The 230,686-nt window shown below is 67.6% G+C and carries 211 protein-coding genes, 5 tRNA genes and 1 pseudogene (2 of these 217 cut by a window edge); 61 read left to right on the top strand and 156 right to left on the bottom strand.

Annotation, left to right across the window (positions count from 1 at the left end; genetic code table 11):
• The 29 genes from def to aspS form a co-directional block, all read right to left on the bottom strand.
• Positions 1–382, bottom strand: the 5' portion of a protein-coding gene (gene def / locus PQI66_RS02425; protein ID WP_339995734.1) for a peptide deformylase. Its footprint begins 122 nt before the window's first position; 382 of the gene's 504 nt are visible here — the first part of the coding sequence; it begins with the start codon at positions 380–382; its stop codon lies off the left edge, out of view.
• 121 nt (positions 383–503) lie between these two features.
• Complete coding sequence (locus PQI66_RS02420; protein ID WP_339995733.1) at positions 504–1,442, bottom strand: hypothetical protein; 939 nt, start codon at positions 1,440–1,442, stop codon at positions 504–506.
• A 171-nt stretch (positions 1,443–1,613) separates the two neighbouring features.
• Positions 1,614–3,635, bottom strand: a complete 2,022-nt coding sequence (locus tag PQI66_RS02415; protein WP_339996000.1) for a primosomal protein N' — start codon at positions 3,633–3,635, stop codon at positions 1,614–1,616.
• Between the two features lie 89 nt (positions 3,636–3,724).
• Positions 3,725–4,984, bottom strand: coding sequence for a methionine adenosyltransferase (gene metK / locus PQI66_RS02410; protein WP_339995731.1), 1,260 nt, complete (start codon positions 4,982–4,984; stop codon positions 3,725–3,727).
• Between the two features lie 149 nt (positions 4,985–5,133).
• Positions 5,134–6,390 (bottom strand): bifunctional phosphopantothenoylcysteine decarboxylase/phosphopantothenate--cysteine ligase CoaBC, encoded by a 1,257-nt coding sequence (gene coaBC, locus PQI66_RS02405; RefSeq protein ID WP_339995730.1) that lies wholly within the window; start codon positions 6,388–6,390, stop codon positions 5,134–5,136.
• Between the two features lie 136 nt (positions 6,391–6,526).
• The gene (rpoZ, locus tag PQI66_RS02400; RefSeq protein ID WP_038548496.1) at positions 6,527–6,799 is read right to left on the bottom strand and encodes a DNA-directed RNA polymerase subunit omega; all 273 of its coding nucleotides are present in this window, start codon (positions 6,797–6,799) and stop codon (positions 6,527–6,529) included.
• A gap of 35 nt (positions 6,800–6,834) precedes the next feature.
• Entirely contained in the window at positions 6,835–7,401 is a 567-nt protein-coding gene (gene gmk / locus PQI66_RS02395) for a guanylate kinase (RefSeq protein ID WP_339995998.1), read from the bottom strand.
• A gap of 44 nt (positions 7,402–7,445) precedes the next feature.
• Entirely contained in the window at positions 7,446–7,766 is a 321-nt protein-coding gene (mihF, locus tag PQI66_RS02390; protein ID WP_038548495.1) for an integration host factor, actinobacterial type, read from the bottom strand.
• 259 nt (positions 7,767–8,025) lie between these two features.
• A complete protein-coding gene (pyrF, locus tag PQI66_RS02385) occupies positions 8,026–8,865 on the bottom strand; it encodes an orotidine-5'-phosphate decarboxylase (protein ID WP_339995724.1) in 840 nt (279 codons plus the stop codon).
• Positions 8,852–12,202 (bottom strand): carbamoyl-phosphate synthase large subunit, encoded by a 3,351-nt coding sequence (gene carB / locus PQI66_RS02380; protein ID WP_339995722.1) that lies wholly within the window; start codon positions 12,200–12,202, stop codon positions 8,852–8,854. Before carB ends, pyrF begins: the two co-directional genes overlap by 14 nt.
• Positions 12,203–13,381, bottom strand: a complete 1,179-nt coding sequence (carA, locus tag PQI66_RS02375; protein WP_339995720.1) for a glutamine-hydrolyzing carbamoyl-phosphate synthase small subunit — start codon at positions 13,379–13,381, stop codon at positions 12,203–12,205.
• Positions 13,378–14,781, bottom strand: a complete 1,404-nt coding sequence (locus PQI66_RS02370; RefSeq protein WP_339995717.1) for a dihydroorotase — start codon at positions 14,779–14,781, stop codon at positions 13,378–13,380. The genes carA and PQI66_RS02370 overlap by 4 nt, the downstream gene beginning before the upstream one ends.
• A complete protein-coding gene (locus PQI66_RS02365; RefSeq protein ID WP_339995716.1) occupies positions 14,778–15,788 on the bottom strand; it encodes an aspartate carbamoyltransferase catalytic subunit in 1,011 nt (336 codons plus the stop codon). The genes PQI66_RS02370 and PQI66_RS02365 overlap by 4 nt, the downstream gene beginning before the upstream one ends.
• Positions 15,785–16,381 carry a bifunctional pyr operon transcriptional regulator/uracil phosphoribosyltransferase PyrR gene (gene pyrR, locus PQI66_RS02360; protein WP_339995714.1) on the bottom strand — a complete coding sequence of 199 codons (597 nt, stop codon included), beginning with the start codon at positions 16,379–16,381 and terminating at the stop codon, positions 15,785–15,787. Before pyrR ends, PQI66_RS02365 begins: the two co-directional genes overlap by 4 nt.
• A 116-nt stretch (positions 16,382–16,497) precedes the next feature.
• Positions 16,498–17,094, bottom strand: a complete 597-nt coding sequence (gene nusB, locus PQI66_RS02355) for a transcription antitermination factor NusB (RefSeq protein ID WP_339995712.1) — start codon at positions 17,092–17,094, stop codon at positions 16,498–16,500.
• A 5-nt stretch (positions 17,095–17,099) separates the two neighbouring features.
• Complete coding sequence (gene efp / locus PQI66_RS02350; protein WP_339995710.1) at positions 17,100–17,663, bottom strand: elongation factor P; 564 nt, start codon at positions 17,661–17,663, stop codon at positions 17,100–17,102.
• A gap of 60 nt (positions 17,664–17,723) precedes the next feature.
• Positions 17,724–18,788, bottom strand: a complete 1,065-nt coding sequence (locus PQI66_RS02345) for a M24 family metallopeptidase (protein ID WP_339995708.1) — start codon at positions 18,786–18,788, stop codon at positions 17,724–17,726.
• 9 nt (positions 18,789–18,797) lie between these two features.
• Positions 18,798–19,244, bottom strand: a complete 447-nt coding sequence (gene aroQ, locus PQI66_RS02340; RefSeq protein WP_339995706.1) for a type II 3-dehydroquinate dehydratase — start codon at positions 19,242–19,244, stop codon at positions 18,798–18,800.
• Between the two features lie 26 nt (positions 19,245–19,270).
• Positions 19,271–20,371 (bottom strand): 3-dehydroquinate synthase, encoded by a 1,101-nt coding sequence (gene aroB / locus PQI66_RS02335; protein WP_339995704.1) that lies wholly within the window; start codon positions 20,369–20,371, stop codon positions 19,271–19,273.
• Positions 20,368–20,997 (bottom strand): shikimate kinase, encoded by a 630-nt coding sequence (locus PQI66_RS02330; protein ID WP_339995702.1) that lies wholly within the window; start codon positions 20,995–20,997, stop codon positions 20,368–20,370. Before PQI66_RS02330 ends, aroB begins: the two co-directional genes overlap by 4 nt.
• Positions 20,998–22,242, bottom strand: a complete 1,245-nt coding sequence (gene aroC, locus PQI66_RS02325; RefSeq protein ID WP_339995700.1) for a chorismate synthase — start codon at positions 22,240–22,242, stop codon at positions 20,998–21,000.
• A 33-nt stretch (positions 22,243–22,275) separates the two neighbouring features.
• Positions 22,276–22,734: a prepilin peptidase gene (locus PQI66_RS02320; RefSeq protein ID WP_339995699.1), complete on the bottom strand. Its 459-nt coding sequence runs from the start codon at positions 22,732–22,734 to the stop codon at positions 22,276–22,278.
• Between the two features lie 6 nt (positions 22,735–22,740).
• Complete coding sequence (locus tag PQI66_RS02315; RefSeq protein ID WP_339995698.1) at positions 22,741–23,733, bottom strand: shikimate dehydrogenase; 993 nt, start codon at positions 23,731–23,733, stop codon at positions 22,741–22,743.
• An 18-nt stretch (positions 23,734–23,751) separates the two neighbouring features.
• Positions 23,752–24,936 carry an endolytic transglycosylase MltG gene (gene mltG, locus PQI66_RS02310; RefSeq protein WP_339995696.1) on the bottom strand — a complete coding sequence of 395 codons (1,185 nt, stop codon included), beginning with the start codon at positions 24,934–24,936 and terminating at the stop codon, positions 23,752–23,754.
• 91 nt (positions 24,937–25,027) lie between these two features.
• Positions 25,028–25,522 (bottom strand): Holliday junction resolvase RuvX, encoded by a 495-nt coding sequence (gene ruvX, locus PQI66_RS02305; protein WP_339995695.1) that lies wholly within the window; start codon positions 25,520–25,522, stop codon positions 25,028–25,030.
• Positions 25,522–28,209: an alanine--tRNA ligase gene (gene alaS / locus PQI66_RS02300; RefSeq protein ID WP_339995694.1), complete on the bottom strand. Its 2,688-nt coding sequence runs from the start codon at positions 28,207–28,209 to the stop codon at positions 25,522–25,524. The genes ruvX and alaS overlap by 1 nt, the downstream gene beginning before the upstream one ends.
• A 58-nt stretch (positions 28,210–28,267) precedes the next feature.
• Positions 28,268–29,641 carry a replication-associated recombination protein A gene (locus PQI66_RS02295; RefSeq protein WP_339995692.1) on the bottom strand — a complete coding sequence of 458 codons (1,374 nt, stop codon included), beginning with the start codon at positions 29,639–29,641 and terminating at the stop codon, positions 28,268–28,270.
• Positions 29,642–29,649: 8 nt separating this feature from the next.
• Positions 29,650–30,849 carry a phosphotransferase family protein gene (locus tag PQI66_RS02290; protein WP_339995690.1) on the bottom strand — a complete coding sequence of 400 codons (1,200 nt, stop codon included), beginning with the start codon at positions 30,847–30,849 and terminating at the stop codon, positions 29,650–29,652.
• Between the two features lie 41 nt (positions 30,850–30,890).
• Positions 30,891–32,675, bottom strand: a complete 1,785-nt coding sequence (gene aspS, locus PQI66_RS02285) for an aspartate--tRNA ligase (protein ID WP_339995688.1) — start codon at positions 32,673–32,675, stop codon at positions 30,891–30,893.
• Positions 32,676–32,844: 169 nt separating this feature from the next.
• Between aspS and PQI66_RS02280 the strand changes: the two genes are divergently transcribed.
• Positions 32,845–33,186, top strand: a complete 342-nt coding sequence (locus tag PQI66_RS02280) for a hypothetical protein (RefSeq protein WP_339995686.1) — start codon at positions 32,845–32,847, stop codon at positions 33,184–33,186.
• A gap of 30 nt (positions 33,187–33,216) precedes the next feature.
• Here the strand turns inward: PQI66_RS02280 and PQI66_RS02275 are convergent, their stop codons facing one another.
• A complete protein-coding gene (locus tag PQI66_RS02275) occupies positions 33,217–33,348 on the bottom strand; it encodes a hypothetical protein (protein WP_339995684.1) in 132 nt (43 codons plus the stop codon).
• A gap of 217 nt (positions 33,349–33,565) precedes the next feature.
• On the opposite strand from PQI66_RS02275, the gene ypfJ reads away from it, so the two are divergent.
• The gene (ypfJ, locus tag PQI66_RS02270) at positions 33,566–34,519 is read left to right on the top strand and encodes a KPN_02809 family neutral zinc metallopeptidase (RefSeq protein WP_339995682.1); all 954 of its coding nucleotides are present in this window, start codon (positions 33,566–33,568) and stop codon (positions 34,517–34,519) included.
• A 10-nt stretch (positions 34,520–34,529) separates the two neighbouring features.
• Here ypfJ and PQI66_RS02265 read toward each other — a convergent pair whose 3' ends face one another.
• From PQI66_RS02265 to PQI66_RS02245, 5 genes are all read right to left on the bottom strand, one after another.
• Positions 34,530–36,116 carry a GMC family oxidoreductase gene (locus tag PQI66_RS02265; protein ID WP_339995680.1) on the bottom strand — a complete coding sequence of 529 codons (1,587 nt, stop codon included), beginning with the start codon at positions 36,114–36,116 and terminating at the stop codon, positions 34,530–34,532.
• A gap of 30 nt (positions 36,117–36,146) precedes the next feature.
• Complete coding sequence (locus tag PQI66_RS02260) at positions 36,147–37,628, bottom strand: aldehyde dehydrogenase family protein (RefSeq protein ID WP_339995678.1); 1,482 nt, start codon at positions 37,626–37,628, stop codon at positions 36,147–36,149.
• The gene (betT, locus tag PQI66_RS02255) at positions 37,625–39,769 is read right to left on the bottom strand and encodes a choline BCCT transporter BetT (protein ID WP_445227979.1); all 2,145 of its coding nucleotides are present in this window, start codon (positions 39,767–39,769) and stop codon (positions 37,625–37,627) included. Before betT ends, PQI66_RS02260 begins: the two co-directional genes overlap by 4 nt.
• A gap of 133 nt (positions 39,770–39,902) precedes the next feature.
• Entirely contained in the window at positions 39,903–41,216 is a 1,314-nt protein-coding gene (hisS, locus tag PQI66_RS02250) for a histidine--tRNA ligase (RefSeq protein WP_339995675.1), read from the bottom strand.
• A 31-nt stretch (positions 41,217–41,247) separates the two neighbouring features.
• Complete coding sequence (locus PQI66_RS02245) at positions 41,248–41,910, bottom strand: MBL fold metallo-hydrolase (RefSeq protein ID WP_339995673.1); 663 nt, start codon at positions 41,908–41,910, stop codon at positions 41,248–41,250.
• Between the two features lie 146 nt (positions 41,911–42,056).
• On the opposite strand from PQI66_RS02245, the gene PQI66_RS02240 reads away from it, so the two are divergent.
• Positions 42,057–42,893 carry a peptidylprolyl isomerase gene (locus tag PQI66_RS02240; RefSeq protein ID WP_339995671.1) on the top strand — a complete coding sequence of 279 codons (837 nt, stop codon included), beginning with the start codon at positions 42,057–42,059 and terminating at the stop codon, positions 42,891–42,893.
• A 29-nt stretch (positions 42,894–42,922) separates the two neighbouring features.
• Here PQI66_RS02240 and PQI66_RS02235 read toward each other — a convergent pair whose 3' ends face one another.
• The 9 genes from PQI66_RS02235 to ruvC form a co-directional block, all read right to left on the bottom strand.
• Entirely contained in the window at positions 42,923–45,193 is a 2,271-nt protein-coding gene (locus PQI66_RS02235; RefSeq protein WP_339995669.1) for a RelA/SpoT family protein, read from the bottom strand.
• A 43-nt stretch (positions 45,194–45,236) separates the two neighbouring features.
• Positions 45,237–45,779 (bottom strand): adenine phosphoribosyltransferase, encoded by a 543-nt coding sequence (locus PQI66_RS02230; RefSeq protein ID WP_339995667.1) that lies wholly within the window; start codon positions 45,777–45,779, stop codon positions 45,237–45,239.
• The gene (locus tag PQI66_RS02225) at positions 45,776–47,626 is read right to left on the bottom strand and encodes a hypothetical protein (protein WP_339995665.1); all 1,851 of its coding nucleotides are present in this window, start codon (positions 47,624–47,626) and stop codon (positions 45,776–45,778) included. Before PQI66_RS02225 ends, PQI66_RS02230 begins: the two co-directional genes overlap by 4 nt.
• A 17-nt stretch (positions 47,627–47,643) precedes the next feature.
• Positions 47,644–48,846: a protein translocase subunit SecF gene (gene secF / locus PQI66_RS02220; protein ID WP_339995663.1), complete on the bottom strand. Its 1,203-nt coding sequence runs from the start codon at positions 48,844–48,846 to the stop codon at positions 47,644–47,646.
• A gap of 2 nt (positions 48,847–48,848) precedes the next feature.
• Complete coding sequence (secD, locus tag PQI66_RS02215) at positions 48,849–50,717, bottom strand: protein translocase subunit SecD (protein ID WP_339995661.1); 1,869 nt, start codon at positions 50,715–50,717, stop codon at positions 48,849–48,851.
• A 136-nt stretch (positions 50,718–50,853) separates the two neighbouring features.
• Positions 50,854–51,303, bottom strand: a complete 450-nt coding sequence (gene yajC / locus PQI66_RS02210) for a preprotein translocase subunit YajC (protein WP_339995659.1) — start codon at positions 51,301–51,303, stop codon at positions 50,854–50,856.
• A 28-nt stretch (positions 51,304–51,331) separates the two neighbouring features.
• Positions 51,332–52,405, bottom strand: coding sequence for a Holliday junction branch migration DNA helicase RuvB (ruvB, locus tag PQI66_RS02205; protein ID WP_339995657.1), 1,074 nt, complete (start codon positions 52,403–52,405; stop codon positions 51,332–51,334).
• Positions 52,406–52,426: 21 nt separating this feature from the next.
• Positions 52,427–53,047 (bottom strand): Holliday junction branch migration protein RuvA, encoded by a 621-nt coding sequence (gene ruvA / locus PQI66_RS02200; RefSeq protein ID WP_339995655.1) that lies wholly within the window; start codon positions 53,045–53,047, stop codon positions 52,427–52,429.
• Positions 53,048–53,049: 2 nt separating this feature from the next.
• The gene (ruvC, locus tag PQI66_RS02195; RefSeq protein WP_339995996.1) at positions 53,050–53,544 is read right to left on the bottom strand and encodes a crossover junction endodeoxyribonuclease RuvC; all 495 of its coding nucleotides are present in this window, start codon (positions 53,542–53,544) and stop codon (positions 53,050–53,052) included.
• A 226-nt stretch (positions 53,545–53,770) separates the two neighbouring features.
• Here ruvC and PQI66_RS02190 point away from each other — a divergent pair, with 226 nt between their 5' ends.
• On the top strand, positions 53,771–54,220 hold the full coding sequence (locus PQI66_RS02190) for a DUF3817 domain-containing protein (RefSeq protein WP_339995653.1): 450 nt from the start codon (positions 53,771–53,773) through the stop codon (positions 54,218–54,220).
• An 18-nt stretch (positions 54,221–54,238) separates the two neighbouring features.
• Here PQI66_RS02190 and PQI66_RS02185 read toward each other — a convergent pair whose 3' ends face one another.
• The 12 genes from PQI66_RS02185 to PQI66_RS02130 form a co-directional block, all read right to left on the bottom strand.
• Positions 54,239–54,991, bottom strand: coding sequence for a YebC/PmpR family DNA-binding transcriptional regulator (locus PQI66_RS02185; RefSeq protein WP_339995651.1), 753 nt, complete (start codon positions 54,989–54,991; stop codon positions 54,239–54,241).
• Positions 54,992–55,073: 82 nt separating this feature from the next.
• Positions 55,074–55,703 carry a pyridoxal 5'-phosphate synthase glutaminase subunit PdxT gene (gene pdxT / locus PQI66_RS02180; RefSeq protein ID WP_339995649.1) on the bottom strand — a complete coding sequence of 210 codons (630 nt, stop codon included), beginning with the start codon at positions 55,701–55,703 and terminating at the stop codon, positions 55,074–55,076.
• Positions 55,704–56,606, bottom strand: a complete 903-nt coding sequence (locus tag PQI66_RS02175; RefSeq protein WP_339995647.1) for an acyl-CoA thioesterase — start codon at positions 56,604–56,606, stop codon at positions 55,704–55,706.
• Complete coding sequence (pdxS, locus tag PQI66_RS02170) at positions 56,607–57,515, bottom strand: pyridoxal 5'-phosphate synthase lyase subunit PdxS (RefSeq protein ID WP_339995994.1); 909 nt, start codon at positions 57,513–57,515, stop codon at positions 56,607–56,609. It lies immediately after the preceding gene.
• A 103-nt stretch (positions 57,516–57,618) separates the two neighbouring features.
• On the bottom strand, positions 57,619–58,095 hold the full coding sequence (locus PQI66_RS02165) for a hypothetical protein (RefSeq protein WP_339995645.1): 477 nt from the start codon (positions 58,093–58,095) through the stop codon (positions 57,619–57,621).
• The gene (locus PQI66_RS02160) at positions 58,092–59,246 is read right to left on the bottom strand and encodes a glycosyltransferase family 4 protein (RefSeq protein ID WP_339995642.1); all 1,155 of its coding nucleotides are present in this window, start codon (positions 59,244–59,246) and stop codon (positions 58,092–58,094) included. Before PQI66_RS02160 ends, PQI66_RS02165 begins: the two co-directional genes overlap by 4 nt.
• Positions 59,246–60,193, bottom strand: a complete 948-nt coding sequence (locus PQI66_RS02155; protein ID WP_339995640.1) for a phosphatidylinositol mannoside acyltransferase — start codon at positions 60,191–60,193, stop codon at positions 59,246–59,248. The genes PQI66_RS02160 and PQI66_RS02155 overlap by 1 nt, the downstream gene beginning before the upstream one ends.
• Positions 60,186–60,899 carry a phosphatidylinositol phosphate synthase gene (gene pgsA, locus PQI66_RS02150; RefSeq protein ID WP_339995638.1) on the bottom strand — a complete coding sequence of 238 codons (714 nt, stop codon included), beginning with the start codon at positions 60,897–60,899 and terminating at the stop codon, positions 60,186–60,188. The genes PQI66_RS02155 and pgsA (PQI66_RS02150) overlap by 8 nt, the downstream gene beginning before the upstream one ends.
• 62 nt (positions 60,900–60,961) lie before the next feature.
• Positions 60,962–61,513: an HIT family protein gene (locus tag PQI66_RS02145; RefSeq protein WP_445227978.1), complete on the bottom strand. Its 552-nt coding sequence runs from the start codon at positions 61,511–61,513 to the stop codon at positions 60,962–60,964.
• Positions 61,473–63,551: a threonine--tRNA ligase gene (gene thrS / locus PQI66_RS02140; protein ID WP_339995634.1), complete on the bottom strand. Its 2,079-nt coding sequence runs from the start codon at positions 63,549–63,551 to the stop codon at positions 61,473–61,475. Before thrS ends, PQI66_RS02145 begins: the two co-directional genes overlap by 41 nt.
• 118 nt (positions 63,552–63,669) lie before the next feature.
• Positions 63,670–64,350, bottom strand: coding sequence for a copper resistance CopC family protein (locus PQI66_RS02135; RefSeq protein ID WP_339995632.1), 681 nt, complete (start codon positions 64,348–64,350; stop codon positions 63,670–63,672).
• A 202-nt stretch (positions 64,351–64,552) separates the two neighbouring features.
• Positions 64,553–64,624, bottom strand: a tRNA-Val gene (locus PQI66_RS02130).
• Between the two features lie 343 nt (positions 64,625–64,967).
• Between PQI66_RS02130 and PQI66_RS02125 the strand changes: the two genes are divergently transcribed.
• The 6 genes from PQI66_RS02125 to msrB all read left to right on the top strand — a co-directional run bounded on the left by PQI66_RS02125 (position 64,968) and on the right by msrB (position 67,355).
• A tRNA-Gly gene (locus PQI66_RS02125) sits at positions 64,968–65,040 on the top strand.
• 69 nt (positions 65,041–65,109) lie between these two features.
• Positions 65,110–65,181 (top strand) — tRNA-Cys (locus PQI66_RS02120).
• Positions 65,182–65,189: 8 nt separating this feature from the next.
• Positions 65,190–65,261, top strand: a tRNA-Val gene (locus PQI66_RS02115).
• Between the two features lie 47 nt (positions 65,262–65,308).
• Positions 65,309–65,384, top strand: a tRNA-Gly gene (locus tag PQI66_RS02110).
• A 145-nt stretch (positions 65,385–65,529) separates the two neighbouring features.
• Entirely contained in the window at positions 65,530–66,918 is a 1,389-nt protein-coding gene (locus tag PQI66_RS02105; RefSeq protein WP_339995630.1) for a glycosyltransferase family 87 protein, read from the top strand.
• 5 nt (positions 66,919–66,923) lie between these two features.
• Complete coding sequence (msrB, locus tag PQI66_RS02100) at positions 66,924–67,355, top strand: peptide-methionine (R)-S-oxide reductase MsrB (protein WP_339995628.1); 432 nt, start codon at positions 66,924–66,926, stop codon at positions 67,353–67,355.
• A gap of 15 nt (positions 67,356–67,370) precedes the next feature.
• Here the strand turns inward: msrB and hemQ are convergent, their stop codons facing one another.
• The 3 genes from hemQ to hemE form a co-directional block, all read right to left on the bottom strand.
• Entirely contained in the window at positions 67,371–68,090 is a 720-nt protein-coding gene (gene hemQ, locus PQI66_RS02095; RefSeq protein ID WP_339995627.1) for a hydrogen peroxide-dependent heme synthase, read from the bottom strand.
• Positions 68,091–68,181: 91 nt separating this feature from the next.
• Positions 68,182–69,633, bottom strand: coding sequence for a protoporphyrinogen oxidase (hemG, locus tag PQI66_RS02090; protein ID WP_339995625.1), 1,452 nt, complete (start codon positions 69,631–69,633; stop codon positions 68,182–68,184).
• Entirely contained in the window at positions 69,630–70,811 is a 1,182-nt protein-coding gene (gene hemE / locus PQI66_RS02085) for a uroporphyrinogen decarboxylase (RefSeq protein ID WP_339995623.1), read from the bottom strand. Before hemE ends, hemG begins: the two co-directional genes overlap by 4 nt.
• Before the next feature lie 78 nt (positions 70,812–70,889).
• On the opposite strand from hemE, the gene PQI66_RS02080 reads away from it, so the two are divergent.
• Both PQI66_RS02080 and PQI66_RS02075 read left to right on the top strand, forming a co-directional pair.
• A complete protein-coding gene (locus tag PQI66_RS02080; RefSeq protein WP_445227977.1) occupies positions 70,890–71,570 on the top strand; it encodes a DUF3000 domain-containing protein in 681 nt (226 codons plus the stop codon).
• A gap of 10 nt (positions 71,571–71,580) precedes the next feature.
• The gene (locus PQI66_RS02075; RefSeq protein WP_339995619.1) at positions 71,581–72,873 is read left to right on the top strand and encodes a ribonuclease D; all 1,293 of its coding nucleotides are present in this window, start codon (positions 71,581–71,583) and stop codon (positions 72,871–72,873) included.
• On the opposite strand, the gene dxs is transcribed toward PQI66_RS02075, so the two are convergent.
• The 5 genes from dxs to dut all read right to left on the bottom strand — a co-directional run bounded on the left by dxs (position 72,866) and on the right by dut (position 78,283).
• Positions 72,866–74,803 carry a 1-deoxy-D-xylulose-5-phosphate synthase gene (gene dxs / locus PQI66_RS02070; protein WP_339995616.1) on the bottom strand — a complete coding sequence of 646 codons (1,938 nt, stop codon included), beginning with the start codon at positions 74,801–74,803 and terminating at the stop codon, positions 72,866–72,868. The genes PQI66_RS02075 and dxs overlap by 8 nt on opposite strands.
• Positions 74,804–74,987: 184 nt before the next feature.
• Positions 74,988–76,298 (bottom strand): class I SAM-dependent RNA methyltransferase, encoded by a 1,311-nt coding sequence (locus tag PQI66_RS02065; protein WP_339995615.1) that lies wholly within the window; start codon positions 76,296–76,298, stop codon positions 74,988–74,990.
• Positions 76,295–77,011, bottom strand: a complete 717-nt coding sequence (locus PQI66_RS02060) for a DUF3159 domain-containing protein (protein ID WP_339995614.1) — start codon at positions 77,009–77,011, stop codon at positions 76,295–76,297. The genes PQI66_RS02065 and PQI66_RS02060 overlap by 4 nt, the downstream gene beginning before the upstream one ends.
• Positions 77,008–77,775, bottom strand: coding sequence for a DUF3710 domain-containing protein (locus PQI66_RS02055; RefSeq protein WP_339995613.1), 768 nt, complete (start codon positions 77,773–77,775; stop codon positions 77,008–77,010). The genes PQI66_RS02060 and PQI66_RS02055 overlap by 4 nt, the downstream gene beginning before the upstream one ends.
• A gap of 49 nt (positions 77,776–77,824) precedes the next feature.
• The gene (gene dut / locus PQI66_RS02050) at positions 77,825–78,283 is read right to left on the bottom strand and encodes a dUTP diphosphatase (protein ID WP_339995611.1); all 459 of its coding nucleotides are present in this window, start codon (positions 78,281–78,283) and stop codon (positions 77,825–77,827) included.
• A 66-nt stretch (positions 78,284–78,349) separates the two neighbouring features.
• Here dut and PQI66_RS02045 point away from each other — a divergent pair, with 66 nt between their 5' ends.
• Positions 78,350–78,886, top strand: a complete 537-nt coding sequence (locus tag PQI66_RS02045) for a DUF3093 domain-containing protein (RefSeq protein ID WP_339995610.1) — start codon at positions 78,350–78,352, stop codon at positions 78,884–78,886.
• A 94-nt stretch (positions 78,887–78,980) separates the two neighbouring features.
• On the opposite strand, the gene PQI66_RS02040 is transcribed toward PQI66_RS02045, so the two are convergent.
• On the bottom strand, positions 78,981–79,280 hold the full coding sequence (locus tag PQI66_RS02040; RefSeq protein ID WP_339995608.1) for a DUF4193 domain-containing protein: 300 nt from the start codon (positions 79,278–79,280) through the stop codon (positions 78,981–78,983).
• A 322-nt stretch (positions 79,281–79,602) separates the two neighbouring features.
• Positions 79,603–80,562 carry an inositol monophosphatase family protein gene (locus PQI66_RS02035; protein WP_445227976.1) on the bottom strand — a complete coding sequence of 320 codons (960 nt, stop codon included), beginning with the start codon at positions 80,560–80,562 and terminating at the stop codon, positions 79,603–79,605.
• A gap of 94 nt (positions 80,563–80,656) precedes the next feature.
• On the opposite strand from PQI66_RS02035, the gene ppgK reads away from it, so the two are divergent.
• Both ppgK and PQI66_RS02025 read left to right on the top strand, forming a co-directional pair.
• A complete protein-coding gene (ppgK, locus tag PQI66_RS02030) occupies positions 80,657–81,445 on the top strand; it encodes a polyphosphate--glucose phosphotransferase (protein WP_339995606.1) in 789 nt (262 codons plus the stop codon).
• A 102-nt stretch (positions 81,446–81,547) separates the two neighbouring features.
• A complete protein-coding gene (locus PQI66_RS02025) occupies positions 81,548–83,176 on the top strand; it encodes an RNA polymerase sigma factor (RefSeq protein WP_339995605.1) in 1,629 nt (542 codons plus the stop codon).
• Between the two features lie 96 nt (positions 83,177–83,272).
• Here PQI66_RS02025 and PQI66_RS02020 read toward each other — a convergent pair whose 3' ends face one another.
• From PQI66_RS02020 to PQI66_RS02010, 3 genes are read right to left on the bottom strand one after another with little or no spacing between them, the layout of a single operon-like run.
• The gene (locus PQI66_RS02020; protein WP_339995604.1) at positions 83,273–83,653 is read right to left on the bottom strand and encodes a hypothetical protein; all 381 of its coding nucleotides are present in this window, start codon (positions 83,651–83,653) and stop codon (positions 83,273–83,275) included.
• Between the two features lie 42 nt (positions 83,654–83,695).
• The gene (locus tag PQI66_RS02015; protein ID WP_339995603.1) at positions 83,696–85,417 is read right to left on the bottom strand and encodes a DEAD/DEAH box helicase; all 1,722 of its coding nucleotides are present in this window, start codon (positions 85,415–85,417) and stop codon (positions 83,696–83,698) included.
• A complete protein-coding gene (locus PQI66_RS02010; RefSeq protein ID WP_244805292.1) occupies positions 85,414–85,656 on the bottom strand; it encodes a DUF3039 domain-containing protein in 243 nt (80 codons plus the stop codon). The genes PQI66_RS02015 and PQI66_RS02010 overlap by 4 nt, the downstream gene beginning before the upstream one ends.
• Before the next feature lie 161 nt (positions 85,657–85,817).
• Here PQI66_RS02010 and PQI66_RS02005 point away from each other — a divergent pair, with 161 nt between their 5' ends.
• The 6 genes from PQI66_RS02005 to galE all read left to right on the top strand — a co-directional run bounded on the left by PQI66_RS02005 (position 85,818) and on the right by galE (position 91,462).
• Entirely contained in the window at positions 85,818–86,288 is a 471-nt protein-coding gene (locus tag PQI66_RS02005) for a DUF3099 domain-containing protein (RefSeq protein WP_339995597.1), read from the top strand.
• Positions 86,278–87,858, top strand: a complete 1,581-nt coding sequence (locus PQI66_RS02000; protein WP_339995595.1) for a DUF7782 domain-containing protein — start codon at positions 86,278–86,280, stop codon at positions 87,856–87,858. The genes PQI66_RS02005 and PQI66_RS02000 overlap by 11 nt, the downstream gene beginning before the upstream one ends.
• Positions 87,855–88,331, top strand: a complete 477-nt coding sequence (dtd, locus tag PQI66_RS01995) for a D-aminoacyl-tRNA deacylase (protein ID WP_339995593.1) — start codon at positions 87,855–87,857, stop codon at positions 88,329–88,331. Before PQI66_RS02000 ends, dtd begins: the two co-directional genes overlap by 4 nt.
• 183 nt (positions 88,332–88,514) lie before the next feature.
• Positions 88,515–89,612, top strand: coding sequence for a sigma-70 family RNA polymerase sigma factor (locus tag PQI66_RS01990; protein ID WP_339995591.1), 1,098 nt, complete (start codon positions 88,515–88,517; stop codon positions 89,610–89,612).
• A 155-nt stretch (positions 89,613–89,767) separates the two neighbouring features.
• Entirely contained in the window at positions 89,768–90,457 is a 690-nt protein-coding gene (locus PQI66_RS01985) for a metal-dependent transcriptional regulator (RefSeq protein WP_339995590.1), read from the top strand.
• Between the two features lie 6 nt (positions 90,458–90,463).
• Entirely contained in the window at positions 90,464–91,462 is a 999-nt protein-coding gene (gene galE / locus PQI66_RS01980; RefSeq protein ID WP_339995588.1) for a UDP-glucose 4-epimerase GalE, read from the top strand.
• On the opposite strand, the gene PQI66_RS01975 is transcribed toward galE, so the two are convergent.
• On the bottom strand, positions 91,419–92,732 hold the full coding sequence (locus PQI66_RS01975) for a DUF4192 family protein (RefSeq protein WP_339995587.1): 1,314 nt from the start codon (positions 92,730–92,732) through the stop codon (positions 91,419–91,421). The genes galE and PQI66_RS01975 overlap by 44 nt on opposite strands.
• Before the next feature lie 162 nt (positions 92,733–92,894).
• On the opposite strand from PQI66_RS01975, the gene PQI66_RS01970 reads away from it, so the two are divergent.
• Together PQI66_RS01970 and PQI66_RS01965 are read left to right on the top strand one after the other, a co-directional pair.
• On the top strand, positions 92,895–93,911 hold the full coding sequence (locus tag PQI66_RS01970; protein WP_339995586.1) for a PAC2 family protein: 1,017 nt from the start codon (positions 92,895–92,897) through the stop codon (positions 93,909–93,911).
• 8 nt (positions 93,912–93,919) lie between these two features.
• On the top strand, positions 93,920–96,475 hold the full coding sequence (locus PQI66_RS01965; protein WP_339995585.1) for a DEAD/DEAH box helicase: 2,556 nt from the start codon (positions 93,920–93,922) through the stop codon (positions 96,473–96,475).
• Here the strand turns inward: PQI66_RS01965 and PQI66_RS01960 are convergent.
• A complete protein-coding gene (locus tag PQI66_RS01960) occupies positions 96,447–97,433 on the bottom strand; it encodes a hydrogen peroxide-inducible genes activator (RefSeq protein ID WP_339995584.1) in 987 nt (328 codons plus the stop codon). The genes PQI66_RS01965 and PQI66_RS01960 overlap by 29 nt on opposite strands.
• 184 nt (positions 97,434–97,617) lie before the next feature.
• Between PQI66_RS01960 and PQI66_RS01955 the strand changes: the two genes are divergently transcribed.
• The 3 genes from PQI66_RS01955 (at position 97,618) to hrpA (ending at position 102,895) form a co-directional block, all read left to right on the top strand.
• Positions 97,618–98,214 carry a peroxiredoxin gene (locus PQI66_RS01955; protein ID WP_339995583.1) on the top strand — a complete coding sequence of 199 codons (597 nt, stop codon included), beginning with the start codon at positions 97,618–97,620 and terminating at the stop codon, positions 98,212–98,214.
• 1 nt (position 98,215) lies between these two features.
• The gene (locus tag PQI66_RS01950; RefSeq protein ID WP_339995581.1) at positions 98,216–98,740 is read left to right on the top strand and encodes a carboxymuconolactone decarboxylase family protein; all 525 of its coding nucleotides are present in this window, start codon (positions 98,216–98,218) and stop codon (positions 98,738–98,740) included.
• A gap of 108 nt (positions 98,741–98,848) precedes the next feature.
• On the top strand, positions 98,849–102,895 hold the full coding sequence (hrpA, locus tag PQI66_RS01945; RefSeq protein WP_339995580.1) for an ATP-dependent RNA helicase HrpA: 4,047 nt from the start codon (positions 98,849–98,851) through the stop codon (positions 102,893–102,895).
• A gap of 1 nt (position 102,896) precedes the next feature.
• Here the strand turns inward: hrpA and nrdR are convergent, their stop codons facing one another.
• The gene (nrdR, locus tag PQI66_RS01940; RefSeq protein WP_339995578.1) at positions 102,897–103,358 is read right to left on the bottom strand and encodes a transcriptional regulator NrdR; all 462 of its coding nucleotides are present in this window, start codon (positions 103,356–103,358) and stop codon (positions 102,897–102,899) included.
• Positions 103,359–103,439: 81 nt separating this feature from the next.
• On the bottom strand, positions 103,440–103,967 hold the full coding sequence (locus tag PQI66_RS01935) for a hypothetical protein (protein WP_339995576.1): 528 nt from the start codon (positions 103,965–103,967) through the stop codon (positions 103,440–103,442).
• A gap of 262 nt (positions 103,968–104,229) precedes the next feature.
• Between PQI66_RS01935 and lexA the strand changes: the two genes are divergently transcribed.
• Positions 104,230–104,976, top strand: coding sequence for a transcriptional repressor LexA (gene lexA / locus PQI66_RS01930; RefSeq protein WP_339995573.1), 747 nt, complete (start codon positions 104,230–104,232; stop codon positions 104,974–104,976).
• 68 nt (positions 104,977–105,044) lie between these two features.
• On the opposite strand, the gene ptsP is transcribed toward lexA, so the two are convergent.
• Positions 105,045–106,763 carry a phosphoenolpyruvate--protein phosphotransferase gene (gene ptsP, locus PQI66_RS01925; RefSeq protein ID WP_339995571.1) on the bottom strand — a complete coding sequence of 573 codons (1,719 nt, stop codon included), beginning with the start codon at positions 106,761–106,763 and terminating at the stop codon, positions 105,045–105,047.
• 178 nt (positions 106,764–106,941) lie between these two features.
• Between ptsP and PQI66_RS01920 the strand changes: the two genes are divergently transcribed.
• Together PQI66_RS01920 and PQI66_RS01915 are read left to right on the top strand one after the other, a co-directional pair.
• Entirely contained in the window at positions 106,942–107,730 is a 789-nt protein-coding gene (locus tag PQI66_RS01920; RefSeq protein WP_339995570.1) for a DeoR/GlpR family DNA-binding transcription regulator, read from the top strand.
• A gap of 161 nt (positions 107,731–107,891) precedes the next feature.
• Positions 107,892–108,161 (top strand): HPr family phosphocarrier protein, encoded by a 270-nt coding sequence (locus tag PQI66_RS01915; protein ID WP_339995569.1) that lies wholly within the window; start codon positions 107,892–107,894, stop codon positions 108,159–108,161.
• A 23-nt stretch (positions 108,162–108,184) separates the two neighbouring features.
• Here the strand turns inward: PQI66_RS01915 and PQI66_RS01910 are convergent, their stop codons facing one another.
• On the bottom strand, positions 108,185–109,537 hold the full coding sequence (locus PQI66_RS01910) for a uracil-xanthine permease family protein (protein WP_339995568.1): 1,353 nt from the start codon (positions 109,535–109,537) through the stop codon (positions 108,185–108,187).
• Between the two features lie 10 nt (positions 109,538–109,547).
• Positions 109,548–110,990, bottom strand: coding sequence for a GTPase HflX (hflX, locus tag PQI66_RS01905; protein ID WP_445227975.1), 1,443 nt, complete (start codon positions 110,988–110,990; stop codon positions 109,548–109,550).
• Positions 110,991–111,047: 57 nt separating this feature from the next.
• Between hflX and PQI66_RS01900 the strand changes: the two genes are divergently transcribed.
• Both PQI66_RS01900 and PQI66_RS01895 read left to right on the top strand, forming a co-directional pair.
• Complete coding sequence (locus tag PQI66_RS01900) at positions 111,048–111,824, top strand: hypothetical protein (protein WP_339995566.1); 777 nt, start codon at positions 111,048–111,050, stop codon at positions 111,822–111,824.
• On the top strand, positions 111,817–112,323 hold the full coding sequence (locus PQI66_RS01895; RefSeq protein WP_339995564.1) for a hypothetical protein: 507 nt from the start codon (positions 111,817–111,819) through the stop codon (positions 112,321–112,323). Before PQI66_RS01900 ends, PQI66_RS01895 begins: the two co-directional genes overlap by 8 nt.
• Here PQI66_RS01895 and dapF read toward each other — a convergent pair.
• Together dapF and miaA are read right to left on the bottom strand one after the other, a co-directional pair.
• Positions 112,309–113,250, bottom strand: coding sequence for a diaminopimelate epimerase (gene dapF / locus PQI66_RS01890; RefSeq protein ID WP_339995562.1), 942 nt, complete (start codon positions 113,248–113,250; stop codon positions 112,309–112,311). The two genes, PQI66_RS01895 and dapF, sit on opposite strands and share 15 nt — an antisense overlap.
• A gap of 10 nt (positions 113,251–113,260) precedes the next feature.
• Positions 113,261–114,205, bottom strand: a complete 945-nt coding sequence (miaA, locus tag PQI66_RS01885) for a tRNA (adenosine(37)-N6)-dimethylallyltransferase MiaA (RefSeq protein ID WP_339995560.1) — start codon at positions 114,203–114,205, stop codon at positions 113,261–113,263.
• Between the two features lie 98 nt (positions 114,206–114,303).
• Between miaA and PQI66_RS01880 the strand changes: the two genes are divergently transcribed.
• Positions 114,304–115,596: a DUF349 domain-containing protein gene (locus tag PQI66_RS01880; protein ID WP_339995558.1), complete on the top strand. Its 1,293-nt coding sequence runs from the start codon at positions 114,304–114,306 to the stop codon at positions 115,594–115,596.
• Here PQI66_RS01880 and PQI66_RS01875 read toward each other — a convergent pair.
• On the bottom strand, positions 115,593–116,387 hold the full coding sequence (locus PQI66_RS01875; protein ID WP_339995556.1) for an Rv2732c family membrane protein: 795 nt from the start codon (positions 116,385–116,387) through the stop codon (positions 115,593–115,595). The two genes, PQI66_RS01880 and PQI66_RS01875, sit on opposite strands and share 4 nt — an antisense overlap.
• Positions 116,380–117,900 (bottom strand): tRNA (N6-isopentenyl adenosine(37)-C2)-methylthiotransferase MiaB, encoded by a 1,521-nt coding sequence (miaB, locus tag PQI66_RS01870; protein ID WP_339995554.1) that lies wholly within the window; start codon positions 117,898–117,900, stop codon positions 116,380–116,382. The genes PQI66_RS01875 and miaB overlap by 8 nt, the downstream gene beginning before the upstream one ends.
• 211 nt (positions 117,901–118,111) lie before the next feature.
• Here miaB and PQI66_RS01865 point away from each other — a divergent pair, with 211 nt between their 5' ends.
• The 4 genes from PQI66_RS01865 to PQI66_RS01850 are packed head-to-tail and all read left to right on the top strand — an operon-like array spanning position 118,112 to position 121,440.
• The gene (locus PQI66_RS01865; protein WP_339995993.1) at positions 118,112–118,840 is read left to right on the top strand and encodes an amino acid ABC transporter ATP-binding protein; all 729 of its coding nucleotides are present in this window, start codon (positions 118,112–118,114) and stop codon (positions 118,838–118,840) included.
• 15 nt (positions 118,841–118,855) lie between these two features.
• On the top strand, positions 118,856–119,782 hold the full coding sequence (locus tag PQI66_RS01860; protein WP_339995553.1) for a transporter substrate-binding domain-containing protein: 927 nt from the start codon (positions 118,856–118,858) through the stop codon (positions 119,780–119,782).
• A 30-nt stretch (positions 119,783–119,812) separates the two neighbouring features.
• Positions 119,813–120,502 carry an amino acid ABC transporter permease gene (locus tag PQI66_RS01855; RefSeq protein WP_339995551.1) on the top strand — a complete coding sequence of 230 codons (690 nt, stop codon included), beginning with the start codon at positions 119,813–119,815 and terminating at the stop codon, positions 120,500–120,502.
• Positions 120,502–121,440, top strand: coding sequence for an amino acid ABC transporter permease (locus PQI66_RS01850; RefSeq protein ID WP_339995549.1), 939 nt, complete (start codon positions 120,502–120,504; stop codon positions 121,438–121,440). The genes PQI66_RS01855 and PQI66_RS01850 overlap by 1 nt, the downstream gene beginning before the upstream one ends.
• Before the next feature lie 20 nt (positions 121,441–121,460).
• Here PQI66_RS01850 and PQI66_RS01845 read toward each other — a convergent pair whose 3' ends face one another.
• The 3 genes from PQI66_RS01845 to PQI66_RS01835 form a co-directional block, all read right to left on the bottom strand.
• A complete protein-coding gene (locus tag PQI66_RS01845; RefSeq protein ID WP_339995547.1) occupies positions 121,461–122,084 on the bottom strand; it encodes a regulatory protein RecX in 624 nt (207 codons plus the stop codon).
• A 14-nt stretch (positions 122,085–122,098) separates the two neighbouring features.
• Entirely contained in the window at positions 122,099–123,253 is a 1,155-nt protein-coding gene (gene recA / locus PQI66_RS01840) for a recombinase RecA (RefSeq protein ID WP_339995545.1), read from the bottom strand.
• A 214-nt stretch (positions 123,254–123,467) separates the two neighbouring features.
• Positions 123,468–123,674, bottom strand: a complete 207-nt coding sequence (locus PQI66_RS01835) for a DUF3046 domain-containing protein (RefSeq protein ID WP_339995544.1) — start codon at positions 123,672–123,674, stop codon at positions 123,468–123,470.
• Between the two features lie 75 nt (positions 123,675–123,749).
• On the opposite strand from PQI66_RS01835, the gene PQI66_RS01830 reads away from it, so the two are divergent.
• The 3 genes from PQI66_RS01830 to PQI66_RS01820 are packed head-to-tail and all read left to right on the top strand — an operon-like array spanning position 123,750 to position 125,691.
• The gene (locus tag PQI66_RS01830) at positions 123,750–124,376 is read left to right on the top strand and encodes a biotin transporter BioY (protein WP_339995541.1); all 627 of its coding nucleotides are present in this window, start codon (positions 123,750–123,752) and stop codon (positions 124,374–124,376) included.
• Complete coding sequence (locus PQI66_RS01825) at positions 124,373–125,065, top strand: energy-coupling factor ABC transporter ATP-binding protein (protein ID WP_339995539.1); 693 nt, start codon at positions 124,373–124,375, stop codon at positions 125,063–125,065. Before PQI66_RS01830 ends, PQI66_RS01825 begins: the two co-directional genes overlap by 4 nt.
• On the top strand, positions 125,062–125,691 hold the full coding sequence (locus tag PQI66_RS01820; protein WP_339995537.1) for an energy-coupling factor transporter transmembrane component T family protein: 630 nt from the start codon (positions 125,062–125,064) through the stop codon (positions 125,689–125,691). The genes PQI66_RS01825 and PQI66_RS01820 overlap by 4 nt, the downstream gene beginning before the upstream one ends.
• Positions 125,692–126,015: 324 nt before the next feature.
• Here the strand turns inward: PQI66_RS01820 and PQI66_RS01815 are convergent, their stop codons facing one another.
• The 14 genes from PQI66_RS01815 to PQI66_RS01750 all read right to left on the bottom strand — a co-directional run bounded on the left by PQI66_RS01815 (position 126,016) and on the right by PQI66_RS01750 (position 142,961).
• The gene (locus PQI66_RS01815) at positions 126,016–126,864 is read right to left on the bottom strand and encodes a PspA/IM30 family protein (RefSeq protein ID WP_339995535.1); all 849 of its coding nucleotides are present in this window, start codon (positions 126,862–126,864) and stop codon (positions 126,016–126,018) included.
• A gap of 65 nt (positions 126,865–126,929) precedes the next feature.
• Entirely contained in the window at positions 126,930–127,307 is a 378-nt protein-coding gene (locus PQI66_RS01810) for a helix-turn-helix domain-containing protein (RefSeq protein ID WP_339995533.1), read from the bottom strand.
• A 118-nt stretch (positions 127,308–127,425) separates the two neighbouring features.
• Positions 127,426–128,001, bottom strand: a complete 576-nt coding sequence (locus PQI66_RS01805; protein ID WP_339995531.1) for a CinA family protein — start codon at positions 127,999–128,001, stop codon at positions 127,426–127,428.
• The gene (pgsA, locus tag PQI66_RS01800; protein WP_339995991.1) at positions 127,994–128,635 is read right to left on the bottom strand and encodes a CDP-diacylglycerol--glycerol-3-phosphate 3-phosphatidyltransferase; all 642 of its coding nucleotides are present in this window, start codon (positions 128,633–128,635) and stop codon (positions 127,994–127,996) included. Before pgsA (PQI66_RS01800) ends, PQI66_RS01805 begins: the two co-directional genes overlap by 8 nt.
• 75 nt (positions 128,636–128,710) lie before the next feature.
• Positions 128,711–129,778, bottom strand: a complete 1,068-nt coding sequence (locus PQI66_RS01795) for a TerC family protein (RefSeq protein ID WP_339995529.1) — start codon at positions 129,776–129,778, stop codon at positions 128,711–128,713.
• Between the two features lie 169 nt (positions 129,779–129,947).
• Entirely contained in the window at positions 129,948–133,328 is a 3,381-nt protein-coding gene (locus PQI66_RS01790; RefSeq protein ID WP_339995527.1) for a DNA translocase FtsK 4TM domain-containing protein, read from the bottom strand.
• A 79-nt stretch (positions 133,329–133,407) separates the two neighbouring features.
• On the bottom strand, positions 133,408–134,022 hold the full coding sequence (locus tag PQI66_RS01785) for a TIGR03085 family metal-binding protein (protein WP_339995525.1): 615 nt from the start codon (positions 134,020–134,022) through the stop codon (positions 133,408–133,410).
• 54 nt (positions 134,023–134,076) lie between these two features.
• Positions 134,077–136,251 carry a ribonuclease J gene (locus PQI66_RS01780; RefSeq protein WP_339995523.1) on the bottom strand — a complete coding sequence of 725 codons (2,175 nt, stop codon included), beginning with the start codon at positions 136,249–136,251 and terminating at the stop codon, positions 134,077–134,079.
• A gap of 7 nt (positions 136,252–136,258) precedes the next feature.
• Entirely contained in the window at positions 136,259–137,161 is a 903-nt protein-coding gene (gene dapA / locus PQI66_RS01775; RefSeq protein ID WP_339995521.1) for a 4-hydroxy-tetrahydrodipicolinate synthase, read from the bottom strand.
• Between the two features lie 66 nt (positions 137,162–137,227).
• Entirely contained in the window at positions 137,228–137,986 is a 759-nt protein-coding gene (gene thyX / locus PQI66_RS01770; RefSeq protein ID WP_339995519.1) for an FAD-dependent thymidylate synthase, read from the bottom strand.
• A gap of 7 nt (positions 137,987–137,993) precedes the next feature.
• A complete protein-coding gene (dapB, locus tag PQI66_RS01765) occupies positions 137,994–138,761 on the bottom strand; it encodes a 4-hydroxy-tetrahydrodipicolinate reductase (RefSeq protein WP_339995517.1) in 768 nt (255 codons plus the stop codon).
• A gap of 71 nt (positions 138,762–138,832) precedes the next feature.
• On the bottom strand, positions 138,833–141,067 hold the full coding sequence (locus PQI66_RS01760) for a polyribonucleotide nucleotidyltransferase (protein ID WP_339995989.1): 2,235 nt from the start codon (positions 141,065–141,067) through the stop codon (positions 138,833–138,835).
• Between the two features lie 514 nt (positions 141,068–141,581).
• The gene (gene rpsO, locus PQI66_RS01755) at positions 141,582–141,851 is read right to left on the bottom strand and encodes a 30S ribosomal protein S15 (RefSeq protein WP_339995515.1); all 270 of its coding nucleotides are present in this window, start codon (positions 141,849–141,851) and stop codon (positions 141,582–141,584) included.
• 111 nt (positions 141,852–141,962) lie between these two features.
• Positions 141,963–142,961, bottom strand: coding sequence for a bifunctional riboflavin kinase/FAD synthetase (locus PQI66_RS01750; protein ID WP_339995513.1), 999 nt, complete (start codon positions 142,959–142,961; stop codon positions 141,963–141,965).
• A 46-nt stretch (positions 142,962–143,007) separates the two neighbouring features.
• Here PQI66_RS01750 and truB point away from each other — a divergent pair, with 46 nt between their 5' ends.
• Together truB and PQI66_RS01740 are read left to right on the top strand one after the other, a co-directional pair.
• Positions 143,008–143,976 carry a tRNA pseudouridine(55) synthase TruB gene (gene truB, locus PQI66_RS01745; RefSeq protein ID WP_339995511.1) on the top strand — a complete coding sequence of 323 codons (969 nt, stop codon included), beginning with the start codon at positions 143,008–143,010 and terminating at the stop codon, positions 143,974–143,976.
• 140 nt (positions 143,977–144,116) lie between these two features.
• On the top strand, positions 144,117–144,908 hold the full coding sequence (locus tag PQI66_RS01740) for an L-threonylcarbamoyladenylate synthase (protein ID WP_339995509.1): 792 nt from the start codon (positions 144,117–144,119) through the stop codon (positions 144,906–144,908).
• Position 144,909: 1 nt separating this feature from the next.
• Here the strand turns inward: PQI66_RS01740 and PQI66_RS01735 are convergent, their stop codons facing one another.
• The 8 genes from PQI66_RS01735 to rimP all read right to left on the bottom strand — a co-directional run bounded on the left by PQI66_RS01735 (position 144,910) and on the right by rimP (position 153,902).
• Positions 144,910–145,656: a 4'-phosphopantetheinyl transferase family protein gene (locus tag PQI66_RS01735; protein ID WP_339995507.1), complete on the bottom strand. Its 747-nt coding sequence runs from the start codon at positions 145,654–145,656 to the stop codon at positions 144,910–144,912.
• Positions 145,653–146,534, bottom strand: a complete 882-nt coding sequence (locus tag PQI66_RS01730; RefSeq protein WP_339995506.1) for a metallophosphoesterase family protein — start codon at positions 146,532–146,534, stop codon at positions 145,653–145,655. Before PQI66_RS01730 ends, PQI66_RS01735 begins: the two co-directional genes overlap by 4 nt.
• A gap of 50 nt (positions 146,535–146,584) precedes the next feature.
• The gene (locus PQI66_RS01725; protein WP_339995505.1) at positions 146,585–147,925 is read right to left on the bottom strand and encodes an MATE family efflux transporter; all 1,341 of its coding nucleotides are present in this window, start codon (positions 147,923–147,925) and stop codon (positions 146,585–146,587) included.
• The gene (rbfA, locus tag PQI66_RS01720) at positions 147,922–148,368 is read right to left on the bottom strand and encodes a 30S ribosome-binding factor RbfA (protein ID WP_339995503.1); all 447 of its coding nucleotides are present in this window, start codon (positions 148,366–148,368) and stop codon (positions 147,922–147,924) included. Before rbfA ends, PQI66_RS01725 begins: the two co-directional genes overlap by 4 nt.
• Before the next feature lie 159 nt (positions 148,369–148,527).
• The gene (infB, locus tag PQI66_RS01715; RefSeq protein ID WP_339995501.1) at positions 148,528–151,458 is read right to left on the bottom strand and encodes a translation initiation factor IF-2; all 2,931 of its coding nucleotides are present in this window, start codon (positions 151,456–151,458) and stop codon (positions 148,528–148,530) included.
• A 125-nt stretch (positions 151,459–151,583) separates the two neighbouring features.
• Positions 151,584–151,985, bottom strand: coding sequence for a YlxR family protein (locus PQI66_RS01710; protein WP_339995499.1), 402 nt, complete (start codon positions 151,983–151,985; stop codon positions 151,584–151,586).
• A gap of 283 nt (positions 151,986–152,268) precedes the next feature.
• Positions 152,269–153,348 carry a transcription termination factor NusA gene (nusA, locus tag PQI66_RS01705; protein ID WP_339995498.1) on the bottom strand — a complete coding sequence of 360 codons (1,080 nt, stop codon included), beginning with the start codon at positions 153,346–153,348 and terminating at the stop codon, positions 152,269–152,271.
• A complete protein-coding gene (rimP, locus tag PQI66_RS01700) occupies positions 153,345–153,902 on the bottom strand; it encodes a ribosome maturation factor RimP (RefSeq protein ID WP_339995497.1) in 558 nt (185 codons plus the stop codon). Before rimP ends, nusA begins: the two co-directional genes overlap by 4 nt.
• Positions 153,903–153,905: 3 nt before the next feature.
• Here rimP and PQI66_RS01695 point away from each other — a divergent pair, with 3 nt between their 5' ends.
• Positions 153,906–154,931 carry a hypothetical protein gene (locus tag PQI66_RS01695; RefSeq protein ID WP_339995495.1) on the top strand — a complete coding sequence of 342 codons (1,026 nt, stop codon included), beginning with the start codon at positions 153,906–153,908 and terminating at the stop codon, positions 154,929–154,931.
• A 268-nt stretch (positions 154,932–155,199) separates the two neighbouring features.
• Here PQI66_RS01695 and PQI66_RS01685 read toward each other — a convergent pair whose 3' ends face one another.
• Entirely contained in the window at positions 155,200–156,957 is a 1,758-nt protein-coding gene (locus tag PQI66_RS01685) for a proline--tRNA ligase (protein ID WP_339995493.1), read from the bottom strand.
• A 51-nt stretch (positions 156,958–157,008) separates the two neighbouring features.
• On the opposite strand from PQI66_RS01685, the gene yaaA reads away from it, so the two are divergent.
• Both yaaA and PQI66_RS01675 read left to right on the top strand, forming a co-directional pair.
• Entirely contained in the window at positions 157,009–157,770 is a 762-nt protein-coding gene (yaaA, locus tag PQI66_RS01680; RefSeq protein ID WP_339995491.1) for a peroxide stress protein YaaA, read from the top strand.
• Positions 157,771–157,891: 121 nt separating this feature from the next.
• The gene (locus tag PQI66_RS01675) at positions 157,892–159,049 is read left to right on the top strand and encodes an ATP-binding protein (RefSeq protein ID WP_339995490.1); all 1,158 of its coding nucleotides are present in this window, start codon (positions 157,892–157,894) and stop codon (positions 159,047–159,049) included.
• Here the strand turns inward: PQI66_RS01675 and cobA are convergent.
• Both cobA and mqo read right to left on the bottom strand, forming a co-directional pair.
• A complete protein-coding gene (gene cobA, locus PQI66_RS01670; RefSeq protein WP_339995488.1) occupies positions 159,042–160,064 on the bottom strand; it encodes a uroporphyrinogen-III C-methyltransferase in 1,023 nt (340 codons plus the stop codon). The genes PQI66_RS01675 and cobA overlap by 8 nt on opposite strands.
• Positions 160,065–160,086: 22 nt before the next feature.
• On the bottom strand, positions 160,087–161,589 hold the full coding sequence (gene mqo / locus PQI66_RS01665) for a malate dehydrogenase (quinone) (protein ID WP_339995987.1): 1,503 nt from the start codon (positions 161,587–161,589) through the stop codon (positions 160,087–160,089).
• 175 nt (positions 161,590–161,764) lie between these two features.
• Between mqo and PQI66_RS01660 the strand changes: the two genes are divergently transcribed.
• The 3 genes from PQI66_RS01660 to PQI66_RS01650 all read left to right on the top strand — a co-directional run bounded on the left by PQI66_RS01660 (position 161,765) and on the right by PQI66_RS01650 (position 165,253).
• A complete protein-coding gene (locus PQI66_RS01660) occupies positions 161,765–162,880 on the top strand; it encodes an alpha/beta hydrolase (protein WP_339995486.1) in 1,116 nt (371 codons plus the stop codon).
• The gene (gene mtr, locus PQI66_RS01655; protein ID WP_339995485.1) at positions 162,877–164,313 is read left to right on the top strand and encodes a mycothione reductase; all 1,437 of its coding nucleotides are present in this window, start codon (positions 162,877–162,879) and stop codon (positions 164,311–164,313) included. Before PQI66_RS01660 ends, mtr begins: the two co-directional genes overlap by 4 nt.
• A 70-nt stretch (positions 164,314–164,383) precedes the next feature.
• A complete protein-coding gene (locus PQI66_RS01650) occupies positions 164,384–165,253 on the top strand; it encodes an SDR family oxidoreductase (RefSeq protein ID WP_339995484.1) in 870 nt (289 codons plus the stop codon).
• A gap of 39 nt (positions 165,254–165,292) precedes the next feature.
• Here PQI66_RS01650 and PQI66_RS01645 read toward each other — a convergent pair whose 3' ends face one another.
• Positions 165,293–165,493 (bottom strand): hypothetical protein, encoded by a 201-nt coding sequence (locus tag PQI66_RS01645; protein ID WP_339995482.1) that lies wholly within the window; start codon positions 165,491–165,493, stop codon positions 165,293–165,295.
• A 315-nt stretch (positions 165,494–165,808) separates the two neighbouring features.
• On the opposite strand from PQI66_RS01645, the gene PQI66_RS01640 reads away from it, so the two are divergent.
• Positions 165,809–167,314, top strand: a complete 1,506-nt coding sequence (locus PQI66_RS01640; protein ID WP_339995480.1) for an MFS transporter — start codon at positions 165,809–165,811, stop codon at positions 167,312–167,314.
• On the opposite strand, the gene PQI66_RS01635 is transcribed toward PQI66_RS01640, so the two are convergent.
• From PQI66_RS01635 to PQI66_RS01620, 4 genes are read right to left on the bottom strand one after another with little or no spacing between them, the layout of a single operon-like run.
• A complete protein-coding gene (locus PQI66_RS01635; RefSeq protein ID WP_339995478.1) occupies positions 167,244–168,347 on the bottom strand; it encodes an ABC transporter substrate-binding protein in 1,104 nt (367 codons plus the stop codon). The two genes, PQI66_RS01640 and PQI66_RS01635, sit on opposite strands and share 71 nt — an antisense overlap.
• 36 nt (positions 168,348–168,383) lie before the next feature.
• Positions 168,384–169,157 carry an ABC transporter ATP-binding protein gene (locus PQI66_RS01630; RefSeq protein WP_339995476.1) on the bottom strand — a complete coding sequence of 258 codons (774 nt, stop codon included), beginning with the start codon at positions 169,155–169,157 and terminating at the stop codon, positions 168,384–168,386.
• Positions 169,154–169,924 (bottom strand): ABC transporter permease, encoded by a 771-nt coding sequence (locus PQI66_RS01625; RefSeq protein WP_339995474.1) that lies wholly within the window; start codon positions 169,922–169,924, stop codon positions 169,154–169,156. The genes PQI66_RS01630 and PQI66_RS01625 overlap by 4 nt, the downstream gene beginning before the upstream one ends.
• Positions 169,921–171,024, bottom strand: coding sequence for a LacI family DNA-binding transcriptional regulator (locus PQI66_RS01620; protein ID WP_339995472.1), 1,104 nt, complete (start codon positions 171,022–171,024; stop codon positions 169,921–169,923). The genes PQI66_RS01625 and PQI66_RS01620 overlap by 4 nt, the downstream gene beginning before the upstream one ends.
• Positions 171,025–171,157: 133 nt before the next feature.
• Here PQI66_RS01620 and PQI66_RS01615 point away from each other — a divergent pair, with 133 nt between their 5' ends.
• Together PQI66_RS01615 and PQI66_RS01610 are read left to right on the top strand one after the other, a co-directional pair.
• Positions 171,158–172,408, top strand: a complete 1,251-nt coding sequence (locus PQI66_RS01615) for an aryl-sulfate sulfotransferase (RefSeq protein WP_339995470.1) — start codon at positions 171,158–171,160, stop codon at positions 172,406–172,408.
• A gap of 76 nt (positions 172,409–172,484) precedes the next feature.
• Positions 172,485–173,840, top strand: a complete 1,356-nt coding sequence (locus tag PQI66_RS01610; RefSeq protein ID WP_339995469.1) for an acetamidase/formamidase family protein — start codon at positions 172,485–172,487, stop codon at positions 173,838–173,840.
• 62 nt (positions 173,841–173,902) lie between these two features.
• On the opposite strand, the gene PQI66_RS01605 is transcribed toward PQI66_RS01610, so the two are convergent.
• Together PQI66_RS01605 and PQI66_RS01600 are read right to left on the bottom strand one after the other, a co-directional pair.
• Complete coding sequence (locus tag PQI66_RS01605) at positions 173,903–174,304, bottom strand: TM2 domain-containing protein (protein WP_339995467.1); 402 nt, start codon at positions 174,302–174,304, stop codon at positions 173,903–173,905.
• Positions 174,305–174,581: 277 nt separating this feature from the next.
• Positions 174,582–175,157 (bottom strand): putative molybdenum carrier protein, encoded by a 576-nt coding sequence (locus tag PQI66_RS01600; protein ID WP_339995465.1) that lies wholly within the window; start codon positions 175,155–175,157, stop codon positions 174,582–174,584.
• A gap of 176 nt (positions 175,158–175,333) precedes the next feature.
• Here PQI66_RS01600 and PQI66_RS01595 point away from each other — a divergent pair.
• Positions 175,334–176,345 (top strand): annotated as a pseudogene (locus PQI66_RS01595) (IS481 family transposase).
• A gap of 48 nt (positions 176,346–176,393) precedes the next feature.
• Here PQI66_RS01595 and PQI66_RS01590 read toward each other — a convergent pair.
• The 5 genes from PQI66_RS01590 to PQI66_RS01570 are packed head-to-tail and all read right to left on the bottom strand — an operon-like array spanning position 176,394 to position 180,955.
• Complete coding sequence (locus tag PQI66_RS01590; protein ID WP_339995464.1) at positions 176,394–177,059, bottom strand: CoA transferase subunit B; 666 nt, start codon at positions 177,057–177,059, stop codon at positions 176,394–176,396.
• Positions 177,059–177,868, bottom strand: coding sequence for a CoA transferase subunit A (locus tag PQI66_RS01585; protein ID WP_339995463.1), 810 nt, complete (start codon positions 177,866–177,868; stop codon positions 177,059–177,061). The genes PQI66_RS01590 and PQI66_RS01585 overlap by 1 nt, the downstream gene beginning before the upstream one ends.
• On the bottom strand, positions 177,865–178,215 hold the full coding sequence (locus tag PQI66_RS01580; protein ID WP_339995461.1) for an AtuA-related protein: 351 nt from the start codon (positions 178,213–178,215) through the stop codon (positions 177,865–177,867). Before PQI66_RS01580 ends, PQI66_RS01585 begins: the two co-directional genes overlap by 4 nt.
• Entirely contained in the window at positions 178,215–179,570 is a 1,356-nt protein-coding gene (locus tag PQI66_RS01575) for an acyclic terpene utilization AtuA family protein (protein WP_339995459.1), read from the bottom strand. Before PQI66_RS01575 ends, PQI66_RS01580 begins: the two co-directional genes overlap by 1 nt.
• 20 nt (positions 179,571–179,590) lie before the next feature.
• Entirely contained in the window at positions 179,591–180,955 is a 1,365-nt protein-coding gene (locus PQI66_RS01570; RefSeq protein ID WP_339995457.1) for a CitMHS family transporter, read from the bottom strand.
• Positions 180,956–181,108: 153 nt separating this feature from the next.
• On the opposite strand from PQI66_RS01570, the gene PQI66_RS01565 reads away from it, so the two are divergent.
• From PQI66_RS01565 to PQI66_RS01550, 4 genes are all read left to right on the top strand, one after another.
• On the top strand, positions 181,109–182,068 hold the full coding sequence (locus PQI66_RS01565; protein WP_339995455.1) for a LysR family transcriptional regulator: 960 nt from the start codon (positions 181,109–181,111) through the stop codon (positions 182,066–182,068).
• A 47-nt stretch (positions 182,069–182,115) separates the two neighbouring features.
• Positions 182,116–183,039: an ornithine cyclodeaminase family protein gene (locus tag PQI66_RS01560; protein ID WP_339995454.1), complete on the top strand. Its 924-nt coding sequence runs from the start codon at positions 182,116–182,118 to the stop codon at positions 183,037–183,039.
• Between the two features lie 81 nt (positions 183,040–183,120).
• Positions 183,121–183,453, top strand: a complete 333-nt coding sequence (locus PQI66_RS01555) for a VOC family protein (protein WP_339995453.1) — start codon at positions 183,121–183,123, stop codon at positions 183,451–183,453.
• Between the two features lie 3 nt (positions 183,454–183,456).
• Entirely contained in the window at positions 183,457–184,497 is a 1,041-nt protein-coding gene (locus PQI66_RS01550) for an alpha/beta hydrolase family esterase (RefSeq protein ID WP_339995451.1), read from the top strand.
• A 97-nt stretch (positions 184,498–184,594) separates the two neighbouring features.
• Here PQI66_RS01550 and xylB read toward each other — a convergent pair whose 3' ends face one another.
• Together xylB and PQI66_RS01540 are read right to left on the bottom strand one after the other, a co-directional pair.
• Positions 184,595–186,016, bottom strand: coding sequence for a xylulokinase (gene xylB / locus PQI66_RS01545; protein WP_339995449.1), 1,422 nt, complete (start codon positions 186,014–186,016; stop codon positions 184,595–184,597).
• A 1-nt stretch (position 186,017) separates the two neighbouring features.
• Positions 186,018–186,869, bottom strand: a complete 852-nt coding sequence (locus PQI66_RS01540) for a DeoR/GlpR family DNA-binding transcription regulator (protein ID WP_339995448.1) — start codon at positions 186,867–186,869, stop codon at positions 186,018–186,020.
• A 158-nt stretch (positions 186,870–187,027) separates the two neighbouring features.
• On the opposite strand from PQI66_RS01540, the gene PQI66_RS01535 reads away from it, so the two are divergent.
• The 3 genes from PQI66_RS01535 to PQI66_RS01525 all read left to right on the top strand — a co-directional run bounded on the left by PQI66_RS01535 (position 187,028) and on the right by PQI66_RS01525 (position 191,176).
• Positions 187,028–188,380 carry an RbtT/DalT/CsbX family MFS transporter gene (locus PQI66_RS01535; RefSeq protein WP_339995446.1) on the top strand — a complete coding sequence of 451 codons (1,353 nt, stop codon included), beginning with the start codon at positions 187,028–187,030 and terminating at the stop codon, positions 188,378–188,380.
• A 30-nt stretch (positions 188,381–188,410) separates the two neighbouring features.
• Positions 188,411–189,946 (top strand): mannitol dehydrogenase family protein, encoded by a 1,536-nt coding sequence (locus PQI66_RS01530; protein ID WP_339995445.1) that lies wholly within the window; start codon positions 188,411–188,413, stop codon positions 189,944–189,946.
• Between the two features lie 186 nt (positions 189,947–190,132).
• Positions 190,133–191,176: an ABC transporter substrate-binding protein gene (locus PQI66_RS01525; RefSeq protein ID WP_339995444.1), complete on the top strand. Its 1,044-nt coding sequence runs from the start codon at positions 190,133–190,135 to the stop codon at positions 191,174–191,176.
• A 152-nt stretch (positions 191,177–191,328) separates the two neighbouring features.
• On the opposite strand, the gene PQI66_RS01520 is transcribed toward PQI66_RS01525, so the two are convergent.
• The 8 genes from PQI66_RS01520 to dxr all read right to left on the bottom strand — a co-directional run bounded on the left by PQI66_RS01520 (position 191,329) and on the right by dxr (position 201,147).
• Positions 191,329–192,834 carry a hypothetical protein gene (locus tag PQI66_RS01520; RefSeq protein WP_339995443.1) on the bottom strand — a complete coding sequence of 502 codons (1,506 nt, stop codon included), beginning with the start codon at positions 192,832–192,834 and terminating at the stop codon, positions 191,329–191,331.
• Between the two features lie 169 nt (positions 192,835–193,003).
• On the bottom strand, positions 193,004–193,810 hold the full coding sequence (locus PQI66_RS01515; RefSeq protein WP_339995442.1) for a hypothetical protein: 807 nt from the start codon (positions 193,808–193,810) through the stop codon (positions 193,004–193,006).
• A 130-nt stretch (positions 193,811–193,940) separates the two neighbouring features.
• On the bottom strand, positions 193,941–194,528 hold the full coding sequence (locus PQI66_RS01510; protein WP_339995441.1) for a carboxymuconolactone decarboxylase family protein: 588 nt from the start codon (positions 194,526–194,528) through the stop codon (positions 193,941–193,943).
• A 37-nt stretch (positions 194,529–194,565) separates the two neighbouring features.
• Positions 194,566–195,450 (bottom strand): type I methionyl aminopeptidase, encoded by an 885-nt coding sequence (gene map / locus PQI66_RS01505; protein ID WP_339995440.1) that lies wholly within the window; start codon positions 195,448–195,450, stop codon positions 194,566–194,568.
• An 11-nt stretch (positions 195,451–195,461) separates the two neighbouring features.
• Positions 195,462–197,360, bottom strand: coding sequence for a penicillin-binding transpeptidase domain-containing protein (locus PQI66_RS01500; RefSeq protein ID WP_339995438.1), 1,899 nt, complete (start codon positions 197,358–197,360; stop codon positions 195,462–195,464).
• A 122-nt stretch (positions 197,361–197,482) separates the two neighbouring features.
• Positions 197,483–198,655 (bottom strand): flavodoxin-dependent (E)-4-hydroxy-3-methylbut-2-enyl-diphosphate synthase, encoded by a 1,173-nt coding sequence (gene ispG, locus PQI66_RS01495; RefSeq protein WP_339995437.1) that lies wholly within the window; start codon positions 198,653–198,655, stop codon positions 197,483–197,485.
• A gap of 84 nt (positions 198,656–198,739) precedes the next feature.
• A complete protein-coding gene (locus PQI66_RS01490) occupies positions 198,740–199,966 on the bottom strand; it encodes a M50 family metallopeptidase (RefSeq protein ID WP_339995435.1) in 1,227 nt (408 codons plus the stop codon).
• Positions 199,963–201,147 carry a 1-deoxy-D-xylulose-5-phosphate reductoisomerase gene (gene dxr / locus PQI66_RS01485; RefSeq protein ID WP_339995433.1) on the bottom strand — a complete coding sequence of 395 codons (1,185 nt, stop codon included), beginning with the start codon at positions 201,145–201,147 and terminating at the stop codon, positions 199,963–199,965. The genes PQI66_RS01490 and dxr overlap by 4 nt, the downstream gene beginning before the upstream one ends.
• A 288-nt stretch (positions 201,148–201,435) precedes the next feature.
• On the opposite strand from dxr, the gene PQI66_RS01480 reads away from it, so the two are divergent.
• On the top strand, positions 201,436–201,900 hold the full coding sequence (locus PQI66_RS01480) for a DUF2631 domain-containing protein (RefSeq protein ID WP_339995431.1): 465 nt from the start codon (positions 201,436–201,438) through the stop codon (positions 201,898–201,900).
• A gap of 140 nt (positions 201,901–202,040) precedes the next feature.
• Here the strand turns inward: PQI66_RS01480 and rlmN are convergent, their stop codons facing one another.
• Positions 202,041–203,153, bottom strand: coding sequence for a 23S rRNA (adenine(2503)-C(2))-methyltransferase RlmN (gene rlmN, locus PQI66_RS01475; protein WP_339995429.1), 1,113 nt, complete (start codon positions 203,151–203,153; stop codon positions 202,041–202,043).
• 68 nt (positions 203,154–203,221) lie between these two features.
• On the opposite strand from rlmN, the gene PQI66_RS01470 reads away from it, so the two are divergent.
• Positions 203,222–203,686: a LapA family protein gene (locus tag PQI66_RS01470; RefSeq protein ID WP_339995427.1), complete on the top strand. Its 465-nt coding sequence runs from the start codon at positions 203,222–203,224 to the stop codon at positions 203,684–203,686.
• Between the two features lie 45 nt (positions 203,687–203,731).
• Here PQI66_RS01470 and PQI66_RS01465 read toward each other — a convergent pair whose 3' ends face one another.
• The 5 genes from PQI66_RS01465 to rpsB form a co-directional block, all read right to left on the bottom strand.
• Complete coding sequence (locus PQI66_RS01465) at positions 203,732–204,628, bottom strand: phosphatidate cytidylyltransferase (protein WP_339995985.1); 897 nt, start codon at positions 204,626–204,628, stop codon at positions 203,732–203,734.
• A gap of 35 nt (positions 204,629–204,663) precedes the next feature.
• Complete coding sequence (gene frr, locus PQI66_RS01460; RefSeq protein ID WP_339995426.1) at positions 204,664–205,221, bottom strand: ribosome recycling factor; 558 nt, start codon at positions 205,219–205,221, stop codon at positions 204,664–204,666.
• 191 nt (positions 205,222–205,412) lie between these two features.
• Complete coding sequence (gene pyrH, locus PQI66_RS01455; protein WP_339995423.1) at positions 205,413–206,108, bottom strand: UMP kinase; 696 nt, start codon at positions 206,106–206,108, stop codon at positions 205,413–205,415.
• Between the two features lie 254 nt (positions 206,109–206,362).
• Entirely contained in the window at positions 206,363–207,181 is an 819-nt protein-coding gene (tsf, locus tag PQI66_RS01450; protein WP_339995422.1) for a translation elongation factor Ts, read from the bottom strand.
• 54 nt (positions 207,182–207,235) lie between these two features.
• On the bottom strand, positions 207,236–208,072 hold the full coding sequence (rpsB, locus tag PQI66_RS01445; RefSeq protein WP_339995420.1) for a 30S ribosomal protein S2: 837 nt from the start codon (positions 208,070–208,072) through the stop codon (positions 207,236–207,238).
• Positions 208,073–208,696: 624 nt separating this feature from the next.
• Between rpsB and PQI66_RS01440 the strand changes: the two genes are divergently transcribed.
• Complete coding sequence (locus PQI66_RS01440; protein WP_445227986.1) at positions 208,697–209,272, top strand: peptidoglycan DD-metalloendopeptidase family protein; 576 nt, start codon at positions 208,697–208,699, stop codon at positions 209,270–209,272.
• Positions 209,273–209,312: 40 nt separating this feature from the next.
• On the opposite strand, the gene PQI66_RS01435 is transcribed toward PQI66_RS01440, so the two are convergent.
• The 20 genes from PQI66_RS01435 to PQI66_RS01340 form a co-directional block, all read right to left on the bottom strand.
• The gene (locus PQI66_RS01435) at positions 209,313–210,320 is read right to left on the bottom strand and encodes a tyrosine recombinase XerC (protein WP_339995417.1); all 1,008 of its coding nucleotides are present in this window, start codon (positions 210,318–210,320) and stop codon (positions 209,313–209,315) included.
• Between the two features lie 51 nt (positions 210,321–210,371).
• Entirely contained in the window at positions 210,372–211,634 is a 1,263-nt protein-coding gene (gene dprA / locus PQI66_RS01430; RefSeq protein WP_339995416.1) for a DNA-processing protein DprA, read from the bottom strand.
• Between the two features lie 14 nt (positions 211,635–211,648).
• A complete protein-coding gene (locus PQI66_RS01425; protein ID WP_339995415.1) occupies positions 211,649–213,256 on the bottom strand; it encodes a YifB family Mg chelatase-like AAA ATPase in 1,608 nt (535 codons plus the stop codon).
• Positions 213,253–213,690, bottom strand: coding sequence for a YraN family protein (locus tag PQI66_RS01420; protein ID WP_339995413.1), 438 nt, complete (start codon positions 213,688–213,690; stop codon positions 213,253–213,255). Before PQI66_RS01420 ends, PQI66_RS01425 begins: the two co-directional genes overlap by 4 nt.
• 124 nt (positions 213,691–213,814) lie before the next feature.
• Complete coding sequence (locus PQI66_RS01415) at positions 213,815–214,120, bottom strand: DUF2469 domain-containing protein (protein ID WP_038548047.1); 306 nt, start codon at positions 214,118–214,120, stop codon at positions 213,815–213,817.
• Positions 214,117–214,761 (bottom strand): ribonuclease HII, encoded by a 645-nt coding sequence (locus tag PQI66_RS01410; protein WP_445227985.1) that lies wholly within the window; start codon positions 214,759–214,761, stop codon positions 214,117–214,119. Before PQI66_RS01410 ends, PQI66_RS01415 begins: the two co-directional genes overlap by 4 nt.
• A gap of 39 nt (positions 214,762–214,800) precedes the next feature.
• On the bottom strand, positions 214,801–215,559 hold the full coding sequence (gene lepB / locus PQI66_RS01405; RefSeq protein ID WP_339995981.1) for a signal peptidase I: 759 nt from the start codon (positions 215,557–215,559) through the stop codon (positions 214,801–214,803).
• A gap of 205 nt (positions 215,560–215,764) precedes the next feature.
• Entirely contained in the window at positions 215,765–216,721 is a 957-nt protein-coding gene (locus PQI66_RS01400) for an alpha/beta hydrolase (protein ID WP_339995411.1), read from the bottom strand.
• A 205-nt stretch (positions 216,722–216,926) separates the two neighbouring features.
• On the bottom strand, positions 216,927–217,268 hold the full coding sequence (rplS, locus tag PQI66_RS01395; protein WP_038548041.1) for a 50S ribosomal protein L19: 342 nt from the start codon (positions 217,266–217,268) through the stop codon (positions 216,927–216,929).
• A 158-nt stretch (positions 217,269–217,426) separates the two neighbouring features.
• On the bottom strand, positions 217,427–219,829 hold the full coding sequence (locus tag PQI66_RS01390) for a Tex family protein (protein WP_339995408.1): 2,403 nt from the start codon (positions 219,827–219,829) through the stop codon (positions 217,427–217,429).
• On the bottom strand, positions 219,826–220,206 hold the full coding sequence (locus PQI66_RS01385) for a hypothetical protein (protein WP_339995407.1): 381 nt from the start codon (positions 220,204–220,206) through the stop codon (positions 219,826–219,828). Before PQI66_RS01385 ends, PQI66_RS01390 begins: the two co-directional genes overlap by 4 nt.
• 74 nt (positions 220,207–220,280) lie before the next feature.
• Positions 220,281–220,994: a hypothetical protein gene (locus PQI66_RS01380; protein WP_339995405.1), complete on the bottom strand. Its 714-nt coding sequence runs from the start codon at positions 220,992–220,994 to the stop codon at positions 220,281–220,283.
• A gap of 167 nt (positions 220,995–221,161) precedes the next feature.
• Entirely contained in the window at positions 221,162–222,055 is an 894-nt protein-coding gene (gene trmD, locus PQI66_RS01375; protein ID WP_339995403.1) for a tRNA (guanosine(37)-N1)-methyltransferase TrmD, read from the bottom strand.
• An 11-nt stretch (positions 222,056–222,066) separates the two neighbouring features.
• Positions 222,067–222,660 carry a ribosome maturation factor RimM gene (locus PQI66_RS01370; RefSeq protein WP_339995401.1) on the bottom strand — a complete coding sequence of 198 codons (594 nt, stop codon included), beginning with the start codon at positions 222,658–222,660 and terminating at the stop codon, positions 222,067–222,069.
• 42 nt (positions 222,661–222,702) lie between these two features.
• On the bottom strand, positions 222,703–224,046 hold the full coding sequence (gene gdhA, locus PQI66_RS01365) for an NADP-specific glutamate dehydrogenase (protein WP_339995979.1): 1,344 nt from the start codon (positions 224,044–224,046) through the stop codon (positions 222,703–222,705).
• A gap of 372 nt (positions 224,047–224,418) precedes the next feature.
• Positions 224,419–224,904, bottom strand: a complete 486-nt coding sequence (gene rpsP, locus PQI66_RS01360; protein ID WP_339995399.1) for a 30S ribosomal protein S16 — start codon at positions 224,902–224,904, stop codon at positions 224,419–224,421.
• 217 nt (positions 224,905–225,121) lie between these two features.
• Complete coding sequence (gene ffh / locus PQI66_RS01355) at positions 225,122–226,729, bottom strand: signal recognition particle protein (protein WP_339995397.1); 1,608 nt, start codon at positions 226,727–226,729, stop codon at positions 225,122–225,124.
• A gap of 173 nt (positions 226,730–226,902) precedes the next feature.
• Entirely contained in the window at positions 226,903–228,318 is a 1,416-nt protein-coding gene (locus tag PQI66_RS01350) for an ammonium transporter (RefSeq protein WP_339995396.1), read from the bottom strand.
• A 202-nt stretch (positions 228,319–228,520) separates the two neighbouring features.
• A complete protein-coding gene (ftsY, locus tag PQI66_RS01345) occupies positions 228,521–230,056 on the bottom strand; it encodes a signal recognition particle-docking protein FtsY (RefSeq protein ID WP_339995394.1) in 1,536 nt (511 codons plus the stop codon).
• Positions 230,057–230,170: 114 nt separating this feature from the next.
• Positions 230,171–230,686, bottom strand: partial view of a hypothetical protein gene (locus PQI66_RS01340; protein WP_339995392.1) — the end only. The gene runs 3,084 nt beyond the window's last position; only the last 516 of its 3,600 coding nucleotides appear in the window; the start codon falls outside the window, past its right edge; its stop codon occupies positions 230,171–230,173.

The raw sequence follows: 230,686 nt of genomic DNA, 5'->3' as shown, positions 1-230,686 counted from the left end.
CCATCAGGTCACTGACCTCACGGTCCACCGGCTCGCCGTCCACGGTCACCCCGGTGACCCGCACGTGGTTGTACCTGGTCACCTGCCCGCCGGTCTCGGGGACCGACAGGCAGCCCTCCCGGCCGGTCTGGACCTCCTCACCGAGCGCCTCCCACACCGGGTTGATGATGTGGCCGCGGTCGCCGTCGCAGTCGTAGACGAAGATCCGGCGGGTCACGCCGACCTGGTTGGCGGCCAGGCCGACACCCCCGGCGGAATCCATGGTCTCCAGCATGTCGTCGATGAGGGTGGGCAGGGCGTCGTCGCCGGTGGGGTCGTCCACCGGGTCGGCGACCGTGCGCAGCACAGGGTCGCCGAAGAGACGGATATCGAGAACGGTCATGGGGTCACAGTGTACCGCCGGAGGATGACGACGCCGCGACCACTCCGTGGGAGTGCCCCGGAGACGATCCTGGTGTGGGTTACCGGATCCGGGTTCGGCCGACACGGGAACCCGGGTCGTGTCACCCACACCAGGCCTGCAGGCCCCGGTGCCACAGCCACACCTGACGGTCCGTCGGCAGTTCACGGGTGCGCAACGTCCTTCCCCGCGGGTGGGCCAGATTATGCTCCACGGTGTCCCGTACCTCGGCGGCGACCTCGTCGAGTGCGTGGTGGATACTGGCGTCCGGGTAGCGCAGCAGAGTCCACCCCCATCGCACCGCCGCATTTCCCTTCCACCGGTCCTTGACGAAGTCCTCGTGACGCGCGGTGTCCGCCGAGTGGTAGAGCGAGCTGTCGATCTCGATGCACACCCGGGCCTCGGGAATGACGATGTCGAAGTAGTAACCGCGGATCAACATGTTGACCTCGACACTGACATCCAATCCGTCGAGCGCGGCGACGATGGCCCGCACCGCCCGCAACTCCAGGTGGCTGGCCGTCCCGGTGATCAGACCTCCGGTGAGGTCGGCGGCACAGGCACGGCGGGACGGCGTCAGGGCGGCGAGATCCGCCGCCAGTCTCTCATTGCCTCTGACCCCTGTGTAACTGCGCTGCAGGAAAGTGCGACGCTCGCGCACCCCGACCCCGTCACAGGCCACGGCGGTGGCCAACGGTGTCAGCGTCGGCAACCCGTCGACCAGGATGCTGTGCTGCCTTCTGGCGGTGGACAGCTGCAGGTACCTGCCGCCCTTACTGCTGGTGTCCCGTGGCACCGACGCCTCCGCCGGCCACGCCATCGGCGACAGCCCGTGGAGGAACCCCGCCGTGCTCCCCGTGTACACCAGTCCCGGACGGGCCCACGCCAGCGCGGCGAGCCGGACCATGTCCGTGGGTTCCTCGGTTCCGTAGAGGCCGTAGGCCATCTTGTGGATCTCCCCACGTCGGAGCGCCCCGGCGATCTCGTCCGTGGTCTTGCCGAGCGCCACCAGCTCGCGGGTACGCCAGAACTTCTTCCCCATGATTTCCTCCCCAGGGAGCGGCCCCCTGCCTCTCCCCAAGCTTTCACCGTAGCGGAGAATCCTGGTGTGGGTTCCAGGATCGACCGATCCGTGACACGGAACCCCGGATCGTGTCACCCATACCAGGAACGGTCCCAGGATCCGGGTTCGAACGGCCCCATGGTGGAACCGCTACCCCACCCGGACCGGGTCGACGACGATCCGCAGCGGATCGCTCTGACGGCGCGTCGCCCGCAACGACTGGGCCGCCCGCAGCGACGACCCCAGGGCCTCGACAGCCTCACCCGAGGCATCCGGCGGTACCGGCACCCGCAGGATCAGCCGCCGCGCCTGACCAGCCTCCAGCTCCCCCAACCCGGCCGGGAGACGCACGCCCGGGGGAAGCTCCACCGGCCCCAGACGCTCCACACCACCGAGCTGCTCCGGTATGGTCCAGGCGTCCTCGAACTGCTCCAGCGACGTCGCCGTCCCGTCCACCGCGACAAGTGTCACCGCCGGCGGGAAACCGGCCTCCCGACGTCCCGCCAGCTCGCGGGCGGCAGCGCCCTCCGGATCCCACCGGATCAACGCCTGCACCGTCGGGTCGTCCGGCGCCACGGCGACGACCATCTCACCGCCACGCTCGCGGGGGACGGCCAGACACGCCGCCTCCATCCACTGGCGCAGGGCGTTCTCCCCGGCCCGCAGGTCCTCACGTCCCAACGTCAGCCAGGTGTCCAGCACGACCACGGCACCGTAGCCACCGTCCTCGACAATCGGTTCGGAACCCGGTGTGGCCACCACCAGGCCGGGGCGGTCAGGGACACTGGTGCGCATCTGGCCACCTCCGGAGACCACCACCGGCACCCCGGTGAACGCCCGGCCCAGCTCCTCGGCGGTACGCTCCTGACCGACCACCGACATCCTCAGCGCATGGCCACCGCAGGTCCCGCAGGTGAAATGCCCCTCCAATGCGCCGCACCAGCGGCACCGTGGTGCGGCAGCGACCGACGACCCCGCCGACCCGGCCGGCAACTCCAGCGGACCGTTGCACCGACGGCACCGGGCCGGGGTCCGGCAGCTCGAACACGCCACCGCCGGGGCGTAGCCGCGCCGCGGGACCTGCACCAGGCACGGCATCCCGGCCTCCAGGCTGCGGTGCATCGCCTTGAGCCCGGCCGACGGCAGGCGGGCGTGACGGGCGTGGGCGTCATGGATGTCGTCGAGGGCGTGGATCCACGGCATCCGGTCCTTGAGCAGCTCCGCAGTCGGGCGCAGCGACGGGGTGAACCCCTCCTCCACCCACTGCTGCACCTCCGCCGAGCGGTGCACCCCACCGACCAGCAGGGCGGTGTCCTCCAGCTCCGAGCGCAGGCGCAGCACCTCCCGGGAATGCAGGTAGGGCGACCGTGGGTCGACGAGATTGTCGTCGGCCTCGCCCACCAGCACGATCAGCCGCAGACCCTTCACCGGGGCGCTGGACGCCGACCGGGTACCGACCACCACCCGGCCCTGGCCGGCCAGGACCGACAGGTACCGCCGGTAGCGTGCCGCCGGGCCGACCTTCGCGCTCAGCTCGGTGATCTGCGCGGCAGAGAGGAAGACCCGTAACGCGTCGACCAGACGGTCCACGTCACGCTGGTCCGGGGCCACCACCAGCACCCCGCCACCGTCCCAGGCGATCGACGCGGCGGCCTCGGCGATCCGCGCCGCCCAGTCCTCCCCCGGCGCCCACAACCAGGACGCCCGTGCCGCACGCCCGTCGTGCACGGCGCGCAGGAAGCTGTCGGCGTGGCGGTACCCCGCCCATCCGGCGGCGGCCGCCGCACGCGGCGCCGCCACGAGGTCGTCGCGGGAGACCAGAGAGCCGTAGAGCTCCTCCCAGTCCGCACCCCCGCCGAACAGGCCGTCCTTCTCCGCCGAGGCGTGGCGTGCGGGCACCAGGGCCCGGACCACGTCGGAACGGGTGCCGGCGTACCGGTCGGCGAGATGGTTCACCAACGACCACAGGTGAGGTGGGACGAGCTGCACCGGGCTGATCACCCGGTTCAGCGGGGCCAGCGTACCGACGTGGTCGGTGGTCCGACGCCGTTCCACCAGCAGGGCGTCCACCAGACGACCGGCGAAGCGCACCCGCACCTTCACCCCCGGACGGGCCTCCTCGGCGAGTTTCGCCGGGACGGCGTAGTCGAAGAGCCGGTCCAGGTGGGGCATGCCCAGCAACGGCAGTACCCGGGCGACCGGGTCGGTCACCCCGGGGTCAGTGTCGGGGACGTCGGACACGTCGGCCACCGGCGGTGCCCCTACTGCGCGACATTCGCCGCGACGATCCCCTCGACCGCCGCGGTCAGGGCCTCGGCACGGTCGGTGTTCTCCCACGGCAGGTCGATGTCCGTGCGACCGAAGTGTCCGTAGGCGGCGGTCTGCGCGTAGATCGGACGCAGCAGGTCCAGGTCCCGGATGATCGCCCCGGGGCGAAGGTCGAAGACCTCGCTGACCGCCTGCTGGATCTGCTCGTCGGTCAGCCCGTGCCGGGCGGTGCCGAAGGTCTCCACGTACAGGCCGACCGGACGTGCCCGGCCGATGGCGTAGGCCACCTGCACCTCCGCCCGGTGTGCCAGACCGGCGGAGACGATGTTCTTGGCGACCCAGCGCATCGCGTACGCGGCGGAACGGTCGACCTTGCTCGGGTCCTTGCCGGAGAAGGCGCCGCCGCCGTGACGGGCCATGCCGCCGTAGGTGTCCACGATGATCTTGCGGCCGGTCAGGCCGGCGTCCCCCATCGGTCCGCCGAGGATGAAGGACCCGGAGGGGTTGATCAGCAGGGTCAGCTCGCCGGTGACGAAGTCCTGCAGGCCGGCGTCCTGGATGACCCAGTCGACCACGTGGGTGCGCAGCTGCTCGGTGAGCTCGGCCTGGCTGATCTCCTCGTCGTGCTGGGTGGAGATGACCACGGTGTCCAGGTGGGAGGGGCGGCCCTCGGCGTCGTAGGCGAAGGTGACCTGCGTCTTGCCGTCCGGACGCAGGTGGTTGACGATGCCCTCCTTGCGCACCTGGGTCAGCCGGCGCGACAGGCGGTGGGCCGTGGCGATGGGCAGCGGCATCAGCTCGGGGGTCTCGTCGGTGGCGTAGCCGAACATCAGTCCCTGGTCGCCGGCACCGGCCTGGTCGACGTCCTCGTACTTGTCGTCGACCCCGCCGCTGCGGATCTCGTGGGAGGTGTCGACACCGTCGCCGATCTCCTGGGACTGCTCGCCGATGGCGATGTTCACCCCGCAGGTGCGGCCGTCGAAGCCCACCGAGGAGGAGGTGAAACCGATGCTCAGCAGCGTCTCACGGACCAGCTTGGGGATCTCGACGTAGGCGTCGGTACGGACCTCGCCGGCCACGTGCACCTGTCCGGTGGTGACCATGGTCTCCACGGCGACGTGCGAGCGCGGGTCCTTCTGCAGCAGCGCGTCGAGGATGGTGTCGGAGATGGCGTCACAGATCTTGTCGGGGTGGCCTTCGGTCACGGACTCACTGGTGAAGAGGCGGGGGCTTGCATTGGACGAAGTGGTCACTGTCCTGAACTTCCTGACTTCCTGTCGTGATGTAACTTGTGCTTCCTGAGCGTGATGCGCGCCCGAACGTCACCATCCTAGACCAAGCAGTCTGGCAGGCGGTGGTGGCGGGGCCGACGCCGTCGCGTGACGGACCCACCGACCCGGGCTCAGCCGGGCAACAGCTCCTCGACCGCGTCGACGATGTACGAGGCGACGACCAGCTTCGACGACGCCGGCACCTCGGTGACCTCCTCGGCGCCCGGACGGTCGCCGGGGGTGAGGATCCACCCCTGGCTGTCGTCCTGGCCGAACACCACCCCGTCGCCGACGGCATTGCACATCAACAGGTCGCAGCCCTTGCGTTCCAGCTTCGCCCGGGCGTGGTCCAGGGGGGTGTGGTGGTCGTCGCCGGTCTCCGCGGCGAAGCCGGCGATCACCAGGTCCTCCGGCAGACCACCGGCGCGGCGGCGCTCCACCAGCCCCTGCAGGATGTCCGGGTTCTCCGCCAACGCCAGGGTGGACAGGTCGTCCTCCCCGCCCTTCTTCAGCTTCGCCCCGGCCTCACTGGCCGGTCGGAAGTCCGCCACCGCGGCCGCCATGACCACCGCGTCCACCCCGCCGGCGAGCTCACCGACGGCGGCCTCCAGCTCACGGGCGCTCCTGATGCGGGTGACCCGGGCACCCGAGGGCACCGGAAGGTCGTCGGTGACCCCGGCGATCAGCTCCACCTGGGCACCGCGCTGCACGGCGACGTCGGCCAGGGCGAACCCCTGACGGCCCGAGGACGCGTTACCCAGGTACCGCACCGGGTCGAGGGCCTCATGCGTGCCACCGGCGGTGACCAGGATCCGGCGCCCCGCCAGCGACTGACGGAAGACACCGAACCGGTCCAACGCCGCGGTCGCCAGGGCACCGATGTGCTCCGGTTCCGGCAGACGCCCGGCACCGGAGTCCGTCCCGGTCAACCGGCCGTGGGCCGGCTCGAGCACCGTGACCCCGCGCCGACGCAACGTCGCGACGTTCTCCCGTGTCGCGGGGTTCTGCCACATCTCCGTGTGCATCGCCGGGGCCAGCACCACCGGACAGGTCGCGACCAGGACGCTGGCGGTCAACAGGTCGTCCGCCCGTCCGTGGGCCAGACGGGCCATGAGGTCCGCGGTCGCCGGGGCGACGACGATCAGGTCGGCGTCCTGCCCCAGGCGGACGTGCCGGACCTCGTCGACGCCCTCGAAGACGGTGGTGGTCACCGGGTTGCCCGACAGGGCCTCGAACGTGGCGGCACCGACGAACCGCAGGGCCGACTCGGTCGGGATGACGTGGACGTCGTGCCCGGCCTCGGTGAAGTAGCGCACCAGTGCGCCGGACTTGTAGGCGGCGATCCCGCCACCCACGCCGACGAGCACGTTCAGATTGTTTTCACTCACGGGAAACCACCCTAGCCCACGGCGTCAGTCCGCCGTGGACCGGGAACGGGTCAGGCCCGTCACCCGACGTCCGGCCACAGTGGAAGTTCTGTGGTTCACGGACGCCGCGTGACGGGCCTGACCCGGCGGGGGTCGATCAGCCTTCGGTGTGCTCCAGCAGATCGCCCTCGATCTCACGCAGCGCCACCGACAGCGGCTTCTCGTGCGCTTCCGGGGTGACCAGCGGGCCGACGAACTCGAACACGCCGTCACCGACGGTCTGGAAGTAGTTGTTGATCTGACGCGCACGCTTGGCCGCGAAGATCACCAGGGCGTACTTCGAGGACACCTTGGTCAGCAGATCGTCGATCGGCGGGTTCGTGATGCCGACCGCCGGGTCGAAGACGGTTGAGTTGTCGTTGGTTTCCACTCCACACCTTTGCTTTTTGATGCTTCTCGAATTTCTTACTGTGCGCGTCCGGTCAACAGTGCGCTGATCTCGGCGACGGCCTCGGTGACGTCCCGGTTGACGACGACCCGGTCGAACTCGTCCTTGGAGGCGAGTTCCTCACGGGCGGTCTCCAGGCGACGCCGGATGACGTCCTCGCTCTCGGTGCCACGGCCGGTCAAGCGGTCGACCAGCTCCTCCCAGGTGGGAGGGGCCAGGAACACCGTGAGTGCCTCGGGCATCATCCGCTTGATGTTGCGGGCCCCGGCCAGGTCGACCTCGACCAGGACCGGGCGGCCGGCCTGGAGTGCCTCGGTGACCGGCTGCCGGGGTGTCCCCGACAACTGCAGCCCCCCGTGGATCTCCGCCCACTCGAGCATGAGGCCACTGTCCACCTCACTCCGGAAGCGCTCCTGAGTGACGTAGTGGTAGTCCTGCCCGTCGACCTCGCCGGGCCGGGGGTCCCGGGTGGTCCACGACACGCTGAAGAACAGGTCCGGGACCGAGGCCTTCAACTGTGCGACGACGGTCGACTTGCCGACCGCCGACGGTCCCGCGAGGACGACCAGATGCGGACCGGACACATCCGTGTCCTGCGCTTCGGCCTGCACGTCCGGGGTCAAGGCTCCTAGACCTCGAAACCGAAGCGCTCCAGCAGGGCGCGACGCTGACGGTCGCCGAGGCCGCGGAGGCGACGGGTGGGGGCGATCTCCAGCTCGGTCATGATCTCCTGGGCCTTGACCTTGCCGACCTTGGGCATGGCCTCGAGAAGGGCCGACACCTTCATCTTGCCGATGATCGGGTCTTCGTCGGCGTCAGCAAGGACCTGCTTGAGGTCGGTGCCTCCACGCTTGAGCTTCTCCTTGAGCTCGGCACGGGCCTTGCGGGCCTCGGCGGCCTTCTTCAGGGCTTCTGCACGCTGCTCCGGGGTCAACTGGGGAAGGGCCACGGGTTCCTCCGTCTTGTTCTGTGGTTCGATGACACTTGCTTGGGGTACTTCAGGTGTTTCAGCCGGCCGGGTGTCCCCGACCTGAGCCTCGACGAATCCTAGCGATGCTCCGCGCCGAATAGCAACAGCCCCCTCGTTCGCACGGGAGAAGCGCCGCAGGTCGCGACCATGAAACAACGCGCCAAGTGTAGCACTACGGGCGGAGGATCGATAACAAACCCCCTGTTCGCACTCATAGCGCCGTCCTCGGGCCCGCTACTCAGACCTGCGGGAACGCCCCTGAGGCGTCGACGACGGCCTGTCGCAGTGCCCCAACATCCGGGCCTGCCGCGAGCACCGACCGCGAGATGTTGGGGCTGGCCCACCTCTCGGCCGTCCCGGCGATCCGGCGGACGTCGTCGGTCGCCCCGCCCTGGGCACCGACACCGGGCATCAGGACGATGCCGCCGACGTCGGTCAGGTCCGGCGGGTCGGTGACGGTCGCGCCGACGACCACGCCGACGTTCCCACCCCCGGGTCTGGCGGCGTTGTGTCCGGCGGCCCAGTCGACCACCGTCTGTGCCACGCTGCGCCCACCGACGGCGGACAGGGTCTGGAACTGCGGGCCCTCCGGGTTCGAGGTCGCCGACAGCACGATCACCCCGCGCCCGGCGGCCTCGGCGACCTCCAGTGCGGGGGACAGCGAATCCAGCCCGAGGTACGGCGACACGGTGACCGCGTCCGCACACAGCGGGGAGTCGTCGGACAGCCATGCGCGGGCGTAGCCGGCCATCGTCGAACCGATGTCGCCGCGCTTGGCGTCGGCGATGACCAGCGTGCCCGCCTGCCGCAGTTCCGTCAGCGACTGCTCCAGGACGGCGAACCCGGCGGACCCGAAGGCCTCGTAGAAGGCGACCTGCGGCTTGACCACGCAGGCCGTGTCGGCGAAGGCCTCCACGCAGATGCGCGAGAAGGCCTCCAGGCCCGCCACGTCCACACCCAGGCCCCAGGACTCCAGGATGCCGGCGTGCGGGTCCATGCCCACACACAGCCGCCCCAGGTCCCGTGAGCGCTCCAGGTAGCGCTCGCCGAACGTCGCCACGTGGTCAGTAGCTGTCATGGTCCACGTCCTGGATGGCCCGCACCACGGTGGTCGACCCCTTCAACGCCTCGATGCCCTGGACGGCGGCGACGGCACCCTGCACCGTGGTCACGCAGGAGACGCCCTGGCGCACGGCGGCGGCCCGGATGTCGTAGCCGTCCCCACGGGCCGCGGCGGTGCCGGCCGGGGTGTTGAGGATGAAGTCGATGGAGCCCTCGTCGATGAGGTCCACGACCGACCGCTTCCCCGCCTTCGCGGTACCCGACTCGATGTCGGTCTGCTTGGCGACGACCTCGCACTCCAGGCCGTTGCGCCGCAGCATCGCGGCGGTGCCCTCGGTGGCGACCAGGTCGAAGCCCAGGGACGCCAGGCGCTGGATCGGCAGGATCATGGTCCGCTTGTCACGGTTGGCGACCGACACGAACACCCGGCCGCTGGTCGGCAGGGAGCCGGTGGCGGCCTCCTGCGACTTGGCGAAGGCGGTGCCGAAGTCGGAGTCCAGGCCCATGACCTCGCCGGTGGACTTCATCTCCGGGCTGAGCAGGCTGTCGAGCATCTCGCCCTCGGGGCTGCGGAAGCGGTTGAAGGGCATGACCGCCTCCTTGACCGCGATGGGGTGGCCCAGCGGGAGTGAGCCGCCGTCGCGGTCCCCGGGGATCAGGCCCTCGGCGATCAGTTCACGGATCGGGGTGCCGGTCATGATGCGCGAGGCGGCCTTGGCCAGCGGCACGCCGGTGGCCTTGGACACGAAGGGAACGGTGCGCGAAGCGCGCGGGTTGGCCTCGATGACGTAGAGGACGTCGTCCTTCAGGGCGAACTGGATGTTCATCAGGCCCTTGACACCGATGCCGTGGGCCAGGGCGGCGGTGGAGCGACGCACGTTCTCGATGTCGCCCTCCCCCAGCGTCATCGGCGGCAGGGCGCAGGCGGAGTCACCGGAGTGGATGCCGGCCTCCTCGATGTGCTCCATCACGCCGGCGAGGTAGACCTCGTCTCCGTCGCACAGGGCGTCCACGTCGATCTCGATGGCGTTGTCCAGGAACCGGTCGACCAGCACCGGGTGGTCCGAGGTGATCTCGGTGGCGCGGTCGATGTAGTCCTCCAGGGAGGTCTCGTCGTAGACGATCTCCATACCCCGGCCACCGAGCACGTAGGACGGGCGGACCAGCACCGGGTAACCGATGCGGGAGGCGACGTCGCGGGCCTCGGCGAAGGTGGTGGCGGTACCGAAGGCCGGGGCGGGCAGGTCGGCCTTCTCCAGCACGGTGCCGAACTCGCCGCGGTCCTCGGCGAGGTTGATCGCCTCGGAGGACGTGCCGATCACCGGCACCCCGGCGTCGGTGAGACGCTGCGCCAGGCCCAGCGGGGTCTGGCCGCCGAGCTGGACGATCACACCGGCCACGGTGCCGGACTGTGTCTCGGCGTGGTAGACCTCCATGACGTCCTCGAAGGTCAGCGGCTCGAAGTAGAGGCGGTCGGCGGTGTCGTAGTCGGTGGAGACGGTCTCCGGGTTGCAGTTGACCATCACGGTCTCGTAGCCCACCCGGGACAGCTCCAGTGCGGCGTGCACGCAGGAGTAGTCGAACTCGATGCCCTGGCCGATGCGGTTCGGGCCGGAACCCAGGATGATGATCTTGTCGCGGTCGCGCTGTTCGGCGACCTCGGACTCCGCCTCCGGGTCCATCTCGTAGGCCGAGTAGTGGTACGGGGTCTGGGCCTCGAACTCCGCGGCGCAGGTGTCCACGGTCTTGAACACCGGACGGATGCCCAGCGACCAGCGCAGTGAGCGCACCCCGTCCTCGCCGGCCAGCTCGGGGCGCAGCGCGGCGATCTGGGCGTCGGACAGGCCCAGGTACTTCGCCTCGCGCAGCAGCTCCTCGGAGAGCACCGGGGCGTCCTCGAGCTCGGCGCGGAAGTCCACCAGTGCCTTGAGCTCGTGCAGGAACCACGGGTCCACCCCGACGGAGGCGCGGTGGACCTGGTCCACCGTGGCCCCGAGGCGCAGCGCGAGCTCCATGTCGTACATCCGGCCCTCGGTGGGACGGCCCAGGTCGTCCAGGACGGCGGCCAGGTCGGTGGCGCGGTCACCGGCGAAGTACTCGTCACTGGTGGTCCAGAACCCGGCGGGCCTGGTTTCCAGCGAGCGCAGCACCTTGTTCAGTGCGGCGATGTAGTTGCGTCCCACCGACATGGCCTCGCCCACGGCCTTCATCGTGGTGGTCAGGGTGTCGTCGGCGCCGGGGAACTTCTCGAAGGCGAAGCGCGGGGCCTTGACGATCACGTAGTCCAGGGTCGGCTCGAACGCCGCCGGGGTGACCTGGGTGATGTCGTTGCGTAGCTCGTCGAGGGTGTAGCCGATGGCCAGCAGGGCGGCGATCTTGGCGATCGGGAAGCCGGTGGCCTTGGACGCCAGGGCCGAGGAGCGCGAGACCCGCGGGTTCATCTCGATGGTGATCAGCCGGCCGTCCTCGGGGTTGACGGCGAACTGGATGTTGCAGCCGCCGGTGTCCACGCCCACGGCGCGCAGGATGGCGATACCCTGGTCCCGCATGATCTGGTACTCGCGGTCGGTCAGCGTCATCGACGGTGCGACGGTCATCGAGTCACCGGTGTGCACGCCGAGGGCGTCGACGTTCTCGATGGAGCAGATGACGACGGCGTTGTCGTCGGCGTCGCGCATGAGCTCGAGCTCGTACTCCTTCCAGCCGAGGATGGACTCCTCGATGAGCACGTTGGCCTCCGGGGAGGCCGCCAGCCCGCCGCCGGCGATGCGGTCGAGGTCCTCGTAGGTGAACGCCAGACCGGAACCCAGCCCACCCATGGTGAACGACGGGCGCACCACGACGGGCAGCCCGAGTTCGGCGACGGCGTCGTGGACCTCGTCCATGTTGTGGCAGACGGCGGAGCGGGCCGAGTCGCCGCCGATGGAGGCGACGATGTCCTTGAACTTCTGGCGGTCCTCACCGCGCTCGATGGCGTCGATGTCGGCGCCGATGAGCTCGACGTCGTACTTGTCGAGGATGCCGGCGCGGTCGAGCTGGATCGCGGCGTTCAGGGCGGTCTGCCCGCCCAGGGTGGCCAGCACGGCGTCGACCGGGTGACCGGCCTCCTTCTCCGCGGCGAAGATCTTCTCGATGTACTCGGGCTGGATCGGCTCGATGTAGGTGTGGTCGGCGAACTCCGGGTCGGTCATGATCGTGGCCGGGTTGGAGTTGATCAGCGAGACGCGCAGGCCCTCGGCCTTCAGGGCGCGGCAGGCCTGGGTGCCGGAGTAGTCGAACTCGCAGGCCTGACCGATGACGATCGGGCCGGAGCCGATGACGAGGACGTGGTTGATGTCGGTGCGCTTCGGCATTTAGTTGTTCCCTTCCATCAGTTCGATGAACTGGTCGAACAGCGGATTGGCGTCGTGAGGACCGGCGGCGGCCTCGGGGTGGTACTGGACGGAGAAGGCGAGGCCGTTGTCGAGGGCGACACCCTCGACACAGTCGTCGTTGAGGCAGGTGTGGGTGACCTGGGCGGTGCCGAAGTCGGTGTCGAAGGGCTCATCGGCGCGACCACTCAGCGCGAACCCGTGGTTCTGTGAGGTGATGTCGATCTTGCCGGTGAGGTGGTTGAGCACCGGGACGTTGATGCCGCGGTGACCGAACTTGAGCTTGTAGGTGTCCATGCCCAGGGCACGGCCCAGGATCTGGTTGCCGAAGCAGATGCCGAACAGCGGGATCTTCCTCCCCAGCACGGTGCGGACCTGCTCGACCATGACGTCGGCGGTGGCGGGGTCACCGGGGCCGTTGGAGATGAACACGCCGTCCGGGCTGTACTGCTCGATGAGCGGCTCGACCGGGCTGTTGGCGGGGACGACCACGGTGCGGATGCCGCGGGAGACGAAGTTGCGCGGGGTGTTGGTCTTGATCCCCATGTCGTAGGCGAGCACGGTGAACCGCGGCTCCCCCTCCGGCTCCAGCACGTAGGTCTCGTCGGTGGAGACCTCGCTGGCCAGGTCGGCGCCGGCCATGGACTGCTGGGCGTTGACCTCGGCGACGAGCTCCTCGACGGGGCGGGCGGCGTCCTCACCGCTGAACACCCCGGCGGCGACGGAACCCTTGTCGCGCAGGTGACGCACGATCGCGCGGGTGTCGACGCCCTGGATGCCGATGATCCCCTGCTTCTCCATCTCCTCGGACAGGCTGCGGTCGGCCCGCCAGTTGGAGACGGTGCGCGACAGGTCGCGGATGACCAGGCCGGCGACCCAGATGCGGTCGCCGTGGGACTCGCCGTCCTCGTCGTTCCAGCCGGTGTTGCCGATCTGCGGGGCGGTGGCCACCACGATCTGCCGGTGGTAGGACGGGTCGGTCATCGTCTCCTGGTAGCCGGTCATGCCGGTGGTGAACACGGCTTCACCGAGGGTGGTGCCGGTGGCACCGAACGCCCGGCCGCGGAACACCCGTCCGTCGCCGAGCACCAGCAGCGCGGGGGTGCGGGAGGAAGTCACAGCAGTACTCTTCTCTGTCGTCGTTTCTGTCGTATCGGTCATTTGTCGCTCACCTGGCCGTCGCGGCAGGTCACCTTGCCGCGCAACAGCGTGGTGGTGACCTTCACGGGCAGGTCCATCCCCTCGTAGGGGGTGTTGGAGGACTTCGAGGCCATCTCGTCGCCGTGGGCGGTCCACGCCTGCCCGGGGTCGACCACGCACAGGTTCGCCGGTTCGCCGACCGCCACGGGCCGGCCGTGTCCCGGGAGCCTGAGGATCTCGGCGGGCCGCTCGGACATCACCCGCGCGACGAACCGCCAGTCCTGGCGCTCCTGGCCCTCCGGGGGGTCGGTGACGAACAGCTGCGCGATGATCGCCAGGGAGGTCTCCAGGCCGAGCATCCCGGGGCGGGCCTTGTCGAACTCGCAGCACTTCTCCTCGGAGCCGTGGGGGGCGTGGTCGGTGGCCACGCAGTCCACGGTCCCGTCGATCAGCGCCCGGCGCAGGGCCAGGGTGTCGCGGGTCTCACGCAACGGCGGGTTGACCCGGAAGTGGCCGTCGTAGGTCTCCAACTTCTCGTCGGTGAGGATGAGGTGGTGCGGGGTGACCTCGGCCGACAGCGGGATGTCGTGGTCCCGGGCCCAGCCGAGCAGTTCCACGGTGCCCTCGGTGGAGGCGTGGCAGATGTGCAGGCGTCCGCCGTAGTCGCGGGCCAGCAGGGCGTCGCGGATCACGATGGACTCCTCGGCGACCCGCGGCCAGCCCCGCAGGCCCAGGCGTGCGGCGGTCTCGCCTTCGTGGGCGACGGCCCCCTCCGTGAGGCGGGGCTCCTCGCAGTGCTGGGCGAGCAGGACGTCCAGCCCCCCGGCGTACTCCACGGCCCGACGCATCAGGCGGGGGTCGTCGACGCACTTGCCGTCGTCGGAGAACATGCGGACCTTCGCGTCCGAGTCGGCCATCATGCCGAACTCGGTGAGCTCCTGTCCCTTGAGTCCACGGCTGATGGAACCGACCGGGTGCACGTCGCACAGGTTCTTCTGCTGGCCCTTGAGCCAGACCATCTCGGCGATGGCGGGGGTGTCGGTCACCGGGTCGGTGTTGGCCATGGTGAACACGGCGGTGAACCCGCCCCGGGCCGCGGCGGCGGAGCCGGTGGCGATGGTCTCGGTGTCCTCACGGCCGGGTTCGCGCATGTGCACGTGCATGTCGACCAGACCCGGCAGCAGGACCTGACCGTCGAGCTGAAGGACGTCAAGGACGTCGTCGTCCGCGGCGGTGTCGATGGTGCCGGCGTCGGCGATCTCGACGATCACGCCGTCGCGGACCAGCACATCCTGGGGGGCACCTTCGCCGTAGGGCCGGACGCCGCGCAGCAGCACCGCACCCTCGGCGGCCGGGTGCAGCGCACCGGTGGCCGGGTAGTCGTTCACGTTGATCTCCTCCGTGGTGGGTGTGGTCGTCATCGCTGGTCCCCCGGTGCACTCGCGGCGGTCCCGGACCCTTCGGTCCCGACCAGCAGGGTGAACAGTGCCGCCATGCGCACGTGCACACCGGCGGTGACCTGGTCGAGGACCACGGTCTGCGGGGCGTCGGCGACCGCGTCGTTGATCTCCATGCCCCGCAGCATCGGTCCGGGGTGCAGGACGACGGCGTCGTCCTTCAACGAATCCAGGCGGGCCTGCGAGAGGCCGTACCGGGTGGCGTACTCGCGGTGGGAGGGGAAGAACCCCCCGTCCATGCGTTCGGCCTGGACGCGCAGCATCATCACGGCGTCGGCACCGGCGATCGCCTCGTCCATGTCGTGGCTGACCCGGACCGTACCGGCGGCCGGGGCACCGGGACCGCCGGCGTGGGGGTTGACCCAGTGCTCGATCCCGGGGGCCAGCAGGGTGCGCGGCGCCACGAAGGTGACGTCCACGCCCAGTGCGGTGAGCAGCAGCGCATTGGACCGCGCGACGCGGGAATGCAGGATGTCACCGACGACCACGACGTGGGCACCCTCGAGTGTCCCGAGCTTGTTCCGCAGCGTCACGGCGTCGAGCAGGGCCTGGGTGGGGTGCTCGTGGGAGCCGTCACCTGCGTTGAGCACGCTGATGCCCTCACTCCCCCGTCCGACCCAGTCGGCGACCTGGCGTGCGGCGCCGGACGACGGGTGGCGCATGATGATGGCGTCCGCACCGACCGCGCGCAGGGTCAGGGCGGTGTCCTTGAGTGACTCGCCCTTCTTCACCGACGACGATGACGCCGAGATGTTGATGACGTCGGCGCTCATCCACTTGCCGGCCGTCTCGAAGCTCGACCGGGTGCGGGTGGAGTTCTCGTAGAACAGGGTGAAGACCGTGCGACCGCGCAGCGTCGGCAGCTTCTTGACCTCCCGGTCCCGCAGGGAGTCGGCGAAACGGTCCGCCTCGTCCAGCAGCAGGGTGATGTCGGAGGCGTCAAGGTCGGCGATACTCAGCAGATGTCTCATGCGTGGTCTCCTTCGGGCGCCGTGTCTGCCGGGCGCAGGAGTTCCACGCGGTCGGCACCGTCGATCTCGGCGAGGGAGACACGGACGTCTTCACTGGTGGAGGTGGGGATGTTCTTGCCCACGTAGTCGGCCCGGATCGGCAGTTCGCGGTGACCGCGGTCGACCAGCACGGCGAGCTGGACGATACGGGCCCGGCCCACGTCCTGCAGGGCGTCCAGGGCCGCGCGGATCGTCCGCCCGGAGAACAGGACGTCGTCGACGAGGATGACGGTCGCCCCGTCGATACCGTCGCGCGGGACACTGGTGGGCTTGAGTGCGCGGTGCGGTGAGGAGGTCAGGTCGTCACGGTAGAGCGTGGCGTCGACGGCGCCGTGGAAGACGGTGACTCCGCTGAATTCCTCGATCTTCCCGGCGAGGCGCACCGCCAGCGGCACTCCCCCCGACGGGATCCCCAGGAGCACGACCCGGTCAGCCCCGGGCGCGTCCAGCGCCGTTTTCTCGATGATCTGGTGCGCGATGCGTGCGACAGTACGACCGACGTCGTCCGCGCCCATGAGGGCGACGGTGGTGCCGTCGGAATGCTGTGTGCTCATCGTGACCTCCTTCCCCGCCTCACTGGACGGATCGTTAAAGGTGGTCGGAGCCGGCAGCCGGGCCGGTTCCATGTGACTCCATGTTTTCCGTGCTGAAGTCTAGCACGGCCGGGGTGCTACGCGTCCCCGTCCTCCACTGCGGTGTCGCTGACGATGCCGTCGATGAGCGAGTCGGCCCGGGCACGCTCGGCGTCCTGCACCTTCCTTGCGTCGGCGGCCTCCTGCTCGGCACGTGCCGCGGCAGCGGCCTCGTCGGACAGACGCTTGTCCCGGGCGATGCCGTCGAGGACGGCGTTGACGTAGCCCGGTGCCTTGTCGTGGGAGTACTCCGAGGCGAGCTCGATACCCTCCTTGAGCGCCACCCGGGCCGGGACCTCCTCGTTGTAGAGCAGCTCCCAGGCCGAGACACGCAGCACCGCGCGGTCGACCGCGGGAAGCCGCTCCAGGCGCCAGGTGCTGCTCAGGTGGGCGGCGATCGCCTCGTCGATCTCGTCGAGCGCCGAGGCCACCCCGGGCACGATCCGGGCAGCGTACTCCGGAACCGGTTTGACCTGGTTCGACTCGTCCCGGGCGAGTTCGACACGGTCCTCCACGATCTCGACCGGGTCGATGTCGCGGAACTCCGCCTCGAAGAGGATGTCGACGGCACGCTGGCGCGCCTTGTAGCGGGCGCCGTGGCGGCGATAGGACTCGCCGGATTCTCTGTCTGCCATGGGGACTAGTTGTTGACGCGGGAGAGGTACTCGCCGGTACGGGTGTCGACCTTGACGACGTTGCCGGTCTCCAGGAACAGCGGAACCTGGATCTCCGCGCCGGTCTCCAGGGTCGCCGGCTTGCTGCCACCGGTGGAGCGGTCGCCCTGCAGGCCCGGGTCGGTGTGCTGGATGGCCAGGTCGACCGACACCGGCAGCTCGCCGAACAGGATTTCGCCGTCGTGGAAGGACAGCTGCACGCGCATGTTCTCCAGCAGGAAACGGCCGGCGTCACCGAACTTGTCGGCGGAGACCTCGAACTGCTCGAAGTCCTTGTCGTCCATGACGACGAAGTTCTCACCGTCGTTGTACAGGTAGGTCATGTCACGACGGTCAACCGTGGCGGTCTCGACCTTGACACCGGCGTTGAAGGTCTTGTCGAGGGTCTTGCCGGAGACGACGTCCTTGAGCTTCGTCCGGACGAAAGCGGGGCCCTTGCCCGGCTTGACGTGCTGGAACTCGATGATCTGCTGCAGCTTGTTGTCGATCTTCAGCACGAGACCGTTCTTGAAATCCGCGGTTGTCGCCACGTGTATGCTCCCTGGATAGCTTGGTTGGGGTGGTCAGCCGAACAGTCTAGCAGCCCGGCGTCAGACCACCTGTAACGCGGTGGACGACGGGTTCACCGACTCAGCACCCTGTGCGGTGACGATGTAGGTGTTCTCGATACGCAGGCCGGTGCGCCCCGGAAGGTAGACCCCCGGTTCGATCGTCAGGGTCATCGACTCCGCCAGCGTCCTGTCACGGGGGGTGCGGGAGGCGGCGTACGGCGCCTCATGGACGTCGAGGCCCACGCCGTGTCCGGTGGAGTGGACGAAGTACTCCCCGTAGCCGGCGTCGTCGATGATGTCCCGGCAGACCTTGTCGACGTCGAACAGGCCCGCCCCGGGGCGGACCGCCTCCGCCCCCGCACTGAACGAACGGTGCACCAGGTCGTAGAGATCGGCGGACAGGGCGTCCGGCTCCCCGACGCACACCGTGCGGGTCTGGTCCGAGGCGTATCCGTCCAGCCAGACCCCGAAGTCGACGGTGACCAGGCCCGGGACGATCACGTCGCGGGAGACCCCGGCGTGGGGTTTGGCGGCGTTGGTGCCGGAGGCGAGGATCGTGTCGAAACTCAACCCGTCGGCACCGGCCGAGCGTAGACGGTGCTCCAGGTCGGCGGCCGCCTCGATCTCTGTGATTCCCTCCCGGATCCCACCGGCGGCGATGAACTCACCGAACACCGAATCCGCCAGGCGCCCGGCCTCTCGGAGCGCGTCGAGTTCGGTGGTGTCCTTGACCAGACGGGCGTCCTCCACGGCACCGGAGAGGATCGGCGGATCCCCCAGCTCACGCGCGGCGGCGACGGTCATCCCCGGCTCCACGGCGAAACCGTCCTCTCCCGCCGCAGTCTGCAGTTCACCGAGGAGGTCGCGGGTGATGCGGATGTCCACCCCGGGTGCACCGGCGGTCTCCAGGCGGACCTGGGTGTCGTAGCGGCCGTCGGTGGCCAGGACGACGGCACCACCGGTGTCGATGAGCAGGGCGGCATTGGAGCCGCTGAAACCGGTGAGATAACGGACGTTCTTCAGGTCGGTGACGAGAAGATGCCGGTGACCTGCGGCGGAGACGGCGTCGGCGACGGCCTTTCGGCGGGTGAGGGTATCTGTCATGCCCCCAGGCTACGCCCCGGTGGTCCCCTGCCGTGCAAGGTAGTCCAGCGCCATGGCGTAGCCCTGCGCACCGAGCCCGGCGATGACACCGCGGGCGATCGGCGAGAGGTAGCTGTGGTGGCGGAAGGCTTCACGGGAGTGGATGTTCGAGAGGTGGACCTCGACGAAGCCCGGCCCGTCGGCCACCTCGACGAGCGCGTCGCGCAGCGCGACGGAGGTGTGGGTCAACCCCCCGGGGTTGATGATCACCGCCTCGCCGGCGTCGGCGGCCTGGTGGACCCGGTCGATCAGCGCGCCCTCGTGGTTGGACTGGAGGAAGTCGACATCCACGCCCAGGCGTACGGCCTGGCTCCGCAGGTCGTCCTCGATGTCGGCGAGGGTGGTCGAGCCGTAGATCTCGGGCTGCCGCTTGCCCAGGCGGTTGAGGTTCGGGCCGTTGAGGACGACGATACGCATGGTGGTGCTCCTGTTCTGGTGGTGTTCTACCGTGAGTTGTCGGCGGTGGTGTTGAGGTAGGCCGCGGTGAGGTCGTCCGGGGACGGGTCCACCAGTGTACGGGGGGCGTAGGAGCCGGTGTCGTCACTGACGACGACGATCCGCAGGCTGCCGTCCTTGTTCTTCTTGTCCCGGCCCATGACCTCGGTCAGTTCCTCCAGGGAGGCGTTAGCGTAGGCGGTGGGCAGGCCCACGCTCTGCAGGATCCGTCGGTGCTGGTTGACGGCCTCACCACTGAGCAGACCAGCGGCGTGGGCGAGCTCCGCCTCGAAGACCATGCCGACGGCGACGGCGTGGCCGTGACGCCAGCGGTAGTTCTCGTGCTGTTCCACGGCGTGCCCGTAGGTGTGGCCGTAGTTGAGGATCTCCCGCAGGGAGGACTCCCGCAGGTCCTGCCCGACCACGTCCGCCTTCACCGTGACCGCGGCCTCGATGAGTTCGGGGAGGGTGCCGTGCGGGTCGCAGGCTGCCCGGGGGTCCGCCTCGTAGAGGTCGAGGATGTGCCCGTCGCGGATGAAACCGGCCTTGATGATCTCCGCGCTGCCGGCGACGATCTCGGCGTACGGGAGCGTCTCCAGCACATCGAGGTCGACCAGGACGGCGGAGGGTTCGTGGAAGGCACCGACGAGGTTCTTGCCGGCGGCGGTGTTGATGCCGGTCTTGCCCCCGACGGCGGCGTCGACCATGGCCAGCAGGGTCGTGGGGTACTGGACGACACGGATGCCGCGCATCCAGGTCGCGGCGATGAAACCGGCGAGGTCGGTGGTCGCCCCGCCGCCGACACCGACGATGACGTCCTGGCGGGACAACCCCGCGTCGGCACAGACGTCCCAGCAGGCGGCGGCGCCGTCGACGGTCTTGGCGGCCTCGGCGTCCGGGGTCTCGTGGAGGACGGGTTCGACGCCCGCGGCGCGTAGCCCGTCGGCGACACGGCCCGCCAGTTCCGCCAGTGGCGGTTGATGCAGGACGACGGCGCGACGCGCCCCGGGGACGGACGACGCCACAGCAGCGGTGAGGTCACGTCCGATGACGACGTCGTAGGGGTGGTCCGTGGCGACGTGCACGGTACGGGGGGCGGAGGCGTTCACAGCTGTGCCTCCCGTCCCGGGTGGTTTCCGGACCCGTCGTCTGCGGTGTGGGTGTCGTGGTCGCCGTGGTCGCCGTGTACCCCGATGAGGGCGAGCACCTCGGCCACCGTGTGACGGGGTGTGCGCCCGTCGGCGTCGACGATGTGGGTGGCGACCTCCTGGTAGAGCCCCTCACGCTGGGTGAGGATCTCGCGGTAGCGTTCCGACGGATCCTCGCCGTCTGCGGCGGCGAGCACCGGACGGGTCGCCAGATGGGCGGTACGCCTGGTGCCCTCCTCCACGGAGACCCTCAGGTAGACCACGGTGTGCTGTGTCAGCAGGCGACGCGTGGCCGGTGACAGCACGGAGCCGCCGCCGAGGGAGACGACACCGTCGGAATCCAGCGCCTTCGCGACGTAGATCTCCTCCCGGCGCCGGAACTCCGGCTCCCCGAGCATCGTGAACAGTTCGCCGCAGGACATGGCGTTGTCGCGTTCCAGGAGCGTGTCGGAGTCGACGACCGCACAGCGCAGTACCTCGCCGAGCGCGTGCCCGACGGTGCTCTTGCCCGCACCGGGGGGACCGACGAGAACGACCCGTGGCGCTGCCGACCCCGGGGTCGTCGGAGTCTGGGTGTCGCCGCTCATCTACGCCTCACCCCAGGTCAGTCGCCGGTCCACGTCGTCGATGTAGGAGAGGTAGTTGCGGCGGGTCTCTGCGACACTGTCGCCACCGAACTTCTCGAGCACGGCGCGGGCCAGCACGAGGGCGACCATCGACTCGGCGACGACGCCGGCCGCCGGGACGGCACAGACGTCGGACCGTTGGTGGATACCGGTCGCCGGTCGCCCGTCATCCATGTCGACCGTCGCCAGGGCGCGGGGCACCGTGGAGATCGGCTTCATCGCCGCCCGCACCCGCAGCTGCTCGCCGTTGGTCATGCCGCCCTCCAGGCCACCGGCCCGGTTCGTCCGGCGCGACACCCCGGATGCACCTGCGGCACCTGTGCCACCGTCCACGCGGTCGATCTCGTCATGGGCCTCGGAACCACGCCGGCGCGCCTCCTCGAACCCGTCGCCGATCTCGACCCCCTTGATGGCCTGGATACTCATCAGTGCCTGGGCGAGCTGACCGTCCAGGCGGCCGTCCCAGCTGACGTGCGAGCCGAGCCCGATCGGCAACCCGGAGACGACGACCTCGACGACCCCGCCGAGGGTGTCCCCGGACTTCCGGGCGGCCTCGATCTCGGCGATCATCGACTTCTCGTGGGCGTCGCCGTGCGCCGTGAAGGCGCGGACCGGTGAGCCGTCGACCGCGTCGAGGTCACCCGGGGCCGGAGCCGGGCCGGTGTAGGTGTCCGACGGCCCGATCGACAGGACGTGGCTGACGACCTCGGCACCGGTGATCTCACGCAGCAGCGCACGGGCGAAGGTACCGGCGGCGACCCGGGCCGCGGTCTCCCGGGCGCTGGAACGTTCCAGGACCGGGCGGGCCTCGTCGTGACCGTACTTCACCATGCCGGAGAAGTCCGCGTGTCCCGGACGCGGTCGGGTCAGGCGGGCGCCGCGGCCGGAGTCCATCTCCTTGGCCACCGCCTCGTCCGACAGGTCGACCGGATCCGCGGACATGATGGTCGTCCACTTCGGCCACTCGGTGTTGCCGATCATCACGGCCACCGGTGAACCGATGGTCACGCCGTGGCGTACCCCGCCCAGGAAGGTCACCTCGTCCGCCTCGAACTTCATCCGGGCACCACGGCCGTAGCCGAGGCGCCGTCGGGCGAGTTGACGGGACACCTCGGCGCGGGTGACTGGCACCCCGGCGGGAATGTCCTCGACAACGGAAACAAGGGCCTGGCCGTGCGATTCCCCGGCAGTCGTCCATCGAAGCATGCCCTACATTGTCGCACGATCACCGGACGGGCGTCACCACACCCCACCATTTATGACGCCGGTCACCACCGCCGTGCCGACCAGCATGCCGGGCCCGTGCGGCAGCGCACGCCCACGGACCCCCGGGATCAGGGCGAACGCGAGCGTCACCAGCGAGGCGGTCGCCACCGTCCACAACAGGCCGACGACTCCCCCGCCCACCGCAGCGACCGTGCCGAGGCTCAACGCCAGTTTCGCGTCCCCGCCGCCGGCGCGCAGTCGGCTGGACACCAGCCCCGGCAGGATACACAGCAGGCACCACCCCAGACCGCCGAGGACGGCCCAGCCGGCACCGTCGACGACGGTGACCGTCCAGACCACCGGCACCGCCGGCAGCGTCAGCGCGTCCGGGAGCCGACGGTGCCGCAGATCGTGCACCACCAACGCCCCCGCCCACGCGCCGACCCCCGCCGCAACGACAAAGCCCCCGACGAACCCCCCGACAACCCCCACCGGCGACTACCCCTCCGCCGCCCCCGCTGACCCGTCGGCGTTCCCGCCCGCGTCGTCGGTCTCCAGCGTGCGACGGTGTGCCCGCAGCAGCCGGTACATGCCCTCGGTCGACGGAGTCTCACCGGTGAACTGGCGGAACTGTTCGACCCCCTGCCCGGCGAGCATCAGCAGACCGTCGGACACCGGGCGCCCCGCGCCACGGGCGGCCAGCATCAACGGTGTGGGGTACGGGTCGTAGATCACGTCCACGACCGCCGCGGCCCGGGCGAGGTGCTCGGCGACCGTGGCGGCACCGGCGGCGGGAATGGTCGAGATCAGTGCATCAGCGGCGGCGCACACGTCGCCGAGACTGTCGTGGTCCAGTCGCACCCAGTCGAAGCTCATGCCGTAGGACTCCACCAGGCTCTGCAGGTTCAGCGCACGTTCCGACCGGGCGAGCACCGTGACCGAGGTGAACCCCTCCGCGGCGAGTGCGGCGACGGCCGGACGGGCCGTCCCGCCGTTGCCGACGACCACGCCCCGCCCCGACCCGACACCGTGGTCCTCGCCGAGCACGGCCCGCAGACAGGCGGCGAGACCGTCGACATCGGTGTTGTCCGCGATCCACCGGCCGGTCGGGGCCCCGTCGGCGTCACGTTCAGGGACGAGGGTGTTGGCACTGCCGATGAGCGCGGCACGGTCGGTGACGCTGTCGGCGAGGTCGTGGGCGGCGGACTTGCCCGGCATGGTCACCGAGAAACCGCGCACGCACGACGGAGACTGCTGCATCAGCCGCCGCACCTCCGAGGGTTCGCCCGCGTCGACCCGGACATACACCAGCGAGTCATTCCCCAGCATCGCGGCGCTGCCCAGGTGGATCACCGGCGACAGGGAGTGGCCCACCGGGCGCCCGAGTACCGCACACAACTGCGGTGGCCGGTGCCCCTCCCCGGTCGGCTGCTGCTGAAGCTCGTCGGCGAGTGCGAGAAACCCGTCGACGCTGTAGACCTCGTTCTCCATCGTGTCCTCCCCTCGCCCCTACCGGGCGCTGTCCAGCACGCCGTTACGGCGAGACTCTTCGATCGCGGCCTCGTGGTCGGCGAAGCTCCGGTTGAACACCGTGCGCCCGTCGGTGTCGACGGTGACGAAGTACAACCAGTCGCCGTCGGCCGGGTGCTCCACGGCCTGCAGTGCGGTGATTCCCGGCGACGCGATCGGGGTGTCGGGCAGCCCCTTCTTCGCGTAGGTGTTCCAGGGGGTGGTGCGGGCACGGTCCTCGTCCGTGGTCGCGACCTCCTGCGCCGCCACGTCGTAGTTGACCGTGGAGTCGAACTCGAGCTGCTGGTCCTCGTCGAGCCGGTTGAGGATGACCCGGGCGACCTTGTCGAAGTCGCCCTCCGGGGCCTCGCGCTCGATCAACGACGCGGCGGTGATCATCTCGTAGGGGCTCAGGCCCACGGCTCCGGACGCCTCGACCAGTCCGGTCCCCTCGTAGATCTCCGCCGAGTTCTCCAACAGTGAGGTCAGGATCTCGCGCGGGCCGGAGGTCGGGTCGAACAGGTGCACACCCGGGGCGATCAGACCCTCGATGCTGCGGGGATCGTCCCCGCGGGCCTCCACGGCCTCCACGGCCCAGTCAGGGACACCGAGCTCCGCCGCCGGCGTCGAGGCGACGGCCTCACGCAGGTCGTCCACACTCACGCAGTCCTCGAGCCCGTCGGTGAGACCCTCGCGGCACGAGTTGTCGGCGATGGAGGAGAAGATACCGCTCCGGCTCTCGCCCCCGACGACGGTGACGTCCTCGAGGGTCAGCCCCGTCGGGATGTCGATGACCCCGAGGCGCCGCTCGTCGTCGGTGAGCGCAGTCATCGCCGCCTCGGCGGACATCCGCTCCTGGAGCGCGTAGTAGCCCGCCTCCAGGCCCCGGTTCTCGCCGTGCAGCTCCGCGTCGTCCGCGGCGCTGAGCATCGCCGACCGCGATCCGACGACGTCGTCCTCCAGCAGCTGGGGAATCAGACCGGAGACCGTGTCGCCCTCGTCGACCCGGACGAGTACCACGGTGCCGTTGCCCTCTCCCTCGTAGTCGCGCGTGCCCACGACCTCACGCTGGTAGTAGACGTACACGACAACAAAGACGAGCAGGAGGACCAGTGCAAGGCTGATGGCTATCGACCACTGTCTACGACGGCGGTACCTGGGTTCGGTCCTGATCTTTCGAGGCAAGGTTCACTCCCACGTCTCTACTGTATGTACAAGGTGCTACAACGTCATGAAAACACTATTGCGCGTCATTCTCGCACGAGGTGCCCGTGATTTAGTGATCGGACACCCGGTTACGTGCACGGCGGGCGTCAAGCCACCCCTGCAGGATGTGCACCGCCGCCGCCTGATCGATCCGTGAACGGCCTTTACGCTCGCTCACACCCGAGGCCCGCATGGCGCCCGTCGCCGCGACGGTGGACATCCGCTCGTCGACCAGACGCACCGGGATCCCGTCGAGACGGTCACGCAGTGCGGCGGCGTAGTTCTCCGCCCGGACCGTGCTCTCGGTCGTGCGGGAGCGCAGCGTCACAGGAAGACCGACGACGACCTCGACCACGAAGTTCTCCTCGACCAGCTCAAGAATCCGGGAGAACTCGGAGCCGGGGCGTCGGCCACTGCCCTTCTCGGCGGCGACGGTCTCCAACGGGGTCGCGAGGATCCCGTCCGGGTCCGACAGTGACACCCCGATACGTACGGTGCCCACGTCGAGGCCGAGACGACGGCCCCTCCCCGGGTCGTCGTCGCCCGGACGCTCAGCGGTGGCCACTACCGACCGCCGGCAAGTACCGACTCGACGTACGGGCGGACCGCGGCCACCGCCGCGTCGACGCCCGACACGTCGCTGCCGGAGCCCTGCGCCATCGCCGGCTTACCGCCGCCGCGTCCGCCGACGACCGGCCCGACCGCCTTGACGATGTCGCCGGCGGACAACCCACGGGCCACCGCCGCGTCGGTGACCGCGGCGATGAACGGGACCTTCCCCGCCTCGGGGTCGGCCGACGCGAACAGCACGACAGCGGCCTCGGCACCGAACCGGGCCTTCGCGTCATTGGCGATCGTGCGCAGGTCCCCGCCGGCGACTCCGTCGGCGACCCGTGCCGCGACGACCCGGACACCGTCCACCGTGACGGCCTGCAGGACGTAGTCGCCGACCTTCGCGGTCAGCTCCGCGGTGCGGAACTGGTTGATCCGCTTCTCCGCCGCCTGCAGCCGTTCGCTGATCTGCGCGAAGCGCTCGGGAAGATCGTCCGCACTGACCTTCAGACGCGAGGCCAGTGAGCCGGCCACGGCGTTCTGTCCGGCCAGGAAGCGCATGGAGTCCATCCCGGTGTACGCCTCGATACGTCGGGTGCCGGAGCCGACCGACGACTCGCCGAGGATCGTGACCGGGCCGACCTGCGACGAGTGGTCGACATGGATACCGCCGCACAGCTCCATCGAGAACGGGCCGCCGATCTCGACGACACGTACCTGGGAGCCGTAGTTCTCACCGAACAGGGCCATCGCACCCATGGCCTTCGCCTCCTCCAGGCTGGTCTCGATCGTGTTCACCGTGTAGTCGGTGTCCACTGCCTCGTTCGAGATCTCCTGGATCCGACGCAGCTGGTCGTCGGTGAGCTGGGTGCCGTACTTGAAGTCGAAGCGCAGGTAGCCCGGCTTGTTCATCGAGCCGGCCTGCACCGCCGTCGGCCCCAGCACATCCCGGAGCGCGGCGTGGATCAGGTGGGTACCCGAGTGCGCCTGACGTGCGGCATGACGCCAGGCGTGGTCGACGTGGGCGGCGACGGTGTCGCCCACGGCCAGCTCCCCGCCGCTGACGGTCACCCGGTGCAGCGAGACCTTGCGGCCCGTCTTCTGGACATCCTGCACCCGGGCGAGGCCACCGGGACCGGTGAGGGTGCCACGGTCGGCCATCTGGCCGCCCGCCTCGGCGTAGAACGGGGTGCGGTCCAGGATGACCTCGACCTCGGAGCCCTCCGGGGCCCGGTCCACCAGCTGACCTCCGGAGACCAGGCCCAGGATGTGGGCCTCGGCATCGGTGGTCTCGTACCCCACGAACACCGTGGGGTGGTTGTCGACGAAGGAACGGTAGACCGACACGTCGGCGTGGACCTGCTTCTTGGCCCGGCTGTCCGCCTTGGCCCGGGCACGCTGCTCGGCCATGCGGGTGTCGAAACCGTCCTTGTCCACGGTGAGGCCGGACTCGGAGGCCATCTCGACGGTCAGGTCGATCGGGAACCCGTGGGTGTCGTGCAGGACGAACGCGGCGTCGCCGCCCAGTTCCGTCCCACCGGCGGCCTTGACCTTGGCCGCGGCGTCCTCGAAGAGGCGGGTGCCGGACTCCAGCGTCTTGAGGAACGCGGTCTCCTCACCGACGGCGACGGCGCGGATGCGCTCCCAGTTCTCGGTGATCTCCGGGTAGGACGGGGTCATCGTGCTGCGCACCGTGTCCATGAACTTCTCCATGGTCTCCCCGGTGGCGCCGAGCAGACGCGCCGAGCGGATGGTCCGGCGCAGGAGACGTCGCAGAATGTAGCCGCGGCCCTCGTTGCCCGGGGTCACACCGTCCAGGATCAGCATGAGCGCGGTCCGGCTGTGGTCGGCGATGACCCGGAAGCGCACGTCCTCGACGGAGTTCTCGACCCGTCCGTACACCGCACCGGTGAGCTGCTCGGCCACCGTGATCACCGGGGCGAGGAGATCGGTCTCGTAGACGTTCTCCACCCCCTGCAGGATGCAGGCGACACGCTCGATGCCCATGCCGGTGTCGATGTTCTTCTGCGGAAGCTCACCGACCGGTTCGAAGCCCTCCTTGGGGCTCTTCTCCCCGCGGATGTCCTGCATGAACACGAGGTTCCAGATCTCGATGAACCGGTTCTCGTCGGCCGCGGGCCCGCCGTCGACCCCGTACTCCGGTCCACGGTCGTAGAAGATCTCCGAGCACGGGCCGCCGGGGCCGGGCACACCCATGTCCCAGTAGTTGTCTTCCCCACCACGGCGCTGGATCCGCTCCAGCGGCACCCCGATGTCCTCGTGCCAGATCGCGGCGGCCTCGTCGTCGGTCCGGTACACGGTGGGCCACAGCCGCTCCGGGTCCATGCCGAACCCTCCCTCGGCGACGGGGTTGGTCAGCAGGTCCCAGGCGAAACGGATGACCTCACGCTTGAAGTAGTCGCCGAAGGAGAAGTTTCCGGCCATCTGGAAGAAGGTGTTGTGCCGGGTGGTGATGCCGACCTCCTCGATGTCGAGGGTGCGCACGCACTTCTGGATCGACGTCGCCCGCGAGGACGAGGGGGTCTGCTCACCCAGGAAGTACGGCTTGAACGGCACCATGCCCGCATTGACGAACAGCAGGTTCGGGTCGTCCAGGATCAGCGAGGCGCTGGGTACCTCGGTGTGACCTGCCTTCACGAAGTGAGTGAGGAATCGCTCGCGGATCTCATGAGTCTGCACAGTTACGGAACCTTCTTGATAGCTGAATCGTCGACACGGTGTCGTGACCGGAAACAGTCTACCCGTTACCCCGGACGATCCCGCGAAGGGTCTCCAGCCGTGGTCTGAGGGTGTGCTCCCGGCCGTGGTCGGTGGGCTCGTAGTACCGCGACCCGGCGAGATCGTCGGGCAGGTAGTCCTGGCGCAGGACCCCGCGGGGATCGTCGTGGGGGTAGCGGTAGCCGACCGCGTTGCCCAGCGCCTCGGCTCCCGAGTAGTGGCCGTCCCGCAGGTGCGCCGGGACGACGGAACCGCGCCCCTCACGCACGTCCGCCAGTGCGGCGTCGATACCGCGGATCACGGAGTTCGACTTCGCCGCAGTGGCGATGTGCACCGTCGCCTGGGCCAACGGGATACGCCCCTCGGGCATACCGATGAAGCTGACCGCCTGATGTGCGGCGACCGCCGCCTGCAGCGCCGTCGGGTCCGCCATGCCGACGTCCTCGGAGGCGTGGATCACCAGCCGACGGGCGATGAACCGCGGGTCCTCCCCCGCGTCGATCATGCGGGCCAGGTAGTGCAGCGCCGCATCCGGGTCCGAACCCCGCAACGACTTCACGAAGGCGCTGGTGATGTCGTAGTGCTGGTCACCGTCGCGGTCGTACCGCGCGACCGCACGGTCGGTGGACGCCCGGACGTCGTCGACGGTGAGCACGCTGCCGTCCGCGATCCCCTCGACCGCGGCCTCCAGGTAGGTCAACCCCCGGCGGGCGTCCCCGGCGGCGAGGGCCGCCAGCAGGTCGCGGGCGTCGTCCTCGATCTGGACCGCTCCGCCGTAGCCACGGGGGTCGGCGACGGCCCGGGTCAGCAGTGCGGCGACATCACCGTCCTGCAACGGTGTGAGCTGGACCAGCAGCGAGCGCGACAGCAGCGGGGAGACCACCGAGAAGCTGGGGTTCTCGGTGGTCGCGGCGACCAGCAGCACCGTCCTGTTCTCGACGGCGCCCAACAGGGCGTCCTGCTGGGTCTTGGAGAACCGGTGGACCTCGTCGATGAACAGCACGGTCGATTCCCCGTGCACCAGGAGCCGCCGGGCGGTGTCGATGACCGACCGGACCTCCTTGACTCCCGCGTTGAGGGCGGACAACGCCTCGAACCGGCGACCCGACGCCCCGGCCACCAGGGACGCCACCGTGGTCTTGCCTGTCCCGGGCGGGCCGTAGAGGATGACCGACGAGTCGCCCCGGCCGTCGATGAGCCGGCGTAACGGCGAATTGTCCCCCAGGACGTGTGCCTGTCCGACAACCTCGTCGAGCGAGCGCGGCCGCATACGGACGGCCAGCGGCGCATGGGCGCCCGGATGGAAGTACGAGTCGACCGACCGGGAGACACCGGGCTCCGGGGCCTCCGCGGCACCGCCGGGGACGTCGAACAGGCTGCCGTCGCCGCTCATCGTCCGACTCAGCGGGTCTGGGGGTGTGCCCCGAGCGTGGCCAGCGTGGACAGGAGTTCCGCGGCGAAATCGCGGACGGCGGTGAACCGCTCGTCGATCTCGTGACGCTCGGCGAAACGACGGACGGCCTCGACAGTGGTGGCCAGGTCCGACAGATGTTCGCGGGGCATGTGGTCGAGACGACGGGCCCCCTCGGCAGCCGAACCGGAGGTCTCGATGACCGCGAGTGTGCCGTGGTAGAGCAGCGACAGGCTCATCAACGCCCAGCCGACCAGTGACGCCATCAGCGCCTTCTCCAGGCGGCCCTCCTCCCGGACCGCCGGCCAGACGACCGACACCTCGGTGGACCAGGACTCGATGAACTCGCGGAGTTCCTCGGCGTCGAGCAACGGGGTGGTGATGTCGTGGGGGAATCCGGCGATGACGCAGGCCACGTCCGACACGATGTCCCGGAATCCCGCCCACTCGTAGTCCAGGAAGACCACGGAGTCGGCGAGCATGATGTTGTCGGGGGTCAGGTCGAACGGGGTGAAGGCCTGCACCCGGGACCTGGACTGCCGCAACCCGGCCTCGTGGGCGAACTCCTCCACGGTCGGATCGACCGTCACGCCGCTGCGACGGAGCAGGTCGAGTCCCTGCTGGACCAGCGCGGCGACATCGACGTCGCGGTCGGTGACCCTCGAGGCGGGAAGGTTGTGCCTGGTGTGCTGACGCCGGTTGAGGGTGTCGAAGGCCTCCTGGCCGTCGGCGGTCGCGACATGCATCCGGCCCAGCGCCCGGCCGAGCTTGCGCAGCGCCGCCGCCCGCTCCATCTCCCCGTCCATGGTGAGGATGTCCGAGTAGTTCCGCCCGTCGCCGGAGTCGGACAGGACCATGATCCGGTCGTCGATGTCGTGCGCGAGCAGCTGGGGCCCGGGCCGGTGCTCCTCGGCGAGGGTGTTGGTGTACTGGTACGCGACCACCTCGCGGATCATCGCGGAGGTCGCCTCGGCGTCGGCGTCCTCACCGCCGCCCTCGGCGACCGGCGGCAGCTGCTTGATGACGACGGTGCGCTCCTGCAGGAACGGGTTGGGCGAGACCCTGGCCCGGATGACCAGGGAATCACCGCTGCCGCCCAGATTCTCCGGGTGGGTCAGTTCGGGGGTTCCGCCGAAACGGCTCCCCAGCAGGTGTGTGGCGCTGACCAGCGCATCGTCGATACTCGGCACGTCGTAGTCCTCTCTCGGACGTCCCTCCGGGTACGGAGGATTCAGGCGTTCTTCTTGGGCTTGGCGTCGATCCCGGACTCCTTGCGCTGCTGCGCGGTGATCTCGCCGGGTGCGTCGGTCAGCGGGTCGATGCCGCCGCCGGACTTCGGGAACGCGATGACATCGCGGATGGAGTCGTACCCGCCGAGCAGGGACACGATACGGTCCCAGCCGAAGGCGATGCCGCCGTGGGGCGGGGCACCGAAGGCGAAGGCGTCGAGCAGGAAGCCGAACTTCTCCCGTGCCTCCTCCTCGGAGATGCCCATGACCGCGAAGACGCGCTCCTGGATGTCACGACGGTGGATACGGATCGAACCGCCGCCGATCTCGTTGCCGTTGCACACGATGTCGTAGGCGTAGGCGGTGGCCTCCCCCGGGTTCTCGTCGAAACTGTCGATCCACTCGGGCTTCGGTGAGGTGAAGGCGTGGTGGACGGCGGTCCATGCCGAGTTGCCGAGTGCGACGTCGCCGGAGGCGGTGGCGTCGGCGGCGGGTTCGAACATCGGCGCGTCGACGACCCAGGTGAAGGCCCAGTCGCCGTCCTTGATCAGGCCGAGACGCTCGGCGATCTCGCCGCGGGCGGCGCCGAGCAGCGCGCGGGAGGACTTCACGTCGCCGGCGGCGAAGAAGATGCAGTCGCCCGGCTCGGCGCCGACGTGGGCGGCGATGCCGGCGCGCTCGTCCTCGGTGATGTTCTTGGCCACCGGGCCCGACAGCGTGCCGTCCTCGCCGACGAGGATGTAGGCCAGGCCCTTGGCTCCGCGCTGCTTGGCCCACTCCTGCCAGGCGTCGAGGGTCCGGCGGGGCTGTGAGGCACCGCCGTCCATGACGACCGCACCGACGTAGTCGGACCTGAACACCCGGAAGGAGGTGTTCGCGAAGAACGCGGTGCACTCGGTGATCTCGATGTCGAAGCGCAGGTCAGGCTTGTCGGAGCCGTAACGACGCATCGCGTCGGCGTAGGTGATGCGCGGGATCGGGGCGGTGATCTCGTAGCCGATCTCCTTCCAGACCGCGGCGAGGATCTCCTCGGCCAGGGCGATGACGTCCTCCTGGTCGACGAAGCTCATCTCCACGTCGAGCTGGGTGAACTCCGGCTGGCGGTCGGCGCGGAAGTCCTCGTCGCGGTAGCACCGGGCGATCTGGAAGTAGCGCTCCATGCCCGAGACCATGAGCAGCTGCTTGAACAACTGCGGGGACTGCGGCAGGGCGTAGAAGTTCCCCGGACGCAGGCGGGCCGGCACCAGGAAGTCGCGTGCACCCTCCGGGGTCGAGCGGGTGAGGGTCGGGGTCTCGATCTCGGTGAAGTCCTGGTCGATGAGAACGCTGCGGGCGGCGGCGTTGACCTTGGACCGAAGACGCAGTGCACGTGCCTGGTTGTCGCGGCGCAGGTCCAGGTAGCGGTACTTCAGCCGGGTCTCCTCGCCGACCTCTCCCCCGCTGGCGGAATCGTCGATCTGGAACGGCAGTGCCGCGGACTCGTTGAGGATCTCCAGGCCGGAGACGTTGAGCTCGATGTCACCCGAGGCCAGGTTCGGGTTCTCCGAACCTTCGGGCCGCGCCTCGACGACGCCGGTGACCCGCAGGCAGTACTCGCTGCGCAGGGCGTGGGCGCGCTCGGCGACCTCATTCTCCCGGAAGACCACCTGCGCCAGCCCGGAACGGTCACGCAGGTCGATGAAGATCACTCCACCGTGGTCCCGTCGACGGGAGACCCATCCGGTGAGGGTTACCTCCTCGCCGATGTGGTTGGAGCGAAGGTCACCACAAAGATGGGTCCGCAGCACGTCGCGTTGTCCTTTCGGGTAGTTCGGGGAAAAACACCGTACGGCGCGGAGACGCCGTCGGTGGCTCGATATCAGCGGCCCAGTGTACTACCCCGTCGCCGCACGGGGAACAACGGTGGCATGCTGGAGGGTGAGGTCGACAGTCGACCGAGACGAAAGGACGGTCACCATGGCAGACAACGCCACCCCCGCACCGAAGGACGACGGGCAGCCCGGCGTGCGCCCCCGCCACCCGGATTCAGACGGCATCCCGGACCAGGTGACCGTCGAGGACACGGTGGTCACCCCCCTCGACTCCCGCGACCCCTACCGGCTGTTCTGGCTCACCAGTCAGGTCGTGTTGTTCGTCTCCGCCGCGGTGGCCGCGGTCACCCTGGTCTACGGCCTGGCCACCGCGACCGAAGGTGCATGGGTCAGCGGTATGGCCTGCCTGGGAATCAGCATGCTGGCCGTGATCGGCCTGCTCCTGGCCAGGCTGGGGAGCGACCTGAAATCGGCCGGAGTGATCTGACCGCGCCCCGAACCACAGGGGCGGGGCGGCTCAGGCGCCGACGCCGTCCCAGTTGATCCGACCCAGCGTGGCGTCGTAGATCTGCTGGGCGATGTCCCAGTTGTTGTAGGCCGCCCAGTCACCTGCGTCGAGGGCCTGCTGCGCGAGGGCGATGATATCCATTGTTCCGGTACTCCTCCGGGTCGTCGTGACGTTGTCGGTCACCGTCGTTTCAGTGTCATCTGCGCCGTCATCAACGGCAGATGTGAGCTGCAGTATAGTCGTACGGCCGGTGTCACGCAGCTCCCTGGTGACCGGAACCGACCGGCACGGTCGTGAGTTCCCCGACACCGTCGAGTTCACGGTGCCCCGCTGAGCCGGCTCCCGCTACACTTCCCCCATGTCCTTCAACAACAACCTGTCCGGCATGGGCGGACGCGCACGATCCGGTGGAAGCGGCGGCGGTGGCGGCGGATTCGGCGTCGGTGGAGGCAACCGGGGCGGCAACCGGGGCGGCGGGATCCTGGGTATGCTGCTGATGAGCCGGGTGGGCCGACGGTTCGGGATTCCCGGGATGATCGTGGTGGCCGTCGTCCTCTTCCTCGCCAACGGCGGACTGTCGATGTTCGACAGTGGGTCGGCGGGCTCCGGGGACCAGCGCGCGTCCGGCACCGGTGGCGGCCTCGAGCACTGCACCACCGTCGAGGACGCCAATACCTACGACGACTGCCGGATCGAGGGCACCGCCATCTCGCTGGACGGTGTGTGGTCCACGCTGCTTCCGGACGAGGCGGGGATCACCTACAGCGAACCCGACCTGGTCATCGGTGACGGACGGGTGTCCACCGGCTGCGGTACCGCGTCGACCGCGGAAACCGGCCCGTTCTACTGCCCCGGTGACCGGACGGTCTACATCGGGGACGACTTCTTCTCCCAGCTACGTCAGATGGGTGGGTCGGACGGTCCGTTCGCCCAGATGTACGTCGTCGCGCATGAGTTCGGTCATCACATCCAGAACCTCGAAGGCAACCTGGGCCTGTCCGACTACAGCGACCCGGGTGAAGACTCCAACGCCGTGAAGATGGAGCTGCAGGCGGACTGCTACGCCGGAGTCTGGGCGGCTCACGCCGACAAGGGTTCCGACGCCGTCCTTGACCCGGTGACCGACGACCAGGTCAACCAGGCCATCACCTCCGCCCAGGCCATCGGTGACGACGCGATCCAGCGTTCCGGCGGCGGCCAGGTCAACCCCGACGCCTGGACCCACGGCTCCTCGGAGCAGCGGCAGCACTGGTTCACCACCGGCTACGACAACGGGACCATGGCGTCCTGCCGGCAGGACTTCCGGCGCTGAGTCTGTTCCGTCAGACGCCGGCCTGCTCACCCCGGATCAGGTCGGCGGCACGCTCACCGATCAGCATGCAGGTGATGTTGGGGTTCACCGCCACCAGCTGGGGCATGACCGAGGCGTCGACCACGCGCAGACCCGAGACACCCTTGACCCGCAGCTCCGGGTCCAGCGGGGACATCTCGTCGTCGACGGAACCCATGCGGACCGTCCCGGCCGGGTGGTACACGGTGTTGTGGGTCTTGGCGACGTAGTCGGCGATCTCCTCGTCGGACTGGACGTCCGTGCCGGGGAACAGCTCCCGGCCGGCGTACCGCTCCATCGCTGGCTGGGCCACGATCTCGCGGGCGAGCCTGATCCCCGCCACGGCGATCCGCATGTCGTAGCCGTCCTCGTCGGTGAAGTACCGCGGGTCGACCTTCGGTTTGTCCCGGAAGTCGCAGGAGCGCAACCGCACCGTGCCGCGGGCCTTGGCGTGGGTGATGTTGGGCGTCAGGCAGAACGCCTCGTCCGCCGTCGGGTACCCCTGGCGGCGGGTGTGCATGTCGAAGGGCATCGACCCGTAGTGCATCATCAGGTCCGGCAGATCGAGACCGTCGGCGCCACCGTCGTCGACCTTGTCGAAGATGCCGATCTCCCACCACTGGGTGGCGTCGCGGGTCATGGGGACCGTCGACTCCCAGGAGATCACGGCCTCCGGGTGGTCCTGGAGATGCTCGCCGACGCCGGGGGCGTCGACCAGTGCCTCGACACCGACCTCGGCGAGGTGTGCGGCCGGGCCGATGCCCGAGAGCATCAACAGTTTCGGGCTGTCGATCGCGCCCGCGGACACGATGACCTCGCGGTTGGCCGGCAGGGTCTTCAGGCGACCGAAGGGGTTGTCGAGGTACTCGATGCCCGAGGCCTCCGGGGTGCCGTCCTCGCCCGCCGTGAAGGTCACCCGGGAAACCTGACGGTCGGTGAGGATGTCGAGGTTCTCGCGGTCGAGCACGGGGTGCAGGTAGGACACCGAGGACGAGGAACGCACGTTCTCGTCGGTGGCGTTGATCTGGAACCAGTCCGCGCCGTGGTTGACGGTGGTTCCCTCGTTGAACGGGGTGTTCGGCAGGCCCTGCTGTTCGCAGGCCTCGACGATCGCCACACCCACAGGATCCTTGTGCGGGACCGACCGCAGGCGGACGGGCCCGTCGTGTCCGTGGTGGTCACCGTCACGGTCGTTGGTCTCCAGGCGCTTGATGAGGGGGAGCACCGACGCGGAGTCCCATCCCGAAGCCCCGAGTGACACCCAGTTGTCCAGGTCCTGGGCGGGGGTGTGGAAGGCGATGCACGAGTTGTGGGACGAGCATCCGCCGAGGACCTTCGCCCGGGCGTGGCGCATGTGCGAGTTGCCCTTCTCCTGCGGTTCAATCGGGTAGTCCCAGTCGTAGCCGGACTCCAGCAGCCCGGGCCATTCCGCGAGGTTGAGGATCTCCGGCTTGTCCACGTCGGTCGGTCCGGCCTCGATGAGCGCCACGGTGACCGACGGATCCTCGCTGAGGCGGGCCGCCACCACGGCTCCGGACGACCCGGCACCGACGACGATGTAGTCGTAGTTGTCTCGCATGTGTTCTTCTCCTTCTGCTGCTTCTGCCGTCTACTTCTGGGGGAACCAGCCGGTGGCCGCGGGCTCGGTGTTCTCGTAGATGTGCTTGGCCTCGCGGTACTCCTCCAGCCCGGCCAGGCCCAGTTCGCGGCCGGTGCCGGAGGCCTTGAATCCGCCCCACTCCGCCTGCGGGACGTAGGGGTGGTAGTCGTTGATCCACACCGTGCCGTGGCGCAGTGCCCGGGACACCCGGTTGGCGACCCCCCGGTCCGTGGTCCACACGGCACCGGCCAGCCCGTACTCGGTGTGGTTCGCCGTGGCGACGGCCTCTGCCTCGGTGGTGAAGGTCTCCACGGTGATGACCGGGCCGAAGCCCTCCTCGACGACCGCGGGGTTCTCGGCGGTGCAGTTGTCCAGCACCGTCGGAGCGTAGAAGCAGCCGGCCTCCAGCTCCGGGCCGCCCCAGTGTCCGCCGCAGCGCAGGGTGGCCCCGGCCTCGACACCACGGCGGACGTAGTCGGTGACCTTGTCGCGGTGCTCCGCGGAGATCAAGGGGCCCGTCTCGGCGGCCTCGTCGAAGGGGCCTCCCATGACGATCCCCTCGGCACGGCGAACGAGTTCGTCGACGAACCGCTCCTTGATGCTCTCCTCGACGATCAGACGGGTACCCGCCGAGCACACCAGTCCGGAGTCCAGGAAGCCGGCGTTGAGTGCGTTGTCCACGGCGGCGTCGAAGTCGGCGTCGGCGAAGACCACGTTCGGGTTCTTGCCGCCGAGTTCGAGGGCGACCTTCTTGATCGACGGTGCCGCGGCCTCGGCGATGCGGCGCCCGGTGACCAGACCACCGGTGAAGGAGACCATGTCCACGTCCGGGTGGGAGGACAGCGGGGCCCCGGCCTCCGCACCGGCGCCCAGCACCAGGTTGGCGACGCCGGCGGGCACGCCGAGCTTGTCGAGCACGTCGATGATGAGGATGGCGGTGTGCGGGGTCAGTTCCGCGGGCTTGAGCACGAAGGTATTACCCGCGGCGAGGGCAGGTGCGATCTTCCAGCTGGCCTGCAGCAGCGGGAAGTTCCAGGGGGTGATCATCCCGCAGACGCCGACCGGTTCGTAGACGACCCGGGAGATCACCGAGTTATCCCCCGCGTCGACGATCCGGCCGGGGTGCTGGTCGGCGATCTTGCCGAAGAACCTGAAGCAGTTCATGATGTCGTCCATGTCGCCCTCGGCCTCGACCATCCGTTTACCGGTGTCAAGAGCCTCGGCGCGAGCGAACTCGTCCTTGCGGCGAGCCATCGCGTCGGCGACCTTGAGCAGGAGGTCACCGCGGTAGGCCGCCGACGTCGCCGACCACTCCCCTGCATCGAAGGCACGCCGGGCCGCGGCAATGGCCTTCTCCGTGTCCGCGGCGGTGGCCTCGGAGACCTCGGCGACGATGCTGCCGTCGGCCGGGCAGGTGACGGTCCGGGTGCCGCCGTCGCCGGCGCCGACCCACTGGCCGTCGATGTAGAGCGTCTGTGGTGTGTCAGTCATGTGTGCTCGCTTCCTGTCTTTTCAGAGTCGTTGTCGTCGTCTGTCCAGAGTGCCGGTGCCGTGCCATGGACATCGGCGGTCGGAGTACCTCTGTCGCCGGTCAGGGACATGTACTCCACGTGCATATCGTAGGCGTCCAGGACGTCGGCGATCACCTGCTCCTTGGAGTAGCCGAGGATGTTGTGTCCCCGGGAGCCCGTCGCCGAGAAGATCTCCAGCGTGAAGTACACGTCGTGGTCCACGTTGAGGTTCACCGCGAAGTTCGGGACCTGCCCGGGAACCGGGTACGCCTGGTACTTGAAGTCGTCCTGCCCCGGGAACGTCACCAGGAGGTCGACGAAATCGATCGGGTACTCGGGGTGGGCGGCCCGGGTGAGGCTGACGTCGAGCCCGATCTCCCGGAGTTCGTCGGCGACCTCACCGATCGCGGGGGCCGCGGTGTTCTCGACATAGGCCTGCGTCTCGGCCGCCGAGGGGAAACTCATCCTGCGTTTGAGTCGGTTCCTCCATGCCAGCCGTGGTTGAGGGGTCCCGGTCCGGTCCGACAAGGCACCGGGAAGCGACAACGAGCGGGACTGCAGCCAGTGTGCCTCGGCTCCCAGCACACGCCAGATGCTGAACATCAGCAGGTACATGATCACCGAGAACGGCAGTCCGATGAGCACCGTCGCCGCCTGCAGGGTATACACACCGCCGATGAGCAGCATCACCAGAGTCAGTGCGCCGGTCAGTACGGCCCAGACGATCCGGAGCCATGGCGGCCCGTCGGAGTCCTCCACGGTCGGCTTCGAGGTGATGTTGGCCATCACCAGTGAGCCCGAGTCCGCGGACGTGACGTAGAAGAGCAGGCCGGTGACCACGGCAAGAGCGACGGCGAAGGTCGCGCCGGGATACTGCTGCAGCAGGAGGAAGAACCCGGACTCGGGGGTGTTCACCGCCGTCTCGAGGAACTCCTCGTCTCCGTCGCGGAAGAAACCGAGGGCCGCATTGCCGAAGATCGAGATCCAGACCGCGATGAACGTGAACGGGATGACCAGGACACCGAGAATGAACTGCCGCAGGGTGCGGCCCCGGGAGATCCTGGCCAGGAAGAGCCCGACGAACGGGGCCCAGGCGATCCACCAGGCCCAGAAGAACAGTGTCCAGTCGGACTGCCACTGGTCGGCGGGGAGGTCGGCGGCACCGTCGGTGTAGGCGAAGGTGTTGAGGATCATCGACGGGAACCTGGACACGAAGTCACCGATGTTCTGGACCAGGGCATTGAGCAGGTCGGCGGTCTTTCCCATCACCACGATCCACACCATCAGCGCCAGCGCAAGCCAGACGTTGAGCTCGGAGAGGCGGCGGATCCCCTTGTCGACGCCCGACACCGTCGACATCACGGTGATCAGCACGGAGAGCCCGATGAGAGCTATCTGCACCCCGGTGTTCGTGGGGATGCCGAAAATCTCCGACAGCCCGTAGTTCAGGAAGACCACCCCGATTCCCAGGGAAACCGCGATACCGAACGCCGTTCCGATGGCGGCGGCGATGTCGACACCGTGCCCGACAGCGCCGTGGATCCGCTTCCCGAACACCGGCGCGAGCGCCGACCGGATGCTCAGCGGCATGTGGTAGCGGTACGCGAAGAGGCCGAAGGCCATACCCATCAGGGCGTACATCGCCCATCCGGGGATCCCGTAGTGGAACATGGTCCACAGTGGCGCCATCCGGGCCGCCTCGTCGGACAGCTCAGCTGTCTCCGGAGGGGTGAGGTAGTTCGTCGCCGGCCCAGACACGCCGAAGAACATCAGGTCAACGCCGATGCCTGCGGCGAAGAGCATCGCTCCCCAGGTGAACAGGCCGAACCGGGGCTGGGAATGGTCCGGCCCGATCTTCGTGTTGCCGACCCGCCGGAACGCGATGATCAGGACGAACACCACCACGACCCCGGCGGTGAGCACGTAGTACCACCCGAGATTCGTCGCCACCCAGTCCTTGACCGAATTGATCACGGTGTCCGCCTGACCGGGCGCGAGCCAGGCCCAGACGACGAACGCCGTCATCAGCCCGGCGGACACCGCGAACACGGGCCAATTGACGGCGGAACGTTTCCCTGTTGTCGACGACTCTTCAGTCACTGAAGAATAAGATTCAACCATAAAACCACTCCTGTAAGCTCAGTTTCAGATCTCTGTCATAGACAGAACTTTCAGAATTCAGAAGCAAGGTTAGTGCACAGGAGCAGAAAAATCTTTCCGGGGACAGACCCGGGCGACGGACCCGGGAACGGGCTCAGCCCTCGGCCACCGCGGTCGTCAGGGCCTTGGTCACCACGAGTTCGACATCCTCGACAGCGACCTGCTCCTGCTGCCGGGTGGACAGGTCACGAACCACGACTGTCCCGGTCTCGAGCTCGCTTTCACCGATGACGAGGGCGAAGAGGGCACCGGCACGGTCCGCCCCCTTCATCGCCCCCTTGAGGCCACGGTCGCCGTACGACATGTCCGCGCTGATTCCCGCTCGCCGCAGACGGTCGACCACGACCGCCATCCGCCGCTTGGCGTCCACCCCCATCGGCACACCGTAGACGTCGACCCGTCGGCCGGTGGTGGGCTCCACTCCCTCCGCCTCCAGGGCGAGCACCGTGCGGTCGACGCCGAGCCCGAAGCCGATGCCGGACAGGTCCTGCCCGCCGAGCTGCGCCATCAGGCCGTCATACCGCCCGCCACCGCCGATACCGGACTGCGCACCGAGACCGTCGTGCACGAACTCGAAGCAGGTCTTGGTGTAGTAGTCGAGCCCGCGGACGAGACGTGGGTTGAGGGTGTAGGCCACGCCCATGTCATCCAGGGTGCCGGTCACCGTCTCGAAGTGTTCCCGGGCACTGGCCGACAGGTTGTCCGGCATCAGCGGGGCATCCACCATCATCTCCCGGACGTCCGGGCGCTTGTCGTCGAGCACCCGGAGAGGGTTGATCTGCGCCCGACGGCGGGTCTCCTCGTCCAACGGCAACGACAGCAGGAACTCCTGCAGCTTCGCCCGGTACTGCGGACGGCAGGTGTCGTCACCGAGGGTCGACAGCTCCAGGCGGAACCCGGACAGGCCCAGTGCACGGTAGCAACGGTCCGCCAGAGCCACGACCTCGGCGTCCAGGGTCGGGTCGTCGACACCGACGGCCTCGACACCGACCTGCTGGAGCTGCCGGTACCGCCCGGCCTGAGGTCGCTCGTAGCGGAAGAACGGGCCGGAGTAGGTCAACTTCACCGGCAGCTGGCCACGGTCGAGGTTGTGCTCGATCACCGAGCGCATCACCCCGGCGGTGCCCTCGGGGCGCAGGGTGATCGACCGGCCGCCGCGGTCGTCGAAGGTGTACATCTCCTTGGAGACCACGTCGGTGGACTCCCCCACCCCGCGGGCGAACAGGGCGGTGTCCTCGAACACCGGAAGTTCGATGTGACCGTACCCGGAGTTGTGGATGACCTCCTCGAAGGTGCTCCGCACAGCATGGAATGCCGCGGACGCCGGCGGCACGTAGTCCGGTACTCCCTTGGGGCCGGCGAACGTCTGGACCTGTCCGGTGGAACCGGTGCTGCTGGTGTCACTCACGAGGCTCAACTATAGCGATCCTCCGACAGGCTCACACCACCCCCTGCAGGAACCCGTTCTGCTTCTTTTCGGCGCCGACGGTCGTCGTCGGCCCGTGACCCGGCACCACCGTGTCGCCGTCGTCGAAAACCGACACCAGCCGCCCCAGGCTCTCCACCATCGCCGCCGGCTCGGAGAACGGCAGGTCGGTCCGGCCGATCCCACCGCGGAACAGGACGTCGCCACCGAGGATCAGCCCTCGTCCGTCCACCTCGCCCCGGAACATCACCGACCCCGGTGAATGTCCCGGCATGTGGTGTGCCGTGAAGTCCACGCCGCAGAGGGACAGGACGTCGCCGTCCTTCACCGGGGTGGGCGCCTCCGGGGTGTCCATCGACGCCACGTCGTGGGCCTCCCCGGTCGGCCCCATCGCGTCGAGTACGTCGCGCTGCAGGAAGACAGTGTCCGCGGGGTGCATGTAGGACGGCGCACCGTAGGCCCCCTGGACACGGGCGAGATCACGGACATGGTCAATATGGCCGTGCGTGAGCACGATGCCGCTGACCGAGAGTCCGTGGTCCCGGACCGCCCTGGCAACGAGATCGGCGGCGCCCATCCCCGGGTCCACCACCGTTGCGTCGGCTCCGTCGTGCAGCAGCACGCAGTTCGTCTCGAAAGGGCCGGTGGGCAGTACTTCCACAGTCAGATTCGCCATGGCAGCCACCCTACCGAGAATCCGGGCGGGAAACCCACGGGGAACACACAGCCGGTCGGAGGGCGCGGTGGTGGAGTCCGCGGCCCCGGGGTGGAACAATGGGACCGTTGATCTTCGACCACGCACAAGGGAAAGGCCACGGAGCTTTGTCCGACAACTCCTCCCGCCGCGACGCGGCACTCAAGAATCTCGACAAGGAACTCAAGTCGCGGGCCCGCCGCGAGAAGATGCGTCCCCTCGGGGTCACGCTGGCCACCCTGGTGGTCCTGGTCGGTCTGGTCGGTGGAATCTGGTTCGCCGCCACCCGCGGAGGCGACGACGAGACCGACACCCTCGCCGACGACGCCCTCAACGAGGAGACGACGGAGGCGACTCCGGAGGGGCCGCTCGACTGCGCCTACACGGAGTCCGGGGAGGCGGCCCGCGAGGCCACCGCCCCGGATGCCGACAACCTGCGTGAGGACGGCACCTCGGACGTCACCCTGGCCACGAACAAGGGTGACATCACCGTCACCCTGGACTACGCCCAGGCCCCGTGCGCCGCCAACAACTTCGAGAGTCTCGCGTCGCAGGACTACTACAACGACACCGTCTGCCACCGGGTCGTCGTCAACGACGGGATGAAGATCCTGCAGTGCGGTGACCCCTCCGGCGACGGCGCCGGCGGACCGGGCTACACCTTCCCTGACGAGTACCCCGTCTGGAACGAGGACGGCGAGAAGGTCGAGGACGAGGGCCTGTACACCCGCGGCGTGCTCGCCATGGCCAACGGGGGCGAGAACACCAACGGCTCCCAGTTCTTCCTCGTCGACGACGACACGCAGCTGCCCAACGGCTACACCATCTTCGGCACCATCTCCGAGGACGGACTGAGCACCCTCGACACGATCATCGACGAGAACGAGGGCGAGAACCAGGACAACAACGGCGACGGTGCCCCGGTCGACGAGGTCCGCATCGAGACCGCGACCGTCGACGCCTGACCCCCGGGGGCCGCCCTCCCCGGTCTCGCTCAGCCTCCGGTGGTCACCCGGTAGACGTCGTAGACGCCTTCGACATTGCGTAGCTGGTTCATCAGGTACCCCAGCTGCTTGGTGTCGGAGACCTCGAAGGTGAAACGGCACATCGCCACCCGGTCCTCTGCGACATGGGTACTTGTCGCGATGATCGGCACCTTCTGCTCGCTGACCACGCGGGTGACCTCGCTGAGCAAACCGGTACGGTCGAGCCCCTCGATCTGCAGCGTGACCACGAACACCGCGTCGCGGACGTCGGACGCCCAGGCCACGTCGATGAGCCGGTCAGGCTCGGAGTGCAGCTTCTCGGCGTTGGTGCAGTCGGTACGGTGCACCGACACACCTCCGCCCTTGGTGATGAAACCGAAGATCTCGTCACCGGGGACCGGGGTACAGCACTTGGCGAGTTTCGCCGAGAAGTCGGAGTTGCCCTGGACCAGCACCCCCGAGCCGTCCCCGCGGCCGGACTGCACCGACTGCTGCGGTGTGGTGCGGCGGACCGCCGGAGCAGGGGCAACCGGTGAGTCGTCGTCGTCCGCGTCGCCCTGGTAGATGTCCTGCAGCATGTGGACGACGTGCCCGGCGGTGACCCCGCCCTTGCCGATGGCGTCGTAGAGGTCGTCGACGGAGTCCCGGGACAGCTGGGTCGCCACGGTCCGCAGAGCTGACGCCGTGACCAGACGCTGCAGCGGAATCCCGGTGCGCTGCGCCTCGGAGGCCAACGCATCCTTGCCCTTCTCCAGCGTCTCCTCGCGCCGCTCCTTGTTGAACCACGCCCGGATACGGTTACGGGCCCGCGGCGACACCACGAACTTCTCCCAGTCCTTCGACGGGCCGGCGGCAGCGTCCTTCGAGGTGAAGATCTCGACCTTGTCCCCCGTCTTCAACGGGGACTCCAGCGCCACGAGCTTTCCGTTCACCTTGGCACCGATACACCGGTGCCCCACCTCGGTGTGCACCGCATAGGCGAAGTCGACCGGGGTGGCGTCAGTGGGCAGGGTGACCGCGTCGCCGCGGGGGGTGAACACGAAGATCTGGTTCGTGGACAGGTCGTAGCGCAGGGAATCGAGGAACTCGTTGGGGTCGGCGGCCTCCTTCTGCCAGTCGAGCAGCTGACGCATCCAGGCCATCTGGTCGACTTCGGCGGCGTCGCCCTTGTGCGACCCCTTGGTCTCCTTGTACCGCCAGTGCGCCGCGATGCCGTACTCCGCCTGGTAGTGCATTTCGTGCGTGCGGATCTGCACCTCCAGCACCTTCGCGTCCGGGCCGATGACGGTGGTGTGCAGCGACCGGTAGACATCGAACCGCGGCTGGGAGATGTAGTCCTTGAACCTGCCCGGCATCGGCTGGTACTGGGAATGGACCGCCCCCACGGCCGCGTAACAGTCCCTGATCTCGTCGACGAGGATGCGGATCCCCACGAGGTCGAAGATCTCGTCGAAGTCGCGGCCACGCACGATCATCTTCTGGTAGATCGACCAGTAGTGTTTCGGTCGGCCCACCACCTCGGCCGTGATGTGTGACTCACGCAGCGTCGACTGGATCTCGTTGATGACCGTGGCGAGGTACTGGTCACGCTTCGGGGCCCGGTCAGCGACGAGACGGACGATCTCCTCGTACTTCTTCGGGTACAGGATCGCGAACGAGAGATCCTCGAGCTCCCACTTGATCGTCGCCATGCCCAGCCGGTGCGCCAACGGGGCGATGACCTCGAGGGTCTGTCGGGCCTTCTTGGCCTGCTTCTCCGGCGGCAGGAAGCGCATCGTCCGCATGTTGTGCAGACGGTCGGCGACCTTGATCACCAGGACGCGGGGATCGTGGGCCATCGCCACGATCATCTTGCGGATGGTCTCCGCCTCGGCGGCGGAACCGAGGGCGACCTTGTCGAGTTTGGTCACCCCGTCAACCAGCAGGGTGACTTCCGCGCCGAAGTCCCGGGTCAGGTCGTCCAGGGAGTAGTCCGTGTCCTCGACCGTGTCGTGCAGCAGCGCCGCGACCAGGGTGGTGGTGTCCATGCCGATCTCCGCGGCAATCGTCGCCACCGCGAGCGGGTGCGTGATGTAGGGCTCCCCGGACTTGCGGACGACCCCGGCGTGCAGCCGTTCGGCCGTGGTGTAGGCCTGGTTGAGCAGTTCGACGTCAGCCTTCGGGTGGTACCGCCGGTGCACGGCGATCAAGGGGCCGAGTACCGGGTTGATCCTGCTCTTGCCGGTGAGGCTGCGCGCGATACGCGCGGCCATCCACAGCGAGTTCTTCTCGTTCGTCATGCCTCACCGTTTTCCTACTGTGTGCAGCGTGTGAACGACAAGCCTACTGTCCGCGGGAAACCACGTACAACGGAAGGTCCCCCAAACGTTTCGCTCCCTCAAGTTCCTGCACCTCGAGGGCCACGGCGACCCCGACCACGCGGGCACCGGCGTTCTCCAGGAGCGCCCGGGCGGCGACGAGGGTTCCGCCGGTGGCGAGGACGTCGTCGACCAGCAGGACCCGACGGGAGTGGAGGTCGAGCCCCTCGGCCGGAATCTCCAGCGCCGCCGAACCGTACTCCAGGTCGTACTCCTGCCGGATCACCGGTGGAGGCAGCTTGCCGGCCTTGCGCAGGGCCAGTACCCCGACCCCGAGTTCCAGCGCCACCGCTGAGCCGAGGAGGAAACCCCGGGCGTCCAGCCCTGCGACGACATCGACCTCGAGGGCCCGGCACACCCCGGCCATCTCGGTGACGATGGTGCGGAAGGCGTCGCCGTCGGCGAGCACCGGGGTGAGGTCCTGGAACATGATTCCCTGACTCGGGAAATCAGGGACCAGACGGGTGTGGGCGGCCAGGGCGGTCCTGGCGTCCGGGTAGTCGCTCACGGATTGTCCTCTGCGGTGGTGGTTGACGGTGCGGACGACGCGGGGAAGTCCGGCGACACCCAGCGGTCCATGTTCCAGCTCATCCCGGTCTCGCCGGGGTTGTCGACGACATTCGACAGACCGCGGTCCACCGCCACGGACCGGGGCTCTGCGGTGAGCGGGATGGTGGCGGTCTCGTCGGCCAGCAGGTTCTCCGCGTCCCGGAGCTGGCGGACCGTCGCCGTGCCGGAGGCCCCGGCGGAGGCGGGGAGAGACACCCGTGGGTTCTGGCCGAACGCGGACCGCGTCTCCAGCAGGACGTCGTAGTCGGTCCCGAGGTCACCGAAGTCGTTGACGTCCAACGGCACGGGTTCGACGGTCACGTCCGCCGCGGCGCAGGAGGTGACCAGGGTGTCGACCATGGCCTCGTACCGGGCCACATCGGCGAAGTAGCCGACCCGCACCGTGGAACCGCCGAGCCTGTCGGCCGTCGGTCCGGTGTCGGTGTTGTTGTTGCGCGCCGCGACGTCTCCCAGGTTCTGACCGGCGCTCACGCCCGGTGCGAGGATACGGAACGGCGCCTCGTCGACGGTGATTCCCGACTCCGCTTCCACGGAGGCTGCCAGCGCACCACGGTCGACGCACCGTGCGAACGCCTGACGGTTCTCCTTCGACTCGAAGATGCCGGAGTCGGCGAGGGTGAGACCGTCAACGCGTGTACCGGAGTCCCGGGTGACGGCGAAGCGGCCGGACACCTCGTCGGCGTCCGACAGGTCCGGCGCCGTCTCGTCGGTCCCTGCCCTGATTCCCTCCTCGTCGGGTTCATCGTCGGACACCCGGGCGGACGGATCCGCCCCGTCGGTGGAACTCGGGGATGCCTCGGACGGACCTGACGGGGCCGACGACCCCGACGTACCACCTGCCGTGTCCGACGGGTCCTCGGCCGCGGATGTGTCGGACGGCACCGCCAGACCCGCCGCCACCGGATCGGTCTCCGGCGGGACGTCGGCGACGTAGAGCCGGTAGTCCTCGGCCAGCTGCTCGAAATCGGGGCCCTCGAGTCCAGCTCCCGGGCCCGACCACATGACGACCTCGTCCAGCCCCGGGCGCACGCCGGACCACTCCGGGTTGACGGTCAGCACCAGTGACCCGTCGTCGCCACGGGACGCCACCCGGAACGGCCCGTAGGTGGGCACCTGTGCCGGGTCGTTCTCGGCGACGGTGAACGTCGACGCCCACGCCTGCCCCAGTTCGGCCAGCTGGTCGGTGGCGCCCGAATCAATGGCGTCGACGACACTGTCGACACCGGCGCGTTCTCCGACGGTGTGCGACGGGAGCACCTCCCCCACGCTGAACAACTCGCGGAAGCGACTGCCCATCCCGCGGTCGAACTCCACCGTGAAGTTCCGTTCGCCGGCGTCACAGGTGACGTCGTTGACCCGGGCGGTGAGGCCCAGGTCGGAGGAGAACAGGTCGGGGTACTTCGCGGCGACCCAGGTTAGGAGGAAGTCGTCGCAGACCACCGGTGCTCCGTCGGAGTAGGTGGCGGAGTCGCTGATGCGGTAGTTCACGATGTCGGGGTTGTCACCGGAGGGCGTCGCCGTCACCAGGTCGGTGTTGGGCAGGAGTCGTCCGTCCGGTCCGGTGAGGTAAGCGCCCGGATACAGCCGCGCGGACACCTTCGCCGCGTCCGTGGCGGCACCCAGGGAACTCGCCGCGTTCAGTGTGACGATCGGTCGGGGCAGCGCGTAGCCGAACAGCGGGTCCGCCGCGTCCTCCACGCCGTCGTCGGAGGAGCAGGCCGCGACCCCGAAGGTCAGTGCCGTCGCTGTGAGCAGGACCGCCGGCCGGCGGAGTCGTTGCATCATCGTTTCGCTGACTTCCTCTACATACCGGGCCGCCAGGTGCGGCCCCTGTCCTGACCGTCGTGGACGTCGCCGCCGTACGTGTCCTCCCTGGCCCGTGGGGGCAGGGTGACGGTGCGGCCCTGCGGAGCATCCGCTCCGTCAGACGGTGCGTCCCCAGCCGCTTCGTCCGGTGCTGCGGCCGGGGCCGACGGACCGCGCCCGGCGGCGAGTTCACGAGCCCGTGCGACCTTGCGGTCGTGTTCGACCATCTTCTTCTGCCGGCTCTTGAGCGTCACCAGCAGCGGAGCCGAGAAGTAGATCGAACTGAACGTACCGGCGATCACACCGACGAACTGGACGAGCGCGAGGTCCTTGAGGGTACCGACACCCATCAGCCAGACGGCGACGACCAGCAGTGAGGCGATGGGAACCACCGAGAACAGCGAGGTGTTCAACGACCTCATCACCGTCTGGTTGACCGCCAGGTTCACCTGCTCCCCGTACGTCGACCGGGTCGAACTCAGCACGTCCTGGGTGTTTTCGTGCACCTTGTCGAAGACGATGACGGTGTCGTAGAGCGAGTACGCGAGGATCGTCAACAGGCCGATGATGGTGGCGGGTGACACCTCGAAACCGACCAACGAATAGATGCCGGCGACGAAGAGGCCGTCGAGCAACAGCGTGACGATCGCGGAGACCGCCATGTCGCGCTCCATCCGGACCGTGATGTACACGAAGACGATGACCAGGAACACCACCATGCCGATGATCATCCGCTGGGTCACGGACTGGCCCCAGGACTCGGAGACGGTGGAGTCGCTGATGGCGTCGGGGCTCGGCTGGCCCGAGTGGTCCGCCGGCCGGAACTCCTCGTAGAGCGCGACCCGCGCCTCACGGATCTGGTCGTCCGAGAGACGTTCCGAGGCGACCTCGATGTTCCGGTTGTCGCCGGTTCCCACGGTCTGTACGGACTGCGGGGTGACTCCCGTGGCCTCCTCGACGACGTCGGTGACCGAGGTCTCCGTCGCGCCGTTCGCCGGCGGCATCGTGAGTTTGGTGCCACCCTCCAGGTCGATGCCCAGGGTGAAGCCCTTCAGGGCGATCACCAGGAAACACAGCAACGTCAGTAGGGCGTAGATCCAGTACCAACGGCGGCGCTTGGCCACGAAGGCGAAGTCACTCTCGCCGTTGTACATTCTCTCGAAGAAGCCGGCGCGGGTGGTGTCGGTCGTCGCGTTCATGCTCACTGGTCCTTTCCGGTGTGAGTCGAGGCCGTGGGAGGCGTGGTCCCGTTCTCCGGGCCGTCGGGCCCGTCATCCGCCTGGGGCGCCTCGGACTCGGGTGCCGGGCCGGCCGCCACCAGATCAGCCGCACGACGCCGTTCCGCCGACCGGAAGGCGGAACGCAGGCCGTTGAGTTTCGGCGAGGCGAACCTCTCCGAGCGCGACATCAGGATCACCAGCGGAGCGGTGACCAGGAACGCGATGACCACGTCGAAGACGGTCGACAGTCCCAGCGTGAAGGCGAAGCCCTTGACGTCGCCGACAGCCACGAAGTAGAGCACGAGCGACGCCACGATCGACACCACGTTGCCGGTGATGATCGTCGTGCGGGCGCGCTTCCACGCCCTCGGCACCGCGGACCTGAAACTGTGCCCCTGTTGGATGACGTCCTTTATTCGCTCGAAGTAGACCACGAAGGAGTCGGCTGTCGTCCCGATACCGATGATCAGACCGGCGATACCGGCGAGGTCCAGGCTGTAGTCGATCCACCTGCCCAGCAGCACCAGCGCGCCGTAGATCAGCAGGCCCGAGGCGATCAGCGAGAACACCGCCACGACGCCGAAGCCGCGGTAGTAGATCAGCGACCAGATCGCCACCAGCACCAGGCCGACGAGACCGGCGATGAGGCCGGCCTGCAGGGACGCGGTGCCCATGGTCGGTGAAATCGTCTCGGCGGTGCCACCCTGTTCACCGTTCTCACCGGTGAAGCTCAACGGCAGCGCACCGTACCGCAGGTTGTTGGCGAGGTCGGAGGCCTCGCTCTCGGTGAAGTCACCGGTGATCTCGGAGTCACGACCGGGAGGCGTCGGGGACTGCATCACCGGGGCAGAGAGGACCTGACTGTCCAGTGTGATGGCGACCTGCTGCTGGGCGTACTCCTGCCCGATACGCTGCCAGGTCTCGCCACCGGGGGTGGCCTCGCCGGTCTTGAAGCGGAAGGTGATCTTGATCTGTCCGGACTCCGAGTCCAGCCCACCGAAGATCTGTGAGTCGGTGTCGATCATGTCACCGGTCAGACGGGTGCCGTTCTCCTCGTCCTCCTGACCGTTGAGCAGTGGTGCCGGCTCCAGCAGGATGGGCTGGCCGTCGCTGCAGCTGACCAGGGGACGTGCCGGGTCGTCGGCACCGGCGAGGGGGTCAACTCCCTCGGAACACGTCATCAGGAACGACGCGGCTATCTGGGCGTTGGTGTCCTCGGACTGTCGGTCGTCGCGCAGCACCTCGGTGGTCTCCTGCCGACGGTCCGCCTCCTCGATGGAGTTCGCGGGTGCGGCGGGCTCTTCGGCGGTGACGGTCAGGTCATCGCCCTCGGTCTCCATCCCCATCTGCTCCAGTGTCGTCGCGGCGGCCTCGAGCTTCTCGTTCGCCTCGTCGACGGTGAGGATCCCCGTACTCACCCACCGGTCGGCCATCTCCGTGAGGACGCCGTCCAGACCGTCCTCCGGCATACCGCCCTGCATGACCGGACGGAACAGGAGCTGGGAGGTCTGGCCCAGCGTCCTCGCCTCGGAAGAGTCTTCACCGGGGACGCTGATCACGAGCGTGTCACCGTCGGAGACCACCTGGGCACCGGAGACCCCCATACCGTTGACACGGTTCTCCAGGATGCGGCGTGCCTGGTTGAGCTGGTCGCTGGTGGGCTGCTCGCCCTGAGGCACCAGAGTGACCCTGGTGCCTCCCTGTAGATCGATGCCCAGTTTCGGCGTGGCGCTCTTGTCTCCGGTGAAGAAGACGAGGCCGTAGATGACCACCACGACGGCGATGAAGAGCAGAAGCGCCTTCTTGGGCCAGGTTCTGGCCCGCGCGGCCGTTGAGCCCTGTGAACTCACTCGAGTTACTCCTGAAGTCTCGGGGATGTCGGCGATGTAGACATGAGAAAAGAAACACCGCCGTGTCGACGAATGAGTCTAGACCCTCTGTCTGGCAACGGGGGCCTCGGCGGTGTCATGTGGGAAGGGACGGTGGTCAGGGCTTCGGGGAGTCCCCGGGCCTCTCCGGGTTGTCTTTGCCGTCAGTCTCTGCGGCGTCCTGGCCGTCCGAGGAATCGAAAGTATCGGACTCGTCGGTCCTGTCCTCGAACGGTGCCACCGTGTCGAAGTCCTCGAAATCGGAACTGTCGTCGGCGGAGGCCACGTCATCGCCGGTGTCGATCTCGTCCGGTGCCTCCACGAGCTTGAGCACGGCGCTACGGTCCCAGGTCGTGGTGACCCCGGGAGCAAGCTCAACGTCGACTGTGGTGGTGCCGACCTCCGAGATGCGCGCGTGGATACCCGACGTCATCTGCACGATCATCCCGGGTTCCAGCTGTGACTGGAACGACTTGATCTCGTTGATCTGCTTGGACTGCTTGCGCATCGACATGACCGGGAGGCCGAGGAAGACCACGACGATGAGAATGAGAAGGATGATTTCCATGCCGCCAGTCTGCCATACAGGTGTTTTGTCACCTATCGGCCGGTTGCTCGAGGCCCAGGTGCCGCCATGCCGCCGCTGTGGCGGTGCGGCCGCGTGGGGTACGGGAGACCATCCCGGCACGCACCAGGTAGGGCTCGCACACCTCCTCGACAGTGGACGGTTCCTCCCCGACCGCGACAGCGAGGGTGTTCACCCCGACCGGACCGCCGTTGTGTCCGCGGACCAGGGCGTCAAGTACCGCCCGGTCGAGACGGTCGAGGCCCAGTTCGTCCACGTCGAATATCTCCAGCGCTGAGCGGGCGACGTCGACGGTGATCACACCGTCGCCCTCCACCTCGGCATAGTCGCGCACCCGGCGCAGCAGCCGGTTGGCGATTCGGGGAGTGCCCCGGGACCGCGACGCCACCTCCACCGCGGCATCGTCGGTGACGGTCACCCCCAGGATCCCTGCTGCACGGGTCACGACGCGGGTGAGGTCGGCGGTGTCGTAGAACTCCATCTGCGCGGTGAACCCGAACCGGTCGCGCAACGGGCCGGTGAGCATGCCGGCCCTCGTCGTCGCTCCGACCAGGGTGAACTGCGGCAGCTCGATGGGGATCGACGTGGCCCCGGGGCCCTTGCCCACGATGACGTCAATGCGGAAATCCTCCATCGCCATGTAGAGCATCTCCTCCGCCGGCCGCGCCATACGGTGGATCTCGTCGATGAACAGGACGTCGCCCTCGATGAGATTGGACAGCATCGCCGCCAGATCGCCTGCGCGCTCCAGGGCGGGTCCGGAGGTCATCCGCACCGAGGACCCGAGTTCCTGGGCGATGATCATCGCCATGGTGGTCTTCCCGAGGCCCGGAGGCCCCGCCAGGAGCACATGGTCCGGAGAGACGCCACGCGACCGGGCCCCACCGAGGACGAGCTCCAGCTGACTGCGGACCTTGGGCTGTCCGATGAACTCGCGCAGCGACCGTGGCCGCAGTGACAGTTCCGCCTCACCCTCCCCGGGCTGCGGAGTCGGCGCGAGGTCGCCACCGGGCAGGCCCTGAGGTTGCCCCGGACGCGGCGACGCGGGGCTGGTGTCGAATTCGGTGCGTTCGATGTCACCCATGTACGTCCAGTCCTCCCGCCGCTACCGTCGTCCGCCGAGCCGTGCCAGAGCCCGCCGCAGCACGGTCGCCGTGTCGAGCCCGTCGGTGTCACCGAGGTCACGCAGGACGTTGTCCGCGTCACGTTCGGGGAAACCGAGACCGGTCAACGCCTCGACTACCTCCCGGTGGGTGTCACCGGTGCGGGGTGCCCCCTGCCCGCCGTCCGCACCCGCCGCAGCGGTGCCGGCAAACACCTCGGCGAATCCGTCGAGCTTGCCCTTGAGGTCGACGGCCATACGCTCGGCCAGGCGTTTCCCCACCCCGGGGGCACGTTGGAGCGCCTTGACGTCGCCCTCTGCCACGGCGCGCGCCAGGTCCGCCGGTGTCAGCACCGACATCACCCCCATCGCGAGGCGGGCACCGACACCCGACACCGACTGGAGAAGGCTGAACACCTCCCTCGACGGCGCATCCGCGAAGGCGAACAGCGTCTGGGAGTCCTCGCGGACCACCATCGTGGTGAGCACGAAGACCTCTTCCCCGCCGGGCAGCGTCGACAGCGTCGGTGCCGTGGCCTGACACAGGTACCCGACACCGCCGCATTCGATGACGACATGGTCCAGGCCCTTGTCGATGACGGTGCCCCTCAACGAAGCAATCACGTTCAGTTTCTCCTCTCCGAGATCACGGCCGCAAACGGTGCCCGCCAGCAGTGGCACACGGCCAGGGCGAGCGCGTCGGCCGCGTCCGCCGGTTTCGGCGGCTCCGACAACCCGAGGATACGGGTGATCATGTTGGTCATCTGGCGTTTGTCGGCCCGTCCGTTGCCGGACACCGCCTTCTTCACTTCACTGGGGGTGTACTGGTGGACGGGAAGGTCCCGTCGTGCAGCACTGAGCATCAGCACCCCCACCGCATGAGCGGTGTTCATCACGGTGGACACGTTCCCTCGTTCGAAGACCCGTTCAATGGCGACGACATCCGGACGGTAGTCGTCCATCCAACTCTCCACCGCCTCGGAGAGTCGGCGCAGCCGCTGCGGGAGAGCCGCGTCGGCGGGGGTGCGGACGACACCGACCGCCACCGGAACGACCGAGCGACCCTGACCGGAGCGAACCACCGACAGCCCGCACCGGGTGAGCCCCGGGTCAATGCCCATCACCAGCAGTCCGTCGGTGCGTGGTCGCGGTGTCACGGTATCCCGAGCCTCCCTGTCGCCGTTGGTACCTGTCGCCGACCGTCGCCGCACAGGGCGCGTGGGACGCGCAGAGCACGAACATAGCACACATGTGCGAAAATTCACCGTCGCCGCGCCGTCCCCCGGCCACCACGGGGAGCTCATGGCTTAGTACTCGGGCACCCGGGTCGGGTACCATCGACCGGCGATGACTCCTCTGAAAATATACCGGACCACCGCCATTATCGAAGCCGTGACCTGGGGGCTGCTGATCCTCGGAATGATCCTGAAGTACACCGGCGTCACGGACGCGGGCGTCGCTGCCGCCGGCCCGGTGCACGGTCTGGCGTTCCTCGCCTTCGTCGTGGTCACTGTCCTGGTGTGGCTCAACAACCGCTGGAGCGCCGGCCAGGGCATCCTGGGCCTGTTCTCCGCGGTGGTCCCCTTCGCGACCGTCCCCTTCGAGAAAGCCGTCGCACGACGGGGCGGCCTCGACGGGGCGTGGCGCACCGACGCATCCTCCGACGCTCCCGCCGGGGACAAACTTCTCGCTGTCCTCGTCGGCCGCCCCTACGCGTCGGCGGCGGCGATCGCCGTCGTCGTCCTCGTCGTCTTCGGCGCGCTGCTGGTGGTCGGCCCGCCCTTCGGCGGGGCCTGACGGTCAGACGTCCGACGGTCAGACGTCGAGCTCTGCCAGGACCTCGTCGGAGACGTCCATGTTGGTGAACACGTCCTGGACATCGTCGGACTCCTCGAGCACGTCGATGAGCCGGAAGATCTTCCGGGCACCCTCCGCGTCCAGGGGAACCTCGACGTCCGCGCGGTAGTCGGGGTCGGCGGAGTCGTACTCGATTCCGGTGGCGTCCAGGGCGTTCCGCACCGTGGTCAGGTCCGACAGCTCGCAGACGACCTCGAACTTCTCGCCCAGGTCGTTGACCTCTTCGGCACCCGCGTCGAGAACCGCCATGAGCAGGTCGTCCTCGGTGTTGTCGCCCTTGTCCAGGATGACGACGCCCTTGCGGTTGAACAGGTAGGACACCGACCCGGCGTCCGCCATGTTCCCGCCGTTCTTGTTCATGGCGGTGCGGACGTCCGTCGTCGCGCGGTTCCGGTTGTCGGTGAGGCACTCGATGAGCACCGCGACACCGTTCGGGCCGTACCCTTCGTAGACGATGGTCTCCCAGTCAGCACCGCCGGCCTCCTCACCGGAGCCGCGTTTGCGGGCGCGCTCGATGTTGTCGTTCGGCACGGAGGCCTTCTTGGCCTTCTTGATCATGTCGTCGAGGGTGGGATTGGCGGACGGGTCCCCGCCACCGGTGCGGGCCGCCACCTCGATGTTCTTGATCAGCTTGGCGAACTCTTTACCGCGCTTGGCGTCATTCGCAGCTTTCTTGTGCTTGGTCGTCGCCCATTTCGAGTGGCCGCTCATCGTCTACCTGATCTCCCTTGGTCGGGTGCTTGACGAACCCATGATAGTGCACCGGGGCACGCCGGCGGGTAAGCGCACCTCATCAGGTCCGATCTGCCCGGTGGTCGTCGACCATGCCGAGGAAGTACCTGTGCAACCGTGCATCGCCGGTGAGCTCAGGATGGAAAGACAGACCCAGCACCGGCCCCTGGCGTACCGCCACCACCGCACCGTGGGCCGGCCCGTCGTCGTTCACACGGGAGAGCACCTCCACTCCCTCACCGACCTGTTCGACCCACGGGGCGCGGATGAAAACCGCATGGACCGCCGGCCCCCCGTCAGTGACCCCGCTGACCTCGAGGTCTGTTTCGAAGGAGTCGACCTGCCGTCCGAAGGCGTTGCGCCGCACAGTGACATCCAGGGCGTCGAGGCAGTGCGCGTCCGGGCGGGTGTCGAGCACCTCGGACGCGAGGAGAATCAACCCGGCACAGGTACCGAGGCAGGGCAGGCCGGCGGAGATCCGCTCACGCAGCGGGTGGAGCATACCGCCGAGTTCGAGGAGCTTCGACATGGTGGTGGACTCCCCTCCCGGGAAGACCAGGCCGTCGAGGCCGTCGAGATGCTCCGTGCGACGCACCGGGCGCGTGGACGCGCCGAGGTCCTCGAGCATACGGATGTGTTCACTGACCCCGCCCTGCAGGGCGAGGACACCGATCAGTGGAGTGTCTTTCACCTAGTGTCCCTGCAGGTCGGTCTTGATCGGCACGGACTGCTTACCCTCGGCGAGGGTCCTGGTCAGTCCTTCCTGGGTGACCGACGCGACGAGATCACCAGCCTGGTTGAAGATCCGGCCGGTGGTCAGTGCCCGTCCCCCGTGAGCGGACGGCGACGACTGGTCGTAGAGCAGCCACTCGTCGGCGCGGAACGGTCGCATGAACCACATCGCATGGTCCAGTGACGCCTCCTGCACCGGCTCGTCCCGGTGGGGAACCAGGGCAGAGCCGAGCAGTGTCATGTCGGACATGTACGCCAACGTGCAGATGTGGAACTTCTCGTCGTCCGGCAACGGCACCTTCGACTTGAACCAGACGACCTGCTGCGACGCCGCCCCCGGGCTCTTCTCCCACAGTTCCGGAGGCACGATGCGGATGTCCCAGTCCTCCCAGTCCTTGGCGAACGCGCGTCCCAGCGGACGATTGCCCGCGTTCCCGGGTGCGATCTCCTCCGGTGGCGGGACACGCCGGACCATGTCGGAGTGCTCCGGCCCCTGGTCATCCCGGATGTGGAAACTGGCCTGCATGATGAACAGCGTCCTGCCGTCCTGGACGGCACGGACCGAACGCACGCGGAAGGACCTGCCGTTGCGGACCTCGTCGACGAGATAGACCGTCGGACGGTCGGAGTTGCCCGGGCCGACGAAGTAGCCGTGCAAGGAATGCACCCGGTACTCCGCTCCGACGGTCCTGGTCGCGGCCACCAGCGACTGGGCGGCGACCTGCCCGCCGAACGTCCGTGACAACGCCGACGGGATCACCTGGCCACGGAAGATACCCGGCTCGATCTGCTCGAGATCGAGGACGTCGGTGATACGCGGCCGGCGGCCGTCGGCCACCTGACCGTGTGGAGCGGAGGACATCTACCAGCCCCGCTCTGCCAGACGGTGCGGCTCCGGGATCTCGTCGACGTTCAGGCCCACCATCGCCTCACCGAGGCCGCGGGAGACCGAGGCGACGGTGTCCGCGTCCTCGTAGTTCAGGGTGGCCTGCACGATCGCGCGGGCCCGCTTCTCCGGATCCCCCGACTTGAAGATCCCCGACCCCACGAACACGCCCTCCGCACCGAGCTGCATCATCATCGCCGCGTCGGCGGGAGTGGCGATACCACCGGCGGTGAACAGGACGACCGGCAGCTTACCGTTCTCGGCGACCTCGCGGACCAGCTCGTACGGGGCCTGGAGCTCCTTTGCGGCCACGTAGAGCTCATCCGGGGCCATCGACGTCAGCCGGTTGATCTCGGCACGGATGGTACGCATGTGGGTGACCGCGTTGGAGACGTCCCCGGTACCGGCCTCGCCCTTCGACCGGATCATGGCCGCACCCTCGTTGATGCGGCGCAGCGCCTCACCGAGGTTCGTGGCACCGCAGACGAACGGGACGGTGAAGTCGAACTTGTCGATGTGGTTGGCGTAGTCGGCCGGGGTGAGGACCTCCGACTCGTCGATGAAGTCCACCCCCAGGCTCTCCAGCACACGGGCCTCGACGAAGTGGCCGATGCGGGCCTTGGCCATCACCGGGATCGTCACCGCCTCGATGATGCCGTCGATCATGTCGGGGTCGGACATCCGGGAGACACCGCCCTCGGCGCGGATGTCGGCGGGGACCCGCTCCAGCGCCATGACTGCGGTGGCTCCGGCGTCCTCAGCGATCTTCGCCTGCTCCGGCGTGACCACGTCCATGATCACACCCCCCTTGAGCATGTCGGCCAGACCGCGCTTCACGCGGCCGGTTCCCCTGGCGCCGACGGTGTCGGCACTGTTCTGCGTCATCATGACCTCTGATTCTCGAGTGATCTCGGTAGCCTAACGGTGATCAACGCGCATTCTACCGGGCAGGACAGACAATGCGGTCCAGTGGGTGGACCCTGCCTGGTCACACTGTCCCGTCTCCCACCGACATCGCCTCGTAGTACGCCGGGAGAGGCGCTGAACCGGCCAGCCGGAAGACCCGCACGACAGGTCTCTTGCGGAGGTCGCGGGTGTCGCCCACGGCGTCGTTGTAGAAACGTGCCGCGATATCCACCTTCACCGAGGCCTCGACGAAAGCAGGGTTGGCGAGGTCCCCGTCGCGCAGCTGGCGCAACAGGACATTCTCCGCGTCGGACCGGGCGTCCATGTCGGACGCCTTCAACGCCACCGCTGTGGTGCGGCCCGCCGAACGCACCAGTTCCGGGCGAATCGCGGCGACCACGGCGGAACGGGCCTGCAGGGCCCCTTCCAGGCTGAGCCGGGCGGCGTCGGTACGGATGTGGAGACGGTTGAGGCGCGACGCCGTCAACGACAGCCACAGGCCGACCAGCGCCGCAACCGCCAGCGCGATGACCAGGAGCAGTGCCCACACCGGAATCATGACCGCCGTACCTTCCGTCCGTCGCTGACCACGGTGTCGTAGACGCGCTCAACCTGCGTGGTGACCCGGTCCCAGTCGAAGTCCCTGCTGCGATCGTATCCGCGCTGGACGAGCAGATCCCTGCCGTCACCGTCACGGAGGACCTCGGTGACGGCACGAGCCAGGTCACGACGCGAGCCGTTGGCGAAGAGCCGGCCCGCGTAGCCGTGGTCGGTGACCGCGGCGAATGCCGGAATGTCACTCGCGACGACGGCGGCCCCGGCCGCCATCGCCTCCACGAGGACGATCCCGAAGCTCTCCCCTCCACTGTTCGGTGCGACGTACACGTCCGACGCCGCGAGTGCGGCCGCCTTGTCAGCCTCGCTGAGCCGACCGAGGATACGGACGGTCGCCCCGGACGCCTCCGTCCCCTCGACATAGCTGACGCCCGCCTTGCGCAGGGACTGCGTCAGTTCCGCGGTGTCACCGCCGCCGACGACGACCACCTCGACCTCCGGAACCTCCCGGACGATCGAGGGAAGGGCGCGCAACAGCAGAGGGAAGCCCTTACGTGGTTCGGTGAACCGCCCGAGGAACATCACCCGGGGCCGCCCGGGAGCCAGGGTGGGCATCGGCTCGGCACCCCGGTACGCACCGGTGTCGACGCCGTTGGGGATCAGGACAGGATCACCGGACAACATCTCGACCTGCCATCGGCGTGCCTCCTCCGAGACGGCGATCCCGCCCTGGATGCGCTCCAGGAACGGCCTGAGCACCGGCAGGAAGATCCGCAGAATCAGCGACTCGCTCGCCGACGCGTGGTAGGTCGCCACGATAGGGCCGTCAGCCTTGGCCAGCGTGATCATCGAGTAGCTCGGGGAATTCGGTTCATGGATGTGGACGACATCGAAATCGTGGCGGTCGATCCAGTCGCCGAGGTGACGCCAGGTCGCAGGGCCGAAGGCCAGCCGAGCCACCGACCCGTTGTAGGGGATGGGGATGGCGTTGCCGCCGAGCTCCACGAAGTCGGGCACCTCCGCACCGTCACCGCCCGGCCCGATGAGGCTGACCTCATGGCCCCGACGAATCAGCTCGGTACACAGGTCGACGGCGTGAATCTGCACTCCGCCGGGTTCATCGAAGGAGTAGGGGCACACCATTCCGATCTTCATCAGGAGTCCGCCCCCTGCTCCGTGGGGTCGTCGTCGATGCCCAGTCGCCGACGTCGGGAGCTGGACAGGTCGGAGAACCACAGCGGCTGGAGCATGTGCCAGTCCACCGGCGCGGCCGAGATGTTCCGCGCGTAGATGTCTGCCTGCTGCTGGACGACGGCGGCCAAGGGGACGCCCGTGTCCAGTTCCTCACTGAAGCTGGACCGCCATCCGCCGTCGACGAACGAGGAGTGGTACACCATGAGACTGGCACCGGTCTCCTGTGCCAGGCGTGCGGCCCCGGCAGGCATCGACGTACGTTCGCCGAAGAACGACACCTCCACGCCCCGGCCGGACAGGTCCCGCTCCCCCAGCAGGCACACGATTCCGCCGCCGGCGAGGACGTCCCGCAACCGGTCGAACGGCGGTGCTTCACCTCCTGACAGCGCCAGCACCTCGAATCCCAGCGATTCACGGTAGTCGACGAAGGCCTCGAACAGGCTCTCGGGTTTGAGGCGTTCCGCCACCGTGGCGAACTGACCGAAGTGGTCGACAAGCCATACGCCGGCCATGTCCCAGTTGCCGGAATGGGGAAGACTCAGAACGACACCCTGTCCCCGCTCGATCGCCGCATCGAGACGGGCGACGTCCTCGGCATCGAACCCCTCGTGGATCCGTGCGGCCAGCTCCGGGCCGGCCATTCCGGGGAGTTGGAACGCTTCGCGCCAGTAGCGCATGTAGGAACGCATCGCGTCGCGGACGAGTTCCCGGGTGACGTTGCTGTCGCCGACCACCCGCCCGAGGTTGGCGCGCAACTGCTCCGGGCCACGACCGTCGTGTGACACCCGGTCAGCCACCCAGGTGAACAGTCGGTCGGCGACCGGCTCAGGCAGCCGCCGTGTCAGCGCCCAACCGGTGCGGTAGCCGAAGGCGCTGAGGCGTTCGGCGAAGGTGCCTGCGTCACTCATGGGTCCTGCTCTCCTCACTGTCGGCGGCATCGGCGGCATCGACGGCATCCGCGTCGTCGAAGGTCTTCGCCCCCGTGGGCGGTGCGATTCGTTCGGAGGCGGCGTCCGACCGGGAGACGATCACCAACCGCTCGAAGACGGTGTACACCGACCCGACGGCAAGCAGGATGAGACCTGCGCCCAGGATGTAGGGCACGCCGAGTCCCGACAGACCCAGGGAGACCAGACCGATGATCAGCCTCTCGGGCCGTTCGATCAGCCCTCCGTCGACCTTGATCTGCGACGCCTCGGCACGCGCCTTGACATAGGAGGTCACCTGACTGGCGATCATGATCACCAGCGCGGCGGCGAACAGTCCCTTGTACGGCTCGTGGTCATGCTGGAAGGCCATCCACCACGCGATGGCCCCGAAGAGGACGCCGTCGGTGATGCGGTCGCAGGTGGCGTCCAGGGTCGCGCCGAACCGTGTCCCGCCACCGAGCATGCGCGCCATCGTGCCGTCGATCATGTCGGTCGCCACGGTGATGCCCAGGAGGATGCCGGCGAGGAAATGATGCCCGGTGGGGATCAGCCCGACCGCCAGGACAACCGCGACGGCGGTGGAGGTCACCGTCACCGCGTTGGGGGACACACCCCAGTTGACCAGCCGTCGGGCGATCGGCTCGATGACTACCGCCGCCGGTCGGCGTCCACGAACGCTCAACATGTCTCAGGTCTCCTTGCCGTGCTTTCTGACTTCATCGTCGCCGGTATTCTCTCAGTTCCGGATCAGTCGAGCTGTTGCCACGCCGTGGCGAGAAGCTCACGGGTCTCCCCCAGCACCTGGATGAGCACCTTGGAGCCCGACAGAACGGTCATGAAACTCGTGTCCCCCTGCCACCTCGGCACGATGTGCTGGTGAAGGTGCTCCGGAACCGAACCCCCGGAGGCGCGTCCGAGGTTCATCCCGATGTTCAGGGCGTCAGGTGCCGACACCTCGCGGAGGACACGGACCGCCTTCTTCGTGAACAGCGCGAGTTCGCTGGTCTCCGCGTCCGACAGGTCCTCATAGGACGCCACCTTACGGTACGGCAGCACCATCATGTGCCCGGGGTTGTAGGGGTAGAGGTTCAGGATGCAGAAGACATCATCCCCACGCGCGACAATCAGACCGTCCTCGTCGGACTTGGCCGGCAACCCGATGAACGGGTCGTCGGGGTCCACGGACGCGCTGTTCCCGCCGTTCCCCTGTTCACCGAGGTACGCCGAGCGGTACGGAGCCCACAGCCGGTCAAGTGCGTCAGCTGAGTTCGCCAATGTTCTCCCCGCTCGGCTGCTCATTGCGACGTCCGCGGATCCAGTCGGTGATGATGCGCACCGCCTTGTCCCGGGGCACGCCGTTGACCTGTGTTCCGTCGAGGAAGCGGAAACTCACTGCGTCGGCTTCGACGTCACGGCCACCGGCCAGGAGCATGAACGGAACCTTGCCGGTGGTGTGGTTGCGGATCTTCTTCTGCATCCGGTCGTCGGAGGTGTCCACCGTCGCGCGGATTCCCTGACCTCGCAGGTCAGCGGCGATGTCCTCCAGGTAGCCGACGAACTCGTCAGCCACAGGAATGCCGGTGACCTGGTGCGGCGCCAGCCACGCCGGGAAAGCCCCCGCGTAGTGCTCCAGCAGCACGCCGAAGAACCGCTCGATGGAGCCGAACAGTGCGCGGTGCACCATGATCGGCTGCTTCTTGGTGCCGTCGGAGGCGGTGTACTCGAGGTTGAAACGCTCCGGCATGTTGAAGTCGAGCTGGACGGTCGACATCTGCCAGGTCCGGCCGATCGCGTCCCGGGCCTGCACCGAGATCTTCGGACCGTAGAACGCCGCACCCTCGGGGTCGGGGACGAGGTCCAGACCCGAGCGCGTCGCCACCCGCTGCAGGGTCTCGGTGGACCGCTCCCAGATCTCGTCGGAACCGACGGACTTCTTCGGGTCACGGGTCGACAACTCCAGGTAGAAGTCATCGAGACCGTAGTCACGCAGCAACGAGATGACGAACTCGATGACAGAGGTCAGCTCTTCCTCAAGCTGATCCTCGGTGCAGTAGATGTGTGCGTCATCCTGGGTGAAACCACGGGCGCGGGTGAGCCCCTGGATCACCCCGGACTTCTCGTAGCGGTAGACCGTGCCGAACTCGAACAACCGCAGCGGCAACTCGCGGTACGACCGGCCGCGGGAATCGAAGACCAGGTTGTGCATCGGGCAGTTCATCGGCTTGAGGTAGTAGTCCTGCGGCTGCTTGGTGCAGTGACCGTCCTCGTCCCACTCACCGTCGGCCTGCATCGGCGGGAACATCGCGTCCTTGTAGAACCCGAGGTGACCGGACCGCTCGTACAGGTCGCCCTTGGTGATGTGGGGGGTATTGACGAAGGAGTAACCGGCCTCGATGTGCCGACGCCGGGAATGCTCCTCCATCTCCAGGCGGACGATGCCACCGTCCGGGTGGAAGACCGGGAGACCTGAGCCGAGGTCGTCCGGGAAGCTGAACAGGTCGAGTTCCTGCCCGAGTCGACGGTGGTCACGCTTCTCCGCCTCAGCGAGCATGTGCTGGTACTCGTCGAGTGCCTCCTTGGACTCCCAGGCGGTGCCGTAAATACGCTGCAGGTCCTCCCGTGACTGGTCACCGCGCCAGTAGGCTGCAGAGGACCGGGTCAGGGCGAACGCAGGGATGTAACGGGTCGTCGGAATGTGCGGTCCCCGGCACAGGTCGGACCATTCGATCTCACTGGTGCGGGGGTTGACATTGTCATACGCGGTCAGTTCGCCGGAACCGACCTCCGTGGCCTCATCGGAGGCCGGATCGACATTGCCCTTGTCCTGGATGAGCTCCAGCTTGAACGGTTCAGCGGCAAGCTCCTCGGCCGCGGCGTCGGCCGAGTCGTAGACACGTCGCTCGAAACGCTGCCCGGACTTGATGATCTTCTTCATCCGCTTCTCGAGCGTCTTGAGGTCCTCGGGCGTGAAAGGCTCGTCGACCTGGAAATCGTAGTAGAAGCCGTTCTCGATGGCGGGGCCGATGCCGAGCCTGGTCCCGGGGAACTCCTTCTGGACCGCCTGGGCGAGGACGTGGGCACACGAGTGCCGGATCACGGCACGGCCGTCGTCGGTGTTGGCCGCGACAGCGGTCACCTCGGTGTCGGTCTCCGGAACAAATGCCAGGTCCCGCAGGGAACCCTCGGTGTCCTTGACGCAGACGACGGCGTCGGTCCCCTTGTTCGGCAGATCCAACGGACGCATGGCCGCCCCCGCCGATTCTCCGGCGGGGACGATGAAGGTCACAGGTGCCTTCACGGCGGCGTCCTGTGCGGCGCCCAGTGCTGATTCACTCACGGGTGGTGTGCTCCTTACACGGCAGATGATGACGGTCACATACCTGGTGACAGTCAGAAGTCGAGCACTACCTTACCTGCCGTCGCGCGTCCGCCCACCACCCGGGCGACACGGAGATTCAGGAGGACCTGTCGCCGCCCGCGCGGCCGTCGTCGGCGTCCGGTTCCCTGGACGACATCGCACGGAAGCGGGCGACAGCGACAACGAGCGCACCGAGAACGACGATCACTCCGGCGATACTGAGTGCAGGGCCCGCCCAGGACGGCATCGCCGACCCACTGTCGGCGGTGTCTGCGGTATCTGCAGTGTCTGGGGAGCCGCCCGCGTCGGTCGTGGCGGGACCGTCCGCGCTGAGTGTGAAGGTGTAGCTGCCCCGGGTGGCGTGTCCGTCCGACGAGGTGATCTGGTAGCCCACGGTGTACTCACCGTCGTCCAGGGAAAGATCGGCGGGCACGTCCACCGTGAGCATGTGGCCGTCGACCGTCGGCTCCTCGGTGAGCAGAACCTCCCCGTCCTGCGACAGTGCGACGGTGTTGAATTCATCCCGGGGGATGCCGGAGAACTCGAGCTCGATGCTCTGCGGGGCCTCGGTCACCGTGCTGTCCTGCTCCGGCGTTGCCCCCACCATCGCATCATGGGCGGAGGCCTCCGGGAGACCGAACGTCGGCCCTCCGCCGACAATCACCGGCGCCGTGGCCAGGGCGAACGCCGAGGCCACCACGCACACACACAGACGTGTGCCGCCAGGTCTCACCGAGGAGACTGACCGGGGGGGACGACGGAACGACGGGCGTTTCATTCACGATCCTTTCGCTTGGCTGACACCTGCGACGACGTAACTGCAGACGTTGCCCCCACCCTAACGCCACTGAGGACCCGATCACCTTTCCTCCGGCGCCGCGCCACCCCCGACATAGAGGCCGACCGTGCACTGTTCGACGGCACAATACGGAACGCCCCGGCCGACAGTGCCGAGGCACTGCCCGTCGGGGCGTGAAGTGTGGTCCCAGCTGGGATCGAACCAGCGACCTTTCCGGTGTGAACGGAACGCTCTTCCACTGAGCCATGGGACCTCTGTGGAACGAGACGTAATCTATCACCCCGTCACCCCCCGGGCACAAACCTGCACGTCACGTGCGCCGACTCCCAGACATCCGGGACGACATCCGGGACGGCACGGGACAGCTGGTGCCGCATCGTGGAGCGTTCCCGCGTCACGACAGCTCCCCCACAACAGCTCTGGCCGACGCCACCGCCGAACGCACCCGAGCAACGCGACGGAGCGACGCCGCCGAATCACACCGGTGAAGTTCCCCGCGCTGCCTTATGACGGTGAATCGGTCAGCTACCTGGCTGTTTGTGCCAGGAAGCGGAAACCTATAGAGTTCTGGGTCGCACCGGTACTACACGGTGCTTGCGGATGTAGCGCAGTTGGTAGCGCATAACCTTGCCAAGGTTAGGGTCGCGAGTTCGAGTCTCGTCATCCGCTCAGGTTCTCATTTCTCCTTCCGGCCTCCAGCCGGTAGGGTCGAGATCCGGCACGAGGCGGCGACGCCACGGTGGAATGGCTGAGTGGCTTAGGCAACGGTCTGCAAAACCGTGTACACGGGTTCGATTCCCGTTTCCACCTCGCACCACGCGCGTTTAGCTCAGCGGGAGAGCGCTTCCCTGACACGGAAGAGGTCACTGGTTCGATCCCAGTATCGCGCACGAACAGTTCTTCACGGGACTGCTTCTCTGTTAGATTGTCAGATAATGCGGATGTAGCGCAGTTGGTAGCGCATAACCTTGCCAAGGTTAGGGTCGCGAGTTCGAGTCTCGTCATCCGCTCCACCACTGAGGGCCCGTCGACCGGATGGTCGACGGGCCCTCAGGTGTCGTTCGACCAAAGACACCGTCGCCGCACGGCCTCCCCGGGCAACCGGCCGAGGCGTGGCGCTCCCCGGAATCAGCACTGCACACATGTAAAATCCGCACGGTGACTGCACAGAGGACCTCAGCCGACGCCCCGGCCGGCACTGGACGCCCCGGGAACACCAGCCACCAGCACACCGGTTGGCGGCAGGGATACTTTCGCACTCCCGCCGGCGCATTGACGGCGGCCGCCTGGCCGTTGGCCGTCTTCACCATTCTTCACCGGGTGTTCCTCAATCCCCAGAACGATCACCCGACCGACGATTTCACCACCGTCTGGGATGCCCTGCACCGCTTCCTCGACGGCGTTCCGGTCTACGACGAGAACTACCACTTCGTCGACCCCCACTACCTCTACTCCCCCGGCGGAACACTTCTGCTCAGTCCCCTGGCGCTGCTGCCGTCGTGGGACGTGGGCCGGATCCTGTTCATCCTCGCCAACGGTGTCGCGGTGTTCCTGGCCCTGGCCGTCCTGACGAAGATGGCCCGACGTCCGCTGTCCGGACCGGTCCTCCCGGTCGCGGCGCTGGTGGTCTTCGGCACCGAGTCCGTCACCAACACGCTTCTCTTCTCGAACGTCAACGGGATCCTGCTGCTGGTCGAGGTCGTCTTCCTCTGGTGTCTGCTCGTCGGTTCCGGCGATCTCTCACGCCGGCTCGGCCCGGGGTCCGCGAGCCGCAGCACGACGGCCACCGTCCTCGCGGGTGTCGTCCTGGGCCTCGCCATCACCGTCAAACCGCAGTTTGCCGTGCTGCTGTTCCTCCCCCTGGTCAAGCGCCAGTGGTGGGCGATTGTCTCCGGGCTCGCGGTACCGGTGATCTTCAACCTCATCGCCTGGCCGTTGATGACCCGCCCCTCCGACTACGTCAGTAAACTCATGCCCTACCTCGGGGAGGTCCGGGACTACGCGAACTCCTCCCTGTCAGGTGTCGGAGTCTACTTCGGCATGGACGACTGGTTCGTCCTGGTGCTGCGTGGGCTGTTCTCCCTGGGCGTGGCCGTCGCCGTCCTCGGCCTCGTGCGCTGGCGTGACTCCGATCCGATGATGTGGGCCTCCACCACCACGGGCATCCTGATGACCGGAGTGTTCCTGGTCAGCTCGCTGGGGCAGATGTACTACTCCATGATGCTGCTGCCCATGATCTTCACGGTCTTCTGCCGGCTGTCCGTGATGCACAATCCGGTCATCTGGATCGGCGTCTACTGGTGCATGGCCGGCGACTCCTGGTACTCCGACCGGTGGGAGTGGCCGGGGCGTATCGTCGAGTACACCCGCGGGACCGTCGGCTGGGGCGTGATCATCCTCACCGCGGCGACGTCCGTCGTCGTCTGGCTCATCACCGACTGGCGCAGACGCGACCGCGGTGGTGCCGCCGCAACGACGCCCGCCGTGGCGGAGTCCGACACGACGGCACCCGGCACAACCCAGGAACACCAACCGGAACAGAGGTAACAGCGATGACTGAGAATCGCCCCGACATCCGTCCCCTGGAGGACTTCTCCGCGCTCAGCGACGCACAGTGGCGTGAGCGCCTCTCCCCCGACGAGTTCCAGGTTCTCCGCAACTCCGCCACCGAACGGCCCTACACCAGCGAGTACACCGACGCCGAGACCGACGGTGTCTACCTGTGCCGCGGCTGCGGAACGGAACTCTTCCGGTCCACCGAGAAGTTCCACTCCCACTGCGGGTGGCCGTCCTTCTTCGACCCGGCGGATTCAGATGCGGTGGAGACGCGCGTCGACGACTCCCTGGGGACCAGGCGGACAGAGGTCGTCTGTGCCACCTGCGGGGGTCACCTCGGCCACGTCTTCGCCGGCGAGGGGTACGACACCCCCACCGATCTACGGTACTGCATCAACGGCATCGCACTGCGGCTGCAGGAGAACTGACCTGCAGCCGGGCGGTCACGGCAGTTCGGCGATGAAAGTGGCCAGGTCCCCGGAACCACCGTTGACCCGCCGTCCCGTGAAGAACGGGACCTCTTCGCGCACATGGCGCCGGGCTTCGGTGTAACGCATCTTGTACATCAGGTCGACGATCCGGTCCAACGTCGGGCTTTCGAACGCCAGGATCCATTCATAGTCACCCAGGGCGAACGCCGGCACCGTGTTCGCCCTGACTTCGTCATAGCCGCGTGCGGCCATGCCGTGCTCGGCGAGGATGGTGCGTCGTTCCTTGTCCGGCAGAAGGTACCACTCGTACGACCGGACGAAGGGGTAGACCGCGATCCAGTCGCCCGGATCCTCACCCATGATGAACGACGGCAGATGCGACTTGTTGAACTCCGCCGGCCGGTGCAGGGCAGAATTCGACCAGTATCCGTCGCACGCGCGCCCGAGTGTGGTCTCACGCAGGAAGCGCCGGTACGCGCGCTGCAGATCCTCGAACTTCTCGGCGTGCCACCAGATCATGATGTCCGCCTCGGCACGCTGTCCGGTCAGGTCGTAGACGCCGCGCACCGTGAGTTCCTCGTCATCGAACGAGGCGAGGAAGGACTCCATGTCCGCGGCGACCGCGGCGCGCGCGTCAGCGTCCTCCGGGAGTTCACCGTTACGCACCGTGAACACCGACCACATCGTGTACTGGAGCTTCTCGTTGAGCTCCCTGAAATCAAGCTTCGCCATGGTAGCTGAAACCGCCTGTCCTGTGTCGTTGAGTTGTTGGTTCTGATCCAAGGGGCCGAGCTGCGGCCCCGGGTGTGCGTCGGGGGGGGCGTCAGAGTTCGTCGGCGATCTTCCGCGCCGCGGCCCGCCCGGCGTCGGCACAGGCGGGCACACCCACACCCCGCAGGTAGGCACCGGCGACAGCGATGCGGGGCACGTCAGCGACCGCCGCTTCCGCCAGCCCCATGAGTTCGGTATGTCCGACGCCGTACACCGGCAGACCGCCCCACCACCGCTGGACGAAGGTCTCGGTGGGGCGGCCGGAGACCCCGGCGACGCGGGCGAGGTCCTCGACCGCGTAGTCCACGAGTGTCTGATCGTCGGCGTCGAGGAGGCTGCCGTCCCGGAACGTCCCGAAACTGGCCCGCACGAATCCGCCCTTCTCTCCGTCCGGCCCGCTGAGGTGCGGCCACTTGCGGGACGAGAACGTGAAGGCCTTGGCACGGGTCGGTCCGTCCGCACCGATGAGGATCCCGGAGCGCTCCGGGAGATCCACGTCTCCGGCGTAGTGCATGCCCACGACCGCGGAACTCGCCAGATCGACTCCCCCGAGGATGTCCGCGGCATCCGGGATCATGTCCTCCAGCAGGACCGAGGCGGTCGGGGCCGGTGTCGCCACGACGACAGCGTCCACGGTACCGACCGGCTCGAGGTAGATCCGCCCGTTGTAACGGCCGATCTCCTCGACCTGTGTGTTGACGTGGATGTCCGCCCCCGATGCCTCAGCCAGCCGGTTGACCAGCGTGCGGTAGCCCGAGGCCAGGGAATTGAACACCGGTCCGGGCGCCCTGCCCGAGCCCGATGTCCGCGACGCGAGGACGTCGGCGACCGCGGTCGACAGGTGGACGTCCTCCCCCCGCGCGGCGAGATCGTCCATCGCCGCGGCGATCTGCGGGACGGTCGCACGTAGTCCCAGGTCATCCGCCCCACAGGAGTACACCCCACCGAGCATCGGGGACACCAGCCGGTCGACGACCTCGTCGCCGTACCTGCGGCGGACCAGTTCCCCGACGTTGACGTCATCCCCCACCACCCACGGAAGCGCGGCACGGCCGCGCTCGCCGTCGACGGACGCCTGCGCCCCGGCACTGAGTACCCCGGCGACATCGGCACCTCTCGCCGGGATGCCCATGACCGTCGCCGACGGGATGTCCACGAGCACGCCGTCGACGAGGAAGGCGCTGCGGGCACCCGAGGGCACCCTGAGTTCATCCTCGAGTCCCAGGTCAGCGACCAGCTGCGCCATCCCGGTGTGCCGGGTCAGGAAGGCCTCGGCACCCATGTCCAATGGACCGGTGGAGAAGTCGACGGTCTTCAGTTTGCCGCCGAGTCTGCCGTATGCCTCGAGAACGAGTATCCGTGCCCCGGGGCCGAGCCGGCGCCGCAGCTCCCAGGCGGCGAAGAGCCCGGAGATTCCGCCGCCGATGACGGCGACGCGCGGGCCGGACGCCGCGGCATGTTCCGTACTGTTATCCGTACTGTTATCCGTCCTGCTATCCGTCACTGCCCGTGCACCTCCGCGAATGCCCGGGTGATCGCATCAGGCTCCGTCTCGGGGAGCACACCGTGGCCGAGGTTGAAGATGTGCCCCCGGGCGTTCCCCTCCGCCACGGCACGGTCGGCCTCCCTGCTGACCCGGCGAACCTGGTCACGGATCACCTCCGGGCCGGCGAGGAGGATCGCCGGATCCAGATTGCCCTGGACGGCACGGATCAGACGGTCGGCGGGCACCCTCGCGTCTCCGGAGGCGTGGGCCTCCGCCAATGACGCGGTGACACGCCCGGCGGCGACGTCCAGTGGTGTCTTCCAGTCGACGCCGATCACGTCCGGGCCGACGGCGGCCATCTCACCCAGCAGTTCACCGGTGTTCACCCCGAAATGGATCACCGGCACCCCGTACGGACGCACCGCCTCGATGATCCGGTGGGAATACGGTGCGACGAACTCACGGTAGTCACGCAGACTGAGGAACCCCGCCCACGAGTCGAAGAGCTGGACGGCGTCGGCCCCCGCCTCAATCTGCACCTGCAGGAAACGGACGACCGTCGGCGTCAACTTCTCCATCAGCGCATGCCACAGCTGCGGCTGCGAGTACATCATCGCCTTGGTGATCCCGTGGTTCTTCGAGGGCCCGCCTTCGATCAGGTACGACGCGAGAGTGAACGGCGCACCGGCGAAACCGATGAGGACCTGGTCGTCGCGCAACTCTCCGAGGATACCGCCGATCCCCTCGACCACGGCCTCGAGCTGGGAGGCGTCGACCACCGGCAGGGCGTCCACCGCCTCCGGGGTCCGTACCGGCGTCTCGAGCACCGGCCCGCGTCCGGCGACGATGTCGACGCCCACACCGGCAGCCTTGAGCGGGACGACGATGTCCGAGAAGAGGATGGCCGCGTCTGCGTCGTGACGACGCACCGGCTGCAGGGTGATTTCCGCGAGCAGTTCCGGGTGGAAACAGGAGTCGAGCATCCCGATCTCCTTGCGGATCTCGCGGTACTCCGGAAGGGAACGCCCGGCCTGGCGCATCATCCACACCGGGCGACGGGAGGGAGCCTCCCCCCGGACCGCAGCAAGCAGGGGGGCGTCCGGGGACGCACGACGCGCAGACCGCGCCGCGGCGATCGCCTCGTCGGTCGGACGGAGATCGGCGACGCCGACCGGGGACGAATTGTGGTCAACCATGTCTCCAGATTATGCCAGTTCCCCGCCGAACCAGGACAACGACGGCGCGCCTGCACCGCATCGGGGGCAGCGGCGGTTATGTTGACCTCTGTGAGCGTTGATTCAGAGACGACAGGTACACCGGGTGAGGCCGCGACGGTCGATGCCGCGGAGGCTGTCCCCGGCCCGTTCCGGGAGGCGGTCACCTCCATGCACGCTGCGCCGGTCCGCAGTGGTATCACAGTGACTGACATCCGTCCGCCGCGGAAACTCGCCCCCTACAGCCACGCCATCGGGCTGGAGGTCGACCGATTACCCGGCGGTCCCGACGGGCCCGGCACGACCGGGGTGTTCGGGCACGACGGTGGGGAAGCCGCCGTGCCCACAGACTCCGACGGTGACGCCTTCGGCAGGTTGATCCTGCTGCACGACCCGAAAGGCTCGGAAGGTCCCGGGATGATGAAGCTCGTCGCCTACATCCAGGCCGACCTGGACTCGGCGGTGGCCGAGGACCCGATGCTCCCCGAGGTGGCGTGGGACTGGTTGACCGAGGGACTCCACGGCACCTCCTTCAGTGACCTCGGCGGGACGGTGACCGCCACCGCATCCAGCCGTTTCGGCGACATCGGTGGGCCGGCCAATGCCTTCCAGATCGAGATGCGCGCCTCCTGGACCGCGGACGGTCCCGACCTGTCGGGCCATGTCACCGCCTTCGCGACGGTCCTGGCCAACGTCGCCGGTCTTCCTCCCGAAGGGGTGACCTCCATCAGCGGGCGGTAGGCTGACTGCTGTGGCTGAACACCTCTCCTCCCCCCGCGGCGGCGTGCCCGCCCTGTCCGACACCCTGGACTCGGTGCAGGCGGCCGCCGAGGCCCTCGCCCACGGACAGGGTCCACTGGCCGTGGACACCGAACGTGCCTCCGGGTTCCGGTTCAACGACCGCGCGTTCCTCGTCCAGGTGCGTCGGGAAGGATCGGGGACCCACCTGATCGACCCGGCCGCGGTCCCCGCGGCCGGCGAACTCCTCGCCCCGGTGATGGACGCCACCCCCTGGATCCTGCACGCCGCCCACAGCGACCTGCCCGCACTGACCTCACTGGGGTGGCGTACCCCGGAACTTCACGACACCCAGATCGCCGGGAGGCTGCTGGGCTACGGCCAGATCGGCCTGGCCGGCATGATGGAGGAGTTGCTCGGGGTCACCGTCGCCAAGGACAAGGGTCGTGAGGACTGGTCGGCCCGACCGATCCCGGACGCCATGCTCACCTACGCCGCCCTTGACGTCGAACTGCTGATCGAGTTGCACGACGTCGCCGCCAGCCGGCTCGAGCACCTCGGCCGCACCGACTGGTACCGGCAGGAATGCGCCCATGTCCGGGAGACGTGGTCGTTCCCCGTGCCGGAACCGGACTGGCGCAAACTCCGTGGGCTCGGACACGTCCGTGACCCCCGCGGGCTCGAGATCGTGCGCCGCCTCATAGACACCCGGTCGTCGCTGGCGAGGACGCGCGACGTCCCTCCGGAGCACGTCCTGCGCGGGTCGTCGATCCTCGACCTCGCCCGACAGCCGTCCCGGGCGGACCGGCAGGTGGCCGGAGAGGTCTCCGGAGCGTCCCGGTTGGCCCGGTCCACCCGCGGGCCGAGGCTCGCCCGCGAACTGACCACCGCCTTCTCGGCCGCCGTGCGCGAGGCACTCGACGCCGCCCCCTCCTCGTTGCCTGCCCGCCCCTCATCCACGGGCGGGCGCCCCGACCACCGGACCTGGGAACGCGACCATCCGCTGGCGTACCGTCTGGCGGACGGCTTCCGCCACGCACTCGCCACGGTCTCCACCGACACCGGCATCAGGTCGGAGGACCTGTTGACCGTCAGTTCACTGCGCTCGGTGGCCTGGGACGTGTCCTGCGCCCTGCGTGGCGACGACCGGAGTCTCCCCGCCTGGCAGGCAGCGGACACAGCGGACCCGGTCGGCGATCTCGAAGGCGTCCTCGGACACGCGTTGGAGGCCTGCCGGTGCCGTCGGTGGCAGACGGGCCTGCTCATCGATGCTTTCCTGCCTGTGGTGGCGGAGAGCGTCAGCTGAGGTCGGACACCGCCGCGCGCCGCCGGACCTCGTCCGCCGCCCACACGCGCACCTGCTCCGCGACGGCAGTGACGTCGAGGCCCACCTCGGCGAGCACCTCCGACCGGGATCCGTGGGACAGGAAGCGCTGGTCGATCCCGAGGTAGCGCAGCGGAGTCGACACCGAGGACTCCGAGACCGCGCGGGCGAGCATCTGACCTGCTCCCCCGTGCACGCCGTTGTCCTCCACGGTGACGACCATGTCACAGTCACGGACCAGGTCCACCACCGACGCCGCGACCGGGGTCACCCAGACCGGGTCAATCACGGTCACCACGTGCCCGTCACCGGTCAACGCCTCAGCCGCCGCGACGGACTGGGCGGTCAGCGGCCCGTAGTTGACGACCAGGACCCGCAGCGAGTCCGACGACGTGGACGGTACCGTCGCCCCGTCGTCGGGGGCGCAGAGCACATCATAGTCAGCTTCCGAGACCACGGCCGGGACGTCCTGGGGCACCGCTCCCTTGGGGAACCGCACCACCGACGGGCCGTCGGTGACCTCCACCGCCCGGTCGAGCGCGTCGACGAGCCGGGTGCCGTCGCGCGGCGCCGCGACCCGGATACCGGGGACGATGCCGGTGATCGACATGTCCCACATCCCGTTGTGGCTCGCCCCGTCCGACCCCGTGATCCCGGCGCGGTCGAGGACGAACGTCACCGGCAGGTGCAGCAGCGCCACATCCATGAGCAGTTGGTCGAAGGCACGGTTGAGGAAGGTGGAGTACACCGCGACGACCGGGTGCAGGCCGCCGAGTGCGAGCCCTGCCGCGGAGGTCACCGCGTGCTGTTCGGCGATACCGACGTCGAATGTGCGTCGTGGGAACACCTCGGCGAACCTCGCCAGCCCGGTGGGCCCGGCCATGGCGGCGGTGATGGCGACGACGTCCTCGCGCCGGCGTCCGATCTCGATGAGCTCGTCCGCGAAGACGTCCGTCCAGCCACGGGCACTGACCTGGACCGCCCGGCCCGTGACCGGGTCGATGATGCCGGTGGAGTGCATCTGGTCGGCTTCGTCGTTCTCCGCCGGCGCGTACCCGTTGCCCTTCTTGGTGACGATGTGCACGATGATCGGTCCGCCGTAGTCGCGGGCGTAGGTCAACGCGGCCTCCACCGCCCGCAGGTCGTGGCCGTCCACCGGTCCGACGTACTTCAGGCCGAGATTGCTGAACAGCTCCTGCGGGATGACGGCGTGCTTGACGCCCTCCTTGAAGCTGTGCAGCAGCTTGAAGGCGTGTTCACCGACCGCACCGAGCCGCCCCAGGGAGTTCTTCCCCTGTTCCATGACCTTGTCGTAGGCCGGCTGCATCCGCATCCCGGCGAGGCTGTGGGCCAGTCCACCGATCGTCGGTGAATACGACCGGCCGTTGTCGTTGACGATCACGGTCAAGGGACGGTCCTTGCCCTCGGCGATATTGTTGAGGGCCTCCCAGGCCATCCCCCCGGTGAGCGCGCCGTCACCGATGACCGCGGCGACCCGACGGTCGTTCTGGCCGGTCAGCTCGAACGCCTTGGCCAGACCGTCGGCGTACGACAGCGACGCCGACGCATGGGAGGACTCGGTCCAGTCATGGGGACTCTCCGCCCGGTCCGGGTAGCCGGACAGCCCGTCGCGCTGCCGCAATGTGTCGAACAGGTTCCGTCGGCCGGTGAGGATCTTGTGGACGTAGGACTGGTGTCCGGTGTCGAAGATGATCGGGTCCACCGGCGAGTCGAACACGCGGTGCAGCGCGATGCTCAGTTCCACCACACCGAGATTCGGACCGAGGTGCCCCCCGGTCGCCGAGACCTTCTCGATGAGGAATTCCCGGATCTCCCCGGCGAGAGTCTCCAGTTGTCCCGGTGTCAGCGTCCGGAGGTCCGTCGGTGACGATATCTTTTCAAGAATCGACATACCCGTTCTCTCTTCTCCGTCCCTGTCGTCGCCGGCCCTGCCTCCCCTTTTTGCCGGGAGTCCACGACTGACGGACGACAACCTACGCTTCACACTTGCAGCCTGAGTCACAGGCACTTCGTCCATCTTACGGGCACGGCCCGTGTTCACATCATCGGACCTCAATATTCCCTGTGACCGTCGGTTAACCCGGCCGACGCACGTACCGGACGAGGACCTCGACATGATGGGTCAGCCCGAAAGCGTCGACGACCGTCACCGAATCAGGGGTGTAGCCGTGCCGGACGAACGCGGCAGCATCGCGTGCCGCGGTCGCCGGATCGCAGCCGACGTGCAGGACACTCGCCGGAGCGCGGTCGGCGACCGCATCGACGACCTTCTGTCCCGCACCGGTCCGTGGCGGATCCAGCACGACCACCGACGGGGGTGTCGACCCCGGTGCGGCACCGCGCAGGGACCTGACGCTCCCGGCCACGTCGCCGGTGACGAACCGGACGTCACGTCCCCGCAGGGCAGCCTCGCCGGCGGCCGTCGCCGGCGAGGCGATGTCGACGCAGTCGACCGAGATTCCCGGGTCGGCCTGCGTGAGTGCCGCGGCGAACACACCGGCCCCGCCGTAGAGGTCCCAGGCGGTTCCGCCGTCGGACGGGGAGTTGCCGGTCACCCAGGCGGAGTACAGGTCCGCTGCACCGCGGTGCGCCTGCCAGAAAGATTCGGCGGGAACCCGCCAGGAGACGCCGGCGACGGTACGGACCACCTCGCCGGACCCGCCGAGTACACGGCGCCCGGCGGGACTGTGGTCCCTGGCGCGGGACCGCGGTGCTGTCCGGTGCCGGCGACGCCGCTGCCGCGGCTGCGCCGGCACCTCGACGACACTCCGGACCCCGTCGTCACCGACCGCCACGCAGACCTCCGCACCGGGGGTGAGGGACCACCCCGCGAGATCGTCGACGAGACCGTCAGCCAGCGCCGGATCCCACTGGGCGCAGGGCCCCGGCAGCCCCTGCAGAGGAATGATCGCCGTGCCGCCGCGTTCCCTCAGCCCGGCCCGCCCGTCCGCGTCGACACCGAGCCGGGCGCGGGTGCGGTAGCCGGCGAACGGCTCCGGGGACCTCGTCTCCACTCCCCCGTCCCCCAGGAGGGAGTCCAGGTCGAGGTGTCCGATGCGTCGGAACTGCTCGACCACGACGCGGGTCTTGTAGGCGAGCGATCCCTCGGGGTCGACGAAGTCGAGGTCGCAGCATCCCGCCCCGGCGGCCGCTGCGGGACACCTCGCCTCCACCCGGTGCACGGACGCCTCGCCGATCGCCGAGACGTCACCCACTGCCGCAGTGAGGAAGCGTTGTCCCTCCGGTGCGGCGTCGAGCCGGACCGGCACGCCCTTCTCCCCCGGAAGGGCACCCCGGACGAACACCACCTGACCGTCCAGGCGTGCCACCGAGGTGCCGCCGTGTGCCGGCCCGAGAATGTCGACGGTCTCCACCGGGCCGGTCATGCCGTACGTCCCGTGGTCCCGGTTTCACCGGGGGACTCGAGATCCTCCGCCGCTTCGGAGGCGCTGGCCCGACGGACCGCCCACACAGTGACGAGAACGACGACCGCCGTCAACGGCAGGCCCATGATGATCCGGGCGACGCCGAGCGCACCGACGGCGTCATCCTGGACGTACAGCCACTGCTGCACGACGAACCTGCCGAAGAAGACCACCGCCCATGCACAGGTGGCGAGACTGTAGACGCGTACCGCCGTCCGGTTGCCCCGCCACCGGTGCCCTGAACCGTTGACCCCATGCCAGATCACCGCGACAAGGGGCCATCTGACCAGGACCGACACCACGAAAACGATGCCGGCCACCAGTGAGTACCAGATCCCGTAGGCGAAATAGCCCTTCGCGTCGCCGAGCAGCCACGCGATGAGGGCACAGATCCCGACCCCCATCAGGCCCGAGACCGCAGGCATGAGGGTCTCCCGGCGACTCAGCCGCCAGAGGAACACACCCACCGACACCGCGACGGCGGCGACGAGTGCAGGTGCCAGGCCCCACCGGGAGTTCACCGGCACGAGGACCAGGACAGGCAGGACGGAAGCCACGAGGCCGGACAATCCGCCGAGCTGTTCCAGTACGGTCGGGGCAGCACCTTCCGGACCATCCGGACCTTCCGCGTGGTCGCCCGGGGCCTTGGCGGGAAGCTGCGGCTCGTCGGTCACTCCCCGCCCTCCGGCTTCGCCTCGGCCGCATCCTTCTGACGCTGCTCGATGACCTTCCTCAGCTCCTCGGCCATCGCCGCCGGAATGGTGACCGGCAGCGACTGCCCCGCAGGCAGAGGTTCCTGACCACGGTAGACGAAGGTCCGCGAGATGACCTCGTAGGCCAGTTCCGCAAGCTGATCGGCCTTGTCCGCCGGCCCGGCCAACGTCATCCGCAGCATCCAGCGCGGGCCGTCGACCCCGATGACCCGCATGGTCCCGGCCTTCATGGTTCCGACGACCTCCGGACCCCACAGGCTCTTCGTCACCTCGACCTCGAGCCCGTCGGCGCTCATGCCTTCGGTCACCTCGGGAATGCTCTCCTCCCACTGCCGCCCGGTGCGCGGCGCCGCCAACGCCACCGGTGTCAGGCGACCGAACGGGGTGAGGATGTGGATCATCTGCGGCCCCTTGGGGCCCATCTCGACCTGGACCTCACCGTTGTGCGGCACCGGCACCCGCAGGGAGCCGAGGTCCAGGCCGCTCTTGGCGAAATCCGAGTAGTCGAACGTCGAGTAGTCGACCTTGTCTCCGTCGAACGGACCGAAGTCCCCGTTGACCGGATCATGGGTCGGCGCGGACGAACCGTCCCCCGACGCCGCTGCACCGGAGTCGGCGGGGACCGACGGATCGGTGGGGCCAGGAGCGCCGGACACTCCGGTACCTTCTGGCTTTTCGGTGCCGACGGGGTCAGCCCCGTCATTCTTCCTGGTGAACGGCCACATGGTTTCAGTTACTCCTCAATTGTCGGGATGCTGGCAACGGCGGTGGTGCTCAGTCGCCGCTGGACCCGTGGCCGCCTGCGCCACGCGAGGTCTCCCCCAACGCGTCGACATCGGCGACCTCCTGCACCGCACAGAGCGACACATCCTGCACCAGCAGCTGTGCGATCCGGTCTCCGCGACTGACAGTCACCGGCACGGCAGGATCCAGGTTGATCAGGCAGACCTTCACCTCCCCACGGTAGTCCGCGTCCACCGTACCGGGCGCGTTGACGATGGAGACCCCCTTCTTCCATGCCAGCCCACTGCGGGGGTGGACCAACCCTACCGTGCCGGCCGGAAGTGCGATGGCGATCCCGGTGCCCACCAGGGCCCGTTCTCCCGGAGCCAGGGTGACGTCCTCGGCCGAGTGCAGGTCAATGCCCGCGTCGCTGGGGTGTGCCCGCGTCGGCAACGGTAGGTCAGGGTCAAGTCGCGCGATGCGCAAGGGTGCGTCGAGACTGTCGGTCATGGTCACGGAGTCTACCGGCGGCTCCCGGTTACTGACAGCAGCGCCTGCAGGTTAGACTAAGGGATCGTGAGCGAGCCCGAGGTGACAGGAGATGACGTGCCACAGGATTCCGGAGAGAACCGTCCCGGCGCAACCGGGTCGGCAGTTCTCTACCGTGAGCGCCAGCGCGTTCCACTGTCCTGGTGGCTGATCGGTGTCGGCGTGAGCACCCTGGTCGGCTTCCAGGGACAGATGAGCCGCGAGTGGTACTGGGGGCTCATTCTGGGACTCGTCGTCCTGGCGGCCGTGGTGTGGGCGCTGCTGCATCTCTCCAGCAATGAACTCGTCGTCGAACGCGACGGCGACGGGGAGACCTGGCTGCGCGCCGGAGAAGCCTCACTGCCCGGATCGGTGGTCAGTCGGAGCCTTCCGGTCCCGCCCAGTGCCCGCAGCGCGGCGATGGGCCGGCAACTCGATCCGGCCGCCTTCGTCTACCACCGTCCCTGGATCCCCTCCATGGCGATGCTGGTTCTCGACGACCCGGATGACCCCACCCCCTATTGGCTGGTGTCGACCAGCGAGCCGGAGCAACTGCTGGCCGCGCTGGGTACCCCCCAGGTGTAGTCCACCCCGACTCGGGATTCCCTGCATCATCGTGCCCCGGGGACGTCGGTGACGTTCCCGGGGCACGGGGTCGCGCTCCCCGACCGGAGGGCGGTCACTCGCAGTCGATGCAGACCAGGTTGCCCTTGCCGTCGTCCTCGGCGATCCTGCTGCGATGCTGCACCAGGAAGCAGACCGAGCAGGTGAACTCGTCGTTCTGCCGGGGAATCACCGATCCGCTGAGCTCTTCACCGGAGAGGTCGGCCATCGGCACGTCGATCGGCTCAACGATGTCCCCGTCATCGGTGTCGTCGACGGCGGGTTCCGCCTTCTCCGCGGCCTTGAGACCTTCGAGGGAGTCAGTCTCGATCTCGTCTTCCGGTCGGGTGCGGGGGGAATCGTAGTCAGTCGCCATGATGATGCTCCTTGGTTCCGTTACCCGTCCCCGGGACGACCCGGCGCCGGATAAGGCTGTGAAGTTACAGATATGCAGGTGTGGTCACGTGTCAGCGAGGCTCCGAAGCCCGTCGAGTCTCCGGGAACCTTCACGCAACGACCGTGGAACACCCTGCCGGTAACGAAGCGTCGGCGGCGGATATTCCCGGCGTGTGACGCGCATACTAAAGCAGCGACGAACCGTTGTCACTTCACCACCCCGACCAGGCGCCCACGGCAACCCTGCACGCACCGGCTCATCCTCCGTCACCTGCGCGGAACCGTCATCGCGCGGGTGCACCCTACTCGCTCGGGAAGGTGACGCCGAGCACCCGCGACGCCAGTGCGTCGACGACGCCGGGTGCGGCGGCGAGGATCCCCAGGCCGTCGCCGTCCCCACGGTCCAGCGGCGGCGTGTACACCACCGCGCCGGAACGTGCCGCGATCAGACTTCCGGCAGCGTGGTCCCACGCCCCCAGCCCGTGCTCGTAGTACCCGTCGAGGGCGCCGGTGGCCACCGCGCACAGGTCCAGCGCCGCCGACCCCATGCGGCGGATGTCCCGGATATCCGGGAGCAGCTCCAGGAGGAGCTCCGCCTGGGACCGCCGACGCGTCGCCCGGTAGGAGAATCCGGTCCCCACCAGGGACGACGACAGGTCGTCGGCGTCACTGCAGGTCGTTCTCCCGGCGACCCGCTCGTGTCCGGGCACCGTCAGCACCAGGTCACTCCCCGAACACGCCGAATACACCGTGTCGTGGGCGATGTCGGCGACCGCTCCAGCGACCGGTGCCCCGTGGACGCAGGCCGCGATACTCACGGCGCTGGAGGGGATGCCGTACACCAGGTTGACCGTTCCGTCGACCGGGTCGACGACCCAGGTGACGCCCCTGTGGTCCAGCGCGCCTCCGTCCTCCTCGCCCAGGATCGCATCCGGAACGCCGCCTGCACCGGGCGTCCCCACTGTCGTGGTCAGTTCCCGGAGACGTCGACGGATGAGACGTTCACTGGACCGGTCGATGGCGGTGACCGGATCCACGTCCGAGGACTTCGTCTCCTGGACAGCGACCCGCCCGACCCGCCCGACGCAGTCCGCGCCATCGACGGCTCTGGCGCGGGCGTCCCGGACATGCACGGCCGCCTCGGCGGCGACCCGGACCGCGATCTGCCTGAGATTCTCGGGACTCCGCTGCCCCAGGACCTCCGACACCGCCGGCGACGGGGTGTCGGTGGTGGTGCGGTCAAGACGTATCAGCTCAGTCATGGTGCCCATCCTGCCATCAGCGGGACCACCTCCCGCTGCTCCCCGTCTGCTCCACCACCTCCCCGGCCTGGCGCAGCGGGTAGCATGCGATGCCATGGCACAGACATCCAGGCAGCAGACGCGGACCACCGCGTTCGGGATCGACATCGGCGGCAGCGGGATCAAGGGGGCCCTCGTCAACCTGGACACCGGTGAGTTCATCGGTGACCGCGTCCGGATCGACACGCCACAGCCCGCGACGCCTGACGCCGTCGCCGACACGGTCGCCGAACTGCTGGACGCCGCCGGGTGGACCGGACCGGTCGGGTTGACCGTACCGGCGGTGGTTCGCGACCAGGTTGCGGTGACCGCGGCGAACATCGACCCTGCCTGGATCGGAACCGACTGTCAGCGGCTGTTCGGGGAGCGTCTCGGCACCGACGGGTCGCCGCGTCGCGTCGTCGTCCTCAACGACGCCGACGCCGCAGGCATCGCCGAGGCCAGGTACGGTGACGCCTCCACGACGCAGGGAACCGTCCTGTTCCTGACCTTCGGTACCGGGATCGGGTCGGCCCTGCTGTACAACGGGGCGCTGTTCCCGAACACCGAACTCGGCCACCTGAACTTCCCCGCCATGGACGCGGAGAAATGGGCGTCGTCCGCGGTCCGCGAGCGCGAGAAGCTCAGCTACAAGGAGTGGGCCCGCCGCGTCGACCGCGTCCTCGGGGAATACGTCCGTATCCTCAACCCGGCGAGGATCATCGTCGGCGGAGGCATCTCGAAGAAACACCACAAGTGGATTCCGGAACTCACCGTGGACGCCGACGTCGTCCCCGCCGTACTGCTCAACCGGGCCGGCATCGTCGGCGCGGCCGTTGCCGTACACGACGGAATGCGCCCCTGATCGCTGAAATTCTCAGCAACTGGGTTATAATTGGGGGTCGACTGTGTTCCTGACCAAGGACCACTCACTGCAAGTCCCCTGACCCCGCAAGAAAGGTCTTTCGTGGCGGCCCACACCAGTTCCACCTCCGGTAACGACACCGAGGGCACCGACGCCCCCGGCACTTCGGCAGCGTCGGCCGGTCGAAAGGTGGCCAAGAAGACCACCGCGAAGAAGGCCGTGCGCACGGCGGCACGCAAGGCGGCCACTCCGGTGACCCCGACGGCGGCGCCCACCGCATCCTCCACGGCTCCTGTGACCGGCGCCGAGGACGACGCCGCCCAGCAGCCCGCCGCGGAGAAGGCGCCCCGCACGACGGCAGCGAAGAAAACGGCGGCGAAGAAGACCGCCGCCAAGAAGACCGTCAGGAAGACCGCGGCGAAGAAGACCGCCGCCAAGAAGGTCGCCGGACGTGCCGCCAAGGCCGCCGTCACCGACGACGGCGCGACTGAGCAGGTGCGCGTGCAGGCCACGGACACCACTGCGGACACCTCCACGGACCGGGACGAGAATGACTCGGCCGACGGGTTCGACGACATCGACGATCTCGACGACGACCTGGGAATCGACGGTGCCGACGTGGATGAGGTCGACGACGTCGCAGACGTGGACGACGACAACGACGAGTCCCCCGCTGTCGTCACCCCCGCCGGGGCCGTCTCCGACGGCGACGATGACGACGATGACGACAAACAGGAGTCCGGCAGCTTCGTCTGGGACGAGGATGAGTCCGCCGCCCTGCGACAGGCACGCAAGGACGCCGAGCTGACCGCCTCCGCCGACTCCGTGCGCGCCTACCTCAAGCAGATCGGCAAGGTCGCCCTGCTCAATGCGGAGCAGGAGGTGTCACTGGCCAAGCGTATCGAGGCGGGCCTGTACGCCCACCACAAGATGGACGAGTTCAAGCAGAGCGGCGAGAAGATCTCGCCGATGCAGCGCCGCGACTTCCGCGAGATCGAGCGTGACGGCCGTAAGGCCAAGAACCACCTGCTTGAAGCGAACCTGCGACTCGTGGTGTCTCTGGCGAAGCGTTACACCGGGCGCGGCATGGCCTTCCTGGACCTGATCCAGGAGGGCAACCTGGGCCTGATCCGCGCCGTCGAGAAGTTCGACTACACCAAGGGATACAAGTTCTCCACCTACGCGACCTGGTGGATTCGCCAGGCGATCACCCGTGCGATGGCGGACCAGGCCCGCACCATTCGCATCCCGGTGCACATGGTCGAAGTCATCAACAAGCTCGGTCGTATCCAGCGTGAGCTGCTGCAGGATCTCGGTCGCGAGCCCACCCCGGATGAGCTCGCCCGCGAGATGGACATCACCGTGGACAAGGTGCTGGAGATCCAGCAGTACGCGCGTGAGCCGATTTCCCTCGACCAGACCATCGGCGATGAGGGCGACAGCCAGCTCGGTGACTTCATCGAGGACTCCGAGGCCGTCATCGCCGTTGACGCGGTGAGCTTCACCCTGCTGCAGGACCAGCTCCAGGACGTCCTGCACACCCTCTCCGAACGCGAGGCCGGTGTGGTCAAGCTACGTTTCGGACTCACCGACGGTATGCCCCGCACCCTGGACGAGATCGGCCAGGTCTACGGGGTCACCCGCGAACGCATCCGCCAGATCGAGTCGAAGACCATGTCCAAGCTGCGTCACCCGTCCCGCTCGCAGGTGCTGCGCGACTACCTGGACTGAGCCACGCCGCCCCCGGCGCTCCCTGACATCCGCACTCCCCGGCCCGTGCCGGGCCAGCCCACGTCCGCTGTGCCCCACACGGGCCGGGATGTTGTGCTAGGCGGCCTCGTCGCTACGTCGGTCCTCGATGCACTGCCGTAGTGCCTCACCTGACGTCGACGAACAGTCCTGCAGCGTCTGGGCCGTACTGGTCGTGACGACCCCCGCCAGTGCCACCGCGACGATGGACAACGCCACGGCGATCATGGGGTACCCACGGCTCAGGTGTGCCGACCGCAGCGCGACGATCAACGCGATCAACGACACCAACAACACGACGACGCTGATGATCAACCCCACCCACGGAAACAGCGCGGCCGGCAGTGCCAGCACGGCCAGTACCACGGCCGCCAGTCCGAGCCGGCTCTGGGCGCGCACCTGCCGGGGCTCTGCAGTCACGGGGGATTCGGCGCGTCCGGCCGGATTATTCTTCACCATGCTCCCCAGCCTAACTGACCCTCCCTGCCGTCCCGGAGGTACTCACCAGTCCCGCAGATAGGCGATACGGTCGCGGAGTTGCTCCGCGGTACACAGCGCCGTCGGCGGACCACCGCAGTTGCGTCGGACCTCGTTGTGGATCGCGCCGTGGGGCCGACCGGTACGCTGAGACTTCGCACCGACGAGGGCGTTCAGCTTCTTGCGGAGGCCCGGAAGCTCCTCGCTGGCGACCTTCTTCGTCTCGGGTTCCCCGGACGCGGCGGAGTCACCACCGGCCGGAGTCCGGTCTGTCTGCGTCGCCGCACGGTCGCGGTTGTCGAGCTGGCTGGACTGACGCGCACGCAGAAGCGTCTTCATCTGCTCGGCGTCGAGCAGTCCCGGCAACCCGAGGTACTCCTGCTCCTCAGCGGACCCGGTCATCGTGGCCGTCCCGTAGGTCGACCCGTCGAAGATCAGACTTTCGAGCTCGGCCTCCGCACCCAGCGTCTCGTAGCCACCGGGTTCGTCGGGTTCGTTCTCCTCCTTGTTCGCCTGGGCCAGCAACTCATCGTCCCAGCCCTCGTTGGGACGGTCCGGTTTGCCCAGGACGTGGTTGCGCTGACGTTCCATGTTCGACGCGAGATCGAGCAGAACCGGGACACTGGGCAGGAAGACGCTGGCCGACTCGCCCGGTCGACGCGACCGCACAAAACGGCCGATGGCCTGCGCGAAGAACAACGGCGTCGAGGCGGACGTCGCGTAGACCCCGACCGCCAGGCGGGGGACGTCCACGCCCTCGGACACCATGCGCACCGCGACCATCCAGTGCTCGCTCGAGTCCGAGAACTCCTTGATCCGGTCGCTGGAACCCTGCTCGTCCGAGAGCACGACGGTGACTCTGGTCCCCGTGAGTTTCTCGAGTATGGCTGCGTAGGCGCGCGCCGTCGTCGTGTCCGTGGCGATGACGAGTCCACCGGCGTCAGGAATCGACTCACGCAACTGCATCAATCGGGTGTGTGCCGCGCTGAGGACCGCCGGGATCCACTCGCCTTTGGGGTCCAGTGCCGTCTTCCAGGCTCGCGCCGTCTGTTCGGCGTTGAGCGGGGTCCCCAGCCTGGCCTCGTACTCCTCACCGGCGCTGTCCCGCCACCGGGCCTGGCCGGAGTACGCGAGGAAGACCACCGGACGCACGACACCGTCGGCGAGTGCGTCGGAGTAGCCGTAGGTGTAGTCCGACTGGGAGACCAGCGCCCCGTCAAGCTCCTTGTACTGGACGAACGGGATCTCCGAGTCATCCGACCGGAACGGGGTCCCCGTCAACGCCAGCCGGCGTTCAGCCTGTTCATAGGCGAAACGCACGCCGTCGCCCCAGCTCTTCGCGTCGCCGGCGTGGTGGATCTCGTCGAGGATCACCAGGGTCTTCCGCGCCGTCGCGACCTGGTAGTGCTTGGTCGGCTTCATCCCGACCTGGGCGTAGGTCACCGCCACACCGTCGTGGGCGTTGTTCACCGCCGAGGAGTTGGTGAACTCGGCGTCGATGGAGATGCCCTGCCGCGCTGCGGCCTGCGCCCACTGGGTCTTCAGGTGCTCTGTCGGCACCACGATGACCAGTCGCTGGACGACACGACTGTCGAGCAGCATCCGTGCCACCGTCAGCGCGAAGGTCGTCTTGCCCGCGCCCGGGGTCGCCACCGCAAGGTAGTCCTGCGGAGCGGCGTCGATGTAACGTCGGAGTGCGGCCTGCTGCCAGGCACGGAGGGTGCCGTATGCGGTGGCCCCACTCACTTCTTCCGGAGCCCCTGGTAGATGCTTTCGCAGTCGGGGCACACCGGCGAGCCGGGCTTGGCCTGTTTGGTGACAGGGAATGTCTCGCCGCACAGGGCGACGACCATCCTGCCGTTGATCGCGGAGTCGACGATCTTGTCCTTCTTGACGTAGTGGAAGAACTTCGGGGTGTCGTCCGAGGTCTGGTCTTCGGTCCGGACGTCGGGCCGCTCAATCGTTGTCGTTCCAGGAGTAGTCACGTCCCCATGATGCCCTCCCCCGGCCAGGTTTTCCACCCGCGCCGGTCCCGGCCGCGGCCCTGCACGCGGCGACACCTGCTGCACCGGGCCTGCCCCGGGCAGGTTCCCAGGCAGGTCCCCGGGGGGTTGTGGTCCACACCCACGGGACTACGGTTGTGGCCATGTCCCAGCACCTGTCCCGCCGTCGTCGAAGTGAGGACGTCTCGGTCATCACCGATGCCCGACGCTCACCCCTGGACGACTGGCGCCACCGCCGCCGACTGTACGCGGCACTCCAGCTGGCCCGTATCCCCCTGCTCATGGCGGCGGTCGCCGCCTATGCCTGGTTGCACAGCCCGGTCGTCGCCGCCGTCTTCGCGGTGATCTCCCTGCCGTTGCCGTGGGCCGCGGTACTGCTGGCGAACGAGAAGACCGATGACCGGGAGAAGGGTGAGCCGAAGGTGTACAAGCCGGCGCTCGCCCGCCGGTACCGGGACTCCCTCACCGACCCCCAGTTATCTGCACCTGCCCGTGGAGAACTCGGGCAGTCCGGCCCGGGGTCCGCCCACACCGTGATCGACGCCGACAGCGACGCCGACGACAGCACAGACACCGATCCTGTACAGGAGAGTAACGAGAACCATGACCGTTGACGCGCACGCACCGTGCCTCGGAGACCTCGTCCTCGCCCTGGGTGTCATGGACTACGGGACGCCGTTGCTGTTGAGGACCCTCGGACGCGAGGGCTACGACGATGCCGTGGCGGGAAACCCCGGCGGCGCCGGATGGCACCTCGACAACCGCTCTGCGGCCGGGCAGGCACCCTCGCGGGACGTCCTGTTGACCCGGACGTTCTTCCTCCGGGCTCCGGTGACCGTCGACGCGCTGTCCGCCGTACTGGGCCCGGCACTGGTGACTGAGCTGCTGGCGGCCGGGGCCCTCACCCGTGCCCACGAGGAGCGGGACCTCCCCGACACGGTGCGTTCCCAGGTCGACGTCCGGCCGGTGTCACATGGGGTCCACCGGCCGGACGGGTCCGAAGCTCTCGTCGTCTCCGACCCCGACACCTCCCTGGAGGCCAGGGTGCCGGGACCGGACCATGTCCCCGGGGTCGGGCAGGCGCCGCTGACCCTGCTCAACCAGGTCCCGTCGGGCCGGGTGCAGCGGCTCCTCGACCTCGGCACCGGCTCCGGTGTCCTGGCGCTGACCGTGGAGGCGGACCATGTGGTCGCCACCGACGTCCACGACCGTGCCCTCGGCTTCGCCCGCGCGTCGCACCGGTCCGTCACCGACCGCACCGTCGACTGGCGGGAGGGCAGCTGGTTCGAGCCCGTCCACGGGGAGCAGTTCGACCGGATCATCTCGAACCCCCCGTTTGTCGTCGGCCCCGCTCAGGATGGCCAGATCTACCGCGACTCGGGGCTCTCGCTCGATGATGCCACCCGCACCGTCGTCCAGGGGGCGGCGGCACATCTCGCCCCCGGTGGCACGGCGCACCTCCTGGGCGCCTGGGCGACGTCACTGTCAGAATCCGCGGCCAGTCGCGTCGCCGGGTGGATCCCCGCAGACGGGATCCGCGCCTGGATCGTCCAACGCGATGACGTCTCCCCCTCCCGGTACGTGCGGACCTGGGTCACCGACGCCTCGGTGGACCTCCGGTCCGAGGACGGGGGCACCCGGGTGCGCCGGTGGCTGGATCACCTCCAGGAACACGATGTCACCCGGATCGGCATGGGCTACGTCCACCTGCAGCGTATAGACGGCCCCTCGGAAGTCACCTTCGAGGTTCTCGACTCCCCCGATCTCGGACATTTCGGAGACGAGGTCGCCGAGTACTTCCTGCGCGCGGAATGGCTGGCCGACCAGGACGCCGAGGATATTCTCGACGACCGGTTCCAGCTACGTCCCGGGTTGGCCCGTGACGTCGTCGAGGTGGCGAAGGCCGGGCAGTCCGGTGCCACCGACCCGGGCTTCCGCCCGGAGGTCATCAGACTCACGCGGACGGACGGTCCGGGATTCAGCCACGACATCGACCATGCGCTCTCGTCCATCCTCGCGGGACTGTCGCCGGACGGGTTGTCGCTACGTGATGTCGCGGGCCTGTACTGCGCGGTCAACGACCTCGACGAGGATGAGGTCGCCTCGGACCTGGTCCCGCTGGTGGTCGATCTCGTACGGCACGGGATGGTCCTTCCCGCCTCTCTGATCGAGGGTGTCCGGTGAAGGCTGTCATCAGTACAGTCAGCGAGGCCAGCGTAACGGTCGGCGGTCAGGTCGTCGGTGCCGTCGACGGCGACCGGCACGGCGCGGGACGGGGTGCCCTCCTGGTGCTGGTGGGTGTCGGCCGCGACGACAGCGACGACGCCTGGCGGACCGTCGCCCGCAAGATCGCGGAACTCCGGCTCCTACCCCCGGTCGGAGAACCGTGGACCGGTCGCAGGGATGCGGGGGCCCAGGACAACGGAGCCGAGGTTCTCGTGGTCAGTCAGTTCACGTTGATGGGATCCACCGCGAAAGGCCGCCGCCCTTCCTGGTCGGAGGCTGCCCCGGGACCGGACGCCGAGAAGGTGATCGCCCTGATCACCGACGACCTGCGTCGGCGGGGGCTGCATGTCGAGACCGGCTCATTCGGTGCGATGATGGCCGTCCACTCCACGAATCTCGGTCCCTACACGGTGACCGTCGAGGCGGGGTAGGGACGGGGGTGCCGCCCCTCATGTGCGACCCCCCACAATAGGGGAGTCAGAATTACATTGATGACACCCTCACCTGCATATTCCCAGCCGCACACAGTAAGACACTTAGGCCCGGAACAATTTCCGCACCCGACCCGTTGGACTGGACAGAGCTTCCGACACCGAACCCAGGAGGTCAACCAGATGGGCACCCGCACGACGAAGAACTCCGGCACACCGGACGAGAACGACTTCCTGGAGACCACCCGAGATACGTCGGACACCCCGGCGGAGATCGACGAGCTGACGGGTGCGACCGCGTCACCGTCAGCTGAGGATGCCACCGAGGAAGCGACAGAGGACAAGGGACGCCGCCGGGGGAACAATGAGAATCCCTCCGCGGACCTCGTCCGCGTGTATCTCAACGGCATCGGCAAGACCGCGCTGCTCACCGCCGACGACGAGGTTGAACTGTCGAAGCGTATCGAGGTCGGACTGTACGCCGAGCACCTGCTGGACAACGGCGAGAACCTCACCCGGGCAGCCAAGCGGGACATGAAGGTGCTCGCCCGCGAAGGTCGCGCCGCACGCACACACCTGCTGGAGGCCAACCTCCGCCTGGTCGTCTCGTTGGCCAAGCGGTACACGGGGCGGGGCATGCCGCTCCTCGACCTCATCCAGGAGGGCAACCTGGGCCTGATCCGGGCGATGGAGAAGTTCGACTACGCCAAGGGCTTCAAGTTCTCCACCTACGCGACCTGGTGGATCCGCCAGGCGATCACCCGCGGCATGGCCGACCAGTCGCGCACCATCAGGCTGCCTGTCCATCTTGTGGAACAGGTCAACAAGCTGTCCCGCATCAAGCGCGAGATGTACCAGCACCTGGGCCGCGAGGCGACGAACGACGAGCTCGCCGAAGAGTCAGGCATCGACGAGTCCAAGATCGAGATGCTGCTCAAACAGTCTCGTGACCCGGTGAGCCTGGACATGCCGGTCGGTTCCGACGAAGAGGCCCCGTTGGGTGACTTCATCGAGGACTCCGAGGCCACGGACGCCGAGGCCGCCGTCGTGGCCTCCCTACGCCACTCCGACGTCCGGGCGGTCCTCGACACGCTGGAGGAGCGGGAGCAGGACGTGATCAAGCTGCGGTACGGCCTCGACGACGGCATGCCGCGCACCCTCGACCAGATCGGACGGAGTTTCGGACTGTCACGGGAACGTGTCCGCCAGATAGAACGCGAAGTCATGACGAAGCTCCGTGAGGGTGACCGCGCCGCGCGACTGCGCGAATACGCTGTCTGACGGCACGGCGTGCAGTGCACGCAGGGTCTGCCCGGACCGGGCAACCGCGCCCGTCGTGAACCGTGTACGTTGTAGGGCACCACTGTGTGAACCATCCCGCGAATGCGACCGTGACTCTCTCTGGTCGCATGTGCTCAGAGAAAGGCCAGGGTCGAGTGAAGGACCTCGTCGATACCACCGAGATGTACCTCCGGACGATCTACGAACTGGAGGAGGAGGGCATTCCCCCGCTCCGCGCGCGGATCGCCGAGCGTCTTGAACAGTCCGGACCAACCGTGAGCCAGACCGTCGCCCGCATGGAACGCGACAACCTCCTCTGGATCGCTGATGACCGGTCCCTCAAGCTCACCGAGGAAGGTCGTGAGCACGCCACGGCGGTGATGCGTAAGCACCGCCTGGCGGAACGCCTCCTGGTCGATGTCATCGGCCTCCCCTGGGAGTCCGTGCATGACGAGGCGTGCCGCTGGGAGCACGTGATGGGCGATGAGGTCGAGAAGCGGCTCCTGGGGGTCCTGGAGGACCACAACACCTCCCCGTTCGGGAATCCCGTCCCCGGTCTCGAGAAGCTCGGCGAGTCCTCCGTCGGCAACCCCGACAACTCCCACCGGGCCTCGGACCTGGACCTCAGCTCCCCCCGCAAGGCCACGGTCGTCAGCTTCAACGAGATCGTCCAGGTCGAGCACAAGGTCATCGGCAAGCTCGGGCAGCACGGCATCCGCCCCGGGACGACCGTCACCATCCAGGACACCCCGGACGGCCTAACCCTTCAGACCGCTGACGGCGACAGCGTCGTGGTGCCGGAAGAGCTCGGGCACGCCATCCGTATCGTCGTCGAAGGGAACTGACCGCTGATGGGGCTCGTTGAAGGAGACCACGTCGTCGTCACCGGCGGTGCCGGCTACGTGGGGAGCGTCTGTGCCGCCGTACTCTGCGAGCAGGGTTACCGGGTCACCGTGATCGACGACCTTTCCACGGGAAACCGTGAGGCCGTGCCGTCCGGGGCGACGTTCCTGGAGGGTGATGTCCTGGACCGCGCACCGGAGGCCCTCGCAGACAACTGCGTGGCGGTCTTCCATTTCGCCGCGAAGTCGCTCGTCGGCGAATCTGTCGAGGCTCCTGACATCTACTGGCACGGCAATGTGGTCACCTCACTGCGCCTGCTCGACCTGATGCGTGCCGAGGGCGTTGCCAACCTGGTCTTCTCCTCCACCGCAGCGTGCTACGGGGAACCGGCATCGGTGCCGATCACCGAGGACATGCCCACCGCCCCGACCAACCCCTACGGTGCCTCGAAGCTGTCCATCGACCAGATCATCACCTCCTATGCCCACGCCTATGGCCTGGGTGCCACCAGTCTCCGGTACTTCAACGTCGCCGGCGCCTACGGGAACACCGGCGAGAACAGGGCCGTGGAGACCCACCTCATCCCCCTGGTTCTCCAGGTCGCACTCGGGGCACGCGACCAGATCATGGTGTTCGGGGACGACTGGCCGACCCCGGACGGAACGTGCGTCCGCGACTACATCCACATCCGCGACCTCGCGGACGCACACCTTCTGGCTGCCCGGTCGAACACTCCCGGCACACACCGTATCTTCAACCTCGGGTCGGGAGACGGGTACAGCGTGCAGCAGGTCATCGACACCTGCCGTGACGTCACCGGTCACGCCGTGCCCTCGGTCACCGCTCCGCGTCGTGCCGGCGATCCGGCGACACTGATCGCTTCCTCGACACACGCCATGGACGAGCTTGGATGGGCCCCGTCGCGCAGCGACCTCCACACCATCGTCTCCGACGCCTGGTCGTTCACCTCGCAGCTCGGCGATCGAGCACATTTCGCACGGCGTTGACCGCCCCGCGGTCGAGTATCCGGTCCCACATGGTCTGTTCAGCGTCCCGGCCCGTGGTCGGGACCGCACCCCGGACACTGTCGATCTGGCTGATCCCCTGACTGAGGATGCTCCCGACCGTCCCGGCCGCTGATCCGTCCGAGACTCCGTCACGCAGCACCCCGGCCAGGGTCATCGTCAGCAGGTCGTCCCCCAGCCGGTCATGGTCCTCCATGAACCCCGGACGGGTGCACAGACCGCCGGGCCCCTCCATCTCCTGCAGACATCGGCGTGCCGCCCGGTGCCCCAGTGCCCCATGATTGCCGCACCACCCCAGTACCGCGATGAGCACAAGAGCGCGACTGCGCAACGAGGACCGGGCCAGCCCCGCGGTCTCCAGCAACAGTGCGATCACCACTGTTGCACTGCCCCCCGCGCCGAGAGCGACCAGTGTCGGGAACAGGCTCGTCCGGGTGCACACCGCGTGGACGGTTGTGGCGGTTCCCGTGACCTCGAGCAGCTTCCGGACGGCTCGCCGCGCCACAACCAGCGGCGGTTCATCCGCCCTGTGCAGGTGTACAGCCTCGTCAGCCACCGCGATGACGAGGTCGCGGACATCCGACGGCACCAACCTGGCCTGGTCACCGGTTCCTCCCGATCCCGTTGACCAGGTCTCAGGAACCGATGGTGTCCCCGGCCCGTAGTCCAGCGGATCCAGGCTGCGGTCCAGCGATGCGGACGACGCCCGGGAATCATGGACCGACGACATCCCCGATGACAGCATGGGGCTGCACGCCGGGTCGCTGACCGTCCCGCTACCCACGACCTGCCAGCCGACGCCCACCCCTGTGGGAACCACCTGCAGCCACCGTTCTCCGGCACGAATCGCCTCAACCACGTAGACACCGCTGACGTCCACGGAGTTCTCACACAACTCGGACATCGTCGCGACGAGAGCCTCGACGACCCTTCCGGGAAGCGGCCACGCGTCAGGCGCGACGACGATCACCGCCGCCTTCGCACCCGGCATGTCGTAGACCGCCCCGCACAGCGCGTCCGCCCCCGCCGTTGCCGCACCGGCGATGATGTCGGTTCTGACGACAGGACCGACGGATTCCAGGTGTTCCCCGTGGCAGGTGAGTCCGATCATCACGATGCTCGCTGAGGGGGTGAAACCGAGAAGCCCCGGGACGGCGGCGATGAGTCCGGCGGTGCCGTCGTCGATGACGACCCGGGTCGGGGCACCGGGAATGCGGGGGTGGTGCGAACTGTTGTGCTGGGTGGAAGTCATGGAGACATCCTCCACCGGATAACCGTTCCCGGTTCTCCCGCTCCGACGGTCACGCCAGGAGCATGTGGACAACCCGTACCCTGTGGAGATCCCCTGGTGCGGAACCGGCGACTGGTAGAGTAGTTCCACCGCGTCGCACGTCAGTGAAGGGAGCACACGCACATGTCCGACAGCAATCGTATGTACGAACTCGAGTACCCGGCCCCGTCGGCACGGTCCGGTGAGGGCGAGGACAGCTTGTCGATGGTCATCGCTCTCCAGGGGTACGCTGACGCGGGTCAGGGAGTCCGACAGGCCAGTCAGCATCTGCTCCAGGCGCTCGACCACTCCGTGGTGGCGACGTTCAACGTCGACGAACTGATCGACTACCGCTCCCGGCGCCCCGGCGTCACCCTCGACCACGGACGCGTCGTGGACCGCGAGAACCTGGCGTTGACCCTGCATCGTCTGGAGGACTCCGACGGCCGGCCGTTCATGATGCTCTCCGGTCCCGAGCCGGACCTGCGGTGGGAGGCGTTCAGCAGGGCGGTCGCCGAGCTCGCCGCGCGGTCCGGGGTCGACCGGGTTGTCACGTTCTACTCGGCCCCGATGACCGTTCCCCATACCCGCCCACTCATCGTGACCGCCCACGGATCCGACTCCTCGATGACGAAGGACCTGCGGACGTGGGACTCGCGGATGATCGTGCCGGGGGCCGCCATGCTCGACATCGAGTTGCTCCTGTCGAGAAACGGCCTGTCCACACTCGGCCTGACAGCGCACGTCCCCCACTACATCGCTGCCTCCGACTACCCGGAGGCAGCCTACGGGTTGCTCCACGCGCTCGAGAAGGTCGGCGGGTTGAATCTCCCGCTGCGGGCCCTGGAAGCAGACATGGACAAGGTCCGCCAGCAGCTGGCAGACCAGGTCGACGACTCCGCGGAGATCGCCTCCGTCGTCGGCGCGCTGGAGAGGCAGTACGATGAAGATCAGTCCCGCCAACGCAAGCGTCGGGACAACGCGCTGCTTGCTCCTGGTCAGGATGTCCCCTCCGGCGAGGAGATCAGTGCCGAAGTCGAGCGCTTCCTCGCCAGTACGGTCGACATGACCGACGACAGCGGCAGCGCCACCGACTCCGATGTGCCCGACAATCCCGAGAACCCTGACAATCCCGACGATTCCGACGACCCCGACAGGTAGCCACACAGTTGACGTCACCCGCCAGTGATTCCACGCTCTCCGCACTCCTCCCCGACCTCGACGAGGTTCCGGAGAGCCTGGTGGACGATGCAGTCCTCGAGTCGTTCCTCGCCTGGGCGCGTGACCGGGGGCTTTCTCTGTATCCAGCCCAGGAGGAGGCCGCGATGGCGCTGGCGGCCGGCGACAACGTCATTCTGGCGACGCCTACCGGGTCAGGCAAGTCCCTCGTGGCCACCGCCGCTCATTTCATCGCCCTCGCCCACGGTCAACGAACGTTCTACACCGCACCGATCAAAGCCCTGGTCAGCGAGAAGTTCTTCTCCCTCTGCGAGATCTTCGGCCCCGCGAACGTCGGCATGATGACCGGCGACGCCACGGTCAACGGACAGGCGCCGGTGATATGCGCCACCGCCGAGGTCGTGGCCAATATCGCCCTCCGCGACGGCGCTGGTGCGGACATCGACCAGGTCGTGATGGACGAGTTCCACTACTACTCGGAACCGGACCGCGGGTGGGCCTGGCAGGTCCCCCTGCTGAGTCTGCCACGCGCCCAGTTCCTGCTCATGAGTGCAACCCTCGGCGACACCACGTGGCTCGAAGAGGACCTCACACGCCGGACCGGGAGGACGACGACACCGGTGACCGGGACCGTGCGCCCGGTTCCCCTCGACTTCGACTTCGTCTACTCACCGGTGCACGAGACGCTGCAGGACCTCATCGACGCAGGTAAGGCACCCGTCTACATCGTCCACTTCTCCCAACGGGAGGCCGTCGAACGAGCGCAGGCGCTGACCAGCATGTCCTTCGTCGACAAACAACGCAAGGCCGACATCGCTGCAGCGATCGGTGACTTCCGCTTCACCTCCGCCTTCGGCAAGACGCTCTCCGGTCTGCTGCGCAAGGGCATCGGAATCCATCATGCGGGCATGCTCCCGAAGTACCGCAGACTGGTCGAGAAACTTGCCCAACAGGGACTTCTCACGGTGATCTCGGGTACCGACACGCTCGGGGTGGGAATCAACGTCCCTATCCGTACAGTGCTGATGACCGGTCTCGCCAAGTACGACGGCGTCAAGCACCGGATCCTGAAGTCCCGCGAGTTCCACCAGATCGCCGGGCGTGCCGGGCGTGCGGGGTATGACACTGAAGGCACGGTGGTCGTGGAAGCCCCGGACCATGAGATCGAGAACTTCCGGCTCCGCGAGCGCGCCGGCTCGGACCCGAAGAAGTTGAAGAAACTCCGCAAGAAGTCGGCACCCGAAGGCCGGGCGACCTGGACGAGATCGACATTCGACAGGCTCACCACCGCCGAACCGGAAGAACTCGTCAGCCAGTTCCAGATGTCGCATTCGATGCTGATCAACGTCATCGCACGCGACGAATGGACCTATGCCTCGCTGCGTGGCCTGCTACGGGGTAACCACGACACCCGTGCCAAGCAGAACCGGGACATCCTCACCACCATCGACCTCTACCGAGGTCTCCTCCGGTCCGGAATCGTCGACGAGGTCCGCGCCGACACTCCGTCCGGCAAAGACGCCCACCTCACCCGGGATCTCCAGCGTGACTTCGCGCTGAATCAACCGTTGTCCCCGTTCGCCCTCGCCGCGTTCGACCTGCTCGACCCGGAGTCGGAAACCTACACCCTGGATGTCATCAGCACCGTGGAGGCCATCCTCGACAACCCCAACCAGGTGCTTACGGCACAGCAGAGGGAGAGGCGGGGCCAGGAGATCGCTGCGCTGAAGGCCGAAGGCGTCGACTACACCGAACGGATGGCCATCGTCGAGGACATCACATGGCCGAAACCGCTCGCTGACGAGCTCGACCAGGCCTACGACATCTTCTGCGAATCCAACCCGTGGGCCACCGAATTCGATCTCGCCCCGAAGTCAGTGGTCAGGGACATGATCGAGAAGGCCATGACGTTCTCCGACCTGATCGCGACGTATTCGCTGGCACGGTCGGAAGGCGTGGTGCTGCGCTACCTCACGGACGCCTGGCGGACGCTCTCGCACACCGTCCCCCCTGAACACCGCAACGACGAACTCGAGGACATCATCATCTGGCTCGGAGAACTCATCCGCCAGGTCGACTCCTCCCTCGTCGATGAGTGGTCGGCCATGGCAGACCCGGACAAGCCGGTCACCGCAGAGCAGGTGGCGGAACATGCGTTCGGCGTCGATGACCCCACCCGACTCAGTTCCAATCCCAGGGCCCTGCGCCGGATGGTGAAGAACCACTTCTTCAGGCATGTCGAGTTGTTCGCCTTCGAGAAGGAGAAGGACCTCGCCGAACTCGACAGCTACCTGGCAGAACCTCCCGACTGGCCCGCAGAGATGGACGCCTACTTCGACGAGTACGCCGATATCGGTGTCGACGCAGGGGCCCGCTCCCCTGATCTCGTCATCATCGTGGACGAGGGAAAGACCTGGAAGGTCCGCCAGATCCTCGATGACCCGAACGGCGACCACGGATGGGCCTTCGAGGGCACCGTCGACCTGGAGGCGTCCGACGATGCCGGAGACGTCCGACTCAGCGAGTTCCGCGTCCTACAGGGCTGAGCCGGGATTCCAGTACCTCCCGGCTCGACACCAGGCTGGATTCGTAGGCGGCGGAGACCACTGTCCCGATCGTCCGGAACGCCTCGTCCCGGTTGGAACTGGAGCGGTAGCTCAGGCTGACTGTCCTGCCGGCCGCGTCCCGACCCCCGGCGAAGGTCGCCAGTGCGACGCCCGGGCGGTCGCATTCGGCCGCCACCGCACTCATCGGCACCAGGGTGCATCCCAGTCCCCCGATGACGCACTGGACCACCGTCGACAGGCTTGCCGCCCGGGTCACCGACCTCGCCGGGTCCACTCCGACTGATGCGGAGCGACACAAGTCGAGGACCTGGTCCCGTAGACAGTGGCCGTCGTCGAGCAGAAGGAGGTCCAGTGAGTCGAGTTCGTCCACGGTGACGTCACGACGTCCGGCGAGACGGTGGCCGGCGGGGAGGACGAGCACGAACTCCTCGCGGTAGAGCTCAATCTGCGCGATGCCGGAACCTGCCACCGGTGACGCGACGACAACTGCGTCAAGGCGTCCCTGGCGCAGAGACTCGACGAGGCTGCTGGTCTTCTCCTCGACGATCTTCGGCTCGAGGTCCGGTGCAACGGCGGGCAGCGACTGCAGCAGCGTCGGCAGCAGAAAAGGTGCGATCGTGGGAATCATCCCCAAGGCCATCGATCCGGCCAGGCCACCGTGCGCCCCGCGGGCGTGGCTGATGAAGGTGTCGAGGCTGTCCAGGATCGCGCGGGCGTAGGGCAGCAGTTCCCGTCCGATGTCGGTGACGATCACCTTTCTCGTCGATCGCTCGATAAGCTGGACGCCCAACCCGCTTTCCAGCGCGGCGAGCCCCTGCGACAACGAGGGCTGGGTGATTCCGAGCTGCTGGGCGGCAGTGCCGAAATGCCCGTTCTCGGCGACGGTGGTGAAGGTCCGGAGCTGAGCGATCGTCGGCCGGTAATCCTTATTGGTCATGCCTATCACACTACCTGACGTCCGCAAGGTTAACCTATCCGCTTCATCACATAGATCTATCCTATGGAAAGTCTGCAATAAATCAGTTATACCTTTGCGTCATTTCTAGATTCATGGCATAATCGGCCTCGCTCGTGGCACGCAACGAGCGTCCGTTTTTCACGACTCCCAGGAGGCATGCGCCATGTCCATTCTCACCGTCGGAGACCAGTTCCCCGAGTTCAACCTCACCGCACTCAAGGGCGGTGACCTGCACGAGGCGAATGCTCAGCAGCCGGATGACTACTTCGAGGACGTGAACCTCGACAAGTACCAGGGCAAGTGGAAGGTCATCTTCTTCTACCCCAAGGACTTCACCTTCGTCTGCCCCACCGAGATCGCCGCCTTCGGCAAGCTCGACGAGGAATTCCAGGACCGCGACACCCAGATCCTGGGCGGATCCACCGACAACGAATTCGCCCACTTCAACTGGCGTGCGACCCACCCGGAGCTCAAGGGTGTACCCTTCCCGATGTTCGCTGACGTGCGCCACGACCTGATCCGCGCCCTCGGTGTCGAGAACGCTGGCGGCGTCGCCGACCGTGCCACCTACATCGTCGACCCGGACAACGTCATCCAGTTCGTCTCCGTCACCCCCGACGCCGTCGGCCGCAACGTCGACGAGGTCCTGCGCGTGCTCGACGCACTGCAGTCCGAAGAGGTCTGCGCATGCAACTGGCAGGCCAACGACCCGACCAAGAGCATCAACAAGATGGACGTCGTCCAGGAGGCACTGAAGTAGCATGTCGATCGACAACCTGAAGTCCGGTCTGCCCGACTACGCCAAGGACCTGAAGCTCAACCTCAGCAGCCTGGCACGCTCCACCGAGCTGACCGAGCAGCAGCTGTGGGGCACCTTCGTCGCAGCCGCGGCGGCGTCGCGCAACGACCAGGTCCTTTCGGAGATCTCCGACGAGGCCAAGGCCCATCTCTCCGACGAGGCCTACGATGCCGCCCTCGCGGCGGCGTCGATCATGGCGATGAACAACGTCGCCTACCGGGCCCGCGGCTGGCTCGGCGACGACTACGCCCAGGTCCGCATGGGCCTGCGCATGAACGTCATCAGCAAGCCCGGGATCGAGAAGGTCGACTTCGAACTCTTCTCGCTGGCCGTGTCGACCATCAACGGTTGCGACCACTGCACCATCGCCCACGAGAAGACCGTGCGTGATGAGGGACTCACCAAGGAGCAGGTCTTCGAGGCAGTGAAGATCGCCGCCGTCGTCCAGGGCGTCGCCCAGGCGATCGAGATCGAGGACGCACGCTAGAGGGCACCCCTACCTCAGCCACTGCCACGCTGATCAACGCCACCTCAGAGCCCGCCGCACCCCGATGTGCACGGCGGGCTCTCGGGCGTTCAGTGGTAGAATCGTCGGGTGGTTTCTGACGAAGGCAATGCAGGTGGAGGTAGGCCGAAGCGCCGCGCGAAAGGACGGGGACGCCGACGCGGCCGGCAGCCGGGCACGGCCCCTCAGCGCAGGCCACGGCTGAATCTCACCGACAACCTCTCGTTCCCCGACTCTCTGCCGGTGTCCGCTCGTCGGGACGAGATCATCCGAACGATCAGGGACAACCAGGTCGTCATCGTCGCCGGTGAGACCGGCTCAGGCAAGACGACACAGCTGCCGAAGATGTGTCTCGAGCTCGGCCGCGGTGCAGTGAAGCGGATCGGCCACACACAGCCGCGGCGTATCGCCGCCCGCAGCGTGGCAGACCGTATCGCCGACGAACTCGGCGAGAAATCCGGCGAGGCCGGAGGACGCGTCGGATACAAGATCAGGTTCGACGACCACGTCCATGCGTCGACCGCCGTCAAACTGATGACCGACGGAATCCTCCTCGCAGAAATTCAACGTGACCGGCTGCTGAACGCCTACGACACCATCATCGTGGACGAGGCCCACGAACGCAGCCTCAACATCGACTTCCTTCTCGGCTACCTCCGTGAACTGTTGCCCAGGCGTCCCGATCTCAAGGTCATCATCACCTCGGCGACGATCGACCCGGAATCCTTCGCCAACCACTTCACGGACGCTGACGGCAACCCTGCGCCGGTCGTCGAGGTCTCCGGACGCACCTACCCCGTGGAGGTCCGGTACCGGCCCCTGACCCGGCTGGTGCCGGACGGGAAAACCGGCGGCGGAGAGCCCTCCCTCCGTGAAGTCGAGACAGATCCGTTGGACGGGCTACTGGACGCCACGCGGGAACTGATGGCCGAAGGCCCCGGGGACATCCTCTGTTTCTTCTCCGGGGAACGGGAGATCCGCGACGCGGCCGACGCCCTGCAGGACGAGAACTTTCGCGGAGTGGACATCCTCCCCCTCTTCGGTCGCCTCTCCGCCGCCGAACAGCACCGGGTGTTCTCCCCCGGCAGCCGGCGGAGAATCGTCCTCGCAACGAACATCGCCGAGACATCGCTGACGGTCCCCGGTATCAAGTACGTCATCGACACCGGGTACGCGCGCATCTCCCGGTACTCCCACCGCACGAAGGTACAGCGGCTGCCGGTCGAGGAGATCAGCCAGGCGTCCGCACAGCAACGCTCCGGCCGGTGCGGGCGAACCTCGGACGGCATTGCCGTGCGTCTGTACTCTGAGGAGAACTTCACGGCGCGGCCGGAATACACCGACCCCGAGATTCTCCGGACACACCTGGCCAGCGTCATCCTCTCGATGGCCGCCCTCGATCTCGGAGACATCCGGGAGTTTCCGTTCCTGCAGCCGCCGGACTCCAAGTCCGTCCGCGACGGTGTCCAACTGCTCCGGGAACTCGGGGCCCTCGAGACCTCGGACGCCGGCGGGGCGGCCGGCGGACCACCGACACTGACGCCTACCGGGCGCGACATGGCCCGGATTCCGACAGACCCGCGGTTGGCCAAGATGCTGTCCGCGGCCCACGCCAACGGTGTCCTCGAACAGATCGCCGTCATCGTGGCTGCCCTGAGCATCCAGGACGTCCGCGAACGCCCTGCAGAGCATCAGGCCCGCGCCGACCAACTCCACGCACGTTTCGCCGCGAACTCCGACTTCATCTCGGTCCTCAAACTGTGGAACTACCTGCAGGCGCGCCGTAAGGAACTGTCCGGCAACAAGTTCCGGTCCCTGTGCCGGGAGGAGTTCATCCACTACGTCCGGGTGCTGGAGTGGATGGACCTGGTGCGGCAGTTGTTCACCGTGATCCAGGAGTTGAAGTGGAGTATCCCCAATGTCAGGCACTTCCGGGAACTGACCTTCGACCTCGGTGAGGACTCTGCGGCTGCACCTGACGAGACCGGGATCCACAAGTCCCTCTTGGCAGGACTGATCACCAACGTCGGTATGCGGCAGGGCAACTCCCGGCAGTTCACGGGCACCCGCAACACGACCTTCGTCATCCACCCCTCCTCCCATCTGTCGAAAAAGCCGCCGCAGTGGGTGATGGCGGCGGAACTGGTGGAGACCTCACAAGTGTTCGCCCGTACGGTGGCACCGATCGTCCCCGAGTGGATCGAGGAGATCGCTCCCCAGCTTGTGCGGTACACCTACGCGGAACCGTTCTGGTCGAGTAAGCAGGGCGCTGCACTGGCGATCGAGAAGGCGTCGATGCTCGGCCTGCCGGTGATCAGCGACCGACGGGTGAACCTGTCGAAGACCGATCCCGACGCCGCGCGCGACATGTTCATCCGGAACGCACTCGTGGACGGCGACTGGCGGACGAACCACCGATTCTACCGGCACAACCAGGAACTTCTCGATGAAGCCGGGCAGTTGGAGGACAAGGCCCGGCGACGCGACATCGTCGTCGACGACGAGACGATCTACGGGTTCTACGCAGACCGTCTGCCGTCCACCGTCGTCTCCGCCCGGCACTTCGACTCCTGGTGGAAGAAGGCCAGACAGAAGGACCCGCACCTGCTCGACATGACGCCTGAGGCATTGATCGGCTCTCACGGCGGAGCGGCCGAAGCACGGGAATTCCCGGACTCCTGGCGTCAAGGTTCCATGGAGTTCGAGCTGACGTACGTCTTCCGCCCCGGTGACCCCGCCGACGGCATCACCATGCGCGTCCCGCTTCCCCTGCTGGCAAGCGTGACTGACGCAGACACCCAATGGCTGGTGTCGGGCATGCGCGAGGAGCTGTGTGTCGCCTTGATCAGGACATTACCGAAGCCGCTGAGGACGTCGGTCGTACCTGCCGGACAGTTCGCGCGCGCCGCGCTGGAGCGTATGACCGCCTACGACGGGCCGGTGGACCAGGCCCTCGCCGACGCCCTCCGGTCGCTCGGTGGAACAGGTATCAGTGCCTCAGACTTCGACTGGGGCCGGGTGCCCTCCCATCTACGCATGTCCTACGCGGCGGTGGACCGACGGGGCAAGATCATCGCGACGTCCAAGGACCTCAGCGAATTGCAGGAGTCGCTGTCCGGTGAGATCACCCAGTCCATCGCCTCCGCGACAGCCAGGTCGTCCCGACAGCCTGCAGAGGGGAAGCCAAGTCCCCTCGATTCCGCAGCACACCGGAGCACAACGCGGGCGTCGTCAAAGACTGCTCGTCCGGCCGGCGACGCGGGGGTTCTCGCCCGGGCAGACAGCTGGACTGTGGACGGCATCGGCGTGATCCCGGAATCGGTGGAGACCGTCGTCGACGGACAGACGACCTCAGCCTACCCCGCGCTGGTCACCCCCGGCACGGGCAGTGGCGGCGGAGTGCTCCTCAAGGCGTTCCCCACGGCGCAGGCCGCCGCGGGGCAGCAGTTCTCGACGGTGCTGGACATGATGGTGTCGGCCTGCCAGGTCTCTGCCAAGCAGATGGTGAAGGGCCTTCCACTCCGTCAACGAGTCGCGGTGGACACCTATCCGCACGGCGGGCCGGATGCGCTCGTCGACGACAGCCGGGTACTGGCCTGTCGGGAACTCCTGCAACGGTACGGGCCGGTCATCCGGAACCCGCAGCGCTGTGAGGAAGCCGTGGAAGCCGCCAGAGAACGTGGCCCGGGCCTCGTCCGCCAGGTGATGGTTGCGGTCGCTCCAGCGGCGTTGGCGGTGTCGGATATGTCGCAGGAGCTGGACTCCTGGGACGGCGAGGGCATCGTGGACATGAGGCGGCAACTGGACTTCTTCCTCGGGCCCCACAGCGTGGCGAAGAACGGGGTCGAGCACCTGCGTCACATCCCGCGTTACGTCGAGGCGATGAAATCCCGCCTGTCGATGATGGAGTCGGATCCGGACCGGGAGGCGGCTCTCGACGACCAGGTCAGGGAATGCACGGAGGCCATCGAACGGACCAGGCAACGTCTGCCGGCGAGCCGGGCGGCGTCCCCCCAGTTCAAGGACGTCCAGTGGTTGGTCGAAGAGCTTCGGGTATCCCTCTACGCCCAACATCTCGGGACGTCCCGCCCTGCCAGTGCAGCGCGCGTGACGAAGGCACTGGCGAAGATCCGCTGACTCAGTCGGCCGTGCTCCCCCGGTGGTCCCGGAGGTCGCGGATCTCCCGTTCGAAATCCTCCGTGGACCGGAACGACTTGTACACGGAGGCGAACCTCAGGTAGGCCACCTCATTGAGGTTACGGAGTGGCTCGAGGATGGCCAGTCCGATGTCGTCTGCGGCGACCTGGGAACCATGGGAAGCCCGCAGCGACTGCTCAACGTCATGAGCGAGGATCTTGAGGTCGTCGGTGGAGACCTCGAGGCCCTGACACGCCCGCCCCACACCCCGGATGACCTTGTCCCGACGGAATTCCTCGGTCACCCCGCTTCGCTTGGTGACCAGAAGCACCGACCGCTCGAGGGTGGTGAACCTGGTCTTGCAGGAAACACACTCGCGACGTCGTCGGATGGCGGAACCGGATTCCACCGTACGTGAATCCACGACCCGGGAGTCTTCGGAACGGCAGGCGGGACAGAGCACAGGGGACTTCCTTCGGGACGGTCGACGAAACACTACGGCCCCGTATGCTACCCGTTGCGCCACATCTCGATGACTGTCCGGTCAGTACACCGGAACCACGACATCGCGGGTCGACGGCACGCCCGAGGGCCGTCCGCTCGCATCACCGATCCCGGTGACATCGTTGAGCGACGCAATACGTGCCACCGCGTCACCGACCGAAGCGCCGGGAACATGCTGCCGGGCGATGTCGGCGAGGGTGGCGCTGTCGTCCACCGTCACCGTCGCCGTCCCACTCGGTGTCACCGGTTCAACGGCGTGATCGGTGAGTGCCGGGGATGCGGCGAGCATGAGAACCAGCGACGCCAGTGACAGCAGCGTGACACCGGGCGAACCGACGACAGAGGACATCCGTCTGCGCATCCGGAGCCTCCGCGGGACAGACTCGAACGGACGTTCCTCACGACCCTGGGAGTGGGCACGCCGGGCGACCTGGACGGCGGACGGGTGACGTGTGGCGCCGTGGCCCCAGGTGTTCGATCGACTGGCCTCGTCGACGGCCGACCACTGCGGACGGCGGTAGACGGGACGATGGACGACGCTCCGGCGCCGGACCGACGTAGTGCTCATGACAACCCTCTTTCCGTGGTAGTGAACCTGATTCGCGGAATATGATAGGACCATGACAGCAGCGCGGCCGGACACCGTCGCTCACCGTAGCCGCAATCTTCGTCCGTGTGTTCGAACAACTCTTGATGCTGCCGACGCTAGCACGGGTGTTCGATGTTGTCCACAAAAACCTCGGCGTTATCGAACACCTTGATGAACGATGTCGGTCCGGTGATGTAGGGTCGAAACTACGACCGGTACAACAAGACCAGGAGTGGGTCAGATGTCAGAGAAACAGAATTCCTCCAGCGGGGCGGCGCCGGGAGGCCGGAAGCGGTCCTCCCCCTCCACCAGCAGCGCATCGGGAGACGACAAGGGCAGGGAGAAGCTCTCGGAGCGGCAGCGCCGGATCATGGACGTGATCAAGGACGCCACAAGGTTCCGCGGCTACCCGCCGAGCATCCGCGAGATCTGCGACGCGGTGGGGCTCAACTCCACGTCGTCGGTGTCCTACCACCTGCGGGAACTCGAGAGGAAAGGGTATCTCCGGCGCGAGGACAACAAGCCACGTGCCGTCGACATCAGGGACTTCGATGACGACACCCCGACCCGTCCCGGGCCGAAGCCTGCCGCCCCGGGCCCGGCGGGCATGCCGTCCCCCTCGTTCGTCCCCGTGGTCGGTCAGATCGCCGCAGGATCCCCGATCCTGGCTGAAGAGCACGTGGAAGCGCATTTCCCGCTGCCGCAGGAACTGGTCGGCGGAGGTGAGCTGTTCCTCCTCCAGGTGGTCGGTGAGTCGATGCGGGACGCAGGTATCTTCAACGGCGACTGGGTGGCCGTGCGCTCACAGAAAGTCGCCGAGCTCGGCGACTTCGTCGCGGCGATGATCGACGGGGAAGCGACGGTCAAGGAGTTCCAGAAGGACGGTTCGGGGGTCTGGCTCCTCCCCCACAATGACCTGTTCGAACCCATCCCGGGCGATAACGCCGACATCCTCGGCCGGGTCGTCGCCGTACTCCGCAAGATCTGACCGCAGTCCCGGCGCCCTCCGTCGCCCCGGGCGACTCGTGCGGTCGTGTTTGTTGCCCCGGGGTGGTACTAGAGTCCGAGAACGGCGGCCGCAGCCGCCTTCGCCTCCTCTGCTCCGTCTGCGTCAAGTGCGGCCGCAGCCATTTCACGGCAGACCGCGAAATCAACCTCACCCAACTGAGCTCCGACTGCGGCCAGTGCCGGAGGAGCGGCCGACAGCGACGTCACTCCGAGTCCTGCCAGCACACAGGCCAGCAGGGGATCAGCCGCCGCCTCACCGCAGACGCCGACCGCTGTCCTGGTGACCGCGCCGGCACGGCAGGTGGTGTGCACCAGTCGCAGAACCGCAGGTTGCCAGGGGTCCGTGAGATGTGCGAGAGAGGCCGACATTCGGTCGGCAGCCATCGTGTACTGGGTAAGGTCGTTCGTGCCGATGGACACGAAGTCCAGGTACGGCATCATCTTGTCGGCCATCAGCGCCGCGGCGGGGACCTCGATCATCGCCCCGGCGACGAGCCCCCGCTCGTGACACAGTTCAGCGAACCACTGCGCCTCGTAGACAGTCGCCACCATCGGCGCCATGACCCAGGTCTGTGCCGTCGACTGGTCACGCCCCGACTTCTTCAGAGCCAAGGCGATACCGTCGAGCTGACGCTCCAGGAGTTCCTGGTTAGTCCGGGCGATCCGGAGCCCGCGCACGCCCAGCGCAGGATTCTCCTCCGTCTCCGCCATCACGTAGGGCACCGGCTTGTCGGACCCCGCATCAAGGGTACGGACCACGACCTTTCCCTCCGGGAAGGCGCTCAGCACCTCTGCGTAGCGCTCCGCCTGCTCCTCCACCGAGGGTTCGGTGGTCTCGCTGAGAAAACCGAGCTCGGTCCGGAAGAGGCCGATACCTTCAGCGACCGATTCCGCCGCCTGGCGCGCCGCCGCACCGTCCTGCACGTTGGCGAGCAGCTGGACGCGGTGCCCGTCCCGGGTCTCTGCGGGGCCGTGCCAGCCGCGGACCTTCGATGCCAGTTCCGCGGCCGCCGTGACCCTCCGGTCGACATCCGAGGGATCGACCCCCGTCTCCACCGTGCCGGAGGCTGCGTCAATCAGGACCTCGGTGTCCGCCGGGATGCTGCGCAACTGCGTCCCAACCGCGACGACACAGGGGATGTCGAGCTGACGGGCGATGATCGCGGTATGGCTGGTCGCCCCGCCCTTCTCAGTGACCACGGCGATGATCAGCTCGGGGTCCAGCGTCGCTGTGTCCGCCGGTGCCAGGTCATCGGCGAAGAGGACGTGAGGCGAGTCGACGTCGGGAATGCCCGGCTCAGGTTCACCACGCAGCTCGGCGATGACGCGGTCACGGACGTCCATGAGGTCGGTGACACGTTCCGCCATCACCCCGCCAGCCTTGAGGAACATCTCGACGAAGTCGTCGGTGGCCTGTTTGACCGCGTAGAGGTTCGTCTGCCCCGCGTTGACCGACTTGCGGACCTTCTTGGCCCAGGCCCGGTCACGGGCGATGGCGACCGTCGCCTCAAGCACCTGACGTGCATTGCCCTCGACCGTGGTGGCCCGGCCGCTGAGCCGGTCGGCGACGGTGTCGACCGCCTGTGTGAACGCCGCGAACTCTGCCTCGCGCTCTCCCTCGGCGACCGTCTTGTCCGGACCTGGGAGCTCAGGGCGGTCCGTCACCCAGGTCACCGGAGCGAAGACGGTGCCCGGGACGACCGACTTTCCCTTCAGCACAACGGGCCCGCCGTCGGTCGCGGGGGCGGAGGAATTCGTGTCTGCCATAGTGTCTGGTCTCCCACAAGTATTCAGAACATCTGAAAAGACATCGGTGGACGGAAAAAGGTTGCCGCCTACACTACCCTTTCCGCGCCCGGCCTCGGCCCCGGCCGGGGTCAGGGCGACGGCGCCACTCACCCCCGAATCGGACCCGGAACCACACCGACCCCATAGAATGCAGGACATGAACTCTGAGGAACGTCGTCGCCAGATCGCCTCGCTGACCGCGGTCAACGGGCGCGTCACCGTGGTCGAGCTCGCAGAACGATTCACCGTCACCCCCGAGACCATTCGTCGGGACCTCACCGTGCTCGACAATGACGGAGCGCTGCACCGGGTGCACGGCGGGGCCGTACCGACCAACACCTTCCAGACCCGCGAGACGCCGATCGAGCTCCGCAGCACGACATCGACCGAAGCGAAGATCCGGATCGGCAGGGCCGCCTCCGAACTGCTTCCGCGTACCGGCACGGTGTTTTTCGACGCCGGGACAACGACCGCGATGCTCGCGCACGCCATCGCCGAAGCGGGCAGGCCCGACGACAACCCGTACCGGGGACTGACGGTGTTGACGAACTTCCTCCCCCTGGCTGTCCGGCTCTCGGCGGCGGGACTGTCCGACGTACAGCTCATCGGTGGTCACATTCGCCCCATCACGCAGGCGGTCGTCGGTGACATCGCGCTGCGCACCATCGGGGTGCACCGCGCCGACATCGCCTTCATCGGAACCAACGCCTTGTCGATGGACCATGGACTGTCCACCGCCGACGCCGAGGAGGCCGCGGTGAAACGTGCGATGATCGCCAACTCACACCGCGTCGTCGCCATGTGTGACTCGACCAAGTTCGGCCGGGACTACCTCGTCAGTTTCGCCAATGTCGCCGAGATCGACGTGCTCGTGACCGACGACGCTGCCCCCCGCCAGTACCTCGAGGCCTTCACCGCCGAGGACGTGACCGTGGTGACGGCCTGAGGCCGGTTTCCGTCGGCCTCGTCTGCGGCACGGACCCTCTCGGTTCAGCTACGCTGTGTGGGAAGGAACGGGCTGCCGGCAGAAGGCGGGCACCCCGGTTTCTCCGACAAGTCACGCCAACATACGACAACACTCGACGAACCGAAAAGGACCTGAGAACCATGGCCTCCACCACTGTCACCGTCGGCTCCACCGTGGGCCTGCACGCCCGTCCCGCCACCATCATCGCGGAGGCAGCGGCCAACTACGACGACGAGATCCTGCTCTCGCTGCCCGGTGAGGACGACGACGAGCCGTCGGACGCCTCGTCCTCCCTGATGATCATGGCGTTGGGCGCCGAACACGGCGACGAGGTCACCGTCTCCTCGGACAACGCCGACGCCGTCGAGGCCATCGCGGCCCTGATCACCAAGAACCTCGACGAGGAGTAGGGACCGCGGGGAGGGCCCCGACCTCAGGCTGGCAGGTCGTAGTCCCGCACCGAGCGGTCCCGTCCCTCCCCCAGGTTTTCGAACAACCACCTCAGGGCCGGGTAGCCGATGATGATACCCACAGACCCCCAGGCGATACCCTCCAGCTCCAGTGACCCGATCTGCAACGTGAGGTTGCCGATTCCAGCCGTCAACGCCACCGCCGCGGCTGACAGGTTGACGGGGTTGGTCAGGTTGACCTTGTTGTCCTGCCAGATCCGGATTCCCAGCAGCCCGATCATCCCGTAGAGCACCATCGTCGCCCCTCCCAGCACTCCCGCCGGGATCGTGTTGATCACGGCCCCGAACTTCGGGACGAAGGCGAGGATGATCGCTGTCAGCGCCGCGACCCAGTAGGCGGCGGTCGAGTAGACCTTGGTCGCCGCCATGACCCCGATGTTCTCCGCGTACGTGGTGGTGCCCGACCCACCGAAACCACCGGCCAGCGTCGTCGCGAGTCCGTCACCGATGAGTGCGGGTCCAGCCTGGTCGTCGAGGTCACGTTTCGTCATTCCGGCGACCGCCTTGACGTGCCCGACGTTTTCGGCGATGAGCACCACCACCACGGGCAGCGTGAGCAGGACGGCACCGGCATGGAACTCCGGCGTGTGGAAGTCCGGCAGGCCGAACCACGCGGCCGCACCGATCACCCCACCCGCGTCCTCGGCGATGTTCCCGGTGACGACCGCGAACACCCACCCGATGACGACGCCGATCAGGATTCCGAGGCGTCCGACCATCCCCCGCCCGGCGACGGTGACGACGAGCACGGCACACATCGTCACCGCCGCCACCATCGGCTGGTCAGCGAAGTTCGACGTCGCGGCCGGAGCGAGGTTCAGCCCGATCAGGGCGACGATCGCTCCGGTCACCGCCGGGGGCATGACGGCGTCCAGGACGCGTCGCCCGGCCGCCTTCACCAGTATCCCGACCAGTATCAGCACGAGTCCGGCGACGAGCACGCCGCCGAGCTGTGCCGGGAACCCCTCCGCCTGCGTCGCCGTCAGCGGAGCGATGAACGCGAAGGAACTGCCCAGGTAGGACGGGACACGGTTGCGGGTGATCAGCAGGAAGAGCATCGTCCCCACCCCGGAGAACAACAGTGTGGTGTTCACCGGGAAGCCGGTGAGTGCGGGGACGAGCAACGTCGCCCCGAACATCGCGATGACGTGCTGCATGCCGATGCCCACCGTCCGTGGCCACGTGAGCCGCTCCTCCGGTGCGACGACGGCACCGGGGCGGATGTTCCGGCCGTCGCCGTGCAGTGTCCATCCGAAGACGGCCCCGCGGGGGGCACCTCCGGCGGCCTCGTCGGTTGTCCTGTTGATCTCGTCCATTCGGACGAGCTTATTCTGTCTCCCCGTCCGCCGCGATTCTCAGGTCGGACAGCTCCGCAGCGATCACACCGGGCAACCGGACCTCGACCCGTGTGCCGTCCTCGGTGTACTCCTGACTCAGCACGGTGCCGTACTCGTGGAGCCGTGCTACCACGTCACCACGGTCGAAAGGGACCTGGAGCACGACATGGTCGTCGAGGGCGTTGAGGAAGAGTTCCAGTCTGCTCTCCAGGGCCGGGATCCCCTCGCCCGTGGCCGCAGACACGAACAACACGTCGTCCAGTCTGCTGCGCAGTTCGGCGAGGACGAGCGGGTCGGCGTCGTCGACCTTGTTGATCACGAGGATCTCCGGCGGGGCCGCTTCCCCGGTCTCCTCGGCGATCTCACCGATGACCTTGTTCACCGCCGCGATCTGCTCCATCGGGAACGGGTCAGACCCGTCCACCACGTGAAGGACGACATCGGCGGCCATGACCTCCTCCAGGGTGGACCGGAACGCCTCGACCAGCTGCGTCGGAAGGAACCGGATGAAGCCGACCGTGTCGGAGAAGACGACGGCGCGGCCGTCGGCCAGCTCCGCACGTCGGGTGGTGGGGTCGAGGGTCGCGAACAACGCGTCCTCGACGAGGACACCGGCACCTGTCAGTGCATTGAGCAGGGATGACTTCCCTGCGTTGGTGTAGCCGGCGATCGCGACTTTGGCGATGGCGGACGCATCCCGACGGCCCCGTTTGATGTCACGGGACTTCTTCATCCCCTGGATCTCCCGACGTAGCCGCGCCATCTCGCTGCGCAGACGCCGACGGTCCGCCTCGATCTTGGTTTCACCCGGACCGCGGAGGCCCACACCCCCGTTGGACCCCGCCCGGCCTCCCGCCTGGCGGGACAGGGCACCACCCCATCCGCGGACCCGGGTGATGAGGTACTCAAGCTGCGCCAGTGCGACCTGGGCCTTACCTTCCTTGGACTTGGCGTGCTGGGCGAAGATGTCGAGGATCAGCATCGTGCGGTCGATGACCTTGACGTCGAGGGCCTTCTCCAGTGCGATCATCTGCCCCGGGCTGAGCTCACCGTCGGCGACGACCGTGTCCGCGTTGGTCTCGACGACGATCTGGCGGAGTTCCTCGACCTTTCCGGAGCCAATGTACGTGCCGGCGTCAGGTTTGTCGCGGCGCTGGTAGAGCATGTCGGCGATCTCCGAACCGGCGGTCTCCGCCAGTGCGGACAGCTCGGCCAGCCGTGCCTCGATCTGTTCGAGGCTTCCTTCGGTCCACACACCGACGAGAACGACCTTCTCGAGGCGGAGCTTGCGGTACTCGACGTCGTAGCCGTCGTCCTGTTCCGTGGAGTGGACGTTGGTCCCGCGGCTGAGCCTGCGGAGACTGGACCGCTGTTCGAGGTCCAGCTCTCCGACCGTGGTCTCCGCGCCGATCTCATCAGGGTTCTGGTTCATGCTTGTCATTGCCCTCCATCTTTCCACGAGTCGGCGCCACGGAGTAGAGTCGCTCCCATGATTCCGGAACTGAAGAGTGTGGGGTTGGACTTCACCCGCTGGCAGGACGCCCTCGAAGCGGCATACGGGACAGGGGCGCTCCGGGTCACCGGCGAGGTCCGTGACGGGCAGGTACTGCAGTACGACGACCCCAGCGGTGCCCGTCTGGTCATTCTCGCGGTGCCGCCCTACGGGTCGTTCGCCAGTTTCAGTGGGGGGCCCGAGACCTCCGCCCACCTCAGTATGGTCGACGACATCGTCGGGGTGCTCGACATCGTCGCAGATTCGCCGATGCTGCAGATCCGCGCGGAAGGTGCTCCGGTCATCGCGTCCCTCACCGCAACGGTGGCGCAGGGCCCGCTGTTGGCGGACGAGGGAACGCTGACGTATCAGCCGGTGCAGGTCAGCGCACTCGCCGCCGACGTGGCGGTCCACCGCTCCCGGGACGACGCGGCCCGGGCCGGTGTCCTGCGGGTCGGTTCCGTGGAGTCCACCGGTCTGACCGACCTCAATTCCGGCGCGGTCGCCCCCCACGCCACCGCCACCGTCGCCGTGGAGATCACCGCGGCAGAGCGCCGGACCGCCGCCCTGACCGGGCAGCCGTTCTGGGTGTGCACCGTCAACGCCCCCTTCAGCTTCTCTGTCGTCCTCCCCGACGCCGGTGGCGACGACCTGGCCCCCGGCACCATTCTCGCCGGAGACGTCCAGTTCACCGCGACCGCCGTGGACCCGGCGTCCTGCTCGTCAGGTGGGTGCGGTTGCGGGTCAGGAGGTTGCGGAGGATCCTGTGGCTAGGAACGTCCCCAAGGCCCTGATCGTCACGGGTCTCGTGCTCGCCCTGTCCTGGGTGGTGATCAGCACCCTGGGCCGCCTCGGTGTCCTCGTCGCCGTCATCGTGGTGATCACCGCCGCCGTCACCGTCGTCAGACGGGACTCCGAACGCGAGATCGCCGCGCTGAGACGCTCGATCGACCTGTCCGCCACCGATATCGCGGCAATCCTGGACGACTGGGACGCGTTCCGCCACTCGAACGACCCCGCGCGGGTCCGCGACCGGCAGATCCACCGACCCGAACTGTGTGAACCGCGGTCCGAAGTCTCCAGTGTCTCCCGGTTCCATGCCGCGGCGGGATCCTGTGAACGTTTCCTCCGGCACCTGCCGGAGCGCACCGTCTCCCTGACGACGGTCGCCACATTGACCGACCTGCTGCATGAGACGGACCAGCGTGCGCTGAGTCTGCAGCGCCTCTGGGAGCGGGCCCGGCAGGACTCCGTCAATTCACGGCATCACTGACCCGGTCCTGACCGTCGTGCTGAACACCAGCCTCGACGGTCCCCGCAACGTCGCGGGTATCTGGTGACCGTCGTCGTCGGCACCGACGGTGACGGCCACCTCTCCACCGGGAACCGTCACACGGACGGTCTCCTGCCATGCCTGCCGGAGCCGCCCCTGCTCCACGAACCTGTCCGCGGACGCCGCCACAGCCGCGGCGACCGTGCCTGTACCGCAGGACAACGTCTCCCCGACCCCACGCTCGTGCACCCTCATGTGCACCCTCCCGTCCTGCAACGGAGTGACCACCTCGAGGTTCACCCCCGTGGGAAAGAAGTCCCGGTCGAAGGTCGGCAGAAGATCGACCCGCAGGCTCTCCAGGTCAGTGGCGGAGAGGCCCGGCACCGTACAGGCCAGATGGGGGTTCCCCATGTCCACACCGATGCCGTCGTAGCGCACGCCGTCCAGCTCCGCGGTCGATGTCCCCAGGATCGACGGGACGCCCATGTCGACGCTGACCTCGGCGCGGACACCGTCGGCGGAATGGATCCGCACGTCCCGACGTCCGGCGCGGGTACCGACAGGCAGCGTGCCGTCGGCACTGCAGTTCTCCGGACCGACCAGGGACAGGGCTGTGAGGGCGTGTGCGAAGACGCGCACCCCGTTTCCGCACATCTCAGCCACCGACCCGTCGCCGTTCCGGTAGTCCATGAACCAGTCGTCGCCCCGGACTCCGTCGGGCAGGTCGGTGAGCACCCCCTTGTCGACGAGCACGCCAGCGGTGGCGATCCGGATGACCCCGTCGGCGCCGATCCCCCGGTGCCGGTCCGCCAGGGACCGCACGAGTTTCCCGGTCAGATCGACCGCGCCTTCCGGATCAGGGAGGAGGACGAAGTCGTTGCCGGTCCCGTGGCCCTTGATGACGTCGATCTGCGCGGTTTCACCCATGTCCGAGAGTCTAGCGCCCTGACCCCGCCGCCGTGTCGAGCGCCGCCGCCCCTATCTGACCGGGCACGTCGGACCCGGAGGCGTCGTACCAGGTGATCCGGGGGTCACGCCGGAACCATGCCCGTTGCCGTCGCGCGTACCGGCGTGTCCCGGTCACCGTACGGTCGACGGCCTCGGTGAGGCTCAGTTCTCCGGCGAGGTGGTCGAGGACCTGGGAGTAACCGATGGCCTGTCCCGCGGTGGACTCACGCTGCAGGCCCTGGGCCACCAGTGAGCGCACCTCGTCGACGAGGCCGGCCTCGAACATCCGGTGGACCCGCGCCTCCAGGCGGGGGTTCAGCCACTCCGCGTCCGCGGCCAGCCCCACGATGGTCGTCCCCCAGCGTGTGGGGCGGTCCTTCGGCGGCTGGGAGGCGGAGAACGGGCGCCCGGTGAGTTCGATGACCTCCAGGGCACGCACCGTACGTCGTTCGTCCCGGTCCTCGATGACGGCCGCCGCCTCCGGGTCCCGCTGCGCCAGGACGGCGTGCAGCCGCCCGACGCCGACGCGGTGCAGTTCCTGCTCCCACTTCTGCCGGACCCGGGGATCCGTCGGGGGCAGGTCCCAGGCGTCGAGCAGCGCCTGGACGTACATCATCGATCCTCCGACGATCACCGGTGTCCTCCCGCGGGACCGGATGGCCTCGACATCGGCGGCGGCAGCGTCCCGGTAACGGGCGACGGACGCGGCCTGCGTCACGTCGAGGACGTCGAGCTGGTGGTGCCGGATTCCACGACGGTCGGCGACGGGGAGTTTCGCGGTCCCGATGTCCATGCCGCGGTAGAGCTGCATGGAGTCGATGTTGACGACCTCACCGTCGAGCGCCTCCGCCAGGACGAGTGCCGCCTCGGATTTACCTGAGCCCGTCGGCCCGACCACCGCCACCGGGCGTGGCGGTCGTTGGAGTTCTGTCATGTCCGCCGAGTCTACGGCCGGAACCGGTGGCGCGGTAACGGGCCCGGACGGTCTGCCATAATGTCAGGCAGAACCGTCAATCAAACGAAGGACGACCGATGAATGTCCCGAAGCCCGGCCCCCGCCCCGGAGCCGCCCCTGTCAGCACGACTGTCGCACCGTCCGTGGCGGATGCCGCCGCCCACGGCCGGATCGACGAGGACGGTGTGGTCTGGTTGTCGACCACCACGCCCGGCGACAGCTCCCCGGCGAGCGAGCGGCGCATCGGCGAGTGGAAGGCGGGCAGCGTCGACGAGGGGCTGGCACACTACGCCCGACGCTTCGCTGACCTGGCGACGGAGGTCGAGGTCCTGGTCGCCCGCCTGGGCACGCACCCCGAGGAGGTCTCCCGCGTCCGTGCGGACGCGGTCCGACTGCGCGACGGTCTGTCCGAGGCCGCGGTTCTCGGAGACCTTGCCCGCCTGGACGCCCGGCTGTCGGAGCTGATCCTCTCCGCTGACCAGGTTGAGTCCCGGCTGAGTGAACGTCGGGGCGAGCTGGTTGCCGAGGCAGAACGTCTCGCCGGGTCAGGTACGGACTGGAAGGCAGACGGAGACCGGCTGAAGCAGATCGGCGATGAGTGGAACGCTGCCGGAGGGGACCGTGCCGCAGGCAAGGACCTGGCGCGTCGCCTGCGGGCCGCCCGCGGGGCATTCAACGACCGCCGGGGCAGTCACTTCGCCGACCTGGACAAACAACGTGACGCAGTCCGCCGTGTCAAGGAGAACCTTGTCGCCCGGGCCGTGGCGCTCCAGAACTCGACCGACTGGAACTCGACCGCACGGGCGTACCGTGACCTCATGTCGGAATGGAAGGCGGCCGGCCGGGCCCGTCGTGCCGACGACGACCGACTGTGGGCCGAGTTCCGGCACGCCCAGGACGTGTTCTTCGACGCCAGGGCCGAGGACAACCGCCGCCGGGACGAGGAATTCGGGAGGAACGCCGAGGCCAAACAGGCCCTTCTGGACGAGTACGACGGGCGCATCGACCCGTCGGCTGACCTTGACCGGGCACGTGACCTGCTGCGGGAACTACAGGAGAAGTGGGACGAGCTCGGCTTCGTCCCGCGTGACCGGGTCAGGGAGTTCGACGAGAAGATCGGTGCCCTGGAGTCGCGGGTGAGTGACTTCGCGGAACACCAGTGGAAGAAGACCGACCCCGAGGTCGAGGCACGGGTGGCACAGTTCCGGGCGAAGGTAGACCAGCTAAACACCGACGCCGACGCCGCGGAGAAGAAGGGGCGCCACGCCAAGGCCGCTGACCTCCGAAGCCAGGCCGAGCAGTGGCGTACGTGGGCCCAGACTGCAGCCGACGCCGCAGCACAGACGACGGGTGGCCCCGCCGACGACTAGGCGTCTGTCTCGGGAGCCCCGGTACCGTCGCCGACACCGTCCTGTGAGCGCTCGGTCCCGTCGGTACGGTCGGTCCCGTCGGTCCGGCGGCGGGACCGCACTTTCTCTCTCCGGTCGTCGACCAGGTCGACGTCCTCCCGGGGGGCAAGGCCGGTCCGCAACACAAGCTGGGCTGCCCGCGACTCCTCGTCCCGTCCTGCTGCGGCACGACGCTTCTCCGCGATCGCCTTCTGGACCGCACCCCTGCGCAGCAGCCTGCTCGACAGGGCGACGAAGATGATCACCATGCCGACGAACCCCATGACCAGGCCGAAGGAGGGGCCGTCACCCGGCTCTGTCGGCGGACGGGACTGCCGCATCCCGATCGCCAGGACCGCGTAGAACCAGCCGATGCCGGTCAGCGTCCAGTTGAACCACGCCACCATGGACGACCGCGAGACGACGGTTCCCAGGGTCAGCAGGACCCCGCCGACCAGGGCCAGCCACACGTAGATCCGTTCCGGGAGAGTCGTGACGAAGGTCTGCGCCGTGTCCGAGTAGAACAGGACGTCGTAACCGTGGACCGCACCCGAATGCGGCATGAAGATCGACACGAGCACGACGACCATCCCGCACACCAGCGCCGGCAGCGACGAACCGAGCACGATCGTCGACGCAGCGCGACGTTCCGCGGTGGCGAGGTCTCCCCCGGCATCGCGTTCGAGCTCCTCGACGTGACGGTCCAGCGCCTCGCGCCGTCGCTGGTTGACTGCCTCGCGACTCTCGCCGCCTGTGCCCACCGTCTTACTCACACCCACATCCTCCACTCTGAGCCGCGGGCGCAGCAGGGCGCCCGATTCCTGGCAGGCCGAGGCCCACCCCTGTCCCCACCGGTGCCGTCGTGGGCACCGTACCGGCCTCCGACATGTCACCGGCGACCGTCCGACGGTGGGCGTGCACACCTGAATCCGCCAACAGGAAGTGCGGTGCCGAACCAGTGACCGTGACCTCCACGACATCACCGGGTCGGACCGCAGTCTCCCCCGGAGCGAAGTGGACGAGTCGGCCGTCCCGGGCACGACCGGACATGCGTCGCGTTGCGGCGTTCTTCCGGCCGCCGCCGTCCTGCACGAGGAGTTCGACACGCCGACCCACCTGGGCTGCGTTGTCCTCGCCGCTGATACGCTCCTGCAGCTGTTCCAGCCGCGCGTACCGGTCCTGGACCACCGCCTTGGGGACCTGGTCGGGCAATGTCGCGGCCGGGGTCCCGGGGCGCGGCGAGTACTGGAAGGTGTAGGCGCTGGTGAAGCGCGACTCCTCCACGACGCGCAACGTCTCCTGGAAGTCCTCCTCGGTCTCTCCGGGGAATCCGACGATCAGGTCGGTGGTGATCGCCGCGTCCGGCATCCGCTCCCGGACTTTCTCGAGGATGCCGAGGAACTTCTTCGACCGGTAGGACCGGCGCATCGCCTTGAGGACACGGTCCGACCCGGACTGCAGAGGCATGTGGAGCTGCGGGCACACGGCCGGAGTCTCCACCATCGCGTCGATGACGTCGTCGGTGAACTCCGCCGGATGCGGGCTGGTGAAGCGCAGCCGCTCCAGACCCTCGATCTCACCGCACGCCCGGAGCAGCTTCGAGAACGCCGTCCGGTCGCGGTCCACCTCCGGGTCCGAGAAGTTCACACCGTAGGCGTTGACGTTCTGTCCGAGCAGGGTGACCTCGCTGACCCCCTGGTCGACGAGGGCCCGGACCTCGGCCAGGACATCACCGGGGCGGCGGTCCTGCTCCGCGCCCCGCAGTGAGGGGACGATACAGAAGGTGCAGGTGTTGTTGCACCCGACCGACACACTGACCCACCCGGCGTAGGCGGACTCGCGCTTCGCCGGGAGTACCGACGGGAACTGCTCGAGCGAGTCGGCGATCTCTACCTCGGCACGCTCGTTGTGGGCACTCCGCGAGAGCAGCGCGGGCAACGACCCCATGTTGTGGGTGCCGAAGACCACGTCGACCCACGGCGCACGGTCGACCACGGCGGTCTTGTCCTTCTGGGCCATACACCCGCCGACGGCGATCTGCATGCCGGGGTGCTGTGCCTTGACCTCCTTGAGCTGACCGAGGGTGCCGTAGAGACGGTTGTCGGCGTTCTCCCGGACGGCGCAGGTGTTGAACACGACCACGTCGGGGGTGACGCCGCCGGCGGCCGGGACATATCCGGAGCTCTCCAACAGCCCGGACAGACGCTCGGAGTCGTGGACGTTCATCTGGCACCCGAAGGTGCGGACCTCATACGTTCGGGAGTCCCGGCGGTCAGACCGGGTCATTTCTGCAGTACTACGGGTTTCAACCACGGTCCCCGAGTGTAGTCCAGTACCCCCGGTCCGACCGAAAGGCCGACCGCCTTCTACCATTCCGGAACTGCACACTTCCGATTGTTTACCGGATCGTAACGTGACTCAGGCCTCACCGGGTTCCCCGAAGCGGGGGAAATAACATTAGACTCCACCTATGACTGCTCAAGAGAATGCTTCAAGCATGATCACCCTCACCGGGGTGAACAAGTACTTCGGCGACTTCCAGGCCCTGAAGGACATCAACCTGGACATCCCCTCGGGCCAGGTGGTGGTGGTCCTCGGCCCGTCCGGCTCCGGAAAATCCACGCTGTGCCGGACCATCAACCGGCTCGAGACCATCGACAGCGGGGACATCCACATCGACGGCGAACTCCTCCCCGAGGAAGGCAAGGACCTCGCCCGGCTGCGGTCGGACGTCGGTATGGTGTTCCAGTCCTTCAACCTCTTCAGCCACATGACCATCCGTGACAACGTCACCCTGGCCCCGATGAAGGTCCGCAAGACGTCGAAGGCCGACGCGTCCGCCACCGCCGACCGGCTCCTCGACCGCGTCGGAATCGCGGTGCAGGCCGACAAGTACCCTGCCCAGTTGTCCGGTGGACAGCAGCAACGTGTCGCCATCGCCCGGGCACTGGCCATGGAGCCGAAGGTGATGCTCTTCGACGAGCCGACCTCGGCGCTGGACCCCGAAATGATCAACGAGGTCCTCGATGTCATGGCCGACCTCGCCGCCGGAGGAATGACCATGGTGGTGGTCACCCACGAGATGGGTTTCGCCCGGAAGGCGGCCGACCGTATCCTCTTCATGGCCGACGGTGCCATCGTCGAGGACACCGACCCGGAGACCTTCTTCACCAGCCCGTCGTCCGACCGCGCCAAGGACTTCCTGGCCAAGATCGTCGGACACTAGAGGGCGGTGGCAACCATGACGACCACAACAGTCACCGTCTCGTCACCGGCCCGGAGACACCGCCGGCTGGCACGCCGGGTCACCGCCACCGTGGTGGCGGCGGCAGGCGTACTGGCCCTGGCGTCCTGCGGAAACTCCGAGCCACGGTCGCTGCTCGACGACATCGAGAGCGGCAGTGTCACCCTCGGCACCAAGTTCGATCAACCCGGCCTCGGCGAACGCACCCCGGAGAAGGAGTTCGTCGGCATGGACGTCGACGTCTCCCGCTACGTCATCGAGTTCATCGCGGACAAGCACGGCTGGGACGTACCGGACATGGAATGGCGTGAGACCCCCTCGTCGCAGCGAGAGACCCTGATCAACAACGGCGAGGTCAACATGATCGCCGCGAGTTACTCCATCAACGCCGGCAGGTTGGCCGCCGTCGACTTCGCCGGCCCCTACATGGTCACCCACCAGGGGCTGCTGATCGAGGCGAAGACCGGCATCACCGGCCTGGCCGACGTCAAGGACGGGATGCGCCTGTGCTCGGTCTCCGGCTCCACTCCCGCCCAGAAGGTCAAGGAGGCCCTCCCCGGAGTCCAGCTCCAGGAGTTCGACACCTACGCCGCCTGCGCCGAGGGCGTCAAACAGGGCGTCGTCGATGCCCTGACCACGGACGCGACGATCCTCGCAGGCTTCGCAGAGCGCTACAGAGAGCGCTACAACGATGATTTCCGGGTCATCCAGCTGCAGAACCCGGACGGGTCGTTCTGGACCGACGAACACTACGGCATCGGCCTGCCCAAGGGCGACGGTACCGACCGTGAGGCCGTCAACGAGGCGTTGGAGGAGATGTACGCCTCCGGGGCCTTCGAACAGATCGTCAAGGACAACCTCGGAGAGGACTTCGAGATCGGGCCGAAGCCCGACATCGGCGACCTCTCCTTCACAGAAGACTAGAACCACAACTGAAAGGAAGGAGGTACCGACATGAATCCCGATCTCTGGGCCGAGATGGGCCCGCAACTGCTCCCGGTCTTCTGGGTGACCATCAAGCTCACCTTCTGGTCTGCCCTTGGTGCGATGATCCTCGGCACGATCCTCACCGCGATGCGTGTCTGTCCCGTCGGCATCCTGCGTACCGTCGCAACCGCCTACATCAACACCGTGCGCAACACTCCCCTGACACTCATCGCCCTGCTGATGTCTTTGGGGCTGTACTACCAGCTGAACCTTCTGCTGGCCTCGAATTCCAGCGAGAGCTTCATCGAGCAGCAGAACTTCCGTCTGGCGGTGCTGGCGTTCATCCTCTACACCTCGACCTTCGTGGCCGAGTCCCTGCGGTCCGGCATCAACACGGTGCCCTTCGGCCAGGCTGAGGCCGCGCGCTCCCTGGGTCTCAGCTTCACCCAGAACTTCCGGCACGTGGTCTTCCCCCAGGCATTCCGGGGCGCCATCGTACCGCTGGGTAACACGTTGATCGCACTAATCAAGAACACGACCATCGCTTCGGTCATCGGCGTGGGTGAAGCATCCCTGCTGATGAAGACCATGACGGAGAACTACGCCAGTGACCTGCTCATCATCTTCGCCGTCATCGCCGCCGGCTTCATCATCCTCACCCTGCCGACCGGACTCCTGTTCGGCTGGGCAGGCAAGCGTTGGACGGTGAAGCGCTGATGTCGACCCGAGCCACAGTTCTCTATGACACCCCCGGCCCCAAGGCGGTCCGGTTCAACCGGATCCTCACCGTTGCCACGGTCATCGTCCTCCTTCTGATCCTGGCCTCCGTGCTGTGGAAACTGGGCGACGGCGGGCAGCTGGACAAGGACAAGTGGGAGGTCTTCTTCTACTCGACCACGTGGACGACCTACATTCTCCCGGGGCTGCTGAACACCATCCTCGCCGCGGTCTTCTCGATCGTTCTCGCGCTGGTCATCGGCGCGGTACTCGGCATCGGACGCCTGTCGACCGTGCGCGCAGTGCGGTGGATCTGCGGCATCATCGTCGAGTTCTTCCGTGCCATCCCCGTGCTGGTGCTGATGCTGTTCGCGTACGCCTTGTTCGGTCTGTACGCGGTATTCCCCTCGTCGATGATGGGATTCGCGGCCGTGGTCTTCGCGTTGACGATGTACAACGGTTCAGTCATCGCCGAGGTGCTGCGCTCCGGCATCGAGTCGTTGCCCAAGGGGCAGTCCGAGGCTGCGTCGGCGCTCGGCCTGTCCTGGGGACAGACGATGCGGAAGATCCTGCTGCCCCAGGCTGTTGCCGCGATGCTGCCTGCCATCGTGTCGCAGATGGTCATCGCGTTGAAGGACTCCGCGCTGGGCTACATGATCGGCTTTGTCGAGGTGGTGCGCTCCGGCCGCCAGCTCGGCGAGTTCTACGGGGCGATGCTGCCGGCCCTTCTGGTCACGGCGGCGATCATGATCCTGATCAACTTCGGGCTGTCGAAGCTGGCCGAGAGGATCGAACATCAGCTGCGTGCCGGTCGCGCCCGACGGAACATCGCGGCGAAGGTCCCCCACCAGAAGGACCAGGGGATCGACACCAAGGACACCGTGAATGTCGACTGGCATGCCGAGGGGCACAAGGACCTCAGGTCCACGGCCGACTAGGTGTCAGCGGTGCCGGGGTCTCATTCCCCGAGTTCCTCGATCCTGTGGTCGAGGGCCTCGCGGGCCAGTGTGAGACTCCTCCCCTCCGGAAAGCCGCGCCGCGCCGCGACACCGACGATACGGCGTAGTGCCTTGTCGTATTCCCGGCGGTCGGCGGGGGGCCGGGACACCGTGCCCGCCTTCTTCTCGACCAGCGCCCGCAGAATCGCGTCCTGGTCGTCGGGGTCGACCTGGTCGAGGGCCTCGTCGATGATACGGGGTGCGACGCCTTTGTCACCGAGCTCGCGTCGGAGCACCGACACGGACTTGCGTTGGTTGTGCTGCCGCTGCCTGACCCATTCACGGGCGAACCGGGTGTCGTCGACCATCCCGTTGGCGATGCACCGTTCGACGACCACCTGCACCAGCCCGGCGTCTGCCGGCTCACCGTCCGGCCCCGTGGTCTCGGTCAGCCGACGGCGCAGTTCTTCGACCGACCGGTCTCGGTGGCTGATCAGCCGGGTGGCTCTGCTCTTCAGGGGGGCGAGGCGTTCCTCCAGCCGCTCGTCGATGAGTTCGCCGTCACCGTCGCCCCGTTGCACGGCGGCGATCGCCGCCTGCAGCTGCTCGATCGTGGCGGAGTTGTCCGCGCCGGATTCGGACATCAGTTCACTCCGCCTTAGTCGTCGTCCTCATCGTCGAAGGTCGGAACCACGCTGATCGGCACATTGTCGGGATCCTCGATGCCCGGCACGTCCATGACCTGGTCACCGTCCGTCGTCGCAGCGTCGGCGGCTGCACCTCCGGCGTAAGGCCCCACCTGCAGCGTACGCATGATGCTGTCCTCGATCTCGGCCGAGAGATCCGGGTTGCCCTTGAGGAACTCGCGTGCCTTCTCCTTGCCCTGACCGAGCTGATCACCCTTGTAGGTGTACCAGGAGCCGGACTTCTTCACGAGCCCGTTGTCGACGCCCAGGTCGATGATCGACCCCTCGCGCGAGACACCTTCCCCGTAGAGGATGTCGAACTCGGCGATCTTGAACGGCGGGGACACCTTGTTCTTCACGATCTTCATCTTGGTGCGGTTGCCGACCGCGTCCTGACCGTCCTTCAGGGTCTGGATGCGGCGGACATCACATCGTACGGAGGCGTAGAACTTCAGTGCCTTACCACCGGTCGTGGTCTCCGGGGAACCGAACATGACCCCGATCTTCTCGCGCAGCTGGTTGATGAAGATCGCGGTGGTCCCGGTCTGGTGCAGGGCCCCGGTCATCTTCCGCAGCGCCTGGCTCATCAGGCGTGCCTGGAGTCCGACGTGGCTGTCGCCCATGTCACCGTCGATCTCGGCCTTCGGGGTCAGGGCGGCCACGGAGTCGACCACGATGATGTCGATGGCACCGGAACGCACGAGCATGTCGGCGATCTCGAGCGCCTGCTCACCGGTGTCCGGCTGAGACACCAGGAGGTTGTCGGTGTCCACGCCGAGCTTCTTGGCGTAGTCCGGGTCCAGGGCATGCTCCGCGTCGACGAATGCGGCGATGCCACCGGCCTTCTGTGCTTCGGCGATGGCGTGCAGGGCCACCGTGGTCTTACCGGAGGACTCCGGACCATAGATCTCGACGACACGCCCGCGCGGGAAGCCACCGAGTCCCAACGCCACGTTGATCGCGATGTTGCCCGACGAGATGACCTGGATCGGAGGACGGTTGTCGTCGCCCAGGCGCATGACCGCCCCCTTGCCGAAGTCCTTCTCGATCTGGGACATCGCCAGATCAAGTGCCTTCTGGCGGTCAGCACCGGCGTTACCGGTCGTGCTCTTCTTCTTGGTGGCCATGTGCCCTCATCTCCGTTTTCGTTCTCGACACTGCCGGAACAGCAGCGCCCGTCAGTCTCCCCGTACAGAGAGACTCACCGGGACCTCCGGAGGTTCCCTCCGGACGTGGTCGGCATCGACGAGTATTTCTACCGTGCCGAGTGGACACACCAGACAATACACGAACCTGTGTTCGATAACAGTCGACACGCAGTCCGCGCGACCGCCCCGGCTGTCAGAGGTCCTCGCCCAACCGCCGTTCCGGCGGCACGTCGAAGTCGTCACACAGCGCCAGCCACACCTCCCTGAGGTTGTGCCCCTGCTCGACAAGCTCACCCGGGGTCGCGCCGAGGCCCGCCAGAACATGACTCCCGGCGATCCAGCTACCGAAGGAATCGCCGAACTCCCCGTGAACCAGTCGGTCGAACTCCGTGCGTCGCATGCCCACCACGCTAACAGACACCCCGGGCCGCGCAGATCTTGAACACCGTACAAGCTTCAGTCTAGAGTTCTTCACATGGTGAACTCATCGACCCTGACCCCGGCGACGTCCACGCGCCGGTCCACTGCCGCCGACATCGCACTGATGGCGACCTTTGCCGCGCTGATCATCGTGCTCGGCGCCGTGACGATCCCGGTCGGCGCCCTGGGGGTGCCGATCGTCCTGCAGAACATGGGTGTGGCGTTGACGGCCATGATCCTCGGGTGGAAACGAGGCGGTCTCGCCGTGGCCCTGTTCATCGCCGTCGGGTTTGTCGGAGTCCCCAACATGGCGGGCTGGAAACCCGCCCTCGCCGCCGTCGCCGGCCCGACTGTCGGATACGTCGTCGGGTACATCGTGTCCGCCGTCGTCATCGGGGCGATCGCCCAGCTGGCACCACGTCGGCACGCGGGGCGGGTCGGCGTGTTCGTCGCCGCCGGCCTCGTCGGAGTCTGCGTCCAGTACCTGTGCGGCAGCGTCGGGCTGGTACTCCGGACGGGCATGGACTTCGTCGGCGCACTCGTGTCGAACACCCCGTTCATTCCCGGCGACATCGTCAAGGTGGTCGTGGCCGCCCTGATCGCCGCCGCGGTCATCCGGGCGCTCCCCGACCTCCTCCCGTCGTCGGGCCGCGGCGAAGGACACACCGGGGTGACGCAGTGACGGTCAGCTTCCGTGACGCCTCGGTCACCGCCGACGGAACGACGATCCTGCACCCGGTGAGTCTGGAGCTGACCGAACAACGTATCAGCATCATCGGTGCCAACGGCTCAGGCAAGTCCACACTGATCCGGCTGATCAACGGCCTCACCACAGCGACATCCGGGTCCGTCGAGGTCGACGGCGTCCCGGTCGGACGCCGGGGGCGTCGGGTACGCGGATCGGTCGGGTTCCTGTTCTCCGACCCGGACAACCAGATCATCATGCCCAGCGTCGCCGAGGACGTCGCTTTCTCGCTACGCGGCACAGGCCTGAACCGTGCACAGATCAACGAGCAGGTCGCCACTGCCTTGGCGCGGGTGGGCCTGACTGGCAGGGAAGAGCAGTCTCCCCATCTGTTGTCCGGCGGTGAGAAGCAGATGCTCGCCCTGGCGTCGATCACGGCGTTGAGTCCGCAGGTCATCGTCGCCGACGAACCGTCCTGTCTCCTCGACCTGGTGAACCGGAACAGACTGAGAAGAACGCTGGACTCGCTGCCGCAGCAGGTCATCACCGTCACCCACGATCTGGAACTCGCCGCGGATGCCGACAGGACGATCTGCGTCGCCCGGGGCCGCATCGTCGACGACGGCCCCCCGGACACGGTGATCTCCGCCTACACACGCAGGATGAACGAGGCGACGGCATCGTGATCAGCCCGTCCCGCGTCCCCCTCGGCATCTACTTCCCCGGTACGTCACCGCTGCACCGCGCCGCCCCCGGACTCAAACTCAGCGTCCTCGGTGTGTTCCTCGTCGCCTCCGCGGTCGTGGTCGACACCTGGGTCGGCGGCTCGGTGTGTGTCGCACTGGTCGCAGCGGCCGCCCTGGTCGGAAGGATTCCTCCCCGCCTGATGCTGCGTCAGGTGGTCGGGGCGCTCCCCCTCCTCTTATTTCTGGGGCTCATGCTCTGGTGGCGGGCTGACGGGCACCAGGCGGTCACCATGATGCTGGTCCTGTTCGCGGCCGTCACCGGCGCCGTGACTCTCACACTGACGACCCGGGTCTCGGAACTCATGGACACCTTCGACCGGCTGTTGTCCCCGTTCGCCCGGGTCGGCCTCCCGGTCGACCAGGTCAGTCTGGCACTGACCCTGACCATCAGGTTGATTCCACTCCAGGTCCAGGCCGTCAACGAGGTACTCGACGCGCGACGCGCCCGCGGCAACCGGTCCGTCGGCCTGTCACTGACGGCCTTCGGTGTGCCCGTCGTCGTGAGGACGGTCCTGCGCGCCCGGGCGATCGCTGACGCACTCCGCGCCCGCGGCGCCGCCGACTGAGCCTGAAGCGGGCAACACGGGGCACGCGTTCGACTTCCACCCCGCCCATCACCGCGGTCACCGTGACCACGGTCTCCGAGGACTCGAACGACGCGTCACGCAACTCGACGAGCGCAGGTCATCCCGCGAGACGGCACTCCAGGTGGCTGCCGCGCGTTCGTCGAACTCTCCGACAACTCCGCCAGGACGCGTTCCCGGTCAGCCGCCGTCGCACGCAGCGTCGATGCCCCTTCTGCCCCGGGCTGCGGTCGTGTGGCGTCGCCAGGTGATGCAGCTTACCCCACCCGGAACCCGATGCCCCGGGTCCGTGCACCACCCGGGCGGCTACTCGCCCCGGAGCTCACGCATCTTCTGGGCGACAGCATCGTTGTTGACGGCCTGTGCCTGGGGCTGCGCCTGGTTGATGGCCTGCTGGGCGTTGCTGCCACCGCCCACCGCGTTCTGCCCGGCAGCGCCCGCCCCCATCTCCGCACGCAACTGCTCCAGCCGCGAGTGACCGGCCATCTGCACGCCTGCCTGCTCCACCTCGGCCATACGGCCCTGCACCGAGTTCTCCGCCAACTCAGCCTGCCCCAGGGCGTTGGAGTAACGACGTTCGATCTTCTCGCGGACCTGGTCGAGGTTGGGCGAGTCAGCGCTGGCGGCACGGTCCATCGACTGCAGCGACTCCGCGACCTTCTCCTGCATCTTCGCCTGCTCGAGCTGGCTGAGCAGCTTGGTCCGCTCGGAGACCTTCTGCTGAAGCTGCATGGAGTTACGTTCCACCGCCTTCTTCGCCTGGTCGGCCTGCTGAAGCGACTGGTCGTGCAGCTGCTTCATGTCCTCCACGGACTGTTCTGCGGTGACCAGCTGTGCAGCGAACGCCTCTGCCGCGTTCTCGTACTCGACGGCCTTCTGGTTGTCGCCCTCAGAACGTGCCTTGTCCGACAAGGTCAACGCCTGCTTGGTATTGGCCTGAAGCTTCTCGATCTCCGCGAGCTGGCGGTTCAGCTTCATCTCGAGCTGACGCTGGTTGCCGATGACCGCCGCCGCCTGCTGGGACAACTGACGGTGCTGGTTCTGCGCCTCGCGGATCGCCTGCTCGATCTGCACCTTCGGATCGGCGTTCTCCTCGATCTTCGAGTCGAACAGTGCCATGAGGTACTTCCAGGCCTTCGAGAACGGGTTTGCCATGAGTCTGAACGTCTCCTTCGGACGGGCGGTGCGATCGCAGAGTTGAGGTTAACCAGGAAAGTATATCAGTGGGAAACGACGGACACCGGTTCGACCGGAGTCGCGGCCGTCAGTTCGGCGGCAGCGGCGTCGAAGGCCATCATGGCGGCCGCCTCGATGATCACCTGGGACACCCTGATCCCCAGGGCCATGCAGACGCTGGCCAGGAGTTCGGAGGACACTTCCTTACGGCCCCGCTCGAGCTCCGAGAGGTACCCGGGGCTGACATTCGCGGCAACGGCAAGTTCCCGCAGTGTGCGGTGGGAGTCTTCGCGGAACCCGCGGAGCGTCGCCCCGAGTGCCTCACGCAACAGCGGTTCGGCGAGGGTCGTGGAGACCGCGTCGACTCCCGCCAGGTCGACGTCGGGTCGTTCTTTCTCGAGTACCGAAGTGTGCTTTGCCATCACCGTCTCCAACGGTTGGGGATCCCTTTTTGTTCCCGGTCAAGTTTAGACCACCCGCCGGGTGACCGCCGCGGGAGTGTCACGGAGTCGTCCTCCGGGCGGACCGGTCTAGTCCTCTCTAGTCCTCGGACACGGCGGCGAGCGCGTCCAGCGCATCGACGGTGTCGATGGCCAGGGAGAGCGCCCGGGCGGTCGTCGCCGCCCGGATCGCCGCCCGTCGATCCGGGTGGGAGGACGGCGGGTCCGTCGTCTCGGAGGCGTCGAGGGCCACCACATGGTCGACGGCGGCCTCACCGTCGCGGGACGGCGACCACACCGCGATGAAGACCTCACCCACCGGGTGTCCGTCCTGACTGTCCGGGCCGGCGACACCGGTGACCCCCAGACCGATGTCCGCCCCGCAGCGGGTCGCCGCACCCCGGGCGAGTGCACGGGCCACGTCCGGATCGACCGCACCCCGCGCATTGAGCAGGCCTTCGTCGACGCCGGCGAGAGTCGACTTGAGGTCGGTCGCGTAGACGATGAGCCCCCCGCGCAGCACCGCCGAGGCTCCCGGAACATCGGCGATGGTCGAGGCGACGCTCCCGGCGGTGAGAGACTCCGCCGTCGCCACCGTCACACCCGCCGATGTCGCGGCGGACACCAGTCGACGGGCGAGGATCCCGGAGAGGGACGGACCGGTGGACTCAGTCATCCGACCGGTTCCGGGAATCCAGCAGGTACTGCACTCCGGTGACCACGGTCACCAGGACAGCGACGCCCACGAGCGGGTAGGTGATCCAGTTGGTCCACTCAGGCAACGGCGCAATCACGAGAGCGATGGCCAGGGTCTGCAGCACGGTCTTGAGCTTGCCGCCCTTCGAGGCCGGGACAACCTTCCCCCGCCGGGCCAGGACCATCCGCCACACCGTGATACCGAGTTCGCGGAAGACGATGACCACAGTCACGGGCCACCACAGGTCGCCCAGGATGTTCAGCGACACCATCGCCGAAATCATCAACGCCTTGTCCGCGATCGGGTCGGCGAGCTTTCCGTAGTCGGTGATGACCTCGTACCGGCGGGCGAGGAACCCGTCCAGCTGGTCGGTCGCCATGAGCACGCAGAAAGCCACCAGCGACCACCAGCGCAGCGCACTGTCGAGATCCCTCTCCCCCGCCAACGGCCCGGCAGCGATCAGCAACCAGACGAAGACCGGGATCAGGACGATCCGGACCGTCGTCAGGACGTTGGGGAGGTTGAACCGGTGGACAGCGCGTCCGAAGGAGGACCGACGGGCGCCGGCGGGCGTGCCGTGGCCTCCGTGGTCGTTCGCGTCGCTGTTCTGCATCTCGTGCTGCGTCTGTTGCACCCTTCACATCCTACCCAGTGCCCCCGGAAGTTGGTGCACCGACGGTGGTCAGTTTCAGTCGCGGGAGCTCGCCTCGACCGACGACCCGTCAGCCGCACCGTCGCCGACGTGCTCCCCAGCGGCCTCCGCCCGGGCATCGCGCTTCGACTTCACCAGGCTGGCGATCACGGTCACGGTCAGCACACCCACGATGACGATGAGGGACACGACGGTCTCGACCTCAGGTGCCCCGAGCACCGGCTCACCACCGTTGATGAACGGCAGGCCGTTCTCGTGCAGGGCGTGCAGCACCAGCTTGACCCCGATGAAGGCCAGGATGATCCCCAGACCGTAGGGCAGGTACACCAACCGGTCCAGCAGCCCGTCCAGCAGGAAGTACATCTGACGCAGGCCAAGCAGGGCGAAGGCGTTGGTCGTGAACACGATGTACGGCTCCTGGGTGATGCCGTAGATCGCGGGAATGGAGTCGAGCGCGAACATGAGGTCCGTCATACCGATGGCCACGAGGCAGACCAGAAGCGGTGTCACGGCGCGCTTGCCGAGACGACGTACCAGGAGCTTGTCACCGCTGTAGTCGTCGGCGACAGGGACAGCCTTGTTGAGGACCTTGATCAGCTTCATGTCGCTGGGGTCCCGCGCCGGCTGGTCCGACAGCTCGTCACGGACCACGGTGTAGGCCGTCCACAACAACCAGATGCCGAAGATGTAGAAGATGTCCGACCACGCCTCGATGGCCGCGGCACCGAAGGCGATGAAGATACCCCGGAACACCAGCGCCAGGGCGATGCCGATGAGCAGGACCTTCTGCTGGTACTCGCGGGGCACCTTGAAGGTCCCCATGATGAGCGCGAAGATGAACAGATTGTCCACGCTCAGCGCCTTTTCGGTCACGTAGCCCGTGAAGAACTCGACACCGTGGGCGTGCGGGTCACCCGGTTCACCCCAGGTGAACCAGAGGAACACGCCGAAGGCACACGCGAGCCCGACGTAGAAGAGGCTCCACCAGGCGGATTCCTTGATGGAGGGAGCGTGGGGGGTGCGCACATGCGCGTAGAAATCGAAGATGAAGAACCCGGCGATCACCGCGATGGTGATGATCCAGGTGAGTGCGTTGACTTCCATGACTGGTCGAAACCTCCGGTCGGCTAGGTGGACCGGAGGTCTCCCCCACCACCGGAGTTCGTCCTGGTGGCCGGCACGACCGGGGACCGATGACGGTCGCCGTGTTGACGATCAGTGCCGCGGGCGGGGTACTCCCCTCCTGACTCTTCAGGACTCTACCAGAACGCCACTAGAATGCGCCCGTCGTGTGGGAGGGGTCGGCTCTGACGACACGGGTGTCCTGCTCACCGACGACGGGAATCTCGCCGGTCGGATCACTGTCCTGCCCCGCGTACCCTCCGTCGTGGGTGTCGTCGTACCCACTGCCGTAACCACCGTCGGCACCGTCGTCGTAGACGTCGCCGCTGTCGGGCTCCGCCCCCGGGGCGTCCTTCGGTGCCTCAGCCGGGTCAGCGCCCTTGAGCATCCAGATGATGGTGTCCAACTCCTCGGGCTTGACCAGCACATCGCGCGCCTTCGACCCCTCGGACGGGCCGACCACACCGTGGGTCTCCATGAGGTCCATCAGGCGTCCCGCCTTGGCGAACCCGATACGCAGCTTCCGTTGCAGCATCGAGGTCGAGCCGAACTGGCTGGTGACCACGAGTTCCACGGCCTGCAGCAGATCCTCCAGGTCGTTGCCGATGTCCGGGTCGATGTCCTTCTTGGCCTCGGCGGCCTTGTCCTCGGTCACACCGTCGGTGTAGTCGGGTTCCGCCTGGTCCTTGGCCGCGTCAACAACCGCCTGGACCTCTTCGTCGGTGACGAAGGCACCCTGCATGCGCAAGGGCTTGCCGGCACCCTGGGGGATGAACAGGCCGTCACCCATACCGATGAGCTTCTCCGCACCACCCTGGTCGAGGATGACCCTCGAGTCGGTCAGGGAGGACGTCGCGAACGCCAGCCGGGACGGGACGTTGGTCTTGATCAGCCCCGTGACCACGTCCACCGACGGACGCTGGGTGGCCAGGACGAGGTGGATACCCGCGGCACGCGCCTTCTGGGTGATCCGCACGATGGCGTCCTCGATCTCCTTGGGTGCGGTCATCATGAGATCGGCGAGCTCGTCGACCACACAGACGATGTAGGGGTACGGACGGTACTCCCGTTCGGACCCGGCCGGGGTGGTGATCTCCCCGGACTTGACCTTCCGGTTGAAGTCCTTGATATGGCGCACGCGGGTGGACTTCATGTCCATGTAGCGCTGTTCCATCTCCTCGACCAGCCAGGTCAACGCCGCGGCAGCCTTCTTCGGCTGCGTGATGATCGGGGTGACCAGGTGGGGGATGCCCTCGTAGGGGGTCAGCTCCACCATCTTCGGGTCGATGAGGATCAGCCGGACGTCTTCGGGCGTGGCCCGAGTGAGCACCGACACCAGCAGGGAGTTGACGAAGGCGGACTTACCCGAACCGGTCGAACCGGCGACCAGCAGGTGCGGCATCTTCTGGATCGAATGGGCCACGAAGGTGCCCTCGATGTCCTTGCCGAGGCCGATGAGCATCGGATCGGGTTCGCTGCTCACGTTCGGGGCGTTCAGGACGTCGCCGAGACGCACCATCTCACGGTCGCTGTTGGGGACCTCGATTCCCACAGCGGATTTGCCCGGAATCGGGGTGAGCAACCGGACGTTGTCGGTCGCCGCCGCATAGGCGAGGTTCGACTGCAGGTTGGTGATCTTCGAGACTTTCACACCGGGCCCGAGTTCGATCTCGTACCGGGTCACCGTCGGCCCGCGGGAGAACCCCGTGACCTGCGCGTCGATCTTGAACTCCTCGAAGACGTCGGTGATTGCCTCGATCATGCGGTCGTTGGCGGCACTGTGGGTCTTCGCCACCTCTCCCGGGACCAGAAGTTCGGTCGACGGCAGCAGGTACTCGGCGGAGGTGACGTCACCGGCCGTCCGGACCGATCCGCCGTCGGAGGCGTCCGGTGTCGGGTCCTCGTCCGGCACCGCGGGGGTCGGCGCTGCGGAGCCGGAGCGTGCGAGGATCCGCCGTCGGGTCTCCTCCCTCTCGTCCGTGGCGCTCCGCGCCTCCTGCTCAGTCGTCCGGGCAGGTGCCGCCGCGCTCGCGGCCACCGCAGACGGTGCGGCTGCCCCGGCACCAGGCACGGCCGATGCCGCCGGAGAAGCGAGCAGATCGTCGTCGATGCCTGTCGCTGCGTCGGATGCCCGTCGCGGTGATCGGGCTGACGGTGACGCGGGGGCCGAGGGGGTCGCCCGTGTCGCTGACGTCGTGGTGGCCGCGCTGTCGTCCACCGTCGGCGCATCGAGGTCGTCCTCGACGGGCGTCGGCGTGGACTCTCCCCGGAACACCAGGGTTGCGTGGTCGTCCTCCCGGGGATCCACAGGGTAGTTGTCCATCGGGCTCGTCGCCCGTGTGGGACGAGAAGGTCGCGGGGCCGGCCGGTCACCGGCGACTTCCGTGCTCCGCCGCCCGCGGCTCGTCGCCCGCGGCGCCCGGTCCTGCCTCACCGCGTCGTCGAGCTCACGGTCCACCGAGGCGTACTCGTCGTACTCGCCGCTCTCGTCATAGCCGTCGTACTCACCGTAGTCCGACAGATCGCCGTGCCTGCCGTCACCGCGACGTGCGCGCGCACGGTAGCCCAACCATCCCGCGAGCGAGGACACCAGTTGCCGGACGGTCATCCCGGTGAGTTGGAGCGCCCCGTAGACGATCACCATCAGCAGCAGCGGGACCGCAACGTACTCGCTGAACCCCACCGCCATCGGCGTGCCGATGAACTGGCCGACGATGCCACCCGCGGACGCACGTCCGTCCACCTCCGACGGTTGCCCGGCGAAGATGTGGATCATGCCCAACACGGCGAGAACCACGATCCCCACCCCGATGCCGAGCCGTAGCCGCGAACGCTGGGTGGTGTCGACACCGACCATCAGGATCCATGCGGTCGCCGCCAGCACCACCGGCACCAGCAGCGCTGCGGCGCCGATGACGTAGGTCAACACGAAGTCGATGCCTGCACCCACCGCACCACCGACGCCGAACCAGGACGTTCCGGCGACGACCAGAGCGAGGGCGAGTGCTCCCAGGGCCGCTCCGTCAGAGTGTCCGCCGACACGCACGCGGGAGCCACCGGCGGTACTGTCGTCGGTCTCCTGCTGTCCGGCGTCGTCCGTCACCGCGGCGTCGTCCACGTTCCTGGTCGCTCCTTTCGCCGTCGAACGGCGGTTCTTCTTCGAGTCACTGGCACGGTCCAGGACAGTGGTGGGCAACTCGTCCACGTCGTCGTAGCCGGACGCCGCAGCTGCCCTGTTGTCCGGTGCGCCCGGGCCGTCCGGCGCATCCGGCACCCTCACCGACAGCTTCCGTGCCAGTCCTCCGATACCACGGGAGAACCCGCCGACCATGGATCCGACAGAGGAACCGACGGCACCGAACGCTCCACCGGTACGTTCAAAGTCCGTCGTATCGTAGGACGGTGCACGACGTGCACGGGCTGCGGCGGCTGGAGTCTTCGCCGAGGTCCCCGTCGACGGTCGGGACGATCGCCCAGTGGAGCGCCGGGACGGAGCCCCGGGAGAGTTACGCGTGCGACTGGTCGTTGACATGCGCGCCAGTCTATCCCGCCGACCCCACCAATAACAGTCGCAACACGCGTCACAGCAGTGACACGCACGACATCCCCGGCTACAGGCTGACTCTGCGGACCTGGTCCTCGTCACCCTCCACGGTCACGTCGCAGTCCTTGATCCGTCCGTAAATCCACAGGAGAAGCTCGCCGGCGTCACCGGTGACGGTCACTCCCGGAGCGGTGTTCCCCAGTGTCACGGACTCCCCGCTCCCGTCGGTCCGTACCAGGGTGACAGCAACCCCGGAACCCCGGATAAGCCCGCGCGCCATCTGCCTGACCGCACCCCACAGGGTGTCCCGGGTAGCTTGCGGGAGATCCCGGGGCTCCCACTCCCCTCCCCCACGGCGGACGTCCTCATGGTGCACGAAATTCTCGCCGAGGTTGATGAACCGGTCGCCCAGCCGCATCGGGTTCCAGACCGGCGGGCCGGCGCGGTAGTACTCCACCAGCCGACCGTAGTCACGACCGGCGTAGCTCCGAGTCAGTGACTCGAGGTGGCCTTCCAACGGGGCCAGGAACATCCCCGCCATCGCATCGGGACGGTACTCACGCAGCACCAGGTGAATCGCCATGTCACGCGTCATCCACCCCTCGCACAAGGTGGGTTCGTCCGGCCCCAGAGACAGCAGAAGGTCCGCCAGTGCCTGGCGTTCATCGTGAGAGACAGTCATGTCTCCCGATGCTACGCCGGGCCCTGGCGGACCGTCAGCAGTCGGCCTGATCCGTCACAGGGAAGGAACGTGGTCCTCCGGGTCGAGCTCTTCAACGATCTCGCTGGTCATCGGGACCACGGTCGGCACGATGAACGGCTCACGCTTCCACTTGTCCTTGACGAACTTGGCGACCTTGCGACGCAGGGTCTGTGCCATCCGGTAGGGGTCGCTCTCGCCCTGACCGGACTGGTCCAGCATGACGTTGTCGACGAGTTCGGCGACCTGGCGCATCATGTCCTTGGACGCGTCCGAGAAGCCACGGGCCTGGACCTGCGGATCCTCCAACGGGCGACCGGTGCGGTTGTCGATGACGACCGTCACCGAGATCAGACCGCCCTCGGACATCGCGGTGCGGTCCTCGAGCTCCTCGGCTCCCACGTCGCCCATGGTGACGCCGTCGACGTAGAGGTTGCCGACCGGGATCTGCCCGACCACGGAGGCCTGGCCGTTGGCGAGATCGACGACGACGCCGTTCTGCGCCAGCACGGTGTGGTCACGCGCGACGCCGGTGGAGATCGCCAGCTCGCGGTTGGCGCGCAGGTGACGCCACTCACCGTGCACCGGCATGGCGTTGCGCGGGCGGGCGGCGTTGTAGAGGAACAGCAGTTCGCCGGAGTAGCCGTGACCGGAGGTGTGCACCATCGCGTCCTTGCCGGTGATGACCTCGGCGCCGATCTGGGACAGCATGTTGATCACACCGAACACCGCCTCCTCGTTGCCGGGGACCAGCGACGACGACAGGACGATCAAATCGCCGGGGCGCACCGTGATCTGACGGTGCTCACGGCGGGCCATGCGCGACAGTGCGGCCATCGGCTCGCCCTGGGTACCCGTGGTGATCAGGACGACCTTGTGCGGCGCCATGCGGCTGGCCTCGTCCATCGAGACGATCGTGCCGCGCGGGGCGGTCAGCAGGCCGAGGCGCTCGGCGATCTCCATGTTGCGGATCATCGAACGACCGTTGAAGGCGACCTTGCGACCGGCGGCCACAGCGGCGTCGACGGCCATCTGCACGCGGGCGACGTTCGAGGCGAAGGACGCGATGATCACGCGCTGCTTGGCCTCGGTCACGATCCGGCGGAGGTTCGGTCCGATCGCGGCCTCCGACGGCGATACACCCGGGGTCGTGGCATTGGTCGAATCGCACAGGAAGAGGTCGATGCCTTCGTCGCCGAACCGCGACAGGGCCGGGAGATCCGTCGGCCGACCGTCTGCCGGGGTCTGGTCCAGCTTGACGTCACCGGTGTGCACGACGAGACCGGCACCGGTCTTCAGGGCGATGCCGAGGCACTCCGGGATGGAGTGGCCGACGTTGAAGAAACGGATGTCGAACGGTCCACGGCTCTCGTGGGACGTGTCGTCGACCTCGATGAGCTTCGGGCGCAGGCGGTGCTCCTGGCACTTCGCGGCGATCAGTGCGCAGGTGAAGCGCGAGCCGATGATCGGGATGTCCGCGCGCTGCTTGAGCAGCCACGGGATGGCGCCGATGTGGTCCTCGTGTCCGTGGGTGACCACCAGGGCCTCCACCCGGTCCCACTTGTCGTCCAGGTAGGAGAAGTCAGGCAGGATCAGGTCCACGCCGGGCTCACCGGAGGACGGGAAGAGCACGCCGCAGTCGATGATGATGATGCGGTTGTGGTACTCGAAGACCGTCATGTTGCGGCCGATCTCGGAGATACCGCCCAGGGCGATGATCCGCAGACCGTCCTTGGGGGCCTTCGGCGGCTTCGGGAGCCGCTGGGTGAGGTCGGCTCCCTGCATGGTCTGCACGGCATTGCGGCGACGGTCACCGCCGCCCTGGTTGCTGCGGTTGCCGCGGTTGCTGTTCCCACCCTGGTTGCCCTGGTTGCCCTGGTTGCGACCACCACGGTTACGGCTGTTGCCGGAGTTGTTGCCGTTGCCGCCGTTGTTGCCACGACCGCGGGACCGGCGCGACCGGGAACGGTTGCCGTTCCCGGCGTTGTTGCCGGAGCCCTTGTCAGCATTTTTGCCGGCGCCCGATTCTGCTGCGGTGTCCTCCGCACCGGAGGTACCGGCGCTCTCCGGGACCTGCTGCGCTTCGGAGGCTGCGGCGCTGGCCTGCCCGCCGTCGTTGAAGGTGGCGGTCACGTCCGCGGCGCTGGTGTCGGCGCTCGGCGGCGCCGCCTTCCGGGTCACCTTGCGTGCCCGGGAACGGTTCTCAGTCATAGTGTCCTTATACTCCTGCGAGTCGCAGGTCTTCTGCCAGTCGGTCGATCTCGTCCGACGTGGGTTCGATGATGGGCAGGCGCGGGGCGCCCACCTCAATTCCTTGAAGTGTGAGTGCCGCCTTGGCAAATGCCACGCCACCGAGCCGGGCCTGTGCCCGGGTCAGCGGAATCAGGCGGTTGGCGATCGACCGTGCGCCGGTGATGTCACCGGCGTCGACGGCGTCGCGGAGTGCGCGCAGCTGCGGGGCCGCGACATGTCCGATAACGGAGATCATGCCGGTGGCACCGACAGCCAACCACGGCACGTTCAACGGGTCATCCCCGGAGTACCACGCGAGTTCCGTCTCCTCCATTAGCTGCATCGCAGCGGGGAGGTCGCCCTTGGCGTCCTTGACGGCCCGGATGTTCGGGTGGTCAGCGAGCCGACGGAGAGTGTCAGACTCGATCGGAACGACCGACCGGGACGGAATGTCGTAGAGGCAGATCGGGGTGTCCACCGCATCCGCCACAGTGGTGAAATGCCGGTAGAGCCCTTCCTGACTCGGTCGGGAGTAGTACGGGGTGACCACGAGCAGGCCGTCCGCACCGGCGGCAGCCGATGCTTTCGACAGCTCCACGGATTCCGCGGTGCTGTAGGTACCGCTGCCGGCGACGAGAGTGACCTTGTCACCGAGCTCCGCGCGGACCGCCTTGAGCAGGTCGATCTTCTCTGAGGGACGGACCGTGGGCGATTCACCCGTGGTGCCGCTCAGAACAAGAGCGTCGCAACCCTGGTCCACCAGGTGTCCCGCCAGGGATACACCGGCGTCCAGGTCGATGCTGCCGTCCTTCGTGAAGGGCGTCACCATCGCCACAGAGACCGTGCCGAAGAACTCGGCTCCTCTTGTCGCTGTCATACCTGTGCTCATGTCAGCATAGGTTACCGCCCACGGACCCTGATGTGTACCAGGACCCCCGTCGACGCGCCGGAGGAGTCAGATGTCCGCGACGTAAGGGCTGGTCGCCATCATGGTGCCGTCGCGCAGTTCGGTGACCGTGAAATCGTCGAAGATCTCCGGGCTGACCCCGCGGAGCAGGCCGAGGCAGGTCACCGCGACACGTCGGATCTCCGGGTCGGCGTGCTCGGCGGCCCGCATCCCGATGAAGTGACGCCACGAGCGCATGTTGCCCGTCATCACGAACCGGGTCTCGGTGGCGTTCGGCAGCACCGCCCGCGCCGCCTGCCGCGACTGCTTGGCGCGCAGGACCGAGTTCGCCTCGGCGCCCGACCGTGCCTCCAGGGCCTCCAGCAACTCCTCGTAGGCGTCCCGCGCCACGTCCGTGGCGTGGAGCAGCAGCTCGGCGATCTCCGGGTCTGCGGCGACGGCGTCGGGGACCACGATCTCCGACTGTCCCGGTGGCACATAGCGCTGGGACAGCTGGCTGAAGGAGAAATGGCGGTGCCGCATGATCTCATGGGCGCACGACCGCGACACGCCCCGCAGGTAGACCCCTGCCGAGGCGTGTTCGAGGAGACTGAGGTGACCGACGTCGAGGATGTGCCGGACATAGGCGTCGTTGTCCGCGGTGTGCGGATTGGGACGGTCCCAGGTCTCGTAGCAGGCCCGACCGGCGAACTCGACGAGGTTCGAGGCGTCGCCGCCCACCGGCGAGGGCTCCCACGGGACGTCGTCCGGAGGCAGGAACGTCGTCTGGGAGATCAGTCGGGCGGAGAACGAGGACGTGGCGGGCATCGGCGTCCTACTCCGCCGGGGTGCCGAGGGTGTCGAGCCCGAGGAACTTCTCCAGGCCGACCGTCAGCCCCGGTGCGGACGCGATCTTGTCGACGCCCAGCAGCACGCCCGGAACGAAGGACTCCCGGTCGTAGGAATCCTGCTTGATGGTCAGGGTCTGACCCGCCGCCCCGAAGATCACCTGCTCGTGGGCGACCATCCCGGTCATCCGCACGGCGTGCACCGGGACACCGTCGACATCGGCGCCCCGGGCGCCGTCGAGTGACTGGTCGGTGGCGTCGGGCTGTGCGCCGAGCCCCGCCGCCCGGCGTGCGCGGGCGATGCCCTCGGCGGTGTGCACCGCCGTTCCGGACGGTGCGTCCTTCTTGTTGGGGTGGTGCAGCTCGATGACCTCGGCCGAGTCGAAGTACGGCGCGGCGATCTCGGCGAGCTTCATGGTGAGCACCGCGGAGATGGCGAAGTTCGGTGCCACGAGTACACCGGTCGACGGGCTGTCCGCGAGCCAGCCGCGCACGGTGTCGTAACGCTCCGGTGTCCATCCGGTCGTGCCGACCACGGCGTGGATGCCGTGGGAGACGCAGAACTCCAGGTTGCCCATGACGGCGTCGGGGACGGTGAAGTCGACCACGACATCGGTTCCGCTGTCGACCAGCGCGGTGAGGTCGTCACCGTGGTCGAGGGCTGCGGACAGTTCGAGTCCGTCCGTCTTCTCCACCGCGGCGACGACGGCCGTGCCGACCCTGCCGTGCGCTCCGAGGACTCCGACCTTCGTCATGTGCATCTACTCCTGAATCATTCCGGTGGTGGGGCGACTGCCGGCGCGCGGCAGGGGGTGGTCGTCGGACGTCAGCTGGCGTCGACGAGGACCAGCGAGATCTTCCCGCGGTTGTCGATGTCGGCGATCTCGACCTCGAGTGACTGACCCACTGAGACCTCGTCCTCGACCTTCTCGACCCGGCGGTCGCCGCCGAGGTTCGAGATGTGGATCAGGCCGTCGCGGCCCGGCAGCAGCGAGACGAACGCGCCGAACGCGGTGGTCTTCACCACGGTGCCCAGGTAGCGGTCGCCGACCTTCGGCAGCTGCGGGTTGGCGATGGAATTCACCTTGTCCACCGCCGCCTCCGCCGCTTTGCCGTCCGCGGCGGAGATGAACACGGTGCCGTCGTCCTCGATGGAGATGTTGGCACCTGTCTCCTCGGTGATCTGGTTGATCGTCTTGCCCTTCGGGCCGATGAGCTCACCGATCTTGTTCTGCGGGACGGTGACGGTGGTGATGCGCGGGGCGAACTCGCTCATCTCCTCCGGGCCGGCGACGGCCTCGCCCATCGTGGAGAGGATCTCCAGGCGGGCGCCGCGTGCCTGTGCCAGCGCGTCGACCAGGACCTCGGTGGGGATGCCGTCGACCTTCGTGTCCAGCTGCAGGGCGGTGACGTAGTCGGCGGTGCCGGCGACCTTGAAGTCCATGTCACCGAAGGCGTCCTCCGCACCGAGGATGTCGGTCAGGGTGACGTAGCTTTCCTTGCCGTCGACCTCACCGGTGACCAGGCCCATGGCGATACCTGCCACCGGGGCCTTGAGCGGGACACCCGCGTTGTACAACGACAACGTGGAGGCACACACCGAGCCCATGGAGGTGGAGCCGTTGGAGCTCAACGCCTCCGAAACCTGGCGGATGGTGTAGGGGAACTCGTCGCGGGAGGGGATCACCGGCAGCAGGGCGCGCTCGGCGAGAGCACCGTGGCCGATCTCGCGCCGCTTCGGGGAGCCGACGCGTCCGGTCTCGCCGGTGGAGTACGGCGGGAAGTTGTAGTGGTGGATGTAGCGCTTGGAGTCCACCGGGCCGAGGCTGTCGATGGTCTGCTCCATCTTGAGCATGTCCAGGGTAGTCACACCGAGGATCTGGGTCTCGCCACGCTCGAAGAGTGCGGAGCCGTGGGCACGGGGCACCAGGTCGATCATCACGCCGAGGTCGCGGATGGCGGTCGCGTCGCGACCGTCGATGCGGAAACCGTCGGTGAGGATGCGCGAACGCACCAGCTGGCGGGTGACCTCGTTGTGGGCGTTACGGATCTCGGCGGCACGCCCCTCGAACTGTGCCTCCAGGGCCTCCACGGTCGCCGCCATGTCCTCGGACAGGGCCTCGTCACGCTCGGCCTTGTCGGCGACGGACATGATGTCGGCCAACCGGTCGGCGGACTCGGACTCGACCGCGGCGAACACGTCCTCACCGAACGGCGGGAAGAGCTCGAAGGCGCGCGCCTGCGCGTCGACGGCGGAGGCCAGCGCGGCCTGGGCACCGCAGAGCTCGGCGATGAACGGGCGGGCGGCGTCGATGCCCTGGGCGACAACGGACTCCGTCGGAGCCGGCGCCCCCTCGGCAACGCGCTGGACCACCGTGTCGGTGGCCCCTGCCTCGACCATCATGATGGCGACGTTCTCGCCGGGGGCGGGCTTGCGGCGGCTCCGGCCCTTGCGGACCGGCTCGACGACGCGACCGGCGACGACGAGCTCGAACACGGCCTGTTCCTGCTGCTGGCGGGTCGGGAACGCCACCCACTGCCCCTCTGGGTGGCCCTCGTCGACGACGAGCGCCATGCGGACACCGCCGACCGGACCCGAGACCGGCAGACCGGAGAGCTGGGTCGATGCCGAGGCGGCGTTGATGGCCACCACGTCGTACATGTCGTCGGGGTCCATGGACATCACCGTCACCACGACCTGGACCTCGTTGCGGATCCCCTTGGCGAAGGTCGGGCGCAGCGGACGGTCGATCAGACGGCAGGCCAGGACGGCCTCGGAGCCGGGACGGCCTTCGCGACGGAAGAAGCTCCCGGGGATACGGCCGGCAGCGTACATCCGCTCCTCGACGTCCACGGTGAGCGGGAAGAAGTCGAGGTTCTCCTTCGGCTTCTTCGACGCCGTGGTCGTCGACAGCATCATCGTGTCGTCGTCGAGGTAGGCGGTGACGGCACCGTCCGCCTGGCGTGCCAGCAGGCCGGTCTCGAAGGAGACGGTACGGGTACCGAAGTCACCGTTGTCGATGGTGGCGGTGGACTCCCAGATACCGGACTCGGCGTCGATGAGTTCAGCCTTGTGCGTCGGGGCCGGAGCGGTGGCCGCGGGAGCCTTCGTGGGTGCCGCCTTCTGGGCCGGAGCCTTCTTGGCGGGGGCCTTCTTCGCCGCCGTCTTCTTGGCGGGGGCCTTCGTCGTGGTGGCCTGGTCAGCGGACTTGGCGGCGGCCTTCTTCGCCGGAGCCTTCGATGCCGCCGTCTTCTTGGCCGGGGCCTTCTTCGCGGGGGTCTTCTTCGCCGCCGTCTTCTTGGCCGGGGCCTTCGTCGTGGCCTGGGCGTCGTTCTCGTTCTGCGGGGTCACGTTAGTGTGTGCACCTTCTGCGTCTTTGTGTTCCCGGTGCCGATCATCGGTGTCGACGGTGGGAGCGGATTCTCGTGTTCCGGACTGTTCCGGACTTTTTCTGACATTCTCGGACAATTACCGCAGATCATGCTACACCATCCGGGTGACATGGCGCCGCCGGACACGAAAAACCCCGCGGGGCCGTCGACGGACGGTCTCGCGGGGTACCTCGGCGACGTCGTTAGCGACGCAGGCCGAGACGCTCGATCAGGGAACGGTAGCGCTCGACGTTGTTCTCCTGCAGGTACTTCAGCAGGCGCTTGCGACGGCCGACGAGCAGCAGCAGGCCACGACGGGAGTGGTGGTCGTGCTTGTGGAACTTGAGGTGCTCGGTCAGCTGACGGATACGCACCGTCATCAGTGCGACCTGTGCCTCGGGCGATCCGGTGTCGGTCTCGTGGACACCGAACTCCTTGAGGGTGTCGGCCTTCTGGTCCTTGGTCAGAGCCATGTGATTCTCCTGATGGTTGTTTCAGTCCGCGCGAAAAATGGGGGACGCGGCACCCGGAGATGCCGGTCGTCGTGACTACCGCGAACCACAGTCACAGACCGGATGACACTATCATCCCCGGTCCCGCGGCACCAAGCGCCGGGTGGCCGCGACGTCGTTGCCGATGGCCTCGACGAGTTCATCGAGCCCGTCGTAGCTCTCCATCCCCCGGATGTGGTCGATGAAGCTGACGGTGACTTTCCGACCGTAGAGGTCGGCGTCATGGTCGAGGACGAAGGCCTCCACACTACGGGTCTCGTCGCCGAAGGTGGGGTTGGTGCCGACCGAGATCGCCGCGGGCATGTGCACGTCCACCGGCATATCCCCGACCGTCGAGCCGACGGGGTCCTTGTGGGTGGGAAGAATACGGAGGTCACCGGCGTAGACCCCGTCGGCGGGCAACGCCTGACTGTCGGGGAAGTACAGGTTCGCCGTCGGGAAGCCCAGTGCCGCCCCTCCCCGACCTGCCCCGCGGGTGACGACGCCACGGACGGTGAAGTTCCGTCCGATCGCACCCGCCGCAGCGGCGACGTCACCGTGGGCGAGCCGGTCCCGGATCCAGGACGAGCACACCGTGTGGGCGGACGCCCCCTCGCCGTCCTGCAGCAGCCCGTGGACGGTGACGTCCACACCGTGGCGCCGGCCCAGTTGTTTCATCGTCTCCGCGGTGCCCGACGCCCCGCTGCCGAAGGTGAAGTTGTCCCCGACGACGACGGCCTTCGCCTTGAAACGGTCGAGGATGACCTTCCGGAAGTACTCCTCGGGGCTCCACGAGATGATCTCGTCGTCGAAGGCGACCACGACCATGGCGTCGATGCCGTAGCGTGCCGCACTCACCGCGCGCTGCTCGACCGTCGCCAGCAGCGGGGGGACACTCTTCGGCAGGAAGATCACCGTGGGGTGCGGGTCGAAAGTCATCATCAGTGCGGGGACACCGAGCTGGCGCGCCTTCGTCACGGCGGTGTCGATCAACGTCTGGTGCCCGCGGTGCACGCCGTCGAAGACACCGATGGTCACCACACTTCCCTGAAGGTCGGCGGGAACCTCGTCGAGTCCGTTCCAGATATCCACGGACACCACACTACGACACTTCACCCGACCACCTAGACTGTGCTCCATGTCTGGAAGAGAACGTGCCGGCGGCGACGCCGACGGAATCATCGCCCGGTCCGGCCTCGTCATCGTCGACAAGCCCGCCGGGATGACCAGTCACGACGTGGTTTCGCGGTGCCGCCGCATCTTCGGCACGCGTCGGGTGGGCCACTCGGGGACACTGGACCCGATGGCCACCGGTGTGCTGGTCGTCGGCATCGAGCGGGGCACGAAGTTCCTGGCCCACGTCGTGACCCACGACAAGCGCTACGAGGCCACCGTACGTTTCGGCGCGGCCACGGTGACCGACGACGTCGAGGGCGAGGTCCTGTCCACCGCCCCCGACGCCGCCCTCGCCGCCCTGTCGGACCAGGACGTCCGTGCGGCGTTCGCCGCGCAGACCGGTGAGATCATGCAGCGTCCCAGCAGTGTCAGTTCGATCAAGGTCAACGGCCGACGTGCCCACGAACTCGTCCGGGAAGGGGTGGACGTCGTTCTGCCGGAGCGCCCCGTCACCGTCCACGACCTTGACGTCTCCCAGGTCAGGATTACCGGGGACGAGGGCGCCACCGTCGTCGAGGCGGATATCCGCGTGCACTGCTCGTCGGGCACCTACATCCGTTCGATCGCCCGTGACGTCGGCGACACCCTCGGCGTCGGCGGCCACCTCAGCGCCCTGCGCCGCACGAGTGCCGGGCCCTTCACCGCGTCGGCGTCGCGGACGCTGGACGAACTCGTCGCCGTACGCGACGACCTCGACAGGGCGCCGGCATTGACGATGTCCCTGGACGACGCCATGTCGACGTGCTTCCCGGTCCGCGAGATTTCCGATGACCAGGGGGTGGCGCTGGCGCTCGGCAAGTGGCTGGAGCCGGCGGGCATACCAGGCACCTACGCCGCCGTCACCGCCGACGGTCGGGCCATTGCCCTGCTCTCCGAGAAAGGCCGGCGCGCGGCCAGCGTCTTCGTCGCCCGCCCGGCCGGCATGGACTGAGCCCGGCGACGCAGCGGGAGCAGGGTACACCCCCCGTTCCGCGGTCCGCCCACACGTGCACTACAATGCCAGAGTGTGAGACTGTGACTCCCGACCAGTGAGACACAGCACGGCAGAGTGAAGACACAAGAGAGGAACACATGGCAGAGAACGAGAACTCCCGCCAGATCCGGTGGAACGGCGGACTGCAGCAGGAGGCCGTCGACCTGCTCCGCGCCCCGGGGCACATCGTGGTCACCCCGACCAAGGTCGGCTACATCATCGCCACGAGCGACCGTGAGGGCCTGGAGCGCAAGTTCACTGTCAAGCACCGCAAGCGCAACAAGCCCGGTGTGGTGCTGTGCGGTTCGATCGAGCAGCTCAAGGAACTCGCCGAGCTGACCCCCGAGATCGAGAAGTTCTACCAGACCTGCGTGGACCGCGACATCCTCATGGGCTGCATCCTGCCGTGGAAGGACGGGGCGCAGGACAGGTACATGCCGGAGGGCGCCGGTGAGCTGGCCTCCGACACCCGCAACACCAGCTGCTTCGTCCTGAAGTTCGGCACCCCCGGTGAGAACATCGCCCGCGAACTCTGGGAGAAGGACCGCCGCCTGGTGTTCGCCTCCTCCGCCAACCCCTCAGGCCAGGGCAACCGCGGCCTGATCGAGGGCATCGGCGAAGAGATCGCCGGCGAGGCGGACCTCATCATCGAGGGCAACGACTACGTCGCCTCCATCCAGCCCGACAAGAACATCGACACCCGCTACGAGCAGGGCGTGATGGTCTCCATGGTCGACGATGCCGGCAACCTCGTCCCCGAGCAGCACGGCGAGCGCGGTATCACCCCCTGCCCCACCCTGATCCGCAAGGGCATCTACAACGACGAGATCGTCCTGATCCTCGCCGAGCAGTTCAACTCCTGGGACTTCCGCCAGGGCGGGTACTACTGATCTACCGCGGTATCGCGCAGACCGTCACCACGTAGCCGTCACGGACCACCCAGTGGCCGTCGACGGTGGGTACCGGACTGGGCTGCGACAGTATCCGGGCATGCCAGCCTCCGCCGACCTCGTCGGTGGAGGCTGCGGTGTCCCGGGCCCGGACATCGAGGTGCAGTTCTACCTCGTCGAAGTCCAGGAACCTCCCCGCCAGGGGGAACCACGCCTTGTACACCGACTCTTTCGCGCTGAACAACACGGTGCCCAGTGAACACCCCGGCGCCCGCTGGGCGGCCCGTTGCAGTGAGCGCCGTTCCGACGGCGAACTCACCGCCGACAGCACACCGTCCGGCAACCGCTGGGCCACCTCGACGTCCATGCCCAGCCCGCGCCACCGTCCGGCGTCGCCGACCAGCGCGACCCGCAGCCCACGGGTGTGGGAGATGGTGCCGGTGACGGTACCGGGGAACAAGGGCATCCCCTTGTCCCCGCGCAGGATCGGCCCGTCCTCCCCGAGGCCCCGCAATGCCCGGTGGGCACACCACCGTCCGTCGCCGAACTCGGCCTTGCGTGAGTCCACCGCCGGGGCGACGATGCGACGCTCAGCGTCGTCGAGTTCCTCGTAGTGGGTGAGGTCGATCTCCCGTCCCGGATGGTACTCCACGAGGCCGGCCTCGGCGGGGATCATGTCCCGTGGGACCACCGGGGTCCGGTCGGTGTCACCGGACCCCACCGCCACATACGGTGCTGAGATGATCATCCCGCTTCCTCTCCGGCTGGTTCGGTCAGCACCGGGTACGGCCAGAGATTCCGTTCACGGCGCTGGTCGAGGGTGCGCTCTCGCTCCCGGGGGTAGCCCAACGACACCTCGACGTGCCGGACCCCGTCCACCTCGGTCACGACCGGGATGTGCAGGTGTCCGTAGACCACCGTCTCGGCGCCGAAGCGTACCGGCCAGTCCTGGGTGTGCCGGCTCCCCGACCACAGCGCCACTTCCGGCAACCGGAGCCGTGCGGTCACCTCCCGCACCAGAGGCCAGTGGTTGACCAGCACCGTCGGCCCGGACACCTTCGACAGTCGACGCACAGTGTAACCCAGTCGACGCTGGCACCAGAGCGGAACGTCGACATAGGGCGCGATCGCGACCTGGTCGGTGAAGACGACCCCGTTGCCTTCGGCGGCGGACAGGGCACGTTCCACCGGGACAAGCGGGTCGCGCCAGGAATGGTCGTAGAGAGTGAACATCGGGACGATGGTGCGGCCGGCGAACCGTGGATACGGGTCTTCCGGCGTGAGCACCCCCATGGACTGGCACCCCTGGACCAGCTCACCGTACTTCTCGGCCGCATGCACGTCGTCGGACGCCCGAGAGAACAGTTCATGGTTGCCGGGAACCCAGATCACCTGCGCGAACTTCTCGGAGAGGTCGCGCAGGGTGTCGAGGATGGTGGAGGTCCGTTCGGCGACGTCTCCGGCCACGATAAGCCAGTCGCCGGGATGCCGCGGTCGCACGGTGCGCTCCACGAGGTCACGGTTTCCCTGTGCCGCCACATGCAGGTCCGACACCGCCCAGAGTGTGCGCCCGGTCGTGTCGCCCACCGTCCCGGGGGCGTCCTCCCTGTCAGTCACACTCACCATCTCGGCCACTTTAGTCACTTTTGTCACAACAGTCACGCCCTCACTGAGTGTCAGCCGGTCGCGTCCGTCCACCGCCCGGTCCGGTAGCGCCACACCACCGCGCCGAGACGGATGACTATGAACGCGAGCAACCCGCACCAGACCCCGGTCAGCCCCAGATCGAAGATCCACGACAGCCAGACACCGGGGAGGAAGCCGACCAGGACCGACACGATCGAGGCCGTCCGCAGGAACGCCACGTCGCCGGCGCCCAGCAGCACCCCGTCGATGGCGAAGACCACTCCGCCGAGACCGACCATCGCCACCAGGATCCACCACGGTCCCCGCATGGTCTCCAGCACGGCGGGGTCACTGGTGAAGATGGCCGGGACCGCGACGGCACCGGCCGCGAGCAGACCGGCGAGCACCAGTCCGGCGCCCACCGAGAAGCGCAGGACGCGGTTCCCCACCCGCCATGCAGACCCCACCGACGCCGACCCCAGGGCTGCGCCGACGAGTGCCTGCGCTGCCACCGCCACCGAGTCGAGCACCAGGGTCAGGAAGTTCCACAGCTGCAGCATCACCTGATGCGCCGCCAGCGAGGACTCCCCCATCCGGCCGGCCACCGCAGCCGCCGACACGAACGCGACCTGGAAACTCATCGACCGCAGGATCAGGTCACGCCCCATCGACAGCTGGGGCCGGATGACCTCCCACCGCGGCCGCACCGACCGGCCGTCGCCGACCCTGCGCCAGGTCACCACGACCGCCACCACGAAACAGGCCGCCGTGATGACCTCGCCGAGCACATTGGCGTACGCCGAACCGACCAGCCCGTAACGGTCCACCGCCCACGGGACGGTGACCACCATCGGCACGACCCCGGCCACGGTGAAGTACAGCGGTGCCCGGGTGTTCGCCACACCCCGCAACCAGCCGTTGCCGGCCATGGTCAGCAGTGCCGGGACCACCGAGAGGGACGTCACCCGCAGCCAGGACGCCGCCTCCTCGGCGACCACCGTACCGCCGGCGGCGGACGCACCCGTCAACCATCCGGTGACCGGTGTCGCGAACACCGCGACAAGCACGGCGAGCACGGTGCCGACACCGAGGGCCACCCACGACGCCTGAATCCCCTCGGCGACCGCGCCGGGTGTGTCGCCGGCACCGTACTTCCGCGCCGCCCGGGCCGTCGTCCCGTAGGACAGGAACGTCAACTGCACGGTGACCTGGGCCAGCACCGTGGCCCCGGCCGCCAGCGCGGCAAGCTCGGATGCCCCGAGCCGTCCGACCACCGCCGTGTCCCACAGCAGGTAGAGCGGCGTGGCCGCCAAAACCGCGAGGGCGGGCCACGCCAGACCGAGAATGGTCCGGGTGTCCGCCCTCACGCCGACAGGAGGTGTCGGACTCACTCCTCTGTCTCGTCCGCGGGTGCGCGGTACGGATCCGCCTCCCCCGCCGGGGTGGCCCCCTCAGCCTGGGCGCGGACCCTCGAATCGATGTCGCGGGCCTTGGCCAGCAGCTCCTCCAGGTGGGCGGACGCCTCCGGAACCGTGTCCAGCTCGAACCGCAGCGTCGGGGTGAACCGCACCGAGAGCTGATCGCCGACGATCTTCCGGAGCTGCCCGCGAGCGCGGTGGAGAGCCTCCGCCGCGGCGGCGGTGTCGGGCTCCTCCTCCACGGTGCGCCCGCGGACGGTGTAGAACACCGTGGCGTCGTGCAGGTCACCGGTGACCCGGCAGTCCGTCACGGTGACGAACTCCAGCCGCGGGTCCTTCACGTCGCGCTCGATCGCCGACGCGACAATGGTCATGATGCGCTTGGCCATACGGGCGGCGCGGGCGTGGTCTGCCATCGGTGGCACCCCTTCTCCAGTGTTGGTGTGGGTCCCGGTGCGGGACTCCGGACGTCTCGACGGTGATTCTAGTCGCAGACACAGTGACACCCCGGTGGCAGGGGGACGTCTCTGGGACGTCACCGCGCCAGCGGGGTGTCAGTGCCGGACGGACGTGGTCTAGCTGTCCTTCTTCACCTGGTCACGCGGAACCTCGACCAGTTCGTACGCCTGGATGACGTCGCCGACCTGGATGTCCGGGTAGGACAGGACCATACCGCACTCGTAGCCGTGGCTGACCTCGGTCACGTCGTCCTTCTCGCGACGCAGCGACTCGATGGTGGCCTTCTCCGTGACGACGTTGCCGTCGCGGACCAGGCGGATCTGCGCGTTGCGGCGCATCTTGCCCGTCTGCACCATCGAACCGGCGATGAGGCCGACGGCCGATGCCTTGAACAGCTGGCGGATCTCGGCGGTGCCGATCTCCCGCTCCTCGTAGACCGGCTTGAGCATGCCCTTGAGAGCCTGCTCGACCTCGTCGATGGCGTCGTAGATGACCGAGTAGTAACGGATCTCGACACCCTCGGAGTTGGCGACCTCGGTGGCCTTGCCCTCCGCGCGGACGTTGAAACCGATGATGATCGCGTCGGAGGCGGCAGCCAGGTCGACGTTGGTCTGGGTGACAGCACCCACACCGCGGTCGATGATATTCAGGCTGACCTCGTCGTCGACCTCGATCTGCAGCAGCGAGTCCTCCAGTGCCTCGACCGTGCCGGCGTTGTCGCCCTTGAGGATGAGGTTGAGCTGGCTGGTCTCCTGCAGCACCTTGTCCAGGTCCTCCAGGCTGATCCGCTTGCGGGACCGGGCCTGCATCGCGTTACGACGGCGGGCGTTGCGCTGGTCGGCGATCTGCCGGGCGGTGCGGTCGTCGTCGACGGCGAGCAGGTTGTCGCCTGCCCCGGAGACGCTGGTGAGGCCGAGGACCTGCACCGGCATCGACGGGCCGGCCTCCTTGACGTCGTCACCGTGCTCGTCGACCATGCGACGCACGCGACCGTGGGCGTCGCCGACGACGATGGAGTCACCGACGCGCAACGTACCGCGCTGGATGATGACGTTGGCCACCGGGCCACGCCCGCGGTCCAGGTGCGCCTCGATGGCGACACCCTGGGCAGGCATGTCGGGGTTGGCGACGAGCTCCAGCGACGCATCGGCAGTGAGCACCACGGCCTCGAGGAGGCTCTCGATGTTCGTGCCCTGCTTGGCCGAGATGTCGACGAACATGGTGTCGCCGCCGTACTCCTCGGGAACCAGACCATACTCGGTGAGCTGACCACGGATCTTGTCCGGGGACGCGCCCTCCTTGTCGATCTTGTTCACCGCGACCACGACCGGCACATCGGCGGCCTTGGCGTGGTTGATCGCCTCGACGGTCTGCGGCATGACACCGTCATCCGCGGCGACCACGAGGATCGCGATGTCAGTGGCCTTGGCACCACGGGCACGCATGGCGGTGAACGCCTCGTGACCGGGGGTGTCGAGCAGCGTCAGCAGACGCTCCTCCTCGTTGACCTCGACCGGCACCTGGTAGGCACCGATGTGCTGGGTGATGCCACCGGCCTCGCCACCACCGACGTTGGTCTTGCGGATGGTGTCGAGCAGACGGGTCTTACCGTGGTCGACGTGACCCATGACGGTGACCACCGGGGGACGGTGCTGCAGGTCCTCCCGGCCGCCGACGTCCTCACCGAACTGCAGGTCGAACGACTCCAGCAGCTCACGGTCCTCGTCCTCCGGGGACACGACCTCGACGGTGTAGGCCATCTCGTCACCGAGCAGCTTCAGCGTGTCGTCCGGCACGGACGCGGTCGCGGTGACCATCTCGCCGAGGTTGAACATCGCCTGGACCAGTGCGGCCGGATCGGCGTTGATCTTCTCGGCGAAGTCGGACAGCGAGGCGCCACGACGCAGGCGGATCTTCGCACCCTTGCCGTTGGGCAGCTTGACGCCGCCGACCACGCTCGGAGCCTGCATCGCCTCGTACTCGTTACGCTTCTGCCGCTTCGACTTACGCCCACGACGCGGTGCGCCACCGGGACGGCCGAACGCTCCTGCGGTACCGCCGCGACGACCGCCACGACCGCCACGGGGGCCACCCGGACCGCCGGTACCGGCACCGCCCTGACCACCGCGGCCGCGGCCGCCGCCACCACCGGTGCTGGCCTTGGCCGGCATCTGCCCGGGACTGGGGTGGCTGGGCATCGACGCGGGGCTGGGACGACGTCCACCCGGCTTCGCTGCACCACTGCCACCGGGACGGGGTGCGGGGCGACCTGCCGAACCACCCGGACGGGGCATGTCCGACTTGGCGCCCTGACCACCCTGCGGCCGAGGAGTGGGGCGCTCGGTGCCGGAGGAGAAGGGGTTGTTGGCGACACGGGGGGCACGCCCACCGGGCTTCGGCCCCGGCTTGGAACCGGTACGCGCCGCACCCGGCTTCGGGCCGGGCCGCGGGCCCGGCTTCGACGACGGCGCGTCCTGCGCGGCGGGCTTGGGGGCAGGCTTGGCTGCCCCGGGCTTCGGGCGGTCACCCTGCGGCTTCGGGGTCGGCGCAGCCTTGTCGGCGGCCGGAGCTGCAGTCGCCGGTGACGCCGGGCGAGACTCGGCCGGCGTCGGCTTGGCGGCCGGGGACACGCCGGGGGTGGCGGCCTGACTGGCCTGACCGGGCTTGGTTGCACCGGGCTTGGTCGCACCGGGCTTGGCGGCCGTGGACTGTGCCGCACCGGGCTTGGCTGCCCCGGGCTTGGGGCCACCGGGCTTCGGCCCGGGCTTGGCTGCCCCGGTCGCAGCTGCGGTGGGCTCCGCCGCCGATGCGGCAGAGCCGGATGCCTGGGCGGTCGGCTGACCGCTCAGGTCGGGGAGCGCAGCGTCGTCCTTCTTGGACTCCGCCCCCGCTCCGTAATGGTTCTTCATCTTCTTGACGACCGGCGGTTCCACCGTCGAGGACGCCGACTTGACGAACTCACCCTGCTCCTTGAGCGTGGCGAGAAGTTCCTTGCTTGTCGTTCCGAGCTGCTTAGCGAGCTCATGGACACGTAGCTTTCCGGGCACTGCTCTCCTTCGTAATGGTGGAGTCGCAGGCCGGCCACCCGTGGTCTTTCATTCCACGAGGACGACTACGTACGACTCCAGGTCAGATGGACACTCATCGCTGATGCTGCTTCATCGTGCGCTCATCAGTAATCGGTTTCCTTTTCCTTCTCGGCCACCGGGCTGGTGGTCAGATGCGGCACCTGCTGCGACATCGACGCCCCGTCCCCCCGGTGTTCACCGGGAATCCGGAGATACTCCAGAACAGGAGACGTGTCCGCCTCAACAGGCACTTTCAGCGCCCGCGCAAAAGCACGGCGCTGGACGGCGGTCTCGTAGGCACTGACCGTCGCGGTGATCCAGGCACCACGGCCGGGCAGACGCCGTCGGGGATCGGGGACGACACGTACCGACCCCGGTCCTCCACCTGCGGTGGTCCACTCGGCGACGCAACGCAACAGCGCCGTCGCCGGGTGCACCTGACGGGTGGCGATGCAGGTCCGTTGGGGACCTGCATCCGGCGGGGACCCGGGAACACCATCAGACACGCGTGTTCTCCTTCTCCTCGTCGTCAGACCGGTACTCAGTCTAACGCGCAACAGGCCCACGGGGCCAACTGCCCCGGAGAACGGGAGTCGGCCCACCCCGGCCCAGGGCCCCGGACGGTGACTGCGACTCGGGCGACGACCGGTGGGCGTTCTGCGGTCCGAACTGCACCGGAGACATGACGGCGTCGCTCCGGCGACGGCCGTCGACACCTCCCCCGGCCCGTGGGCCGGTGAATGACAACCGTGTGAGACCGGGCCCCGGCCGAGTACCGCTCAGAACCGCTCAGAACCGGTCGGCCCCGTGGTCGGCGTCCGACTCGTCCGCGGCCAACTCGTCCGTGTCGACGACGCCGGCCGCCGCCGCGGGGTCGCCGTCCGGTGCGGACTCGGGCCGGATGTCGATCTTCCACCCGGTCAGCCTCGCGGCCAGCCGCGCATTCTGCCCCTCCTTGCCGATCGCCAGGGACAACTGGTGGTCCGGCACGACGGCCCGCGCGATCTGCATGTCGTGGTCGGTGACGTCGACCCGCACGACCTTCGAGGGGGCCAGCGCGTTGCCCACGTACCTCGCGGGATCGGCGGCATGGTCGACGATGTCGATCTTCTCCCCGCCGAGGGCCTCCATGATCGCCGAGACCCGCTGACCGCGGGGGCCGATGCAGGCGCCCTTGGCGTTGAGGCCGTTGACCGTCGACGCCACGGCGATCTTCGACCGGTGTCCGGCCTCCCGCGCGATGGCGGTGATCTCCACCGAACCGTCGGCCACCTCGGGCACCTCGAGGGCGAACAACCCGCGCACCAGCTCCGGGTGCGTCCGCGACAGCAGGATCTGGACGCCACGCTGGCCGCGGTTGACCGCCGTGACGTAGCACTTCACCCGGTCGCCGTGCTCCAGTTTCTCACCGGGCATGTGCTCGGCGGCGAGGATCAGACCGTCCTGCCCGTCGGCCTCGGTGCCGAGATGGACGACGGTGATACCCCGGTCGTTCGCGCGGGCGTCCCGGTTGACGACGCCGGAGACGACGGTGCCCTCCAGGTCGGCGTACTTGGTGTAGCTCGTGTCCGCCCGGGCGATGTTGATCTGGCCGCGGATCGCGTCACGGACCGCCTTGGCGGCCGCCCGTCCGAAATCGTCGGGGGTGTCGTCGAACTCGCCGGTGGTGTGTCCGTCCTCGTCCCGCTCCAGCCGCAGGACGGTGACCGTCCCGTCGGTACGGTCGATCTCCACACGTGCCGGTCCGTCCACCTTGGTCAGCTCCCGGTAGGAGTCCAGCAGGGCGGCGGAGATCGCGCCCAGCAACGCACTCCTGCGCACATGCTCGATGTTCTCCAGGGCGGTCAGGGCACTCAGGTCAATTTTCACTTGTCGTCCTTCTGCGCTCGCAGCGCACGGTACTTCTCGGGATCAAGGCCCACCAGGTCACGGTGATCGGCCGGGGGCTCGGAAAACTCAACTTCTACCAAAGCCCCCGCCACCGAAGCCAATCCACGGGACTCGACCTGCGGGGCGTCCTTCTTCTTCTCGCCGGGGACGATCAGCCAGACCTCGTCGGCGTCGCCGTCCACCGCACCGATACGGGCCTGCCCCCCGTCGACGGTGACGAGGCGGCCCACGTTGCGGCGGAAGTGGCGCAGCTGGGTCAGAGGCGTGTCCAGCCCCGGGGTCGTCACCTCGAAGGTGTATCCGGGGCCGAAGTTGAGCGCGCCGGAGGACTCGCGGGCGTCGAACTCCTCGGAGACCGCTTTGCTCAGGTCCTCCAGCTGGTCGAGGTCGGGCCGGTCGTCGGCGTCCACGGCGACGCGGACCGCGGACTTCGCCCCGGCCCTGGTCACGGTGATCGATTCGAGATCGAGGCCGACGGCGGCGGCGAGTGGGCCGACAACCTCGGCAAGGTCCTGTTCAGAAGGGAAAGCCATGCCGTGAACCCTATCACCGCCCCGGGATGGCACTATGGGACCGTGCACGCCTTCCCCACCTCACCCGCCGCCGCCCGTTCCACCGGTACCGCACCCGCGGCAGCACCGGGGCGTCGACCGTCCGGCCGACGTCTCCTCGCCGTCGGTGCCGCGCTCTGCGTCACCGCCGGCACGCTCACCGCCTGTTCCACGGAGCCGCCGCGGCCCGACGAGAGCCTCGAGTCCCTCGTCCACCAGCTGGACGCCCTCGACGGCACACCGGCCGCGGGCGGCACCGCGATCTTCGCCGACCAGGCCCGGGCGGTCAGCGCGGAGATCGTCCGCCAGTGCGGCACCGACCGCGACGGCAACCCGCCGCAGGACTGCGGGGCACCGGCCCCCGGAGAACACACAGAGGCACCCTCCGTCGACGAGGTACGTACCCACATGCGCGACCTCATCGACGGTGCCGACACCGGGGATGACGCCGCACCCGACGAGGACGGGCAGCGGGACCGTGCCGTCCTGTTGACGGGGCTGCACGCCGCACTCGCCACCCTGGACGACCGGTCGGCCGGCGGGTCGGCGATCGACCAGGACCTGATCGACGCAGGGTACGGCGGGGACCCGGCCGTCTCCGCACAGACCGCGGAGGCGCTGGCACCGGTGACCGACCTCGTCGACCAGGCCGTGTTCCTCTCCGGCGTCGTCCTCCCCGTCGCAGGTGCCGACGGCGCGACGGTCACCACCGTCGGCGACCGGATGCGCACCGTCCGGGACGCCGTCGCCCCCGCCTCCGGTGTTGCCGCGGAGGCCGGTTACCGCATGCCCGAGGGCGTCAGCGCACCCACCGACGCCGCGTCGGCCGCGACGGTACTGCTCGAGGCGGTCCACGCGGTGACGGTGTCGCTGCGTCGTGCGGTCGACGACGTCAGTGCCGACGACCGCGGCCTGACCGCCGTGCTGTGTGCTGTCGCGGCACGCTCGGAAGCCGCCCTGGAGGACGCCGTGGGTGACGACCCCCTTGACGTCAGCATCCGCGGCGAGTAGGCGACAGACCCCCGGGTACACGCGGGAAGGGCCCGCCGGGAGTTCCGGCAGGCCCTTCGGTCGTGCAGTTTCCTCTTGTCGGGGATCCGACGCGCCCTGGTACGCAGCATCAGGTGTTCCTGCAGCTGCTCCGGCGACATCTTCCACCGTCTCTTGTCGTGGTCCGAGATTCTCACCTCCCCGGTGCGCTCACGGGTGGCACCGTCGCACGACTCGCCGCGACGGCGACCCACCCTGGTACAGGGGCAAGGCTAGCACCCCCGGGGCGTCAGCGGCCGCGACGCTCCAGGAAGAGATCGACCGCGGTGGTGTAGGCGATGTTGTCCACGTCGCCGGTCAGCCGGTTCCGCAACTCGACCGTGCCGTCGGCGAACCCGCGTCCGACGACGAACACCAGCGGCACCCCCAGCAGCTCGGCATCCTTGAACTTCACGCCCGGGCTCACCTTCGGACGATCGTCGAACAGGACCTCCAGCCCGGCCTCGGCGAGCCTGGCCGCCAGGTTCTCGGCGGCCTCGCCGGCCTCGGCGTCCTTGTTCGCGATCACCACGTGGACGTCGTACGGGGCGACCTCACTCGGCCACCGCAGTCCCTTGTCGTCGTGCATCTGCTCGGCGAGGACCGCGATCAGACGGGAGACACCCAGGCCGTAGGAGCCCATGGTGGGCACCGAACGCTTGCCGTTGACGTCCAGGATCTGCACGTCGAACGCGTCGGTGTACTTGCGTCCGAGCTGGAAGATGTGGCCGATCTCGATACCACGTTCCAGGGTCAGGGTGCCCATCCCCTCCGGCGCCGGATCCCCCTCGCGGACGTTCGCGGCCTCGATGTACCCGTCCGGGGTGAAGTCCCGGCCGACCACCATGTTCACCACGTGGTGGTTCTTCCGGTCCGCACCGGTGATCCAGGACGTGCCGGTCACGATCCGCGGGTCCGCCAGCACCCGCACCCCGTTGTCGGCCAGCCCCTTCGGGCCCACGTACCCCTTGGCCAGGAACGGGTTGGCCTCGAAGTCCTTGTCGCCGGCGAGGTCGACGGTCGCGGGCTCGAGGGAGGCCTCCAGACGCTTCATGTCGGCCTCCCGGTCGCCCGGCAGGAGCACGCCGGTCAGTTCCGGCTCGCCGCCGGGCTCGGTGACCGTCACCAGCAGGCACTTGAGCGTGTCGGCGAGTCCGACCTCGTGCCCGTCCACGGTGATCCCCTCGGAGCGGGCCCACTGCACCAGTGTGTCCATCGTCGGCGCGTCAGGTGTCTCGTAGACCGTCGCCTCCGGCAGCCCGTCCACCGCCCGGGGCTCGGGGTGCGGCGTCACGACGGCCTCGACGTTGGCGGCGTAGTCACCGTCGGTGGCACGGACGAACGTGTCCTCACCGTTCGGGGACACCGCGAGGAACTCCTCCGACGCCGAGCCGCCCATGGCCCCGGACGTCGCCGCGCAGATCGCGTACTCGACACCCAGCCGGTCGAAGACGGCCTGGTAGGCACGACGGTGCGCCTGGTAGGCCTCCTCGAGACCGTCGTCGTCCATGGTGAAGGAGTAGGAGTCCTTCATGATGAACTCCCGGCCGCGCAGGATGCCGGCACGGGGCCGCTCCTCGTCCCGGTACTTCGTCTGGATCTGGTACAGGGTGACCGGGAAGTCCTTGTAGGAGTTGTACTCCCCCTTCACCAGGGAGGTGAACAGTTCCTCGTGGGTGGGGCCCAGCAGGTAGTCCTGGCCCTTCCGGTCCTTGAGACGGAACAATGCGTCGCCGTACTCGGCCCACCGGCCCGTCGTCTCGTACGGCTCCCGCGGCAGCAACGCCGGCAGACTGATCTCCTGGGCCCCGATGGCCCCCATCTCCTCCCGCACGACCTTCTCCACGTTGCGCAGGACCCGCAGGCCCAACGGCAACCACGAGTACACCCCGGGGGCGGCGCGTCGGATATAGCCCGCACGGACGAGGAGCTTGTGGCTGGCAACCTCCGCGTCAGCGGGGTCGTCGCGCAGCGTGCGCAGGAAGAGGGAGGACATGCGGGTGATCATGTCCGGTACTCTAGTTCAAAGCTGAATGTGCGTATCGCTAGGGTGTAGCGCATGTTTATCCTGCTCCCCCCGTCCGAAACGAAGGCCTCCGGCGGCGACGGCCCCGCGCTGGACATCGACGGACTCTCCTTCCCCTCGCTCAACGAGATCCGCCGCCAGAACATCGACGACCTGGCGGCCCTCGACCCCGGTGATGCGCTGCAGGTTCTCGGGATCTCGGAGAAGCTGCGCGGGGAGGCCGAGGCGAACGCGCGGCTACGCGACGCCCCGACCGTCCCCGCGATCACCCGCTACACCGGGGTGCTCTACGACGCCCTCGACGCGGCCACACTGTCCTCCTCCGCCCGCGCGCGGCTGGGGGTGGGGTCAGCGTTGTTCGGCCTGCTGTCCGCGGACGACCCCGTGCCGCACTACCGGTTGTCCGCCGGGACGAAACTGCCCTGGTCCGGCGCCTCCGACGACGGTCTGCCGACGATGAAGGCCCGCTGGGGCTCGGCGGTCACCGACGCGCTGCGGCAGGTCCCCGGCACGGTCGTCGACCTGCGCTCCGGCGGGTACCAGCAGCTGGGGAGGTTGCCCGGGGCGGTGACCGTGCGGGTCGAGTCCGTACGCGAGGACGGCTCCCGCAAGGTCGTCAGCCACTTCAACAAACATTACAAGGGCCTGCTGGCCCGCGAACTGGCCTCCGCCGACACCGACCTGGACACCCCGGGGGACGTGACGGGGGTGGCCGACATCGCACGGCGCGCCGGGATGACCGTGGAGGTCAATGACGGGACCGGGGTGAAGGACTCGTTGACCCTGGTGGTGTGAGCAGCGGGTCGGGGCGTATGCGAGCCCCGGCGACCCGAATTCTCAAATTCTCGGTCACCGGAATCTTCTCAAATTCTCAAATTCTCAATCAACGACGGCACCTGACGCTACACTCGGCGGCATGACCAACCCCTTCCGTCCGACCTTCGGAGCGTCGCCGCACTACTGGGCCGGGCGGCGGATCATCCTCGACGACTTCGCCGAGGCCCTCGACTCCGGCCCCGGGTCCGCCGCACGCACGCTGGTGATCACGGGGTCCCGCGGCATCGGCAAGACCGTCCTGCTCAACGAGATCGAGGATATCGCGGCCACCCGTGGGTGGATCGTCCTGCGTGCCTCCGCCCGCGGCGACATCGTGACCGAACTCGTCGACTCGGTGGTCCCGGCGAAGATCCGGGAGCTCGACCCGCCGACGACCCGTCGCGTCACCGGCGTCGGGATCACCGGGCTCGGCACGGTCACCACGTCGCTCACCGGCCCCGATGAGCGGAACCTCCCCCGCCCCACCCTGGATTCGAGGCTCCGTGACCTGCTGACCCTGATCCCCGGGACCGGCGTGCTGGTCACCGTCGACGAGATCCAGGACGCCGACCGTGACGCGCTGAGCCGGCTCGCCGCGACCTACCAGAACCTCATCCGCGACGACCTGGATATCTCCCTGGCCATGGCGGGCCTGACCCACGGGGTGGAGACACTGCTCAACCTGCCCGGGACGACGTTCATGCGCCGGGCACACCGCTACGACCTGGGCCCGCTCACCGGTGAGGACGCCGCGGATGTCCTGTCCACCTCATCGCGCGACTCCGGTCTGCCGTTCGACGCCGCGGGCCTCACCTCCGCCGTCCGGCTCGCCGCCGGCTACCCCTACCTGGTGCAGCTGGTGGGCTCACTGGCGTGGAATGCCGCCCGCCGTGCCGGCGCAGACTCGATCTCGGTGCAGCAGGTTGATTCGATCAGGAGCGAGGCGGTCGCGACGATGGGAACCCAGGTGCATCACCCGTCGTTGAAGGGGGTTCCCGTCGTGCAGCGGGAGTACCTCGAGGCAATGGCATCGCTGGCGTCGCTGGCGTCGCCCGCCGGTGACGGCACGGACGGCCCCGTCGCCACCGCCGCGATCGCCGAACGTCTGGGCAAGACCCAACGCTCCGCCAGTGACCCACGGGCGAAGCTGATCGACCGCGACCTGATCACCCCGGCGGGATGGGGAAAGGTCGCGTTCACGCTGCCCTACCTCGGCGACTGGCTCCGCGGCGGCGGGACGGTACGCAGGATCAGCTGACCTGCCCCGCGGTGTCGATCCGCCGGCCCGCCGCCTCACCGACGACGATGATCGCCGGCGACCCCAGCCCCTCGCGCCGGATGGTCTCGCCGAGGGTCGCCAATGTCGCTTCCGACACCCGCTGGTCCGGGGTCGACGCGTGTTCGACGACGACCGCCGGGGTCCCGCCGTCCCGGCCCTGACGCATCAGCTCGTCAGCGATCGCCCCGGCGTTCCGCATCGCCATGATCAGGACGAGGGTTCCGGTGAGCCCTGCAACCGCGGACCAGTTCACCAGTGACTTCGCGTGTCCCGGAGGGAGGTGACCGGAGACCACCGTGACATCGTGGTTGAGTCCCCGGTGGGTCAGCGAGACGCCTGCCGCCGCCGGTGCGGACGTCACCGAGGTCACCCCCGGGATCACCTGCACGGGGATCCCCGCCGCCACACAGGCCTGGACCTCTTCGTGCCCCCGGCCGAAGATGTAGGCGTCCCCGCCCTTCAACCGCACCACACGGCGTCCGGCGGACGCGTGTTCCACCAGGAGTTCGTTGATACGGTCCTGCGGGACCTGCGTGGAGTACGGGATCTTCGCGACGTCGATGACCTCCGCGCCCCGTTCCGCGGCCTCCTCAGCGAGTGCGACTGCGCCGAGGTGGTCGGTGAGGATGACGTCGGCCTCCCTCACCGCCCGTGCCCCGGCGACGGTCACCAGGTCGGCGTCCCCCGGCCCACCGCCGACCAGGGTGACGCTGCCGGCCTGCTCCCCCACCCCGTCACGCGTGCGGACGACGGGGACGTCCGTCCGGCCCCGTCGGTCGTCGACGGGGACGCCGTGGGCGGACGCCCACTGCAGCGCCGTGGCCGCGTCGGCGGATGCCGTCCCCGCGGGCACGCGCACGAGGGCGGCACGTGTGTCCGCCGTCGGTGTACCGATCGTGGGAACGGCCCCCTGGTCACGGAGCAGCTCAGCGACGACGCCCGCCTCCGGGCCGTCCACCACGAGCACCGCCACGCCGGTCAGCACAAGACTCATGCGCTCAGTAGTCCGGTCGCTGCTACTTCTCGAGCTTCAGGGTCTTCTGGCTGCGCTCCCACTGCTCTTTGAACAGCGCGGTGTCCTTGGAGATACGACCGCCGTAGGACGGGATCATCTCCTTGAGCTTCGGTGCCCAGTCGGCCATCCGGTTGCCGAAGCAGCGCTCCAGCACCTCGATCATCGCCGAGGGGGCGATGGAGGCGCCCGGGGACGCGCCCATCAGGCCGGCGATGCTGCCGTCGCCGGAGTTGACCAGAGCGGTGCCGAACTCCAGGGAGCCGAACTTCGGTGCGCCGATCGGCTTGATGACCTGGACACGCTGACCGGCGGTGACCAACTCCCAGTCGTCGCCGTTGACGTTGGGCATGTACTCGCGCAGCGACTCCACGCGTGCGGCCTGGTCCTTGAGGACCTCCTCGACCAGGTACTTGGTCAGACCCATCTCCTGGACAGCCACGCCCAGGTAGGACGGGATGTTACCGGGACGCAGGGACCTGAACAGGTCCAGGAAGGAGCCGTTCTTCAGGAACTTCGGGGTCCAGCCGGCGTACGGGCCGAAGAGCAGGCCCTTCTTCCCGTCGATGATGCGGGTGTCCAGGTGCGGCACCGACATCGGCGGGGCGCCCTTGGCTGCCTTGCCGTAGACCTTGGCGGAGTGCTGCGCGATGATCTCCTCGTTGGTGCAGCGCAACCACTCGCCGGAGATCGGGAACCCGGCGTAGCCGCGGATCTCCGGGATGCCTGCCTTCTGCAGCAGCGGCAGCGCCATACCGCCGGCACCGACGAAGACGAAGTTCGCCCGCACGGTGGAGGTGTCGCCGTTGTGCAGGTTCTTCACCGCGATCTTCCAGCCGGCGCCGTCACGGGTGATGTTGGTGACCTCGTTGCCGTACCGGACCTCGACGCCCTCGGCGGTGACGGCGTCCAGGTACTGGCGGGTCAGCGCACCGTAGTTGATGTCGGTGCCGGCGTCGGTCCAGGAGATCGCGACAGGCTCGGAGAAGTCACGGCCGTCGGCCATCAGCGGGAGCTTCTCGCTGAAGACCTCCTCGGAGTCGGTGTACTGCATGTCCGGGAACAGCGGGTGGTCCTTCAACGCCTCGTAACGGGCCTTGATGTAGTCCGCCTGTGCGGTGCCGTGACCGAAGGAGGTGTGCGGGGTGCGGTTGATCCACTCGCTGGGCTCGCCGAGGGTGCCGTTCTCCACGAGGTAGGACCAGAACTGACGGGACGCCTGGAACTTCTCGTTGATGCCGACAGCCTTGGAGATGTCGATCTTGCCGTTGACCTCGGGGGTGTAGTTGAGCTCGCACAGGGCCGAGTGGCCGGTGCCGGCGTTGTTCCACGGCGAGGAGGACTCGGCCCCGGGGACGTCCATGCGCTCGATGATCAGCTGGCTCCAGTCGGGCTGGAGCTGGCGCAGCATCACGGACAGGGTGGTGGAGATGACACCGGCGCCGATGAGGGCGACGTCGACGTGATCATTCTGGGAAGGTGACACGTTAAGCTCAATCCTTTTCATCGCTGCTTGTTCGCCGCAGCCGGTGGCCTTCAGGGCACTGCCATAAGCCACACGCGGCGTCCACAATGGCACGATGATACGTGCCACTGCCGTGGCGGGTACAACCCGCCCCTGCGCCGGCGGCACCCCACGACAGCGCCACACCGGCCCCGGGTGACGGTTAGACTGGCGTTCCGTGAACGCTCTCAGCCACCAGAACCTCGCTGCCGTCCTTTCCCGCCCTTTGGGACAAAGCGTCCATGAACTGGACTTTGAACCTGATCTTCTCGGCGAGGGCTACACCCGGCACACCGTGGAGTTCGGCCCCGACCCGGACGATGAACCCGCCGGCGCACCGGGCACGGTGTGCTGCACACTTGTCCGTTACCGCCCCGGGGAGTCCCCGGAATGGGGGGAGCGTCCGGCCGTCCTGTTCGTCCACGGGATGACGGACTTCTTCTTCCAGACCCACGTCGCCGAGCACTTCCACGGCCTCGGTTACGCCGTCTACGGCATCGACCTGCGTAAGTGCGGCCGCTCCCACCGGGACGGGCAGACCTGGCACCATGTGAGCTCCCAGTCCCTGTACGACGAGGACCTCGCCGTGGCTCTGTCACTGCTCAGCGCCGGCCACGGATCGACCACGCTGGTGGGCCACTCCACCGGCGGGCTGGACGTGACGATGTTCGTCTCCCGGCTGCACACCGCCGCACAGGCCGGCGACCCCGCGCGCGCCACCCTGCACGACAGTATCGCCGCGGTGATCCTCAACAGCCCCTGGCTGGACCTGCAGTTCGACCGGGCGACGAACCTGATCATCCGGAGGGTCTTCCCCCACGTCGCCCGGTTCTGGCCGACCTGGCACGTCCCCGGCGGTATCAACCCCACCTACGGCGAGAGCCTGCATGTCTCCGGCCACGGCGAGTGGGACTACGACCGCGAGTTCAAGCCCGCCCTGCCACGCCCCAAACAGGTCAGCTGGCTGGTGGGAGTCAGCAGGGAGATCAACAAACTGCACAGCGGGCGTTTCTCCACCGGCGTGCCGACGCTGATGCTGTGCTCCGACGCCCACAGTGACAGCAGGATGGTCGTCGACGGCACAGGCGCCGAGGTCCCCGAGGCGCGGGCATACGTCACCGACACGGTGTTGCGGCCGTCGCAGATGCAGGCGGCCGCACACCTGGTGGACCCGGACTGCGAGGTGCGGGTCATCCCCGGCGCCATGCATGACGTCTTCCTGTCAGGCCCGGACGTCCGGGCCGCGGCCTTCGCCGCGGTGGACGCGTGGGTGGACGTACCATCAGTGCCATGACTGACACCCCGGAACATTTTGACCTCATCATCGTCGGCACCGGCTCGGGCAACTCGATCCCCGAGGAGCTCAACGACCGGAAGATCGCCATCGTGGAGAAGGGCATCTTCGGCGGCACCTGCATCAACGTCGGCTGCATCCCGACGAAGATGTACGTCTACGCCGCCGACGTCGCCCGCGAACTGTCGGACGCGGCACGCTACAACCTCTACCCCGTCGGTGGTGCCGCGTCCGCGCCGATGCCGGTGGCTGGCTGGCGGGTCGACTGGGACGACCTCAAGGAGCGGGTCTTCGGCCGCCGGATCGACCCGATCTCGCGCGGCGGCGAGGAGTACCGCCGCGGCGACGAGACGCCGAACATCACCCTGTTCAGCGACATCGCGTCCTTCACCGGCGAGCGCACCCTGCGCATCGGTGACGGTGACGACGCCCGGACGATCACCGGTGACCAGATCATCCTCGCCACAGGGACGCGGACGTGGGTGCCGGAGGTGATCGAGACGTCCGGTGTCCCGTACCGCACGAACATCGACATCATGCGGATGGACAAGCTGCCCCGGACCCTGGTGATCCTGGGTGGCGGCATCATCGCGGTCGAGTTCGCCCACATCTTCTCGGCACTGGGTGTCGACGTCACGGTCATCAACCGGTCGGAGTCACTGCTGCGGCGCTTCGACGAGACGGTGTCCTCCCGTTTCACCGCGGTGGCACAGTCTCAGTGGACGAATCTGCTGGGACACACCGTCACCGGTGCCCGCGCCGACGGCGGCCTGGTGACGTTGACGCTGGACGACGGCCGTGAGATCGACTGCGACGAGGTCCTGCTGGCACAGGGCCGTGTACCCAACGGCGACCTGCTGAACGCCCCGGCCGGCGGCGTGGACCTGGCCGAGGACGGCCGGATCCTGGTCGACGGATTCGGCCGCACCTCCGCCCAGGGCGTGTGGGCACTGGGCGACGCCGCGAACGAGCTCCAGCTCAAGCACGTGGCGAACCAGGAGGCCCGCGCCGTCTTCCACAACGTCGCCGCCGACGACACCGACCTGACACCGTTCAAGCACGACAACGTGCCCGGGGGGATCTTCTCCCACCCGCAGATCGGTTACGTCGGCATGACCGAGGAGGAGGCACGTTCCTGGGCCGGGGAGAACGGTCGCACGGTCACGGTGAAGGTGCAGGAGTATTCCGACGTGGCCTACGGCTGGGCGATGGAGGACACCACGGGGTTCTGCAAGCTGATCGCCGACGCCGACACGCACCGGCTGCTGGGCGCGCACATCATGGGTCCGCAGGCGGCCACGCTGATCCAGCTGCTCGTGACCGCCATCGAGTTCGACCTAGACCTCGCGGAGTTCGCCACGAAACAGTACTGGCCGCACCCGTCGCTGAGTGAGCTCGTCGAGAACGCGGTGCTCGGCCTGAATCTGCGCTAGATCTACGCTAGGTTTGGAGGGGAACCTAGTGTGAGGCCGGGCAGACTCCGGCCGCCGAAAGGGGTCGACCATGCGGTGTGTGGTTACGGGGGCGGCGTCCGGCATCGGACGCGAGGTGGCGTTGCTGCTGGCCGGACAGGGGCACGAGGTGATGATCACCGACCGCGACGAGACCGGGCTCGAGGTCACCGCGCGGGACGTCACAGACATCCGCCCCGGTGCGCTCCTGGACGACCAGGTGCTCGACATCACCGACATCGACGAGGTCCGCGCGTGGGCGTCACGGATCACCGGTGAGTTCGGGGCGCCGGACGAGGTCTTCCACGTCGCCGGCATCGCGATCTGGGGCGACCCGCGTACCCTGCCCCACGACAAGTGGGTCAAGGTCATCGACGTGAACCTCATGGGAACCGTGCACGTCGTCGAGGCGCTGGTCCCCGCCATGACCTCGGCCGGGAGAATCGGGACCGGACGACGGGCGCGGCCCCGCCGGTTGTGCTGCGTGTCGTCGGCGGCGGGCATCATCGGACTGCCGTGGCATGCGGCGTACTCCGCGTCCAAGGGCGGGGTCCTGGGGATGTGTGAGGTCCTGCGCTTCGACCTGGCACCGCACGGGGTGAGCGTGCACGTCGCCGTCCCCGGGGCGGTGGACACTCCCCTGGTCCGCACGATCGACATCGACGGGGTGGACCAGACGAACGACCGGGTAAGGAAGGCCAAGAAGCTGTTCCAGGGACACGCGGCGACTCCGGCGCTGGCGGCACGGAAGATCGTCGACGGGACAAGGAAGGGTCGGTACCTGCTCTACACCAGCGGCGACATCAGGGTGGGCCGGTGGGCCCAGGTCAACCTGCCGTGGGCCTACCGGGCGGTGATGCGGATACTGAACCGTGGGCTGCGGTGGGCGGCCGCGGACGCGCGGCAGGGGCGCACCCGGTGAGGTCGGGTGCGCCCCTGACAGCGTCGGCGGTGCCGGAACCTAGCTGGAGGAACCGGCGCTGCCGATGACGTCAGCGATGGAGCCGGAGACGTCCTGGTTGTGCTCGCCGCTGCCGATTGCGCCTTCGAGTCCGGCGGCGCTGCCACCGACGGTGTCGATGATCTGCTTGAAGCCCTGCCAGACACCGTGCAGGAGGGTCGAGATGCCGTCGCCGAGCGAGCTGACGATACTGAGGTCCATGGGGGTTACCTTTCGGAGAGTTGGCGGATGCTGATCCTTTCAGCACTCCGCCTCAGAGACTAACGGCGTCGACCGTACTTCGCTTTCCGTCGGTGAACATTGTTACCCCCGGGGCTGACGGTCCACCACCGGCACTCCCCGCGCCACCGCACCGCCCAGTCACTTGACTATATAAGTAAGTACCCTATAGTCTCGATCCCTGTTGCAATGATCAGGCACCTGATTGATCGCAGTGACCTCCGAAGGAAGGAACCACCCCCAGGCCCATTCGCGCGAACCCTCCCCGCCATCCCCGGAAGGACAGTGAACCCGACCATGTTCGGAACTCCCCCGAAGACACAGACCCCCGCCCGACGATGGAAGGCCGACGACGTCACCGTCACCGAACCCGCCACCGTCAGACGCGCCATCAATGCCGCAGCCATCGGTAACGTCACCGAGTGGTACGACTTCGGCGTCTACGGCTACCTCGCCCTCACCATCGAGGGGGTGTTTCTTCCCGAGGACTCCGGGCCCGCCGGCAAAATCATCGTCGCCGGCCTGTTCGCCGTCTCCTTCCTCGTCCGGCCCATCGGCGGCCTGGTGTTCGGTCCACTGTCGGACCGGATCGGACGCAACCGGGTCCTGGCCATCACGATGATCATGATGGCCACCAGCACCTTCCTCATCGGTGTCATCCCGTCCTACGCCGCCATCGGCATGCTCGCTCCGTTCCTGCTGCTGGCCTGCCGCCTGCTGCAGGGCTTCTCCACCGGGGGCGAGTACTCCAACGCGATGACGTTCATCTCCGAGTACGCGCCCGACCGCAAGCGCGGATACTTCGGCAGCCTGCTCGAGGTCGGCACCTTCGGCGGCTACATCCTCGGAGCGTCCGTCGCCGTCGTCCTGGAAGGCGTCCTGTCCGACGGCCAGATGCAGTCCTGGGGATGGCGCCTGCCGTTCTTCGTCGCCCTCCCCCTCGGCTTCGTCGGCATCTACCTGCGCACCAAGCTCAAGGACACCCCCGCCTTCGAACAGCAGGAGGCGGCGAAGAACACCCCGGAGAGCCAGTCCCACACGGCCCGGGACTTCGAAGGCAACGAGGCGAAGAAGATCCTCTCCCTGTGGCCCTCGATCCTGGTCTGCTGCGGACTGGTCATCGCCTGGAACGTCACCAACTACATGCTGACCTCCTTCATGCCGTCCTACTTCGACGAGGTCGGTAACCGGCAGGGCGGATACGAGATCTCCAGCCTGACCGCCAACGTCCTGGAGATCGCCGTGATGGCGGTGTGCCTGGTCCTGATCCCCGTCATCGGGAAGCTCTCCGACCGGGTCGGCCGCCGTCCCGTCGTCCTGGCCGGCTGCCTCTCACTGATCGTGCTCTCGGTGCCCTCGATCCTGCTGATCCGGGTCGACAACCTCGTCTGCGTGTTCATCGGTCTACTGATCATGGGCCTGTCCCTGATCTGCTTCAGCTCGGTCATGCCGTCCACCCTGCCGTCGCTGTTCCCGACCGTGGTCCGCGCCGGAGCACTGGCCATCGCCTTCAACGTCTCGATCTCCCTGTTCGGCGGGACGACGTCCACGGTGATGGAGGCGCTCATCGCGGCAACCGGCAACCTCATGTGGCCCGGGTTCTACCTCATGATCGCCGGTGCGATCGGACTGGTGGCGCTGCGTTTCCTGCCGGAGAGCAACGGTCGGCCGATGTGGGGGTCCAACCCCGCAGCGGAAACCGAGCAGGAAGCCGTGGTCCACGCCGAGGAACTCAACCGGCAGATCGACGAGTTGGAGCACGAGGCGAACGACGTCTCGAAGGCCACCGTCGGTTCCCGCTAGACCGTGTCGGCGGCGTCGAGGTCGAGCACACCGTCGATCTTCGCCCCGACGTCCGTTCCCGGCTGGCCGTTGCCCTGGTCGATGATCCACCCCGCCTCCCGGACCATGAGGTCGTGCACGGAGTCGTCGGCGCCGGGGCGTAGTCGTACTCGTCCCACCGCTCGCGCACGGTCTCCTCGTCGACGGTCCCGCCGCCACCGACGAGGCTCTCGGTAAGCAGGTCCCGGGCCGCGTCCGGGTCGTCGCCGATGAACCCGGTGGCGTCGTGGACGCCGTCGACGAGCGCGCGGACCCGGTCAGGGTCCTCCTCGTTCAGTTCGTCCTTCACGACGAGAAGCATGCTGCCGGTGTAGAGCTCCGGGGGCACCGCGATGTCGACGTAGTCGTCGCCCAACGCCTTCCTCGTGGGCGCGTAGAAGGTGTCGAACATCAGCCCGGCGTCGACGTCGCCCTTCTGCAGCGCCGTGACGAAGTCGCCCGGGCCGATGTTGACGATCTCTGCCGTGATGTCACGGGTCCCGAGCAGTTCGTCGAGGATGAAGTTCATGTTGGTGCCGAGGGTCACGCCGATTCTCTTGCCGTCGAGCGAGTCGATCCCGCCGTCCGTGCCTTCTCTGCCGCCTCCGACTCCGGCCTTCTTCGACCCGATGATCCGGTAGCTGTCGTAACTGCTCAGGTTCGCCACCGCCGTGACGCCCTGGTCGCGCAACGCGGCCGCGGCGAGGGGAAACTCGGTGAGCACCGCGGCGTCGACTCCCCCACCGAGCAATGCCTCCAGGGCGTCGCGCCCACTGTCGAAGGGCGTGGTGGAGACGTCGAGGTCGTGGTCGCCCCACATGCCCTCCTCGGAGGCGACGGTGACCTGCGGTGCGGTCCACCCCTCCGACCAACCCAGGGTGAGCGACATCGAGGCGTCGGAGGCCCCGGCGCCGTCCCCGTCCCCGGAGCAGGCCGAGGTCGCGGTCACCAGGCACGTGGACGCCGCCAACGCGACGGCTGTTCTGGAGATACGCGGAAATACGGTGATGGTCATGGTCTTCTTTCCTTCATTTCTCGGGATCGCCGGAAGCTACTGGGGGACGGACTGGTCGATGGTGCGCAGGATCATGCCGCGCAAACGGGTCTGCTCGCCGTCGGGACGGGTGGAGTCGCGCGGGCGCGGGGTGTGCACGGTGTGACTGTCGACGACCGCGCCGGGTGACGGAGACATCACGTGCACGGTGTCGCTGAGCAGCAGTGCCTCGTCGACGTCGTGGGTGACGAACAGGACGGTGGTGCGCCGCTGCCCCCACACCCGCATGAGCAGTTCCTGGGTGTGGCGGCGGGTGGTGGCGTCCAGCGCGCCGAAGGGTTCGTCCATCAGCAGCAGGGCAGGCTCGGCGGCCAGTGCCCTGGCCAGCGCGACGCGTTGCTGCATCCCGCCGGAGAGCTGGGCGGGGAAACTGTCGGCGTGGTCTGCCATGCGCACGCTGTCCAGGTAGTCCAGTGCACGGTCACGACGTCGCCGTCGGGCCCTGACCCCCGTTCCGGGGACGAGTCGTTGCAGGCCGACCTCCACGTTGCCGCGGGCACTCAACCACGGGAACAGGGCGTACTGCTGGAAGACCACGCCCACCTCCGGGGTCGGGGCGGTGACCGGGCGGCCGTCGAGCAGAACCTCACCGACGTCCGGGGAGGTGAACCCGGCGACGATGTTGAGCAACGTCGACTTCCCGCACCCGCTGGGGCCCACGAGACTGTGGAAGGACCCCGGCTCCAGCGACAACGTGGTCTCCCCGAGCCCGGAGGTCGGTGAGAAGAGCTTCTCCACGGCGGTGATCTCCACCGCACCCGGTGCACTCATGACTTCACCCATCTGAGCAGGCGGTGGCCCGCAGAACTGATCGCCAGGTCCACTGCGGCGCCGAGCACGCCGAGGGTGATCAGACTGACGAACATGGCGTCGGTGGCCAGGTACTGGCGGGACTCCTGGAGCTGGAAACCGATGCCGGAGGACGCTCCGGTGAGCTCGGCGGCGATGAGGCTGATGAACGCGACCGAGGCGCCCAACCGCAGCCCGGTCACGATGAACGGCGACGCGGCCGGGACGACCACGGACAGGAACTGGCGGGGTCGGGACACCCCCAGCGAGCGCGCGGCGCGTAGATAGGTTTCGGGCACGGCCTCGGCCCCGGCGTGGGTGTTGAGCCACACGGTCAGGCCCACGGCATAGGCGATGACGGCGTACTTGGACTCCTCCCCGATCCCGAACCACACGATCGCGACGGGCACCAGCGCGATCGCTGGCACAGGGCGCAGCAGGATCAGCACCGGGCCGAACAGCCGGCGCAGGAGCAGGACCCGTCCGGTGGCGATGCCCAGGACGACCCCTCCCACGGCACCGAGGATGAAGCCCACCAGCACCCGCGTCAGGGACGGCCAGACGTTGGCGACGACGTAACCGTCGGCGAACATCGTCCGCGCCGCCGCAAGGACGGTGGCCGGGCCGGGGAACATCTGCTCGTCGGCGATGACCACGCGGGCGATGACCTGCCAGACGGCGACCACCAGCACCAGTGAGGTCGCCAGCCAGCCGACGGTGGCGAGTCGGGGTCTGCGTGTGCGACTCATCCGGCACCTCCCGGCGTCGGTGCCGGACCGGTCGTGCTGGCGCCCTGCACCAGGGTGAAACCCACCGGAGTCCTGGAGGACCCGGGCGTGCCCGTGATCGACGCGAACGCGTTGACCGCGACGGCGTCGAGGTCCTGTCGCACGGTGGTCAGCGGGAAGAGTGCGTGACCGGTGACCGGCCCTCCGTCGAACGTGACCACGTCGATGTCGCCGGGCACGGACTGACCGGCGTCGACCACGGCCTTCACCACGGCCTCCGCCTGACCGAAGGTGCCGACGACGAGGGCGTCCGGCGTGTGGTCGACGAGGTACCGGGAGACCGCACGGTAGGCGCCCCCGGCGGAGAGGTCGGTGACGATGCGTGCAGCATCGTGTCTCGCGTCTCCGTCATCCCCGGCCTGCGCGGCGAGGAACCCCTCGAAGCGCTGGCGGACGGTGTCCCGTCGTACCAGGCCCGTCTCCCCGACGGTGAACCCACCGACGAAGACGGGGCGCGTGGCACCACCGCGCAGGACGTGCTCGGTGGCGACGGCGCCGGCGTGGACGTGATCGGCGCCGACGTGGCCGTGCCGGGGGCGTTCCGCGGTGTCCAGGCCCCTCAGCCCACGGTCGTTGTGCACCCACACCACCGGGAGACGGGCACGGTCACAGACCGCGGCGGTGGAGTCGCCGTCCCCCTCCCCCAGGACGATGAGTCCGGAGACCCCGGCGGCGATCAGGCGGGCGGCCGCCTCCGCCTCCTTGTCGGGGTCGAAGTCGGTGTTGGCGAAAAGCACGAGGTGGTTGTGTCGGCCCGCCTCCCGCTCGACGGCGTCGGCGACCTGGGAGAAGAAGGGCATCGTGACGTGGGGGACGAGAAGGCCCACCATGGGCGTCGACGCACCGGTGCGCAGGGCGCGGGCGGTGCGGTCGGGACGGTAGTCCAGCTCTGCGAGGGCGGCCTCAATGCGTGCACGCAGGGCGTCGGACACCGGGCGGTGGCTACCGCTGACGACGTAACTCACCGCGGTGGTCGACGCGCCCGCGCGGGCGGCGACGTCAGCCAACGTGGCGCGTCGTGTCCCGGTGGGAGGTGTCGGCCCGATCGGCGCTGTCGGCACAGTCGGCTCCTTTCTGTTGCCGGTCTCAGGTGCCGATCAATCTAGGGCGCGGGTGCGGTGCGCGTGAATCCTTTCACTCACCGTGATCCAATCGATTCACGTCCGTCACACCGGGTGGGTAGCTTCGTGGCCCATGACACACCTGAGAACCACCGGAGTCAGCGTCCAAGAGCCTGACCATGTCGAGGGCGACTACGTCCTCTTCGCCGCACCCGACGGCGTCACCCGGCTCATCGACCACCACGGCGACGTCGTTCACCGGTGGGAGCACCCCGGCGTGCCGTCCCGGATCATCGACCCCGCCCTCGTCGACGGCGAATTGGGTCGGGTCGGCCTGCAGCTCTCCGACCTCCCCTCCGAGGATGAGCCCCGGGGCGGGATCTACCCCAACCGCACCGTCGGCGAACTCTCCTGGGACGGCGAAGTGCGCTGGGAATGGGGCACCGAGGCCCCGGGAGGGGCCGCCCGCCAGAACCACGACTGGACGCTGCTCGACAACGGCAACCGGCTGTACCTGGTCACCGTCCCCCGCGTGGTGCCCTTCCTCGGCAACCACACCGTCGGCGACCAGGGACTCTACGAGGTCGACGCCTCCGGTCAGCTGGTGTGGCAGTGGCTGCTCGGCGACCACCTCGACGAACTCGGACTCAGTGAGGAAGGCCTGGAGGACCTGCGCGCGACGTCCCGGCGGCACGCCGACACCCCCTGGGGATACGCGGAGATCAACACCGCCAGCGTGATCGGGCCCAACCGCCTGCACGACGGCGACCCGACCTCACCATTCACCCCCGGCAACGTGATCATCAGCTCACGCAAGGCCAACGTCATCGCCGTGGTCGACCGCGTCAACGGCAGCGACGCCGTCCTGTGGCGCCTCGGGCCGTCCTTCGACAGCGCTCCGGGAGACCACCACGAGCGCATCCTGCAACGCCGGGTCCCCCGCCCACTCGACCAGATCTCCGGACAGCACAACCCCCACATCATCGCCGAGGACCTGCCCGGTGCCGGGAACCTGCTGATCTTCGACAACCAGGGTGGCGCCGGGTACCCGCCGGTGGCACTGGGGATCTACCCCGGATCACGGGTACTCGAGGTCGACCCGCTGACCAGGCAGATCGTGTGGCAGTACACCGCCGAGGACTCCGGCCGTCAACCGTGGGAGTTCTTCAGCGCCTTCGTGAGCAACGCCCAACGCCTGCCCAACGGAAACACACTGGTCACCGAGGGAATGCATGGGCGGATCTTCCAGGTGACCCCGACCGGACGCATCGTGTGGGAGTACGTCTCGCCCTATTCTGGGCCCGCCGCACCGGGAAGTTCCACCGAGAGTTTCCTGGTCTACCGCGCGCAGCACGTGCCGGCGGCGTGGGTTCCGGTGGGGTGACCCCGGCGTAACACCTGCAACACCGGCAACATCGCCGACACTGCCGCGAAACAGGCCACCGATACCGTCGGTGGCCATGACCGTTTCCCGAAGAGTCCCCTCCCCCGCAGACACCGCCGACCGACTCACCCGAAGTTTCGGACGCCGTCGTTTCCTCCAGATCGCAAGTGCCGTCGGAGCCGTCGGCGCAGGCAGCACCCTCGTCGGTTGCAGCCACGACGGGGCCCCGGCCGCCGCCAGCTCCGCCAGCCCGGGGGTCCCGGGCGAGATCCTTCAGCCCGGTTCCGGCTCCCTGCAGGCCGACCACTACCTCGCATCCGAGGTCGACAAGGTCCTCTGGGGATACCTGCCCTCCACCGACAGCGAACCGGTGATGCGGATGAGATCAGGTGAGACGGTGACAGTGGACACCGTCAGTCACGAGGGGATCCTCGAAGACCAGGGCCGCGACCCGGACACCTGGTTCGGCGAGAAGGGAGTGGACAGGTCTGACGTGCTCGACGACGCGCGCGAGATCGCAGCGAATTACGACCGCACACCCCGTGACTTCGACAAGGACGGTCCCCACATCGTCACCGGACCGATCTTCGTCGAGGGCGCCGAACCCGGCGACGTCCTCAAGGTCGAGACGCTGGAGACGACCCTCCGCGTTCCCTACGGCGTGGTGTCCAGCAGGCACGGCAAGGGTGCGCTCCGCGCGATGCCGGACGGTGAGGCGCCGGACGGCATCGACCTGGACGAGGTCATGCCGCCGGTGGGGGCCGACGGCCGCGGAGAGAACGTCTCGGTGTTCACCCGGGCGCAGGACGGACGGGGAATCATGACCTCCGGCGAGTTGGAGCTGAGCTTCCCGCTGCGCCCGTTCATGGGCATGATGGGTGTGGCCACCACCGACGGCGGCGACGCCACCGCCGAGAGCCGCAACTCCATTCCCCCGACCCTGGGCGGCGGGAACATCGACATCCGGCACCTCGCTGTGGGGTCGGCCCTCTACCTGCCGGTCTTCGCCGACGGGGCATTGTTCTACACCGGGGACCCGCACCACGGCATGGGCGACGGGGAGGTCGCACTGACCGCGATGGAGGGGTCCCTGCGCACCACGTTCCGGCTGACGGTGTGCAGGAAGGGCGACCGGTCGGTCCCGTCCGTCGCCTTCTCGTACCCCTTCGGGGAGACCGAGGATGCCTGGATCCCGATGGGGTTGTCCGATCCGGACGGGCTGGCCAACGGCTCGGACCGCGACCTGAACGTGGCGATGCGCCGGGCGGTCGTCAATGCCCTGGACTTCCTGGAGACCGACCTCGGCATCGAGCGCGCGGTGGCCTACGCCTACCTCTCGGCCGCCTCTGACTTCGCCCTGTCGCAGGTCGTGGACATCACCACCGGGGTGCACGGGCTGATCTACAAGGACGGGTTGCCGTCCCTGGGATAGGGGCCTGTGCCGGAAACCCCCGGCACAGGCCCTCTACTCGCCCACCGGGGTGACGAGATACGCTACGCCAGCATGTACCCGTCACGGTCACGCCCGTACCGGCCACTGGTGGTGAGGATCATGATGAACTCCACCATCGTCCAGATCCACAGGCCCACCATCATCAGGTAGCCGACAATCGCAAGAAGCCCACCGCCGATGATCATGTCCGTGTCCTCGTCAACGTAGTAGGTCTCGCCGGAGTACGTCCTGACCATCTCTGTACCGGTACCTGCGATGACGAGCGAACATCCCACGACCACGATCACCCAGGTGGTAATGAGGAAGATCAGCTGGGCGATAGCGCGGCCCTTGTTGCCGATGTAGAAGTTGTGGGCTCCAGTGCCGCCGAGGAAGAACGCCAGCAGCGCCGCAACGACCTTCTTCTTGTTGGACTGCGGCGGGGCGGGATATCCCGGGTACATTGCGGCACCCGCGTAGGGGCCAGGCCGGACCGGGTTTCCGTACTGGCCCGGGTACCCGGACAAATCGTTCCCACCCTGCTGAGGGATGCCGTAAGCACGGGTCTGATCTGCCGCAGACGGACTGCCGTAGGGACTGCCAAGCATGTTCTCCCCGGACCAACGACCCCCGGTGTTCGCCGCGGAGGCATCATCGTCGGAGCCTTGAGAGCTCTGGAATTCCGGACCGGTCACTGAGTGTTCTCCCACCTAGTATCGAAAATATAAGAGTAAGCACAGCCTATCGTGGCGCTGGTCTCGGACGAGCACCGGCGTCCACGAGGGCGTGAACCAGGGCGTAGCTGATGCCGTACGCGCCCGCCCACTCACTGGCGCGCGGCCCCGCAATGTTGACCTCAAGACCGCTCCCTTGCAACCGCAACCACTCTGACACGTCGTGTGCGACTGCAGCCAAGACGTTGTGGTCCCCCCAGGCCGAGGCGTCCAGGACCAGGTGGGGACGCTGCCACTGACACGCGAATCCCACCGTCAGGTCGGTCCCTGGCGACGGCCCGTCGTTGGCCGTCAGTATGAGCGTGGCATCACTGTCGCGGACGTTCCATTCGGTACGTTGCTCCGTCTCCGGCGACGGAGTCTCCGTGAGTTCCGGGTAGTCCGCCAGCAGGCCCGGCGGCTCCGATTGGTCCTCCGCCCACCCACCAGCGGGGCACCAACCGGTGACGGGGACGCCGACGGCGCGGGCGGCGTCGAGCGCTCCTCTGTCGACACCGGACTGGCCGCCGGAACGGATGGTGCTGATCATGTGGCGGTGGTGGTCAGAGCCGTCATAGCGGCCAATACCTGTCTGAGCTGTCACAGCGTGACACTTTATAGGGTGCGATTCTTCCTCGCTCCACACCGCCTGACCGCCCGGGACCTAGCTGTACTTCCCGGGGAGGTTGTGAACACTCCGCACGGGATGACACATAAGGAAGACCTCCGGTAACCGTGGTGGGTGAATCACTACTCACAACGGGAACCAGGAGGTCTTCCATGTCCCACCGTAACGCACCCCTGACCCCGACCGGCAGGGCCCGGCTGGTGTCGCTGGTCATTGACCACGGCTGGTCTCAACGCCGGGCGGCCGAAAGGTTCAACGTCTCCCCAGCCACCGCCCACCGCTGGGTGGCACGCCACCGCGCCGGCGAGGCTCTTGCCGACCGCACCAGCAGACCACGCAGATGCCCCCACCAGCTCTCTGTCCGCCGGGAACGCAGGATCATCACACTACGGTTCACCCACCGGTGGGGACCCCACCGCATCGGCTACCACCTCGGTATCGCCCGCTCCACCGTCGGTCGGGTGCTGGCCCGTTACAACATGCCCGCCCTGGACTGCATCGACAGAGTTGCTTGAGCCACCGGCCTGCCGGTGCGCAAAGCTGCGCCACGCCGCTACGAGAAGACCCGGCCCGGTGAGTTGGTGCATGTCGACATCAAGAAACTCGGGCGGATCCCCGACGGCGGCGGATGGAAGATGTTCGGCCGTGGCTCAGACCAGCACCGCTCATCAATCCGAGCGACCGGTGCGGCTGCCCGCGCCGGTGGGAAGCCGGGACGCGGCTACCGCTATCTGCATCACGGGCATCGACGACTACTCCCGGGTCGTCTATTCGGAGATCCTGGATGACGAGCGTAAGCACACCGCCGCCGGCTTCTGGTCCCGGGCCAACGCCTTCTTCGGCCAGTTGGGGGTCACCGTGGAGGCGGTGATGACCGACAACGGTGCCTGCTACCGCTCTAACGCGTTCAACGACGCCCTCGGCGAGACGGTCACACACCGGTTCACCCGAGCGTATCGGCCGCAGACCAACGGCAAGGTCGAACGGTTCAACCGCACGCTGATGACCGAGTGGGCCTATGCGCGGCCGTATCTCAGCGAGGCGAACCGTGAGGTGGTGTACGAGCAGTTCCTGCACCACTACAATCACCACCGAGCCCACACCGCTATCGGAGGTCTGACTCCCTCAGCGCGTGTTCACAACCTCACGGGGAACTACACCTAGCTGTTCTCCCCGGCTCCGCAATATCTCAACACTGTAGGGCCGCGGCGACTACCGCTCGAGCTCCACACCCGTCGCCGCCACCACCTCCTCCGGCGTCACACCCGGCGCGACTTCCCGCAGGGCCAGGTGCCCACCCAGCACCGCACCACCGGCACCCGTGTCACCGTCCCGCACCACGTCGATGACCGCCAGATCGGTGATGATGCGGTCGACCACTCCCTGTCCGGTCAGTGGCAGCGTGCATTCGGGCAGGATCTTCGGCGAACCGTCCTTGGAGAGGTGGTTCATCAGCACGATGACCTTCCGCGCTCCGTGCACCAGGTCCATGGCCCCGCCCATGCCCTTGACCATCTTGCCGGGCACCATCCAGTTGGCCAGGTCCCCGTGCCGGGAGACCTCCATTCCTCCCAGTACCGCGACATCCACGTGTCCCCCGCGGATCATGCCGAAGGACAGGGAGGAGTCGAAGAACGCCGCACCCGGATTCACGGTCACGGTCTCCTTGCCCGCGTTGATGAGGTCGGGGTCCAGTTCCTCGTCCGTCGGGTACGGTCCGGTGCCGAGGATGCCGTTCTCGCTGTGCAGGACGACGTGCACGCCGTCGGGCAGGTGGTTCGGGATCAGCGTGGGCATGCCGATGCCGAGGTTCACGTACTGACCGTCCTCGAGTTCCTGCGCGGCGCGTGCCGCCATCTGTTCCTTCGTCCAGCTCATCAGTTCTCCTCGCTCTCGTGCTTGTCGTCCCGCACGGTCCGCTTCTCGATCCTCTTTTCTTGCGGACCGGTCTCCACGATGCGTTGCACGAAGATGCCGGGCAGGTGTACCTGCGCCGGATCGATCTCGCCGGGTTCCACGAGTCGCTCCACCTCGGCGATGGTGACCGTTCCCGCCATGGCGCACAGGGGGTTGAAGTTCATCGCGGATTTCGCGAACACCAGGTTGCCTTCGGTGTCCCCGATATCTGCGTGGATCAGGGCGACGTCCGCGGGCAGTGCCTCCTCCAGGACGTACCGGCGTCCTCTGAACTCGCGGACCTCCTTCGGCGGGGACGCCACGGCGACCGAGCCGCCCTCCCGGTACTTCCACGGCAGACCGCCGTCCGCGATGGGTGTGCCCACCCCGGCCGGCGTGTAGAAGGCGGGGACGCCGATACCGGCGGCACGCAGCTTCTCGGCCAGGGTCCCCTGCGGGGTCAGTTCCACCTCGAGTTCGCCGGCGAGGTACTGGCGGGCGAACTCCTTGTTCTCCCCCACGTACGATGCGACGACGCGACGGACTTGCCGGTTGTTGAGCAGCAGTCCCAGGCCCCAGTCATCGACGCCGCAGTTGTTCGAGTAGATCTCCAGATCGCCGACACCGGTGTCGACGAGGGCGGTGATGAGGCTGTCGGGGATGCCGTTGAGTCCGAAGCCGCCGACGGCGAGCCGGGCACCGTCGGTGATGTCGCGGACGGCCTTCTGCGGTGTCGCGACGACTTTCGCTGCGAGGCTGGTGAGGTGGGCGGAGTGAGACGAGTCAGTCATCGTTGTTCTCCTTCTCGGTCGTCGTGCTCACGGATCGGGAGGGTGAGCATGTGGTAGCTGAGTGTCTTGCCGTGCCCGTCGAGCACCGGGGAGCCGGTGACGCCGCCGCCGAGCACGCCGCGCAGTTCGCAGACGAAGGATTCGACGGTGGACACGTCCCGGACGGTGACGTCCCGGACGTCGCAGCAGAAGTGCTCTGCCACGGCATCTTCGGTGAGGTGTGCGCGCAGCTGCCGGTAGTTGTGAGGGGTGCGGGGCAGGACGGCGACGATGAGGGTGTCACCTTTGTCGCCGGTGCGCGCATCGGCGTAGTCGTCGAGCGTTGTCTGGGCTGCCTGGGCATTCATCAGCGGTCTCCTTTCATGGTGGTGACCTGCGCGGCGATACGTTCACGGGGCAGCAGCGCCGAGCGGATGGCGAGGACTTCACTGCTCGCGGTGCGTGCTCCCCCGCCGGCGGCGGGTCCGGCGCAGTAGAGCGCCTCGACCTCCCAGCCGATGGCGCGGGCCTGGGTGTCGGTGTCCACGCGTGCGGCCACGCGCAGGCGGACTTCAGGCGGGTCGGGACGGTCCGTCACCGGCATCATGCCGCGGAAGGCGGCGCCGTCGCCGATGAATTCCACGCTGACGGTCGTCAGGTCAATGCCGTGGACGTGGTCCAGCCGGTGCCGGACGATGTCCCAGGCCATCTCCGCGCGCTGGCGGGCGCGGGGCCCTGCGTAGGTGATCTGTCCTTCGCCGAGCCAGCCGCCACGGAAGCCCAGGGTGACTTTCAGCGTCCCGGTGCGGGGACGTCCGGTCGCCCCGCTGACCCGCACGGCGTTCTCCCCTACCTCGCCGAGGTGGACGCCGGAGAAGTCGGCGGTCACGTCCGGGGTGAGGTAGGCCGACGGGTCGGCGACTTCGTAGAGCATTTGTTCGCGCACCGTCTGCCGGGTGAGCATGCCACCGGTGTCGGCGAGTTTGCCGAGCACCGCGGTGCCGTCGTCGCTGATGTCGGCGAAAGGGAACCCGAGGTCTTCCATGCCGGGCACGGGTTTGGTCACCGGGTCGGCGAAATAGCCGCCGGTGACCTGTCCGGCACATTCCAGCAGATGGCCGACGAACGTCCCGGCGCCCAGGCGCGCCCAGTCGTCGAGCTGCCACCCGAATTCGTGGACCATGGGCGCCAGGAACAGCGAGGGGTCGGCCAGCCGTCCGGTGACGATGACGTCCGCACCTGCCTCGAAGGCCGGCAGGACGTGCTCGACTCCGAGGTAGGCGTGCGCGGAGACCAGTCCGGCGTCGTCAGACGACAAGGGCCGGCCTGTCTCCCAGACGTCCGGGTCCGCGGAGCGAACCTCGGAGAGTACGCTGTCGCCGGTCAGGTAGGCCACGGTGACCGTCCGGTCCGGCACCACCTCGGAAGCCACACGGGCGATCAGCCGGGCGGCGGCTTCGGGGTTCGCGGCACCCGAGTTCGTCACCACGGTCGTTCCCTGGGCCACGGTGTGTGGCAGGACGGCACGCATCCTGATCTCCAGCAGCGGGTCGTAGCCGGTGTCCGGGTCGCTGAGCCTGCGGAGTTGCCCTGCTGCGACGGTACGCTCCCCGAGGCACTCGAACACGAGGTAGTCGAGGTCCCCGTCCTTCGCGATTTTGACGGCCGGGTCGAGGCGGTCACCGGCGAACCCTGCGCCGGATCCGATTCTGATGGTTGGCATCGAAGATATCTCCTAGAAAGCTAGAACGTCAGGGCGCCGGTGATGATCGCGGTCACGGTGATCACCAGGGTGGTGCCCCATGCCCAGAGGAATGTGAAGCGCTGGTGTTTGCCCAGTTCCACCTTCGCCATACCGATCAGGATGAACGTGGAGGCGGTCAGCGGGCTGAGGGGGAAGCCGGTGGTCATCTGCCCGGCGATGGCACCGCGGGCGATCATCGACGGGTCAACGCCCATGACCTCGGCGGTGTGCGCGAACACGGGCAGCACGCCGAAGTAGAACGCGTCCGGGGTGAACACCAGGCTCAGAGGCATCGACACGACCGAGACGAGGACGGGCAGGAATCCTCCGAAGCTCTCGGGGATGACGTCGGCGAGGCTCTGGGCCATGTTCTCGATCATCCCGGTGTTGCCGAGGATGCCGGTGAACACGCCGGCGGCGAAGACCATGGACGTCACCAGGACCACGTTGGCCCCGTGCTCACGGAACAGCTGTTGCTGGTCCTTCCATTTCGGGATGTTCACGCAGGCGGCGATGGTGAAGGCGACGATGAAGCAGACCTCCATCGGGACCGCATGGGTGAACAGCACGACCACCAGCGTCAGGGTGAGGATCAGGTTGACCGCCATGCGCCACCGCGGGACGCCGTGGTCGCGCCGGGCATGGTCGGTGTGATCCTCGTCCGCGGGAGCATCGACGGTTCCGTCCTCCGCGGGGATCGCCTCCCCACCGGAGCCCACAGCCACCGGCGCCGGAGCGTCCAGGGAGATCGTGCCGAGACGCTTGCGCTCCATGCGTCCGATGACGTAGCTGGCGAACAGGACCCATACCCCGCCGGCGATCATGGGGATGATCATCGGGGTGAAGACTTCCGCCGCGGTCATGTCCAGTGCGGCCATGGCGCGCAGCGTGGGCCCGCCCCAGGGCAGGATGTTCATCAGTCCGGCGCCGAGGGCGACGATGGCGGTGAGCGCCAGCGGTCGCATACCTATGCGCCGGTAGATCGGTAGGAAAGCCGAGAGGGTGATCAGGAAGGTCGCCGCGCCGTCGCCGTCGAGGTGGACGCACATCGTCACGACGGCGGTGCCGATGGCGATCTTGACGGGATCGCCCTTGGCCCAGCTGACCATCCGTCGGATCAGTGGGTCGAACAGCCCCGCCTCCATCATGACGGCGAAGAACAGGATGGCGAAGGTCATCATCACCGCGATGGGTGCGACCTGCAGCAGGCCGTCGCCGATAAAGTCGCCGAGGTCGCCGCCTCGTCCGGCGAGGACCGCGAAGATGATCGGCACGAGCACCAGGCCCACCAGGACCGAGGTCCGGGTGAACAGGGTCAGCGCCAGAAAGATTCCCACCGTGAGGAATCCGAACAGAGCAAGCACGTGGCTCTCCTATCGACGTAGCTGCGACCCTCCTGGTCGGTGACAGCCTGTGGCAGTCGGCACCGGACTGTGACCTGGATCGCGTGGACGTCCTCAGTATGAACAGTGACATTTAGTTGCGTCAAACAACAATATTGCATAGATTCTTGCAGTATGCGGATAACTGACATCACGGTGGACCAGATGCGTGTCATCGTCTGCGTCGCTGACCAGGGAGGATTCACCCCCGCCGCCGAACGGTTGAGCCAGTCCCAGTCCTCGCTGAGCCGCATCGTCTCCCAGGTGGAGAAAGCCGCCGGAACCCGGTTGTTCGAGCGGACCACGCGCAGCTTCGCCCTCACCGACCCCGGCACAGAGTTCCTCCGCGCCGCACGGGTGATCCTGCAGACCTATGACCGGGAGATGAACAACGTTGCCAGTTACCTCAGCGGACCCAACGGCCGTCTCCGGCTGGCCACCCTGCCGTCGCTGGCGGCGACTCTCCTGCCCCCGTTCATCGACCGTTTCCGACGCTCCTTCCCCAACGTCAGCATCAACCTCCAGGACCTCATGGCGGCGAACATCATCGAGGAATGCCGCTACGGCTCCGTGGACCTCGCCATCACCGCCGAAGACCCGGAACTCATCGGAAGTCTGCCGGACCACTTCGACTTCTCCCCCGTCGCCGAGGAACGCTTCGCCTGCATCCTGCCCGCCACCCACGCCCTGGCGCAGAAACCGGGGATCGACTGGGACGACCTGGCCGGCCGCGCTTTCGTCTCCTTCACCGAAGCCAGTTCCGTACGACGCATCACCGACCGCGAACTGGCGGCACGGGGCATCCACCCGTCCCAGACCGTCACCGCCGGAACGATCTCCGCGGTCACGGGCCTGTGCGCGGCGAACCTCGGGATCTCCGCGGTCCCCGGCTTCGTGATCCCGATGACCCGCGTTCCCGGCGTGGCGCTCCGTCCGTTCCGGGGAGCGCCGGTCACGCGCAAAATCGGTGTCCTGGTGGACACCACCCGCACGCTCTCACCGGCGGCCGCGGCGTTCCTGAAGCTCATCTCGGCCACACCACCGGATGCCGTGTCGCTCCCCGACTTCACCACGTGGACGGGGTTGTCTCGTTAGACGACCTGTCCCCCGACCGATTCTGAGTAACACGTACGAGGACCACCATGCACATCCCCTTCATCTCCGCCGACACCGTCCATGAACGGGTACCGATGACCGCCGCCGTCGACGCGATCGAGCAGACGCTGCGCGACGGCTTCGACACCTCGTCCGCACAGCCGCGTAGCAGTGTCCCCCTCGACCACGGCAGCTTCCTGCTCATGCCCGCCGAGATCGCTGGCACCGCCGGCGTGAAGGTCGCCTCGGTCGCCCCCGACAACCCGGCGGTCGGCCTGCCGAAGATCCAGGGCCTCTACCTGCTGTTCGACGGCACCACCCTCGAGCCGACGGCGGTGATGGAAGGCAGCTCACTGACCGAGATCCGCACCCCGGCACTCTCCGCGCTGGGCATCAGGCACCTGGCAGCGGACAAGGCGCTGGACGTCGTCCTGTTCGGCACCGGCCCGCAGGCCTACCACCACGTCCATGCCGCAGCGGCCGTGCGCCAGATCAGTACAGTCACCGTCGTCGGACGTCGTGAGGAGAAGGTCACCGATCTCGTCGCCCGCCTGACCGAGGACGGTGTCACCGCCGCTGCCAGTACTGACCGCGCCGCCGAACTCCGGGACGCCGATCTCGTGCTGTGCTGCACCAGTGCCCGGGAGCCGCTCTTCGACGGGTCCCTCGTCAACGACGATGCCCTCGTCGTCGCCATGGGATCGCACGAACCGGACGCCCGGGAGACCGACGACACGCTCCTCTCCCGCGCCACCACCTACGTCGAGGACGTCGACACCGCCCTGCGGGAAGCCGGCGACGTGCGTATCGCCGTGGACAACGGCACGATCAGCACCACTGACCTGCACACGCTGGGACACCTGGTGAATCACGGCCCGGTCGAGGCTGGTGGGCCGGTGTTCCTCAAGACCGTGGGCATGGGGTGGCAGGATCTCGCCGTCGCGCAGGTGGCCTACCGCGCGGAGAACTGACCGGTGACAGCCCGCGCGCTGCTGTCGTATCGTTGAGATGCAGGGTGCCCGAAGCCACCGTCACCAGGACAGGAGTCCGCCATGATCACCCGCGTGCTCGCCCACTGCACCGTCTCCGACCTTGACCGGGCCCACCGGTGGTACCGCGGCGTCTTCGAGCGGGAGCCGGACGCCGCGCCGATGCCCGGGCTGATCGAATGGCACATCGGGGAGAGCGCCGGCCTGCAGGTCTGGTCGGAACCCGGTCGCGCCGGAGCGTCGAGCGTGGTGCTCGGGGACACCGACATCGACGCCGTCGCCGCACGGATGACCTCGCTGGGAATCGAACACGACGGTCCGCAACCAGGTGGCGGCGCACGGATTCTGCAGCTCACCGATCCGGACGGGAACCGGGTCGTCTTCTTCGGCGCATAACCGATGAAGCGCACCGACCGGGCACGGGGCCGTCGAGGTGTGGTCACGGGCGCCGGTGCCGGCTTGGCCCTGGCACTCCTGCTCAGCGCCTGCACGTCGGGCGTCCCCTCCACCACCGACAGCGGCACCGTCACCGCGGAAAGGAATGACACCGTGTCCCCAGGTTCCTACACGCACCACGCCACCACCCTCGACGGCATCGAACGCACCTGGAACGTCTACACCCCCGACGCCGGGCCGTCCGATGGCCCGATGCCCGTCGTCCTCGTCGTGCACGGCACCGGGGACACCGGCGACGGGATCCGCTCCGGCATCGGTCCCGACCTGGAGCTCGAGGCCGAGGAGCACGGCTTCATCGTGGCCTACATCGACGGCCACGACAACAACTGGAACGAGTGCCGTGTCGCCGGTGACTGGGCGGCGAAAGAGAAGGACCTCGACGACGTCGGCCTGATGCGCCACGTCGTCGACACCCTCCACTCTGAACGCACCTTCGCCGTCGGCTTCTCCAGTGGCGGGCACATGGTGCAACGCCTCGCCTACGAGGCCCCTGACCTGGTCGACGCCATCGCCTCAGTGAACGCGAACGTCCCGACGGACGACAATCTCGGCTGCAGGGATTCCGGCGACCCGGTCCCCGCGATCTTCATGCAGGGCCGCGAGGACCCCATGAACCCTTTCGACGGTGGCGAGGTCGTCGTCGGTTCCGGCATCTTCGCCGAGAGTCGCGGCGAGGTCCACTCTGCCCGGGCCAGCGCGGAATGGTTCGCCGAGCGCAATGGCATCCCCGCTGATTCCGCGGCGCCCGCTGTCCGCGACGGCCACGGCGAGATCACCACCTGGGACGGCCGGTTCCCCGTGCGCCTGGTCGCTGTCGACCACAGCGGGCACTCCTTCCCCACCGGCACGGGACGCTGGGGTAACACCGGCGGCGCCCGTTACGACGGACCCGGCGCGATCTGGGAGTTCTTCTCCGGAACATCCTCGCTGCACTCCCCGCGACCCCGAGGTGATCGGCCCGCCCCGGCGACGCCCGTCATCTGAGTCACCCCCTAGGTCACGGAACGGCCGTTTTCTGACCTGACGGGTGGCTCAGATGGCAGGGGGGTTGGCGTAGGGGCGATAAGCCGTCGAGCGTCCCCTACCCCAAACCCCAGTTCCAGTCCTTCGTCGCGGTGCGCAGGTGGGCGTAGGAGCGCACCGTCCTGCCGTTGAAGGACGCCGACGCCGGGGACGTCCCCGCCACCGTCCACTCCGGCGGCTGAGGATCCCCTGACAGTGCCCAGGCCGCCTGGCGTGCCGCTCCGAGGGCGACGTACTCGGCCGGGTCCGGAACCAGGACCTCCACACCGAAGATGGACGGCGCCACGGCGCGCACCGCCGCCGAGCGTGCACCACCACCGATCAACAGGACACGGGTGGCCTCCACCCCGGTCGCGCCGACCAGTGCCTCCACCGCGTCCTTCATGGAGCACAGCAGGCCCTCCACCGTGGCCCGGGCGAAATCCTCTCGGGTGGTCGCTGTGGTGATGCCCTGCAAGATCCCCGTCGCGTCCGGACGGTTCGGGGTGCGCTCCCCGTCCAGGTACGGCTGCAGCACCAGTCCACCGGCGCCCGGGGACGACGCCAGAGCCAGGCGCTCGAACTCCTCCCAGTCCACCCCCAGCAGGCGTCGTCCCATGTCCAGCACGCGCGCGGCGTTGAGCGTGGCCACCAGCGGCAGGTAGCGTCCCGAGGCGTCGGCGAACCCGGTGACCATGCCCGCGGAATCGTGCACGCTGTCCGGCACGACCGCCGAGGCCACCCCGGAGGTGCCGATCGACACGCACACGTCGCCAGGCTGCAGCGCCAGGCCCAGTGCGGCACCCTGGTTGTCGCCGGTGCCCGGCGCGATCACGGTGCCACGCTCGGCGGCGGCCGCGTTCGCCGAGGCTGCCACCACGCCGACACGTTCGTTCGGATCCGCCAGGCGTGGCAGCTCCACCGCGTGGCCCAGCGCCCGTTCGGCGAGTTCCGGCACCCAGGTACGCTCCCGGGTGCTGTAGTAGCCGGTGCCGGACGCCTCGCCGTGGTCGGTGACCTTCTCCCCGTAGCCGGAGAGGTGCCAGGTGAGGTAGTCGTGCGGCAGCAGGACGCTGGCCGTGCGCGCGGCGTTGTGCGGTTCGTGGTCACGCATCCACCGCAGCTTCGTCGCGGTGATCGAGGCGACGTAGCGGCTGCCCGTCTGGTCCACGCACGCCCGCTCCCCTCCCATCTCCTCGATGAGCTCCTCGGCGGCACGTGCCGAGCGGGTGTCGTTCCACAGCAGGGCGTCCCGGACGACCTCACCGTCGGCGTCGAGTGCCACCATGCCATGCTGCTGTCCGGCGACCGAGACGGCGTCGGCCCGGTCAAGCAGTCCTGCAGTCGCCTCGGCCATGGCCGTCACCCAGGCACGCGGGTCGACCTCCGTGCCCTCGGGATGACTCGCCCGCCCTTCGTCGACGACCTCGCCGGTGTCTGCGTCCACGAGCAGAGCCTTGCAGGACTGCGTGGAACTGTCGATCCCCAGTACCAGGGCCATCTCAGTTGTCTCCTTCGGTGGTGGCGAGCACGTGGAGGGTCACGCCGCTGCTGTCCAGCAATGCCCGGTCGGCGTCGCTGACATCGTTGTCGACGATGACGTGGTCGAACTCCGCGACATCGGCGACCTTGAACACCCCGGGTGCGCCGAACTTCGTCGAATCCACGACGAGGACCTTCACCGGGGCAATGTCCAGAAGTGCCCGTTTGGTCTCGGCCGCCTCGGTGTCCGGATGGAACAACGCCATGCCCGGCGGATCTCCGGCGGCTCCCGGCACCGGGCGCAGTGAGGTCGTCGACACGAAGGTGACGTCCGCCGACAACCGGCGCAGCTGGTCGCAGGTCATCGCCCCGAGGAAGGAGTCGGTCTCCGGGATGTACTGGCCGCCGCACCCGATCAGCCGGATACTCGCGGCACCGGTGCGTTGGCGGTGCAGGCTCATCGCCGACAGTGAATGGGTGACCAGCGCCGAGGGGTTGCGCTGCGGCAGCAGGGTGACCAGTGGTTCGAGCGTGGTGGAGTCGTCGACGGCGACGACCGCACCGTCCTCGATGAGCTCCGCGGCGAGGGCGCACAGCCCGTTCTTGACGTCCCGGTGCAGCTGCCGACGCTGACCGACACCGAGTTCGCTCATCGACGGGGTCACCGACCGTGCCCCACCCCGGATGCGTTCCAGCAGATGGTCGGCGGCGAGACTGTCGAGGTCACGGTGCACGGTCATCTGACTGACATCGAAGTGCCCGGCGAGTTCCTCGACGCGGGCCGTGCCATGCCGGGTGACGTAGGCCACGATGTTCTCGCGGCGTTTGTCGGGACGTTTCTCGGCTCCGGTCGCGGGTGTCGGCGGTGGCATGGGAGCCACGATAGCACGGGCATGGTGTGACTGACCCCCCGTTTCAAACATTTTTTTGTTGGAAGTGGTGACTTTTCAACATCATGGCGGTACGTTGACCGCAGTGGTTCGCCCCGTGTGACCCACATCCCCTGCGTCCCCACCCACCAGGAGCACAGATGACGACCCTCACCACACCACCCCGTGCCACCGGGCTCCTCGACCGCCTCGGCGTCCCACGCGCCCTGATCTGGGGCTTCATCGGCCTGACGATCTTCATGATCGGCGACGGCGTCGAGACCAACATCCTCGAACCCTTCCTGCGCGACGACCACGGATTCTCCACCTCCCGCGTGGGCACCCTGGTCACCGTCTACGGCATCGCCGTCGCCATCGCCGCCTTCTTCGCCGCCGCACTGTCCGACCTGTGGGGCCCACGGCGGGTGATGATGCTCGGAGCGGGGGTGTGGGTCACCCTGGAACTGGTCTTCCTCTGCCTGGCACTGACCACCTCGAACCCGTGGCTGATCTTCATCACCTACGGCCTCCGCGGCTTCGGCTACCCGTTGTTCGCCTACGGATTCCTCGTGTGGATCACCGCCGTGGCCCCGGCCGAAGACCGGGCCACGGGCGTGGGCTGGTTCTACGTCGGCTTCTCCGCCGGCCTGCCGACCCTCGGCGCCCTGACGGCCACGTTGTCACTGTCCCTGCTGGACCTGGACTTCTACCAGACACTCTGGCTCTCGCTCTCCCTGGTCATCATCGGTGCCGCCGTCGCCCTCGTCGGCATCCGTGAACCCGTCGGACGACGCCCCCTGGTCGACAACCCCGAGGAAGTCAGCGCCACCCTCTCCCGGGGTTTCAAGCTGCTGGCCACCGACAGGCGCGCCCGACGGGTCACCTACATCCGCACCATCAACTCCGTGCCCACCTACGCCATGGCCGTGTACTTCCCCGCCTACTTCACCGACGAACTCGGCTGGAAACTCGGCTGGTTCCTCATTCTGACGACCGTGATCTACGCGGTCAACCTGCCGTTCAACCCGCTTTACGGACGCATCGGCGACCGTCTCGGCTGGGCCACCACCATGTTCTGGGCCGGGGCCGTCGCCTGCGCCGTCACCCTCGCCGCGGTGTACTTCACCCCGCTGATCGGACGCTCCCTGGGACTGTCGGACGGCCTGGTCTACGGCGTCACCCTCGCCTTCGGCGCATTGTTCGGCGTCTCGTTGGCCGGCTACGTCCCCCTCTCCGCAATCGCCGTGGCGATCGACCCGGAGCACCCGGGCGCGGCGATGTCCACCTACAACCTCGGTGTCGGTGCCGCCGTCGCCGTCGGCCCGCTGCTGGTCGCCGTCTTCCTCCCCCTCGTCGGTGCCACCGGGCTGACCCTGATCATGATCGCCCTCTACCTCGTCGCCGCCTACCTGTCGTTGACCCTGCGGGGCAACCAGCCCGGGTTCGACGGCGTACCCGACAACGTCCCCGAACCCCTGGCCGAACAGGCCGCCACCGCGACCGAGAAGAACTGACCCCGCCCCCTCCGAAGGAGCCCCACCGTCATGCCCCACCCCTTGTCCTCCACCCCCCTCACCCCCCTCACCCCCCTCACCACCGACCTGCTGCCGGCCCTCACCGACCTGACCGACGGCCGGACCGCCGTCCCGTCCTACGACCGTTCGCAGGTGTCCCCCGGCATCGTGCACATCGGCGTCGGTGGATTCCACCGCGCCCACCAGGCGATGTACCTCGACCGTCTGATGAACCAGGGCCAGGCGCTGGACTGGGGCATCGTCGGCCTCGGGGTCATGCCGTCCGACGTACGCATGCGCGACGCCCTGGCCGGTCAGGACCACCTCTACACACTCACGACCAAGGCACCGGACGGCGCCGAGGACGCCCGGGTCATCGGCAGCATCATCGACTACGTCTTCGCCCCCGACGACCCCGCCGCCGCGGTCGCGATGCTCGCCGACCCGCAGATCCGCATCGTCAGCCTCACCGTCACCGAGGGCGGCTACAACATCGACCACGTCAGCGGGGCCTTCGTCGAGGACGCCGAGCACATCGCACACGACCGGGCCGCGCTGCAGGCCGGTGACCACGCCAGCCTCCGCACCTTCTTCGGCCTGGTCACCGCCGCACTCGCCGAACGACGTCGGTGCGGACACGTCCCGTTCACGATCATGAGCTGCGACAACATCCAGGGCAACGGGGACGTCGCCCACGCCACCTTCGTCGCATTCGCCCGCTCCGTCGACGCCGACCTCGGCGCCTGGGTCGACGACTCCGTCGCCTTCCCCAACTCGATGGTCGACCGCATCACCCCGGAGACCACGGACGGCGACCGTGCCGACGTCGCCGCCCGGGGCTACACCGACGCCTGGCCCGTGGTGTCCGAAGACTTCACCCAGTGGGTGCTGGAGGACACCTTCACCGCAGGACGTCCCCGCTACGAGGACGCCGACGTCCAGCTGGTCGACGACGTCGTCCCCTATGAACTGATGAAGCTGCGACTGCTCAACGCGTCCCACCAGGGTCTGTGCTACCTCGGCTACCTGGCGGGGCACCGGATGGTGCACGACGTCATGGCCGACCCGCGCTTCGGCGAGTTCCTGCTGGCCTACATGACCGACGAGGCGACGCCGACCCTGCAACCGCTGCCCGGGGTGGACCTCGACGCGTACCGTCGCACGCTTATCCGACGCTTCGGCAACGCGGCGGTCAAGGACACCGTCGCCCGTCTGTGCGCGGAAAGCTCGGACCGGATCCCCAAGTGGCTGCTCCCGGTCGTCCGCGAGAATCTCGCCGCCGGACGTCCCGTCCGCCTCGCTGCCGCGGTCGTCGCGTCCTGGGCCCGCTACGCCGAGGGGACGGACGAGGACGGCGAGCCGATCACCGTCGTCGACCGCATGGCCGACCGGGTGACCACCACCGCCGCGCACAACAGGGACGACGTCCTGGCGTTCCTGCGTGACCGGGAGATCTTCGGCGATCTGGTGGACTCCGTCGAGTTCACCACCGACTACGTCACCGCACTGAGGTCCCTGCACACTGTCGGTGCGGAGGCCACGCTCGACGGGATCCTGAAGCGATGAACGGGGGTAACTCTTCCCCGGACAGACCCTTGTCTGGAGTGTTCGCCCTGTAGTAGGTTCGGTGTGGCCTACTACAGGTAAACGTAGCCTATGGTTACGTGATGTTTCACTGACACTTCAGCCCGGTTTGTCCGCCGTCCACGGCGTCCGCACCTTCTGCGCCGGGTACGAGAGGACTCGCCCTTCATGCTGCACACTGCCCGCCGCTCCCCTGCGCGTACCGTCCGTCGGACGCTGACCGCCTCCATCCTCGCCAGTGGCCTCGTCCTCGCCGGATGTTCCTCCGACGACTCGGACACCAGCTCCGACGACACCTCGTCCTCGGACAGTGCCTCGAGCGACGCCGAGGGTGGGGCCGAGGTGTCCGAGGTCACCATCGAGAACATGTACGGTGAGGCGACCTACAACACCAACCCGGAGACCGTCGTCGCCATCGGCACGGCCGTGGACAACCTCCTGGCACTGGGCATCACCCCGGACGTGATTGTCGAGCGTGGCGACGACGCCAACGCCGACTGGAAGAACCCGCAGCTCGAGGACGTCGAGCGCATCCCGGTGTCGGAGGAGTTCCCGCTCGAGGAGGTTGCCGCCCACGATCCGGACCTGGTCGTCGGAGACACCTACCGCATCGACGAAGACACCTACAACGAGCTGTCCAAGGTCACCAACGTGCTGCCCGGCATGGACCAGGACGCGAACTGGGAGCCGCAGCTCCAGGCCCTGGGCGAGATCTACGGTCTCGAGGACAAGGCCCAGGACGTCATCGACGCCGACGAGGAGGCCTTCGCCGCCGTCCGTGAGGAACTGCCCGGTCTCGAGGGCAAGACGGCGCTGACCGTGCAGGACCGCGGCGGCCAGTTCGGTGTCATCGCCGACCCCGACAACATCGCCAACACCTTCTACTCTCGTCTGGGCATGACCCTGCCGGCGTCCTTCACCGACGGATCCCTGAAGACCGAGGGTGGCCGTGCCCAGATCTCCTACGAGCGTGTCTCGGACCTCGCGGCGAACTTCATGGGCATGTACGCCACCGAGGGCATGGACAAGATCCGCGCCATCGCCGGGTACAGCCAGCTGCCGCAGGTCGAGTCAGGCGCCGTGGTCGAGGACGACAAGGCGGTCATGGCCGCACTGAACATCCCTTCCTCCCTGTCAAACGCCTGGCTGCTGGAGCAGCTGCGTGACCAGCTTGAGATCGTCGACGCCGAGGACGCTGTCGACGCCGAGTAGTCCCGGCATGTAGTGCGACGGCCGGAGTTCACTACATCCTGATACATGGCAGTGGGCCTGACGATCGGTCGATGATCGTCAGGCCCACTGTCACGTCGTGACCGCCGACCCTCCCCGAGCACTGTGCCGGGGGCGGCGGACGCGCCACGGTGCTAACGAATGACTTTCTTCACCGTCGTTGACTTCTCGCCGAGGAATTGACGGCGGAAGTACGATTCCAGCAGGGAACTGCCGGAGCCTTTCCCTCTCCCGCGCAGTCCTGGCCGCCTGCCTTGACCGCCACCGAAGAGCGAGTTGGCGGACGCGCCCCTGCCCTGTCCGTTCGCAGCGGGCTTCTGTCCGGACGCGTTCATGGGTGCTGCACCGGCTCCCGCGCCACGGTGTGCCTGGCCTCCTTGACCGGATCCCGATGCGGGGGCCGCACCGGACATTCCGGGTGCGGCACCCCTGGCTCCCGCCCCGTTCTGCGAGGAACTTGATCCGGCACCGTGATGTGCAGTCGTGCCGTTGATCGTTCCCGACATCAGCTTTCCCGGTGTTGCCGTGTTCATCCCTCGAGGGAGCAACGGCTGAGCCACACCGCCCGGCGTGTACCGGGTGGTGGGAGTTGTTCCTGCTCCGGGACCAGCTGTCCGCCTGTCCGGAAGGCTCCTCCCCTGCAGGATGTTCGCGGGTGTCGGCCGCCCGGCTGGCATCGATACCGGGGAGGCCGGAGCTCCGCCGGGAGCGTAGCCGGGTCCTCCCGATGGTGCCGCCGGAGCATGAGACACGGGGGCGGCCTGGGCGGCGCCGGCAGGGGTGGTACCTACCTGGCCGACCTGCGGGGTGGCCGGTGCTGGCTGTCCGGCTACCTGGCCTGCACCAGGCGCTGCCGCCCCTCCGGCAACCTGCGTGATGGTTTCGTTGGCCGCCAGGGTGGCTGCGCCACCGGAGGTCAGGGCTCCACCGCCCGTGTGGTTGACGACTGGGACTGACAGGTTCGTGACCAGCGGTCGGGCGGTGTCGAGTGCGGGCTGGAGGAATCCGGATACGAACGCGGCGACCTGGGCCTGTGATTTCGCGGCGACGGCCGCAGCACCTGCCCCTCCTGTCGCCGCTCCGGCGGCAGTCGCTTCGGCTGCGATCTCTGCTTCCATGGCGATGAGCTGCGCGTGTGCTGCAACCCGTATCGGCGGGAGTTCGAGCATCGATGCTGCCATGGCAGCGGAGTTCGTAGCCACGGTGTCGCACTGGTTGGCGATCGTGGAGATTGCCTGTTCCACGATCGAAAATGCGCTTCCTTCGGTCGTGCCGGCGATCAGTGCCGCTGCACTACGTAGCGATTCCGCGGCCTGCAACATACGGCGTCCGGCGGAACTCCATGATTCCGCTGCGGCGATGATGCCACTGTCGTCTCCCGCGAACATCGCCGTGAGGACTTTCAGTGGCGTCGTCGCCTCGATGGCGGCTACTGGGGGAATGTATGCGAGATCAAGGATGGGGATCTCCGGACGCGGAGGCATCCCGAACTTCACCTCCTTCTCCGGCGCGTCCGTGAAGCTGAGCATACCGGTGAATGCGTCAACCGAGAGGTACTCCTGTTCGGTCAGCGCGGTAATCAGCGGGACGAGCGAGTCGTGCAACCACTGCACGTTGATCGTTGCCGCGTTCGTCGCCACTGCCAACGACCCCGGATGCGCACCCAGGTACGAGGTGTACTGGGTGGCGACGGCCCCTAGAGATGGCGAGGTGGTGAAACCAACCTGCTGACCGCCAATATGAGTACCTATATTTAATTGCACATTCGCTTCAACTACCCTTTCAACGACGCGCAGCAAGTTCGAGTCATCATATCGAAACAACATATTCTCCCCCTGATCCATTAATTACTATCTGTATCGCAAATGCCGAATAACCACAATCATCGAAGCTCCCAAACGAGGACATAGAAGCCATAGCAGAGTATCCATTGACGACATTACTGAGAATTGCGACGCAACCCAGTCCCGAGAGGTCGCCGGAAGTCTCAATTAGCTCGTACGGCACCTCATCGGAAGATGATTTTCCCGAGCCGCCAGAATATACAGAAGTATCTTCAACAAAACCCAGCTCCAAGCCAAAACCCGTACTCGCCCCCTCAGCACTTGTCATGACGCCACACATCGCAAGACCAAACCCAAGTGTCCCCGAGTCAACCACCTCAAACCCCAACTCCCCCATCCTTCGCATGACCTCAGGATGGCAGGGATCTGGCATGTCCTCCCACTGTGGCATCAGTGCCCTGTCCCCGATGGGTTCGAGCATCACCGGCTGGCCGACATAGCGCTGCGACTCGTAGACCAGCTTCTCCAACGAGTCAGTCGGCTCCGTCTCGAACCAGATCCCCACATGACCGTCGGGCTGGAGCATCCGACCGTCCTCAGTGATCTCCGGTTCAGCCAAAGCGCCCCCGTCCGATGATTCACCCCCGTCCGGCACGTCATCCGTACCATCCACGTCCGCGACCGCAGCGACGCCCCCGCCTCCACCGGATTGGCCGTCCACCGTCGAGCACGCCGTCACCATCAACACCAGCACCAGGACAACCAGCGCACACGGAACGATGAGCAGCCGATGAGAGCCGTCATCCCCCGCAACAGAATTCTGGTGGACCATAGGCCCCACCCCACCCCTTCACAGCATCCAGAGAACCGTCGATCCCCACGGCCCCCGCCCACACCCCCGTCGGGTCAGACCATCACAGGGTAACCCACATTCACGGTCAGGTCCAGAGGCAAAACTATCCTCACCGTCCCCGGGCCTTGTCGACGGGCGTGCCCAGCACCGACAACGCCGTCGCCAGTCCCGCATAGTTCGTCACGAGCATCACCAGCGCCACCAACTCCCGGTCAGACAGGTAACTCGCCAGGGCGGACCAGGTCTGCTCGTCCACCTCCCCGTCGGCGACGATCTGGTCCACCGCATCCAGGATCACGCCCCAACGTCGCGTCTGCCCGTGCGAGTCACCCGACATCGCCTCGATCTGCCCGTCCGTCAACCCCACAGACGCCCCCAACTTCCGGTGGTGCGCCGCCTCGTACTCCGAGCCCTTCAGGTGCGCGACACGGAGGATCACCAGCTCAGTCTCCTTGCGCGGCAGGTAGCCGAACGGCATCATCGTCGCCGAATACACCAGCCAGGTCTTGAACAACCGCCGGGCCCGACCAATGGTCGAGAACACCCCCATGGTCTCCGTCCCCTGCACCCTCGCCCCGATCCGGGCGACAAGATGATTGACGACGCCCAGCTCACGCACACCCGGTACCTTCTCCCCCGGACGTGCGATACGCGAGACCCCGTCCACTGCGTTTGATTCCCGACCAGATAGGTTCATACCCCAACACACTACCTGGCGACGGTCCACCCCGGTGCTACTTCACCGTCTGGTCCTTCTCGTCCTCCCGCAGCGTGAGCACGTCGACACCGGTTTCGGTAACCACCATCGTGTGCTCGAACTGCGCGGACCACTTGCCGTCCTTGTTCTGCACGGTCCAGTCGTCGTCCCAGATGTCGTAGGGCAGGTCGCCGAGGTTCAGCATCGGTTCGATGGTCAACGTCATCCCCGGCTCCAGAACCGTGTCGTAGGACGGCTCGTCGTGATGCACCACGATCAGACCGTTGTGGAACGTCGGGCCGACGCCGTGGCCCGTGAAGTCACGCACCACCGAGTACCCGAAACGCTTCGCGTACGCCTCGATCACCCGGCCGATCACGTTGATCTCCCGACCCGGCTTCACCGCCTTGATCCCCCGCCACATCGCGGCGTAGGTCCGCTCCACCAGCAGGCGGTGCTCCTCAGCCACGTCACCGGCCAGGTAGGTGGCGTTGGTGTCTCCGTGGACACCGTTCTTGAAGGCGGTGACGTCGATGTTCACGATGTCACCGTCCTGCACCACCGTGGTGTCCGGGATTCCGTGGCACACGATCTCGTTGAGGCTGATGCACGACGCCTTCGGGAATCCCCGGTAGCCCAGGCAGGAAGGGTACGCGCCGTGGTCGCACATGTACTCGTGGGCGACACGGTCGATCTCGTCGGTGGTCACCCCCGGCGCCACCACAGCACCGGCGGCCGACAGCGCGCCGGCGGCGATGCGGGAGGACTCACGCATCGCCTCCACGACCTCCGGAGTCTGCACCCACGGCTCACCGACGTTCTCCCGGACCTCGTCCCTCCACACGTACTCGGGACGGACGATGCTGTCCGGGACCTTGCGGATCGGAGTGGGGGTACCGGGGGTCAGAAGCGCTCTACTCATGACGCCCCAGCCTACTCCCCGTCCAGATTGCTGAAGAACTGCTGGGTCACCGCCACCGAGTGCTCCGACCCGCCTCCCAACACGATCATCGTCGCAAACGCCAGATCATCCCGGTAACCCATGAACCACGCGTGGGACCCCTCGTTGATCTCCGCCTCACCGGTCTTGCCGTACACCTCGCCCGCGCCGGAGATCGCCGAACCCGAACCGCTGGTGACCACCGCCCGCATCATGTCACGCAGGTTGTCCAGGACGTGCGGCGCCAGCGGCGCGCCTTCCACGGCGTCCTTGCCGTCCGCGTCCCGTGTGTGGACGTCATCGGTGTCGATGAGGTTCGGCACCGGCGTGCGTCCGTTCGCCGCCGTCGCCGCGACCAGGGCCATGCCGAACGGGCTGGCGAGGTCGAGACCCTGGCCGTAGCCCGCTTCGGTGCGGTCCAGCATGACCTCGCCCTCGGGCACCTGCCCGGTCATGGTGGTCAGCCCCGGGATGTCGTAGTCGCGGCCCAGTCCGAACTTCCTGGCCTCGTCCTTCAGTTCCCCCGGCGCCATGTCGGTGGAGATTCGGGCGAAGGTGGTGTTGCAGGACTGCGCGAAGGCGTTGCGCAGGGGGGTGTTGCCGAGGGAGAAGGAGTTGTAGTTGGTCACGATGCGTCCGCCGATGTCTTGCGTCGACGGGCACGCCACCGTCGAGTCCGCGGTGAGGTTCTCCTTCTCCACACCGGCCGCGGCGGTGATCACCTTGAAGGTCGATCCGGGCGGATACTGTCCCGACAGAGCCACATCCCCCTGCTTGTCGGCCTCCGCGGTCTGTGCGACGGCGAGGACCTCGCCGGTCGAGGGACGCATCACCACCATCATCGCCTCATCGTTGGGACGGGTGTCGACCGCCTTCTGGGCGGCCTCCTGCACCTGCCGCGACAGGCTCACCTTGACCGCAGGGGACGGTTCGGCGGCGGTACGCTCCATCGTGCGCACGACCGACGCGTTCTGGTTCACTGCCACGACCTCCCAGCCCGGTTCCCCGGCGAGCTCCGGTTCGACCAGCTGGGTGACCCGCGACATGATGTCGGGTGCGAACCCCGGGTCGGGACGCACCATCGCCGGCTCCTCGTTCAACCGGACCCCGTTGATCGCCTCCAGGTCCGGCTGCACCTGCTCCCCGACCTCGCCGGGGATCATCGTCACCGAGTAACTGCCGTCGGTGTCCAGTGCCGCCGCCGACACCCGGGCGGGATCAATCGTCGGGACGGCCTCGTCGGCTGCATGGGCGGCGTCCAGGACGTGGGCGATCCGGTCCACGGTCCCCTGCACCCCGCCGTTCTTCTTCGCTTCGGCGGTGTCCAACAGCAGCCGCCAGGTCGTCCCCGGCGTCGCGAGCACAGCACCGTCGGACCCGACGATGTCGGCGACCTGGGCCTCCACCCGCCGTAGCTCCAGATGCTGGTCGGCTCCGAGGTCGGGGTGCAGGATCGACGCCCGCCACCGCACCGTCCAGTCCCCGTCGGTGCGGGTGGCGGTGAGGGTGCCGTCGTAGCTGAACGTCCGGTCGCCGGGCAGTCCCCACGCCATCGAGTAGTCCGCGGTCGCCACGTTGTCGTCGGTCCGCACGTCGTGCAGTTCCGCATCCAACGACTCCGCCTGCAGTGCCGACCAGGATTCGTCGAGTGCCGCCGCGGCCGTCGTCGCGTCGTCGGTGAGGTCGGCGGCGGCGTCGATGTCGCGCGCTCCCACCGCGGCGAGGAAGTCCCCGATGATGTCGTCGGCGACGTCCGGGCGCGGCGTGCACGCGGTGGCGGCGACCGTCACGGCGGCGAGAATGAGGCTCAGGACGGTGGCGGCGACGGTGCGCCTCGGGGGTCGTGTCCCCGCGTTCGCCGGGCTCCCGGGATTCCCCGGATTCTGGATCATGCTCCGACGCTAGCAGCGCCCGGCACTGGTTCCCGGGACAAACACGAACGCGTCATGGACCGTGATCCCACATCCACCCCCGGGCGGACCTCACGGTCCATGACACGATGTCGACGGACTGTCTAGCTGGTGACCTTGACCTGCGGTGAGCCGGTGAGCCCGGCGGCGGCGAGCACCTCGGGGTCCATGTCCTCAGCGATCTTCATGGCCTCCTCGATGAGGACCTCCACGATCTCGTCCTCGGGGACGGTACGGATGACCTCACCCTTGACGAAGATCTGACCCTTGCCGTTACCCGAGGCCACACCCAGGTCGGCGTCGCGCGCCTCACCCGGACCGTTGACCACGCAGCCCATCACGGCGACGCGCAACGGCACCTCCATGCCCTCCAGACCGGCGGTGACCCGCTCCGCGAGGCTGTAGACGTCGACCTGCGCGCGCCCGCAGGACGGGCAGGACACGATCTCCAGCTTGCGGGGGCGCAGGTTCATCGACTGCAGGATCTGGTCGCCGACCTTGATCTCCTCGACCGGGTCCGCCGACAACGAGGTCCGGATCGTGTCGCCGATGCCCTCGGCCAGCAGTGCGCCGAAGGCCACCGCGGACTTGATGGTGCCCTGGAAAGCAGGGCCCGCCTCGGTGACACCGAGGTGCAGCGGGTAGTCCGACTGAGCGGCGAGCTGACGGTAGGCCTCGACCATGATCACCGGGTCGTTGTGCTTCACCGAGATCTTCAGGTCGCCGAAACCGTGCTCTTCGAACAGGCTCGCCTCCCACAGTGCCGACTCTACCAGTGCCTCAGGGGTGGCCTTGCCGTACTTCTCCATGATGCGCTTGTCCAGGGAACCGGCGTTGACACCGATACGGATCGGGATGCCGGCGTCTCCAGCAGCCTTGGCGACTTCCTTGACGCGGCCGTCGAACTCCTTGATGTTGCCGGGATTCACGCGGACGGCGGCACAGCCGGCGTCGATGGCGGCGAAGATGTACTTGGGCTGGAAATGGATGTCCGCGATCACGGGAATCGGGGACTTCTTGGCGATGGCGGGCAGCGCCTCGGCGTCGACGGTCTTCGGGCAGGCGACACGCACCATGTCGCAGCCGGACGCGGTCAACTGGGCGATCTGCTGGAGGGTCGCGTTGACGTCATGCGTCTTCGTCGTGGTCATCGACTGGACGCTGACAGGGTAGTCACTTCCGACGCCGACGTTGCCGACCATGAGCTGGCGGGTCTTGCGACGGGGAGCCAGCACCGGCGGCGGGGCGTCGGGCAAACCGAGGGAAATTCCGGTCATGTGTGGTCTAGTCCTTCTTTCCGTGTGGATCTACGTGCTCAGTCTACTCCCGCCTACCGTGACGGGCTAAAACAACGGCGGTGGTTACGGGAACAGCTGCAGCGGGTTGACCACGTCGGCGACGATCACCGTCAGCCCGAACACCAGCAGGATCGCGGTGGCGACGTAGGTCACCGGCATCACCTTGACGTAGTCGACCGGGCCTCCGGCCTCGAGACCCCGAATGCGCCGCAACCGGTCGCGCAGCTTCTCGTAGATGACGATGACCGCATGGCCACCGTCGAGCGGCGGCAGCGGCACCAGGTTGAACACCGCGAGGAAGAAGTTGAGGTTCGCCAGAAGCAGGAGGAAACTCATCCACTGTTCATGTTCGACAAGCTGGCCACCGGCATGAGACGCGCCGACAACGCTGACCGGACTGTCTGTCGGACGTTCCGCGCCGAAGATGGACTGCACCACCGGCCAGTAGCGCTGCGGGAGGTCGATCAGTGCCTCGACGGTTTGTTTGCCGAGGTTCCAGGTGAAGTCTGCCGTCCCACCGATGGCGGTCACAGGATTGTAGTCGACGTTCGGCGTGGGCTGGATCGCGAACTTCACACCGATCGCACCGACGGTCTGGCCCTCGCGTTCAACGAGTTCCACCTGCAGGTCCAGGTTCCGCTCCTGGCCGTCTCGCTCGACGGTGGCGGGCACGGTGACGGTATCCCCCACCCTCGCCCCACCGTCGCCGGCGGCACGTCCCACCTCCTGGACCGCGGCGACGGCATCCGGGAACTCGTCGATCGAACGACCGTCAACCTCGCGGAAAGTGTCACCGACCCGAACGCCGGATGATGCCGCGGAACCGTCACCGCTACAGGAAGCCTCATTCTTGTCGTTCTCCGGTGAACAAACCAGCTCGGCAGCTGTGGCAGGCTGCGGCGGCGGGGTGGTGTCGGGAAGCCCGAAGCTCACCGCAACGCCGAAGATGATCAGCACGCCGAGCACGATGTTGACCAGGATGCCCGCCATCATCACGAAGACCCGCTTCCACGCGGGCTTGTTGATCATCAGGTGGGGTTCCTCTTCCTCAGTCCACGGGTCATTCACCGTCATCCCGGCGATGTCGCAGAACCCTCCCAGAGGAATGGCCTTGAGCCCGTACTCGGTGTGACCCCGCGTGGTGGACCACACGGTCGGGCCGAAGCCGATGAAGTAGCGGCGGACCCGCATACCGCAGACCCGGGCGGCGACCATGTGCCCGGCCTCGTGCAGGGCGATCGTGACACCGATACCCAGCGCGAAGAGAATGACGCCTAGCGCGAAGCTCACCGGCCCATCCTCTCATGGGCCTTGGCCCGTGCCTCACGCTCCGCGTCGAGGACGTCGTCGATGTCGCGGGGGCGGGCGACACGGTCACCGCAGTCCGCCATGACCTCAGCGATCGTGTCGACGATCTGCGGGAACGGGAGGGCCCCGTTGAGGAACTCGACGGCAGCCTCTTCGTTCGCCGCGTTGTAGACCGCGGGCATACAGCCGCCGGCGGTCACAGCCTCGCGTGCCAACCGCACCGCCGGGAACACGTCGTCGTCGAGGGGCTCGAACTCCCAGGTCGAGGCGGTCGAGAAATCGAGGGCCCGCTGAGCCCCGGGGACCCGTCCGGGCCAACCCAGAGCAAGGCTGATCGGCAGCTTCATCGACGGCGGCGAGGCCTGTGCGATGGTGGCACCGTCGCGGAAGGTCACCATCGAGTGCACGATCGACTGAGGGTGCACGGTGACGTCGATCTTCTCGGCCGGCACGCCGAACAGCAGGGACGCCTCGATGAGTTCGAGCCCCTTGTTCACCATCGACGACGAGTTCAGCGTGTTCATCTGCCCCATCGACCAGGTCGGATGGTTCGCCGCCTGCAACGGTGTGACGTCCTGCAGCTGTTCGCGGCTCCACCCGCGAAACGGCCCACCCGAGGCGGTGAGCACCAGTGAATCGACGTCCTCGTGACGCCCCGCCCACAGGCACTGCGCCATGGCGGAATGCTCGGAATCCACCGGCACCAACTGCCCCTCTGCGGCGGCGTTGAGCACCAGCTCTCCGCCGGCCACCAGGGACTCCTTGTTCGCCAGCGCCAGCCGTACCCGGCCGTTGAGGGTGGCCAGGGTGGCGTCGAGCCCGAGGGACCCGACGAGAGCGTTGAGGACGACGTCCTCGGCCCCCAGCCCCAGGGACTCGGTGAGCCCCTCGACCAGTTGCCGGGCGGAGTCCACGCCGCGGACGACATGGGCGTCCAGGTCCCGGTCGATGTCGTCGGCGGTCCGCTCACTGGCGACCGCCACCTGATGCGCCCCCAGGCCGAACGTGCGGATCTGCTCGCGCAGCACATCCGGTTTCGAACCGTGCGCCGAGACTCCGACCAACTCAAAGCGGTCGGGGTTCTGTGCGATGATCTCGAGCGCCTGCGTACCGATCGAACCGGTGCTTCCGAGCACCACTACTCGTTTCTTCACCCGGCCCATTGTTCCACGGTGCCGTGACCGTCCGGTAGCCGGGAGGCCGCGTCCCCGCACTCCCCCAGCAGACCTCCAGGCTGCCCCCAGCTACCCGTCAGCACGACGCCGCACAGCTCCGGGAGGCTCCGGGTAGCGGAGCCGCCCTGAGCCGCGACGCAGCCGGTGAGGCGGACGGTGGCACAAACGGGGGAACCCGCGGCGGGCCGGAAGTTCACCGCGCCGCAGTGATGTGTAAGAATGGAGACGATAATTCGGCAGGTGACCACTGCCGTCCTAGTTCAGGAGGATATCGACGTGGCCGATCACGGAAATCATGGCACGAAGGTGGCAGTGTACAACGGCGTTTCCACCGAGGATGAGCCGTCCGCCGCCTGGGGCTGGCACCAGTTCCCGCGGAAGACGACCATCATCATGGGCTACTTCGGTGGCCTCGCCATGTTCGGCATGCTGTTCGGTAACCACCCCGGACACGTGGAGAATATCTGGCTGGTCGCCATCGGTGTCCTGGTCCTGCTCGGCACCACGCTCTACGCCCGCCACTCCTCACCGAACTGGAAGCCGAAGCCGGCCCGCGCCACGGTGACCGCACACAACAAGCCGGCCGGCCACCAGGAGCCCGACTGGGCCGCCGACCAGCGCAACCTCACGGGCGTCTACGCCAACATGACCACCGCGGAACTGCGCTCCTGGAACCTCCCGGGTGTCGGCTCCGACGGGGTCGAGGAGGTCGAGACCCCGAAGCACGCGCTGCACCACTAGGGGTTTCCCCACCTCGGCACCATACGAGGCCCCGCACCGTCCGGGATACGGACGGTGCGGGGCCTCTGTCATTCTCCAGGGCTTGTACCCCGGCCGCCCTACTGCTGACGTGGCGGGCCGGGAGCCCGGTGCGGAGCTGGTTAGCGTTCCTCGGCGGCGAGCTGACCGCAGGCTGCAGCGATCTCCTGGCCACGGGTGTCACGTACTGTGCAGGCGACGCCCTGGGCCGTGACCCGGCGGACGAACTCGTCCTGGACCGGCTTCGGTGAGGCGTCCCACTTCGATCCGGGTGTCGGGTTCAGCGGAATCAGGTTGACGTGCACCTGGTTGCCGAGTGCCCCACGCAGCTTCTTGCCGAGGAGGTCCGCACGCCACGGGTGGTCGTTGATGTCGCGGATCAGGGCGTACTCGATGGAGACACGGCGACCGGACTTGTCGGCGTAGTAGCGGGCGGCCTCAAGGACCTCGTCCACCGACCACCGGTTGTTCACCGGGACAAGGGTGTCCCGCAACTCGTCGTCGGGGCAGTGCAGACTGACGGCGAGGCGCATGTGCATCCCCTCGTCCGCGAGTTTGCGGATCGCGGGGGCCAGCCCGACGGTCGAGACGGTGATGTTGCGCGCCGAGATCCCGAACCCTGCCGGGGACGGGGAGGTGATGCGCTTGATCGCCTTGACCACTCGCTTGTAGTTGGCCAACGGCTCCCCCATGCCCATGAAGACGATATTCGACAGGCGGCCTTCGCCACCCTCGACCTCGCCGTCGCGCATGGACCTCGCTGCGGCCCGGACCTGTTCGACGATCTCGGCGGTCGACAGGTTACGGTCCAGTCCCCCCTGGCCCGTGGCACAGAACGGACAGGCCATGCCGCATCCTGCCTGGGACGAGATGCACAACGTCGCGCGGTCGGGGTAGCGCATCAGCACGGACTCGAGCATGGTCGCGTCGTGGAGTTTCCAGAGGGTCTTGCGGGTCTGCCCCTCGTCACACGAGATGTTGCGCACCGACTCCATCAGTGTGGGGAACAGGGTGTCCTTAACGGTGGCGCGCAGACTCTCAGGCAGATCGGTCATCTGCGTCGGGTCGCCTTCGAGGCGCCCGTAGTACTGACGCGCGATCTGATTGGCGCGGAAGCCGGGCAGACCGGCGTCGGTGACCGCCGACGAGACCTCGTCGTCAGTGAGGTCGGCCAGGTGGGTGGGCGGCATGCCCCTGGTGGGGGCACGGAACTGCAGTTGTACCGGTGTAGTCATGGTGTCGGCCATTATTGCACGTCACCGAGGAGGTGAGCACATCGTCACGTACCACTACACTGGGCGGCATGACTAAGAGCGCCGGGAATGAGTACTCAGACGACCTGACCGTCCCCTCCACCGACAGTGCAGGCGGAGGAACGAACACCGAGGTCACCGACACTGTGGCCGATACAGCGGCACTGGACGCCACCGCGTCCGACGGTTCCGAGAAGGCAGACGACACGCGGGCTGCGTCCGATGACAAGCCCACGGTGGCCGGTTCCATCGCGGGCTCCACGTGGGTGGGGCTGACCATCGGGGCAGTCATCCTGATCCTGCTGCTGGTGTTCATCCTGCAGAACCAGGAGTCGGTGCAGCTGCAGATGTTCATCTGGCAGTGGAACTTCCCGATCGGCGTCGGCATGCTCATCGCCGCCATCGCCGGGGCGCTGGTCATGGCCTGTGTCGGCGCAGTGCGGATCCTGCAGCTGCGCCGCCAGATCAACCACCCCGACAACGCCCGGTCGCACGGCAGGAACGGACGCCGCTGAGCCAGAGGGCAGTGGCAGGGCGGGGGCTTGCGCCCCACTCCCCTCCTACAGCGCCGCCACCGCCGTCATCACGATCCAGGTGAGCATCGCCGCGGGCAGCATCCCGTCGAGGCGGTCCATCAGGCCCCCGTGGCCGGGGATCATCGCGGACATGTCCTTGATCTTCAGGTCACGTTTGAACTGCGACTCCACCAGGTCGCCCACGGTGGCGCACAGTGCCAGCCCCGCACCGAGCGACAGCCCCAGGACATAATGCATCGGATCACGAAGATCCAGCAGGAACAGCACCGAGAGCATGCCGACGAGTGCGGCGAACACCACGGAGCCGGCGAAGCCCTCCCAGGACTTCTTCGGGCTGATCGCCGGCACCATCGGGTGGCTCCCGAAGAAGACCCCGGCGGCGTAGCCGCCGACGTCCGAGGCGATCACGCACAGCATGAAGGTCAGCACGAAGCTCCACCAGGGAACGTCCTGGTAGCTCAACTGCGACAGCATCCCGGCAAAGGCCCCGCACATCGGGATCCACACCAGGACAAACAGCGAGATGCCGATGTCGCGCAACCAGTTGGTCGGCGACATCCTCGTACCGTTGTGGAAGAGCCGCGCGACCACCGTCGCAACCGCCGTCAGCGCGAAGGCGGAAGTCAACCCGGTCACGCCGAAAGGCCACGACGCCCAGATCATGGCCTGCCCACCGACGAGCAGAACAGGCAGGTTCAGGACGTAGCCGTTCTCGCGCAGCCTGCTCCAGACCTCGTAGGTCGCCAGTCCCATCGCCACGGCGACCAGCGGGTACCAGAAGTACGGCACCGCCAGACCGGCGACGACCAGGAGTCCGAGGCCGACACCACTGGCGATGGCGACAGGAAGGTTCCGTCCAGCAGAGTTCTTCGGCTGCGGAAGACGGTAGCCGTCCCGCCCCTCTGGTTTCGCGGCATTCACGGTGGGGTCCGGGTCTGATGAACGTCTAGTGGCCACTAGACCTCCATCAACTCCTTCTCCTTTGAGTCCACGACGGCATCGACCTGACCCACGTACTGCTGGGTGACCTTGTCGAGTTCCTTCTCGGCGGCCTTGACCTCGTCTTCGCCGGCGTCGCCGTCCTTCTGGATCTTCGCCAGGCTGTCCATGCCCTTGCGACGGATGTTGCGGATCGCGATCTTCGCATCCTCACCCTTCGACTTGGCGACCTTCACCAGGTCGCGACGCCGCTCCTCGGTCAACTGCGGGACGGTGACACGCAGAACATGTCCGTCGTTGGTGGGGTTGACCCCGAGGTCGGAGTTGCGGATGGCGTTCTCCACGTCCTGCATCGCCGACATCTCGTAGGGCTTGATGATCAGCATGCGGGGCTCCGGCACACTGATCGTCGCCATCTGGGTGATCGGGGTGCGCACACCGTAGTACTCGGCGAAAACACCGTTGAACATGGCGGGATTCGCACGACCGGTACGGATGGTCATCAGGTCCTCGCGGACGTGCTCCACCGAGCGGCTCATATAGTCCTCGGACTCGAGCAGGGTGTCGTCAATCATTGCTGTCCTCTTGTCGAAGAAAAACTGTTGCGGGCAGGTCTTGCTGTTCCAGTGACGAATCTACCAGTCACCGGAGGAGAGTTTCCCGGAAGTTCACACTTCACACCGCGCCGTCAGGCACGGACGGGGGTCCGGGGAGGCGGCATGGCCGCCTCGGGGACGGCGCCGTCAGCACGCCGTCACGACGCCACTCAGGACGCCGGGGTCGCGACGAGGGTGCCGATCTGCTCGCCCGCCACAGCGCGGGCGATGTTGCCGTCGGTGAGGAGGTTGAAGACCAGCATCGGCATGTTGTTGTCCATGCAGAGGCTGAATGCCGTGGCGTCCGCGACCTTGAGTCCCCGTTCGATGACCTCGCGGTGGGTGATCTCGTGGAAGAGCTCGGCATCGGGGTTGGTGCGCGGGTCGTCGTCGTAGACGCCGTCGACCCCCTTGGCCATCAGCAGCACCTCGCAGCCGATCTCCAGGGCACGCTGGGCGGCCGTGGTGTCCGTGGAGAAGTACGGCATGCCCATGCCCGCGCCGAAGATCACGACCCTTCCCTTCTCCAGGTGCCGGTCGGCACGCAGCGGCAGGTAGGGCTCGGAGACCTGTGCCATGTTGATCGCGGTCTGGACACGGGAGTCGATGCCCTGCTGCTCCAGGAAGTCCTGCAGCGCGAGACAGTTCATCACCGTGCCGAGCATGCCCATGTAGTCGGAGCGTGCTCGGTCGAGTCCACGCTGCTGCAGCTGGGCACCGCGGAAGAAGTTCCCGCCACCGATGACCACCGCAATCTCCGCGCCCGTGCTCGCGACTTCGGCGATCTGCCGTGCCACGTTCTCGACGACGTCAGGGTCGATACCGACCTTGCCGCCGCCGAACATCTCGCCCCCCAGTTTCAGCATGACCCTCTTGTAACCGGTAGGACCGGGTGTGCCGGTCGGCTCGGTTCCGGTACTCGCGGTGCTCGCGGTATGTGCTGTGCTTTCGGCCACCGTGGGATCTCCTTGTGGGGTGTTGGCGCGGTCTGTGTCCGTCTGAACATCCTAGCCTGTCGACCTGTCCCGGACAGCACTGAACCCGCCGACCCCGGGGTGATCCGGGGAAGACGGGTTCAGCGGTGCACCGCCTGTCGGCGGGACGGGGAGGACCTGAGGGGTTAGCTCTGGCCGACCTCGAAGCGCACGAAACCGGTCAGCGTGACGCCGGCCTCGTCCATGACCTGCTTGACGGTCTTCTTGGACTCGGTGACGGACGGCTGGTCCAGCAGGCAAGCATCCTTGAAGTAGCCCTTGAGGCGTCCCTCGATGATGTTCGGCAGTGCCTTCTCCGGCTTGCCTTCCTCGCGTGCGGTCGCCTCGGCGATCTCACGCTCCTTGGCGACGATGTCCTCAGGGACATCCTCGCTGGAGAGGTAGGTGGCCTTGAGTGCGGCGACCTGCATGGCGGCGGCCTTGGCCGCGCCCTCGTCGTCACCGGTGTAGGCGACGAGCACGCCGACTGCCGGGGGCAGGTCGGACGAGCGGTGGTGCAGGTAGACGGCAACCTTGTCACCGTCGATGGTGACGGCACGACGCAGCTCGAGCTTCTCACCGATCTTGGCCGACAGCTCCTGGATGACGGTCTCGGCGGACTTGCCGTCGACGTCAGCGGCAGCCAGTGCCTCGGGGCTGTTGGCCTTGGCGGCTGCGGCGGCCTCGGCGATGCGGTTGGCCAGCTCGATGAACTCGGAGTTCTTCGCGACGAAGTCGGTCTCCGAGTTGATCTCGACCATGGTGTTGCCGGAAACGGCGATCAGGCCCTCGGCAGCGGTGCGCTCGGCGCGCTTGCCCACGTCCTTGGCGCCCTTGATGCGCAGGATCTCGACAGCCTTGTCGAAGTCACCCTCGGACTCTTCGAGGGCCTTCTTGCAGGCCATCATGCCGGAGCCGGTGAGCTCGCGGAGCTTCTTGACGTCGGCGGCGGTGTAGTTCGCCATGTGAGGCGATCCTCCTTCAGATGGTGGAAGTGAAAAGTACAGGCGTGGAGAGAACTACTCTGCGGACTCGGCTGCGGGGGTCTCCACAGCAGCGTCAGCCTCGGGAGCCTCAGCCTGTTCGGTCTTCTCGGTCTTCTCTGCCTTCTCGGCGGTCTTCTCTGCGTCGCCGGCGGACTCCTTGGCTGCGGCAGCCTGGCGCTCGGCGCGGGCGGCGCGCCCGGCCTCGACGGCGGAGGAGATCACGGAGGTCAGCACCGTGGTGGCGCGGATCGCGTCGTCGTTGCCCGGGATCGGGAAGTTGACGTCGTCCGGGTCACAGTTGGTGTCGAGGATGGCGACGACCGGGATGTTGAGCTTCTTCGCCTCGGAGACGGCGATATGCTCCTTGTTGGTGTCCACGATCCACAGTGCGGAGGGGATCTTGGACATGTCGGAGATGCCGCCCAGGACGCGCTCGAGCTTGTTCCGCTCGCGGGTCAGCATCAGCACCTCCTTCTTGGTGCGGCCCTTGTAACCGTCCTCGGCGGCCTCCATTGCCTGGAGCTCCTTGAGACGGTGCAGACGCTTGGCGACAGTCTGGAAGTTGGTGAGCATGCCGCCGAGCCAACGGTGGTTGACGTAGGGCATACCGACACGCTCGGCCTCGGTGGCGATGGCCTCCTGGGCCTGCTTCTTGGTGCCGACGTAGAGGACGTTGCCGCCGTGGGCAACGGTCTCCTTGACGAACTCGTAGGCCTCGTCGATGAAGGTCAGAGTCTGCTGCAGGTCGATGATGTAGATGCCGTTACGGTCGGTGAAGATGAAGCGCTTCATCTTCGGGTTCCAACGACGGGTCTGGTGACCGAAGTGGACGCCGGCGTCCAGCAGTTCGCGCATGGTGACAACAGCCATGGTAGTTCAGGAGAGTTCGCTGACCGGGGACTTCTTCCTCGGCCGCCGCTCCCCTTCCTCGCTTTCAAAAGTTCAGGTTGACGGTTCTTTCACGGCCGACTTGCCGACGGTGTCCGTCAGTTCATCGGTCGCCCTGGCAGGCATCCCCGGGTTGTCCCCGCCCAGTTAACCCCACTGACTTCAGCGGGGACCGTTGACGGACGGGCCACAGTGTCGGATCACGCGATACCTACGCGATGTCAGCACATCCACCGCCCCGACGTGACGGATCGCTCGCCCGGTCCCGGCACAGATCGCGTGTGACTGTGGCGTTCGCGGGAGCCGTCGTCGGCAACCGGTGGACAACACCGGCTGAGCGCCGCGCCGGACTGGCGGACATACTGCGGGTGTTGAATGTACCCGGCACCAGGGGATCCCACAACTCTGTCCCACTCTGCTGTGGACTATCCGACCGCACCTCTGCCCGTCTCACTCCGCGGCCACCGCACCATGCGCCCCACAGCGCCCCGCTCGCCCCATCATTCCCATTGGCACCAGGTTGTCCACAACGGCAGACCACGCGCCAGCACTCCGACACCCACGTCGCCAATAATGTCTCCCATGACGGGAACTTACCGGGCAGGGATGCCAACGGACCGGTGGACGAGACGGGCGGTGATCCGCACACTACTGGCCTCCACCGCGGCACTGGCGATCACTACGACGTCTCTGTCAGCGGTGGCAGCGCCGATCGGCACAGCGTCGGGGCCTCCCGGCCCGGCGACGCAGGAACAGCGCGTGACTCCGCCGCACCTACGTCCGGTGCCGGGCAGAGTCCTGGTGCCGGCCGACATCCCGGAGAAGAACTGGCTGCCGGGTCATCGCGGCGTCGACCTGTATGCCATGCCCGGCGACACGGTCTCGGTCAGCGCGGCAGGCACGGTCCACTTCGCCGGCGTGGTCGCCGGCACTCCCGTGGTATCGGTCAACCACGCCGACGGCGTGCGGACCACCTACGAGCCTGTCCTTGCCGCGGTGTCGACCGGCGAGCACGTCACCGCGGGCCAGAACATCGGCACACTCGCCGATACAGCGTCCCTGCCCGCGTCGGCCCGGCGCGGCGACGGGCTGTCCTGGGGAGCACGCACCGGGGAGAACCACGACCGTTACATTGACCCGATGAGTCTGCTCGGTCCTGTGGTGGTGAGGTTGTGGAGGTGACTGTGGCGGTGACCGCGGCAGTGACTGTGGCGGCGCACCGTCATTCGTGTGAGCCCGATCTGGGGTGTGCCTGCCGGTAGACGCGTCGCAGTCTCTCGGAGCCGACGTGAGTGTAGATCTGCGTGGTCTGCATCGAGGAATGACCGAGCAGTTCCTGGACGACCCGTAGGTCTGCCCCGCCCTCGAGGACTGCGGTGGCACTGGAGTGCCGGAGCCCGTGCGGGGTGACGCCCGGTGTCCCCGCGGCCTGCGCGGCGTCCTGGACGATCTCCCGGACACGACGTTGGTCGATCCGTCCTCCGCGGGTCCCGAGGAACAGTGCCGGAACCGTGTGACCAGGCGGAAGCCCGCCAGGCTGCGTCGCGGCCACCAGGTGTCGGAGGCCCAGCCAGGCGGTCAGGGCGTCGTGGGCGCTGGCGCCGAAAGGGACGACCCGGGTCTTGTTTCCTTTGCCGGTGACACGGAGGTCCCGGTCACCGAGGTCGTCGAGGTCAGCTCCGCAGAGCTCAGACACCCGGATTCCGCTGGCGTAGAGCAGTTCCAGGATCGCCCAGTCGCGGACAGCCACCGCGTGTTGGAGGCCGGTCGGGTCGTTGCCGTCTCCTCCCCCGCCTGTCCCCGCTTCTGCCTTGTGCCGGGCGTGGTCGAGCAGGGCATCCGCCTGGTCGGTACTGAGCACGCTCGGCAGGTGGCGTTGCGGGGCAGGAGCCTGAAGGGCTGAAACCGGGTTGACGCCCAGCAGCCCGGTGTGGCTGAGCCACCCCCCGAAGCCGCGCATACTGGACACCAGTCGCGCCACCGACGCGCGGGAGGCACCTGCTTCCAGCGCCCAGTCCAGGACGTCGCGACCACGCTCAAGGGTGAACTGGTCGACACTGTCGAGCCCCTCACAGGCGGAACGCAGGTCGCGTCCGTAGGCGGCGATGGTATTCGCTGACCGCCCTTTGACCAGGGCGAGGTACTCCAGGTAGTCGTCGATGGCGGTGCCGACGGACTTCCCGGGGTGCTGCGACACCGGGGGTGTCTGGGGATGTCGGTCGTTGTCCATGACTCGGATTCTAACCGGTGGCTCCACGACAGCGGGCACTGCAGCAGACCGTCATGTGCGTCCGCTGAACTCCTGTGTCTTGACCCACCGGTCGCGGGACCGGGTCACCAACGTCAGTGCCTCGAGTTCGGTGATGATTCTCGCCACCGCCTCGATCGGCAGCGCAGTGTCCGCGCTGATCTGCTCCAGCCGACCCGAGAAGTCGTTGTCGACCCCGCAGGAGTCGTAGACCCGGAGCTGGTCGGCGGTGAGCTTCTGCACCGGGGTGGCGCCGAACTCCAGGCTGAGTTGGAGTTCGGTGTCCACGGTGCCCAACGGCTCCAGGACTTCCCGGACGTCCTCGGCGCGGGTGACGAGGATTCCGGCCCCGTCGCGGATCCTCTTGTGGCATCCGATGTACTCTGCCGAGTCCACCGGCCCGGGCAAGACCATGACGGGCCGGTACATCGAGTCGGCCCAGTTCGCGGTGTTGACCGCGCCTGAGCGGTACCCCGCCGCGAGCAGGACGGTGCCCTGCGTCAGGGCGGCGACCAGACGGTTGCGGGTGAGAAAGCGGTGGCGGGCGGGCCGTTGGTGCGGCGGGTACTCGGAGATCACCAGCCCGCGACGGGTAGCCGCCTGGAAGAGGCCTTCATTGGCCCGCGGGTAGACCACGCCCGGGCCGGCGGCGGCGACGACCACGGTGCGACCGGCCGCGCTCAGTGCCCCGGAATGTGCTGCGGTGTCGATTCCCAACGCTCCGCCGGAAACCACCGTGTACCCGGCGGTGGCGAGTTCACCGGCCATGGCGTGGGTGGTGCGGTTGCCGTAGGCCGTCGACGACCGGGTGCCGACCATCGCGACCGCTTTGTCGACGGTATCGCCGAGCCGGGCCGCCCCCGTCGCCCAGAGGGCGAAGGGCTGGGTGGCCTGGCCGCGGATGCCGTCGACCATCGTGTCCGGCCCGATGTTCATGAATGAGGATGCGAGGTGGTCGGTCGGCCACTCAGCCGAGTCCGGGGTGATCAACCGCCAGCCCTGCTCCCGGGCGAACGAGAGGTCGCGGTCGGGGTCGGCGTCGGCCCGACGCCGGGTGTTGTCGAGCAGCTCGCGGGGCAGGGTGGGGTCGCGACGGCTGATCATCCCCGCCACCCGTTCGACATCCGCCGGGGCGGAGGTGTCCACCGCGGCGACCGTGCCTCCGGTGACGCCACCCGGCCAGAGCAACTCCAAGAGGTCCATCCGGGACGCCTCCACCACGCGACGCAGGTACATCCAGGCTTTCTGCCGCGACAGGTCCCGCTCGCCGTCGTCGTCTGTATGGCTCTCACGCATCGTCCCCAACTCCTTCATTTCTGCGCCCCGCCGCGGTCGACGGAGCCGGTGTACATCTCGAGTGCGTCGAGCACGGCGGAGGTGTCGGGCCGCCCGACCCCGCTGAGGTCAGCCATCGTCCAGGCGACCCGCAGCGTGCGGTCGACACCACGGTGTGACACGGCCCCGGCCCGGAGCTTCTCCTGGAGAATCGCCATTCCCGCGTCGTCGGCGGGATACTCCCGCCGGAGGTAGGGGCCCGGCACGGCAGCATTGGACCCCCAGCGACCCCACCGGTGCACGGACCTGCCCCGTGCCTCGGCCACCCTGTCCCGGACCTCCGCACTGGATTCGCCCGGCGACAGGTCCGCCACGCCCGACGGCACCAGCGCCGCCGTCAGCTCCGCGCGGGTGCGCACCGACAGATCCACCCGGTCCAGCAGGGGCCCCGACAATCTCTGCAGGTACCGGTCGCGCACGCCGCCCCGGCAACGACAGTCCACCGCCTCAGCCGCACCACAGGGGCAGGGGTTCGATGCGAGAACCAGCTGGAACCGCGCAGGGAAACGCACCGTACCGTGGTGGCGCACGACGTCGATCCGCCCTGTCTCCATCGGGGTACGGAGCAGTTCCAGCGTTCCCGACGCCACCTCCGGCGCTTCGTCGATGAACAGCACCCCGTTGTGTGCGAGGCTCACCGCCCCGGGGCGAATCCTGCCCGAGCCTCCACCGGTCAAGGCTGCACGGGTGACCGAGTGGTGCGGTGCGACGAACGGGCGTTCGCCGTTCCACACCCGCTCCAGCCGGTCCCGGGCACCGGCGACCGACTGCACCGCCGCTGTCTCCAACTGCTCGTCCTCCCGCAACGCAGGAAGGATCCCGGGCAGGCGCTCCGCCAGCATCGACTTTCCTGAACCGGGTGGGCCGGACAACCACAGATGGTGGCCGCCCGCCGCAGCGATCTCGAGGCCCCGACGGGCCTCCTGCTGCCCGCAGACTTCAGCAAGGTCAGGTTCCGGTCCCGTCTGCAGTGAATCCTGCAGTCCCCCACCCCCCGCACCGGCCTGCGTACCGGCCCCGATATTCCCGACCGGTTCTCCCCGCAGCCACGGCACCAACTCACGGAGATGACCGAGGCCGACGATTTCCAGGCCCGTCGCCCGGGCGGCACGGGCTGCCTCGGCCCCGTTGCCCCGGGGAACCGCAGCCCGGCGGAATCCCGCCCCGTGCGCTCCAAGCAGCATCGGCAGCACCCCGTCGACCGGACGAACGGTTCCGTCCAGCCCGAGCTCGCCGACGACGAGAGTCGACCGGGCCTCCTCCGCCGGGACCGCACCCTGCGCCGCAAGGATTGCCAGCACCATCGGCAGGTCGAAGCCCGATCCCCGTTTGGGTACCGATGCCGGCGACAGGCTCATCACCACCCTGCTCTTCGGCCAGTCCAGGGCACTGTTGATCATCGCCGAGCGGACCCGGTCCCTGGCCTGGACCACGGCGGTGTCCCCCAGTCCGACGATGCTCATCCCCGGGAGGCCACGACTGATGTCACACTCCACCATCACCGGTGTCCCGCTGACCCCGTTCAACGCCATGCCCCGGGCCTGTCCCACCCTGACCGGTGACCGGTCGCTGAACGTCGTCACCAGCCCACTCCCTCGTAGTGGGTGGTCTCGCCTGCCGTGATGTCCAGGACGTCAAAGCGCACCACCGGCGCCCGATGGCCGGGATGGCGCCGCAACCACTCTGCGCCGGCGTGCCTCATCGCCGCCAGCTTGGCCGGGGTCACCGCCTCGGCACCCGTCCCGTACCTCCCGTCGAGGCGCCACTTGACCTCGACAAAGACGATCAGCTCCCCGGCACGGCCCCTGTCGCCGGGTCCGGACAGGACGATGTCCACTTCCCCACGGGCGGTGAAGAAGTTCCGGTCGAGCACCTCGTATCCCCGGTCGGCGAAGTACGCCGCGGCCTCGTCCTCCCCACGGGAGCCGACGTCCCTGAGGTTTCTCCGGGGGCGGCTACGACGGTCGCGGTTGTCGTATGGGCCGGTACTGCTGTGCTTGTCCGTGGCATCTGGCATAGCTCAGGACTATGGCACCCCCTCGTGCCACGGGGGCGTGCCCGAGGGCCGGAATCTCCAGCAGGTTGTGGAGAACCAGTGCCCTGTGGACAGTTCAGCCGCACCCGGTGGGTTAACCGCCGGTTCAGTCGGGCATACGCAGGTCGGGCTTGTCGAGTTCCTCGATGTTGACGTCCTTGTAGGTGATCACCCGGACGTAGCGCACGAAACGCGCGGGACGGTACATGTCCCAGACCCACGCGTCCGACATCCGGACCTCGTAGTAGACCTCCCCGTTGGCGTTGCGGGGCAACAGTTCGACAGCATTGGCGAGGTAGAACCGGCGCTCGGTCTCCACGACGTAACTGAACTGACTGACCACGTCGCGGTACTCGCGGTACATGGACAGCTCCACGTTGGCCTCGTAGTCCTCAAGCTCCTCCGCACTCACGGTTGCTGGTCATCTCCCTCTTCGATCGGCGGTCCTGCCTGCCACCGCCGGTGGGCGGCGGCCACATTGGAGTAAGTGTAACGGTGCTCGGGCGTCCCGCCGAGCAGACTCACCGAGGCCATGTGCGACGCAGTGCCGTAGCCTTTGTGACCGGCCAACCCGTATCCGGGGAAGTCACCGTCCAACTCGACCATCAGGCGGTCCCGGGACACCTTCGCCAGCACACTGGCCGCCGAGATGCACCGGGCGACGAGGTCGCCCTTGACCACCGGCAGGTGCGGCCGTGGAAACCCGTTGACCTTCATCGCATCGGTGAGGATGTAGCCGGGACGCACGTCGAGCCGCGCCACGGCGCGACGCATGCCCCCGAGATTCGCGTGCTGAATGCCCCAGGTGTCCACGTAGGCCGCCGGAACGTGCACCACCGACCAGTCCTCGGCGACATCCTTGACGACCTCGAAGAAGTGGTCCCGCTTCTTCGGCGTCAGCTTCTTGGAATCGGTGAGCCCCACGAGTTCCGGGACCGGACCGGGGGGAAGCACACAGGCAGCGACGGTGACGGGGCCACAGCACGCGCCACGTCCCGCTTCGTCGACGCCGGCGACCGGCCCCAGTCCGGCCTTGTGGACGGCCCACTCCAGGGTCCGCCCGTCCGGCATGGTGCGCACCGGAACCACCACCTACTGCTGGATATCCGGGGACGCGACCCCGCCGATGCGGTTCAACGGCCAGATCCTGGCGGTGACCTTGCCGACAACATCATCCACGGGCACGGTGCCCTGGAGTTCATCACCGACGTGGAACCGCGAGTCACCGGAGTTCGTGCGGTTGTCCCCCATCACCCACAGATTGCCGTCCGGCACCGTGACAGGTCCGAAGTACGCACCCTGGCAGGCGTCCGACCCGGTCATCGGGTCGACCTGGTAGGTCATCGGGGAACGGGTGTAGGAATCGTCGACCTTCCTGCCGTCGACCATGACCCCCGGATCTCCCGCCTGACACTGCACCGTCTGGCCACCCGTCGCGATGACCCGCTTGACCAGTGCGTTCTCGTCGGGGGCCAGGATCCCGATATAGGACAACGCCGTCTGGAAACCGCTGACGACACTGTTGTCCGAGCGCTGGGAGACATACTGGTCGTTCCACGACTCAGGACCGTTGAAGACGACGACGTCCCCCGGCGACGGCTCGCCACCGAAACTGTAGGACAGCTTGTTGACGAAGATCCGGTCACCGACACAGTCCTCGCATCCGTGCAGCGTCGGCTCCATCGACTCCGAGGGAATCAGGTACGGCCGACCGACGAAAGAGTTGAACAGGGCGAGCAGCACTAGTGCGATGACCAGGATGATCGGGAACTCCACCCACCAGGGATAGGTCCGCTTCCGCTTCCGTTCGGACTCCTCACGCCGTGCGGCCACCTTCTCCCGCTCGGTCATCGGTGTGTCGGTCCCGGGGTCCGTCGAGGCCGACGGGCCCCCCGAGTTCTGGCGGGAACCCCACGTGTCGTCCTGCTCCACGGCATTCGGCACGTCGGTTCCGGCATCAGGGTCGTTCGGATCAGTCACGGCAACTGAGATTACCAGTCGAGGGGGCGAACTCCCGCGATGCCGCAACGCCGCGGGCCCCTCTGACACCGGATACTCAGAACCTGGTGAATTCCCGGTAGAGTTTCTGGTCCCTGAAGGCAGCATTCATCCAGGTGTCGTAGGCGTGGACGCCGACCGGCGTATAGGTGATCGACACATTGTCTTTCCCGTGCAGCCTGGTCCACAGGTCCCACGCCGCGGTCGCCCCCAGGCTACCGACCTCGATAACGGCGCCGTCGACGGTTGTCCTGAGCGGATAGTCGCTACGTGGATCCGGGATTCCCGTGGCGACCGCCATGTATACCGGCATCGTCAGGTTGTCGACGTTGAGCCAGGGGTTGTCCTGCATGCGGGACTGCTCGGTGTCCCAGGGCACTCCCGCGTTGTCTTCCCCGTGGGTGATAGCCGTGGCATCCACCGCAAGACGGCCGGCCAGCATCTGGCTGTTGTAGAAGCCGCTCAAAGCCAACACCGACCGGTACATGGCCGGGTGCTTCGACGCGAGGTTCATCGCCGAATACGCCCCCATACTCAGCCCCACCACCCCGGTACGGTTCCTGCCTCCGTCAGCGACACCGAACTCGGACTCAAGGTAGTCCGGGAGCTCCTCAGTCATGAAGGTCTCGTACTTCATCTCCAGTCCGTTGGGGGCGGTGGAGTCCCAGTCCACCCAGAACGACCGTGGGTCCGCGGACGGGAAGACGATCGTCGCCTCGTCATCGGCGACGTACTCCATGGCGCGGCTACTCCACCCGTCACCGCCGTGGACGCCGTCGAGGAACTGGACAACCTTGCCGTTGGCCGGGGTCGGTGACGGCTTCACCACGACCGAGATATCCCGACCCATGGACTCCGAGCGGACATCACAGGTCACCGAGACGGCGCTGTGTTCCCTGCATGTCTCGGGCACATCTGCCATCGCCGTCGGAACACCACCGACAACAGCCACCCCGACAGCGGCCACCACCGGCATCAGCACCGCGCCCGCGATGCTCCTCAATGAAATTGTCATGCCCTTCAACGTACATCGATACCCCACCCGGTACGTCGCTTATGCCATATTAATCCTGCCGGTTTCGTAGGCACAGTGTCATGCTCGTGCGGCTCTAAGGGGTGTCCCATCAGGGGTGCGACAACAAAAAGCCCCGCCCTGCGTGCTCTCTCGTTGGAGAACATGCAGGCCGGGGCCTTCGTATCGGCCCGTGAGGGCCGGAAGCTTAGCGCTTCTCCTTGATCTTCGCTGCCTTACCGCGCAGGTCGCGCAGGTAGTACAGCTTCGCACGACGGACCTTACCGCGGGTCAGGACGTCGATGTGATCGATGTTCGGGGAGTGGACCGGGAAGGTACGCTCCACGCCGACGCCGAAGGAAACCTTGCGGACCGTGAAGGTCTCGCGGATACCGGAGTTCTGACGACGGATGACGACGCCACGGAACACCTGGACACGGCTCTTGGCGCCCTCGATGACCTTGACGTGGACGTCGAGGGTGTCGCCGGGACGGAAGTCGGGGATGTCGCTGCGCAGCTGTGCGGCATCGACCTTGTCGAGATAGTGCATGTTAGTTTCCTTGCTGAGTCTTCGATCGGACAGAGGACCCACGACCTGCCCCTGACGGGCGGTACGCGTTCATGCCCACACCATTGAATTTTGACGTGCCCCTGCCCCGGTCCCGAGGCAGGTTTCACGCAACCCGGTTATTATGCCAGTTCCGCGGCCTACCGGCCAAACCCGGCTCGCTTCAGGGCGTCGGCCATCGACCCGCCGGCCGGGGCCTGCTTCTGCCCACGACTCCCGGTCCCCCGGCCACCTGTTCGACCACCTGCGCGCTCGCCGCCCCGCGTGCGGTTCCGGTCCTTTCCACCGTCCGGCCCGTTCTTCTGCGGACGCCGGTTTCCCGCCCCACCGCTCTTCCGGGCCGGGTCGCCCGGCTCGTCCTGCAACCGCAGGCTCAGTCCGATGCGTTGCCGGTCGACGTCGACCTCCATGACCTTGACCTTCACCACCTGCCCCGAGCTGACGATGTCGTGCGGATCAGAGACGAACTTGTCCGACATCGCCGAGACGTGGACGAGGCCGTCCTGGTGCACGCCAAGGTCGACGAACGCGCCGAACGCCGCCACGTTCGTCACGGTGCCTTCGAGCACCATGCCGGGACTCAGGTCCGAGATTTTCTCGATGCCGTCGGCCAGCGACGCCGTGCGGAATTCCGGCCGCGGGTCCCGGCCCGGCTTGTCCAGTTCGGCGAGGACGTCCGTCACCGTCGGGACTCCGAAGGTGTCGTCGGCGAAGTCACGCGGGTTGAGCTTCTGCAGCACCGCCGAGTTTCCGACGAGGTCGGTCACGGCGACCCCGGTCGCTTCGGTGATGCGGCGCACCAACGGGTACGCCTCCGGGTGCACCGCGGACGCGTCCAAGGGGTCGGCAGCGCCGTGGATGCGCAGGAAGCCTGCGCATTGTTCGAAGGCCTTCGGCCCCAGTCTCGCCACATCCTTGAGCTGACGCCGGGTGGCGAAGGCTCCGTTGTTCTCGCGGTGGCTGACGATGTTGTCCGCCAGTGTCGCGTTCACCCCGGCGACCCGTCGCAACAGCGGCACGGAGGCGGTGTTGACGTCCACACCGACCGAGTTCACCGCGTCCTCCACCACCGAGTCCAGGCCGGCGGCGAGCATCGCCTGGTTCACGTCATGCTGGTACTGCCCGACCCCGATGGACTTCGGGTCGATCTTGACCAGTTCCGCCAGCGGATCCTGCAGCCGACGCGCGATCGACACCGCACCGCGCAATGCCACATCCATGTCCGGGAACTCCTCGGCGGCCAGCTCCGAGGCGGAGTACACCGATGCCCCGGATTCGCTGACCATCACCGGTGTCGGACGGGCACCCGTGGCCGAGGACACGGTCTCGGCGATCTCGCGGGCGAGTTTCTCGGTTTCCCTCGAGGCGGTACCGTTGCCGACGGCCAGGAGCTCGACATTGTGCCGGGCGCAGAGTGTGGCCAGGGACGACGACGCCGCGTCCCACCTGTTCTGTGGCTTGTGGGGGTACACCACCACGGTGTCCAGGACCTTGCCGGTCTGGTCGATGACGGCACACTTCACACCGTGGGCGTAGCCGGGGTCGAGTCCCAGGGTCGCGCGCTGGCCGGCCGGAGCCGCGAGCAGGAGATCCTTCAGGTTCCGGGAGAAGACCTCCACCGCGGCTTCATCCGCCCGGTCCTTCAACCGCATACGGACATCCACACCGGAGGAGACCTGGAGCTTGGTTCGCCATCCGAAGCGTGTGCACTCAGCGCGGAAGCCGTCCGCCGCGTCACCGCGGGGTTCCAGGCCCCGTGCCAACGCGATCATCCCCTGGTAGATCTCGTCGTCGCCGGCGTCGAGAGTGAGCTGGAGAACCCCCTCCGACTCGCCGCGCAGCAACGCCAGGATCCGGTGGCTGGGGAGGCTGGTGAACGGTTCAGAGAACTCGAAGTAGTCGCGGTACTTCTGCGCCTCCGGGGAGTTCTCCTTGCCGGCGACCGCCCCGGCGGTCATCGAACCTGTGGCGAAGAACCGTTCCCGTACGTCACCGACCAGGTCGGCATCCGTGGAAATCTCCTCGAGCACGATGGCCCGGGCTCCGGCCAGCACGGCCTTGCTGTCGTCGAACCCCTCGGTGATGAAGCCTCCGGCAAGCTCGACGGGATCCGTGGCGCAGTCCCCGAGCAACTGCTCGACCAGCGGCTCCAGTCCCGCTTCCCTGGCGATGGTGGCTCTGGTGCGGCGGGTGGACTTGAACGGCAGGTACAGGTCTTCGAGGCGCGCCTTGGTGTCGCAGCCGAGGATCAGGTCACGGAGTTCGTCGGTGAGCTTGCCCTGCTCGTCGATGGCGGCGAGCACCGTCTGTTTCCTGTCCGCGAGTTCCCGCAGGTAGCGCAACCGGGTCTCCAGGGTGCGCAGCTGTGAGTCATCCAGACCGCCGGTGACTTCCTTGCGGTAGCGGGCGATGAACGGGACGGTGTTGCCCTCGTCCAGCAGGCCGACGGTGGCCCGGACCTGGGACTCACCGATGCCGAGTTCCCGTGCCAATGCCGTCGTGATCGTTGTGTCGCTGTTTCCTGCGGTGTGTCGGACGCTCATTCGCACGATCGTAGCGTGGTGGTCTGCCCGAACCAGAGTCCGGGCGACCCGTCACCGAGACGGGGCAGGCAGGCGGCGATGTCCCTGGTGATACCGACGGTCGCCGGGGCGGCACCCGACCAGTACGCGTGCACCGTGAGCCGGTGGACCTGTTCGCTCACCGGCGGGGCCTCGAACCGTTGCTGGTATTCGGCGATCAGCATGTTGTCCGGTTCACACGCTGATGCGATCGCGGCGAGCCCCACCTCGGTCCGTATCGCACCCCGACCGGACAGGACCTCCCGTATGTCGCCGACCAGTGTGTCCCGACAGCCCGGACGGAGAAGGACGGTCATGTCGGTGCCGGTGGCGCTGCGTTGTCGCTCGGAGGCTGTCATACCCCGCCACGCTAGTCGCGCCGTCGGACGCACGCACCGCCGGCGTCGGACGGCGCCACAGTCTCCGGGACCGTTCAGAAGGGATGGTCTGCAGGATTGAACGGCACCGCCGCGCCGTGCTGCTCGTATTCTTCCCTGGTCACCAGGTCCTCGTCCACGGCACCGTCCACCACCTCCCGCAGCCGGTGGATCGTCACCGTGGAGCGCGGGATCAGGGAGCCGGCACCGGAGGCGGTGATCAGCCGGTGGGGACAGGCCATCAGCCAGTCGGTCACCGCACGTTCCACCGAGCGGTCCGCCGACGGGCAGTACGCGCTCTCGACCTCGGGGAAACGCCGCCGCCACGGGGCGTCGTTGACCTCCCAGGGCACCGGTTCCTCGTAGAAGTCCGGGCTCCCCGGCCCGGTGTCGTTCTCTCTGTCGTCGGATTCAGTCCCGGCGAGGTCCCGTTGGCGTTGCAACTCGGCCTCCTGGGCCTCGATCCTGGCCCTGAGTCCGGCGTGTCGGTCGATACGGCGCCAGACGGCGTCCATGTGCTCCAGCGTCATCCGTCCGTCCTCGACCGCCGACCAGTACATCTCCGGCATTCTCCAGGACAGCTCAGCGGCGTGACGGAAGCGTGCCGCGTACGCTGCACCGCGGGTCCGCACCATCTCGGAGATCGCGGCCCGTTCCGCCGCGGACCGTCCCCGTAGCCCGCTCTGCGCCATCCTCAGTTCCATCCGGTTGAACGGATAGACGGTGAGTTCCTCCACCGACGGACTGTTCACCGGTTCAGTGACTGGCATGTGATCCTCCCCTTGTCCCGGGACCGGTGGTCTCACCGGCCCTCCGCAGCGACGCTACCGGCCTCCCCGAGCCGCAGACGTCCCGGCCGGGACAACAGCCGGGAGGCTGTGGACAGCAGACCCGGTGGGGATAACCTGCCGGGCGTCGCGGGGGGACTGTCGGACGGCTACTCCCCCGACTGCTCCCCCGACTGATCGAGGACGCTGCGGTCCCGGGCGTCCAACGCCCCCTCACGGTCCAACGCGTCGAGCAACTCCGGCCTGGTGGCCTCCGTCCGTAAGAGCGCCTGGTCACGGCGCCACCGGTCGACCTTCGCATGGTCGCCGGACAGCAGGACGCCGGGCACCTCGCGGTCCCGCCAGACGCGGGGTTTGGTGTAGCTCGGCCCCTCCAGCAGCCCGTCCTGGAAGGAATCCTCCTCGTGACTGCGCCGGTTGCCGAGCACCCCCGGGATCAGCCGCACCACGGCCTCCGCCATCACCAGGACGGCCACTTCACCACCGATCAACACGTAGTCACCGAGAGACACTTCCTCGACCCGGTACCGCTGCGACGCATCGTCGAAGACCCGCTGGTCGATGCCCTCGTAGCGTCCGCAGGCGAAGACCAGTCGGTCTTCGCCGGCCCAGCGTTCGGCCGTGGCCTGGGTGAACGGTGCACCCGCCGGAGTCGGCACCACGAGTATCGGACGCTCCCCACCCGCGGACCCGGCCTCCGGCACGGCGACCTCATCGGATCTGTGCCCTGGCCCGTGCCCTGTGTCAGCGTTCACGGCACCAGGGACGTGGGGCTGCGCACTCTCGAGACGACGGCCGTCAGCCGCCGGGCCACGCAACGCGGCGACGTCGTCCAGTGCCGGCCCCCACACCGTCGGCTTCATGACCATCCCCGGCCCACCGCCGTAGGGGGTGTCATCCACCGCTTTGTGCACGTCGTGGGTCCAGGAGCGCAGGTCGTGGACGCCGATGTCGAGGATTCCCCGCTCGATCGCCCGGCCGAGAAGAGCGTGCCGCAGCGGGTCCAGGTACTCAGGGAAGATGGTGATGACGTCCAGACGCATGAGGGTTGATCCTACCCGAGGTCGAGCAGTCCCTCCGGCGGGGTGACCACCAGCGCCTCGTTGTCGAGGTCGACGATCGGGACGATGGCGTGACGGAACGGGATCAGGATCGTCGACCCGGCCGTCGTCAACGGGACGTCCGCGTCCACGGCGACCTCCAGCAGCGTCCCCGCCGGCCCGTGGGTCACACCGCTGACCACGCCGATGTCGACCGGCTCCGGGGTGGCCCCCTCATAGGCACGGGCGTGGGCGGTCTCCTCGTCGACCGGACCACAGTCCAGTACACGGAGTCCTTCGAGCTGGTGGTCGTAGAAACCGTCGTCCCCCGGTTCCGTCACCGGGTCGCCGAAGAAGCGCAGTCCCCGCAGCGTTTCGGCGTCGGTGCGGTCCGAGACCTCGTCCACCGTGACCAGCAGCCGGCCCTGGTGGGGACGGGTCGCTGTCACGGTGAGAGTCCGCTCCGTCCCCCGCTGCCGCCCGGTCAGGACGCTACCCACCGCGAAGCGCCCGTCCGGATCATCGGTGGTCACGTCGACCACCAGTTCCCCCCGCACGCCGTGCGGCTTGACGACCCGACCGATCTGGAGTTGTTCAGTACCTGACATGGAGGTCAGCGTACCGCACGCTACCGCACAGTTACGCAGCCCCTAGATGACACCCTGTGCGGCCATGGCGTCGGCGACCTTGCGGAAGCCGGCGATGTTCGCACCGACGACGTAGTCGCCCTCCATGCCGTACTCCGCCGCGGTCTTCGCCGTCGTACGGAAGATGTTGCCCATGATGTCGCGCAGACGCTTGTCCGTGTAGTCGAAGGACCAGGAGTCACGCGAGGCGTTCTGCTGCATCTCCAGTGCGGACGTCGCGACACCACCGGCGTTGGCGGCCTTGCCCGGGGCGAAGTCGATCTTTCGCTTGTTGAACACACGGACCGCGTCGTGCGTGCAGGGCATGTTCGCACCCTCAGCGACGTACTTCACACCGTTGTCGGCCAGCAGCTCGGCCGATTCACCGTCCAGCTCGTTCTGGGTGGCACACGGCAGAGCGACGTCGGCCTCGACCTCCCAGACGTTGCCACCCTTGTGGAACGTGGACCCCTTGGCTTCCTTGGCGTAGTCCGCGACCCGGAGACGACGGACCTCCTTGATGTCCTTGAGCAGTTCCACGTCCACACCGTCCGGCGTGGTGACGTACCCGGAGGAGTCCGAGAAGGCGACGACGGTCGCCCCGAGCTCCTGGGCCTTCTCGATCGCGTAGATCGCCACGTTGCCGGAACCCGAGACGATCACCTTGGCGTTGTGCAGTCGCTCACCACGGGCGGTCATCATCTCCTGGGTGAAGTACACCGCACCGTAACCGGTCGCCTCGGTACGCACGAGCGAACCACCCCACTGCAGGCCCTTGCCTGTCAGGGTGCCGGACTCGTGACGGCCGGCCATACGACGGTACTGGCCGAACAGGTAACCGATCTCGCGTCCGCCCACTCCGATGTCGCCGGCGGGCACGTCGATCTTGTCGCCGATGTGGCGGCCCAGCTCGGTCATGAAGGACTGGCAGAAACGCATGATCTCCAGGTCGCTGCGACCCTTGGGGTCGAAGTCCGACCCACCCTTGCCACCACCGATGGGCAGACCGGTCAGGGAGTTCTTGAAGATCTGCTCGAAACCGAGGAACTTGATAATGCCCAGGTTCACCGAGGGGTGGAAACGCAGTCCGCCCTTGTACGGTCCGAGCACCGAGTTGAACTGCACACGGAAACCACGGTTGACGTGGACGTTGCCCTGGTCGTCGACCCACGGCACCCGGAAGATGATCTGACGCTCGGGCTCGGTGAGCCGCTGGATCAGACCCATGTCTGCGTAATGCGGATCCTTGCGCAGCACATGGGTGAGGCTGTCGAGAACCTCGGAGACCGCCTGGTGGAACTCGGGCTCTCCCGCATTCCGCTGGAGGATCTGCTCGTAGTAGGTCTTGACTGTGGAATCGACGTCCATCATGGTCCCTTCGGTGAAAAACTTCGGTACCCGCGATATTTTACCTGCCGGATACAGTCCACTTAACACGTTCGCCACATCAGTGACCCAGGACACATCCTGTGACCTGCTTTGTTTCAGGGACGGCCTGCAGAGGAAATGACGTCGAAACACTTGCGAAATCTGCAGGTCGGCCCGCGGGCCCCAGCACCCCACCCCCGCACGGCACCCCCTGCACCTCATATCGGCATCACCATCGGCCGGGTCACGGAAACACACCGCTGCACACACAGAAAACACCGCCGCCACCCAAGCGGGGTGACGGCGGTGTCATGGAACGACTGTGTCCGTGGGCCCCGTGCGGGGGCCTACGGACGCAGTCGCACCGGGGTCCTACTCGGCCTCGGCAGCCTCGGCAGCCTCGTCGGCCTTTTCAGCGGCCTTGTCGGCAGCCTCAGCCTCTGCGGCGGCCTTGGCCTCAGCCTCTTCCTTGGCCTTGCGCTTCTTCTCGGTGATGGCCTCGGCGGTCGGTGCGTCGGCGGCCTCGGCGAGAGCGGCGTTGAAGAGGTCCAGCTTGGAGGTCTTCTCCGGCTGGGCCTTCAGGGTTCCCTCGGAGCCCGGGAGACCCTTGTGGGCCTGCCAGTCACCGGTGACCTTCAGCAGGGCGAGGACCGGCTCGGTCGGCTGGGCGCCGACGCTGAGCCAGTGGCGTGCGCGCTCGGAGTCGATCTTGATGACGGACGGCTCGGCCTTGGGCTCGTAGATGCCGATGTTCTCGATCACCTTGCCGGAGCGGCGGGTGCGGGCATCGGCGATGACCACGCGGTAGTGCGGGGTACGGATCTTGCCGAGGCGCTGGAGCTTGATCTTGACGGACATGTCTGGTCCTCTTTCCTGTTGACGGTCACCGGGCAGTACTGTCACCTGCACCGCCGCGCACCGTCTCATGACGGAGCACCCGGATGCAGGCCGGTTCAACCCTTGGATTTACCCTGCGCGTGACCACCGGACGACCGGGGTCGTGAACGGTGTTACGCAGACCTGTCGACACTACCTGCGGGAAGTCCCGGTAGACAAATCAGCGTGGGCGGTGCGGTCAGCGGCCTTTGCCGAAGTCCAGGTTGTCCATGTCGATGTTCTCGAAACCTTCGGGCATCTGCTGCTGCATCTTCTTCAGGTCCGCCATCGACGGCATGCCTCCGCCTCCGGGCATCCCCCCCATACCCGGCATACCGGGCATGCCAGGCATCCCCTGCGGCATCTTCGGCTGCGACGGGCCCTTCTTCACCGGCTTGCGCTTGCCGTTCTTCCCCTTGCGACCCTTGGGCTTCTTCTTCGTCGCGGAGCGGCCCATGCCACCCCCCATGCCGAACTGTCCGGCCATCTTGCCCATCATCTTCTTCGCTTCGTGGAAGCGGGTGACCAGCTGGTTGATGTCAGCGACGGTCACGCCGGAACCCGCGGCGATACGCTTGCGCCGCGATGCGTTGAGGATATTCGGGTTCTCCCGCTCCGCCGGGGTCATGCCGCGGATGATGGCCTGGATCCGGTCGAGCTGCTTCTCGTCGACCATGTCGGCCATGTCATTCATCTGCTTGCCGCCGGGCAGCATCTTGAGCACGTTGCCCAACGGTCCCATCCGACGGATCATGAGCATCTGGTCGAGGAAGTCCTCCAGCGTGAGTTCCCCTGACGCCATCCTGGCGGCGGAGTCCTCGGCCTTCTTCTGGTCCATGACCTGCTCGGCCTGCTCGATCAGGCTGAGGACGTCACCCATGCCGAGGATACGGTTGGCCATCCGGTCCGGGTGGAAGACGTCGAAGTCCTCGAGCTTCTCACCGGTGGAGGCGAACATGATCGGCTTGCCGGTCACCTCACGGATCGACAGGGCGGCACCACCGCGGGCGTCGCCGTCGAGCTTGGTGAGCACGACACCGGTGAAGTCCACGCCGTCCCGGAAGGCCTCGGCCGTGGTGACGGCGTCCTGGCCGATCATCGAGTCGATGACGAACAGGACCTCGTCCGGGTTGACCGCGTCGCGGATGTTGCGGGCCTGGGTCATCAGGGTCTCGTCGATGCCGAGCCGTCCGGCGGTGTCGATGATGACCACGTCGTGCTTGGTGCGCCCCGCCTCCTCGATCCCGGCCTGAGCCACGGCGACCGGGTCGCCGTGGCTAGTGCCCATCTCGTGGTCGAGGGAGTCCAGCGAGGTACCCGGGTCCGGTGCGAAGGTGGGTACCTCCGCACGTTCACCGACGATCTGCAGCTGCTGCACCGCTCCGGGTCGCTGGAGGTCGCAGGCGACCAGCATGGGGGTGTGCCCCTGCTTGGCGAGGTGCTTGGCGAGCTTACCGGCCAGTGTGGTCTTACCGGCACCCTGGAGTCCGGCGAGCATGATCACCGTCGGCGGGTTCTTCGCGAGGTTGAGTCGCCGGGTCTCGCCACCGAGGATGCCCTGCAACTCCTCGTTGACGATCTTGATGACCTGTTGTGCGGGATTCAGTGCCTCGGAGACGACGACTCCGTTGGCGCGTTCCTTGATCCTCTTGATGAACGCGCGGACCACCGGGAGGGAGACGTCGGCCTCAAGGAGGGCCAGGCGGATCTCACGGGCAGTGGCGTTGATGTCCGCCTCGGTCAGCCGTCCTTTCCCGCGCAGGCCCTTGAGGGCGCCGGACAAGCGGTCGGACAAGGACTCAAACACAGTGGAAAATCTCCCTTACACAATGACTTCTGACCCCACCACCGTACCTGGTGCGGGTGGACCTGCCTACTCGCACGTCATCGTCGGCGAGGCGTCACCGCGGGTGTCGGCGACGCCCTGCCCCGCCGGACAGCGGCCGGGCCTGGCGCGGGCCGGCGTTTTCCCCGCGTCGGTCAGTTGGTCTGGTGGGCGCCGTCGGCGCGGTCATTGGCGCGGTGCGCCTCGCCCTGCGCCGAGTCGAAGTCGGCGACCTCCTCGAACTCCTGGTCGTTGTCGTCGACGTAGGAGTAGGCGCTCTCGGCGTGCTGCGTGCTGTCGATGCCGGCGTTCTCGTCGTCGCCGGAGATCCTCCACCCCATCGTGTACTTCAGGGCCAGGCCGATCACGGCGGTGACGACAGCACAGAACACGACGGCGACGAGGGCGATGACGATCTGGACGATGAAGAGCTTGAACCCGTCCGATCCTCCGCCGGTGAGCAGACCACGGTCGGTGGCCAGCAGGCCGATGCCCATCGTCCCCCAGATACCGGCGACCAGGTGCACCCCGACGACGTCGAGGGAGTCGTCGAACTTGAAGCGGTACTTCAGGCCCACGCCGACGGCTGCCAGGGCACCGCCGACCGCGCCCAGGATGATCGCGGTGAGCGGGGTGAGGTCACCTGCCGCCGGGGTCACCGACACCAGTCCGGCGACGACGCCGGACGCCGCGCCCAGGGACGTGGTGTGACCGTCGCGCAGACGCTCGACCAGCAGCCAGCCCAACATCGCCGCACAGGTCGCGACGGTGGTGTTCAGCCATGCCAGGCCCGCTTCACCGTTGGCCCCGAAGGCCGAACCACCGTTGAACCCGAACCAGCCGAACCACAGCAGCGCTGCGCCCAGCATCACCAGCGGAAGGTTGTGGGGCCGCGAGCCCTCTTTCATGAAGGTCCGCGACCTCCCGATGATCAGCGCCAGTACCAGCGCCGCCACACCGGCGTTGATGTGGACCACGGTGCCACCGGCGAAGTCGATCGGGGCGATGGCTGCGACGGTCTCGCCGTCCTCGGTCGCGGTGCCGAACATCATGGCGGCCAGGCCGTCCTCACCGTCGGACAGCAGCCCGCCGCCCCACACCATGTGGGCCATCGGGAAGTAGGCCAGTGTGGCCCAGATCCCGGCGAACACCATCCAGGTGGAGAACTTCACCCGGTTGGCCAGAGAGCCGGAGATGATGGCGACGGTGATCACCGCGAACGTCAGCTGGAATCCGATGTCGATCACGTTGGCGTACCCCTCGGCGCCGGCGATGAAGTTGCCGTCGGCGTCGGTGACCGAGTCCTTCAGACCGAAGAACTCGAAGGGGTTGGAGAACAGGCCGCCGACGGTCTCGGTGCCGTAGGACATCGACCATCCCCACAGCACGTAGATGACACCGATCAGCCCGAGTGTGCCGAACGACATCATCATCATGTTCAGGGCGGACTTCTGGCGGGACATGCCGCCGTAGAACAGTGCCAGCGCCGGTGTCATCAGCAGCACCAGTGCGGCTGACATGAGCATCCAGGCTGAGTCACCTGTGGCTGCCGCCATTTCCTCGGGTGTCATTTCGGGGAACTCCTCAGGGGTCTACGTGGGGGTTGTCTCCGGCACCTCGCGCCGGTGTCTCACGCTGGTCAGTTAAGTTCCCCGATGTTTCGCCTGTTCATGCCGCATGATTTCGGGTGCATGAAAAACACCGCCGTAAGGTTACGGCGGTGTTTCGGTGTGCTGCGTGGGTGGAGGCCTCAGCAGACCCCCATACAGACGCTCAGCCCAGCAGGGCGTCGACGAAGCCTTCCACCTCGAAGGGTGCCAGATCGTCGGCTCCCTCGCCGAGGCCGACGAGCTTCACCGGTACCCCGAGCTCCTCCTGGACCTGGAAGACGATGCCTCCTTTGGCGGTACCGTCCAGCTTGGTCAACGCGACACCGGAGATGTCGACGACGTCCCGGAACATCCGTGCCTGGACGAGGCCGTTCTGGCCGACGGTGGCGTCGAGCACCAGAATCACTTCATCGACCTTGGCCTTCTTCTCGACGACCCGCTTGACCTTGCCGAGCTGGTCCATCAGACCGACCGACGTGTGCAGTCGGCCGGCTGTGTCGACCAGGACGACGTCGATGCCGTCGTCGACCCCCCTGGCGACGGCGTCGAAGGCGACGGACGCGGGGTCGGCGCCTTCCTTGCCGCGGACGGTCTCCGCACCGACGCGACGCCCCCACGTCTCCAACTGGTCGGCCGCGGCGGCACGGAACGTGTCTGCGGCACCGAGCAGGACGGAGTGCCCCATGCCGACGAGCACACGCGAAAGCTTGCCGGTGGTGGTCGTCTTCCCGGTCCCGTTGACGCCGACGACCATGATGACCGCGGGCTTGCCTTCGTACGGCATGGCGTGGATCGACCGGTCGAGACCCGGCTTACAGGCGTCGATCAGGCAGGACCGCAGCAGAGCCCGCGCCTCTTCTTCGCTGGAGACGCCCTGGCTGGTGATGCGGTCGCGCAGGTCTTCAACCACGGCGAGGGTGGTCTTCGTCCCGAGGTCCGCCATGAGCAGGGTGTCCTCGATCTCCTCCCAGGCGTCCTCGTCGAGGTCGCCGGCGGAGAGGATGCCCAGTACGCCACGTCCGATGACGTTCTGCGACTTGGAGAGATTGCCGCGCAACCGGCCGAGCCGCCCTTCCACCGGCGCAATGTCCTCGACGGGCTCAGGTTCGGGAGTCGGCTCCGGCTCCGGTTCGGGTTCAGGCTCAGGCTCAGGGGTCGGCTCCGGCTCCTGGACAGGCTCGGGTTCGACCTCCGGCTCAACCTCAGGTTCGGGGGTCGGCTCCGGCTCCGGTTCGGGTTCCGGCTCCGGGGTCGGCTCCGGTTCCTGGACAGGTTCGGGTTCGACCTCGGGCTCAACCTCAGGTTCCGGGGTCGGCTCCGGCTCCGGTTCGGGTTCAGGCTCAGGGGTCGGCTCAGGCTCGGGAACCGGCGTAGGTTCCGGCTCCGGCGCAATCGGAGGGAGCGTGGGCTCCGCTGCCGTCGGAGGCACGGAGGGCGTCGGCGGTTCGGTTCCCCCGAGCTCCTGGCCCGGAAGAATCTCCGGTTCCTTCTCCGCCACCCCGGCAGCGCTTCCGGCGCTGAAGTTGAATCCACCCTGCGCCTGGTAGTTTCCGGACGACGGCTTCTTCTCCTCGATCTCCGTCTTCTTCTCGAAGGAGATCTCCTTCTGCTTCCCGCGACGCAGGCCGAGGATGATGAGGAGGGCGACGATGACGATGACCGCGACGGCGGCTATGACTATCCAGATAATCGGATCCATGCCACCAGTGAACCAAATGTCCCCTCCGCCGTGTGCCGGAGGGGACGGATTTACCCCACCACGAGCCCTCCTGCAGCCATCGGTGCCCTCCCCCCTGAAGGGCACCGCACCGCGTTAGTCGCTGATGACCGAGTCGATCGCCGCCTCCGCAGCGACCCCAGCCTGCTCCTCGGCCACCTCATCGGGGCCGAAGACACCGAGCACCATCGCGTCCGCGGCCACGAGGTCACCGGTCACCAGGTCCGGGACGATACGCGCGATCTCCGCCCATCCCGGGTACGCCGACGACAGCTGACCGGTCGACCCCAGCCGCCCGTGCGCGTGCATGCGCGCGGCGATGGCAAGGATCATGCTGATCACCGGGGTCAGCGCCCACCGGTTGTCGGGGTTGTCGGTGTCGACGTTGTCCAGTTTGTCGAAGCGCACCCGCGCCGAGGTGTAGAGCTGGCGGTTCGTCTGCCGGATACGGCGCAGCAGTGCCAGTGCCACGCGGAGCAGCCCGGGGTCGGCCAGCACCTGGCCGAGTTCCTCACGGTGACGGAAGGTCTCGAAGACCGCGATCAGCCGGGAGTTCTCCTCCGACAGCGCACCGGGGACCACCTGGGACCCGGCGAAGAAGGTGCTGAGCAC

Source organism: Corynebacterium sp. USCH3, from assembly GCF_037619475.1.
Taxonomy (GTDB): domain Bacteria; phylum Actinomycetota; class Actinomycetes; order Mycobacteriales; family Mycobacteriaceae; genus Corynebacterium.
The sequence above is the reverse complement of the archived record's forward strand: the minus strand, read 5'-3'. Positions and strand labels throughout refer to the sequence as shown.

Coding starts and splice junctions, on each gene's coding strand:
- map (WP_339995440.1), bottom strand. CDS start 195,450: ATGAGTAGAGCGCTTCTGACCCCCGGTACCCCCACTCCGATCCGCAAG.
- PQI66_RS02315 (WP_339995698.1), bottom strand. CDS start 23,733: ATGGAGAACGAGGTCTACAGCGTCGACGGGTTTCTCGCACTCGCCGAC.
- pyrF (WP_339995724.1), bottom strand. CDS start 8,865: ATGACAGCTACTGACCACGTGGCGACGTTCGGCGAGCGCTACCTGGAG.
- secF (WP_339995663.1), bottom strand. CDS start 48,846: ATGAACGCGACGACCGACACCACCCGCGCCGGCTTCTTCGAGAGAATG.
- PQI66_RS01390 (WP_339995408.1), bottom strand. CDS start 219,829: ATGAGCGTCCGACACACCGCAGGAAACAGCGACACAACGATCACGACG.
- PQI66_RS01960 (WP_339995584.1), bottom strand. CDS start 97,433: ATGACCAATAAGGATTACCGGCCGACGATCGCTCAGCTCCGGACCTTC.
- PQI66_RS01675 (WP_339995490.1), top strand. CDS start 157,892: ATGACCAACCCCTTCCGTCCGACCTTCGGAGCGTCGCCGCACTACTGG.
- PQI66_RS01835 (WP_339995544.1), bottom strand. CDS start 123,674: ATGCGACGCACGGAGTTCGACCGACTGGTTCACGGGGAGTTCGGCGAT.
- PQI66_RS01855 (WP_339995551.1), top strand. CDS start 119,813: ATGAATCCCGATCTCTGGGCCGAGATGGGCCCGCAACTGCTCCCGGTC.
- PQI66_RS02080 (WP_445227977.1), top strand. CDS start 70,890: ATGTTGACCTCTGTGAGCGTTGATTCAGAGACGACAGGTACACCGGGT.
- dapF (WP_339995562.1), bottom strand. CDS start 113,250: ATGGGTGAAACCGCGCAGATCGACGTCATCAAGGGCCACGGGACCGGC.
- PQI66_RS01730 (WP_339995506.1), bottom strand. CDS start 146,534: ATGGTGAGTGTGACTGACAGGGAGGACGCCCCCGGGACGGTGGGCGAC.
- ppgK (WP_339995606.1), top strand. CDS start 80,657: ATGGCACAGACATCCAGGCAGCAGACGCGGACCACCGCGTTCGGGATC.
- PQI66_RS01920 (WP_339995570.1), top strand. CDS start 106,942: ATGAACTCTGAGGAACGTCGTCGCCAGATCGCCTCGCTGACCGCGGTC.
- hemE (WP_339995623.1), bottom strand. CDS start 70,811: ATGGTTGACCACAATTCGTCCCCGGTCGGCGTCGCCGATCTCCGTCCG.
- hemQ (WP_339995627.1), bottom strand. CDS start 68,090: ATGGCGAAGCTTGATTTCAGGGAGCTCAACGAGAAGCTCCAGTACACG.
- PQI66_RS01605 (WP_339995467.1), bottom strand. CDS start 174,304: ATGTACCCGGGATATCCCGCCCCGCCGCAGTCCAACAAGAAGAAGGTC.
- dprA (WP_339995416.1), bottom strand. CDS start 211,634: ATGCGTGAGAGCCATACAGACGACGACGGCGAGCGGGACCTGTCGCGG.
- pyrH (WP_339995423.1), bottom strand. CDS start 206,108: ATGCTGAAACTGGGGGGCGAGATGTTCGGCGGCGGCAAGGTCGGTATC.
- PQI66_RS01535 (WP_339995446.1), top strand. CDS start 187,028: ATGACGACCCTCACCACACCACCCCGTGCCACCGGGCTCCTCGACCGC.
- PQI66_RS02190 (WP_339995653.1), top strand. CDS start 53,771: ATGACTCCTCTGAAAATATACCGGACCACCGCCATTATCGAAGCCGTG.
- aroQ (WP_339995706.1), bottom strand. CDS start 19,244: ATGCGTATCGTCGTCCTCAACGGCCCGAACCTCAACCGCCTGGGCAAG.
- rbfA (WP_339995503.1), bottom strand. CDS start 148,368: ATGGCAGACCACGCCCGCGCCGCCCGTATGGCCAAGCGCATCATGACC.
- PQI66_RS01975 (WP_339995587.1), bottom strand. CDS start 92,732: ATGACTTCCACCCAGCACAACAGTTCGCACCACCCCCGCATTCCCGGT.
- dut (WP_339995611.1), bottom strand. CDS start 78,283: ATGACCGACAGTCTCGACGCACCCTTGCGCATCGCGCGACTTGACCCT.
- rimP (WP_339995497.1), bottom strand. CDS start 153,902: ATGGCTTTCCCTTCTGAACAGGACCTTGCCGAGGTTGTCGGCCCACTC.
- PQI66_RS01860 (WP_339995553.1), top strand. CDS start 118,856: ATGACGACCACAACAGTCACCGTCTCGTCACCGGCCCGGAGACACCGC.
- PQI66_RS01780 (WP_339995523.1), bottom strand. CDS start 136,251: ATGACTGAGAACCGTTCCCGGGCACGCAAGGTGACCCGGAAGGCGGCG.
- PQI66_RS02415 (WP_339996000.1), bottom strand. CDS start 3,635: ATGCCCCACCTGGACCGGCTCTTCGACTACGCCGTCCCGGCGAAACTC.
- PQI66_RS01685 (WP_339995493.1), bottom strand. CDS start 156,957: ATGATCACCCGCATGTCCTCCCTCTTCCTGCGCACGCTGCGCGACGAC.
- truB (WP_339995511.1), top strand. CDS start 143,008: ATGTCTGGAAGAGAACGTGCCGGCGGCGACGCCGACGGAATCATCGCC.
- dapA (WP_339995521.1), bottom strand. CDS start 137,161: ATGAGCACAGGTATGACAGCGACAAGAGGAGCCGAGTTCTTCGGCACG.
- pgsA (WP_339995638.1), bottom strand. CDS start 60,899: ATGTTGAGCGTTCGTGGACGCCGACCGGCGGCGGTAGTCATCGAGCCG.
- ispG (WP_339995437.1), bottom strand. CDS start 198,655: ATGACCGGAATTTCCCTCGGTTTGCCCGACGCCCCGCCGCCGGTGCTG.
- PQI66_RS01785 (WP_339995525.1), bottom strand. CDS start 134,022: ATGACTGTCTCTCACGATGAACGCCAGGCACTGGCGGACCTTCTGCTG.
- PQI66_RS01640 (WP_339995480.1), top strand. CDS start 165,809: ATGTTCGGAACTCCCCCGAAGACACAGACCCCCGCCCGACGATGGAAG.
- PQI66_RS01805 (WP_339995531.1), bottom strand. CDS start 128,001: ATGACTGAGTCCACCGGTCCGTCCCTCTCCGGGATCCTCGCCCGTCGA.
- PQI66_RS01500 (WP_339995438.1), bottom strand. CDS start 197,360: ATGATCCAGAATCCGGGGAATCCCGGGAGCCCGGCGAACGCGGGGACA.
- PQI66_RS01845 (WP_339995547.1), bottom strand. CDS start 122,084: ATGTCCGAATCCGGCGCGGACAACTCCGCCACGATCGAGCAGCTGCAG.
- PQI66_RS01990 (WP_339995591.1), top strand. CDS start 88,515: ATGGGCACCCGCACGACGAAGAACTCCGGCACACCGGACGAGAACGAC.
- thyX (WP_339995519.1), bottom strand. CDS start 137,986: ATGCCCGCCACGTCCTCGTTCTCCGCCCGACTGATCTCCCAGACGACG.
- PQI66_RS01370 (WP_339995401.1), bottom strand. CDS start 222,660: ATGTCAGGTACTGAACAACTCCAGATCGGTCGGGTCGTCAAGCCGCAC.
- PQI66_RS02000 (WP_339995595.1), top strand. CDS start 86,278: ATGACCGTTGACGCGCACGCACCGTGCCTCGGAGACCTCGTCCTCGCC.
- PQI66_RS01815 (WP_339995535.1), bottom strand. CDS start 126,864: ATGGCAAACCCGTTCTCGAAGGCCTGGAAGTACCTCATGGCACTGTTC.
- dapB (WP_339995517.1), bottom strand. CDS start 138,761: ATGACGAAGGTCGGAGTCCTCGGAGCGCACGGCAGGGTCGGCACGGCC.
- trmD (WP_339995403.1), bottom strand. CDS start 222,055: ATGCGTCTGGACGTCATCACCATCTTCCCTGAGTACCTGGACCCGCTG.
- PQI66_RS02020 (WP_339995604.1), bottom strand. CDS start 83,653: ATGGTGAAGAATAATCCGGCCGGACGCGCCGAATCCCCCGTGACTGCA.
- PQI66_RS02165 (WP_339995645.1), bottom strand. CDS start 58,095: ATGATTCCGGTGTGGGCACTGCTCCTGGTCATCGCGCTGGCGGTTGCG.
- rpsO (WP_339995515.1), bottom strand. CDS start 141,851: ATGGCTCTGACCAAGGACCAGAAGGCCGACACCCTCAAGGAGTTCGGT.
- PQI66_RS01935 (WP_339995576.1), bottom strand. CDS start 103,967: ATGAGCACTACGTCGGTCCGGCGCCGGAGCGTCGTCCATCGTCCCGTC.
- PQI66_RS01865 (WP_339995993.1), top strand. CDS start 118,112: ATGATCACCCTCACCGGGGTGAACAAGTACTTCGGCGACTTCCAGGCC.
- PQI66_RS02345 (WP_339995708.1), bottom strand. CDS start 18,788: ATGACAGATACCCTCACCCGCCGAAAGGCCGTCGCCGACGCCGTCTCC.
- rpsP (WP_339995399.1), bottom strand. CDS start 224,904: ATGTCCGTCAAGATCAAGCTCCAGCGCCTCGGCAAGATCCGTACCCCG.
- PQI66_RS01615 (WP_339995470.1), top strand. CDS start 171,158: ATGACACACCTGAGAACCACCGGAGTCAGCGTCCAAGAGCCTGACCAT.
- PQI66_RS01955 (WP_339995583.1), top strand. CDS start 97,618: ATGTCCATTCTCACCGTCGGAGACCAGTTCCCCGAGTTCAACCTCACC.
- PQI66_RS01525 (WP_339995444.1), top strand. CDS start 190,133: ATGCTGCACACTGCCCGCCGCTCCCCTGCGCGTACCGTCCGTCGGACG.
- msrB (WP_339995628.1), top strand. CDS start 66,924: ATGACTGAGAATCGCCCCGACATCCGTCCCCTGGAGGACTTCTCCGCG.
- PQI66_RS02040 (WP_339995608.1), bottom strand. CDS start 79,280: ATGGCGACTGACTACGATTCCCCCCGCACCCGACCGGAAGACGAGATC.
- PQI66_RS01530 (WP_339995445.1), top strand. CDS start 188,411: ATGCCCCACCCCTTGTCCTCCACCCCCCTCACCCCCCTCACCCCCCTC.
- mtr (WP_339995485.1), top strand. CDS start 162,877: ATGACTGACACCCCGGAACATTTTGACCTCATCATCGTCGGCACCGGC.
- PQI66_RS01610 (WP_339995469.1), top strand. CDS start 172,485: ATGACCGTTTCCCGAAGAGTCCCCTCCCCCGCAGACACCGCCGACCGA.
- ftsY (WP_339995394.1), bottom strand. CDS start 230,056: ATGGATCCGATTATCTGGATAGTCATAGCCGCCGTCGCGGTCATCGTC.
- PQI66_RS02265 (WP_339995680.1), bottom strand. CDS start 36,116: ATGCGAGACAACTACGACTACATCGTCGTCGGTGCCGGGTCGTCCGGA.
- PQI66_RS01440 (WP_445227986.1), top strand. CDS start 208,697: ATGCCAACGGACCGGTGGACGAGACGGGCGGTGATCCGCACACTACTG.
- rpsB (WP_339995420.1), bottom strand. CDS start 208,072: ATGGCTGTTGTCACCATGCGCGAACTGCTGGACGCCGGCGTCCACTTC.
- nusB (WP_339995712.1), bottom strand. CDS start 17,094: ATGGCAGACAGAGAATCCGGCGAGTCCTATCGCCGCCACGGCGCCCGC.
- PQI66_RS02420 (WP_339995733.1), bottom strand. CDS start 1,442: ATGGGGAAGAAGTTCTGGCGTACCCGCGAGCTGGTGGCGCTCGGCAAG.
- PQI66_RS02225 (WP_339995665.1), bottom strand. CDS start 47,626: ATGATGCAACGACTCCGCCGGCCGGCGGTCCTGCTCACAGCGACGGCA.
- PQI66_RS02160 (WP_339995642.1), bottom strand. CDS start 59,246: ATGAAGATCGGAATGGTGTGCCCCTACTCCTTCGATGAACCCGGCGGA.
- PQI66_RS01435 (WP_339995417.1), bottom strand. CDS start 210,320: ATGGACAACGACCGACATCCCCAGACACCCCCGGTGTCGCAGCACCCC.
- mqo (WP_339995987.1), bottom strand. CDS start 161,589: ATGAAAAGGATTGAGCTTAACGTGTCACCTTCCCAGAATGATCACGTC.
- PQI66_RS02365 (WP_339995716.1), bottom strand. CDS start 15,788: ATGAGACATCTGCTGAGTATCGCCGACCTTGACGCCTCCGACATCACC.
- PQI66_RS02035 (WP_445227976.1), bottom strand. CDS start 80,562: ATGACTGAGCTGATACGTCTTGACCGCACCACCACCGACACCCCGTCG.
- PQI66_RS01645 (WP_339995482.1), bottom strand. CDS start 165,493: ATGGACCTCAGTATCGTCAGCTCGCTCGGCGACGGCATCTCGACCCTC.
- PQI66_RS01510 (WP_339995441.1), bottom strand. CDS start 194,528: ATGAACCTATCTGGTCGGGAATCAAACGCAGTGGACGGGGTCTCGCGT.
- carB (WP_339995722.1), bottom strand. CDS start 12,202: ATGCCGAAGCGCACCGACATCAACCACGTCCTCGTCATCGGCTCCGGC.
- PQI66_RS01515 (WP_339995442.1), bottom strand. CDS start 193,810: ATGGTCCACCAGAATTCTGTTGCGGGGGATGACGGCTCTCATCGGCTG.
- PQI66_RS02005 (WP_339995597.1), top strand. CDS start 85,818: ATGTCCCAGCACCTGTCCCGCCGTCGTCGAAGTGAGGACGTCTCGGTC.
- pgsA (WP_339995991.1), bottom strand. CDS start 128,635: ATGCAGAACAGCGACGCGAACGACCACGGAGGCCACGGCACGCCCGCC.
- PQI66_RS01350 (WP_339995396.1), bottom strand. CDS start 228,318: ATGACACCCGAGGAAATGGCGGCAGCCACAGGTGACTCAGCCTGGATG.
- rlmN (WP_339995429.1), bottom strand. CDS start 203,153: ATGACTACACCGGTACAACTGCAGTTCCGTGCCCCCACCAGGGGCATG.
- PQI66_RS01735 (WP_339995507.1), bottom strand. CDS start 145,656: ATGATCATCTCAGCACCGTATGTGGCGGTGGGGTCCGGTGACACCGAC.
- cobA (WP_339995488.1), bottom strand. CDS start 160,064: ATGAGTCTTGTGCTGACCGGCGTGGCGGTGCTCGTGGTGGACGGCCCG.
- PQI66_RS01915 (WP_339995569.1), top strand. CDS start 107,892: ATGGCCTCCACCACTGTCACCGTCGGCTCCACCGTGGGCCTGCACGCC.
- PQI66_RS01580 (WP_339995461.1), bottom strand. CDS start 178,215: ATGAATGCCCAGGCAGCCCAGACAACGCTCGACGACTACGCCGATGCG.
- PQI66_RS02175 (WP_339995647.1), bottom strand. CDS start 56,606: ATGTCCTCCGCTCCACACGGTCAGGTGGCCGACGGCCGCCGGCCGCGT.
- PQI66_RS02330 (WP_339995702.1), bottom strand. CDS start 20,997: ATGAGCGGCGACACCCAGACTCCGACGACCCCGGGGTCGGCAGCGCCA.
- PQI66_RS02055 (WP_339995613.1), bottom strand. CDS start 77,775: ATGTGGCCGTTCACCAGGAAGAATGACGGGGCTGACCCCGTCGGCACC.
- PQI66_RS02155 (WP_339995640.1), bottom strand. CDS start 60,193: ATGAGTGACGCAGGCACCTTCGCCGAACGCCTCAGCGCCTTCGGCTAC.
- PQI66_RS01900 (WP_339995566.1), top strand. CDS start 111,048: ATGATTCCGGAACTGAAGAGTGTGGGGTTGGACTTCACCCGCTGGCAG.
- ypfJ (WP_339995682.1), top strand. CDS start 33,566: ATGTCCTTCAACAACAACCTGTCCGGCATGGGCGGACGCGCACGATCC.
- PQI66_RS01635 (WP_339995478.1), bottom strand. CDS start 168,347: ATGACCATCACCGTATTTCCGCGTATCTCCAGAACAGCCGTCGCGTTG.
- PQI66_RS02260 (WP_339995678.1), bottom strand. CDS start 37,628: ATGACTGACACACCACAGACGCTCTACATCGACGGCCAGTGGGTCGGC.
- PQI66_RS02370 (WP_339995717.1), bottom strand. CDS start 14,781: ATGACGACCACACCCACCACGGAGGAGATCAACGTGAACGACTACCCG.
- PQI66_RS01970 (WP_339995586.1), top strand. CDS start 92,895: ATGTCCGACAGCAATCGTATGTACGAACTCGAGTACCCGGCCCCGTCG.
- xylB (WP_339995449.1), bottom strand. CDS start 186,016: ATGGCCCTGGTACTGGGGATCGACAGTTCCACGCAGTCCTGCAAGGCT.
- PQI66_RS01740 (WP_339995509.1), top strand. CDS start 144,117: ATGGCAGAGAACGAGAACTCCCGCCAGATCCGGTGGAACGGCGGACTG.
- pdxS (WP_339995994.1), bottom strand. CDS start 57,515: ATGACGCAGAACAGTGCCGACACCGTCGGCGCCAGGGGAACCGGCCGC.
- PQI66_RS02245 (WP_339995673.1), bottom strand. CDS start 41,910: ATGGCGAATCTGACTGTGGAAGTACTGCCCACCGGCCCTTTCGAGACG.
- PQI66_RS01540 (WP_339995448.1), bottom strand. CDS start 186,869: ATGCCACCGCCGACACCCGCGACCGGAGCCGAGAAACGTCCCGACAAA.
- PQI66_RS01555 (WP_339995453.1), top strand. CDS start 183,121: ATGATCACCCGCGTGCTCGCCCACTGCACCGTCTCCGACCTTGACCGG.
- PQI66_RS01630 (WP_339995476.1), bottom strand. CDS start 169,157: ATGAGTGCACCGGGTGCGGTGGAGATCACCGCCGTGGAGAAGCTCTTC.
- PQI66_RS02235 (WP_339995669.1), bottom strand. CDS start 45,193: ATGACGAACGAGAAGAACTCGCTGTGGATGGCCGCGCGTATCGCGCGC.
- rplS (WP_038548041.1), bottom strand. CDS start 217,268: ATGCACTATCTCGACAAGGTCGATGCCGCACAGCTGCGCAGCGACATC.
- frr (WP_339995426.1), bottom strand. CDS start 205,221: ATGATTGACGACACCCTGCTCGAGTCCGAGGACTATATGAGCCGCTCG.
- PQI66_RS01575 (WP_339995459.1), bottom strand. CDS start 179,570: ATGCCAACCATCAGAATCGGATCCGGCGCAGGGTTCGCCGGTGACCGC.
- PQI66_RS01385 (WP_339995407.1), bottom strand. CDS start 220,206: ATGACAGCCTCCGAGCGACAACGCAGCGCCACCGGCACCGACATGACC.
- carA (WP_339995720.1), bottom strand. CDS start 13,381: ATGACCGATACGACAGAAACGACGACAGAGAAGAGTACTGCTGTGACT.
- miaB (WP_339995554.1), bottom strand. CDS start 117,900: ATGACCCGGTCTGACCGCCGGGACTCCCGAACGTATGAGGTCCGCACC.
- PQI66_RS02065 (WP_339995615.1), bottom strand. CDS start 76,298: ATGACCGGCCCGGTGGAGACCGTCGACATTCTCGGGCCGGCACACGGC.
- yaaA (WP_339995491.1), top strand. CDS start 157,009: ATGTTTATCCTGCTCCCCCCGTCCGAAACGAAGGCCTCCGGCGGCGAC.
- ptsP (WP_339995571.1), bottom strand. CDS start 106,763: ATGGCAGACACGAATTCCTCCGCCCCCGCGACCGACGGCGGGCCCGTT.
- PQI66_RS01400 (WP_339995411.1), bottom strand. CDS start 216,721: ATGACAATTTCATTGAGGAGCATCGCGGGCGCGGTGCTGATGCCGGTG.
- PQI66_RS01880 (WP_339995558.1), top strand. CDS start 114,304: ATGAATGTCCCGAAGCCCGGCCCCCGCCCCGGAGCCGCCCCTGTCAGC.
- PQI66_RS02280 (WP_339995686.1), top strand. CDS start 32,845: ATGGCAGACAACGCCACCCCCGCACCGAAGGACGACGGGCAGCCCGGC.
- betT (WP_445227979.1), bottom strand. CDS start 39,769: ATGGTTGAATCTTATTCTTCAGTGACTGAAGAGTCGTCGACAACAGGG.
- hflX (WP_445227975.1), bottom strand. CDS start 110,990: ATGAACCAGAACCCTGATGAGATCGGCGCGGAGACCACGGTCGGAGAG.
- PQI66_RS01625 (WP_339995474.1), bottom strand. CDS start 169,924: ATGAGTCGCACACGCAGACCCCGACTCGCCACCGTCGGCTGGCTGGCG.
- PQI66_RS01650 (WP_339995484.1), top strand. CDS start 164,384: ATGCGGTGTGTGGTTACGGGGGCGGCGTCCGGCATCGGACGCGAGGTG.
- PQI66_RS01565 (WP_339995455.1), top strand. CDS start 181,109: ATGCGGATAACTGACATCACGGTGGACCAGATGCGTGTCATCGTCTGC.
- PQI66_RS01850 (WP_339995549.1), top strand. CDS start 120,502: ATGTCGACCCGAGCCACAGTTCTCTATGACACCCCCGGCCCCAAGGCG.
- PQI66_RS02135 (WP_339995632.1), bottom strand. CDS start 64,350: ATGAAACGCCCGTCGTTCCGTCGTCCCCCCCGGTCAGTCTCCTCGGTG.
- aroC (WP_339995700.1), bottom strand. CDS start 22,242: ATGCTTCGATGGACGACTGCCGGGGAATCGCACGGCCAGGCCCTTGTT.
- PQI66_RS01830 (WP_339995541.1), top strand. CDS start 123,750: ATGGTGAACTCATCGACCCTGACCCCGGCGACGTCCACGCGCCGGTCC.
- ruvB (WP_339995657.1), bottom strand. CDS start 52,405: ATGGGTGACATCGAACGCACCGAATTCGACACCAGCCCCGCGTCGCCG.
- gdhA (WP_339995979.1), bottom strand. CDS start 224,046: ATGGACGTCGATTCCACAGTCAAGACCTACTACGAGCAGATCCTCCAG.
- PQI66_RS01790 (WP_339995527.1), bottom strand. CDS start 133,328: ATGTCAACGACCAGTCGCACGCGTAACTCTCCCGGGGCTCCGTCCCGG.
- lepB (WP_339995981.1), bottom strand. CDS start 215,559: ATGACCGAGCGGGAGAAGGTGGCCGCACGGCGTGAGGAGTCCGAACGG.
- PQI66_RS01950 (WP_339995581.1), top strand. CDS start 98,216: ATGTCGATCGACAACCTGAAGTCCGGTCTGCCCGACTACGCCAAGGAC.
- galE (WP_339995588.1), top strand. CDS start 90,464: ATGGGGCTCGTTGAAGGAGACCACGTCGTCGTCACCGGCGGTGCCGGC.
- PQI66_RS01585 (WP_339995463.1), bottom strand. CDS start 177,868: ATGACTGACTCGTCTCACTCCGCCCACCTCACCAGCCTCGCAGCGAAA.
- yajC (WP_339995659.1), bottom strand. CDS start 51,303: ATGGAAATCATCCTTCTCATTCTCATCGTCGTGGTCTTCCTCGGCCTC.
- lexA (WP_339995573.1), top strand. CDS start 104,230: ATGTCAGAGAAACAGAATTCCTCCAGCGGGGCGGCGCCGGGAGGCCGG.
- miaA (WP_339995560.1), bottom strand. CDS start 114,205: ATGACAGAACTCCAACGACCGCCACGCCCGGTGGCGGTGGTCGGGCCG.
- PQI66_RS01420 (WP_339995413.1), bottom strand. CDS start 213,690: ATGCCAGATGCCACGGACAAGCACAGCAGTACCGGCCCATACGACAAC.
- dxs (WP_339995616.1), bottom strand. CDS start 74,803: ATGTCGATTCTTGAAAAGATATCGTCACCGACGGACCTCCGGACGCTG.
- PQI66_RS01560 (WP_339995454.1), top strand. CDS start 182,116: ATGCACATCCCCTTCATCTCCGCCGACACCGTCCATGAACGGGTACCG.
- tsf (WP_339995422.1), bottom strand. CDS start 207,181: ATGGCGAACTACACCGCCGCCGACGTCAAGAAGCTCCGCGAGCTCACC.
- PQI66_RS01590 (WP_339995464.1), bottom strand. CDS start 177,059: ATGAGCTGGACGAAGGAACAGATGGCGGCACGCGCCGCGCAGGAACTC.
- PQI66_RS01810 (WP_339995533.1), bottom strand. CDS start 127,307: ATGGCAAAGCACACTTCGGTACTCGAGAAAGAACGACCCGACGTCGAC.
- dxr (WP_339995433.1), bottom strand. CDS start 201,147: ATGGGCCGGGTGAAGAAACGAGTAGTGGTGCTCGGAAGCACCGGTTCG.
- PQI66_RS01795 (WP_339995529.1), bottom strand. CDS start 129,778: ATGGAAGTCAACGCACTCACCTGGATCATCACCATCGCGGTGATCGCC.
- PQI66_RS01550 (WP_339995451.1), top strand. CDS start 183,457: ATGAAGCGCACCGACCGGGCACGGGGCCGTCGAGGTGTGGTCACGGGC.
- PQI66_RS02145 (WP_445227978.1), bottom strand. CDS start 61,513: ATGAGCAGCCGAGCGGGGAGAACATTGGCGAACTCAGCTGACGCACTT.
- PQI66_RS01910 (WP_339995568.1), bottom strand. CDS start 109,537: ATGGACGAGATCAACAGGACAACCGACGAGGCCGCCGGAGGTGCCCCC.
- recA (WP_339995545.1), bottom strand. CDS start 123,253: ATGGCCACCAAGAAGAAGAGCACGACCGGTAACGCCGGTGCTGACCGC.
- PQI66_RS02295 (WP_339995692.1), bottom strand. CDS start 29,641: ATGAGCGGCGACGGCAGCCTGTTCGACGTCCCCGGCGGTGCCGCGGAG.
- pyrR (WP_339995714.1), bottom strand. CDS start 16,381: ATGAGCACACAGCATTCCGACGGCACCACCGTCGCCCTCATGGGCGCG.
- PQI66_RS02275 (WP_339995684.1), bottom strand. CDS start 33,348: ATGGATATCATCGCCCTCGCGCAGCAGGCCCTCGACGCAGGTGACTGG.
- PQI66_RS02185 (WP_339995651.1), bottom strand. CDS start 54,991: ATGAGCGGCCACTCGAAATGGGCGACGACCAAGCACAAGAAAGCTGCG.
- PQI66_RS01380 (WP_339995405.1), bottom strand. CDS start 220,994: ATGCCAGTCACTGAACCGGTGAACAGTCCGTCGGTGGAGGAACTCACC.
- ruvC (WP_339995996.1), bottom strand. CDS start 53,544: ATGGGCATTGACCCGGGGCTCACCCGGTGCGGGCTGTCGGTGGTTCGC.
- PQI66_RS01470 (WP_339995427.1), top strand. CDS start 203,222: ATGACTAAGAGCGCCGGGAATGAGTACTCAGACGACCTGACCGTCCCC.